A 229,247-nucleotide genomic window follows, 5' to 3' on the forward strand; every position below is an offset into this window, starting at 1 on the left:
CGCCGCCCGGCTGAAAACCCCCATTCACTCATTGTTAGCGGCCGCCGCCGGATCATCCGGCCGCCATGTCCCTCCGTCCCGCCCTCGTCGCGTTGTTGCTGCTGTCTGGCCTGTGGCCAGGGCTGGCCGCTGCGCGCACGGTCTACCGCTGCGTACAGGGCAACACGGTCAGCCTGGCCACCGCACCGGAGCCCGGCTCGCGCTGCACGCCAAAGGAGATCGACGACAGCGCCGTGCAGACCCCCAACCTGTGGGGCAACATGGGCGTGTTCAGTGGCGTGCTGTACGAGCGCGAGCAGGACGGCAAGCTGGTCTACTCCACCCGCAACCTGCCTGGCTCGCGCGTATTCCTGAAGTTCACCGTGGCCACGCCACCGGGCGAACCGGCGCATGAAGGCCTGGGCAAGGTCGGCAAGCCCCAGCTGGCCCAGCACGCAAAACAGTTCAAGGCGGCGGCCAAGGCCACCGGCGTGGACGATGCCTGGTTGCGGGCGATCGCCCATGCGGAAAGCAATTTCGACGCGCTGGCGGTGTCCAGCAAGGGCGCGCAGGGGGTGATGCAGCTGATGCCCGATACCGCAGTGGAATACGGCGTGCGCGACCCGTTCTCGCCGCAGCAGTCCATCGACGGCGGCGCCCGCTACATGCGCGCGCTGCTGCGCCGCTACAACGGCGACCGCCCGCTGGCGGCGGCGGCCTACAACGCCGGCATCGGTGCGGTGGCACGCTACAAGGGCGTGCCACCGTATGCCGAAACCCTGGCCTACGTGGACAAGGTGATGGCCTTGTACACCCGCTATCGCGAGGCGATGGGCATCCGCATCGAAGTGCCGGCGAAGTAGCCAGCGCTCAGCGCGATGTGGTGCTGCCCACCAGGTCGTAACGCTCGATGCGACCGACGCGCGAGACTTCGGCCTGCACGTCGGCACGCTGCTTGAGTTCGCGCCAAGCCGCATCGATGCGTACATCGCCTGGCAAGGAGGGATACACGCGCATGTCCTGCAGGCTGGCCAGCGCGTCGCTGCGCTCCAGCGGCGAGCGCAGCTGCTCGATCAGCACCGCTGCGGCTCCATCCAGATCGCCCTCTTCCAGCAGCATCTCGCGGTAGAACAGGCGCGCGTCCTGGCGCTGGGCGACGATGACCGCACGTGCGGCGGCGGCAGCGCTGGCATCACCGCGCTGGCGGGCAGCGGCGAATTGGATCAAGGCCTGTGCGGCCTGGCCGTAGCCGCTCAGTTCGGTCAAGGTGTCCATCACCGTGCCTGCTTCCTGCGCCTGGCCAAGTGAGTTGAGTACGAAGGCCACGTTCATCTGGTGCTCCAGGCCATCCGGTCCGAGCGCGCCGATGCGGGCGGCAAGCTTTGCCGTCGCCAGCGCTTCGTCGGTGCGCCCCAGTCGACGCAGCGCCCCGATGCGGCTGTTGAGCAACCATCCCAGCCACTCCGCTTTGACGGCGGGCGGTGATTGTCCTTCCGCGGCGGCCTCGGCCAGGTCATTGGTCAACGCCAGGACTTCCTCGTTGCGATCCAGCATCAGCAGTGTGCTGCTGAAATCCACCAAGCGTGCATCCAGCTCACGATCCAGCAGGCCCGATACACGCAGGGCGTCCAGATGGGCCTGTGCGGCCTTGACCGGATCGAAGCGAGCATCGGTGCGGTCCACGTACCGGTCGAAGCGCTTGTCGCTGCGCAGGCGGATGATTTCGGCCGGACTGTCGATGCGGGCCAGCGTGGTCGGGATGGCGTCGCCGCGACCGTTGTCGGCCTGCAGCGTGGCCAGAGCCAGCCACAACCCGGTGGGTTCGATGCCGCCACTCTTCCAGCCGTTGTCGAACAGCGCCTGCAGCAGTGCCATGCGTTGCATAGGCTGTTCGCGCAGGTGGTACTGCAGGTAGCTGATGACGCGATGATCGATCGGCAGCGGGCCGTTGGCACGCGCCAGGGCCTGTGTCAGATGCTCGACCGCCGCTGCCGGTTGGTCATCGTTGAGGTCCAGCGACACCAGCGTGGTCAGGATGCTTGCATCGCCCGGCAACGCCAGCAGCGCCTGCTGCAGATAGCGCCGTGCCAGCGCGGGCTGCTTCTGCATGGCCGCCGTCCAGCCGGCAAACTGCGCGGCGCGGCCGCGGCGCTCGGCATCGAAGTCGGCCAGCAGCGGGCTGTCCATCAGCCGTTCCATGGCGATCAGCGCGGCCAGGGTATTGCCGCTGCGGGACTGCTCGATGGCCGTATCCCATTGCTGCGCGTACGCGGCATGCGCAGCGTCCATCGCCACATCCGACGGAGGCTGCGAAGGGGAGGTGGGTGTGCGCGGCACGTTCGCCGACGCGGTGGCGCTGGCCAGGGCGGTAAACAGCAGCACGAAGAGTGGGGTGCAGCGGGGCATTGTGGGCCTCCGTCCATGGAGCGGACATTGAACCTGCTGTGGCAGCGCAGGACAAGCGCTGTGAAATTGCTCTGACCATCGGCCCTGACCATCGGCCATGGCGCTGCACGGGCGCAGCGACTATCGTTCGTGCCTCTTCATGCAAGCACAGGCAAACGGAACGATGGCGCGGTGGCAAGGGATGGCGGTGGGTGCGGTGGTAGTGGCAACAGCGGTGGCCCTGGCGGCAACCTGGTGGGAGTTCCCCGCCTCCGGCCCGCAGGCGCCGGCTGGCCCTGTACCGACGCCGCTGGCGTGGACCGCACAGATCGAGCTGCTGGCCGGCGATGGCCATCCGGGTGATCGCGATGGCGCATCGGCCCAGGCACGCTTCGCCGATCCCTACGCACTGCTGGGTAGTGCCGATGGCAGCGTTTATTTCACCGATGCCGGTGACAACAACCGCATCCGCCGCCGCCTGCCCGACGGTCGTATCGAAACGGTCGCGGGGCAGGGCGAGGGGCGTGTTGACGGGCCTGCCCTGCAGGCAAGTTTCAACACCCCTTCGGGTATTGCCGCCGATGCACAGGGCAATCTGTATGTGGCGGACACCGGCAATCATGCGATCCGGCGCATCAGCACCGACGGACAGGTGACGACGCTGGCCGGCGGCCAGCAGGGCTTCGCCGATGGTCCCGCCGCGAAGGCGCGTTTCGATGGACCGATGGGCATCGCCGTGGATGCGCAGGGACAGGTGTACGTGGCCGATACCTGGAACGACCGCATCCGCGTGATCGGTGCCGATGGCAACGTGCGTACGCTGGCCGGCGGCGACCGCCCGGGCTTCGCCGATGCGCCCGGTACCGACGCCCGCTTCGATACGCCGGTGGCGCTGGCCTTCGATGCGCACGGCGCACTGCTGGTGGCCGACCTGTTCAACAACGCAATCCGCCGCGTCGGCGCCGATGGCATGGTCAGTACCGCAGTCGGCAAGGGTGAGGTCATCAACGGCCCGCTGTCACTGGCCACCACGCACGACGGTGTGCTGTATGTGGGTGACCTGGACGGGCGCATCGTGCAGGTGACCCCGCAGGGTCATCAACTGGCGCTGCTGGGCAACGACCGCCTGCCGCGACTGGCGCGCCCCAGCGGCCTGGCCGTGGAAGCCGACGGTGCCCTGCTGGTGGCCGACTCCGCCGGTTATCGCCTGCATCGCCTGCGTCCGCTGCCGGTGGGTGAACTGCCGGCACCGGCGTTGGTGGGGCCGGCCTCCGATGCGGCGCTGCCGGACAGCGGCGGGCGCTGGCCACTGGCACCACAGGATGGCTGGCATGAAGTGGTCGGCACGCTCGGCGAAGTGCGCGGCACCTTCCAGGGTGAGAGCCGCCACCACCTGCACGGCGGCTTCGACGTGCGCGGCGATGTCGGCCAGACCGTGCTGGCGATTGCCGAGGGCAAGATCAGCAGCCCGATTGCCGCCTGGAACCTGGGCGGGCAGGCTGAAGGCCTGGCCGTGGACCGGTTGAAGTACATCCACATGCGCGTCGGTCGTACGCCACGCGGCGAACCGTTCGACGCGCGCTGGCAGCCGCTGTACGCCGAAGACGGCACGCTGGAGCGCATCCGCGTGCGCCGTGGCACGCGCATCCACGTGGGCGACCGCCTGGGCAGCATCAACAGCCAGGCGCACGTGCACCTGGCCGTGGGCAATGGCGGTTTCGAGACCAATGCGGTGGCGCTGGGGTTCAAGGACTACGCCGACCACTTCGCACCGCGCATCACCGACGTGGCGCTGCTGGACGACAACGACCAGCCGCTGGCTGCCGGCAGCGATGGCGTGGTGATGCTGGCCCGGCAGGGACGCGGCGTGCAGATCGTGGTGGAAGCCTGGGACCAGGTGGACAACAACCTGCCGCGTCGTCGGCTTGGGCCGTACCAGGTGGGCTACCAGATCCTGGATGCCGCCGGGCAGCCGCTGCAGGGCTACGAGCAGCCGCGCTGGAACATCGTCTTCAACCGCATGCCGCCGCAGAAGCAGGCGGTGAAAGTGGCTTACGCACCCGACAGTGGCATCACCGTGCATGGCAGCGCGGTTACCCGCTTCCGCTATCTGGTGACCAACACCGTGCGCGACGGGCTGATGGAAACCGGTCGCTGGCAGCCGGCGGCATTGCCGCCGGGCGAGTACATCGTGCGTGCCAGTGCGCGCGACTACAGCGGCAACGAAGGCGTAGGCCCGCGCGAGATCAGGGTACGGCTGCTGCCATAGCCGCAGCGGGGGCGCCGCAGCGTTCGCGCTCGGCGTCCATGTCTTCCAGCGGCCGCACCTCGATGCTGCCGAAGCGGGCCCACGGGAAGCCCTGCGCGATACGCATGGCCTCATCGCGGTCGTGGGCGACGATCAGGTTGAAGCCGGCCAGCAGTTCGCGGGTTTCGGCGAAGGGACCATCAAGCACCCGGCTGTGCCCATCGCGCACGCGCAGGGTCTGCGCCGATTCGATCGGCTGCAGTTTCTGCGCGGCCAGCAGCGTGCCTTCGGCCTGCAGTTTGTCGGCATGGGCGAGGCAGTCGCGCATCAACGTATTGAAGTCGTCGATGGGCAGGGTGCGCAGCAGTGACGGGTCGATGTAGATCAGAAGCAGGTACTGCTGCATGGCGGAGTCCTGGCGGGGGCGGGGGTCCATGATCGCGCAGGTTTGCGCGGGGGCATGCTGCACTGCGAAAGGCAGAGCGGGAGCGCGCCTTCGGCGGGGATCGGCGAACGGCGGGGCCCCTCCGTGGTGGCGGTTGGTCGTGAAGAGCTGCATCTCTGTGGGTTGGCCGGGCGGGTGGGCTGCGCAGGGGACGCCGTGAATACATCCCTGTAGGCTCGGGCGCGCCATCCATGGCGCTTACGCCCCTGCGCAACCCACCCGCCCGGCCACGGACAGGTTCCTGCGGCGTCCACCACGGAAAATCACAAACAAGGGCAAGAAGCGGGTCGCTTCGCTCGCAAGGCCAAGGCAGCCAGCCAACCGCTGCTGCTGTTGCTGTTGCTTCTGCCTTTTCTCTTGATCTTCCCGTGGTGGATCGGAGACCGGAACCTGTCCATGGCCGGGTGGGTAGGCGGGGCGGGGGTGTCCGCGGCATGGATGCCGCGGCCAAGCCCCCAGGGATGGGTTCACGGCGTCCCCCGACCCGCCTACCCTCCCGGCCAATCCCATGGCTCATGCTTGTGCTTGTGCTTCCACCACGGAGGGGCCCCGCCGTTCGCCGATCCCCGCCGAAGGCGCGCTCTCCGCAGGAAAAATAATTCGCACGAGTGTGTCGATTCCCGCGACCGTGGTTCGTTGTAAGAGAGAAGGGCACGCACCCGCAGCCCAGCGGAGACCGCAATGAAAGTGATGGTGATCGTCAAAGCCAACGCCGATTCCGAGGCCGGGCGCATGCCCAGCGAACAGGAACTGGCCGCCATGGGCGCCTACAACGAACAACTGGTGGCCGCCGGCATCATGCTCGCCGGGGAAGGCCTGCATGCCACCCAGCGCGGGCGCCGCATTCATTTCGGCAGCGGCGCGCCGCAGGTCGAGACCGGCCCGTTCGGCCCGGCCGGCGAGCAGATCGCCGGGTTCTGGCTGTGGGAGGTGCGCTCGCTGGACGAGGCCACCGAATGGGCCAGTCGTGCGCCCTTCAGTGCGGGCGGTGCGCTGGAACTGCGCCCGTTGATCTCGGCCGAAGACTTCGGCGAAGCCTTCACCCCTGAATTACAGCAGCAGGAACAGCGTCTGCGTGAGCAGCTGGAAGGTTGATTCGATCCATTTCTCCGCCGGGCATGGCCCGGCGCCACCGCCCTGAAACGTATAACGGAGCAATGCCATGAAACTGATTCCCTTCCTCGGCTTCAACGGCCAGGCCCACGACGCGATGGCGTTCTATGCAAAAGCACTCGGCGGCCAGGTCACGTCGGAAATGAAGTACCGCGACATGCCGCCGTCCGACGGCTCGCCGGGCTGCAATGAGATGCCGGCAGATACGCTCGACCATGTGGCCCACAGCCAGTTGGAGATCGGCAGCGCGATCGTGATGGCGGCCGATGGCCCCGGTGGTGGCGAGGGTGGTTCCACCACCATCAACGTCGACGTGGACAGCATCGAAGAAGCCGAACGCGTGTTCGCGGCGTTGGCCGAGGGCGGCCAGGTGCAGATGCCGATCGCCGAAACCTTCTGGGCCCACCGCTGGGGCATGTTGATCGACCGCTATGGCAAGCCGTGGATGGTCAACTGCATGAAGCAGCCCTGATTTCCTTCTCTCCATCCATCGCAGGGAACCGCACCGATGAGTACACAGCAACCGCAGATGATCTTCGTCAACCTGCCCGTGCAGGATCTGGAAAAAGCCAAGACGTTCTTCGCCGCGCTGGGCTACAACTTCAACCCGGCCTTCACCGATGAGAACGCCGCCTGCATGGTGGTCAGCGAGAGCATCTTCGTGATGCTGCTGGTCAAGCCGTTCTTCCAGCAGTTCACCGCCAAGGGCATCGCCGATGCGTACACGCATACCGAAGTGATCACCTGCCTGTCGGCCGACAGCCGCACGGCGGTGGACACCATGGTGGACAAGGCGCTGGCCGCCGGTGCCAGCGAACCGCAGCCGGCGCGCGACTATGGCTTCATGTACCAGCGCGGTTTCCAGGACCTGGATGGGCATCTCTGGGAAATCGCACACATGGACGGCGAGCCGGGCTGACCGGTCGCCGCAGGGAGACTCCCCATGGCTTACGTGGATGCTTACGTACTGCCGTGCCCGCAGGACAAGGTGGCGGCCTATCGCCGCCTTGCCCGCCAGGCCGGCGCGGTGTGGAAGGACCATGGCGCGCTGCAGTACATGGAATGCGTGGCCGATGACGTGCAACCCGGGAAATCGACGTCGTTCCCGCAGGCGGTGAAGCTCAAGCCGGGCGAAACGGTGATCGTGGCCTTCGTGGTGTTCCGCACGCGCGCGGCGCGTGATCGCATCAACAAGAAGGTGATGGCCGACCCGCGGCTGGCGCATATCGGCCCCAAGGACATGCCATTCGATACCAAGCGCATGTTCTGGGGTGGCTTCAAGCCGATCGTGGACGCGTGAATGCCGGTGCTTGTGCAGGCCGGGCCCGCGTGCTGTGATCGCTGCATGCACGAGCCCGCCCTGAGCCAGCGCCTGGACACCCTCTGGCGGATGGAATCGCCAGTGTTGATCGCGCGCCTGGCGCGGCTGCTCGGCGGTGATGTCGGCCGCGCCGAAGAGCTGGCCCAGGACACCTGGCTGGCCGCGCTGGAGCGTTGGCCGGTGCAGGGCATCCCGGACAATCCCGGAGCCTGGCTGATGACCACCGCGCGCAACCGTGCCATCGATGTGCTGCGCCAGCACCAGCGGGTGGCGCAGCAGCATGCGCAATGGGGAGAGGAACTGCATCCGGCCGCCTTGCCCGCGCCCGACGACAGCCAGGCCCTGGAAGATGACATCGGCGATGACCTGCTGCGGCTGATGTTCGTGGCCTGCCATCCCGTGCTGCCTGCCGACGCGCGGGTCGCGCTGACCCTGCGCCTGTTGGGCGGGCTGACCACGATCGAGATCGCACGCGCGTTCCTGCAGCCGGAGCCGACCATCGCCCAGCGCATCGTGCGCGCCAAGCGTACGTTGGCGCAGAAGCAGGTTCCCTACGAAGTGCCGCGTGCCGATGCATTGCCGGAACGACTGGCGTCGGTGCTGGAGGCGATCTACCTGGTATTCAACGAAGGCTATGCGGCTAGTGCGGGCGACGACTGGATGCGACCGGCACTGTGTGCCGAGGCGCTGCGGCTGGCGCGCATTCTGGCCCATCGGATGCCGGCGCCACCGGCGCTTGGCCTGTTGGCGCTGATGGAACTGCAGGCCTCGCGCGCGTCGGCACGGGTGGATGCGCAGGGCGCGCCGATCCTGCTGGACCAGCAGAACCGGGCGCACTGGGACTGGCTGCAGATCGAACGTGGCCAGCAGGCATTGGCGCGCGCGGTGTCGGCAGGCGGCGGCGATGATCCGTATGTGCTGCAGGCGCGGATCGCCTTCTGCCATGCCAGTGCGCGTCGCGCCGAAGACACCGACTGGGCGCGGATCGCCGCACTGTATGCGCAGTTGCTGCAGGTGATGCCGTCGCCGGTGGTGGCATTGAACCGGGTGGTGGCGGTGTCGCGCAGCGAAGGTGCGTTCGCGGCATGGGCGCTGTTGCAGCCCTTGCTGGACGAGCCACGCCTGCAGGGCTATGCACCGCTGCTGGTGGTGCGCGGCGAACTGCTGCAGCAGCTGGGGCGGGAGCAGGACGCCCGTGACGCATTCGCCTCGGCAGCGGCCCTGAGCCAGAACCAGGCCGAGCGGACCCTGCTGCGGCAACGGGCCGGCCTGCCGCCGGAAAATTGAAGCCGACAAGGTCAGCACTTGTCGGTTTGCCCCGGAGCGGCTATGTTTCGCGCCCAGCGGGCGTGTTCACGCCTGTCTTTCGTGTGTCGTGACCGAGGAGCGGTTGGATGTTTTCAAGGACGAAGAGCGCACCGCGCGCTTTTGCGCGCCTGCTTGCCTATGCCCTGTGCCTGGCCGTATGGCCGTTGGCCAGCCAGGCCGCAGACAAATCGCAGCAGGCTTACTGGGCCGGCTTTGCCTATACCGCTGACGCCGCCGCCGTACAGGCGACCACCCCGCATGCGCATGCCGTGCTGGAAAAGCGTGGCCTGATTCCGCTCAACCAGACCCTGGCACAGGCGCTGAAGCGCCGCGCGCCGGCCAACCTGGAACTGATCGACCAGCCGGTGGCGATGCTCGACGGCACTACCAGTGCCGTGGTGTTGGCCGCTGCGCTGGACCGCGAACTGGTGTCGGTCGAACCGATCGGCGACCAGTACAAGGTGCTGGTGGAAGTGGCCCTGCAGGCGCTGTTCTTCGATTTCCGCGAGCGCCAGGTGATCGCCTCCTATCCGCTTACCCTGCAGCGTATCGACGTGCAGGAGTACCGCCCGGACAGCGACGATATCGACGCGATCGTCGCCGATCTGCTGTACGGCGGTGCCGATACCAGCCTGTCGCAGGTGCTGGCCACGACCCTGGCCCAGGCCAAGCTGCCGGAAGCAGCCACGCGTCGTCTGCAGGTAGGCGCGGTGACCTTGTCCGACGCCACGCTGGCCAAGCTGCCCGACCCGAAGTGGGCCGGTCCGCTGCGTGCCACGCTTGCCCATGAACTGTCCAAGACGCTGTCGTCCAATACCGGTGTCGGCCTGCTGCCGCCGGCCTCGGGCCAGGCGATCGGCGGTGCCATGGCCGCGCGCTTTGCCGACGGCAAGGTCTACCAGCTGAAGATTCCCGAGGCGGACTACGTCATCAGCCTGCAGGTGGATGCGCTGAAGAACGGCGTCATCAGTGAAACACCGGCAATGAAGACGATGCTGTTCGGCGCCTTCTTCACCGCCAAGGTCACCGAGCCGTTCTCCGGCAAGGTGTACTTCGAACAACCGCTGCGCAAGGGCGCCACCAAGGTGGTGCCGGTCACGCAGTGGCAGGTCGACCAGTGGTCGGCCAGCTACGAAACCCTGCTGGCCGGCTTCGATGCCTTCGCCGGCGCTGCCGCCAAGCGTGCCGATTCGCGCGCCTGGCTGGACGAGCAGAAGCCGGGCGGACGCCCGCTGCAGCAACAGACCCAAGCCCTCCAGGAGTTGATCAAATCATGTCGTTGATGCGTACCATCCTGCTCATCCTCATCGCCCTAGCGGTGGCCTCGCCGGTCGCCGCGCAGACCGCCAGCTCGCGCGGTACCGGTTCGGCCAGCTACAGCCTGCGCCTGAGTGCCGATACCCGCGCCCAGGCCCTGAACAAGGCAAAGGCCAATGCACTGGAGGCGTACATCGCCGAATCCGGTGCGGCCAAGCTGCGCCTGTTCGAATCGCGCCGCGCCGAATTCCTCGGTGAAATCGACCGTTACGTGCTCAGCGCCGTGCAGCTGTCGGACACCGAAGACAAGAAGGCCAAGACCTACAGCGTCACCGTCCGCGCCGAAATCAACACGACCCTGCTGCAGACCAAGCTGGATGCCGGTTCGGCCGTGGCCGGTGCCACCGCTGCGCAGCGCTCGCTGCTGACCTTCCTGTTCATGGCGCGCTCGCAGGACACCGTGCAGTCGTTCCAGGACAAGGAATACCGTCGCGTCGACGCCAGCAGCAGCTACAGCGAGAACACCCGTGAAGGCGACAGCTTCCGCGGCAACTCGGTCAGCACCAACGGCAGCATCAACCAGAACGGCTCGGTGTCGGTCACCAGCGGCGGTAGCACCACCGCGCGCAGCGACAACATCAGCTGGAAGGTGGCCAACGCCGCCGAAGTCAACACCGCCATGACCGGTGCCTTCAGCGCCGCCGGCTACGAAGTGGTTGAAGCCGAATACGTGGAAGGCGAGTCGCGCGGCCTGCTCAGCATCGAGCGCATCCGCAAGGACTTCAGCACCGGCAACGATCTGTCCGCGGCTACCCTGCGCGATACCGCCAACGGCATCCGCGCAGCGAACATCCCGTACATCGCCGTCGGCACCCTCGATGTCGGCATGCGCGACCGTGATCCGGCCAGCGGCAACACCCGCGTGTTCGTCACCGTCACCGGCAAGGTGCTGGACGTGACCGGTCGCTTCCCGCGCACCGTGTCGTCGGTGGGCCCGGTGCAGTTCTCCGGTACCGGCCCGAACGAAACCGTCGCCCGTACCAATGCGCTGCAGCTGGCTGCCGAAAAGGCGGCCCAGCAGATGATCAACGAGCTGAACGTCAAGGCGGTCCGCTGACGTTACCGCTGCGCTCGCCGGGCATGGCCCGGCGCTACCGGCTCTGGTGGGTGCCGAGCTTGCTCGGCATCGCCGCCGAACTTCCGTCTTTCCACGTGCCGCATCGCGGCCGTCTCTCCCAAAGGAATCTTCCATGATCCGTAATACCGCTCTCGTCGTTGCCATCGCGGCCGCTACCCTGTCGATGCCGGCCCATGCCCAGTTCGGCAAGCTGAAGGACATTGCCGGCGCCGCCACCGGCACCTCCAGCAGCAGCGCCAGCGCAGCCGCTCCGGACGAAGCCGCGCAGGAAGCGCTGGTCCGTCGTTTCGTCAGCTCGCAGTCGCACTCGCTGCAGGCGCAGACCTCCTTCGCCCGCGCCTTCGGCCTGGCCGAGCAGGTGCAGCTGCTGGAAGCCGAGCGCCAGGCACTGTCGTCCGGTTCGGTGAACGTCGATGCGATGAAGAAGTCGGTGTCGGTCAGCGAAGCCGCACAGGCTGCCATCGACGAGCGCCAGGCCGCACAGCCGGAACTGAACGCTGAATCCAAGCAGCACTACGCCGAAGGCCTGGTCTCGCTGCTGGCCTCGGCTGCCGAAGCACAGAAGCTGAGCGGCGAAGCCAGCGGTTTTGCGGCCGGCATGAAGAACCTGGGCGCCACCCAGATGGCCACCGTTGGCCGCAAGCTGGCCGCCGGTGCCTGGGTTGCCAAGGAATCGCCGGGCTTCATCAAGGGCCTGTACGGCTCGACCAAGTCGGCCGTGACCTTCGCCAAGAAGAGCAAGGTGAAGGTGCCGTCCAACGCCGATTCGATGCTGGATTCGCTCTGATACGAGGCAGCTCCGCATGCGTACGACGACTCGATTGATCGGCCTGGGCCTGGCCGCGGCCCTGCTGGCAGCCTGCGGCAAGCAGGATGCACCGGCAGAAGCCGCACCCGCCAAGGACAAGGCCGCCAGTGCACTGGCCAGCAATGCGCCGGTGCAGGAAGCGCCCCTGCGTGGCACGCCGGATTTCGGCGGCACCACCCAGGTCGCGCGCGAAGCCGACGGTATCGGCAGCACCCCGGAACTGGCGGTGCTGGCGGCATTGCAGTCGGCCGTGGCCCAGGTCAACGGCGTACGCGTGGCCAGCCAGATGCAGAGCCTGCGCGCAGGCCTGCATGTGGACGTGGACGGTGAACACGTCGGCGATATCCGCGCCGACGCGTTCTCCCAGCAGATGATTGCCGGCTCGCAGGGCGCGGTGCTGGGCTATGAAATCCTCTCGCAGGATGAAGTGAGCCAGCTTGACGAAGAAACCATCGCCCGCGTGCGCGCCAGCGACGAAGGCTGGAGCTTCAAGGGTTCGGCCTCGGCCAGCGCCTCCGGCGAAGCATCCGCCAAGGGCGGCTCGGCGTCTGCCAGCGTCAAGGAAAGCTACGAAGAACAGGTGAAGGTCGACGCCAAGCGCGGTGCCAGCTCCTTCGATTCGGACGTTACCCGGCGCAGCATGCGCAGCTACTGGAAGGTGCGTGTCCGCGCGCAGATTGCCCAGTACCGTGCACCGGATGAAGAAGGCAAGCCGAAGATCGTGGTGGCCCTGCCGCGCACCAAGTCGGGCAGCTATGCCGTTGGCGATGGCCGGGTGAATGCCGACGAGGTCGCCCAAGCGATCCGCGCGCGGCTGTCCGACACGCTTACCCAGACCCAGCGCTTCATCGTGCTGGACCGTGAGTTCGGCGACGAACTGCAGGCCGAGATCGACCACATCAACAGTGGCAACGTGCGCCTGCAGGACACCGCACGCGTTGGCCAGCAGCTGGCGACCGACCTGATCCTGATTCCGACCATCGAACGTTTCGAGTACCCGCGCAGCGTGCGCAACCTGCGCATGTCCGATCGCCAGGTGACCTCGTACTCCGGTGGCGGCCGCATCACCCTGCGCCTGGTCAATGCCACCACCGGCCAGGTGGTGATGTCCGACAGCTTCGACCACCAGCTGGCCTCGACTGGCCCGAGCACCCTGCCGCGCGTGGTCAACGGCCGCAGCATGGCGGCCTCGATGATGGATTCGCTGTCCGGCCAGATTGGCAGCACGATCGTCACCACGCTGTTCCCGGTGTCGGTGGTATCCGTCGATGGCGACCAGGTCGTGCTGAGCCAGGGCGGTGACACCGTGCAGGTCGGCCAGCGCTGGCAGGCCGTGCGCCTGGGCGAAGAGCTGAAGGACCCGCAGACGGGCCGCTCGCTCGGCCGCAGCGAGCATCCGTGCTGCACCATCCGCATCGACCGCGTGGCCGCGCAGACCTCCTACGGCACCCTGGAAGAGGGCGTGGACGCGATGCGCGGTGGTTTCCGCCCGGGCCAGATCGAACTGCGCCAGAAGCTGGGCAGCAAGCCCAAGGCAGCTGCATCGGCCACCGCATCGGCTGCCCCGGCCGCCGCCGCGCGCCCGGCCAGCAAGCCGAAGCCCAAGCCCGCCGCCGCCCCGGCTGAAGACCCGAACTGGTAACACGCCCAGGCAACACACAGATGGGGTCAGAGCCCTTTCCCGCCGGGAAAGGGATCTGACCCCTACTTGTTTTCGTTCTCGATGGTGTCGACCAAAGTCGACACCTACCCGAGCAGACCGCCGTTCCGACAGATTGCGGAGATCTGTCCAAGGCGGGGAGGGTCCGGTTGCGGGGGTGTCCGCGGCATGGATGCCGCGGCCAAGCCCCCAGGGATGGATTCACGGCGTCCCCCGCAACCGGACCCACCCCGCCTATCCACGGATAGCCCGCTGTTGCTGTTGCTGTTGTTGTTGCTTCGGCTGTTGCCGTTGTTTCGGCGGGTCCCGGGCGCCGCCCGGGCGAACCCCTTACACTCCAGAACGATTTCCCTGCTGGAGAGAGCAATGAAGCGAGTAGTACTGGGCGTGCTGGCCCTGTCGGTGTCGAGCGCACTGATGGCGGCCACCCCGAAATTCGATGGCGCGCGGATCTCCGCAGACGTCAAGGAACTGGCCTCCGACGCCTACGAAGGCCGCTCACCGGCCACCGCCGGCGAAGAAAAGACCATCGCCTTCCTCAGCAAGCAGTTCGCCGATGCCGGCCTGCAGCCTGGCGGTGACCTGAAGGACGGCAAACGCCTGTGGACCCAGGCCGTGCCGCTGCGCAAGGGCGACATCGTCGGCAGCCCGCAGCTGTCGCTGCAGCAGGGCAGCAAGACCATCACGCTGGAGCAGGGCAAGCAGATTGCTGTGCGTGCAGCCATGAACGGCGCCACCAACGTGGATATCAGCAAGGCACCGCTGGTATTCCTTGGCTATGGCGTAAAGGCGCCGGAGCGCAACTGGGACGACTTCAAGGGCGTTGACCTGAAGGGCAAGATCGCCGTGGTGCTGATCAACGACCCGGACTTCGAAACCGGCAAGGGCGACTTCGATGGCAAGGGCATGACCTGGTATGGCCGTTGGCCGTACAAGTACGAGGAAGGCGCACGCCAGGGCGCACTCGGTGTGCTGATCGTGCATGAGACCGCACCGGCCTCGTATGGCTGGGCCACGGTGGCCGGCTCCAACACCAACACCATGTTCGACGTGGTGCGCGACAACCCGGCCGACAGCCACCCGCTGCTGGAAGGCTGGATCCAGCGCGACCTGGCAGTGGAGCTGTTCCGCGCGGCCGGGCAGGATTTCGAAGCATTGAAGAAGAAGGCGCAGCAGCGCGACTTCGCCCCGGTGCCGCTGACCGGCGCCAGCCTGGATGCGAAGTACGCGGTGAAGACCGAAGTGATCACCTCGCACAATGTGGCCGCGCGCCTGGAAGGCAGCACGCATGCGGATGAGACCATCATCTACAGTGCGCATTGGGACCACATCGGCGTAGGCGAACCTGACGCACGCGGCGACCGCATCTTCAACGGCGCGCTGGACAACGCCAGCGGTACCGCCTCGCTGATCGAACTGGCACGCGGCTTCGCCAAGGCACCGCGTCCGCAGCGTTCGGTGGTGTTCCTGGCGGTGACAGCCGAGGAGAAGGGCCTGCTGGGTTCGGAATACTACGCAACGCATCCGCTGTACCCGCTGGAAAAGACCGTGGCGATGATCAACATGGATGGCATGGCGCCGTTCGGCCCGTCGCGCGATTTCGGCATCTACGGCGCCGCGCGCTTCGAACTGCTGGACCAGTTGAAGGACGTGGCCAAGGGCTGGGACATCCGCTACACGCCGGACCCGAAGCCGGAAGCCGGCCTGTTCTTCCGTTCCGACCACTTCCCGTTCGCCAAGCGTGGTGTGCCGGCACTGTCCTGGTCGGCAGGGCAGGACTGGGTGGATGGTGGCGTCGCGGCGGGCAAGAAGGCGTCCGAGGACTACACCGCCAAGCGTTACCACCAGCAGGGCGACGAGTGGCAGCCGGACTGGGTGTTCGCCGGCGCCGCGCGCGACCTGGAAGTGCTGTACACCCTGGGCAACCAGCTGGCCAATTCGCGTGCCTGGCCGAACTGGAGCAGGGACGAGGCCTTCCGCGCCGTGCGTGACGCCAGCGCCGACCAGCGCAAGTAAGGGAGGGCGGGGCGCCGCCTCGCCACACCTGGTAGCGCCGGGCCATGCCCGGCGTTTCCGTAAGGGCTTCCATCGCCGCTTTCCGGCCCTTCGTCGCACACCGCTTGTTTGCCCGAAGGGCCGCTCTATGCTCGGCTCACCCCTTCCACCAAGGCGCCGCCGTGATCGCCAGCTTCTCCCTCATCATCCGTCATCTGCTGGCCTGGGCCGCGGCGCTGTTCGTTGCCGGCATGGTCTGGAGTGGCATCTTCAGCGGCATGAACGACGGCCCGGGCTGGGTGTTCGGGCTGCTGGTGATGTTCCTGATGATCTCCGCGCTGGGCAGCGCGATCACCCACGTGCGCCGGGTCTGGCTGGTGGCCGGTCGCCTCGACGGCGCGACCTTGTCGGGCCGCCAGCGCCGGCAGATCGAACTGCCGATGGATGCCGGCCAGGCCTTCGCAGTGGTCGAGGCGGCCGTCGCCGAACTGCCACGGGTGGAAGAGGTGGAGAGTTCTGCCGGCAGCCTGCAGGTGCGTGCCTATGTGCGGCGCGTCGACCTGTGGAACGGCCGGCAGCCATCGCGCTGGAACCTGCCGGCGCGGCTGGCGATCAAGCGCAACAGCGTGCTGGCCACGGTAACGCCGGGGCAGGGCACCAGCACCGTCACCCTGCTGTTCGAGCCGGACGCCGGCTGGTGGGCCGATCTGCTGGCACTGGATGAAGGCAGCAACTATGAGAACGCCGAAGCGGTGACCCGGGCGATCAGCCGCCGCGTGGCCGACCAGCGCCGCGACGAGCAGGCCGCTGCCGAACAGACCCAGGTGGAAAAGGAACTGTCGGTCGCGCGCTTGAACCTGCTGCATGCGCAGGTCGAGCCGCACTTCCTGTACAACTCGCTGGCCAATGCACAGGTGCTGACCCGCACCGACCCGGCGCGCGCCGAGCAGATGCTGGGCCACCTGATCCAGTACCTGCGCAGTTCGCTGCCGCAGGTGGATGAATCGATGTCCACGCTGGGGGTGGAGCTGGAACGTACCCGCGCCTACCTGGAAATCCTGCGCATCCGCATGGGCGCGCGGCTGGCGGTGGAAGTGCAGGTGCCGACCGAACTGCACGAGGTGAAGCTGCCGGCGATGGCGCTGCAGACCCTGGTCGAGAACGCGATCAAGCACGGCCTGGAGCCCAAGCCCGGCGGCGGCACGATCTGGATCCTCGCGCGTGGTTTCGATGACCATGTCACCGTGACGGTCGCCGACGATGGGCTGGGTTTCGGACAGGGTACCAGCGGCACCGGCATCGGCCTGAAGAACCTGCGCGAGCGCCTGCGCCTGACCTGCGGCGAGCAGGCCGGAGTGGCGATCGTGGCCAATTTCCCCAGTGGTGTAGCCGCTACCATGACCCTGCCGCAGTCGGCCAAGGAACCCAGCCATGCCGCTTGAAGCGCTGATCGCCGAAGACGAGGAGCTGCTGCGGCACTCGCTGGTCGAGCAGCTCGGGCGGCTGTGGCCGGAGCTGAAGCTGGTGGCCGAATGCGAAGACGGCGCCAGTGCGCTGGAACAGCTGGCCGAGAAGCAGCCGGACATCGCCTTCCTCGACATCCGCATGCCCGGCATCAGCGGCATCGAAGTGGCGCGGTCATTGGCCGAGCTGAGCCCGCGCACGCAGGTGGTGTTCGTTACCGCCTACGACCAGTACGCCATCGATGCCTTCGAGCAGGGTGCAATGGATTACCTGCTCAAGCCAGTCAGCGACGAACGGCTGCTGGCCACGCGCGATCGCATTCTTTCGCGGCTGCCATCCACGCGCCAGGACGATGCGGTGCTGGAGCGCCTGCTGCAGCGCCTCGGCGCAGGCCCGGTCGCCAATGATCGGCCACCGCTGGCCTGGATCACCGCCAGCAACGGTCGCGACACGCAGCTGATCATGCTCGACGATGTGATCTATTTCCGCGCGGACAACAAGTACACCACGGTGGTCACCGCTGCCGGCGAAAGCCTGCTGCGTACACCGCTGCGCGAACTGCTGGAAGTACTTGATCCGCAGCACTTCCGCCAGGTGCACCGCTCCACCATCGTCAACATGAAGGCCGTCGCAGCGGTCAGCCGCGACGACACCGGCCGCGGTGTGCTGCGCCTGCGCCAGCGTGCGGAAACGCTGGTGGTCAGCCAGCCGTTCATGAGCCTGTTCCGCGGCATGTAGCCGCGGCCTTCGCCATCCACCAAGGAACGAACATGCGCCGTATCCTGCTTGTAGCTGCCGCCGTGCTGGCCACCGCCGGCTGCGAAAAATCCAGCAACACGTCGATCACCCGCACCAATGCCAATGGCGTGGACACGCTGTACAGCAAGAGCACGGTGGTCGATGGCGTGGCGCGTTTTGAATGCATCGCCAGCAGCAGTGGGCAATGCCATTACCTGGTGCTGGCCCCGGGCTGCAGCACCGACGCCGCCTGTGCGACGCCACCGCTGCGCCATTTCGCGGTGGCCGTAGGCAAGACCGAGCAGGTCAGTGACCTGCCGAAGGACTTCCGCCAGTGCGTCAGCGACGTGCAGAAAGAACAATGCCACCGTGACTGAGCACGGTGGCATTGTGGCTCCCCCCGGATTGCGTTCGGCTCAGTAAGCCGGCTGCAGCGTCATGTCGTGATGGTGTTCGGTTTCACCGACATGATTCAGGCGACCCACCAGCTCGGAGTGCTGCTTCATGCGCCCGATCTCGGTCATGATGCGGATGTCCTCGTGGCGCAGTTCGCGCTTGGCGGTGACCGCCTGCTTGTAGTCCAGCACTTCCGGATAGTGTTCAGCCAGGTCCAGCGCTTCGGCCACGTGCTCGACGCTGTCAGCCTTGGAGGTGATGCGGGCGCGGCTGTTGAAGGCCTTCATCCAGCGCTCGAAGCCGGCGGTGCGGTCGAACATGTTGGCCATGAACCAGATCACGAACAGGATCGAGATCCACGAGCCGAACACCACGACCACGCGGGTGAAGGTGATGTGGTAATCGTCGCGCCACAGGTAATTGGTGATCAGGCCGAGGATCAGCAGCGAAGCCGCCTGCCATCCGACGATCGAAGTGATCAGCCATTGGCACTTGGCCTGGGCCAGCACCGCCACTTCATCGCGGATCTGCTGTTCGCTGAGGTTGCGCCAGTGCGCGACCTGTTTTTCGAACGGGCTGCTGTAGAGCTCGTTGTCGCGAAGCAGTAATCCCAAACCCTTGAACAAAGCAATCATGGCTGGCTCCTTGGTGGAACGTGCGGCGATCTGCAGTGGACGGTGTGGCGGGTTCAGTTCTAGCACTTCCAGCGAGCGGTGCAATGGCCTCAAGGCCACGCGGCACAAGGGTTCTGTCTGAACAGGTGAAAATTGGTGCGACGCAACATTGCTCGCGCTGCCTGCGACAAGATGTCGCAGGGTGAAACGTGCTGCGCGCGCACATGAAACCGACGCTGAGCGGCCGGGCTCGCCGTGCCTGTCGCGATCGCCCAGAATCGGGGGGAACCGCGCAGGACGCGGTCCGCCCCTCCGCCGATCTGGACCCGTGATGCCGCCGTTGCTGCACCGTCTTACCCGCCCCGTCACTGCGCCGATCCGACGCTGGGTACTGGATGCGTTTCCGCGTGGCCAGAGCGGCATCGACTACGACCACCCGCTGGGCGATCCCGGCTGGTTCGGTGCGGACAGCGTGACCTGGCGGATGCACGCCGAACTGCCCTCGATGCTCGCCGGCGGCCTGTGCGCACTGATGCTGCAGACCCTGCATCCGCGCGCGCTGGCCGGTGTCTACGACCATTCCAATTTCCGCCAGGACCTCGTCGGCCGCCTGCGCCGCACCACCGCCTTCGTGGCCGGCACCAGCTACGCACCGGCAGGCGAGGTGGAAGCGCTGGTGGCCAAGGTGCGGCGCATCCACGCGCACATCCGCGGCCATACCGCGCAGGGCGAGCCCTATGCCGCTGATGATCCGCATCTGCTGACGTGGGTGCACGTGACCGAGGCCTATGGCTTCCTGCAGGGCTATCGCCGCTACGGGCGTGAAGTGCCTGCCGCGATCGCCGACCGCTACTACGACGAGTACCGCTGCGTGGCCGAAGCGCTGGGCGCGGTGGATGTGCCGCGCAGTGTGGCGGAAGTGGATGCGTACTTCTGTGCGCGGCAGCCGGAGCTGCTGGTGGACGAACGCTCGCGCGAAGTGCTGCAGGTGCTGTCCGGCGTGCGCCTGCCGGTGCCGGTGCCCGGCCTGTCACGCGAAATTTTCCTCGGTGCCGGAGCCGCGCTGCTGCCGGACTGGGCCGAGGGCATGCTCGAGCGCAGCACGCGCCAACGTGCGCAGGCAGCGGCGTCGGCCAAGCTGATGCAGGGCATGGCGCCGCTGTTCCGCCGCGCGCTGCCCGATGGCCTGGCGACACGTGCGTGCGCACGTGTGGGTGTGCCGGTGGAGGTGTTGCGCGAGTGGCCAGCCTTGCCCCGGTAGATGCCGACCTTGGTCGACGCGCCGCCGCGCGGCGCCGCATCCACGCCATGCGTGGATAGGCACACGGTAGATCCACGCCATGCGTGGATGCCTGAAAAGCGCCAACCAAGGTTGGCATCTACCGATCGAAACGAAACGGGCGCCTTTCGGCGCCCGTTTGCGTTACATCACCAGACCTTGACCCGCTTGTCCGGGGCCAGGTACAGCTTCTGGCCTTCCTTCACGTCGAACGCCGGGTACCAGGCGTCGATGTTGCGCACCGTCAGCGCACGGAACTGGCCCGGTGCATGCACATCGGTCAGCAGCGAATTGCGCAGCGCCTGTTCGCGGCTCTTGCTGCGCCACGCCTGGGCGAAGCCGAGGAAGAAGCGCTGGTCGGGGGTGAAGCCTTCCAGGGTCTGGCCCGGCTTGCCCTGCAACGACAACTGGTAAGCGTCGTAAGCGGTGCCCAGGCCGGCGACGTCGGCGATGTTCTCGCCCAGGGTCAACTTGCCGTTGACGTGCACGCCGGCGAATGGCTCGTAGCTGCTGAACTGCGCGGCCAGCGCATCACCGGCCGCGTTGAACTGCTTGAGGTCTTCTGCCGTCCACCAGTTGTGCAGCTTGCCGGTGTCGTCAAACAACGCGCCCGCATTGTCGAAGCCGTGGCTGATCTCGTGGCCGATCACCGCGCCGATCGCACCATAGTTCACCGCGTCGTCGGCGGCGCCGTCGAAGAACGGCGGCTGCAGGATCGCCGCCGGGAACACCAGGCGGTTTTCCAGCGGCACGTTCATCGCATTGATGGTCTGCGGCAGCATCGCCCATTCGCCGTGGTCGACCGGCTTGCCCAGTTTGGCGATGTTGCGCTGGTACTCGAACAGCTCGGCGCGCTGTGCATTGCCCAGCGGATCATCACGGCGGATGTCCAGGCCGGTGTAGTCGCGCCACTTGTCCGGATACCCCATGCCCACGGTCAGGCCGGCCACCTTGGCCTTGGCGCTGGCCTTGGTCTGCGGTGACATCCACGCAAGTGCATCGATGCGCTTGGCGAAGGCGGCGATGATGTTCTTCGCCATCTCGTCGGCACGTTCCTTGGTCTTCGCATCGAAGTGCTTTTCGACGTAGCGCTTGCCGATGGCCTCGCCGACCGCATGGTTGGCGTCATCGACAGCACGCTTCCAGCGGTCGCTCTGCTGCGGCGTACCGCTCAGCGCGGTGCCGTGGAAGGCGAAGCGCGCATCGGCGAACTTCTTCGGCAGGTAGGCGGCGGCGCGGTCCAGCGCGTGGAAGGTCATGTAGTCCTTCCAGGCATCCAGCGGCTCGGTGGCCACCAGCTTGGACAGGCCGGCCACGGCCTTGGGCTGCCACACGATGAAGTCCTGCTGCTGGCCAAGCTTGGCTGCGTCCAGGAACGCGGCCCAGTCCATGCCCGGCGCCTTGGCGTTGAAGTCGGCCTGGGTCCAGGGGTTGGCGCCCTTGGTCACATCATTGGTTTCTTCCTGGGTGGCATGCGCCTGGGCGATCTTCGTTTCCAGAGCGAGGATGCGCTGCGCCTTGCCGGCCGGGTCGGCCACGCCGGCCAGCTGCAGCACCTGCGCGATGTAGGCCTGGTACTGCTTGCGCAGTTCGGCCATGCGACCACCCCCCAGGTAGAAATCGCGGTCCGGCATGCCCAGGCCGCCCTGCACCAGGTACGGCGCGGTGCGGTCGGGCTGCAGCAGGTCCACCGACACCCACAGGCCGAACAGGCGATCGGTGTAGAAGTTGGTGGCATTGAGCAGGTCGACATCGGCGCGCACGTCGCCGCCGAGGGCGCGGGCCAGGCCGGCCTTGTCGGCGATCGCATCGATGTTCTTCAGCTGCGGCTGCACCGGTGCCAGGCCGCGCTGCTCGATGCCGGCCTCGTCCATGTAGGCGGCGTAGTAGTCGCCGATCAACTTGTCTTCGCCGCTGGCCTGGGCGTTGCCGGCAGCGCCTTCCAGGATCGCGCGGGTGTCGGCCTGGGTCTTTTCAGCGATCACGTTGAAGCTGCCGAAGCGCGAGCGGTCCGCCGGGATCTCGGTGTTCTTCACCCAGCTGCCGTTGGCGAAGCCGAAGAAGTCGTCACCTGCGGCGACGCTGCGGTCCATGCCACTGGCATCGAAACCAAAGCTGCCCAGCATCGGCTTGGCGGCAGCGGGAGTCGCCTCGGCCGGTGCGGCGGTGCCGGCGGCCGGATCGGCCGGGCGGTCGCAGGCGGCCAGGGACAGGCTGGCAACGATGGCCAGTGCCAGGGTGGGGCGGCGCAGCTTGGACATGGACTTCTCTTGCGGCGGAAAACTCCAAGTCTAATCCGCTGCGGGCCGGCTGCACGCGCCCTGGGGGGCCAGCACTGTGCGGGATCTGGCTGAACACGCAGCGCCGACCTTCACGCGGTCACCGGCGTGGTGCATGCTGCGGGCTGGATGTCTGCGGCACCCGGGGGAGGGCGCATGCAGGACGGGTCGAGGCGTCAAGAATGGCGTCCGCCGGCCGTTGAGGTCGGGGATGTGGAGGAATCGTTCGCGCATGAAGCCAGCCGACTGCACAGGGAAGACCGATCGATGCCGGCGCTGAGACACGCGCTGGCCCGGCCGTTGCGTGCCATTACCTGGGGCGGCGTGGTGCTGGGCGTGCTGCTGGCGCTTGGCCTGGCCGCCATGCTGGCCAACGATTACCAGCGCCGGCTGGAAGCCGCGCAGCGGCAGAGCCGGGCGCTGGCGATAGGCAGCGAGCGCCTGCTGGCATTGGAGCTGCGCAACCTGGAGCGGGCGATGGGCGGCATCGCCGCCGATGCGGCCGAGCTGTTCCGCACGGTGCCTGCGCAGGCACCCACACTGCTGGACGCCGCCATTGCCGGCGTGCTGGGTCGGCATGCCGAGCTGCACAGCATCGTCGTGCTCGATACCTACGGCCGCGCCCTGACGGCCGGCAAGGGCGACCTGCAGCTGCCGCTGTGGACCGATCCGCAGCGACGCGGGCAGGGAAGCGCGCTGTACATCGGGCCGCCGCAGCGCGCCAACGACGGGGACTGGGTGGTGCCGCTGGCGCTGCCGATGGCCGGCGATCGCTGGCTGCTGGCGCGGCTGCGCTGCGGCGAGCTTCAGCGGATCGTGGGCGGCCTGGATGTGGGGCCCAGTGGCCTGGCCTCGATCAGCGACGCCGATGGCTACATGCTGGCGCGCGTCCCAGATCCGCAGGGCACGGTCGGCCGCCGTTACACGCTGCCGGCACGCACGCTGCTGGGTCGGCAGGCCGTGGTTGAACTGGGCAGCATTCCCGGCGCGGTGGACCAGATACCGCGCATCTCCACCATCAGTACCCTCGAACGCAGCCCACTGGCGGTGCAGGTCGGCCTGGCCGACGAGGACGTGCTGAAGCCATGGTGGCCGTACCTGCAGGCAGCAATCGCCATCGTGCTGGCTTACGTCGGGTTGCTGGTGGTGCTGCTGTATGCAGTGCGCCGCAGCACTTACCGGCAGCAGTCGATGGCCGAAGAGCTGCGGACCGGCCACGCCGAGCTGCGCCTGGCCCATCAGGTGGGCCGCGTATGTACCTGGTATGTCGACGAAGACGCTGCGCTGCTGCGCTGGTCACCGCTGGCGCGTGAGATCTTCGGTGTGCAGACCGATGCGTTGCCGGTAGCCGATTTCTTCGCCCGCGTGCACCACGATGACAACGCGCGCATGCAGCAGGCCTTCGACCAGGCTTTCGCCGGCAACGCGGTACTCGACGAAGAATTTCGTCTGGTGCTGCCCGGCGGTGCAGTGCGCTGGGTTGCCGCGCGCGGCCAGCGGGTGGCGGTGGCCGACCGGCAGCGGCGCATGATCGGTGCACTGACCGACCTCAGCGAGCGCTACCAGGCCCGCGAACAGATGCGCCAGGTCGAGCGCCGCTTCCGCCTGCTCTTTGATCGCAACCCCGCGCCGTTCTGGGTATTCGATCCGGACACATTGCGCTTCATCGAGGTCAATGAGGCGGCCGTGCAGCAGTACGGCTACAGCCGCGACGAATTCCTGGCGATGAGCATCCTCGACATCCGCCCGCGTGAGGGCTGGGACGAAGTCAAGGGCGCAATCGCGCAGGTGCGCAGTGGTGAACTGCAGGACGCTGCGGTGCGCCTGCACCAGCGCAAGGATGGCACGGTGTTCGAAGTGCGCGTGCACCTGTCGCAGCTGGATTTCGATGGCCAGCCCGCATGCCTGGTGCTGGCCGAGGATGTCAGCGAGCGCCTGGCCTACGAGCGCGACCTTGCCTATCACGCACGCCACAACCCTGCCACGGGCCTGCTCAACGTGCGCGCGCTGAGCGAACAGCTGGACGAGCAGTCCGGCGCCTACACCATCGCCTATGTACAGCTGCGCGGCCTGCAGCTGGTGGCCGATACGCTGGGCCGCGAGATCGGCGACGCGGTTCTGCAGTCGATGGCCTCGCGCCTGGGCGGGCTGGGCGCGCGCTTCGGCCTGCTGGCGTTCCAGCCGGCGGAAGACTTCGTGCTGGCCATCGCCCCGGAACACAACACCCAGCGCGTGCTGGACGATCTGCTGCAGATCGTGTCGGCACCGATGCGCGGCCAGGATTCGCTGCACCAGTTCGAACCCCGCATTGGCGTGGCGGTACGTGACGCCGATGCAGGCCACAGCGCGGAACAGGCGATCGGCATGGCCGCGCAGGCGGCGCACGCGGCCCGCGCCGAAGGCAACGTCGTGGCCTGGTTCGATGCGGCGGTGACCACCCGCCTGGCCGACCGCCTGCGCCTGGCCGGCCGTATCCACGCGGCCATCGACAACGAGTTCCAGCTGTACTTCCAGCCGATCCGGCACGCCAGCGATGGCAGCCCGGCGTCACTGGAGGCGCTGCTGCGCTGGCCGCAGGCTGACGGCAGTTTCATCCCGCCCAGCGAGTTCATCCAGTTGTGCGAAGACACCGGCCTGATCCTGGCGTTGGGACGCTGGGTGATCCGCGCGGCAGCACAGGCGCAGCGGCGTCTGGTCGAAGCGGGGTGGGGCGAGCTGTCGATCGCGGTCAACGTGTCCGCTGTGCAGTTCTTCAACAGCGATCTGGTGGCCGAGTTCGCCCGCGCGCAGCAGGATTTCGGCCTGGCCCGCGGTGCACTGCACGTGGAGCTGACCGAGAGCAGCCTGATGCGCAAGCCGGCGCAGGCGATGCAGACCATGCAGCGCCTGCACGAGCAGGGCATCAGCGTGTCGCTGGACGATTTCGGTACCGGCTACTCGAGCATGTCCTACCTGCAGCACCTGCCGCTGGACATCCTCAAGATCGATCGCAGCTTCGTCGCCGACGTGGAGACCAATCCGCGCAACGCGTCGATCTGCCGCGCGCTGCTGTCGCTGGGCCACAGCATGGGGCTGACGATCATCGCCGAGGGCGTGGAGACGCCGGGACAGCTGGACTGGCTGGCTGCGCATGGCTGCGACCAGGTGCAGGGTTACCTGCTGGGGCGGCCGGCACCGCTGGAGAAGATCATCGCGCAGCTGGATGAGGTTGTTGCCTAGGCCGTGCTTCGCGCTCGCCGGGCATGGCCCGGCGCTACCGTGTCATGGGCGCGTCTCTGGTAGCGCCGGGCCATGCCCGGCGGACGTGCCCTTACACCCCGGTTTCCACCAGGTAATCGATGAAGCTGCGCACCTTCGGCGCGAGGTGGCTGCGGCTGGTGTAGACGGCGAAGATGCCTATCGGCGCGGCTTCCCATTCCGGCAGGATGCGCACCAGGCGGCCATCGGCCAGCGCTTCGTGCAACAGGAAGTCCGGCTGCAGGATCACGCCCATCCCGGCAATCGCCGCTTCGCGCAGGACATCGCCATTGTTGGCGCGCAGCAGGGTGGTCACTGCCACCTTCACTTCGCCGCCCGGTCCCTGCAGCGGCCAGTGGTCGCCGGCTGCCCAGTAGCTGTAGCCGAGGCAGGTATGCGTCTGCAGGTCCTCGGGTGCCTGCGGCGTTCCGTGCGCGGCCAGGTAGGCCGGTGCAGCACACAGGCTGATCCGCGATTGGCCCAGGCGCCGTGCGATCAGGGTCGGGCTGGGCTCGCGGGTGATGCGGATGGCCACGTCGTAGCCTTCTTCGACCATGTCCACCAGGCGGTCGGACAGCGCCAGGTCCAGTTCGACCTGCGGGAAGCGCTCGCGGTAACCGGCCAGCAAGGGCCCGAGGCGGGCGATGCCCCAGCTGACCGGTGCATTGATGCGCAGCATGCCGGACGGTTCCAGCGCCTGTGCGCCGATGCTGGCCTCCAGCGCATCGAACTCGGCCAGCAGGCGCACGCACTGGGCGTAGTAGGCGGCACCGGCGCTGGTCGGGCTGACCCGGCGAGTGGTGCGGTGGAGCAGGCGGGTGGACAGGCGTTTTTCCAGCGCGGCGACCTGGCGGGTGACCCCGGCCGTGGACATGTCCAGCGCCTGTGCGGCGGCGCTGAAGCCGTTGCGTTCGACCACCGCGACGAACACGCGCATGGCATCCAGAGTGTCCATTGTTGCGCCTTTTGAAATAAATACGGTCGATTCATCGTATTTATCGGTAAGGGGGGGCGCAATAACCTGTGCCTCGTCCCCCCGAGGTGCCCCATGAACGCTACCGCCACTCCCCTGTCTCCGCTTGCCGCCTATGCCGCAACCCTGCTGCGGCTGGCCCTGGGCGTGTTGTTTCTGGTCCATGCACTGACCAAGCTGCTGGTGTTCACCCCGGCAGGTACCGCTGCCTTCTTCGAGTCGCTGGGCCTGCCCGGCGTGCTGGGCTACCTCACCATCGCCGTTGAGCTGACGATCTCCGCCGCGCTGCTGCTCGGCATCTACGCGCGCTGGATCGGCCTGCTCGGTGTGCCGCTGCTGCTGGGCACCATCGTGACGGTGCATGGCGCCAACGGTTTCAGCTTCGCCAACGCGGGCGGTGGTTGGGAATACCCGGCGTTCTGGGCGCTGGCCCTGGTCGTGCTGTTCCTGCTTGGCGATGGCCGCTGGACCCTGCGTTCGCGCTGATCGTCATCCGGCCCGCTGCCCGTTCCTGTCATTGGAGAAGATCATGTCCCGCCTGCCTTCGCTGTACATCTCCCACGGCTCGCCGATGACCGCCCTGCATCCGGGCCAGGTCGGCGTGCGCCTGGCCGAGCTGGCCCGCGACCTTCCGCCCCCCCGTGCGATCGTCATTGCCTCGGCGCATTGGCTGGCCCGGCAGCCGCTGGTCGGCAACCATCCGCAGCCCCCGACCATCCACGATTTCGGTGGCTTTCCACGCGAATTGTTCGAGCTGCAGTACCCGGCGCCCGGTGACCCGGCGTTGGCCGAAGACGTGGCGGGCCGCATCGCCGCCGCAGGCCTGCCGGTGGCACTCGATCCGCAACGTGGCCTCGACCACGGCGCGTGGGTGCCGCTGCGCCTGCTGCACCCGCAGGCCGACATTCCGGTAGTGCCGGTGTCGATCCAGCCGATGCTGGGCCCGCAGCATCAGTTCGCGCTGGGCCGCGCACTGGCGCCGCTGCGCGAACAGGGCGTGCTGCTGATCGGCTCGGGCAGCATCACCCACAACCTGCACGACTGGGGCAACTACCAGGACGGCAAGGAAGCGCCCTACGTGCGTCCGTTCATCGAGTGGGTGGAGCAGCGGCTGGCCGCCAACGACCGCGATGCCCTGTTCGACTACCGCCGGCAGGCACCGTTTGCGGAGCGTGCGCACCCCACCGACGAGCATCTGCTGCCGTTGTACTTCGCGATGGGCGCGGCGGGCGAGGGCGGCTTTGGTGCCAAGCGCATCGATGCCGGTATCGATGCCGGCTTCCTGGCGATGGACCTGTACCGCTTCGATGGCGCAGATCGCGCTCAGGATGCGGCGTGAACCCGCTGCTGCACGAAGTGCTGGAATGCCCTGCCCACGCACAAGGGCAGGGTCGGGTATTGCTGCCGCCTGGAGCGGGCAGCGCTCCGGCGTGGCTAGAGCGGCGCTTGCTGTCGCAGTCCTGACGCGCATTCAGATGGCTGGCCGCAGTGGCGGCCTGCTGTGTTAAGTTTTTTCCCGTCCCCCGGCGCACTCCGGTTATCCCGGCCCCACGCGCCGCTCCTGTGGAAGAAGCATGCACACCATCGAAGTCGTCCTGGCGATGCTGGTGGCCGTTGTCGCCAGCGGTTACCTGGTTCGCGTCCTGCCATTCTCGTTGCCGCTGCCGCTGGTGCAGATCGGCCTCGGTGCGGTGATCGCCGGGGTATTCAACCGCGGCCACGCGCTGGAACCGGAAGTGTTCTTCCTGCTGTTCCTGCCGCCGCTGTTGTTCCTCGATGGCTGGCGCATTCCCAAACAGGGCCTGTTCCGCGACAAGGGCGCGATCCTCGAGCTGGCGTTCGGGCTGGTGGTGTTCACCGTGATCGGCGCGGGCCTGCTGATCCACTGGATGATTCCGGTGATGCCGCTGGCGGTGTGCTTCGCGTTGGCCGCGATCGTGTCGCCGACCGACCCGGTGGCGGTTGGTGCAATCGCTTCGAAGGCGCCGATCCCCAAGCGCCTGATGCACATCCTGGAAGGCGAGTCGCTGCTCAACGATGCCTCCGGCCTGGTCTGCTTCCGCTTCGCGGTGGCAGCGGTGATGACCGGCACCTTCTCGTTGGCGACCGCCTCGCTGACCTTCCTGTGGGTGGCGGTGGCCGGCCTGGCCGTCGGCGTGGCGGTCACCCTCGGCGTGTCCACGTTCCAGCGCTGGCTGTGGCGCCGCTTCGGCGAAGAGCCCGGTGCGGCGATGCTGGTCAACTTGCTGATCCCGTTCGCGGCGTACCTGCTGGCAGAAGAGATCAACGCCTCGGGCATCCTCGCTGCGGTCGCAGCGGGCATCTCCATGAGCTACGTGGAAATGACCGGCCGCGTGTCCGGCAGCATGCGCGTGCAGCGTGCCGGTGTGTGGAACATGCTGCAGTTCAGCTTCAACGGCATCATGTTCGTGCTGCTGGGCGAGCAGTTGCCGGGCATCGTCGAACGCGCCACCACCACCATGAACGAGAGCGGCCACCAGAGCGCATGGTGGCTGCTGGTGTATGTGCTGGTGATCAACGCGACACTGATCGCGCTGCGCCTGCTGTGGGTCTGGTTGTCGCTGCGTTGGAATCTGCTGCGCGCACGGCGCCGCGGCCTGGAGCATGGCGAGGCACCGAACTGGCGCATCGTGGTGGCCACCTCGGTGGCGGGCGTGCGGGGTGCGATCACCCTGGCCGGTGTGCTGACCCTGCCGCTGTTCCTGCCTGATGGCAGCCCGTTCCCGGCACGTGACCTGGTGATCTTCCTGGCTGCCGCGGTGATCCTGTGCTCGCTGGTCGGCGCCAGCGTGGCGCTGCCGCAGCTGTTGAAGGGCCTGCAGCTGCCGGCCGATTCGGGTGAGCGCAAGGAAGAGGATCTGGCCCGCAAGCTGTCCTCGAAGGCGGCGTTGGCGGGCGTGGAGCGCATGCGCCAGCAGCTGGTGCTGAACCAGAACACCGAGAACGTGCAGCTGTACAACGACGCCGCATCGCGGGTGAGCCTGCTGTATCAGCGGCATCTGGACCGCGACAACCCCGACGTGGACCCGGAAAAGGTGAACCGGATGGAGATGGGCTACCGCCAGCTGCGCAGCGCCGGCCTCAACGCCGAGCGCGAGGAACTGTTCCGGCTGACCCGCCGCGGGGTGGTGTCTGACGAGATCGCACGGCGGCTGATCCGCAACCTCGACCTGCTGGAATCGCGCAAGCGCGAGTGATGGGTCTGTTGTGTAGAGCCGAGCCCACGCTCGGCTGAGCTTTCCGTCCAGGTGCCATGACACCTGAGCAGAAAGCAGCCGAGCGTGGGCTCGGCTCTACAAGGCAGCCGTCAGGCTTCCGGCTTCTGTTCCAGGAAGTAAGCCTCGACCTTGCCCTTGACCTTGATGGTCATCGGGTTGCCGCGACGGTCGCGGGCCTTGCCAGCCTGCACGCGGATCCAGCCTTCGCTGACCGAGTATTCCTCGACGTTGTCGCGCTCGACATCGTTGAAGCGCACGCCGACGCCGCGCTCCAGGGCCTGCGCATCGTGGAAGGGGCTGGCCGGGTTGATCGCCAGGTGGTCGGGAGGGGTATCGCTCATCGCTTCATTCACAGTGACGGCCACCACGGCCGGCTTCAGCGGTACAGGATAAACCGTAGAATGCCCACCTGCTCCCGAGGATGATCCGCCATGCCTGACAACAGCGACTATTTCGACTTCGAGGAAGACGCCCACGATTTCGACGAGGACGACTTCGAGGCGCGGGTCTGGAATCTGCTCGTGCTGATCAATCCGGGCGACGAAGAGCTGGCCCTGCAGCAGTTCAACCGCTGGCGCGAGCATCTGTCCGAGGACGGCCAGCCGCTGGAAGCCGACAGCGATTGGCTGCCGGCGCTGTTCACCGCCATCGCCTGGCAGTCCGGCTTCGAGGTCGAGCGAGATGATTTCGATTCGCTGCAGTCGGCGGTGAACGAGCTGTCAGCGCGCTTCAACCTGCAGCTGGACTGGGGTGGCGACCTGGACGATGAGGACTTCGCCGCGGATCTGGACGGCGTGCAGCTGATGAGCACCGCCTTCGACCGCCTGCGCGAGCACAACTACACGCTGTGGAGCGTGGATGCCGGCAACGAGGGCTTCAGTGGCTGGATGGCGCTGACCCGCGATGACGACGCCCTGCTGGCGCTGTGCTCGCTGCTGAACGTGGAAGTGCGGCTGGGCAGCGATCCGTTCTGAGAGTCACCGGTAGCGCCGGGCCATGCCCGGCGGCTTCTCGCCGCGCCGGATGAATCGTGTCCAATGTGTCGCGGCAGGTTCCGCGCGCATTGCGATGCGTTCATGCCAATCGCGCCCTCGTGTTCCTTGGGCGCGCCTACGGCCGGTACTGCGCCCTGGCGTTGGCGATCACCGCTTTCACCTGTGCGCGATCGACGTGCCGGGAAATGGCCACCGCGCCCAGCGCGAGCGCCTGCGCACGCAGCTCGGCGGTGACATCGTAATGTGCCCCGCTGGCCTTGTTCTGGAAGGCGCGTGGGGAAATGCCGAGCTGCGCCGCCATCGCGTGCAGCTCGGCCAAGGTATCGGCCATCAGGTGCGCCCAGCGCTGACCGCGCCAGGGATGCACCGCGTCATCGACGTAGACCGACACCGCCGCCGCCGGATCAGGCCTGCGGCTTGCCGTCGGCGTCGGCGGCCGTAACGGCCTCGGCGTCGGCAGCGCCTTCGGCGCCGGCAGTGTCCGCAGCCGCTTCATCGGCAGCTTCGCCTTCGGCGGCTGCGTCTTCAGCCTGCTCGCTGGCGAACTCGGCCACCAGCTTGTCCAGGTACTCCTCGGCGGTCTGGCCTGCTTCTTCAGCCAGGGTGTCGAGCAGCTTCTGCATCAGCTCGGAATATTCCAGGGTGACCTTGCGGCCTTCGGCTTCCTGCACGTTGGACAGGTGCTTGAGCATGGCCAGCATCGGCACCGGGTTGTCGGCGTTGCCCATGGTCTGGCCACCGATGGCCAGCAGCCACTCGCGGCCCTGCAGGCCGATGGCGGCCACGGCCTGGCCGTCCTCGTTGACCAGCACGGCATGGTTCTGCACCTGCTGCTGGGCGTTCAGACGGAGGAACGGGCGCTTGGCCTGGTGCTTCTTGCGCTTGTCGCGCTTGGCCTTGGAGGACTGGGACATGGGGTGGGATCACCTGGAATCGGAAAGACCGCCATTGTACTGGGTGCCGCGCTGCGCGCTCGCCGGGCATGGCCCGGCGCTACCTTTGGGCGTTGGGATCCGGTAGCGCCGGGCCATGCCCGGCGGAAACCGGTCAGCGGTCAGAGCCCTTTCCTGCAGAAAGGGATCCGACCCCTGCTGGCCCCTGCGCGGCCTGCACGTCCGGGTCCACGGTGGTCGCCGACAGGCCCACCTGCGGCCCGGCACCGGCCAGTGCGGCCTCTTCGGCGGCCTTGGTCATCACCACGATGCTGATGCGGCGGTTGATCGGGTTCTGCGGGTCGGTCCTGTCGAACAGCACCGACGAAGACAGGCCGACCACGCGGGTGATCTTGCCGTCGTCCATGCCGCCATCGTTCAGCGCGCGGCGCGCGGCATTGGCGCGGTCGGCGCTCAGTTCCCAGTTGCCGTAGCCGCGTGCGGCCGAATAAGCGGTGATGTCGGTGTGGCCGGTCAGGCTGATCCGGTTCGGCACGTGGTTCAGGTACTCGGCCAGCTCGTGCAGGATCTGCTGCGTGTACGGCTTCAGGGTGGCGCTGCCGAGGTCGAACATCGGCCGGTTCTGCTTGTCCACGATCTGGATGCGCAGGCCTTCCGGGGTCAGGTCCAGCAGCAGCTGATCCTTGAATGGTTCCAGCGCCTGGCTGCGGCTGATCGCCTCCTGCAGTTCCTTCATCAGCGCTTCCAGCTGCTGCTTGTCGCGCTGCTGTTCGTCCACTGGTTGCGGAATCGACTTCTGCTGGTTCTGGAAGGGATCGTTGCTGTTGCCACGCGAGACATCGGTGGCGCCGCCCAGCTTGATCATCGAGGTGCTGGCGCCGCCCGGCCCGGCCATGCCCGGCGCCGGCGTCGCGCTGGAGCCGACCAGCGGGCTGGGATTGCGGAAGTATTCGGAAATGGCCGCGCGCTCGGGCTTGCTGGTGCTGGCCATCAGCCACAGCACCAGGAAGAAGGCCATCATCGCGGTCACGAAGTCGGCATAGGCCACCTTCCACGAACCACCATGGTGGGCGGCGTGGCCGGCCTTCTTGACCCGGCGGACGATGACGGTGGGCTTGGTCTCGGCCATGGCTTACTTGACCGTCTTCAGGTGCTGCTCGAAGTCGGAGAACGCCGGGCGCACGTTCGACGGCAGCGTCTTGCGGGCGAACTCCAGCGCGATCTTCGGGTTGTAGCCGCGCAGGCAGGCCAGCAGGGCAGTCTTCACCGACTCGTAGATGCGGCTGTCCTGCTCGGCACGGGCTTCCATCGCCGAGGCCATCGGGCCGACGAAGCCGTAGCCCAGCAGGATGCCGAGGAAGGTGCCGACCAGCGCGCCGGCCACATGGCCACCCACTTCGACGATGTCGCCGCCGATCGAGCCCATGGTGATGACGATGCCCAGCACCGCCGCCACGATGCCGAAACCGGGCAGGCCGTCGGCGACCTTGGTCAGTACCTGCGACGGCGCCATGGCTTCGGCGTGGTGCTTCTCCAGCTCCAGTTCCAGCAGCGGCTCCAGCTCGTGCGGCTCGATGTTGCTGCCGATCATCAGGCGCAGGCAGTCGGTGATGAAGTCGATCAGGTGGTGGTCGGCCTGCACCTTCGGGTAGTTGCCGAACAGCGCGCTTTCGGCCGGGCGCTCGACATGGTCTTCCAGCGCCATGAAGCCTTCGCGGCGGGCCTTGTTGAGCAGTTCGTACACCAGGCTGAGGACATCGATGTAGTCCTGCTGCTTGTAGCGCGGGCCCTTGAACACGCCGACCATGGCCTGCAGCGTCTGCTTGACGGTCTTGGCCGGGGTGCCGACCAGGAACGCACCCAGCGCGGCACCGCCGATGATGACCAGCTCATAAGGCTGCCACAGCGCCCCAAGGCGGCCGTGTGCGCCGAGGTAGCCGCCCAGCACGCTGATGATGACGACCAGGAATCCAACGATGATGAGCATGGCGCGACGCAAGGAGGGGGGATATCTCCTTGTCGGCCTGACACCGGTGTTTCTGAAGAGGGAATTCTGTGAAGTCGGTCAGCGGGCCCTTTCGGCGGGTCTCAGCCCGCCACGCCGGCTTCCGCGCCGCCACGCTGCAGCGGATCGGGCCAGGGCTCGCCGTTGCCGGTGAAGGAAAGTGAGACCGAGTTCAGGCAGTGGCGCTCGTAGGTGGGCGGCGGACCGTCCGGGAACACGTGGCCCAGGTGGCTGCCGCAGCGGGCGCAGGTGATCTCGGTGCGGACCATGCCGTGGCTGCTGTCGCGGATCTCGCGCACATGCGCCGGGTCGAACGGAGCGAAGAAACTGGGCCAGCCGGTGCCCGAATCGAACTTGGTGCTGGAGCGGAACAGCGGCAGCGCGCACAGCCTGCAGCAATAGACGCCCTCGCGCTTGTTGTCGAGGAACACCCCGCAGAAGGGCGCCTCGGTGCCGTGCTGTAGCAGCACGCGGCGCTCCTCGGCACTGAGTCCGGCGACCAGGGCTTCGGTCTGCGTGGCGGTGGGGGGCGTCAGATCGAAAGCGCTCATGCCGGCTCTCCGTGGGGTTGTGGCCTGGGATGCCGCAGACGTGGGGGTGTCGGCACGCGCTTGCAAGTGTGATGGCCGTTCATGGGCGGCACACAGGTGCAGGTGCAGGGTGGATGGGGTCCACTCTGGAGCACGCCATGAAACCCCGCCTGGTTCTGCTGTTGACGGCCCTGCTGCCTCTGCTTGCCCAGGCGCAGGTGCCCACCGGCAATCCGACCGCCACCCGCAGCAGCTCGACGCTGGCACCGCCGCCTGTCACCCCGCCACCGCAAGCGTCGCGCCCGCAACCGCAGGTGCTGCCCTCGCCGCAGCCGGCCCAGCCGATCCGCTCGACCGGCCCCGCCCAGGTGACCCCCACGCCCGCACCGACACTGCCGGACAAGGTCTACGACCGCAACGGCCGCATCGTTCCCGGCGTCAAACCGGTCGGCCCCAACCGCGTGTTCGACTCGCGCACCGGCCGCTACTACGACAGCGTACCCACCGGCGACGGCCAGCAGATCAAGCGCTGACCCCAGCGCCCGCAACCAATCGCGTACTCCAAAGAGAGCGCAGCGACCCGCTGTCGCTCTTTTTTTCTTTCCGTGGCTGGCGCCCGCATGAACCTGTCCAAGGCCAGGCGGGTGAGCTGTGCAGGGGCGTAAGCGCCATGGATGGCGCGCCCGAGCCTACAGGGACGTATTCACGGCGTCCCCTGCACAGCCCACCCGCCCGGCCCACGCGCAGCGCCGCACCAGGCCCCAGCCACGAGGGGCTCAGCCGTTGGCAGGAAACCCGCCACCCACATGAACGCCGGAAAACAGCCCCCGCCCTGCACACCCCGCATCACCCGTTTTTCGCCTGCGATTAACCGCGCCAGGACCACGGTGGACCTGCGCCGGCATCCCTGCCGTCGCGCTTCCCTCGTCCCCTTGGAATACGATCATGGCCAACCAGCAGAACCGTCATCCCGGCAAGGAACAGCAGGGCAAAACACCGCAGGACCAGCAGCGCCAGCAGCAACAGCAACAGCAGCCGAGCGAGCAGCAGAAGAAGAATCCGCAACAGGGTTCCATGAAGAACCCGCAGCAGCGTTGATGCAGCCAGGGGCCAGAGCCCGTGCTACGGGGTCTGGTCCCGCTGCCGCCGGTCGACTCAATCGGGAATCGGCAGCGTCCAGGTTTCCTTGACCTCTTCCATCACGATGTAGCTCTTCGATTCACGCACATGCGGCAGGGTCAGCAGGGTGCTGCCAAGCAGCTTGCGATACGAGGCCATCTCGCTGATCCGCGCCTTCAACAGGTAATCGAAATCTCCTGACACCAGATGGCATTCCAGTACGTTGGGCAGCTTCAGTGCCGCACGCCGGAACTCCTCGAAGATGTCACCGGATTTGTAGGCCAGGCTGATCTCCACGAACACCAGCAGGCTCGCCTTCAGCGCGGACGGGTCCAGGTGCGCGTGATAGCCGGTGATCACCGCTTCGCGCTCCAGCCGGCGCACGCGCTCGGTGCACGGGGTGGTCGACAGACCGACCCGTTCGCCCAGCTCGGTGAAGGAAATGCGGCCTTCGCCCTGCAGGATGCGCAGGATCTTGCGGTCGATCTTGTCCAGTTCGCGGGGGCGGGTGGTCATGGCCGTCAACCTCGGGGAATGAATCAGAGGAAAATATCCTGCCTGCATTCCTAAAATCAGGCAAATCACCTAGGAACGGAAGAATATACTTCCCCGATTGTGGCCCCTGCGCACCCAAATGCAGGGAATGATCGGGTTGGAGAATTCCCATGCGAGTCCTAGTTCTCGGCAGCGGCGTGATCGGCACCACCAGTGCCTGGTACCTGCGACAGGCCGGGTTTGAAGTCACGGTCGTCGACCGCCAGCCCGGTCCCGCGCTGGAAACCAGCTTCGCCAATGCCGGCCAGCTGTCCTTCGGCTACACCTCGCCGTGGGCCGCCCCGGGCGTGCCGAAGAAGGCCATCGGCTGGCTGTTCGAAAAGCACGCACCGCTGGCGATCAAGCCGGGCATGGACCTGGCCCAGTACCGCTGGCTGTGGCAGATGCTGCGTAACTGCACCCACGAGCGCTACGCGATCAACAAGGCGCGCATGGTGCGCATGTCCGAGTACAGCCGCGACTGCCTGAACGAGCTGCGCGCGCAGATCGGCATCGATTTCGAAGGGCGCGACCTGGGCACCACCCAGCTGTTCCGCACCCAGCAGCAGCTGGATGCATCAGCACAGGACATCGAGATCCTGGCCCAGTACGGCGTGCCGTACGAAGTGCTGGATCGCGCCGGCATCATCGAGGCCGAGCCCGCGCTGGCCCACGTCGATGGCCTGGTCGGCGCGCTGCGCCTGCCGCGCGACCAGACCGGCGATTGCCAGCTGTTCACCCGCCGCCTGGCGCAGATGGCGGCCGAAGCGGGTGTCGAGTTCCGCTACGACCAGGACATCACCGGCGTGGAATTCGACGGTGACCGCATCACCGGCGTACGCATCGGCGGCAAGCTGGAAACCGCGGACCGCTTCGTGGTCGCACTGGGCAGCTATTCTCCGGCGCTGGTTGCGCCGCTGGGCATGCGTCTGCCGGTGTATCCGCTGAAGGGCTACTCGCTGACCCTGCCGATCACCGACCCGGCGATGGCGCCCTCCTCGACCATCCTCGATGAGAGCTACAAGGTGGCGGTGACCCGCTTCGACAACCGCATCCGCGTCGGCGGCATGGCCGAAGTGGCCGGCTTCGACCTGTCGCTGTCGCCGCGCCGCCGCGAGACGCTGGAGCTGGTGGTGCGCGATCTGTACCCGAAGGGCGGTGACCTGGCAAAGGCCGAGTTCTGGACCGGCCTGCGCCCGGCCACGCCCGACGGCACGCCGGTGATCGGCGCCACGCCGTTCCGCAACCTGTTCCTCAACACCGGCCACGGCACGCTGGGCTGGACCATGGCCTGCGGCTCGGGCCGCTACCTGGCCGACCTGATGAGCGCGCGCCAGCCGCAGATCAGCACCGAAGGCCTGGATATCTTCCGCTACGGCCAGTACCGCCACGCCCCGCAACATGAGAACCGCACATGCGTCCTGCCCGCGCGCTGATCGATCTGGGCGCACTGCGCAGCAACTACCGCCTGGCCCGTGAGCTGGGTGGTGGCAAGGCGTTGGCGATCATCAAGGCCGATGCCTATGGTCATGGCGCGGTGCGCTGCGCGCAGGCACTGGAAGGCGAGGCCGACGGCTTCGGCGTGGCCACGATCGAAGAGGCACTGGAACTGCGCCAGGCCGGTATCCGTGCACCGATCCTGCTGCTGGAAGGCATCTTCGAGCCCAGCGAGATGGCGCTGGTGGCCGAGCATGACCTGTGGTTCTCAGTCGGTTCGCCGTGGCAGCTGGAGGCGCTGGCCGCGTTCGACAGCCCGCGCCCGCTGACGGTGTGGCTGAAGCTGGACAGTGGCATGCACCGGCTGGGCCTGGACGTGGCCGGTTTCCGCGCCGCGCACGCACGTTTGTCTGCACTGCCGCAGGTGGCGCGCATCGTACTGATGACCCACTTGGCACGTGCCGACGAGCTGGACAGCGAGCGTACCCATGAGCAGGCCGCGACCTTCGTCGAGGCCATCGAAGACCTTCAAGGCGAGACCAGTGTCTGCAATTCGCCGGCGCTGCTGGGCTGGCCGGATGTACGCAGTGACTGGGTGCGCCCGGGCCTGATGCTGTACGGCGCCAACCCGCTGCCGGACGACAGCGAGCTCACCGCGCGCCTGCGCCCGGTGATGACGATGCAGTCCAAGGTCATCGCCGAACGTTGGATCGAGGCCGGTGAGCCGGTCGGCTACGGTGCGCGTTTCGTCGCCAAGGCACGCACACGCGTGGGCGTAGTCGCACTGGGCTATGCCGATGGCTATCCGCAGTTCGCCCCCAATGGCACCCCGGTGCTGATCGATGGCCAACCCGGTGGGCTGATCGGCCGCGTGTCGATGGACATGCTGACCGTGGACCTGACCGCGCATGCGCAGGCCGGCGTCGGCAGCGTGGTGGAACTGTGGGGCACAGCGCCGACGCTGTCCGAGCTGGCCCCGCGCTGCGGTGTCAGTGCCTACCAGCTGCCGTGTGGCGTCAAGCGCGTGGCACGTGTCTACCAGGATTGACCGGCGCTGGTAGCGGCCGACCTTGGTCGGCGCTTTGAATGCGTGTCGACCAAGGTCGACACCTACCGGATCGATCAGGCGTTGCGCACGGTTCTGGTAGCGGCCGACCTTGGTCCGCGCAGTGAATGCGTGTCGACCAAGGTCGACACCTACCGGATCGATCAGGCGCTGCGCACGGTTCTGGTAGCGGCCGACCTTGGTCGGCGCTTTGAATGTGTGTCGACCAAGGTCGACACCTACCGGATCGATCAGGCGCTGCGCACGGCTCTGGTAGCGGCCGACCTTGGTCGGCGCTGTGAATGCGTGTCGACCGAGGTCGACACCTACCGGATCGATCAGGCGCTGCGCACGGCTCTGGTAGCGGCCGACCTTGGTCGGCGCTTTGAATGCGTGTCGACCAAGGTCGACACCTACCGGATCGATCAGGCGTTGCGCACGGCTCTGGTAGCGGCCGACCTTGGTCGGCGCCGTGGATGTGTGTCGACCAAGGTCGACACCTACCGGATCGATCAGGCGCTGCGCGCGGTTCTGGTAGTGGCCGACCTTGGTCGGCGCCGTGGATGTGTGTCGACCAAGGTCGACACCTACCGGTGGGTCGCGCTGCGCGGGATTACCGCGCAGCGGTAACGCGCGAGGTCAGCTGGCGCTTCACCCAATCATCGATCAGGCGCTTCTCATAACGCAGCGGATCGGTGTCGCTCTTCAGGCCGATGTTGTGCAGGTAGCCGCTGTCGCTCAGGCGGGCGTCGCCTTCATCGATGATGCGCCCGCTGGCGTCCTTCAGCGTGTACTGCAGGGTGATCCGCGGCGGGTAGATGTCGCGCATGATCCGGATATCGCTGCCACGCGGGCCGTGCCACGGCTCGTAGTCGCCCGCGCGCTTGATATCGACCAGGGTCACGTCCAGCGTCTGCCCGGCCTGCAGGGGCTTGGCGGCGCTGGTCTGTACGTAGCGTGCCAGCTGCTGCACCCAGTCACCGCGTTCAGCCTCGAAGCGGTTGCTGCTCTGGCGGAGCTCGGTGAATTTCGCCGGATCGTCCCACTTCACGCTGACCGGGCCATCGGCCTGCAGCGCGCGCGGTGCGTCGGGCGCGGTTACCGTGCGCGGCGCGGCGCCCACGCTGCCCACGGCAAGCATGCCGGCCAGCAGCAGGGCGGTTGAAAGCGAACCTTTCATGGCAGTCTCCTGCGTCCCCGAAGCGGGGAGGGTGATGATCTCGGATCGAGTGTGATCCCGCTGGAGGGCCGCAGCAATGGTCAGTGGCGTCAAATGCGTCAACAGTTGCCGCCAATTCATGGTCGTCAACCGTGACTGACGGCGCTTGACGCTGTGAATACGCCCTCTGGAAGATGCTGTACCTCCATCCGGTCTTTTCTCCCCACGCCCTTGTCCACACTGCCGCCCCTCGTGGAGCGCTCACCCTTGATGGTGCCGACGCCCGAAACTGACCTGCACCATGGCGTGCTTGAGCGCATCCACGCAGGTTTCTGTGTGATCCAGGTGCTGTTCGACGGTGATGAGGCGATCGATTACCGCTTCCTCGAGGTCAACGATGCCTTCGAGCGCCATACCGGCCTGAAGGATGCTTGCGGCAAGCGCATGAGCGCGCTGGAGCCACAGCACGAAGGCGACTGGTTCCGGATCTACGGCGAAGTGGCGCGGACCGGGCGACCGGCGCAATTCGAGATGGACGCCCGTGCTCTCGGGCGCTCGTTCGCGGTGGATGCGGTGCGTGTCGGCCGGCCGGGCGATGACCTGGTGGGCGTGCTGTTCTTCGATGTGACCGCGCGCAAGCAGATGGAAGTGGAGCTGGGCGAGAGCGAGGCCCGTTTCAGTGCACTGGCCGATGGTTTGCCGATGCCGGTGTGGGTGCTGGACGAGCGCGGCCACGCCCGCTTCGTCAACAGTGCCTTCAGCGAGTTCTTCGGCGGCGACGAGAACCGTGTGCCGGAAGATGTCTGGCGCGGCCTGGTGCATCCCGACGATGCGTCGGTGTTCGAGTACGAACTGCAGGAAGCGCTGAAAGCGCAGCGTTCGATGCATGCGCTGGTACGCGCCCGCCGCGCCGATGGACAGTGGCGCTGGCTGGAAATGAACGCCCGTCCGCGCTTCTCGCGGATGGGTCGCTTCATCGGCCTGGCCGGCAGCAGCCCGGACGTCACCGAGCGTCGCGAGATCGAACTGGCGCGCGAGGAGCTGCTGCAGTCCGAGCGCGCCGCACGCAGTGCCGCGGAGAACATGGCGCGGTTGAAGGATGAATTCCTGGCCACGCTGTCGCATGAGCTGCGCACGCCGCTGACCACGATCCTGGGCTGGAGCGAACTGCTGCTGCAGCGCGTGGATTCCACCAGCCCGCTGTACAAGGGCCTGGGCGTGATCGCCAACAGTGCCACCGCGCAGAAGCGCCTGATCTCGGACATGCTCGACCTCAGCAGCATGCTGCTGGGCAAGGTGCAGCTGGAAGTGGAAGTGCTGGATCTGCGCGACCAGTTGAACGAAGCGATGGGCGCGCAGGAACTGGTGGCCGAGGGCAAGGCGCTGGACGTCACCCTGCAGCTGCCGGCGCAGCCCTGCCAGGTGCTGGGCGATGCCACCCGGCTGCAGCAGGTGTTCTGGAACCTGCTGTCCAACGCGATCAAGTTCACCCCGGCTGAAGGCCGCATCGACGTGCAGCTGCAGGCCGACGGCAACTACTGGACGATCACCGTGCGTGATACCGGCGACGGCATCGCGCCGGAATTCCTGAACCATCTGTTCAGCCGCTTCCGCCAGGCTGACGGCACCACCACCCGCCGTCATGGCGGCCTGGGACTGGGCTTGGCGATCGTGCAGCAGCTGGTCGAGCTGCATGGCGGTACGGTCAGTGCGGCCAGCGATGGCCACGGTCACGGTTCCACCTTCACCGTGCGCTTGCCGCAGCACCTGCCCGATGCCGAACGGCGTCCGCTGCGTGAGGTGGTCAGTGGTCCGATCATGGAACCGATGGTGGTCGAGCCATACCCGCTGCGCGGCCTGCATGTGCTGGCGGTGGAAGACCAGCCTGAAGTGCTGGAATACCTGCGCCGCATGCTGGAAGAGCAGGGCGCCAGCGTATCGGCGGCCAGCTCTGCGGGCGAGGCACTGGCGCTGCTGGCCGACAATGGCCACCTGCAGTACCACGTGCTGCTGACCGACATCGGCATGCCGGGCATGGATGGCTATGGCCTGGTGAGCACGCTGCGCGAGGACCTGGGCGTGGATGCCACGGCATTGCCGGCGGTGGCGGTGACGGCGCTGGCGCGTGCCGATGACCGTCGCCGTGCGTTGGCCTCGGGCTTCCAGGAACATGTGGCCAAGCCGTACTCGGTGGCGCAGTTGGTGGGTGTGGTGCGGCGCGTGCAGGCCACGCGCGGGGACAGCCTGCTGCACTGAGCGTTCACGACGAATCGGCGATCCTGCACGCCTGCACGCAGGAGGTTGTCGATGTCCCGTATTGCTCCCCGAATCCATACCGATCCGGCGCAGATCGCGCGCCTGGAAGCCCTGCTGCTCCAGTTGCGCGGGGAAACCCAGGTGCAGCTGACCCTGCACGATGGCCGCCGCCTGCTGGGCACCGTGGCCGTGCAGCCAACGTTGCAGCAGTACCGAAACGACGCCGGTGATGAAGGCAGCAACGGCCAGCTGCGGCTGGACGATCTCGATACGCCGGTGCAGCAGCACCACGTGTGGTTGGATGAAATCGCCAGCATCCGCGAGCTGCCGCCCACAGCGCCGTGATCCGATGTAGAGCCGAGCCCATGCTCGGTTGCCGTCCGCACGGCTGCGCCGCCGCCCGAGCATGGGCTCGGGCGCTACAGGCCTATCAGTGCTCGAACAGCGTTGCCGTCGCTTCGAACCTGCGCGCATAGGCGCGCTCCTCGGCTACCCGGGTCACTTCCTCGTCGGCCAGATCCGGTGCTCCATACACGGCGTAGGCCACACTGCCATCGGCGCCGTGGCCGACCTGGTGCAGGCGATAGCGGGAGTGACCACCGCCGGTATCCTCCGGGTAATGCACGGGGGGATGGCTGCCTTCCAGGTCCATTTCACTGTTGTCGACGACACCTCCGACGAACAAGGCTCGCATGCAGGATCTCCATGGGTTGCGGGGGAGCTTCTACCCTGAGCGCTGGCATGTTGCTGCGGCATCAAGGCAACGTTGAAGTTTCGCAAAGCGGGGTTCGGGGCCCGGCCGGACAAGCCGGTACAATGGACGGCCCTCACGCTTCCAGTACCCGCGCCGATGGCATCCAGCGACGACGCCCCCCTGCAGACCCTGTTCCTGCCGTTCTCCAGCGGCGCCCTGCGCTGGCCGGAGGGGCCGGTGGCCTTCCTGCGCGCCCGTGATGGCTGGCCCCTGCGCGAGCAGGCCGGCGGCCGCCAGGTCGACTGCGAGCAGAGCTTCGCTCCATTCGCGCAGCCGCTGCAGCAGGCCGCTGGCTGGACCGTCAGCGGCCAGCTGGATGATGTTGCCGGCCGCGGCCGTTACCCGCTGGTGCTGGTGCTGCCGCCGCGCCAGCGCGAGGAAGCCCGCGCGTTGTTCGCCCGCGCCCTGGCGCTGGTCGCCGACGGTGGCCGCATCGTGGCCTGCCAGCACAACAACGAAGGCGCCCGCTCCGGCGAAGGCGACCTCAAGCAGTTGGCCGGCCTGGGCGGCAGCCTGACCAAGAACCACTGCCGCGTGTTCTGGACCGCACCGCTGCAGGGCCAGCATGACGCGGACGTGGCCAAGCGCTGGGGCAGCCTGGACGCGGTGCGGCCGATCGTCGGCGGCCGCTTCCTCAGCCGTCCGGGCGTGTTCGCCTGGGACCGCATCGATCCGGCATCGGCGCTGCTGGCCGAACATCTGCCGGCCGACCTGGCCGGGCGTGCGGCCGACCTCGGTGCCGGTTACGGCTACCTGTCGCGCGAGCTGCTGGAGCGCTGCCCGAAGATCACCGCGCTGGACCTGTACGAGGCCGAGAAGCGCGCGCTGGACCTGGCCGAACTCAATCTGGCGCCGCCACCGCGCCCGGTGCCGCTGCGCTTCCTGTGGCGCGATGTCACCGCTGGCATCGAGCCGGACTACGACGTCATCATCAGCAACCCGCCGTTCCACACGCCCTCGCGTGCGGATCGCCCGGACATTGGCCAGCGCTTCATCGCCGTGGCCGCGCAGGCACTGCGCCCGGGTGGGCGCCTGTATGTGGTAGCCAACCGCCACCTGCCCTACGAGTACACGCTCAACGAGAGCTTCGGCGCGGTCCGCGTGGTTGCCGAGCGCGATGGCTTCAAGCTGGTCGAGGCAGTGAAGGGCAAGGGGAAGCTCCGGTGAAGCTGGTCAAGCACATCGCCAACCTTGGCTACGGCAGCCGCAAGCAGGTGCAGTGGATGTTCCGCGAAGGCCGCGTCACCGACGCCGACGGCGAGGTGCTGTATGCCGACGACCAGGTGCCGCATGAAGCGGTGCGCGTCGACGGTGAGCCGCTGGACCCGCCGGTGGGCCTGTCGCTGGCGATGTACAAGCCGGCCGGCTACACCTGCTCGACCAAGGACAAGGGCCGCCTGATCTACGACCTGCTGCCGCCGCGCTTCCGCGACCGCGACCCGGTGCTGTCCACCGTCGGCCGCCTGGATCGCGAGACCAGTGGCCTGTTGCTGCTGACCGACGACGGCAACCTGCTGCACCGGATCATTTCGCCGAAGTCGAAGCTGCCCAAGGTCTACGAAGTGGAGCTGGCCGAAGACCTGCGCGGTGACGAGGTGGCGCTGTTTGCCAGCGGCACGCTGATGCTGGAAGCGGAGAAGACGCCCCTGCTGCCGGCTGAACTGCAGGTGCTTGGGCCGCGCAAGGCGCGCCTGGTGCTGCACGAAGGCCGCTACCATCAGGTACGCCGCATGTTCGCTGCCGCAGGCAACCACGTGCAGGCCCTGCATCGCAGCCGTGTCGGTGGCCTGGACCTGCAGGGACTGGCCGAAGGGCAATGGCGGCTGCTGACCTCCACCGACCTGGATACGCTGTTCGCTCCATGACCTCCATCGCTGCGCTGCCGTTCCTGCCCGACGCCGTCATCTTCGACATGGACGGCCTGATGATCGACAGCGAGCGTGTGTCGCTTGCATGTTGGAGCGAGGCGGCGGAGGAGTTCGGCCTGCCCTTGGATGCCAGCTTCTTCGTGCGCATGGTCGGCCTTGGCGACCACGACAGCCAGGCGCTGCTGCGCCAGCAGGGCATCGAAGACAGCATGATCGAGGCGATGGCCGCGCGCTGCCATGATCTGTACGAGGAACGCACGCAGACAGGGTTGCCGCTGCGCCCGGGCATCCTGGAACTGCTTGAGTTGTTGACGTCGCACGCGGTGCCGCGTGCGGTGGCGACCTCGACCCGGCAACCGCGGGCCAACCGCAAGCTGGCCGCGACCGGGCTGCTGCCGTACTTCGATGCGGTGGTTGCCGGTGGCGACGTGGCGCGGGCCAAGCCGGCACCGGACATCTACCTGCTGGCCGCGCAGCGGCTGGGCAAGGCACCGGAACGCTGCCTGGCGCTGGAGGATTCCCCAGCCGGCACGCGTGCCGCACTGGCTGCGGGCATGACCGTGATCCAGGTGCCGGACCTGGTGCATCCCGATGAAGAACTGCGTGCGTTGGGCCACCGCATCGTCGGCTCGCTGGTGGACGCGCACGCACTGCTGCTGCCGCTGTTGCCGAGGTAGCTGCCAACCTTGGTTGGCACTGAGCCGAGCATGGGCTCGGCTCTACATCCATGGCAACCGCTCTGGTGGGTGCCAACCTTGGTTGGCACGCCTTTCGATCACACCCTGCCGAACACCAGCGCCGCGTTGGTGCCACCGAAACCGAAGCTGTTGGACATCACCGTGTCCAGCTTCTGCTCGCGGCTTTCGCGCAGGATCGGGAAGCCTTCCACCCTCGGGTCCAGCTCACCGATGTTGGCCGAACCGGCCACGAAGCCATCCCGCATCATCAGCAGGCAGTAAATCGCTTCATGCACGCTGGCAGCGCCCAGCGAATGGCCCGACAGCGCCTTGGTCGAGGACAGCGGCGGAATCGCATCGCCGAACACCTCGCGGATCGCACCCAGCTCGGTCACATCGCCCAGCGGGGTCGAGGTGCCGTGGGTGTTGAGGTAGTCCAGCGGACGGTCAACGTTCTGCAGCGCCATCTTCATGCAGCGCACGGCGCCCTCACCGGACGGCGCGACCATGTCGGCACCATCGGAGGTCACGCCATAGCCGATCAGCTCGGCATGGATGTGTGCGCCACGTGCCACCGCGTGGTCGTAATCCTCCAGCACCAGCATGCCGCCGCCACCGGCGATGACGAAGCCATCGCGGTCCTTGTCATACGGGCGCGAGGCGCTGGCGGGGGTGTCGTTGAAGCTGGTGGACAGTGCGCCCATCGCATCGAACATCACGCTCATCGACCAGTGCAGATCTTCACCGCCACCGGCGAACATGATGTCCTGCGCGCCGTGGCGGATGAGGTCGGCAGCCGCACCGATGCAGTGCGCCGAGGTCGCGCAGGCGGCCGACAGCGAGTAGCTGACGCCCTTGATCTGGAACGCGGTGGCCAGGCACGCCGACACCGTCGAGCACATCGTGCGTGGCACCATGTACGGGCCGACCTTGCGCACGCCGCGGCTGCGCAGCAGATCCACCGCACCCACCTGCCATTCGCTGGAGCCACCGCCGGAACCGGCGATCAGGCCGGTGCGCAGGCCACTGACCTGTTCCGGGGTCAGGCCCGCATCGGTGATGGCATCGGCCATCGCCAGGTAGGCGAAGGCGGCGGCATCGCTCATGAAGCGCTTCTGCTTGCGGTCGATCAGCGCGTCCAGGTCGAGGTCGACGCGACCGCCGACCTGGCTGCGCAGGCCGGCTTCGGCGTGGTCGGCCAGCGCGGTGATGCCGGCGCGGCTTTCGCGCAGCGCGGCCGAAACGGTATCCAGATCATTGCCGAGGCAGGACGTGATGCCCATGCCGGTGATGACGACGCGACGCATCAGAAGCTCCCGGTTTCAGTGAACAGGCCCACGCGCAGGTCGCGGGCGTTGTAGATCTCGCGGTCGTCCACGTACATGCGCGCGTCGGACTGGGCCATCACCAGCTTGCGGTTGATGACGCGGCTGATGTCGATCTCGTAGCGCACCAGCTTCGCGTCTGGCAGCACCTGGCCGGTAAACTTCACTTCACCGCAGCCCAGGGCGCGGCCCTTGCCGGGGGCACCCAGCCAGGTGAGGAAGAAGCCGGTCAGCTGCCACATCGCATCCAGGCCCAGGCAGCCGGGCATCACCGGGTCGCCGATGAAGTGGCAGCCGAAGAACCACAGGTCCGGACGGATATCCAGTTCGGCGCGTACCATGCCCTTGCCATGCGGTCCGCCGTCCTCGCGGATTTCGGTGATGCGGTCGAACATCAGCATCGGGTCGTTGGGCAACCGGCCGGCGGCAGCGCCGAACAGTTCACCGCGTGCGCTGGCCAGCAGCTGGTCGCGGTTGAACGCGTGGAGACGAGTCATGGAAAGCGCAATCCTGGAAGCGAAAACAAGGCAACGAGTTCCCGAGGATGCACGACGGATCAGGCGGATATCAAACCGCGTCTCCGTACGCGTGCGTAGTGTTTTCAGCTGAAACCACGCATCCCGTTGATGCACAACGACCATACTTCGGCGTCTGGACGGGTACGGTGCAGGTATCATGTGGGCCAACCATGAACGCACTGCGCAAGATCATCCACGTTGACATGGACGCCTTCTACGCGTCGGTGGAGCAGCGCGACGATCCGTCACTGCGCGGCAAGCCGGTGGTTGTGGCATGGCGCGGCGCGCGTTCAGTGGTGTGCGCCGCCTCGTACGAGGCGCGCGTGTTCGGCGTGCGTTCGGCGATGCCGGCCCTGCGCGCCGAGCGCCTGTGCCCGGACGCGATCTTCGTGCCGCCGGACTTCGCACGTTACAAGGCGGTGTCGCGCCACGTGCGCGAGATCTTCCTGCGCCATACCGACCTGGTCGAGCCGTTGTCTCTGGATGAGGCCTATCTGGATGTCACGGTGCCGAAGAGTGACATCGTGCTGGCCACCGACATCGCCCGCACCATCCGCGCGCAGATCCGCGAGGAAACCCACCTGACTGCTTCCGCCGGGATCGCGCCGAACAAGTTCCTGGCCAAGATCGCCTCGGACTGGCGCAAGCCTGACGGCCAGTTCGTGATTCCGCCGCAGCGGGTGGACGCATTCCTGCTGCCACTGCCGGTGAACCGCGTGCCCGGTGTCGGCAAGGTGATGGAAGGCAAGCTGGCAGCGCGCGGCATCGTCACCTGCGGCGACCTGCGGCAGTGGACGCTGCCGGACCTGGAAGAAGCCTTCGGCAGCTTCGGTCGCAGCCTGTACAACCGCGCACGCGGTGTCGACGAGCGGCCGGTGGAACCGGATCAGCAGGTGCAGTCGATCTCTTCCGAAGACACCTTCGCCGAGGACCTGCTGCTGGAAGACCTGGCTGAAGCGATCGTGCAGCTGGCCGGGAAGACCTGGCATGCCACGCGCAAGACCGAACGCATCGGCCACACCGTGGTATTGAAGCTGAAGACCGCGCAGTTCCGCCTCCTTACCCGCAGCTTCACCCCGGAACGCCCGCCGGAATCGATGGCCGAACTGCGCGACATCGCGCTGTCACTGCGCGCCCGCGTCGACCTGCCCGCCGACACCCGTTACCGCTTGGTCGGCGTCGGCCTCGGCGGTTTCCGCGAAAAGGAGCCGGTGGTGCAGGGCGAATTGTTCGAGCACTGATCATTGCCGTGCCGACCAACGGTCGGCACCCACCATCAGCAGCAGGTTCCAACAGATCGCGGCCAACTCTCGAAGGCGGGGTGGGTCCGGTTGCGGGGGTGTCCGCGGCATGGATGCCGCGGCCAAGCCCCCATGGATGGGTTTACGGCGTCCCCCGCAACCGGACCCACCCCGCCAACCCACGGAATGCCCGCTTTTGCCGTTGCCGTTGCCGTCGATTCGGCAGGTGCAGGGCGCAGCCCTGCAAAAGAAAACCCCTACCTTACGGCCACTGCATCTCGCCCTTGGCCACCTTCGCACTCAACTCCAGCGACTCCACACCTGCCAGCTTCGGATAGCGCGCCTGCATCGCCTTCACCAACGCAGCGCTGTCCTTGGCCTTGGCTGATTCAACATCGAAGGCGCGGATGTACTCCGCCGTGAAGCGCAGCGCACTGGCATCCAGTGCCGCACCCTCCGCGTAATGACCGGGCACCACCACCTTCGGCTTCAACGCCTGCAGCTGCTGCAGCGTGCGCAGCCAATCGGCATGCGACTGCGGCGTCTGCGTATCGGCCATCCACACATGCTCGCCGGCCACCACCGGAATGCCACCGACGATCGCGCGCAGCGACGGCACCCACAGCACGCTGCGGTCCGGCGTCGGTCCATCCAGGCCGATCAACGGCAGGCGCTGGCCTTCCAGCTGCAGCGCATCACCTTCCAGTACCGCAGGCACCACGATGCGTGCCGGAACGTCGGCGCCCATCTTCGGCCCCCAGTACGCCAGCTTTCCGGCCTGGGATTCACGGATATGCGCCACGGTCTGCGCGGTGGCGACGATGCGCGCCTGCGGAAACGCGTCCTGCACGGTGGCCAGGCCGAAGTAATAGTCCGGATCGCCATGGCTGATGTAGATGGTGGTCAGCTGCTTGCCGCTGGCGCGGATCTGCTCGACCAGCCGGCGCGCATCGCCGGCAGCGAACTGCGCGTTGACCAGGATCGCGTCGTTGCGCCCTTCGATCAGCACCGAGGACACCGAGAACATCGCCTGCGGGCCGGGATGGAAGGTCTGCAGGCGCAGTTGCGATTTCGCGGCGCTGGCAGGCGCAGGCGCGGCCGGTGCGGCCAGCAGCGGGGTGCTGGCGAAGCTGGCAGCCAGCGCGAGGGGGAACAGCAGGGCAGCGGTACGCATGGGGAATTCCTCGTGTAGAGCCGAGCCATGCTCGGCTGCATGTTTGCGTAGAGCCGAGCGTGGGCTATGCCGGGCGTCCTCGCCCGGCCCCCTGCGGGCCGTCGCAAGCGACGTTGGCAACGGCTCCTGCCGTTGCCTTCGGCTCTACAGAACAAGCGTGTCGATCAATATGCGGCCGTGATGATCTGCTTCGGGTACTTGCGCGCTTCCAGTTCGGCGACGAACGCGGCGCCGTAGTCGGCGTAGCTGATACGGCTGTGGCCGCTGGCATCGGCGAGGAAGGCCTTGGGCTGCACGCGATACTGCCCACGCTCTTCACCCGGGCCGATTTCGGCCGCCGGCGAGAAGAAGGTCCAGTCCAGGTCATCCACTGCCTGCAGGCGGTTGAAGGCTTCACGGTGGGCCAGCGCGTAGGGCTTGTAGGCCTCCGGGAAGGTGGGGGTGTCGACCAGCTGCACGCCGGGGGCGACTTCCAGGCTGCCGGCGCCGCCGACCACCACCAGGCGCGGCACGTTGGCCTTGCGGGCGGCGTCGGCCAGCTGTGCGGCAACCTCGCCGACGCGGCCGATGTCGTCGCCCGGGCGCGGGCCGTAGGCGCTGGCCAGCACATCGTGGCCGGCAATGGCGGCGACCAGGGCATCCTGGTCGTCCAGCGAGGCGATGACCGGATGGGCGCCAGCCAGCTCGGCCGGCAGGTCCTGCGCGCTGCGCACGATGACGGTCAGTTGGTGGCCGTTGGCCAGCGCGTGGCGGGCGATCTGGCGACCGATATTGCCGGTGGCACCGACGAGGGCGATCTTCATGGCAGGACTCCGTGGGGTAGGGCGGGGGAATGGGGCCACTGTAGGCCGCTGCAGTCGCTCGAAAAACAGCGTATAACGCGCTTGTTTGTTGCATGGATCGAGCATATGGACCGATTGACCGCCATGACCGTGTTCGTCGAAGTTGCCGAGCGTGGCAGCCTGACCGCCGCCGCCGAGGTGCTGGACATGTCGCGGGCGATGGTCAGCCGCTACCTCGCCGAGGTGGAGGGCTGGCTGGGCGCGCGGCTGCTGCACCGGACCACGCGGCGGGTCAGCCTGACCGGGGCCGGTGAAGCCGCGTTGGCGCGTTTCCGGCAGATGCTGGCGATTGGTGAGGAACTGCAGGGCGAGTTGGCCAGCGACGATCCAGAGCCACACGGAACGCTGCGCATCACTGCCAGCGTGTCGTTCGGGCAGAGCCATCTGGCGCGCGCAGTGGCCGCCTTCGTGCAGCGCCATGCGGCCGCCCGCATCGAACTGCTGCTGGTCGACCGCACGGTCAACCTGGTGGAGGAGCGCGTCGACCTGGCGGTGCGCATCGCACGGCAGATCGATCCCAGCCTGATCGCACGTCGCTTGGCGATATGCCGTTCGGTGCTGTGCGCGACGCCGGCCTATCTGCAGGCACGTGGCACGCCGACTGCACCCGAGCATCTCGCCGCGCACAACTGCCTGACCCATCACTACGTCGGCAAAAGCCTATGGCAGCTGCATCGCGAAGGGCGCTCGCTGTCGGTTGCGGTGGGCGGCAACATCAGTGCCAATGAAGCCTCGCTGCTGCTGGAGGCCGTGCGCGCCAATGCCGGCATCGCCATGTTGCCGACCTACCAGGTCGCACCGTTGCTGCGCAGTGGCGAACTGATCGAACTGCTGCCCGAGTACAGCCTGGACGAGCTCGGCATCCATGCGGTGTACGCGTCGCGTCGACAGCAGCCCGCTATCATGCGGCGATTCCTGGACTTCCTCGCCGAATGCTTCGCGAGCCCGGCCTTCCAGGATCTGGACTGGCGCCCTTCGGGCAAGGAGAACACATGAACCATGGACAGGCGTTGATCGACCACAACGGTGCTGCCTGGGACCGCCAGGCCACCCGCGCACGCCGGGTCGGCTGAAGGCGCGGGCGTACAATGGACGGCCCCACGTTGCACGAGTGAGCCGTCCCTTGTCGTATCCCTATCCGCTGGTCGTGTTCGACCTCGATGGCACGCTGGTCGACAGCGCCGCCGATATCGCCGAAGCACTGAACCGCACGTTGCAAGACATCGGCCTGGCACACGTACCCGAAGCCACCGTGCTGGGCTGGATCGGCGACGGCGTGCGCCGGCTGGTCGAACAGGCGGTGCAGGCTGCGGGGCGCGAGATCGATCTGGCAGCGGTGATGCCGACCTTCATGGTCCACTACCGCGAATGCCTGCTGCGCAGCCCGAAGCTGTTCGATGGCGTGGTCGAAGCGCTGGCGCAACTGCGCGCGTTGAACGTACCGCTGGCGATCTGCACCAACAAGCCGGCCGCGCTGGTGCCGCCGTTGCTGCAGCACCTGGGCATCGCCGAGGCCTTCGCGCTGGTGCTGGGCGGTGATTCGCTGCCGCAGCGCAAGCCTAGCGGTGAGCCGTTGCGGCATATCGCCGCGCACTTCGAACTGCCCGTCGATGCGTGCCTGATGGTGGGCGATTCGCTTACCGATTACCGCGCTGCCGAAGACGCCGGCATGCCGATCGCGCTGGTGCGTTACGGCTATCCGCGCGGACTGGACCTGGACAACGCGCACGCTGTCGCAGTGATCGACGACCTGCGCGAACTGCCGGGGCTGGCTGCAGGCATTCCGGTGTAGAGCCGAGCCTGCGCTCGGCTGTTTCGATGCCTGGGCCGAGCATGGGCTCGGCTCCACAAGTAGATCGACGCCATGCGTCGACGGCATCAGAGGGCGCCGGGCAATGCCCGGCGCCTCTTTTCACTTCGGCTGGTAGCGCACGCTCAGCTGGTACTCGCGGCCGGGCTGGTTGAACCACGCCACGGTCTCGTACTCGCGGTCGAACACATTGGTCACCCGCGCCAGCACCGACCATGCCGGGGTCAGCGCGTATTCGGCGCGCAGATCCAGCGTGCCGTAGCCGCCGACCTTCACCGCATTGGCGGCATCGTCGTAGCGCTTGCCCGCGCCCTGCACGGTCAGGCCAGTGCGGAAGCCGCCGAAGCGGCGGTCGATGTCCAGACGCGCGGTCTGCTGCGCACGGCGTGCCAGCCAGTTGTCGAACTGGGCGCTGCCGCTGGTGCGGTTGCGCGGATCGGTGAAGCTCAGCTGCGCGTTGATGTCGAAGCCGGCTACGGTAGCGCCGCCGGTCAGTTCCGCACCGCGGATCCGTGCCTTTTCGACCTGCTGCATGCGGAAGGTGGCCGCGTCATAGGTGATCAGGTCATCGATGCGGGTCTCGTACACGTCCAGGCCCCAGCGCCAGCCCTGGCCCTGCTGCGAGATGCCGAGGTTGGCACTCTTGGACTTCTCCGGGTCCAGCGTCGGCACGCCGCTCCACGGGTCGTACAGGTCGCTGAAGGTCGGCGCCTTGAACGCGGTGCCGTAGCTGGCGTTGACGCGCAGGCCATGGCCCAGCTCCATCGCCCAGCCGAGGCTGCCGGTGGCGTGGTTGCCGAACTGCTGGTTGTCGTCGTTACGCGCGCTGGCCTGCAGCTGGTGACGGCCGAAGCGCGCCTGGTACTGCAGGAACACGCCGGTATTGCGGCGGCTGTCGACCAGGTAGCCGGCGCTGCTGCCGTCCAGGTTGTCTTCGCTCCAGTCCACGCCGGCGCTGAGCAGCTGGCCTTCGGCCACACCGATGTCGGCCTGCAGCGAGGCGCTGTCGCGGTGCGTCTGTGCGCTGCCGCGTGCACCGAAATCGCCGAAGTTGTCGGACTCGTTGTCGCTGCGGCCGACATTGGCGGTCAGCGTCAGCTGCTCGGACGGGGTGTAGCGCACCTTGCCGGCCAGTACCTGCTGGCGGGTCTCGGAGTAGTTGTAGTAGCCGTCGTAGTGGTTCTTGCCGTCGGCGCGCAAGGCGCTGCCTTCCACGGTCCACTGGTCGCTCAGGTTGTAGCCACCGCGCAGGCTCTTGGACAGGTTGCGGTAGCCGTCGCGGTCGGGTTCATCGGCGAAGCAGCCGGCAAACAGCGTGGCCGAGCCGCGGCAGGCATCGATGCCGTCCGAATGCTGGTAGGCGATGTCGGCGCCGAACCAGCCGCGTTCGGTGCCACCGCCGATGCCGCCACTGGCTTCACGCAGGCCATTGCTGCCGCCCCCCAGCTGGAAATGCGGAGCGAAGTCGCCTTGGTTGCGGCGGGTGAAGATCTGGATCACGCCACCGATGGCGTCGGCACCGTACAGGCTGGACTGCGGGCCGCGCACGATTTCCACGCGCTCGATCTGCGCCAGCGGCAGATCCTGGTACATCGCCAGGCCGAGGTCGGCGCTGTTGATGCGCACGCCATCAACCAGCACCACGGTGTGCGAGGAGTTGGTGCCACGCAGGAACAGCGAGCTCTGCTTGCCCAGGCCGCCGGCATTGGTCAGGTTGATGCCGGCGCGGCCCTGCAGCAGTTCCTGCAGCGAGGTGGCCTGGCTGGATTCGATCTGCGCACGGTCGATCACCTGCGCAGGCGCAATGCTGTCCTGCAGGGCGATCGGCGTACGGGTGGCGGTGACCAGCACCTGGTCGAGGTCGGCGGCGCCATCTTCGGCCAGGGCCAGCGCAGGAAGAGCGGCCAACACGGCCAGGGACAGCATTCGGGACTGCAGTTTCATCGGGAGGACTCCAGGTGCCGCGCACGCCCGCGCAGCGAAGGGGAGGAGTCACAACAGGCAGGCACGCGCCGATGCCGTGGCCACCGCCACAGACATCCAGCGCCATGCCCACCGCATCGCGACCTGAGGCTTCCGGGCCGGTCTCCGGGCTCGCCGCCGGGTGGCCCGAGGCCACCGTCCAGGCGCCTTCCCATGCCTGCGGCACAGTGGCGGGTTGCCTGGAACTGACGTGCTTACCGTTGCGGGGGCAGCGCCGGCATGGCGTGTTGTCACGCGTCACCGGCTTCCCGTTTCAACCTGCCGGCAGGGCCGCAGGTCACCTGGAAGTGCGCGCAGTCTACGGCATCGCAGCCGGCCCGTAGCGCCGAACCCGCGCGGCTGATCAGGCGCGGATGCGCCTGCACGGTGCAGCAGACCTGCGCCAGCGCCTAGAATGCAGCTCGAATTATCGTGGTGCCGTTGCCGATGTCCGTCTGTTCTCCGCTGTTTCCGCGCCGCCCTGACTGGGCACGCGCATGATCCTCGACCTGGTCCGCCATGCCGGCAACGGTCGTGATGAGTTCCTCGATGGCCGCAGCGATCCGCCGCAGCTGGCCCGCCTTCCGCAGGAGCTGGTCGATGCCTATGCCGGGCAGTCGTGGGAACGGGTGATCAGTTCGCCGCGCCTGCGCTCGCTGCATACGGCGATGGCACTGGCCACGCCGCGCGCGCTGGACGTGGAGGCGGACGAGGAGTGGGAAGAACTGGATTTTGGCGATTGGGATGGCCAATCGCTGTTCGACCTGCCGGAAGACGCGTTGGCCGCCTTCCACGCGGATCCGCATGCGTTTCCGCCGCCGCATGGCGAGAGCTGGGGCCACTTCGAACGGCGCATCGCACGCGCGCTGGATCGACTGCTGGATGACGACGACCCGGCGCCGACGGTCGTGGTCAGCCACGGCGGTCCACTGCGCATGGTGCTGTCGCAGGTGTGTGGCCTGCCGATGTCGCTGTGCTGGGCGCTGCGCATCGACCACGGAACACGCCTGCGCGTGTGGGTCGAGCGCGGTGAAACGGGTCTGGTGGGCGAGCTGCTGGAGCTGCAGCAGCCCTGACGAAGTCGGTAGCGCCGGGCCATGCCCGGCGGATTCCACATCGCCCGCGCTACGCGCTCGCCGGGCATGGCCCAGCGCTACCGATCAATCCTCGTCCGCGCTCTCGGCAACGCTGTCTTCGGCATCATCATCGCTGTCGAAGCGCTGCTCGTGCACCGGGCCCGATGCCGGACCTGCCGCCTTCAGCGGATGCACGGCGATACGTGCTTCGTAGTCCTGCACCAGCGCGGTGCGCTGCGGTTCGCTCAGTTCCTGCCAATGGCAGTCCAGCAGCGCACCTTCCAGCGAATACAGCAGGTTGAGGCTGGGCTTGAAGCCAGCGCGCTTGACCTTGACGAAGGCGCCCACGGCACCGATCGCGATCAGGTCCTCGCGGCTGCGCAGCCCCACCTGGCGCAGCCACGCCGCACTCTTCGGGCCGATGTTGCGCAGCTTGACCGCGCTCACGCCAACGCCCCGACGAACACGCGGGCGATGGCTTCCAGACCGGCCTGGTCCTCAGCATCGAAGCGGCCGACGACCGGGCTGTCGATGTCGAACACGCCGATCAGCTCCTCACCCCGGACCAATGGCACCACCAGCTCCGAGCGCGATGCGGCGTCGCAGGCGATGTGGCCGGGGAAGGCTTCCACGTCTTCGATGCGCTGGGTCACGCGCTGGCTGGCTGCCGCACCGCACACGCCCTTGTCCAGCGGAATGCGCACGCAGGCCGGCAGGCCCTGGAACGGACCGACCACCAGTTCCTTGCCGTCGTACAGGTAGAAGCCCACCCAGTTCAGGTCGGGCAGGGCGTGGTAGACCAGCGCAGCGAGGTTGGCCGCATTGGCGATGCGGTCGGACTCGCCGTAGACTAGGCCACGGGCCTGTTCCAGCAGCTGGGCGTATTGTTCCGGCTTGCTGCCGGTGAGCGAGGCGTTGGCGAACATGCCCGCAGTCTAGCAAGCGTGCCGGGCCAGCGATAATGCGGGCTCTGTTGCCCTGCTGGAGCCTGTGATGTCCCTGCCTGCCACATTGCCGACGGCCCTGTTCGTCACCGGCACCGATACCGAGATCGGCAAGACCGCCGCCAGTACCGCGCTGCTGCACGCGCTGCGCCGGCGCGGCCTGCGCGCGGTGGGCATGAAGCCAGTGGCCAGCGGCAGCCACGATCCGGGGCAGGGGCTGCGCAACGAAGACGCGCTGGCACTGCAGGCCGCCAGCCTGCCGGTGCCGGACTATGCCGATCTGAACCCCTACGCATTGCGCCAGCCGCTGGCGCCGGAGCTGGCGGCGGCAGAAGATGGCGTGCGCATCGAACTGGCCCCGATCATGGCGGCCTTCGAACGCCTGCGCGCGCAGGCCGACGTGGTGGTGGTCGAAGGCGTGGGCGGCTGGCTGGCGCCGCTGTCGGCGCAGCTGGACCAGCTTGACCTGGTGCGTGCGCTGCGGCTGCCGGTGGTGCTGGTGGTCGGCCTGCGCCTGGGCTGCGTCAACCACGCGCGGTTGACCGCGCAATCGCTGCAGGCCAGCGGCGTGGACTGCGTGGGCTGGATCGGCAACCACATCGATCCGTCGATGCAGCGCCAGGATGAGAATTTCGCGATCCTGCAGCAGCGCCTGCCGATACCCTGCTGGGGACGGCTGCCGCATCTGCCGGGCGCCGATGGCGAAGCGTTGAGCACACACCTGCACGACGCGTGAGGGTAGCGCCGGGCCATGCCCGGCGAGCGCTCAGCGAGGCAGGCAGAGAAGCCGCCGGGCATGGCCCGGCGCTACCGATCCATCAGTGCGCCACCAGCTCCCGCGCGATCGCACCCAATCGTTCCACTGCATCGATGAAGCGCGCGTCCAGGGTCTGGCAGCACGACAGCCGCAGGCAATGCCGGTACCGCGCGCCACGCGAGTACACCTGGCCCGGCATGAACACGATGTCCTCTGCCAGTGCGCGCTCGAACAGTTCACGGGTGTCCACGCCCGGCAACTCCAACCACAGCAGGAACCCTCCCTGCGGCTCGGTCGCGCAGGTGCCGGCGGGGAAATGCTCGGCCACCAGCTGCCGCAGGCGACCGACCTGTTCGCGGTAAAGGCGGCGCATGCGATGCAGGTGGTGCTCGTAACTGCCTGCTTCCAGGTAGGCGGCCACCGCATCACCGAGCAGCTGCGGTTCTCCGCCGGTGGACTGGAACTTGAGCAGCGCGATGCGCTCGGCGAAGCGTCCGCCATCGAGCCAGCCGATCCGGTAGTCCGGTGCCAGCGTCTTCGAAAAGCCACCGACCACCATCACCCAGCCATCGCGGTCGAACGCCTTCAGCAAGGGGGCCGGCGGCTCGCAGAACTGCAGTTCGGCATACACCGCATCTTCGATCAGCGGCAGCTGGCGTGCGTTGACCAGCTCGGCCAAGCGTTGCTTGTCGGCGATCGGCATCGTACAGCCCAGAGGGTTGTGTACGGTCGGCATCACCACCAGCGCCGCCAGCGGTGTGTGCTCCAGCAGTGCGTCCAGCGCATCCACGTCCAGGCCGCGCTGCGGATGGGTGGGTAGTTCGATCGGTTGCAGGCCGAGCGTGGTCAGCAGGGGGTACAGGTTGAAGTACGAGGGCGCCTCGATGCCGACGGCATCACCGGCCTGGGTGACCGCGCGCAGGGCCAGCTGCAGTGCCTCCATCGCGCCATGGGTCAGCAGCAGGCGCTCGGCATGGGTATGCAGGCCCAGCCGGGGCCCACGCCGCACGATCTGCGCCAGCAGGCGCTGCGAACCGTTGGGACGGGCGTAGGTTTCCACGGTCTGCTGACCATGGCGCAGAACCTGCGCGGTGTGCCGGGCCAGCTGCGCGCCCGGGTAGAACTGTCGTCCGCGCGGGCCGGCAAAGGCCAGGTCGACCACGCCGGGGCGGCGCTGTGCTTCCAGCACGCGAGCCATCAGCACCTGTTGCAACGGCGCAGTGGGTGCTGACGGTGCATCGCGCAGCGATCGCTGCGGCGCCGACAGTCGCGGCGCGACTTCGAATCCGGCCTTCGGCCGTGGAATGACCAGTCCGGCGTCTTCCAGCTGGCGATAGGCCGCAATCACGGTGTTCAGGCTGAGCTGGCGCTGCGAAGCCATCTGCCGCAGCGACGGCAACCGGCTGCCGACCGGCAGGCGCCCGCCGTGGATGGCTTCAGCCAGCTCGTCCGACAGCCGCTGGTAGCGGGGTGGGATCATCGTGGTGGTGTCTTCTGTATCCATCGACTCGACCCGCATCTGGTTCTGTACCCATGATGCCGACGAGCCTAGCATGTCGTTGTCGGCCGGGCCTGATCGGGGCCCGGTCGATACTTTCCAAGCGCACGGCCCTGTGGCCGTGCGTCTTTTTCTGTTGTGTGTAGAGCCGAGCCCATGCTCGGCTGCTCTTCCGCCAACAGCAGCCGAGCATGGGCCCGGCTCTACAGAAGAGGGGGTCACCGCATCGGTACCAGCGCCGGATCGCGCCGGTACAACGCGGGGAACTGCTTGCCCAGCGCGGCCAGCTTGGGCGCGTCGTAATAGCGGATGTACGCGGCCTGCGGGTAGTTGCTCATGTAGTTCTGGTGGTAGCTCTCGGCGGGGTAGAAGCGCTGTCCACTGCCCACCTGGGTAACGATCGGCGCGCGGTAGCTGCCGGCCTGGCCGAGCTGGCCGATGTAGGCGCGGCTTGCTGCCAGCTGGCGCGTGTCATCGACGAAGATCGCCGAGCGGTACTGGCTGCCGTGATCGGGTCCCTGGCGGTTGAGCTGGGTCGGGTCGTGCACCACCGAGAAGAACACCTGCATCAGCTGCCCATAGCTGACCTGGCGCGGGTCGTAGTCCACCTTCACCGCTTCGGCGTGGCCCGTGCGGCCACCGCTGACGCGCTCATAGCGGGCATCGGTGGCACTGCCTCCGATGTAACCGGACACCGCGTTGCTCACGCCTTTGACGTGCTGGAACACGCCCTGCACGCCCCAGAAACACCCGCCGGCGAAGACCACGCTGGCATGGCTGGCGTCATCGCCGAACGCCGCATCGCCGCTGGGCGCAGGCAACGCCTGCACCTGCGCCGTGGGCTCGGCTGCTGCGGCCACCGCGCCGTGGTCCACCAGCAGCACACCCGCGATCAGCGCGGTGGCAACCAGGCCGGCGACGCCGGCGGCAATGCCCTGTTCGAAGGAGAGTTTCATCATGTGCTCCCGGTTCAACCGAAGGTGAAGGCGTAGGCCTGCACGCCTGCGTCAAGGAATTCGATCTCGAAACGATGCGGACCGATCGTGCCGCGCTGGCGGATCAGCTGGTACAGACGGTGTTCGTTGACGGTGCCGGTGCCATCGGCGGCCACGTCCGCACCGGCATCAGCCGCTGGCAGTGGCTTGCCATCGAGCAGCACGCGGAAGCGCACCGGCGCTCCGTCCTCGCCCGGTGCCAGCACCAGATGCAGGTCGCGGGCATGGAACTGGAAGGCGATGCGGCCGCCGGCCTGCCGCAGCTGTGCCGCTTCATCGTTGACCCGCCACTGCCCGGACAGGCCCCATTGGTTCAGCGCCAGGGTGGACGGCAGCGTGTAGCCGAATGCTGTGTCGGCGTGCTGCCCGCCCGGCGAGGCGAACTGCTCGGCACGTGCGTGGCCCAGGTAGGTTTCCGGCGAGCGCAGGTTGCCCATGTCGGCCTGCGTGGCTACGCCCTGCAGGTCGGCCGCAGCGGGGTCTGCAGGCGGTGGCAGGTCGGTCTGCCCGGCTTCCACCAGCAGACGGCGGATCACCTGTTCGGAGTGCGCGTAGTTGCCTTCGCCGAACTGATGGCCGCGGATGTTGCCCTGCGCGTCGATGAAGTAGTGCGCCGGCCAGTAGCGGTTGTTGAACGCGCGCCAGATCGAATACTGGTTGTCGAGCGCGACCGGGTACTCAACCTTCAGCTGCTGCACGGCCTTCATCACGTTGCGCGGGTCGCGCTCGAACGCGAACTCCGGCGTATGCACGCCAACCACCACCAGGCCATGGTCGCGGTAGCGCTGCGCCCACTCGTGCACGAATGGCATCGCGCGCAGGCAGTTGATGCAGGAGTAGGTCCAGAAATCGATCAGCACCACCTTGCCGCGCAGCTGCTCCGCACTCAGCGGTGGGCTGTTGAGCCAGCCGGTGGCGCCGCTCAGCGAAGGCAGTGTGCCTTCCACTGGCAGCGGCGCGCCTGCCTGCCCGGCCGCCATCATCATCATCGGCGGTGCTGCTGGTTGTGCGTCGGGCACGGCATCCAGCAGGCCCTGTTCGATGCGTGCGGTACTGACCGCGGACAGGCGGGTCAGCAGGCCGGTGTCCCAGCCCAGGCCGATCGCCACCACCGCCAGCAGCGCGGCCACGCCCAGTACCCGGCGCACCACATTGCCCAGGCCAAGGCGGGCCTGCAGGGCACGGAACACGCGGCCACCCACCCACACGGCCAGTGCCAGCGCGGTGACTGCGCCCAGCGCGTAGGCCAGCAGCAGCGAACTGGTGCCGACGCTGGCACCGTTCAGGGCGGCGCCGGTCAGCACCAAGCCGAGAATCGGACCGGCGCAGGGCGCCCACAGCAGGCCGGTGGCGATGCCGATCAACAGAGAGGTCCAGGCGCCGCCACGGCCGGCCGCATCTGCAGCGTCGGCACGCGCGCTCAGGCGCGCACCGATGCGCTGGAACGGCGCCAGCAGATGGTCGGCCAGAGTCGGCCACAGCAGCGCGATGGCGAACACGGCCATCAGCACCAGTGCCACCCAGCGGCCGATCTGGTTGGCCTGCGCCACCCACTGGCTGCCGACCGCCGCCAGGCTGGCGACCACGGTGAAGGTCAGCGCCATGCCCACCAGCAGTGGCAGGGTGCTGCGCAGGAAGGGACGATCGGCGCGTGCGAACACGAACGGCAGCACCGGCAGGATGCACGGGCTGAGCAGGGTCAGCACGCCCCCCAGATAGGCAAGCAGCAACAGCAGCATCATCAGGCTCCAGAAACAGGGGAAGAACCAACCGGCACGCGCCAGCCGTCAGTGGCGTCCTGCTGCGCAGAACCGGCCATGAACACCATCGCGGCGCCGTTCATGCAGTAGCGCAGTCCGGTCGGGCGCGGGCCATCGTTGAACACGTGGCCGAGATGGCCGCCACAACGACGGCAATGTGCCTCCACGCGCAACATGCCGAAGGTGGTGTCACGGTCTTCGCCGATGGCGTTGTGCAGCGGCGCCCAGAAGCTGGGCCAGCCGGTGTGGCTCTCGAACTTGGTGGACGACGAGAACAGCGGCAGCGCGCAGCCGGCGCAGGCGAACGTGCCCTGTCGGTGTTCCTTGTTCAGCGGGCTGCTCCAGGGGCGCTCGGTGGCCTGCTGGCGCAGCACGGCGTACTGCGCCGGGCTCAGCAGCCGACGCCACTCGGCATCGCTGCGGGCTACTTCGAACTGTCGCGAAGGCCGTGCCTCGGCAGCGGCGGGGGCTGCGCGGCTGCACGCGCCCAGGCCCAGCAGGCCGGCGGCGGTGACAGCACCGCCCAGGCCCAGCAGATGGCGGCGGGTGAGGGACATGGCGGACTCCTGGAAGGGGCGACGGGGCCATGCTGCGCCCCCGCCGGTCAACGAATCCTCACGCAGGATTCAATTTTTCGTGAGGTATCCACGCCGGTCCCGCGCCACAATGCGGGCAGCCTCCCCACTGGCCTGACCCTGCCGATGTCCGCCAAACGTGTCCTGATCGTTGAAGACGATGCCCATATCGCCGACCTGCTGCGCATGCACCTGGGTGATGAGGGCTATGAAGTCGCACACGCCGCCAGCGGTGACGCTGGCCTGCACCTGATCGAACAGGAAGGCCCGTGGGATGCACTGGTACTGGACGTGATGCTGCCGGGCGTGGATGGCCTGCAGGTCTGCCAGCGTGCACGCGCGATGGCGCGCTATGTGCCGATCATCATCATCAGCGCGCGTGGCAGTGAAACCCAGCGCATCGTCGGCCTGGAACTGGGCGCGGATGACTACCTGGCCAAGCCCTTCTCGATGCCGGAACTGGTAGCACGCGTGCGTGCACTGCTGCGCCGTGCCGAAGCCATGGCACAGAACGCGCGCATCGATGCTGGGGCGATCGAACTTGGTGGGCTGCGCCTGGACCCGGTCGCGCGCACCGCCGCCGTCGATGGCAATGCACTGGAACTGACACCGCGTGAGTTCGAACTGCTGCTGTTCTTCGCCCGCCACCCGGACCAGGTCTTTGCGCGGATGGAACTGCTCAACCAGGTCTGGGGCTACCAGCACGATGGTTACGAGCACACGGTCAACACCCACATCAACCGCCTGCGCAGCAAGATCGAGACCGACCCGGGCAACCCGCGGCGTCTGCTGACGGTATGGGGGCGCGGCTACAAGCTGGTCGACCCGGCCGGGGCGGCAGCATGATCAAGCCGAACCTGTGGCAGAAACTGGCACTGGTGATGTCGGCGCTGATGCTGACGTGCTGCATGGCGCTGCTGGCCTGGCAGATGCGCACCAATACCCGCCATGAGCAGGAAGTGGTGCAGCGGCTGTCGCTGGGCTTGGCCGAGCACATCGCCCAGCGCAGTGAGCTGATGGACACCAGCGGCATGCGCGATGCGGCGGTGCGCGCCTTGTTCGGCCAGCTGATGGCGGTCAACCCCAGTGTCGAGGTGTACCTGCTGGACGACCAGGGCCGCATCCTCGGCCACGATGCGCCCAGCGGCCACCTGATGCGCAACCAGGTGGACGTGGCACCGCTGCGGCGCCTGCTGTCCGGCGCGCCGCTGCCGATCCTCGGTGACGATCCGCGCAGCACCGATGGCCGCAAGGTGTTCAGTGTCGCGCCGCTGGTGGTGCAGGGGCGCCAGGCCGGCTACGTGTATGTGGTGCTGGTGGGCGAACACCGGCAGATGCTGGCCGATGACCTGGCCGCCGGCAGCCAATGGCACACGACGCTGTGGTCGGTGCTGCTGATAGGCGGGCTGGGCCTGCTTGCCGGCCTGGTGGCCTTCTACTGGGTGACCCGGCCGCTGCGCCAGGTCACCCGGCGCATACAGGCCTTCGACATCGACGCACCGACGCCGCTGCCGGCACCGGTACCGCTGCGTGCGGGTGAGCGCGATGAACTGAAGATCCTCGAACATGCCCATGCACAGATGGCCCAACGGCTGGGCGAACAGTGGCAGCAGCTGCGACAACAGGACCTGCAGCGCCGCGAACTGGTGGCCAACATCTCGCATGACCTGCGCACACCGTTGTCCTCGCTGCACGGTTACCTGGAAACGCTGGCGTTGAAAGAAGCCACGCTGTCGCCGCAGGAGCGTCGTCGCTATCTTGGTATCGCGCTGGCGCAGAGCGCCAAGGTCGGTCGTCTTGCCCGGGCACTGTTCGAACTGGCGCGGCTGGAGCACGGTGAAGTGCGGCTGGAGTGGGAGGTGTTCGCGCTGCCGGAGCTGCTGCAGGACGTGCTGCAGAAATTCGAATTGGCCGCGCAGGCACGCGGGCAGCGCCTGCATGCTGAGTTCCCGCCGGGTCTGCCGCTGGTACGCGCCGATCTCGGTCTTGTGGAGCGCGTGCTGACCAACCTGCTCGACAACGCGCTGCGGCATGCGCCGGACGGTGGCCGCGTGCAGGTGCAGCTGTCGGCGCTGCCCGACAGTGTGCAGGTCGCCGTGCAGGACGATGGCCCTGGCGTGCCGCCGACGCTGCGTGGGCAACTGTTCCAGGCACCGGCCGCACTAGGCGCGCAGCGTGGCGAAAACGGCGGGCTCGGCCTGCTGATCGTGCAGCGCATCGTGCAGTTGCATGGTCGTCGTATCGAGCTGCGCGAAAGCGAACAGGGCGCGCTGTTCGTGTTCGCCTTGCCACGCGCGGATGCGGAGACGAACTAGACGTCTTCTGCCGGTGGCGCGACACCGCTTTCCATCGGCAGCAGCAGCCGGATGCAGGCGCCACCGAGCGCCGAATCGGCCACTTCCACGTGGCCGCGATGCTTGTCCGCCACCACCTGCACCAGCGCGAGCCCCAGCCCGAAACCCGGACTGGCCAGATCCAGCCGCACGTAGGGCTGCAGCACCTGGCTGCGCAGTTCGACGGCGATGCCGGGGCCGTCGTCCTCCACCTGCAGGCACAGCCATCCGTCGTTGAGCGTGCTGACAATGCGGATCTGCCGGCGCGCATAGCGCAGCGCGTTGCCCAGCAGGTTGCGCAGTGCCAGTTCCAGCATGTGCCGGTTGACGTTGACCAGCCCTGCCGGTGACAGGTCCAGCTGCACCGGTATCGTCAGTGGGGCGAACTGGTCGACCACCCCGCGCACCAGCGCGGCCAGCTGCAGGCGCTGGCGGGTGAGCTGATGGCAGCGGCCGAGTGCGGCGTACTCGACACCCGCATCGGTCAGGTGCTGCAGCCGGTCGATGTCGATGCGAAGCCCCGACAGCGCATCACGCTGGCCGTCGTCCAGTCCTGTGTCTTCCAGGTCCGCAAGGCCGAAACGCATCCGTGCCAGCGGTGTGCGTACTTCGTGTGCCACGGCCTGGGCCAGCACGCGCTGGCTTTCCAGCAGCAACTGCAGCTGTTCGGCCATGTGGTTGAACGCCTTGGCCAGCGGTCGCACCAGCGCGGTACCGGCACGCGGCGCACGGCTGTCGAGCTGGCCATCGCGCATCCGTCGCGCGGTCTGCGCCAGCTGCGAGACATCGCGCCACAGGCGGTAGACCATCACGTACATCGGCAAGGCCACCGCCACCATCAGGATCAGCAGGATGATGGCCACGCCGGAGGCCTCGCTGTCCTGCCAGCCTTCCTCGGGCAGGGCCTGGTCCAATGGTCCCAGGATCAGCGCACTGCTGCTGTTGCCGATGCGCTGCAGGCTGCGCATGCTGTCCAGCTCGATCTGCACGTGACCGTTGTACAGTCCCTGGCGCTGTTTCGCCGGCAGTATCGCGGCCGCGTCGGCCAATGGCATCAGCTGCAGCGGATAGGCGAAATCGCTGTCCAGCTGGCGCGCCAGGGCGGACCACTGCGTGGCGGGGGTTTCGGCGAATCGATGCTGCAGCATCGCGTGCGGGCCGCGCATTTCCGCCTGCAGGCTGGCCTCGGTGCGGTCTTCCAGCAGCGCATCCCAGGCCCACAACCCGAGCACGATCAGCAGCAGGTGGGCGACCAGGAAGCCGATGCCGTAGCGCAGGAAGTGGAAGGCGTGGCCACGCATGGCCGAAGATGGGTGCTTCATCCCCATGCCGATCGGCTGAACAGGTAGCCACGGCCGCGCACGGTCTTGATCCGCTCGGGCTGTTCCGGGTTGTCGCCCAGCTTGCGCCGCAGGCGCGAGATGCGCGCATCGATGGAGCGGTCCAGGCCATCGAAGGCGATGCCGCGCAGGCCGCGCAACAGGGCATCGCGGTCGAGGATCTGGCCCGCGTTGCCGGCCAGCAGGAACAGCAGGTCGAATTCGGCGGTGGTCAGCTCCAGCAGGCGGCCCTGCAGGTGCACGTTGCGGGTGGACGGATCGATGCTCAGTTCACCGAAGCGCAGCGCTCCATCGCGTGGCTCGACCCGTCGGTGGCGACGCAGGTGTGCGCGCAACCGGGCCAGCAGCACCCGCGGTTCGATCGGCTTGCCGATGTAGTCGTCGGCGCCCAGTTCCAGTCCCAGCACCTGGTCGATGTTGTCGGTGCGGGCGCTCAGCACGCAGATGATCCCGTCATAGTGGGGCCGGATCTGCCGACACACTTCGAAACCATCCTGGCCCGGAAGCCCGATATCGAGCAGGACCAGCGCCGGTTTTTCGCTGAGGATCCGGGCGATCGCGCGCTGGCCACAGCGCTCATGGGCGACCTGGTAACCGTGGCGCTGCAGGTAGTCGCTGACCATCGTGCCCAGCCGAGCGTCGTCTTCAACCAGTACGATATCCAGCATTTACAAGGCCTCCGGGGCGCTTCCGTACCGCCGTGGCACGAGCGCGGCGATGCTATCCCAGCTGTCGGGCCGCCCGGGTCCCGGGGGCGGGCGCCATTCAGCCGGGGTTGCTGGCGCACAGGCCGGGCCTCAGGCCGGGCAATGACTTGGCTGCAGCGTAGCAATCGCGTTGTTACAAAACGTTACGCAAGGCGCGCCTGCGGTGACGGTCGCTGACAGCGCTACGACTGACGTGGCGCTCGGTGGGGCCGAGCATGGCAGCTCTCCCCATCCGCGTGCCGCCCTCATGCCGTCCGCCTCCTGCCCCGTGCTTTCCCTTGATTGCCATTGCCATGGAGGCCAGCGATGAGCGGCGTGGTCGGGGCCTGGCTGCCGCCTGCCGACGACGAGCAGCTGCTGCAGCAGCTGGCGCCGATGCTGCGGGCGCTGCAGCAGCGCGGCCGCGGTCGCATCGGCTACTGGACCGATGCCGACGCAGGACTGGCCCTCGGTCATTGCCGCGCCCCGACCGACATGCCGTTGCAGCCGCTCAGTTCCAGCTGTGGGCGCTACGTGCTGTGCCTGGATGGCCGCATCTACAACAGGGCGGCGCTGCAGTCGCAGCTGCGCGATCTGCCGCGCAGCTGCACCGATGCGCGCCTGCTGCTGCAGGCTATCGTCGAGTGGGGCGTGCAGCGTGCGCTGTCGCGCATCGAAGGGGCGTTTGCATTCAGCGTATGGGACCGCCACGCGCGTGAACTCTGGCTGGCGCGCGACCCGGTCGGCGAACGGCCGTTGTACTACGGGTGGTACCAGGGCCAGTTCCTGTTCGCTTCGGAGTTGAAGGCGATGCAGGCCTTCGCCGGATTCGCTCCCAGCATCGACCAGGATGCATTGAGCCTGCTGCTGCGCCATGACTATGTACCCGCTCCGCATACCATCTATCGCGGCATCCACAAGCTGGTGGCCGGGGCGATGCTGCGCGTGGACCTCAACGACCATGCCGCCGGCGGATCAACGCAGGCGACGCAGGGAGGCCATCGCTACTGGTGCGCGCGCGATGCGATGCAATCAGCGCTGCAGCATCCTTTGCAGCCGGCGCCCAGCCTGGAGCAGGCCACCGACCAGTTGGAGGTGGTGCTGCAGCAGGCGATCGCCGCGCGCATGCATTCACCCGTAGCCTGCGGCGCGTTCCTGTCCGGTGGTACCGATTCGTCGCTGGTGGTGGCGATGATGCAGGCGCAATCGGCGTTGCCGGTCGAAGCATGGACAGTGGGGTTCGATGACCCCGGTCACGACGAGAGCGACTGGGCCTCGCAGGTCGCCCGTCACCTGGGCGTGCACCACCACCTGCACCGGATGGACAGCCGGCAGGGCCTGGATCTGCTGCAGCGCTTGCCGCAGGTCTGGTGCGAACCGTTCGCCGATGCCTCGCAGCTGCCCACTCTGCTGGCCAGCGAGCTGCTCGGCGCGCGCAAGCCAGTGGCGCTGACCGGCGACGGTGGCGACGAACTGTTCTTCGGCCATCCCAGCTATGGCCGCGCGTTGCGCAATGCGCGCCTGTGCGGTGGCCTGCCGGACTGGGTACGTGACCTTGCGCGGCGTGGCAGCAGCCACTTGAACGTCGAGCGCGGGCGGCTTGGCGGTTGGCGCGCATTGGTGGCCGAGGTGGCCGCCAACGATGTGGAAGGGCATTACCTGCAGCGCGTCACCCGCTGGCGGCAGCCGACCCAGGTGGTACTGGGCGCACGCGAGCCAGCGACGATCTTCCAGCAGCAGGACACCGCACTGCCGGCAGAGGCGCGCATCCAGCTGCTGGATTTCCGTATGGATCTGGCCGAAGGCATCCTTGCCAAGGTCGACCGCGCCGGCATGGCGGCCGGCGTGGAAACACGCTCGCCGCTGTTGGACATGGAGGTGGTGCGCCTGGCCTGGCGCTTGCCTCAGCACCTGAAGTACCACGACGGTGAGCACAAGCGGATCCTCAAGCATCTGCTGTCGCGCTACCTGCCCGCGCCGCTGGTCTATCGTCCCAAGCGCGGTTTCGGCCCGCCGATGGCGCGCTGGCTGGCTGGCCCACTGCGTGACTGGGCGGAAGCGCTGCTCGATCCGCAACTGCTGCGCAACCAGGGCTGCTTCGATGCGGTGCGCGTGCGCGCGATCTGGGAGGCGTTCCTGCGCGGCGAGCGCAAATGGCATACGCACCTGTGGAACGTGTTGATGTTCCAGGCGTGGTACCAGCACTGGCACGGCAACCGCGGGCGCTGAGTATTCCTTGCGCGACGAACTCATTCTGCGCGGCGCAGGGCGGAGGCCCTTGCGTGCGAATGTCCTCCGGCGCCGGCCTGTGGCCGTCACCTCCCCCTTTACTTCGCACGCAAGGGCCTCCGCCCTGCGTGGGGAGATCTTCGGTGGCCTCAGGGAAGCAGCGATCTGCGCGCCTGGTGCCGCAAGCCGAGCCTCGTCGGGGCGGCTAGGGGTTTGGGCAAACCTGCGCGGCGAGCGGAAATGGCATATGCACCTGTGGAACGTGTTGATGTTCCAGGCGGGGTACCAGCACTGGCATGGCAATCGCGGGCGCTGGCCGGAAGCGATCCTCAAGGGCACGGCGAATCTTGCTGGCGCAGGGCGGAGGCCCTTGCGTGCGAATGTCCTCCGGTGCCGGCCGTTGGCCGTCACCTCCCCCTTTACTTCGCACGCAAGAGCCTCCGCCCTGCGTTCGACATCTATCGGCGTCTCATTGAAAGGCTGCTGCCAGCGCGGTGTTGGGTGCCGCAAGCCGAGCCTCGTCGGGGCAGGCAGGGGTCTGGGCAAAGTAAAGGAGGAGGTGGCGGCCAACGGCCGGCGCCGGGGGACATTTGCCCAGACCCCTACCTGCCCCGACGGGGCCCTTCAGCTCGCAGAGATACCCGGACGAAGACGCGCTCCAGAATCCAGACGCCAGGCAAAAAAAGACCCGGCAGAGGGAGGGATCTGCCGGGTCCGGATTGCATGGGGGGAGGGACCCATGCAATGAGCGTGGGCGTCGCGCCAGTGGCTGTTGCCAGTCGCATCCGCCGTGCATTTGCGTTGATGCAATGCAGCATACGCCGATCATGCGGCAATGCAACAAAAAATACGAAGGCGCCGTTTCCGGCGCCTGGATTCCTTTCGGATCAATGGGTTGATCAGGCAGCAGGGCCGCGGTAGCGGCAGCCCGAGGTGCAGGTTTCGTGCACCGTGATCTCGCTCAATGCCGGCAGGACGGGCTTGAGCTCGTTCCAGATCCACACCGCCAGATTCTCGCTGGTCGGGTTCTCCAGGCCGGGGATGTCATTGAGGTAGTGGTGGTCCAGGCGGTCGTAGATCGGCTGGAAAGCCGCCTTCACATCGCCGAAATCCATGATCCACCCGGTCTGCGCACCCGGCTCGCCCTCCACCTTCAGTTCCACCCGGAAGGAGTGGCCGTGCAGGCGCGCGCATTTGTGCCCCGGCGGCACGTTGGGGAGGCGGTGCGCCGCCTCGAGCATGAAGACTTTGAAGATTTCCATGTCGTGATTGTACGCCGCAGGCGCTCGATCAGCCCGGTCCCGCGTTGTCCTTTCGTGAAGAAATACTTTCCATCCGGATGAAGAGATGATAGTTTCTCTTATATCCGTATGAAGAGATGTTATTGGCCGCGCCCCGGCCAGGCATGGATTACTGCGGAACTTACCTCGTCCTTCCACTACCTCCCCCACATCGTCATGCCCCAGCACACCCTGCTCGTGGCGGCCCTGGCCGTCGCTCTGGCCGCGCCTTTGTCTGCCGCCGCCGAAACCACCGCCGACGCCAGCGGCGAAGCCAGCACGCTGGCTGCCGTGCGTGTCACCGGCTCCAACATCAAACGCGCCGATACCGAAGCCTCCAACCCTGTGCAGGTGATCGGCCGCCAGCAGCTGGAACAGACCGGCAAGGCCACCGTGGCCGATGTGCTGCGCTCGATCTCGGCCAACACCGGCAACGCCAGCAACGAGACCACCAACAACGGTTGGGCGTCGGGCTCGGCCGGCATCGGCCTGCGTGGTCTCTCGCAGAAGAACACGCTGGTGCTGCTCAACGGCCGGCGCCTGGCCAACTACGGCTTCCCGGCCGGCGGCCTGTCGGACACCTTCGTCGATCTCAACGCGCTGCCACTGGTGGCCGTCGAACGCATCGAAGTGCTCAAGGACGGTGCATCCGCGGTGTACGGCAGCGATGCGGTGGCCGGCGTGGTCAACATCATCACCCGGCAGAACTTCGAAGGCGCCGAGATCGGCGGCAGCTTCGGTGGCGCCGACCAGGGCGGCCTGCACGAGCAGAACCTGAAGTTCGTCGGCGGTCTGGGCGACATCGACAAGGACGGCTACAACATCCTCTTCAGCCTGCAGGCCTACAACCGCGAGCGACTGGACCAGGACGAGCGCAACCTGACCAAGAGCGGCATCTACAGCGACCAGCCCGGCGGCCGCTGGAACGGCTGGTCGGCCAAGGGCGCACGCTATCTGGTCAATGGCACCTCCGTGCCGATGCTCGATGCCAACGGCAACTGCCCCACCGGCACCACGCGCGTGGCCAGCGCGCCGATCGACGGTCTGGCCGGTGACACCTGCGGCTTCAACCAGGCGCCGTTCACCACCCTGATTCCCTCGACCAAGCGCTACCAGGCCTACGCCAACGGCACCTTCCGCCTTGGCGACAACGTCGAAGCGTTCGGCGAAGTGCTGTACAGCCAGATCAAGAGCGCTGCGTGGTTCGGCAGCAGCCCCTTCTTCACCCTGGAAAGCGGTCGCTTCGCATTGAACGCGCAAACCGGCCTGGCTGAGCCGGTGTCGTCCAACCTGCCGGCCAGCAACCCGTACAACCCGTACGGCCGCGCGATCCCGATCGAATACACCTTCTTCGACCTCGGCGGCACCATCAAGACCAACCGCTCCACCGCCTACCGCGGCGTGTTCGGGCTGCGTGGCAACACCGAGAAGTGGGACTGGGAAGTGGCTGCATTCGGTGCGCGCAGCAGCGAGCGCGAAACCGTCTCCGGCGGCTTCGCCAACCGCTGGGCGCTGGCCAATGCGTTGGCGACCGGCAGCTACAACCTGCTGAACCCGGCGGCGACGCCGCAGTCGGTACGCGATTCGATCAACATCGCCACCCTGCGTCCGGCCGAGTCGGTGCTGCAGGGCATCGACGCGAAGATCTCCGGCAGCCTCGGCCACACCTGGGCCGGTGACATCGGTTTCGCTGCCGGTGCCGAATGGCGCCGCGAGAAGCTTGATTCGAACAACCCGTGGCAGATCGATGCCGGCCTGCAGGTGCGCCCGGCGATTGCCGAGGTGCACGGCGAGCGCAAGGTCAGCGCCGCCTATGCCGAGGTCAACGTGCCGCTGGCTTCGACCCTGGAATTGTCCGCCGCCGCGCGCGCCGATCATTACGATGATTTTGGCGACGCGTTCTCGCCCAAGCTCGGCCTGCGCTGGCAGCCGCTGGATTTCCTGCTGGTGCGTGCGTCCGCGTCGAAGGGCTTCCGTGCGCCGTCGCTGTCGGAGAACTCCAACAGCACCAGCATCGCCTACGGCAGCGTGGTCGATCCGCGTGATCCGGACGTGCCGGGCTCGCGGCAGAACCCGACCTTCTTCACCGTCGGCAACAGCGACCTGAAGCCGGAGCGCACCAAGAGCGTGAACTTCGGCGTGGTGCTGTCGCCGTGGGCGAACACCAACCTTAGTATCGACTACTACCGCATCCAGCTGGACAACCTGGTCGGTACCAACAACACCCAGACCCTGGTCAACGACAACGTGGCTGGTGCCGTGCAGCGCGATGAGCGTGGCAAGCTGCAGGCGGTCTACAACCGCTACCAGAACCTGAGCGAGCTGAAGACTTCGGGCATCGACGTCGAGCTGCGCCAGCGCATCCCGACCACCGCCTTCGGTGACTTCACCGTGACCTCGGCCTACACCCACGTGCGCGACTACCGGCGCCCGACCGTGGTCGGTGGCCCGTTGGTGGACTATGCCGGCAGCAACCTCGGCGCCACCCTGCCGAAGAACAAGGCCACCACCACCCTGGACTGGAAATACAGCGACTACACCGCTGCGGTGACCTGGTACTACACCAGTGGCTACGACCAGAAGGCCAGCACCGCCGCTGCCGCGGTGCAGAGCCGCGTCGACGCCTACAACCAGTTCGATCTGTACCTGGGCTACACCGGCATCGAGAACCTGACCGTGTATGCCAAGGTGCAGAACCTGGGTGACAAGACGCCGCCGTACGACGCCTCGTTCCCGGGCATCCGCGCGCCGTACGACTTCAGCCAGTACGACCTGCGTGGCCGCTACTTCACGCTGGGCTTCGATTACCGCTTCTGATCCACCCGCCGCGGCCGGCCACCCCGTGTGGCCGGTCGTGTTGCCATGTTCCAGGGGAGTCACCGTGTCCTTCCACCGCCGTGCTGTTTTTCCGCTGTTGCTCGCCGTCGCCGCCGCCGTATCGCTGGCGCCTGCGGTGCATGCGCAGAGCGCCTATTTCTTCCCGCAGACCACCGATGCAGCGGCTTTCGATACCGCCATTCCCACGCCGGAGCAGTTCCTCGGCTATCCGATCGGCAGCCGTTACACCCGCCACGACCAGCTGGTGGCTTACTTCCAGGAGCTGGCCAAGCACTCGGACAGGATCAGCGTGCGCGAGATCGGTCGCAGTTACGAGGGCCGCCCGCTGCTGATTGCCACGGTCACCGCTGCAGGCAACCACGCGCGGCTGGAACAGATCCGCCAGCAGCACGCGACCCTGGTCGATCCGGCACAGCCGCGCAGCGCCGCCGGTGACAGCCCGGTGGTGGTGTGGCTGGGCTACAGCGTGCACGGCAACGAGACCTCCAGCGGCGAAGCGGCGATGCTGACCGCGTACTACCTGGTGGCCAACCGCAGCGCGGAAACGCAGCAGTGGCTGCAGCAGGCGGTGGTGCTGTTCGACCCAGCGCAGAATCCCGATGGCCGCGACCGCGCCGCCAACTGGCACAACGCCTGGACGTCAGATCCGGCCTCGGCCGACCCGGCCGACAAGGAGCACGTCGAACCGTTCCCGCAGGGCCGCACCAACCACTACTTCACCGATCTCAACCGCGATTGGCTGGCGCTGACCCAGCAGGATTCGCGACCGAAGGTAGCGCAGTTCCACCAGTGGTACCCGAACGTGCAGATCGACTTCCACGAGATGGGCAAGGACAGCACGTACTACTTCGAGCCATCGCCGAAGAGCATGCACAGTCCGTTGATCCCGGCAGCGTCGTACGAGTTCAACAAGACCCTGGCCAAGTACCACGCCCAGGCACTCGATGCGCTGGGTTCGCTGTACTACACCGGCGAGAACTTCGACAATTTCTCGCCCGTGTACGGCTCGACCTATCCGGACTTCCACGGCGCGGTCGGTGTCACCGTCGAACAGGCCAGCTCGCGTGGTCGCGTGCAGGAATCGGTGAATGGCCTGCTGACGTTCCCGTTCACCATCCGCAACCAGGTTGCCACCGGCCTGGGCACGGTGCGCGGTGCGGTGACCGAGCGCAGCGCCCTGTTCGACCTGCAGAAGCAGTTCTTCCAGAGCGCGCTGAAGCAGGCCGCGCAGCAGCCGGTGAAGAGCTTCGTGTTCGGCGACGCGCTTGATCCGGCATTGACCCGACGCCTGCTGGAACTGCTGTTGCTGCACAGGATTGAAGTGCATGCGCTGGATCGCGCCGTCACCGTGGATGGCCAGCGTTTCGAACCAGGCAGTGCCTACGTGGTACCGGTGCAGCAGGCGCAGTTCCGCCTGGTCCATTCGATCTTCGCCGAGACCCCGCCGATCAAGGGCGACGTGTTCTACGGCAGCACCAGCTATGCGATCGCCCCGGCCTACGGCGTGGCCTCTGCCGGTAGCCGCAGCCGCATCGACGGCGGCGCCCGCGTGCTCGAGGTTCCCGCGGTACAGGGCGGAGTGATCGGTGGTGAAGCGGGCTTCGCTTATGTAATCGACTGGCGCGACTACAACGCGGGCCGGGCACTGGCCGGCCTGCAGGCCAAGGGCTTGTCCACGCGTGCCACCTTCCAGCCGTTCACCGCCAGCACCGCACAGGGTGACGTGGCCTTTGCCGGTGGCAGCATCGTGGTACCGGTCGCCGCGCAGCCGTTGCAGGGCGCGGCGCTGCAGGAAGCGGTCGCCGCCGCTGCGCGGGCAGCCGGCGTGCAGGTGCATGCGCTGTCCAGTGGCCGCAGCCGCGATGGCATCGACCTTGGCAGTGATGGCGTCAAGGCACTGCGCAAGCCAGCCGTGGCGCTGGTGATGGGCGAGGGCGTGGCAGCCACCGAAATCGGTTCGGCCTGGTTCCTGCTCGACCAGCAGCTGCGCTTGCCGGCCAGCAAGCTGGACCCGCAGCAGCTGGGCAAGGCATCGCTGGACCGCTACACCACCATCGTGCTCTCCGGCGGAACCTACACGGGCATCGATGCAACCGCGGTAGCGGCATTGAAGCGCTGGATCCAGGCCGGTGGATCACTGGTGACCTATGGCAGCGCTTCGAAGTGGGCGATCGAACAGAAGCTCGCCGACGGCGAGAAGCTGGGCAAGGACGAGGAAGCCGCAGACACCGCGCGCCGCGCATTCGGTGACCAGCGCGATATCGCCGCCATCGAGCGTGTCAGCGGCAACATCCTCAGCGCCGATGTCGATCCCAGCCACCCGTTGGGATTCGGCGTGCCGCGCCGGCAACTGGCGATCAACAAGGAGAACACGGTCATCCTGCAGCCGAGCGCGAACGGATTTTCCACGGTGGTGCGGATCGACGACACGCCGCGGGTGAACGGGTATCTGTCCGAGCGCAACCGCAGTCGCGTGGCCGGCAGTGCGTGGCTGCTGGTGTCGGCGCAGGGGCAGGGCAACGTGATCCTGTTTGCGGATGATCCGGCGCATCGCAAGTACTGGCATGGCACAGACCGGTTGCTGATCAATGCGATCTTCTTTGGGAATCTGGTGAATCCGGCGAAAGCGCGGGGTTGAGGCGTTCGGCGCCGAGTTGCTATTGAGCTTGGGAGGCAGGGGGCCTCAGTCAGGACACGCCGTAAACCCATCCATGGGGGCTCGATGGCGCCATCCATGGCGCCAACGGTCCTGCCTGAGGCCCCCTGCCTCCCATGACAGTTTCCTGCGGGCGCGGACGCATCAAACCCAGAGCGGGAGCAAAAGCAAAAAGCAAAAGCTGGAATTCCGGCTTTTGTCTTTGAATTTGAATTTGAATTTGAATTTGAATTTGAATTTGAATTTGATCCTTCTTCTCCCGGCTACCCGGCGGGACAAGAAGGCGCTGGTAATGATTGAAGTGGATGGGCGTAGGGGCCGTGCAAAACCGTGAGGCGCATGGATGCGCCGATCGAGCCCCCATGGATGGGTTCACGGCGTGTTTTGCGCGGCCCCTACGCCCATCCGCCCTCGACGCAGCACACCGCCAGCTCTCAAACCACCCGACAGCCAGCAATAAAAAAGGGACGACGCGTCAGCGTCGTCCCCCGATAAGCAGCCCCCGCGCAGCGGGAGACGCCATCCCTGTCAGCTGGAATCAGCTGGCGCGACCGCCGCCGCCACCCTGGCCACGGCCACGACCGCCACCCGTATTGGCACCGCCACCGCGACGCTGGCCCTGACCGGCACCTGCGCCCGCGCGCTGCTGGCCGTTGCCAGCGCCCTCGCGGCGGCCACCGCCGGCCTTCTTCGGGCCTGCATGTGCATGACGCGGCGCATCGCCGTGCGGACGGCGCGCGTGGGTCTTGCGCGGCACGCGCTCGCCGGTATCGGCCTCGGCCTTGCCCGGAGCACTGTTGCCCCAGCGGATCGGCACCTGCAGCTCGAAGCCCGGCACATCGCGGATGTCCATGTCACGGCCGAGCAGGCGCACGATCGCGCGCAGCAGCTTCACTTCATCCTGCGCCACCAGCGAAATCGCTTCGCCGGTCGCACCGTTGCGGCCGGTACGGCCAATGCGGTGCACGTAGTCTTCGGCCACCATCGGCAGATCGAAGTTGATCACCTTCGGCAGCTCGTTGATGTCGATACCGCGCGCAGCGATGTCGGTGGCCACCAGCACGGTGACACGGCCGGCCTTGAAGTCGCCCAGCGCACGCAGGCGCTGGCCCTGGCTCTTGTTGCCGTGGATCGCCGCAGTCTTGATGCCGGACTTTTCCAGGAACGCGGCCAGCTTGTCGCTGCCGTGCTTGGTGCGGGCAAACACCAGGGTCTGCTCGCGGCTGTCCTGCGCCAGCAGGTGCAGCAGCAGGTCGCGCTTGCGGCTGCCATCGACCGGATGCACCTTGTGGGTGATGGTCTCGGCCACGGTGTTCTTCGGCGTCACCTGGATCTGTTCCGGGTTGCGCATGAACTCCAGCGCCAACTGGCGGATGTTGTCCTCGAAGGTGGCCGAGAACAGCAGGGTCTGGCGGTTCTGCTTGGGCAGCTTGGCCAGGATGCGCTTGATCGAGGGCAGGAAGCCCATGTCCAGCATGCGGTCGGCTTCGTCCAGCACCAGCAGTTCAATGCCGGACAGGTCGATGCTGCGACGCTCCAGGTGATCGATCAGGCGGCCCGGGCAGGCCACCAGCAGGTCCACGCCGCGACGCAGGATGTCGAGCTGGTTGCCCATACCAACGCCGCCATAGATGCAGGCGCTGGGGATGCGGAGGTACTTGCTGTAACCGCGCAGGCTGTCATGCACCTGGGTGGCCAGTTCGCGGGTCGGTGCCAGGATCAGCGCGCGCGGCTTGCGCGGGCCGGTGCGCACTTCCTGCGAAGCGGTGCCCAGGTGCTGCAGCAGCGGCAGGCCGAACGCGGCGGTCTTGCCGGTGCCGGTCTGTGCGCCGGCCAGCAGGTCGCGGCCGGCCAGCACCAGCGGGATCGCCTGCTGCTGGATCGGGGTCGGGGTTTCGTAGCCCTGCTCGGCGAGCGCACGCAGCAGGAAGGGCGCAAGGCCCAGGGATTCAAAAGACATCGAGATTGCTCCAAGTACAGTTAACGCCTGTCCGAACGGACAGACGGGGGCAGATCAAACTGATCGGCTGACTCGGAGCGTTCCCGTGAACCGCGCTGCGAGAATTGGGTGCAGCCAACGCGAAGCGCAGGCTGGAATGCGTGACGAACGGCGTCGGAGTGGGGGCGGGCGATGGGGCGGACCCCTGTCGCCGGCGATCCCGGAGGGAAACGGACGGCCGCTGCAGACCCGCATAGTCTAGCGGAAGGATGAGACCTCACGCAAAACAGGCTGTTCAGGTTGGGGTTTTCCGGCAGGGCTGCGCCCTGCACCCGCCGAGGCCAAGGCAACAGCAACGGCAACGGCAACGGCAAAAGCAACGGCAAAAGCCGGCATTCCGTGGGATGGCAGGGTGGGTCCGGTTGCGGGGGACGCTGCAAGTACGTCCCTGTAAGCTCGGTCGCGCCATCCATGGCGCTCACGCCCCCGCAACCGGACCCACCCTGCCTTCGACAGATCTCCGCAATCTGCCGGGATGGCATGGCCTGCGCTTGGTGTGTGTGTCGACCTTGGTCAACACGGTGATCCACGCTATGCGTAGATCTACGTTCAATTGTCGAAATATTCGATTTCGATGGAGATCCATCCACGCATGGCGTGGATCTACCAACCGTGGTCGGGAAACTGTCGAGGGTGGGGCGGTGTGGGCCTGCAGGACCGTTGGCGCCATGGATGGCGCCATCGAGCCCCCATGGATGGGTTCACGGCGTGTCCTGCAGGCCCACACCGCCCCGCCCAACCCACAGAAAGCCCAGAGCCGGCTGTTGCCGTTGCTCCGGCCGTTGCTTTGGCTTTGGCTCCGGCATCTGCAGGTGCAGGGCGCAGCCCTGCCTGACACCCCCCACTACGGTAGGGTGAGGCGATGCCGCGCTGCAGCTTGGCTGCGTCGTATATTTGATTACACTTGAAACTTGTTTGCCCACGACTCCGGATACCCACCCATGAAGCTTGGTTCCTTGAAGGAAGGCGGCCGCGACGGCACCCTGATCGTCGTCTCGCGTGACCTGCGCCACGGCGTGCGCGCCACCGGCATCGCCGCCACCCTGCAGTTGGCCCTGGAGGACTGGAGTCATCTGGCCCCGCGTCTGAATGCGCTGTATGAGTCGCTCAATGCCGGTGACGCCGATGGCGTGTTCGACCTGGACCCGCAGGCCCTGGCCGCGCCGATGCCGCGCGCCTATGAATTCGTCGATGGCAGCGCCTATCTGCCGCACGTCGAGCGCGTCCGTCGCGCCCGGGGCGCCGAGGTGCCGGAGAGCTTCTACAGCGATCCGCTGATGTACCAGGCCACCAGTGCCGGCTTCTATGGCCCGCGCGACGCGGTCAAGGTGGTCAGCGAGGACTACGGCATCGATCTGGAAGCAGAGATCGTGGTGATCACCGACGACGTGCCGATGGCGGCCACCCCGGAGCAGGCCGCCGGCCACATCCAGCTGATCGGCCTGGTCAACGACGTCTCGCTGCGCAACCTGATCCCGGGCGAGCTGGCCAAGGGCTTCGGTTTCCTGCAGTCCAAGCCGCGCTCGGCGTTGTCGCCGGTGTTCGTCACCCCCGATGAGCTGGGCGCTGCCTGGCAGGACAGCAAGGTGCACCTGCCGTTGCTGACCCACATCAACGGGGCATGGTTCGGCGCGCCGGAAGCCGGTGTCGACATGCAGTTCAACTTCGCCCAGCTGGTCGCACACGCGGCGAAGACGCGCCCGCTCAGTGCCGGCACCATCGTCGGCTCGGGCACCATCGCCAACGAAGACACCAGCAAGGGCGCTTCGTGCTTCGCCGAACAGCGCGTGGTGGAAACCCTGCGCGACGGCAAGCCGAGCACGCCGTTCATGTCCTTCGGCGACGTGGTGCGCATCGAAATGCTCGACGCCGCCGGCAACAGCATCTTCGGTGCGATCGAGCAGCGCATCGAACAGGCGGCCAAGCCCTGAGCATGGAGGCGGCGATGGAGATTCCGGTCGACGACGGCATCGTGCTGTACACCTACTGGCGATCCAGCGCCGCCTACCGCGTGCGCATCGGCCTGGCATTGAAAGGCCTGGCCTTCGAAGCACGGCCGGTGCACCTGGTGCGTGAGGGCGGTGAGCAGCACCATGACGCCTACCGCGGGCTCAACCCGCAGCAGCTGGTGCCCACGCTGCTGCACGACGGTCACGTGCTGACCCAGTCGCTGGCAATCCTGGAGTATCTGGAAGAGCGCTTCCCGCAGGTGCCGCTGCTGCCGGCCGATGCCGCTGGCCGCGCACGGGTGCGGGCGCTGGCGCAACTGGTGGCCTGCGACATCCACCCGATCAACAACCTGCGGGTGATGCAGTACCTCGAGCGCGACCTGCAGTTGCCTGCCGATGCACGCACGCAATGGACGCTGCACTGGATGGCAGAGGGTTTCGCGGCGATGGAGGCGATGCTGGCCTCCAGCGCTGACACCGGTACCTTCTGCCACGGTGACCGCCCGGGTCTGGCAGACATCTGCCTGCTGCCGCAGCTGTACAACGCGCACCGTTTCGGCCTGGACCTGGCACCGTACCCGATCCTCCGCCGGATCGAGGCTGCCTGCCAGCAGCTGGATGCATTCACCAGCGCACGCCCGGAAAACCAGATCGACGCCGCCTGACGTGCCACTGCGCTCGCCGGGCATGGCCCAGCGCTACCGGTCTTCGTCGCGTGGTAGCGCCGGGCCATGCCCGGCGGGCGCGGAATCGACTGCCAGCAGCTGCCGCAGGTCCTCACGGAACAACCGGTAGGCGTCCTCGCCCCGCGTTTCATCCTTCTGCCGCAGCACCCAGGCCGGATGCACGGTGGCGTAACCTCGGGTGCCATCGTCCAGCACGTGCCAGCGGCCACGGTCGCGCATCAGGTTGAAGCCGCTGCCGAACAACGCTGTCGCAGCGGTGGCGCCCAGGCAGACGATCACCTGCGGTTTCACCCGTGCGATCTCGCCCTGCAGCCACGGCCGGCAGGCATGCACATGGCGGCTTTCAGGACGCTTGTGCAGGCGCACCTTGCCGCGCCGCTCGTGGTGGAAATGCTTCACCGCGTTGGTCAGGTACAGCGCGCTGCGCTCGATGCCCAGCTCCTGCAGCGCGCGGTCCAGCAGCTTGCCCGCCGGTCCCGCAAAGGGGCGACCACTCAGGTCCTCGACATCACCGGGCTGTTCACCCACCAGCATGATGCGTGCATCGCCACGACCTTCGCCGAACACGGTCTGGGTGGACGCTTCCCACAATGGACACTGTCGGCACACGGCCGCTTGTTGGCGCAGCGCCTGCAGGCTGCCATCGTCGGCAGTGGCATTGGCTGCACCGTTCTGCCGCGTTGGAATACGTCGTTGCGGCGCCTGCGCCGGCCGATCGTGCATCTCCTGCACGCGGTTGGCCGCATCGCGCACAAGGCCAGGCAACAGCTGCGCTTCGGGCAGGTGCTTCCAGTAACGGGTCGGCATTTCCTGCTGCATCATCCGCGTGTTGAGCCGGGCCGGATTGAAGATGCTGGCGTAGTAGGTCTGCCACAGGGTCTCGCGTGCATCTTCGGCGGGGGCATCCTGGCGGGTGCCGCCATCGCCAAACCATAGCGAGCTTCCATCCCATTGCACGCTGCGCGCCGGTGTCAGGATCGCCCAGCGCATGCCGGCGAAACGACGGGCGAAGAACGGTGCAACGCGGTCGACGATGTTGTGATCGGGTTCGAACCAGGCAATGAACGCATCGGTCTCGCCGGGCACCTCACGGAAGCGCACGAAAGCTTTCATCTTGTGCGTATCGCGGCGTACCGCCTGCGCCAGCGCCATCAAACGCAGCACATCAGCATCGGCTGGATTGGACAGCACCGTGCGTTCGCCGTGGGCGATGCGCCACAGCAGGCGGTACAGCAGCGGCAGTCGCTGCGGATCGCGATGGCACAGGCAGGTCGCGGCAAGTTCCACGAAGTCGCGTGGCACGTTCGGTGCGGTGGCACCATCGGGCAAGGGCGCCTGCTGCACCGCCGGCGCATCCAGCAATGACGCCTCGCTACCGGCGATCCAGTCCAGCTGTTCAGGACGCACGCCGCGCAGCAACGCTTCCCGCGCTGCGTTGCGCCAGGCGTCCAGTGACCACGGCGGGTTGACCCGCAGCGACCAGCGCTGCAGCTCAGGCAGCGGGCGCGGCATCGAACAGCGAGCCTTGGCGGGGCGGTGGGGCCAGCTTCGCGCGCAGCGCTGCCGGATCGTCCAGCGCGCTGCGCGGATGGTGGTCGGCCAGTTGCACGAACGGCAGCAGTTTGCTCATCGGCGCCTTCAGCCGGGCCACGTCCGCCACCCGCAGGCGACCGTGGCGACGTGCCATCAGCACGCGCTTGACGTTGCGCACGCCCAGCCCGGGCACCCGCAGCAGCAGCTCCTTCGGTGCAAGGTTCAGGTCCACCGGGAAGCGCTCGGGATGGCGGATCGCCCAGGCCATCTTCGGGTCGATGTCCAGATCCAGCATGCCGCCCTGGGTGGTGTCGGTGATCTCCTCCACGCCGTAGCCGTAGAAGCGCAGCAGCCAGTCGGCCTGGTACAGCCGGTGCTCGCGCTGCAGCGGCGGCGGTTGCAGCGGCAGCTGGCGGCTCGCATCGGGAATCGGGCTGAAGGCGGAGTAGTACACGCGGCGCATGCGGTAGTTGCCGTAGAGGCTGTCGGCGCTGGTCAGGATCTGCTGGTCGCTGGCACCGTCGGCACCTACGATCATCTGTGTGCTCTGCCCGGCCGGTGCGAAGCGGGGCGGGCGGGGACGTGCGCTGCGGCTGGATACCGGTGTGATTACCGCCGGCGCCTTGCGGGCCTCTTTGGCCTCCTCGATGCGCCAGCGCAGCTCCCCCATCGCGCCGCGGATCGATGTGCTGGTCTTTTCCGGGGCGAGGGTGGCCAGGCCCGCCTCGGTGGGCAGTTCAACGTTGATCGACAGGCGGTCGGCGTAACGACCCGCAGCGGCCAGAAGCTCCGGCGATGCCTCGGGGATGGTCTTCAGGTGGATGTAGCCGGCATACCGATGCTCCTCGCGCAGCCGTCGTGCCACCTCCACCATGCGTTCCATCGTGTAGTCCGCATTGCGGATGATGCCGCTGGAAAGAAACAGGCCCTCGATGTAATTGCGCTTGTAGAAGTCCAGGGTGAGCGTGACCACCTCGTCCACGCTGAAACGCGCGCGCGGCACGTTGCTGGACACCCGGTTCACGCAGTAGGCGCAGTCGTACACACAGAAGTTGGTCAGCAGGATCTTCAGTAGTGATACGCAGCGGCCATCGGGCGTGTAGCTGTGGCAGATGCCCATGCCTTCGGTACTGCCGATGCCGCCGGAGGCGCGCGAATCGCGCTTGCCCGCGCCACTTGAGGCACAGGAGGCGTCGTATTTGGCGGCATCGGCGAGAATCGCCAGCTTGCGGATGGTTTCCATTGCGGAAACCTACGCAGGGGCCGTCTCAATCGGTGAGACGGTCTCTTAACCCTTCAGGATTCCGCCGGGCGTGGTCCGGCGCTACCGGACGCGTGGTGGTAGCGCCGGGCCATGCCCGGCGCGCATATCGTCAGAACCCGTGCGTGATCGACGGGGCTGCCGCCGAGAAGTCCGCATACGGATCATGCTCGCCGCTGCCGCCTTCGGACAGGCGGAACTTCAGCGCCAGGCCATCGCGGGAGTCGGCCGCACGCAGTGCCTCTTCCTGATCGATGGTGCCGTTCTTGGCCAGGCGGAACAGGCACTGGTCGAAGCTTTCCATGCCTTCTTCCAGCGAGGCCTCCATTGCTGCCTTGATCTCGTGCACCTGGCCGCGGCGCAGCAGGTCGCGGATCATCGGCGTGTTGATCAGCACTTCGGTGGCCGGCAGGCGGCGCCCCTCCTTGTTCTTCACCAGGCGCTGGCTGACCACCGCACGCAGGTTCAGTGCCAGGTTCATCAGCACGTTCTTGTGCGCGCTTTCCGGGAAGAAGTTGAGGATGCGCTCGATGGTCTGGTCGGCGTTGTTGGAGTGCAGGGTGGCCAGGCACAGGTGGCCGGTTTCGGCGAAGGCGATTGCCGCCTCCATCGTTTCGGCATCCAGGATCTCGCCGATCAGGATCACGTCCGGTGCTTCACGCATCGCATTCTTCAGCGCGTCGTGGAAGGTGTGGGTATCGAGCCCGACCTCGCGCTGGTTGACGATCGACATCTTGTGCTTGTGCAGGTACTCGATCGGGTCCTCGATGGTGAGGATGTGGCCGGTGGTGGTGCTGTTGCGGTGATCGATCATCGACGCCAACGAGGTGGATTTGCCCGAGCCGGTGGACCCCACCACCAGCACCAGCCCGCGCGGGGTCATGATGACGTCCTTCAGCACCTGCGGCAGGTTGAGCTCTTCGATGCTCGGAATCCGGCTGCGGATGGCGCGGATGACCATGCCCACTTCACCGCGCTGCTTGAACACGTTGACGCGGAAACGCCCGGCATCGGCCAGGGCGATGGCCATGTTGAGCTCCAGCTCGCGCTCGAACTGGGGCACCTGGCCTTCATCCATCAGCGAGTAGGCGATCTTCTTCACCATGCCCGGCGGCAGGCCGGTATTGCCGAGCGGATACAGCTTGCCCTCGATCTTGATGTAGACCGGTGCGCCGGTGGTCAAGAACATGTCCGAAGCGTTCTTTTCGGTCATCAGCTTCAGGAAGTAGCCGATATCCATCGCGAATTTTCCCCAACGAAACTGCCGGTGCCCGTTGCAAGCACGGTACCGGCTTGACGACAATGGCCGCGAACCGACAACCGGTACGGCCTCCCCAATGAAACGACTTAGCTTCGCACGAATGCGCCACAGCCTGTATGTGATGGCGTTTGCATTCGCACTCTCTGCCCCCGCCTGGGCGCAGGACGGCGCGTTGGAACTGGCGCAGGCCCGGCAGGCGGTGGATAAAGCCACCCAGGCCGATGCCGACCAGTACGCCCCGGACCTGATCGGGCTGGCCCGCCAGGGACTGGAGCAGGCCCAGCGTGCCGCAGGTGACCGCCGCGAGCGCAAGAACGCGCCGGCCATGGCCCTGCGTGCTGCCGTTGACGCCGATCTGGCCCGTGCCCGCAGCGAGGAAGCCACGGCGACCGCACAGCTGCAGCTGCGCCGCAATGAGGTCAACCAGCTGCAACGCCAGTTGTCGACCGGGGAGGACCGCCGATGAAGACGATCTCCGCCCTGACCCTGGCCACGCTGCTGGCCCTGCCGGCGCTGGCCCTGGCCGCTGATAACCCGATGGTCGGCCAGCTGAGCCAGCGCCTGATGGCGATCCAGGCCAATCCGGACACCGCCGAGCTGGGTGCCTTCGAGCGCATGCAGGCGCAGCAGGCCATCGCCACCCTGGAGAAGGCCAAGCGCCGCGACCAGGAACTGGCCACCTACCTGGCCGAGCGCCGGGTCGAGATCGCCGAGACCGCCGTACGGGCTGCACTGGCCGCGCGCGAGGTGGACCGCCTGGAACGCACCCGCAGCGACCTGCTGATCGAGGCCAGCCGCCGCGATGCCGCCCGCGCCCGCCAGGAAGCCGAGCAGCTGCGCATGCAGGCGCAGATGCAGGCAGAAGAGGCCGAACGCCTGCGCCAGGCGGCCGAGGCCGAGACCCTGGCCCGCCAGGATGCCGAGAACGCCCTGACCAGCGTGGCTGGCAAGCAGCAGCAGCGCCTCAGCTCCGCCCAGCAGAACGCGGCCAAGCTGGCCCGCGAGGAAGCCGAGCTGGTCTCGGGGCAGAAGCTGCCGGGCTCGAAGTTCGATGGCCGCGGCGAGGTCTTCACCTTCGCCGGTGACGCATTCGCTGCCGGGGCCTCCGGCCTGTCCGGTGGCGCCCGCAACCAGGCCAAGGCGCTGGCCGAGTACGTGAACATCGGCAAGAAGGGCAGGATCCGCATCGAGGCCTACGACAGTGCCAATGGCGTAGGCCAGAAGCGGGCCGAGGCACTGCGCGATGCGCTGGTCTCGGCCGGCGTTGCCAGCAGCCGGATCCAGGTCGCGGGCAAGAAGGCGGCGTCCACCCGGGCCCGCTCGGCCGAGGTCGTCATCGCCCCGTAATTGCTTGATATTGTTTGTTTTTCGTTGTGTTGAGTATTCAGCCTGAACCCCGCCTCGGCGGGGTTCGGTCTTTTTGCCGCAGGGGCTTGAACCCCGTCCAGAGCAAGCGTAGGGTCAATTGTCCGGGACGCAATAACGCGGACCGGACGATGGGAGGGCCGGGCCGATGCAAGCAGGGCGCGAACCGCAGCAGATCGACGTGCGCAGGCCAGTGCCGCACGTCGTTGTGGGCACCCAGGTGGGCATCGACCGGCACTCCTCCATGAACAACGCCCCGTGCCTTGCGGCCGGGGCGTTCGTGTATCTGTCGAAGGAGGTCCATCATGTTTGAAGATCAGCCCCAGAGCGAGATCGACGCCCGTCGCGCGCGCGATCCGGAGTTCCGGGCACTCCATGACCAGCACCGCAAGTTGAACAAGAAGTGCATGGATGCGGAGTTGGGTGTACTCCCGATCGATGATGTCACCCTGGGTCGAATGAAGCGCGAGAAGCTGCTGGCCAAGCAACGCCTTCTGCGAATGTACGAAACACCGCTCGCAGCGTCGTCCCCCACGCATTGACGCACCCTGTCGTGCCCGGAATGGCATGACCCGGCCATCGATGGCCCCGCCAGGCACACCTGACCTGGCAACGCGGCGCCGCTGAACGCAGGCGTCGCGCCAAGGCACCACACGCGGTGGTGCCTTGGCCCTGCAGGCACGTCCCCCGATGCGGGCGGTACCGGTCTCCTCGTCGATCCGGGGCCGTCCGCATCCCTTTTTCCGCGGACCGCCGCCCAGCGATCGAACTGGCCTGACTTTCGTCGCCATCCGTCGGATAATCACCGGTCCGGCCCTGCGTGGCGCGAACCGAAGTCCCCCGAATGCCCATCCATTCTTCCGTCCTCGAACTCATCGGCCAGACCCCGATCGTCAAGGCCCAGCACCTGGATGCCGGCGTCTGCGAGCTCTACCTGAAGCTCGAAAGCGCCAACCCCGGCGGATCGATCAAGGATCGCATCGGCCTGTCGATGATCGAGGCGGCAGAGAAGCGCGGCGACCTGAAGCCTGGCGCCACCCTGGTCGAAGGCACCGCCGGCAATACCGGCCTGGGCCTGGCACTGGTGGCCCAGCAGAAGGGCTACAAGCTGATCCTGGTGGTTCCGGACAAGATGAGCCGGGAGAAGATCTTCAACCTGAAGGCGATGGGCGCCGAAGTGCGCCTGACCCGCTCGGACGTGGCCAAGGGGCACCCGGAGTACTACCAGGACCTGGCCAAGACCATCGCCGAGCAGACCCCGGGCGCGTATTTCATCAACCAGTTCGGCAACCCGGACAACCCGGCCGCGCATGAATTCGGCACCGGCCCGGAGATCCTCGAGCAGATGGGCGGCGATCTGGATGCCATCGTGTTCGGCTGCGGCAGCTCCGGCACCATGACCGGCCTGTCGCGTGCCTTCGCCACGCTGTCGCCGAAGACCGAGCTGGTGCTGGCCGATCCGGTCGGCTCGATCCTGGCCGAGTACATCAATGACGGCGTGCTCAACGACAAGTCGGGCAGCTGGCTGGTGGAAGGCATCGGCGAGGACTTCCTGCCCTCGATCTCCGATTTCAGCCGGGTGAAGCAGGCCTATGCCATCACCGACGCCGAGAGCTTCCACACCGCGCGCGAGCTGCTGGCCAAGGAGGGCATCCTTGGCGGTTCCTCCACCGGCACCCTGCTGGCGGCGGCGCTGAAGTACTGCAAGGCGCAGACCACGCCGAAGAAGGTGCTGGTGCTGGTCTGCGATACCGGCAACAAGTACCTGTCGAAGATGTACAACGACTACTGGATGCTGGACAACGGCTTCCTTGAGCGCCCGCAGCACGGCGACCTGCGCGACCTGATCCTGCGCCCGTATGGCCAGCGCGACACTGTCGTGATCGGTCCGAACGACCTGCTGACCACCGCCTACCAGCGCATGAAGCTGTATGACGTGTCGCAGCTGCCGGTGATGGATGGTGAGCAGCTGGTCGGCATCGTCGATGAAAGCGACGTGCTGCTGCATGTGTACGGCGATGAAGCACGCTTCCGCGACCCGGTGGCCACCGCCATGGTCAGCAAGCTGGATCGCCTGGATGTGAAGTCGCCCATCGAGGCCCTGCTGCCGGTGTTCGACCGTGGCCAGGTGGCCATCGTGATGGATGGCAATGCCTTCCTGGGCCTGATCACCCGCATCGACCTGCTGAACTATCTGCGTCGGCGCGTTCAGTAAGGCGTTTATCGCCGCAGATCACCGCTGAATCCCGGTTTATCCGCGTCAAAGGCTGTTAAGGCCGCGCTGATAGACTCCCGCTCCTTCGACGGCGCCGGTCATCGGCGCCATTCAGGAAACGACATGTCCCACGCTTCTTCCCCGGACCGCGCGCTCGCGCTGGCCACCCTGGCCATCCATGGCGGCCAGTCGCCCGACCCGAGCACCGGCGCGGTGATGCCGCCGATCTACGCCACCTCGACCTATGCGCAGTCCAGCCCGGGCGAGCATCAGGGCTTTGAGTACTCGCGTACCCACAACCCGACCCGCTTCGCCTACGAGCGCTGCGTGGCCTCGCTGGAAGGCGGCACCCGCGGCTTCGCCTTTGCTTCGGGCATGGCCGCCAGCTCGACGGTGATCGAACTGCTGGATGCCGGCAGCCACGTGGTGGCGATGGACGACATCTACGGCGGCAGCTTCCGCCTGTTCGAGCGTGTGCGCCGCCGCACCGCCGCACTGGACTTCAGCTTTGTCGACCTGACTGATCTGGCAGCGTTCGAAGCGTCCATCACGCCGAAGACGAAGATGGTCTGGATCGAAACCCCGACCAACCCGATGCTGAAGATCGTGGACATCGCCGCGGTCGCCGCCATCGCCAAGCGCCATGGCCTGATCGTGGTGGTCGACAACACCTTCGCCTCGCCGATGCTGCAGCGTCCGCTGGAGCTGGGCGCGGACCTGGTGCTGCACTCGGCCACCAAGTACCTCAATGGTCACTCGGACATGGTCGGTGGCATGGTCGTGGTCGGCGACAACGCCGAACTGGCCGAGCAGATGGCCTTCCTGCAGAACTCGGTGGGTGGCGTGCAGGGCCCGTTCGACAGCTTCCTCGCACTGCGTGGCCTGAAGACCCTGCCGCTGCGCATGAAAGCGCACTGCGCCAACGCGATGGCGCTGGCACAGTGGCTGGAAAAGCACCCGGCGGTGGACAAGGTGATCTACCCGGGCCTGCCCTCGCACCCGCAGCATGAGCTGGCGGGCAAGCAGATGTCCGGCTACGGCGGCATCGTCTCAATCGTGCTGAAGGGCGGCTTCGAAGCCGCCAAGCGCTTCTGCGAGAAGACCGAACTGTTCACCCTGGCCGAGTCGCTGGGCGGCGTGGAAAGCCTGGTGAACCACCCGGCGGTGATGACCCATGCCTCGATCCCGGTGGCACGCCGCGAGCAGCTGGGCATCAGCGATGCGCTGGTGCGGCTGAGCGTGGGTGTGGAGGATCTGGGGGATCTGCAGGTGGATCTGGAAGAGGCACTGGGTGCCGAGGTCCGCTGAGATGGGCATTCTTTCCGTCTTCGGCAAGAACCGCTCGCTGGCCTTCGAACTGACACAGCGCGAAGTGCTGGGCCGGTATCGCGGCGCGAGTTTCGGCCTGTTGTGGTCGCTGATCAGTCCGTTCCTGATGCTGCTGGTATACACCATGGCCTTTGGCTTCATCATGAAAGGGCGCTGGCCAGGCTCGTCGGGCTCGACCACCGACTTCGCGCTGATCCTGTTCGCCGGCCTGACCGTGCACGGCTTTTTCGCCGAGTGCTTCACCCGCGCCCCGCAGCTGATCGTGAGCAACACCAGCTACGTCAAGCGCGTGGTGTTCCCGCTGGACATCCTGGTGTGGAGCATGACGCTGTCGGCGTTGTTCCACCTGGTCATGAACATGGTGGTGCTGCTGCTGCTGTACCTGTGCGTGAAGGGCAGCATCCATCCCACCGCCGTGCTGCTGCCGATCGTACTGATCCCGCTGGTGATCCTCACCGCCGGCATCGGCTGGATGGCATCGGCGCTGGGCGTGTACCTGCGCGACATCGGCCAGATCGCCGGCGTCATCGCCGCGGCGATGCTGTTCCTGTCCTCGGCGATCATTCCGGTCGAATCGGTGCCGGCCAGCTATCGCATCGTGTTCGAGCTCAATCCGCTGACCTTCATCATCAACCAGGTGCGTGAAGTGGTGATCTGGGGCCGCCTGCCGGACTGGACCGGGCTGGCCATCTACACGTTGATCGCCTGCGTGGTGGCCGTGATCGGCCACCGCGTTTTCACCAAGCTGCGCGTGGGGTTTGCCGATGTCCTCTGAAGCCGTCGTCGCAGATACCGTCATCGAGGTCAACGGCGTCGGCAAGTCGTACCACATGTACGAACGGCCCTCGCACCGCCTGTGGCAGGCGCTGGCCGGCAAGCGCAAGTCGTACTACAAGGATTTCTGGGCGCTGCGCGGCGTGAGTTTCTCGATCCGCCGCGGCCAGACCGTGGGCATCGTCGGCCGCAACGGCTCGGGCAAGTCCACCCTGCTGCAGATGATCGCCGGCACCTTGAACCCCACCGAAGGCAGCATCTCGGTGAAGGGGCGGGTGGCCGCGTTGCTGGAACTGGGCAGCGGCTTCAATCCGGAATTCACCGGTCGCGAGAACGTCTACCTCAACGCGACCATCCTGGGCCTGTCACGCGCGCAGATCGAACAGCGCATGGAGAGTATCCTGGCCTTCGCCGACATCGGTGAATTCATCGACCAGCCGGTACGTAGCTATTCCAGCGGCATGTCGGTACGCCTGGCCTTCGCGGTGATCGCCCATGTCGACGCCGACATCCTGATCATCGACGAAGCGCTGGCGGTGGGCGATGCGTTCTTCTCGCAGAAGTGCATGCGCTTCCTGCGTGAGTTCCAGAAGAACGGCACGCTGCTGTTTGTCAGTCACGATGCCGCCGCCGTGACCAACCTGTGCGAGAACGCGGTCTGGCTGCAGAACGGCCAGATGCGCCTGGTCGGCACCTCCCAGGAGGTGATCGAGGCGTACATGACCGAGCAGCACGCCGTGGGGCGCCGCGATGCCGGCGATGCCAACGTGGTGGTCGGCGAGAAGCGTGTGCGGCGGCCGGTCGGCGATGCCCCGGACGTGCGTGCGCAGGCGCGTCAGGAGGCAGGCTGGAGCAACCGCATCCAGACCTTCGAATTCGACCCGGACAACGTCGGCCAGGAATTCGGCGCGCAGGGCGCGCGCATCGTCCAGGTGCAGCTGCTGGATGAGCACGGTCAATCGGTCGGCCTGCTGGCCGGCGGCGAGCTGGTGCGGCTGGACATCACCGTGGAGCTGACGCAGTCGCTGCAGAACCTGATCCTCGGCTTCTACGTCAAGGACCGCCTGGGCCAGCGCCTGTTCGGCGACAACACCTTCCTGGCCTGGCAGCATGCCCCGGTCTCGGGCGAGCCCGGCGAGCGGGTCTCGGCCAGCTTCCTGTTCCGCATGCCGGTGATGCCGTCAGGTTCCTACATGGTCGATGCAGCGGTGGCCTCCGGCGACCAGCACGACCACACCCAGCAGCATTGGATCCACGACGCGCTGGAGTTCCGCGCGACCGACGAGACGATGCGATACGGGCTGGTCGGCCTGCCCATGCTGGCCATCGAGCTTTCCAAGGAGAAGAAATGATCGAGTTCACTGGCGAGCGCTTCGTTCCCAGCGAGCAGGGCGTGATCCGCCAGGAGCACCTGCATCGCTACGCCTGGTGCCTTCCCATCGTGGCCGGCAAGGACGTGCTGGATCTGGCCAGCGGCGAAGGCTATGGCAGCGCGATGCTGGCCGGTCAGGCGCGCTCGGTGCGCGGCATCGACATTTCCGCCGATGCCGTCGCGCATGCCGCCGCGAAGTACGCCGACCGCGCCAACCTGCAGTACCTGCAGGGCTCGGCCGCACTGGTGCCGCTGCCCGAGGACTGCGTGGACGTGGTGGTCTCCTTCGAGACCGTCGAGCATTTGCTGGAACAGGAGCAGATGCTGGCCGAAATCCGCCGCGTGCTGCGTCCCGGTGGCGTGCTGGTGATGTCCTCGCCGAACAAGGAGGTCTACTCCGACAAGGCTGGCTACCACAACGAGTACCACGTCAAAGAGTTGTACCTGGACCAGTTCGTCGCGCTGCTCAACACGCAGTTCCCGGCGGTGCGGATCGTCGGTCACCGGATGTCGGTGGGGTCGACCATCACCCCGCTGGAAGGCACGGTCGCGGGCGACTACACGGCCATCACCGACGGTGGCCAGGCCATTGAACACCGCGTTGCCGTGTTGCCGGATCCGGTCTATTACATCGCCGTGGCCGCTGCCGATCCGTCCCTGCTGCCGGCAACACCGGCTTCGCTGCTTCTGGCCGAGCAGGAAGATCTGTACAACCATCACCACGAAGTGGCGCGCTGGGCCCAGGCGCAGGACAGCGAGATCAATGCGCTGCGCAGTCACGTCGCCTCGCTGAACGGGGAGCTCGAGCAGGCAGCCGGTCAGCGCGAAGCGCTGCGCGGTGAGATCGCGCAGCATCTGGAAAACGCAGCTGAACTGCGCGAACTGCTCGCCGACGCCATTGTCGGTGACCACGCGCGCAGCCAGTTGCAGGCGCAGGTGGATCGCCTGCGGGCCGACAACGATGCCAGCCAGGCGATGACCGCGGCCCTGCTGCGCTCCAGTTCCTGGCGCATCACCAAACCGCTGCGTTTCCTTTCGCGCGTGGTGCGCGGCGACTGGACTGGCGTAGCCAACTCGCTGCGCGCCACTGGCCTGGCCCGCATGCCGCTGCTGGCGCCACTGGTGCGCCCGGTCCGGCGCTTCCTGGTCAAGCGCAGTTTTGCTCCGGTCAAGCAGCTGGAAGGGCTGGGCCTGGAGTACGTAAAGGCCAACATCGACGTCTGCCTGGCAACTACAAAACTGCCGAAGGTGGACGCGCCGCTGGTGTCGGTGATCGTGCCGACTTACGGCAACCTGCCGATCAGCCTGGCCTGCGTGCGCTCGCTGTCGCGCGCCGCGACCCGGGCCTCGTTCGAGGTGATCGTTGCCGAGGATGCCTCCGGTGACGCCGACATCGGTCGGCTGCGCGAGGTCCAGGGCCTGCGTTACCACGAGAACGAAAAGAACCTTGGCTTCCTGCTTTCCTGCAACAACGCCGCAACCCTGGCGCGCGGCCGCTATGTCTGTTTCCTCAACAACGATACCGAAGTCACCGATGGCTGGCTCGATGCGTTGCTGGAGGTGTTCAAGAACTACCCCGATGCGGGCATGGCCGGCTCCAAGCTGGTCTACCCCGATGGCCGGCTGCAGGAAGCCGGTGGCATCGTCTGGGATGACGCCACGGCGTGGAACGTGGGCCGGCTGCAGAATCCGGCGGCGTCCGAGTTCAACTACGTGCATGAGGCGGACTACATTTCCGGCGCGGCCATCCTGTTGCCGAAGTCCCTGCTGGATGCCCTGGGGTGCTTCGATCCGCACTACCTGCCGGCCTACTGCGAAGATACCGACCTGGCCTTCCGCGTGCGCGCGGCGGGCTACAAGGTCTATTACCAGCCTGAGTCGATGGTGGTGCATTACGAGGGTGTTTCCCACGGCACCGACGTGTCCACCGGCATCAAGGCCTACCAGGTGGCCAACCAGAAGAAACTGCGTGAGCGCTGGCAGGACACCCTTGTGCAGGAGCACTTCGCCAACGCCGAACTGCCCTTCCTGGCGCGCGACCGTTCACAGCTGCGCAAGACGGTCCTGGTGATCGACCACTACGTGCCGCAGCCGGATCGCGACGCCGGCTCGCGCACCATGGACCAGTTCATCGGCCTGTTCCAGAAGCACGGAATGAGCGTGAAATTCTGGTCCGACAACCTCTGGCACGATCCGGTCTATACCCCACGCCTGCAGCAGATGGGCGTGGAAGCGATCTACGGCCCGGAACACGTGGAGAACTTCAGCAGCTGGATCGCGGCCCATGGCGGTTGCATCGACTACGTGCTGCTCAGCCGTCCGCATGTCTCGGCCAAGTACGTCGATGCACTGCGCCGGCACACGCGCGCTACGCTGCTGTATTACGGCCATGACGTGCACTACCAGCGGATGACCGAGCAGCTCAAGCTCGCCCACGATCCCGTCCTGTCCACCCAGCGCGACACCATGCAGGTGCTGGAGGAATCGCTGTGGAGCAAAGTGGATACGATCTACTATCCTTCCGAGCTTGAAACCGCGCACGTTGCGCGCTGGATGGAAGGTCGTGACGGCGTACGCGCGAAGAACTTCACCATTCCGGTGTATGCCTTCGACCGCTTCCCGACGGTCGATGCCGAGGGTCTGCATCGGCGCAGCGGTCTGTTGTTCGTTGCCGGCTTCGCCCACGACCCGAACGTGGATGCCGCGTTGTGGTTTGTCGAACAGGTGCTGCCGCTGATCCGTGCCCACAAGCCGGATATCAAGGTCAGCCTGGTGGGCTCCAATCCCAAGCCGGAAGTGCAGGCTTTGGCCAGTGACACCATCCACGTGCCGGGCTACGTCACCGATGAAGAACTGGAGATGTACTACGCGCACGCCCGGGCAGTTGTTGCGCCGCTGCGATTTGGTGCGGGGATGAAGGGCAAGGTGGTCGAGGCGATGCGCTTCGGCGTGCCGCTGGTGACCTCGCCGGCAGGCGCGCAGGGCCTGGCGGCTGCGTCGGAATTCATTGCCGTGGCCGAGGATGCGCAGAGCTTCGCCGACCGCGTGCTGCGCCTGCTTGATGATGACGCGCATTGGCTGGAGGTATCCGCGCGCGCGCAGGATTTCGCCCGCGAGACGTTCTCGGAGAAGGCGCTGTGGAACATCGTCAGTCACGACGTCGACCCGACCCCCTATGCCGACGTCGACGCGCGCCGCGAACGCGTGCGCGCCAATACACCGAATGCGAATTAAGGAGCAGGCCATGAAAGTACTTGTGATGGGAGCAACCGGTTTCGTTGGCAGCTACCTGATGGAGCGCGCCATCGCCGATGGCCACGAGGTGTTGGGTACCAGCTACAACCCGACCATCGAGCCGAAGGACTGGGCCTCGTTCCAGGATCGCGTGGTGCGATGTGACATCCGCTACCGCGAGCAGACCTCGCAGGTGATCGACGCATTCCGTCCGGACGTGGTCTACCTGCTGTCGGCGCAGAGCTATCCGGCGCTGTCCTGGTCGGCGCCGGCGGAAACGCTGGACACCAACGTCGTCGGCACGGCCAACGTGTTCGAATCCATCCGTGCCGCCGGCATCGATCCGGTGGTGGTGGTGGCCTGTTCCAGCGCGCAGTATGGCGAGGTGGCCGCCGAGGACATTCCGGTCAAGGAATCGCACCCGTTGCGGCCGCTCCATCCGTACGGCATCAGCAAGGTGGCGACCGAGATGCTGGCGCTGCAGTATTGGTCCAACTGGAAGATCCGCGCAGTGTGCGCGCGCATCTTCAATACGACCGGTGCGCGCAAGGCCGGTGACGTGTGCGCCGATCTGACCCAGCGCATCGCCCGCATCGAGGCTGGCCAGATCGAGCCGGTGTTGAGAGTGGGCAACCAGGACACCTGGCGTGCGATCACCGATGTGCGCGACCTGGCCTCCGCGCTGGAGCTGCTGGCCGCCAAGGGCGAGCCGGGTGGCATCTACAACATCAGTGGCGCGCGCACCTACCAGATCCGCGAGATCGTCGAGCAGGTGGTGGCCGCCGCACGTGTGCCCGTCGACGTGCAGGTCGATCAGGCACTGCTGCGGCCCAGCGACGAGAAGGTCATCTTTGGCGACTCCTCGCGCCTGGTGGAGCGCACCGGTTGGCAGCAGCAGGTGCCGCTGGAGCAGACCCTGAAGGACATGCTGGCCTACTGGCGCAGGACGCTGGGCGTGGCCGACGAGGCCCGCGCATGATCGTCCGCTCGCGCGCACCGCTGCGGCTTGGCCTGGCCGGTGGCGGTACCGACGTGTCGCCGTTCTGCGACCAGCACGGTGGCTTCGTCATGAACGTCACCATCGACAAGTACGCCTACGCGACCATCGATGACGCGCCTGCCGGGACGGTCTCCTTCCACGCGCAGGACGCCGAAGCCAGCGAAACCCTTGCCGTTGCCGACGTGCAGGCCAATGCCGGACCGCTGCAGCTGATGAAGGGCGTGTACCTGCACCTGACCGACCGTTACCTCGGCGGAGTGCGGCCGAGCATCCGCGTGCGCACCCATTCCGACGCACCGCCAGGGTCTGGCCTGGGCTCGTCCTCGACGATGGTGGTGGCCCTGGTCGCTGCGTTCGCCGAGTACTTCTCGCTGCCCCTTGGCGAATATGAAGTCGCGCAGCTGGCGTATCGGATCGAGCGCAGCGACCTGGGTCTGTCCGGTGGCAAACAGGATCAGTACGCGGCGGCTTTCGGCGGCTTCAACTTCATGGAGTTCTATGCCGAAGATCACGTCATCGTGAATCCGCTGCGCATCAAGGACTGGATCTGTGCCGAGCTTGAGTCCAGCCTGGTGCTGTACTTCACCGGTGTGTCACGCGCCTCGGCCAAGATCATCGACGAGCAGTCGCGCAACATCAAGGAAGGCCGCTCCGACTCGCTCGACGCAATGCACCGCCTGAAGGCCGAAGCGACGCAGATGAAGGAAGCGCTGCTGCGCGGCGATCTGGTTCGTTTCGCTGAAGTCATGCAGTCCGGCTGGCAGGCAAAGAAGCAGAGTGCATCGAGCATCAGCAATCCGATGATCGACGAGATCGAGCAGCTCGCCTTCGCCAACGGTGCGCGCGCAGCCAAGGTTTCCGGCGCCGGTGGCGGCGGTTTCATGATGTTCGTCTGTGATCCCGCCGATCGCCTGCGGCTGGTGCGCGCGCTGGCACAGGCCGGCGGCACCGTCTATGACACCCACTTTACGCACCACGGAGCTACCTCATGGAAACTGGGATGAATGCCTTCATTGAAGAAGAGTTCGGCAAGGCGCAGGAGAATTTCCGCCGCATGGCTGCCGACGCCGCGCTGCAGCAGCAGATCCGCGACGCCGTGGCGCTGTGCGTAGAAGCGCTGCGCGCCGGCAGGAAGATCATGTTCGCCGGAAACGGCGGCAGTGCCGCTGACGCCCAGCACTGGGCGGGCGAGCTGGTCAGCCGCTTCTACTACGATCGTCCGGGTCTACCGGCGATCGCATTGACCACCGACACCTCGATCCTTACCGCCATCGGCAACGACTACGGTTACGACTACACCTTCGCCCGCCAGATCGAGGCGCTGGGCCAGGCAGGCGACGTGTTCGTGGCGATCTCGACCTCGGGTCGTTCAAAGAACATCATGCGTGCGCTTGAAGCATCCGAAGCCAAGGGCGTGCGGGTGATCGGCTTCACCGGCGAGCACGGTGGCGACATGAAGGATCGCTGCGAGATCTGTTTCTGCATTCCCTCCAACGAAACGCCGCGCATCCAGGAAGGCCATGAGTTCATCGGCCACCTGCTGTGCGCGCTGATCGAAAGCGAAATGTTCCCGCGCGCGGAAGCGGGCTGATCCATCGCGATGGCCCGGAGCATGATGACTCTTCTGCAGGACACTCGACCATGACCATTGCCGACGAAGCCATCGTGCTCGTGGGAGGCTTCGGCACCCGCCTGCGCTCGGAAGTGCCCGATCTGCCCAAGCCGCTGGCGCCGGTGGCTGGACGTCCGTTCCTGGCCTACGTGCTCGACAATCTCGCTGAAGGCGGCATCCGCCGCGTGATCCTGGCCACCGGGTACCTGGCCGAGCGTGTCGAACAGGCCATCGGGAGCCGCTGGCAGGGCATGGACGTGGTGTACTCGCGCGAGCCCGAGCCGCTGGGCACCGGCGGCGCACTGGCATTGGCCGCCCGCCAGTTGCACGGCCAAGCCGTCCACATGAGCAACGGCGATACCTACCTGCGTTACTCGCCGCAGCAGTTGCAGCAGCATGCGGAGCGGGAGCAGGTGTCCCTTGCAGTCGCCCTGGCCAAGGTCGAGGACGTCGGCCGCTACGGTGCTGTCGAACTCGCGCACGGCCGCGTCGCGGCATTCAACGAAAAGGGTGGCCACGGTCCCGGCTTCATCAATGCCGGCAGCTACTTCCTCGGTCCAGGAGCGCTGTCTTCATTGCCGGACAAGCCGGTGTTCTCGTTCGAGACCGATGTGCTGCTGCCGCGGGCAGCCAGCGAGGGCCTGGCTGCCTGCGTGGATACGGCGGACTTCATCGATATCGGGGTGCCTGAGGACTACCGGCGCGCGCAGCATATCTTTGCCGGCGGCAAACCATGACGATGCCGCAACCAGGGTGCGTGGTCGGTCCAGCGTGGCCGGCCGCAGGCGCACCGCTGGGCCGGGTACTGTTTCTCGATCGCGATGGCGTGATCAACATCAACCATGGTTATGTCCATACCCCGGATGGCACTGAATGGGTGCCAGGGATCTTCGAGCTGTGCCGCGCGGCGCAGGCGCGAGGGTATGCACTGGTGGTGGTGACCAACCAGGCGGGAATCGCACGCGGCTACTACAGCGAGCAGCAGTTCGCCGAGTACACCGCGTGGATGCACGCGCGTTTCGCCGCCGAAGGCGTGCAGATCGCGGCAACCTGGTACTGCCCCCATCACCCGCAGGCCGGACAGGGCGCGTACCGGGTGGAGTGCGGCTGTCGCAAGCCGGCACCGGGCATGTTGCATGCCATGGACCAGGCGCATGCGGTGGACTGGCCGCGCTCGGTGCTGGTGGGCGACAAGCGCTCGGATGTGCAGGCCGGCCAGGCCGCCGGCGTCGGACGGTGCTTCCTGCTCGGCAACGACACCGGCGAGGGTGAGTTGGAAGAGGGCAGTTTCCAGGCGTGCATGTCGCTTTCCCAGGTGCAGGCATTGTTGCCGAACTGAACAGGCAGAAAGCACTTAGGCCAAGCCAGGTGCTTTACCGACCCTGCGACGTGGGTAAGAATGCCCCGTCGCCGCAGTGGCGTTCATCAGAGATAAAGAATGAGGTTGACTCCAAGGATGCTCGCGTCCGTTCTGCTGGGCCTTGCCCTGGCGGGCTGCTGCGACGAAGAGGGCCGCCGTCGCGCGGGCGCCCAGGGAACCAGCACGATGCCCGCCGAGATGGGAGCAAGCGTGACCGACGCATCCGTGCCTGGCCTGACCCTGACCCACGCCAGCGTGGAGGGCATCACGTTGCAGGCACACGTGAACAAGCTCAAGTGCCGGGCCGGACGCGGTGCCGCCGCTGAAGTCCAGGTGCAGTGGAGCTCGGCGCTGCCGGGGCTGACCTTCGTGCAGATCACCGCCGGCAGCCGTACCCAGGTGGCCAAGCTGTGGGTGGAAGGTGGTGCCAATGGCACCGAGACCACCGGGCCGTGGTTCGAGGATGGTGGCGAACTGACGCTGCTCGACGGGACCGATCGGGTGATTGGCGTGGTTCGTGCCAGCGCAACCGAATGCACGTCCGACAGCCCGGCCGCACCGTGATGCGGCCTTCGCCCCTGAGTGGAGCACTCTCTTGAAACTTCCTGTGTTTGGTTTTGGTGCCAGCCGCTTCGTGCTGGCCTCGCTGGTGGCCGGTTCACACCTTTGGTCGAACATGCCGCAGGGTTACGCGGCCTACGCGGTGTGGGCATTCTTCGTGCTCAGCGGCTTCCTGATGACGCTGGTGCTGACCACCAAGTACGGCTTTGATGGCCGCGGCATCAAGGCATATGCCTTCAACCGCTTCATGCGCATCTTCCCGCTGTACTGGCTGGCCGCGATCATGGGTCTGCTGACCCTCTGGTACTACAACGGCATCGGCATCGATCTGCGTCCGATCAATGGCGAGTTCCATATGCCCAAGGGCCTGCAGGACTGGGCCTATGTGATCACGCTGTTCCCGGGCATCCAGCGCGGTGGCATGCCGGTGCCGGTGGCCAACGCGTTGGCCATCGAAGTGGGCTTCTACCTGCTGCTGCCGCTGATGGCGACCTCACGCGGAGCGGCGTGGCTGGGCGTGATCATCGGTGCGCTGCTGAACCTGAAGATGGGTATCGTCACCGAGACCTTCGGCGATCGCTACGCCACTTTCCTGCCGTGCCTGCTGCCTTTTGCGGTCGGCTCGCTGGTCTGCCAGTACCGTGCCCAGCTGGAGCGGTGGCGCATGCCGTGGACCAGCTCGATCGTCTGGATGCTGCACGGTGTGGTCTGGGTGTTCCTGCAGAGCTGGCCTTGGACGTGGGGCCTGTATGTGTCGCTGGTGCTGTCGGCGTGGATGGTGGTGTCGCTGCACGCGCAGCCCTCGGGCAAGGTGGACAAGATGCTCGGTGACCTGAGCTATCCGATCTACCTGATCCACACCACGGTTGCGGCCTGGTTCGTCTGCGCCTGCGGCTTCACCCGCCCGTTCGCGACCTTCTTCCTGCCTGCCTTCGCGGCAACCGTCGCGCTGTCCTGGCTGATCGTGATCCTGATCGACCGGCCGCTGTCGCGCCTCAAGCGCAAGCCGCCGGCCCACGTGGCCCCTGCGGCCTGATCCTGACATGCCGGTGCCGCCGTCGTTGGCGGGGCACCGGCATCGAAGGGCCAAGCGCTAGCGAGCCGGGGCGGTGCAGGCGGGCAGGTCGATCTGCGATTGGGCCAGAAGACCCTGCCCATCGGCGCGAACAAGTGTCAGCAGCGAATGGTTGGGAACCGCGTGTTCCAGGGTCAGCGTTGCCTGGCCGGGTGCGGTGGCCGCCAACAGGGTGCGGCTTGCACCGATCGATTCGACCCACAGATGCGCGCCGAACGGTGCCAGGTCCCGGGTATCCATTTCGATCCGCATCACCTGCGGGTCCGCGCCCAGCGCACAGGTGCCCGCAACGGGGAGCGCAGCCAGCACGGCCGGCGTCGCCGCTTCGCGGATGCGCGGGTCGAACTGCTGCTCCTGCGGCTGGCCCGGGCCGAACCCGGGAATGTTGGCCAGCGAAGGATACAGCCGGTAGCGCATCTGGAATGCGGGTGAGAACACGTTCAACTGCTTGTCCCGCAGCAGTCCGATCAGCTTGGCCCGTCGCTCGGCGGGATAGGCGCATACGGTCATGATGTCCGGACACGGGCCCGGCTCATGCAGGGGATCGGCGGCCAGCTTCTGCATCGACAGCGCGGCATTCTGCCAATAGGAAGACAGATAGTAGGGCAGGCCCCAGTTGGCCCGGGTTACCGTCCACTGCACCGAGATCAGCAGGGCCATGACCACCACGACACTGGTGCGCTCGATCCACAGGCGCACGGTGGACGCTGTCAGGTCGACCTGGCACAGGCGTTGCTGGAACAGTACCGCCAACGCCACCAGGCTCATCTGGTAGGACATCACATAGCGCGGCTGGTGCAGATAGTTCCAGTCATAGGCTGGCACGCGGCTGATGATGATGCCGGCGGTAAGCGCATAGGCCACCAGCATGAGGAACGTTGCCAGTGCCAGCGTGCGCGTGTAGCGCCCCGCGCGCCACGCCAGCAGGACGCTGACCCAGAAGTACAGGTGCAGGACTGCGACGACGGCGGCGCACAGCGCGATCATCGAGGCAGTGGATGCCGGGAACCAGCGGGCGAGATGCTCGACGTGGATGAGGCTGTCGGAGAAGGGAATGAGCAGGCCACGCAGGGCTTCGCCGTTCAGCAGGGTATCGGCCAGGGAACCCTTGGGCTCGATCAGCGCCGAGGTCGCACCTGCACGATGGGCTACCCAGGCCAGGAACAGCCGCGCCGCCACCAGACCCAGTACTGCTGCACCCGCAGTCCGCACCTTCTGCCGGGTGCTGGTGCCCAGCAGTGGAATCCAGGCCAGCACGGCGGCGATCACCACCACCACTGCGATCTCGTCGATGCACGCGCCCAGCAGGGCCGTGGCCAGCAGGATCCACCCTGGTCGCTGCCGTTCCAGCTGGGTCATCGTCAAGGAGAAGTACAGCGTGCCCAGAAGCAGCGGGATGTACCCCAGCGTGGCCAGCGGCCAAGTGAAATTGTTGGAGCTGTTCAGCGAAAGCCCGAGTGCGAACACCAGGCCGATGCACAGCCACGACAGCCCGTTGCGCAGGCCATCGGCGGCCGGCTGCCGGCGCATCTCGTGTGCGATCGCACAGCACCAGAGGATGCCGATGGCAGTGCCGATCAGTCCTTCGATGCCGAAGTCCATGCCGAAGTAGCGGGTGTGGAACAACAGCACCAGCTTCTGCAATGGCTGTGCATGGTCGCCGGCACCGCGCTGCACGAACAGATCCAGGAAGGTCAGCGAGCCATCGAAATAGCGCGTCAGGAAGCTTTCCAGGAAGTACCAGGCATCGGACTGGACCAGCGGCGTAGCCGCCGCGTCGCTGTACAGCAGGGCATTGCCACAGGCCGCGGCCATCAGCATCAGCCCCAGCATGCGTACCACGAAGGCGACCGATGCCTGCACCGGCGGCGCACGCCACGTCGGGATCGCGCCGCTGGCGGAGGGATCCAGCAAGGTCATGCGATCTGCTCCAGAGCCTTGTCGGCCGCCTCCAGGATCAGGTCCATCTGCGGTTCCACACCAATCCACAGCGGCATGCGGACCAGCCGCTCGCTCAGATCATCGGTTACCTGCATCGACGAACCGGTGCGACCGTGGCTGAGGCCGGCCGGCGAGGAATGCAGCGGGATGTAGTGGAACACCGCCTGCACGCCCTGTTCGCGCAGCAGCTGGATGAAGCGCGTGCGCGCGTCCAGCGAGGGCAGCAGCATGTAATACATGTGCGCGTTGTGGGTGGTGTGCTGGGGAATCGTCGGTCGGATCAGGCGGCCGGCAGCTTCGTGTGGCGCGGCCCAGGCATGGTAGCGGTCCCAGATGGCCAAGCGACGCGTGGTGATGTCTTCGGCCGCTTCCATCTGTGCGGCCAGGAAAGCCGCGGTGATCTCGCCGGGCAGGAACGAGGAGCCGACGTCTACCCAGGTGTACTTGTCCACCTGCCCACGGAAGAAGCGGCTGCGGTTGGTGCCCTTCTCCCGGATGATCTCGGCGCGCTCGGCATGGGTATGGTCGCGGCACAGCAGCGCGCCGCCTTCGCCGGAAATGATGTTCTTGGTTTCGTGGAAGCTCAACGCGCCCAGATCGCCGATGGTGCCCAGCGGTCGCCCCTTGTAGGTGGACATGATGCCTTGGGCGGCGTCTTCCACCACGGCCAGGCCATGGCGTTCGGCGATTGCCAGGATCGCGTCCATCTCGCACGACACGCCAGCGTAGTGCACCACGCAGATGGCCTTGGTGCGCGGGGTGATCGCGTTCTCGATCAGCGCCTCATCGATGTTCAGCGTGTCGGCACGGATATCGACGAACACCGGCACCGCGCCCCGCAGCACGAAGGCGTTGGAGGTGGAGACGAAGGTATAGGACGGCATGATCACTTCATCGCCATCCTCCAGATCCAGCAGCAGTGCGGCCATTTCCAGCGCGGCTGTGCACGAATGGGTCAACAGCGATGCGCTGGCGCCGGTGCGCTGGTTCAGCCACGCGTGGCACTGCTTGGTGAACGGGCCATCGCCGCTGAGATGCCCATTGGCGTGCGCATGGGTGATGTTGACCAGCTCCTGGCCAGTCATGAAGGGCTTGTTGAACGGAATCACTGCTGCTCCTGATCGTGGCTGGCGTCGGCCTAGCGCACGCATTCCATGATGTAGTGTGTATAGGGTACGAAAAGCATATCGCTTCTCACCTGGCCCTTGACCGAGCCGAATTCGGCTTCGGCCAGGGACTGGTAAGCGGCCGGAGTACGGATGCTCTGGCCACGGTCGCGCGCGATCAGGCCATGGGCGATGGCCGATTGGCCATCCACATAGGCACCATCGAGTGAGATGAAACGGCCGCCGGGTTTGAGGGCGGCATGCGCGGTCCGCATCAGCGCACGCGCATGGGAATCGTCGAGGTGATGAAGGATGCCGATGGCCAGCACCAGATCTGCCTTCTGCTGCTGCTCCTGGCCTACCTGGTAGTCGGCCACGTCCATGCACTCGAAGCGCGCGCGATCGCCAAAGCGTTTGCGTGCGGCCTCGATGTAGGGCGCGGACAGATCGAAGCCAACGTAGCGCAGGCCCGGCGGAAGCTGGCTGAAGAGCTCGCCGGTGCCGCAGCCGATGTCGAGGATGTGGTCGCCCTGGCGGGGGCAGATATGGTCCCGGATCAGGCGCGTCCGTGAGCGTCGCGCCCCCAGCAGATTCTGCAACAGGTCGTAAACCGCTGGGTGTGAGAGCACTGCGTGCAACCCATCGGTTTTCTGCGACATGGTTCAGGCTCCAGAGCGAGACAGGACGATGACGCCCAGGATGATCAAGGCGGTGCCGGCGATCTTATGCGAGTCGAAGGACTCGCGGAAGAGCCACACGGCCAGGGTTGCCACCAGGGGGAAACTCAGTGCGGTGAACGGATACGCCTTGCTCAGCGGCATCCGGCCGATCGCTGCCATCCAGCACAGCGAGGCCCCGAACGCGGCAGCGAAAGCGCTGATCACCCAGGGATTGAGCAGCAGGGTGAGGATCGCGCGGGGATTCAACCCATCGATGGTCGAGCCCGGGTTGAGGCCGACCTGCCACTTCAGCATGAGTTGACCGTACACGGTCAGCAGGATGGTCAGGGCAATGAAGACGTAGCTCATCGGGTCAGGTCGCTGGTAGGGTGATCTTGCGGGTGAGGACATCGATCAGGTCGGTGCCGTCCCAGACCGGGTGGAAATCCAGGGCGCGGCCGAAGGGCACCACGCGATCGATCGCACGGTTGCCGAGCCCACAGAGGAACCCGCGCAGTTCCTGCGCGTTGAAGCCATGCTGGACCAGCGTCTGGTCGCGGTCATCGAGCTGCGCTGCCAGTGCATCCAGCACCGCTAGATCGATTTCGACAACCAGGCCATGGCCTGACTGGATCTCGCGGATCTCGCCATCGGCATGCGCAGCCTCCAGACGCAGTGGGTACAGGCCGATGGCATCGGCCGAGTGCACGCCGTGGCCCATTGCGGCCAGCAGGTTGGCGTCGGTTACCCGTGTCATCAGGGCAGCGGGTTCGTCTTCCAGGGTTGCGGCCTGCATGCGTACTGCTGGCCAGAAGCGCGACTTGGCTGCGGCGATGCCATTGCTGTCGCCGACCCAGTACAGGGTGCGTGGCGAGGAACAGGCCTGCTGACCAAACCAGAGCACATCGTTGCAGAAGCGCCGGGCCAGTTCCTGCACGTCGTCGTCGCTGCCCTCGGCGACTGTGGTTGCACGCATCACCGCTACGCCGAAACGGTCGGGGAAAGCGAGTTCGACAGCCAGCGGGGCGATGGGCAGCGAGCGGATCTTGGCTACCGTGGCGTCACCGCCCCAGATGATGCGCGCATGGCAGTGGCGGGAAATCGCCGTGGTGATCGCATCGTCATGTGGATAGGTCAGCAGGACCGCGCGCTCCAGCACCTGGGGGTGCAGGCCTTCGCGCTGCATGTCATGCAGGATCGACACCAGCGCATCGCGCTGGGTGCTCTGCTTCTGCGAAAGGCGCGCCACGTTGGTGTTGCCCGACAGCACCGACATCAGCCAGGCGTAGGCGAACAGCACGTCGACATTGGCCGGCGCCAGGTGGAAGACCAGGCCGCGTGCGAGGTCCAGTTCGGACGCGCGCGTGCCGATGCGCTGCGACAGCTGGTTGACTGCCGCACCCCGGAACCAGTGGCCAAGCGTGGCCAGCTCCGGATGCTGACGCAGCTGCGGCAGGCTGAACACCCGGCGCGAAAAATCAGCCACGAATTCGCGTAGCGGAGTGCTGAAAGGCAGCAGCGGAGGCAATGCCGAAAGGCGCGCCAGCTCAGCCTCCAGCGGGGCATCGGGATGGATCGAGAAGAGCAGTCTGGTCATGCGTTGGGTACCGTGCGGGTATCGCTGCAACCGCGGATTTCCACGTTCTTGATGCGGCCAAGCACGGCGAAGTGCTTGCCGGGGCGACCACAGGGGCAGTCGTCCTCGCCATGGATCACGCCAAGGTCTTCGGTCAGCAGGCTGTGGCCGGGATAGCTTTCCGGCAGCAGGCTGAGCACCTGGATCGCGCCGGTCGTGCCATGCGCCACCGGGTTCAGATCCTGCAGGTCACGCACGATCACATCGGCATAGGCAGGTGCATGCAGGTGGCCGTGTTCGCATTCGAAGAAGATCGAGCCGACCTGTTCGACCATCCCGTAGTAGTTGTGCACGCGCTCGATACCGAAGGTCTCCGACAGCGCGGCCTTGTAGGCTGCATTGTCGACCTTCTGTTCGTCCATCTTCTTCCAGCCGCCGCCGTGCACCAGCATGCTGCCGGCAGGGAAGCGGATCTGCCGGCCATCACGACGCGCGGCCTGCACGAACGATTGCCAGACGATGAAGGTGAAGCCGAACAGCAGCACCGGCTCGTCAGGATGTGCCTGCAGCCAGTTTTCCAGTGCGGCCCAGTCCGGCTGCAGGTCTTCGTCGAGCAGGTAGAGATGGTCGCGGCCGAAATTGGAGAAGCCCAGGATGCCGGCGGCGCGGGCGTTGAAGCGGCTGCGGTCGCGCAGGAAGCTTGAATCGTCGACCACCAGCATGCGCAGGCGCTTGGAACCGGCAAAATGGGAGAAGATGCGGGTCAGTGCCCGCGCTTGCGCGCGCGCGGTATCAGCATCAAGAAATATGCGCGACACGGCAGCGCCGGTGGTGCCACTGGAAACCAGTGTGCGCGAAACCTGGTCGTCTGCGATGCTCTTCAGATCCAGCAGCTTGAACATGCGTACCGGTAGCCACGGGACCTGTTCCAGGCTGGGCGCCTGGTCGGCCGACCACAGGCCGTCGAGGATGCGCGCGTAGGGCGAACAGTGCGCACGATGGTGGGCGGTCAGGCGGTTCAGCCCCTCCAGCAACCAGGCGCGCTTCTGCGCACGGTCCATGCCGAAGACCTCGACATCCAGTGCGGCCGCTGCGTTGGCGGCCGATGGGGCAGGCAGCATCACCTTGCAACTCCTTGTCCGGCCATCTGCCGGAGACTCTGGTAATCCACCTTGCCGCTGGCCATCAGGGGCAGCGACTGCAGGTGAAGGGTTCGGACGTGGCCGCCGAACAGCTTGTAGCGTTCCTGCACGAGCTGGCGCACCTGCGCCTGGTCGGCCACCTGGGTGCCGTGGCTGAAAGCCACCAGGTCATCGTCAGCGCCCGAGCACGCGATCTGCTGCCCCAGTGCCGAAGACAGCATGGCCTCGACTTCGTCGAGGTTGACCCGGTTGCCGGAGATCTTCAGGAAGCGCTTGGCGCGACCGGTGATGTAATGGAAGCCGTCCTCGTCGACGCGGGCCAGGTCGCCGGTGCGCAGCACGCCCTGCAGTTCGTCACCTTTGGCCAGGTCACTGCGCGTGGTGGCGTAGCCCATCATCACGTTGGGACCGGAATAGACCAGCTCGCCCGTGGCAGCATCCACCTGCATGTGACCACCGGGCACCGGCACGCCGATGCTGCCGACCTTGTCGATGATGCGCGAAGCGGGGACGTAGCTGATCCGCGGCGATGCTTCGGTCTGCCCGTACATGACGAAGAACTGCAGGCCATGTTCCAGGCTGGATTCGGCGAAGTAAGCCACCAGTTCGTCGCGCAGTCGGCCGCCGGCCTGGGTCAGCATGCGCAGGCTGGGCAGCTGCATGCGCGCCAGTCCCATCCGGCGCAGGATCTCGAAGGTGGCCGGAACACCGGACAGCGAAGTGATGGCATGGCGGCGCGCACTGTCCCAGAAGCCGCGCGTCATCAGGCTGTCCTCGCTCAGCACCACCGAACCGCCCACGGCCAGATGGCTGTTGAGGATGGACATGCCGAACGAGTACGCCAGCGGCAGGGTCGTGATCGCACGGTCTTCGGCCTGCAGGCCGAGGTACTGGACGATGGCGCCGGCATTGGCGTCCAGGCCCTGCGCCGAAAGGCGCACCAGCTTGGATGAACCGGTGCTGCCGGACGTACTCAGCAGCAGCGCCAGCTCAGGGTGCGGCGCGGACACGGCCGGTGCCGTCCGTCGCACATGCAGTGCCAGCGCCTGGCCCTGCATCACGGTCTGGTAGCCGTCGGCAGCCGGGCCCGGGCTTGCGACCCATTCGGGCTGGTAGTGCGCAACCAGCTCGGCCAGCAGCTGCGGGTCGGTATCCGGCTGCAGCAGCAACGGTACCTGCCGGCCGCTGCGCAGCGCGCCCAGGTACAACGCCACGGCCTCGGTATGACTGGGCATGCACAGCAGGCCCATGCCGCGGCCGTCTGGCAGTCGCGCTGCCTGCTGGTCCGCCAGTCGGGCCAGGGTGGCGTAGTCCAGCGACTGATCGCCCTCGATCAGGGCAACGCGGGTGGCGTGTTGTTCAAGGTTCCAGAACGGCATTCAGACCACCATCTGTCCGTCGATGCCGATCACCTGTCCGGTGACGTAGGTAGAAGCATCGCCGAGCAGGAAGGCCACCAGCGCGGCGACTTCTTCCGGTGTGCCGGCACGGCCCATGGCGATCGAAGCCACACGCTTGGCGTGCGCAGCCTCGGGCATGCTGCGGGTCATGTCGGTATCGATGAAGCCCGGCGACACCGCGTTGACGCGGATGCCGCGGGCGGCCAGTTCCTTGGATGCCGAACGGGTGGCACCGACCAGGGCAGCCTTGCTGGCCGCGTACAGGCTGAGGCCAGCCGCGCCATTGACGCCCATGATCGAGACCAGGTTGACGATGCTGCCCTTGCCGGCACGTGCCATCAGCCGAGAGGCGTACTGCATTGCCATCAGCGGCGCCTTGACGTTGACTGCCAGCACCTGGTCGATATCCTCGGCACGGATCATGCCGAGCAGCCCTTCGTGCAGGACACCGGCGTTGTTGACCAGTCCGTCCAGCCGCCCGAAGCGGGCGAACACCTGCTTGAACAGCCCGGCGATGGCGTCGGCATCGGTCAGGTCCAGGGCGGCGCACACCGCCGCCGGCGCGCCCAATGCCTGGATCTGAGTGTCCAGTTCGGCCAGTGCCTGTTCGTCGCGGGCCACCAGCACCAGCTGCGCATGCTGCGCGGCCAGGTGCAGGGCAATGGCCCGGCCGATGCCGCGCGATGCGCCAGTGACCAGGATGACAGGCAGCACGTCAGCCACGGTCAAACGGCCGCGCCGTGCTTGCGCAGGATCTCGCGCGCCTTGCCGACCGAGCTCATGTCGATCACTTCATCCATGTCGATCATCACGCCGAAGGCTTCTTCCAGTGCGCCCACCACGGACATGTGCGCGATCGAATCCCACTGCGGGATGGTGTTGTAGCGCAGGTCATCATTCACGCTGTCGGCCGGAATGCCCAGCACGCGGGCGAAAACGGCAACGACCTGATCTTCGGTGACGGCATCATTCATAGAAATTTCCTGAACCCAGACAGGGTGGTGTTGAAATGGAAGCCGAGGCGGGCATACAGGTTCAGGATGCCCGTGTTGGCGGCAGAAACGAGTGTCGTGCACTGCGGAATGCTGCGCGCGGCGAGCGATTCCAGTGCGGTGATCCACAGCGGCAGGGCCAGCATCGCATAGGGGCCGGTAGCGCCGGTCAGCAGCAGCTCGCAGTTGCTGTGGTCGGCGGCCACGCGTTCGGCGTGGAAGCCGATGGTGCGCCCGCGTGATTCCGCCACCTGCGCCAGCCCGGCATTGACCAGGTCTTCGATCCAGTTGGCCGTGCGCAGGGCGGCTCGCTGCGGGTCGATGGCCGGGTCTTCGAGGAAGCGGCCGTGGGCGAAATCGGTGGCGGCGATATGGCGAAGCGCGGCGATGTCATCGACGGTGGCAGCGCGAAGCGTCGGCAGCATGCCGCGCGGAACCGGAGGTAGGTTGGCGAAACCGCTGCGCGAGACGGTCAGGGATGTTTCAACGAAGGCGTAGCCGTGCTGCAGCAGGGCGGCCTTTGCCGCCGTATGGGTGGCGTCGATGCGCCCGAACAGATAATGCACCGATTGCGTGGCGCACCACTGTTCCAGCTCCGCCAGCAGCGCGGTGGCCTGCCCGGGGTGGTCGACCTGCAGGTGCGTCACCTCGGCGGTGACAAACCCCAGAGCACGCTCGTCCCAAGGGGTCAGGCGTGCGGCAAGACGGCCATGGCTGTTGTTGATGAGCAGGCTCATCGGGCCTCCCGCTCGTCGTTCACCGCATCGGCGACGATGTAATAGGGGCGCTTCTGTACGTTGCGGAATACCTGGCCGACATACAGGCCAACCACGCCCAGGCAGAACATCACCAGGCCGCCGATCAGCCACACCGAGCCGATGATGGAGGTATAGCCGGCGACTTCGATGTCGCCGTCCCACCAGCGCAACAGGCTCATGGCCACCAGCACGAAGGCCACCAGCGAACACACGATGCCGGTGCCCGCGACCATGCGCAGCGGCTTCTCCGAATAGCCCAGTGCGATGTTCATGGACAGCTTGAGCAGCTTGCGCAGGGTGTAGGAGGTTTCCCCGACCGTGCGTGCCTGATGCTGGACCGGCAGCTTGCCGGTGCGGAAGCCGGCCCACTTCACCATCAACGGGAACGAGCGGTCACGTTCGGGCATCTGGCATACGGCTTGGATGACCTTGCGGTGATAGATGCCGAAGTTGGCGGTGCTCGGATCCTGCGCGACGCCGGTCAACCAGCCCAGAACGCTGAAGAAGGTCCACGAGGACAGGCGCTTGAGGGGGGTGTCCTGGCGCTCCAGGCGCTGGGCGAACACCACATCCAGCTGTTCGTCGTTGGCCTTGCGGTACAGCGCCGGGATTTCGCTGGGCACATCCTGCAGATCGCAGTCCATGACCACGGTCCAGCGCCCGCGGGCATGTTCGATGCCAGCGGAAATGGCCGAGTGCTGGCCGAAGTTGCGCGACAGGCGCAGGCCGCGCAGCCAGGGGCGGGTGAGAGCCAGCTCGGCGATCCGGGCCCAGGCGCCGTCGGGACTGGCGTCGTCCACCAGAATCATCTCGAAGCTGACACCCAGGGTGGCTATCGCAGACTGCACCTGGTCCACCAGGTCTTCCAGACAGCCCTGGCAACCATAGACAGGCGCCACTACTGATATTTCCGGGCTGGTTTCCCCGCGGTGCAGGGAGGAAGACATCGCGTCTGTCATGGCGTAATGGAGTCCTTGGGCGCCCTGCTTTGGCACGTGGATGGCACCGTTTCGCCATGCGACGGGAGTGCAGGAGCAGGCGCGTGCCCCCGGCGTTCCGCCCGCGTGACGATCAGTGTCGGCAGTCGTCGATTATAGCTTCACCGACCGGGCCCCGCCGCCCAGTGTTTCCCGCGCTGCGGGCGCGCTGCCGAGTGCAGTGTTCAGCTTGCGCACCGAGCGCTGGCGGTGCAGGCCGCTGCGGCGGTGGCAGCGGCAGCGGCAGCAGGCGACCGAGGTTGGGAACAGGCTGCGCGACTGCGAGCTTCCGCATCAAACGTCAGTCTCAGGACGTTTGAGATGGGCCGGGGCGAAATCGCTCGGCCGCGGATACGCAGACCCCCGGTGGAGCTTGCGCTGCAACCGGGGGTCGGGTTTCGCACTGCGGGGGGCGTGGCTCAGCCCAGCGCGGTTTCCAGCTCCGGCAGGATCGTGAACAGATCCCCGACCAGGCCGATATCGGCAATCTCGAAGATCGGCGAATCGGCATCCTTGTTGATGGCGACAATCGTGCCAGCATCCTTGATGCCGGTCAGATGCTGGATCGCACCGCTGATACCCACGGCCACGTACAGCTCCGGCGAAATGATCTTGCCGGTCTGGCCGACCTGCAGGTCGCTGGGCACGTAGCCGGCATCGACCGCAGCGCGCGATGCACCGACGGCGGCGCCGAGCTTGTCGGCCAGCTGGAAGATGACCTTGAAGTTCTCTTCCGAGCCCACGCCGCGGCCACCGGACACCACGCGCTTGGCGCTCTGCAGGTCCGGACGGTCGCTGGCACCGGCGGCCAGGCCGACAAAGCGGGTGTGGCCCGGCAGGGCCGCATCGACACTGGCGGCTTCAACCGCGGCGCTGCCGCCCTGCGCGGCTTCCGGCCACGACGCGGCACGCACGGTGGCGACCACGATCTGATCGGCCGGCACGTCGACGGTGATGATTGCGTTGCCGGCGTAGATCGGACGCTTGAAGGTGTGGCTGCCTTCGACGGCCATCAGGTCGGAAACCTGGTTGACGCCGAGCAGGGCGGCCACGCACGGCATCAGGTCCTTGCCGAAGGTGGTCGACGGGCCGAACACGTGGGTGTAGCCCTTGGCCAGCTGTGCGATCTGCGGGGCCAGCACCTGGGCCAGCGCCTGGGCGTTGGCGGCGTTGGCCACGGTCAGGACCTTGGCGACGCCGGCGATCTTCGCCGCTTCAGCCGCTACGGCGGTCGGGTCGGCAGCCAGCACCAGCACATCGATGCTGGCGCCGGAAATGGCGGCCGCAGCGCTGACGGTCTTGGCGGTGGCGGCGTTGAGCTTGCCGTCGTGGTGCTCGGCGATGACGAGAATCTTGCTCATTACAGCAACCCCTTCTGCTTGAGTGCGGCCACCAGTTCGGCGGCGTCCTTGACCATCACGCCCTTGCTGCGCTTGGTCGGCGCAGCGTGCTGGGTGGTCTTGAAGGTGTCGGCAGCTTCAACGCCGAGGTCGGCCAGCTGCAGGGTTTCCAGCGGCTTGGCCTTGGCCTTCATGATGTCGGGCAGCTTGATGAAGCGCGGTTCGTTCAGGCGCAGGTCGGTGGTGACCACGGCCGGCAGATCCACTTCCAGCGTTTCCAGGCCGGCGTCGACTTCGCGGGTCACCGTGGCCTTGCCGTCGGCAATGTCCAGCTTGCTGGCGAAGGTCGCCTGCGGACGGCCCCAGATCGTGGCCAGCATCTGGCCGGTCTGGTTGGCATCGTCGTCGATGGCCTGCTTGCCCAGGATCACCAGGTCCGGCTGTTCCTTCTCGACCAGCTTGAGCAGGGTGCGGGCGGCGGTCAGCGGCTGGATGGCCTGGTCGGTAACGACGTGAATGGCGCGGTTTGCACCCATGGCCAGGCCGTTGCGCAGGTGCGCCTGGGCATCGGCCGGGGCAATGGTGGCAACCACGACTTCGCTGGCGATGCCCTTGTCGCGCAGGCGCAACGCTTCTTCCAGGGCGATCTCATCGAAGGGATTGGGGGACAGCTTGACGCCGTCGGTGACCACGCCGGAGCCGTCCGGCTTGACCTGAATGCGGACGTTGTAGTCCACCACGCGCTTGTACGCGACGAGGATTTTCATCTGGTACGAGATCCTTGTAGTGCCGGTTGCTGGCCGGCTCACAGTTGCTGGAGAACGTCCGGTCCTGCAACAGCAACCGGTTCGGGGGTGGGATCTGGATTCTAACTGGCCCGAGGCAACCATGCGAATGCGTATGGTTTTGTTGCGGCGCGGCAAAACAGGCCCTTTCCGGCGGCCTGTTCACGTCGTGCAAGCAGTCGTGAAGGCCACCCCGATGTATCCTGTTGCGCTGTATTGGGCGCCATGCGCGCTCGTGGACGCCTCATCAAACCAGGAGAACAGGTAGTGCCCACATGGCTTGTCACCGGCGGCGCCGGATTCATTGGCGGTAACTTCGTTCTCGAGGCGGTCGCCCGCGGCATCAAGGTCGTCAACCTCGATGTGCTGACCTACGCCGGCAATCTGAAGACCCTGTCCAGCCTCGACGGCAACCCGGACCACGTGTTCGTGCAGGGTGATATCGGCGACAGCGCGCTGGTTGCCCGCCTGCTGGCCGAGCACCAGCCCGATGCCGTGCTGAACTTCGCTGCCGAAAGCCACGTCGACCGTTCGATCGATGGCCCTGGCGCCTTCATCCAGACCAACGTCGTCGGCACCCTCGGCCTGCTCGAGGCGGTGCGCGATTACTGGAAGGCGCTGCCGGCCGAGCAGGGCGCGGCGTTCCGCTTCCTGCATGTCTCCACCGACGAGGTGTACGGCACCCTGGGCGAGACCGGCAAGTTCAGCGAAACCACCCCGTATGCACCGAACTCCCCGTACTCGGCGTCCAAGGCCGCCTCGGACCACCTGGTGCGTGCGTTCCACCACACCTACGGGCTGCCGGTGTTGACCACCAACTGCTCGAACAACTACGGCCCGTACCACTTCCCCGAGAAGCTGATCCCGCTGGTGATCGCCAAGGCGCTGGCCGGTGAGCCGCTGCCGGTGTACGGCGATGGCAAGCAGGTGCGCGACTGGCTGTTCGTGACCGATCACTGCGAGGCGATCCGTACCGTGCTGGCCAAGGGCCAGGTGGGCGAGACCTACAACGTCGGCGGCAACTCGGAAAAGCAGAACATCGAAGTGGTGCAGGCGATCTGCGCGTTGCTGGACCAGCGCCGTCCGCGTGCCGATGGCCAGCCGCGCTGTAGCCAGATCACCTACGTTGCCGATCGCCCGGGCCATGACCGCCGTTATGCGATCGACGCATCCAAGTTGAAGAACGACCTGGGCTGGGAACCGGCCTATACCTTTGAACAGGGCATCGGCTTCACCGTCGACTGGTACCTGGACAACCAGGAATGGGTGAATGGCGTGCTCGACGGCAGCTATCGCCTGCAGCGCATCGGCACTGCGGCCTGAACCAAGGACACGACATGACCCAACGCAAGGGCATCATCCTCGCCGGCGGTTCCGGCACCCGGCTGTATCCGATCACCAAGGGCGTCAGCAAGCAGCTGCTGCCGGTGTACGACAAGCCGATGATCTACTACCCGCTCAGCGTGCTGATGCTGGCGGGCATCCGTGAAGTGCTGATCATCAATACCCCGCACGAGCAGGCGCTGTTCCAGCAGCTGCTGGGTGACGGTTCGCAGTGGGGCATGGACATCCAGTACGCCGTGCAGCCCAGCCCCGATGGCCTGGCGCAGGCGTATCTGATCGGCCGCGACTTCGTTGGCGGCAAGCCGAGCTGCCTGGTGCTGGGCGACAACATCTTCCACGGCCATGGCCTGCGCGATGTGCTCAAGCGCGCCGACGAGCGCGTGGACGGTTCGACCGTGTTCGGCTATTGGGTGAATGATCCGGAGCGTTACGGCGTTGCCGAGTTCGACAAGAGCGGAAAGGTGATCGACCTGGTCGAGAAGCCGGAGAACCCGCGTTCGAACTACGCGGTGACTGGCCTGTACTTCTATGACGGCAAGGCCAGCGACTACGCCGCCGAGCTCAAGCCGTCGCCGCGTGGTGAGCTGGAGATCACCGATCTCAACAAGCGCTACCTGGACGAAGGCAACCTGCACCTGCAGGCCCTCGGCCGCGGCTATGCATGGCTGGATACCGGCACCCACCAGTCGCTGCTGGAGGCATCCAACTTCATCGAGACCATCCAGACCCGTCAGGGCCTGCAGGTCTGCTGTCCCGAGGAAATCGCCTTCGGCCAGGGCTGGATCAATGCCGAGCAGCTGGAAGCGCTGGCGGCGCCGCTGATCAAGAATGGCTACGGTCAGTACCTGCACACGCTCGCCCAGCGCGGGGTCGTTCCGTGAAAGTGATCGAGACATCACTGCCGGGGTGCCGGGTGATCGAACCGGCGGTATTCGGCGATGAGCGTGGTTTCTTCTACGAAACCTGGAACGCCGAGCGCTACGCTGCCTTGGGTCTGCCTGGTCGTTTCGTGCAAAGCAACGTGTCCACCTCGGCCAAGGGCGTGCTGCGTGGCCTTCATTACCAGTGGCCGCGCCCGCAGGGCAAGCTGGTGACCGTGCTGGAAGGCGAGGTGTATGACGTCGCCGTCGACATCCGCCGAGGTTCGCCGACATTCGGCCGCTGGGAAGCGGTCGTGCTGAGCGCTGCGAACAAGAAGCAGTTCTGGATTCCGGAAGGCTTCGCGCACGGGTTCGCGGTGTTGTCCGAGCGTGCCTTGTTCAGCTATCTGTGCACGGATGTATACGTCAAGGAGGCGGATGCGGGCATCCGCTGGAACGACGCCGACATCGCCGTGGACTGGCCGATCAGCGCCCCAACGCTGTCGGCCAAGGACGAGAACGCACCGTTCCTGAAGGACATCGCCCAGGATCGACTGCCGGTCTACGCCCCATGAAGTATCTGGTCTTCGGTGGCAATGGCCAGGTAGGGCAGGAGCTGCTGCGCGCGCTTGCGCCGTATGGCCAGGTAATCGCCACCACCCGCAGCGGCGAGCTGCCCGATGGCAGCGCCTGCGACGTGGCTGACTTCAGCAGGCCCGACAGCTTGCCTGCACTACTTGATCGCCTGCAGCCGACGGTGGTGGTCAATGCGGCCGCTTACACGGCGGTCGATCGCGCCGAGCAGGATGCGGAGGCTGCATTTGCAGCCAATGCGCAGGCACCAGGCGTGATCGCGCGCTGGTGTGCGGCGCATGGCGTGCCGTTCGTTCACTACTCAACCGACTACGTGTTCGACGGCCAGGGCACGGCACCGTACCGCGAGGACGAGCCGACTGCGCCGCTTGGGGTCTACGGCACCAGCAAGCGTGATGGCGAAGACGCCGTACGCGCTGCGGGCGGCCGTCATCTGATCTTCCGCACGGCATGGGTGTATGCCTCGCACGGTGCGAACTTCCTGCGCACGATGCTGCGGGTCGGCGCCGAGCGTGACCAGCTGCGGGTGGTGTCCGATCAGATTGGGACGCCCACGCCGGCGGGCTTGATCGCCGATGTCACCGCACTGGCACTGCAGCATCCGAAAGCCCTGTCAGGCACCTGGCACCTGACGGCATCGGGCCAGACCAGCTGGCACGGGTTTGCCGAGGCGATCTTTGCCGAAGCGCTGGCCAGCGGCCTGTTGACCAAGGTGCCGGCCGTCGAGGCGATTGCCAGTTCAGAGTATCCCACCCCGGCCAAGCGTCCGGCGTGGTCGGTGCTGGACAACCGCAGGTTGCAGCAGGATTTCGGCATCGTGCTGCCCGCGTGGAAGGACGGATTGAAGCGGGTGATGGCGGAGATTGCCTGACCCGGTAAACGGCGTGCCGACCAACGGTCGGCACCCACCCCGAGCCACGGTCGGCACCCACCAGCGGGCGCCGGGTCAACTGCGCCCGTACGTATCCTCGAAGCGCACGATATCGTCCTCGCCGAGGTAACTGCCCGACTGCACTTCAATCAGTTCCAGCGGCAGCTTGCCCGGGTTGCGCAGGCGGTGGGTCACGCCCAGCGGAATGTAGGTGCTCTGGTTCTCGCTCAGCAGGATTACTTCATCGCCGCGGGTGACTTCAGCGGTACCGCTGACCACGATCCAGTGCTCGGCACGGTGATGGTGCATCTGCAGGCTCAGCGTACCGCCCGGCTTGACCGTGATCCGCTTGACCTGGAAACGCTCGCCGTTGTCGATCGAATCGTAGGCCCCCCACGGGCGGTAGACCTTGCGGTGCCAGGTCGCTTCGCTGCGGCCGTCGGCCTTCAGCTTCGCCACCACCGTCTTGACCTCCTGCATGCGGTCGGCCTTGCCGACCAGTACCGCATCGTCGGTCTCGACCACGATGACATCATCGAGCCCGACCATCGCCACCAGGCGCTCGCCATAGGCATAGGTGTTGCGGCAGTCGATGGCGATCACATCGCCCTGGTGCGCGTTGCCATCGCCATCCTGCTGCGAGACATCGCGCAGTGCCGTCCAGGAGCCCACATCGTTCCAGCCGGCATCCAGGGGCACCACCACCGCATCGGCGGTTTTTTCCATCACCGCGTAGTCGATCGAATCGGACGGCACGGCAGTGAACGCGTCCTTGTCCAGACGGGTGAAATCGGCATCGCGGCGTGCGCTCTGCCATGCATTGCGGCAGGCTGACAACATGGCCGGCTGCAGGCGTTCCAGCTCCTGCAGGTATCGCGAGGCCTTGAACAGGAACATGCCGCTGTTCCAGTAATACTGACCGCTGGCCACATAGCCGGTGGCGGTGTCCAGATCGGGCTTTTCGACGAAGCGTTCGACCGCGCGCACGCCTTGGCCATCGGCAGCCTTGATGTAGCCGTAGCCGGTTTCCGGGCCGGTCGGCACGATGCCGAAGGTGACCAGCTTGCCGGCTTCAGCGGCGCCGGCAGCCGCCTGTACCGCAGCGCGGAACGCAGCCTCATCGGTGATCACGTGATCGGAGGGCAGCACCAGCAACAGCGCATCGGCGCCGTCGCGGGTGGCTTCCAGCGCAGCCACGGCAATCGCCGGGGCGGTGTTGCGGCCGACCGGCTCAAGGATGATCGCCGCCGGCTCGGCGCCGACCTGCTGCAGTTGTTCGGCAGCAACGAAGCGGTGCTCTTCGTTGGCAATGACCAGCGGGCCACGGCTGGCAATGGGAGCCACGCGCTGCCAGGTCGCCTGCAGCATCGTCAGCTTGCCTGCCAGTGGCAGGAACTGCTTGGGATACGCCTCCCGCGAGAGCGGCCACAGACGGGTACCGGAACCACCGGAGAGGATGACGGGCTGGACGGTGTTCATCAGTGCGTCTCCGCTCAGGCTTTCAACAGCGCGGCGATTTCATCGGTGCGCGCCTGCATCAGCGCGGCGTCACCACGCGATTCCACGTTCAGGCGCAACAGCGGTTCGGTGTTGGAGCTGCGCAGGTTGAAGCGCCAGTCGCCGAAGTCGGCACTGATGCCATCGGTATGGTCCAGTGCAGGCGTCTGTGCGGCGAAGTGCTCCATCACCCGCGCGACGGCTGCCTTTGCATCGGCGACCTTGAAGTTGATCTCGCCGCTGCACGGATAGGCGGCCATGCGGTCTTCGACCCAGTCGGCCAGCGAACGGCCGCTTTCGGAAATGAGCTGGGCAATCAGCAGCCACGGGATCATGCCCGAGTCGGCGTAGGCGAATTCGCGGAAGTAGTGATGGGCGCTCATTTCACCGCCGTACACCGCGTCCTCTGCGCGCATCTTTTCCTTGATGAAGGCATGGCCGCTCTTGCACAGCACCGGCACACCGCCGGCCTGCTCGACCATTTCCACGGTGTTCCAGACCAGGCGCGGGTCATGCACGATCTTGCCGCCCGGGTTGCGGTCCAGCGCGGCCTTGGCCAGCAGGCCGACCAGGTAATAGCCTTCGATGAAGCGCCCGGTATGGTCGAAGAAGAAGCAGCGGTCGAAGTCGCCATCCCAGGCGATGCCGAAATCAGCGCCATGCTCGCGCACGGCTTCGGCAGTGGCTGCGCGGTTCTCCGGCAGCAGCGGGTTGGGAATGCCGTTGGGGAAGCTGCCATCGGGTTCATGGCAGATGCGGATGAACTGCAACGGCAGGTGCGGCGCCAGCAGGTCGACGATGGCGCCAGCGCCGCCATTGCCGGCGTTCACCACCAGCTTCAGCGGCTTCAGCTTGCTGGCATCGACGTAGCCCAGCAGGTGCTGGATGTAGTCACTCTTGTCGTGCCGCGAGCTCTGGCTGGCGCGCGGTGCCTGCGCATCGGCGGTATCGGCGGCAACCGCATCGGAGATCGCGAACAGGCCGGTATCCGAACTGATCGGCCGGGCGTTCTCCTTGACCAGCTTCATGCCGTTGTAATCCATCGGGTTGTGGCTGGCGGTCACCATCACACCGCCTGCCGCGCGCAGATGATCGGTCTGGAAATAGACTTCCTCGGTACCACACAGGCCGATGTCGATCACTTCGCGACCGGCGCCACGCAGGCCGGCTGCCAGGGCGTCCTGCAGCGCTGGACTGGTCAGGCGCACGTCGTGTCCCACCACTACCGGGCCGGGCGACAACTGATCGGCCAAGGCCACGCCGATCCGGCGGGCGAGGTCTTCGTTCAGTTCTTCCGGCACGCGGCCGCGGATGTCATAGGCCTTGAAGGCGGGCAGGGGCATCGAGCGAATCCTTGGTGAGATCAGTGGGCTAGTGTAAAGGCAGCGATGTGTGGGAACCGTTTCCGCGGGCGGGGACAGCGCCGGTGCAGTCACCGGAACGACAGGTACTTGTGGCCGAAGTAGCTGGAGAACACCGGTACCGCCACCCCCACCGCATGCGCGATCTCCAGCCGGAACAGGGACACACCCAGCCAGGGCAGCACATGGAACGCCAGCAGGGTCGAGACCAGCCAGGTCTGTGCCACCGCCGCCAGATTGACCAGGACGAAATAGAACGCCGAATGATGCAGCGAGCGACGGCTGTCCCTGAACACGAACAGCCGCGACAGCACGAACGCGGTCACCATGCCGGTCACGTAGGCCAGCACGATCGCGGTGCTGAAGCCGAACCAGTGGCTGTAGCCGATGCGCGACAGGACGTTGACCAGCGCGGCCAGCCCGCCCACCAGCAGGAACAGCAGGAACTGCCGCGAGGCCAGCGCCTGGATCATTCCACCACTTCCCGCGCCAGCGCCCGGCCGAAGCCGATGCTTTCGGAGATGCCGCGGTCTTCAGGGTAGTAGTGCGAGGTGTCGGCCACCCACAGTCCCTCCACCGGCAGCTTTCTCGGCGGCAGGCGCGCCAGGAAGCCCGGTTCGCAGATCGGCTGGGCGTGGCGATAGCGGCTGGCGTGGATGTCGATGAAGTCGTCGGCTGCCAGCGCCGGGTTGATCTGCATCAGGTAGCGGCGCACCTTGTCGATGAACACGGCATCCGGCTCGGCGTACTTGGGATGCTCGCCGGGCATGTAGAACGGCACGTACACGATGTGCGCCTCCATCGGGCGCAGATTGCTGTATTCCACGATGCCGGGAATATCCATGTCCGGGTCGTTGGTATTGACCCAGAAATTGGCGGAGACCGGCCTGCGCAGCTTGGCGATCACGCAGACCACCGCGATGTTGTTCAGCGCGCGGAACTTCGCCAGGATCGGCTCGGGCAGGTCCGGCGCAAGCCGCGGAATGAACGGCAGCGGCACGGTCGACACCACTTTGTCGAACGGCAGCCGCTCACCACCGGCCTGCACGCCCTGCACCTTGCCGTCTTCGATCACGATCCGCTGCACGGGCGTGGACAGATGCACCTGCCCGCCATGACGCAGGATGTCTGCGTGCAGGCCGTCGAGCAGGGTTGATGATCCGCCCTCCAGATAGCCCAGCTTCTCGCGCATCAGGCTGTAACGGGAGCGGCCGATGCGGCGGATGCGGCTCCAGATCCATGCCGCCGACAGGTTGCCGGCGTAGTCGTAGAACTTGTAGTCGAACAGCTTGCGCCACAGCACCTCGTACGCCTCGGCGCCCACCCAGCGCCGGATCCAGCCGCTGGCCTCGACGTCGTCCAGCGGCGTCCAGTCGTTGCGGCGGGTGCACAGGAAGGCATGCAGGCCATAGCGGAATTTGGCCACCAGCCCCAGCCCCTTGAAGCGCAGCAGTGCCACCGGGTTGCCCCATGCCTGCAGGCGCTTGCCGAACCAGTAACCCATCCGGGTTTCGGTCCAGCGCATCTTCGAGGCCAGGCCCAGTTCGTCCAGCACGGTCAGGAAGTCGCTGTCCGAAGTGCAGTGGAAGTGGTAGTAGCGCTCGATCTGCAGGCCGCCGAAATCGAAACTGGCGGTCATTCCGCCGACCCGGTCATCGGCCTCGAGGACCACTGGGTGATGGCCGTCGCGGGCCAGCTGGTAAGCCACGGCCAAACCCATCGGGCCGGCGCCAAGAACGGCGATGCGTTCGCTCATGATCAGAACTCCAGGGCGATGTCGCCGTACTCGGGATCGTTGAAGGTGGCGTCGATCGCCTCGGCAAACGGGGTCGGCCGTACGGCGAAGATGCCGGGCCAGTCGATCACTTCGAATTCGTCGTGGGCGACCAGTGCCTGCAGCTGTGCGGCGGTGAACGGCGGGTCGCGGTCGAACAGGGCCCAGGTCCGCAGCAGCAGGCGGAACAGGCCATAGGGAATGTGCAGCAGCCGTGCGCGTGCACCGGTGCTGCGCTTGATCTGGGCGATGATGTCGACGTAGTCGACCTTCTCCAGTCCGGTGATGTTGTAGCGCTGGCCGCTGATGCGCGAGCGCAGGCAGCTGGCGATGATGCTGGCGAAATCACCGGCGTACAGCGGCTGTCGCATGTAGCGGCCGTCGCCGGGAATGGGGAACACCGGCACCTTGCGCATGAAGCGCGACAGCCAGCCCAGATGCTTGCGGTCGAACCAGCCGAACATGAGCGTGGGGCGCAGGATCACCGCAGCGATGCCGCTGTCGGCGACCATCTGTTCCTGCTCGCGCTTGGTGCGGGTGTAGTGGTCGTCGGCCACCGAGCACACCACCGAAGAACTGATGTGTACGGTGTAGGGCACGGCATGCCGCCCGATGGCCTGCAGGATGTTGGCGGTGGCGGTGAGGTTGTTGCGCACGAACGGCAGCGGATCGTTGCCACCGATCTGCGCCTGCAGCATCACCACTGCATCGGCACCGGCAAAGTGCTGCTCCCATGGCCCAGGATCGGCCAGGTCGGCCAGCACGGTGGTCAGCTCCGGATGCATGCGCTGCAGGATCGCCAGGTTGGCTTCGTGCTTGTCGATCACCACCAGGTTCCGATACCCCTGGCGCTTGAGGATGGCAACCAGGTTCTGTCCTACCAGGCCGGCGCCACCGGGGAGGATGATCTTCCGGGCCAGGGCGGCGGCGGGCATGTCGGCACTCACAGCGTGGCCCGGTTGAAGACGGCCTGCGGCAGCAGGCGGATCACCGCCATGATCAGACGCCAGAAGCCGGGCACATACAGCACCGGGGTGCCGCGGCCGATGCCGGCGACGACGCGCCGTGCCACCTGATCGGGGCTGGCCCACAGCGGGCCCTTGGGCAGGTGCGAGGTCATCGGCGTGTCGACGAAACCGGGTCGGATATCGACCACCGCTACGCCGCGCTTGTGCAGACGCTGGCGCAGGCCGCTGAGGAAGGCGCTGGTGGCGGCCTTGGCCGCGCCATAGGCGTAGTTGCTCTGCCGTCCGCGATCGCCGGCCACCGAGGTGATCACGGCGATCGTGCCGTGGCCTGCGTCCGCCAAGCGGTTGGCTATCGGACCCAGCAGTGCCATGGTGGAGGTGGCGTTGGTGGAAAACTCGGACAGGAACGCCTCCACCGATGCCTCGCACGCGGCCTGGTCGGGCAACGTGCCGTGGGCCACCAGCACCAGATCGGGTGCGCCCAACCGCTGCCACGCCCGGTCGATCATGGTGGCGTGTGCGGCCAGGTCGTTGATGTCCAGTACGTGCTCGTCGACGTTGGCGGCGCCGCGTACTTTCAGGTCGGCGGCGATCACCGCCAGCCGATCGGCATTGCGTGCCACCAGCTGCAGCGACGCGCCACGGGCGGCGTAGCGGCGGGCAATGGCCTCGGCGATGGCGGACGTGGCGCCGATGATCAGGATCTTCTGCATGCTTACTCCGTAACCCGGCGCCAGAAGCCGGACGAAAAACGTGGATCGAGGTACGTCGACATCTGCTGCCAGCGGGGAAACGCGCGCTGGAAGGATGCCGCGCTCATCCGTGCATCCTTGGCCGGATACAGCGCGCCACCTGCTTCATCGACGATCCGGTCCAGGCGGTCCAGCAGGGTGAACACCGACGCGCCGGTATTGGGAAAATCCAGCGCCAGCGTGGTGCCTGGCCGGGCAAAGGACAGCAGGCCGGGCGAGGGCAGTGTGCCGAACTGTTTGAGCACCGCCAGGAAGGAGCCCTGCCCGCTGCGTGCGATTTCCCGCAGCAGCGCGGTCACGCCGTCGGCAGCATCGGCCGGCGGCAGCACGCACTGGTACTGCAGGAAACCGGATGGGCCATACATCCGGTTCCAGTGGCCGATGCTGTCCAAAGGATGGAAGAACGGCATCAGGTGCGCCACCGAGCGTTTGCGGCGCGCCAACTGGCGCCAGTAGTACATCGCGTTGAACGGACGCAGGGTCAGCCGGTTCACCAGCGAGATCGGCGGAGTAAACGGCATGCCCAGTCGTCGGTGCGGCGCCGATGGCCGTTCGCCCACGCGTTGCGCGGCATGGTTTGCGCGGGTGAAGTGGCCGCGCCCCAGCTGGCGCCCGCTGGCCAGGCAGTCGATCCACGCCACGCTGTACTCGTAGTCGGCGGCGGAGGCCTCGGACAGGGCGAAGAACTCGTCCAGGCCAGCGAAGCGGATGTTCTCCACTTCCAGGCTGGTGCCGGGCACGCGACGCAGCTGCAGCTCCACCCAGGTCAGCAGGCCGGTCAGGCCCAGCCCGCCCACGGTAGCTGCGAACCAGCTGTCCGCATCGTCCTCGGCCCGGCACACGCGGCGGCTGCCGTCGCTGCGCAGCAGCTCGAAGGACAGCACATGCCGGCCGAAGCTGCCGTGGTGGTGATGGTTCTTGCCGTGAACGTCATTGGCCAGCGCGCCACCGACGGTCACCTGCGAGGTGCCCGGGGTGACCGGCAGGAACCAGCCCTGCGGCAGCACCAGTGCCACGATCTCTTCCAGGGTCACTCCGGCTTCGCAGAGCAGGCGGCCCGTGGCAGCGTCGAAGGCGATGAAACGGTCCAGCCCGCGGGTCTGCAGCAGCGTGCCGCCGGGGTTCTGGCAACTGTCGCCATAGCTGCGGCCATTGCCGTGGGGCAGAGCGCTGCCGCTGAAGCGGGGCAGGTCGCCCAGGCGGTCATGCACGGCAACATGGCGGTGCTGCGCCCGTGGGTAACGACCCCAGCAGTCGTCTTCGGCGCGCATCAGATCGCCGCCAGCGCAGACAGTGCGCACAGCACGGCCACCACCTGGCTGGGGCGATCGGTAGCGGCGAACACGATGGGATCATCGTGCATGTCGCCCCGGTGCGCGACGACCCACGCACGGCTCACCCAGTACAGCAGCACCGGGCAGATCAGCCAGAGCAGCTTGGGGTGGCGGTAGAGCTCGATGCTCTCAGGGCTGTTGATGTACAGCGCCATCACCATCACCGCGATGTAGCCGGACGCCGCGCCGAGCGACTGCAGCAGCGGCAGGTCTTCCACGCCATAGCCACGACCGCTGGCACTGGTCTTGCCACGGGCCAGCACGGCGTGGAGTTCGGTGTAGCGCTTGAGCAGGGCCAACGACAGGAAAATGAACATGCTGAAGGCCAGCAGCCAGAACGACAGCTCGGCGCCGATGGCGATGGTGCCGCCGATGATGCGCACGGTGTACAGGCCTGCCAGCAGCACCACATCGAGCATCACGACGCGCTTGAGCCGCAGCGAGTAGGCCAGGGTGAGCGCGTAGTAGAGCATCAGCACGCCAGCGAAGGCAGGGCTGCACAGCCACGCCAGCAGCAGCCCGGTGGCGGTCAGCAGCGGTGCCGCCAGCAGGCCGTGCAGCAGCGGCAGCCGCCCCGCGGCGAACGGACGCAGACGCTTGCGCGGATGCTGCCGGTCAGCCTGCAGATCGAACAGATCGTTGAGCAGGTAGACCCCGGAGGCGCACAGGCTGAACGCGGCGAACGCGAGCACGGCCTGGCTTACCGCGTCCGGTTCGAGGAAGCGGTGCGCGGTGAGCAGCGGCACCAGTACCAGCAGATTCTTCAGCCATTGGTGCGGGCGCAACGCCTTCACCCAGGCCCTGGTCCGCGCCGGTGCCGGCCAGTGCGCGTGCACGGTGGTCTCCCGCGCGGCGGCACGGGCCAGCCGGGCATCGTTGTTGACGACCCAGGCACCGGCGGCGCGCTGCCACACAGCCAGGTCCACCGTGCCGTTGCCGGCATAGTCGAAACCACGCTCACCGAACGATGCCACCAGGGCTTCCGCCTTGTGTGGGCCGGACAGGTTGCGGCGGCCATCGCTGGCGATGACCTGCTCGAACAGGCCGAGATGCTCGGCAATGGGTGCCACAAGCAGGGCGTCGGAGGCTGTGCACAGCACCCGCGGGCGCTGCGGTGTGGTGCGCAGCAGGGCCAGCACGTCCAGGTTGTAGGGCAGCAGCTCGGGCCGCAGGGTGACCCGGGCCGCGATCTTCCGTTTCAACGCGGCCTTGCCCTTCAGCAGCCAGAACGGCAGCAGGAACAGGTAAAGGGGATTGCGCGCCAGCAGCTGCAGCAGCGACTCGTACAGGATGTCCGAATCGAGCAGCGTGCCATCCAGGTCCACGCACAGGGCGTGGCCCTCGTTGCCGGTGGGGGCGTTGGGAAGGGCGCAGGACATCAGCAGGGCAGGGCGACGGACATTCGTGAATTGTAGCTGGCCCATCCCGCCGGACTGCGTTTGATTGCGAACTTGCGCCGGGTCGCACGCGTTTGCTGCGCTGCAGCCGAGCCCAGGCAGGCCCTGCCGATAGAATGGGGGCCTTCTTACCAGCAGGGCGCAACGATGGAGAACACCAAGGCCGCCGGACGGCGCGGCAAACGCTACGCCAGCGCGGCGCAGGCCCTGCAAGGCATCGTTGCCGATGGCCAGACCCTGGCCGTCGGCGGATTCGGCCTGTGCGGCATTCCCGAGGCGCTGATCGCTGCGTTGCGCGACAGCGGGGCCAAGGGCCTGACCGTAATCTCCAACAATGCCGGCGTGGATGGCTTCGGCCTGGGGCAGCTGCTGGAAACGCGCCAGATCAGCAAGATGATTTCGTCCTACGTGGGCGAGAACAAGGAATTCGAACGGCAGTTCCTGGCCGGCGAGCTGGAGCTGGAATTCAACCCGCAGGGCACCCTGGCCGAGCGCCTGCGTGCCGGCGGTGCGGGTATTCCGGCGTTCTTCACCGCCACCGGCTACGGCACGGTGGTCGCCGAAGGCAAGGAAACCCGTGAGTTCGACGGCAAGCACTACGTGATGGAAACCGCGCTGCGCGCCGACGTGGCGCTGGTCAAGGCCTGGAAGGCCGATGAGGCCGGCAACCTGGTGTTCCGCAAGACCGCGCGCAACTTCAATCCGGCCTGCGCGATGGCTGGCAAGGTCTGCATCGTGGAAGTGGAAGAGGTGGTGCCGGTCGGCAGCATCGACCCGGACCAGGTGCACCTGCCGGGCATCTACGTGCACCGCATCGTGCACAACCCCACTCCCGAAAAACGTATCGAACAGCGCACCATCCGTGCGGAGGGCAACTGACATGGCATGGACCCGCGACGAGATGGCGGCGCGCGCTGCCCGTGAACTGACCGATGGCGCCTATGTGAACCTGGGCATCGGCCTGCCGACGCTGGTGGCCAATCACATTCCCGAAGGCGTGGACGTGTGGCTGCAATCGGAAAACGGACTGCTGGGCATCGGCCCGTTCCCGACCGAGGATGAAGTCGATGCCGACCTGATCAATGCCGGCAAGCAGACCGTCACCGCACGTGCGGGGGCCAGCTATTTCGGCAGCCACGACAGCTTCGCGATGATCCGCGGTGGCCACGTCAACCTGGCCATCCTTGGCGCGATGCAGGTGACCGACAAGGGTGACCTGGCCAACTGGATGGTGCCCGGCAAGATGGTCAAGGGCATGGGCGGGGCGATGGACCTGGTGGCTGGCGTGCAGCGCGTGGTGGTGCTGATGGAGCACACCGCCAAGAACGGCGAGCACAAGATCCTGGCCGAATGCACGCTGCCGTTGACCGGCGTGGGCGTGGTCGATCGCATCATCACCGACCTGGCGGTATTCGATGTGACCGATGACGGCCTGGTGCTGGTCGAGACTGCGGCGGGCGTGGGTGAGGATGAGTTGAAGGAAAAGACCGGCGTTGCGTTCAAGCGCAGCTGAGCACCCACGGGGCGGCGCATCGCTGCCCCATCTCCCTGGGCCCCCATGCTGTTCCCACCCGATCTGCCTGATGCTGAAGTCCGCCATCTGCCGGGTTGGTTGCCTGCGGCCGACGCCGATGCACTGCAGCGTGCATTGGCGCAGGCAGTTCCATGGGAAACCCACCGCATCCGCATGTTCGGCAACTGGGTTGACTCACCCCGGCTCAGTTGCTGGATCGGCGATCCGCAAGCGCGTTACCGCTATTCCGGTGCCGAGTTCGTGCCCCATCCCTGGCCGCCGCTGCTGTCGGCATTGCGCGACCAGCTGCAGGTCGAGGGCGTCGGTCGATTCAACAGCGTTCTGCTCAACCGCTATCGCGGCGGCACGGACTACATGGGCTGGCACAGCGATGACGAGCCGGAGCTGGGGCCGGCGCCGCTGATTGCGTCGTTGAGCCTCGGGGCAGCACGACGGTTCCTGCTGCGCCGCCGCGATGACACCACGCGCAAGGCCGAATTCCTGCTCGGGCATGGCGACCTGCTGCTGATGGGCGGCGCTACCCAGCGCCACTACCAGCACGCGCTGCCGAAGATGGCGCGGGTGCAGGGTGAGCGCATCAACTTGACGTTCCGGTGGATCACGCCGCGCTGAGGGCTGCCGCCGTGCATGGCACGGCGCTACCGGAACCGCGCGGGGCAGCGCCGGACCATGCCCGGCGAGTGCAGCGGTGGTCAATCAGCGCTTCAGTGCCTGCTTGTCGTTCTGCCCGCTGCTCAGCGTCCAGCCCACCACGTCCTGCGCCACCTGCTGCAGGCCACGCTCGAAGGCGGCGGCTACGGCCGACACATCGGTGCTGCCTACCGGCTGCAACTGGCGGAAGGTACGGTCGGCGACCACCCGTTGGTTGGTCACGTCGATCAGCTTGGCGTTGATCTCGATGACGACCGTTGGCGTTGCCTGGCCCTGGTAGTCCGATTCGAAGCGACGGATGTCGGTGGACAGCTTGTAGTCGGCGCGGATACCGGCGGCGACGCGGGCCACGCCGTGGATGCGGCCGGAATCCTCGAAACCACGCAGCAGGGTGTCTTCGATCATGTCGGTGGCCGGCTGCGCCCAGCTGGCACCCTTGTAGATCTCCAGCTCCGACGGCGTCGGCCGCACGTTGATGCGCGGGCTGTCGACCATGCGCGCAGCGCTGGGCTTGGCCAGCACCAGTTGCCAGTCGGCCTGCGGCCAGCTGGGGTCGACCTTGACCTGCACGGCGGGGGAATACAGGGTGACGGGATTCTTGTCGCCGCTGCCGAGGATCGAGCAGCCACCCAGCAGGGTGGCCAGCGACGCGGCCAGCAACAGGCGCGGAAGGGTGGTCGGGCTCATTTGGGTTCGAACTCCTTCGGGGCGTCGCGGCCGAGCAGGTAGCGCGCGGGGTTGTTCTCAAGACGGTCGCTGACCCGGCGCAGGTCGCGGATCAGGCCACGCAGTTCACCCAGTGTCGGGCCGAGCTGGCCCAGCCCGTCATTGGCGAAGCTGTTGATGGCCGCGCGGTTCTCGCCGAGGATCGAATCGGCATTGCCGGCGGCCGAATCCAGCTTGGCCAGGGTGGCGTCGAGCTTGTCGATGATGCCCGGCAGCTGCTGCACCAGGTTCTTGTCCAGGCGCTCGATGGTGCCGTTGGTGGTCTTCAGGGTGGCGTCCAGGCTGCGCGCGGCATCGCGCGCGCTGAGCAGCAGCGACTGCGTGCCCTGGTCGCGGTCGGCCAGGCCGCCACTGATCGTTTCCAGATTGGCCAACGTGGCGTTGATCGAGGCGACGTTGCGGTCGCTGAGGATCTGGTCCATGCGCTCGACGATGCGGTTGGCCACGTCGGTGATGTTCTGCAGTGCTGACGGCGTGGTCGGGATGATCGGTGCCGGGTCCTTGTTGACCGTGGTCAGTGCCGGCGACTGCGGCGTGCCGCCGCTGAGCTGGATGATCGACGGGCCGGTCAGGCTGGTGATCGCCAGCTTGGCGCGGGTATCGGTCTTGACCGGGGTGGTCGAGTTCAGGCGGATGCGCGCGACCACCTGGCGCGGATCGTCCGGTACCAGGTTCAGTTCGGTGATCGAGCCCACCGCGATGCCGTTGTACTGCACCGGGCTGCCGACCGACAGGCCGGTCACCGCTTCGCGGAACACCACCCGGTATTCCTGCCAGGTACGGTCGGAGGAGTACTTGGCGGCCCACAGGCCGAAGGCCAGCAGGGCCAGGCCGGTGATCAGGGTGAACGCGCCGATCAGCACGTAGTTGGCTTTTGTTTCCATGGCTCAGGCACTCTCGATCTGTTCGCCACGCGCGGCGCGCGCGCGGGGTCCGTGGAAGTATTCCTGGATCCACGGATGATCCAGTCTCTCGATTTCCGGTAGCGGCGCATTGGCCACCACCTTGCGGTCGGCGATGACCGCCACCCGGTCGCAGATGGCATACAGCGTGTCCAGGTCGTGGGTGATCAGGAACACGGTCAGCCCCAGCGCTTCCTGCAGGGTCTTGATCAGGCGGTCGAACGCTGCCGCACCGATCGGGTCCAGGCCGGCGGTGGGTTCATCCAGGAACAGCAGCGGCGGATCCAGCGCAAGCGCACGTGCCAGGCCGGCGCGCTTGCGCATGCCGCCGGACAGCTGCGAGGGCAGCTTGTTGATCGCATCGGCAGGCAGGCCAGCCAGCTTCACCTTCAGCAAGGCCAGCTCGTAGTGCCAGCGCTCGGGCAGTTCGCGATGATGTTCCTTCAGCGGCACCTGCACGTTTTCGCCCACGGTCAGCGACGAGAACAGGGCGCCGTCCTGGAACAGCACGCCGGTATTGCGTTCGATGTGCAGGCGGCTCTCGGCGTCGTCGGCACGCGCGTCGCGACCGAGCACTTCGATCTGCCCTTCATCCGGCACGCGCAGTCCGAGGATCGAGCGCATCAGCACCGATTTGCCGGTGCCCGAACCACCCACCACGCCAAGGATCTCGCCACGGCGCACGTCCAGGTCCAGCCCTTCGTGCACGGTCTGGCTGCCAAAGCGGTTGACCAGCCCGCGCACGCGGATGGCCAGGTCGTGGCCTTCGTCGTCCTGCATGGGCACTTCTTCGGGGATCGGATGCGTGCTCATGTCACCAGTCCATATGCATGAACCACAACGCCGCGAAGGCGTCGATGATGATCACCAGCGAGATCGTCTGCACCACGCTGGAGGTGGTGCGCTCGCCGACCGACTGCGCGGTGCCTTCCACCTTCAGGCCTTCCAGGCAGCCGATCAGGCCGATCACCAGCGCAAATACCGGTGCCTTGGACAGGCCCACCAGCATGTGCCGCACTTCCATCGTGTCGTGCATGCGCGCGATGTACATCTGTGGCGGGATGTCGAGGTCGAACGCGCCGACGGTGATACCACCGGCCAGGCCGGCGATCATCGCGATGAAGGTCAGCAGCGGAAGCGTCACCAGCAGCGCGACCAGGCGCGGCAGCACCAGCAGGTCGATGGGGTCGAGCCCCAGGGTGCGCATCGCATCGATCTCCTCGCGTGCCTTCATCGCACCGATCTGCGCGGTGAACGCACTGGCGGTGCGGCCAGCCAGCACGATCGCGGTCAGCAGCACGGCGAATTCGCGCAGGAAGGCGATGTTGACCAGCTCGACGACGAAGATCTCCGCGCCGAAATCGCGCAGGATCGTCGAGCCGAGGAAGGCGATCACCGCGCCGACCAGGTAGGACAGCAGTGCCACCAGCGGCACCGCGTCCAGCCCGACCTGCTCCATCTGGTGCACGGTCGCGGTCAGGCGGAAACGGCGGGGTTCCTTGATCAGGCGTGCGGCCTTGACCAGGTTCTCACCGAGGAAGCTGCACAGCGCCTTGATGTTGTGGCCCGTGGCATGGACGCTGACGCCCAGCCGCTCCAGCGCCGCCAGCACGCCGAAGTCACGCTTCGGCTTCGGACGGTCGTCGGCCACTTCTTCGATGGTGCATACCAGCGCCTGGTGGTCCGGGCGGAACTGCAGCGCGTGTTCGCCAAGATCGGCACGATGGGCGACCCGCAGCACCTGCAGCACGCCGGCCGAGTCGAGCTGCTCGATGCCGGTAGCGTCGATGCCGGTCAGCGTGTCTGGAACGCCACGCAGCACTTCGGCCGCGGCCAGCGCGGTCTTCAGGGTCCAGTGGCCGGACAGCCGGATCAATCCCGGATCCTGAGCGTCCTGTTCGAGCTGGGGGGCGTGGGTCGGGGTCATGGGGGCCATTCGGGTCGCAGCATAACCGTTCTGAATTGCACGTCGCGTCGAACCAGGATGAATTTCTCCAGCAGAGCCTGACGTAGGTAATACTACGGCGCATGTCTGCAGACGCTCACACGATCCCCACGCCCCAGGCCACCTACGCGCAGCGCGTGGCCTTCGTTTCCGAGATCGCCGGCCGCCTGCACAGCTACGGCACCACGGCCCAGCGCCTGGAAGCGGCGGTGGTTGCATTGGCCCGGCAGCTCGATCTGGATTGTGAACCGTGGTCGAACCCCACCGGCATCATCCTCAGTTTCAGCGACCCGGCACAAGCCATCGGCTCCAGCGACATCACCCGGGTGATCCGGCTGGCGCCGGGCGAGAACGACCTGCACAAGCTCAGCGTGGCTGACGGGATCGCCGAAGAAGTGGCCAATGGCCGCATGAGCATCGCCCAGGGCCACACCGCGCTGCGCCAGCTGGACAAGGATCCGGGCCGGCGCGGCAAGCTGCGCACCATCCTGTCCTTCACCCTTGGTGCGGCCGGCGTGGCGGGCATGTGGAAGCTGCCGTGGCTGGATATCGCCACCGCTGGCGTCATCGGCCTGTTGATCGGCCTGCTCGGCATGGTCACCGACAAGCGCCCGGCCAGCCGCGAAGCGGCCGAAGCACTGGCGGCGCTGCTGGCCGGCCTGGTCGCCACCGTGGTTGCCACCTTCGTGGGCGCGCTGAACCTCAATACGGTGATCATCGCCTCGCTGGTGGTGCTGCTGCCTGGCATGTCACTGACCAATGCGGTCAATGAACTGGCCAGCCAGCACTGGGTGTCCGGCACCGCGCGCTTTGCCGGCGCGTTGACCACCATCATGAAGCTCAGTGTCGGCGCGATGATCGCGGTGACACTGGCCGATGTGCTGGGGCTGGACCCGATGATTCGCGCGTCGCGGCCACAGGGGCCGTGGGTGGAGTGGGGCTCGCTGCTTACGGCGGCGTTCGCCTTCGCCATGTTGTTCAAGGCCAACCGACGCGACTATCCGTGGGTGATCGCCGCGTCGGTCGCCGGTTACGCGATCTCCAAATTTGGTGGTCACGCCTGGGGTACGCCGGCCGGCATCTTCCTGTCGGCGATGCTGCTGACCGCCGGCGGCAACCTGTTCGGGCGCGTGGTCGGCCGTCCCGGCGCGATCATCCGCCTGCCGGGCATCATCATGATGGTGCCTGGCAGCACCAGCCTGCGGGGCGTGCTGACCCTGGTCCAGCAACAGGACGTGGGTGCCGGCCAGGGCGTGTTCCTGACCGTGTTGAACGTGGTGATGGCGCTGGTCGCCGGCCTGCTGTTCGGCAACCTGCTGATGCCGGCGCGCAAGACGCTGTAGGTGTGGACCGTTGGTCCGCACACCCTTGAATGGTGTGGGTGTGGACCGTTGGTCCACACACCGGACAAAGAAAAAACGCCGGCTTTCGCCGGCGTTTTTCATTCCTGCCCGATCTGGCCTCAGGCCTTCTTGATCAGGAAATCTTCCGGCTTCTTGCTGCCCTTGGCGGTCAGCTCGGCCATCCAGCGCGGCTGCTTGCCACGACCGGTCCAGGTTTCCTTCGGGTTGGCCGGGTTGCGGTACTTCGGTGCAACCTTGCCCAGCTTGCGGCCGGCGGTCTTGGACGGGGCCTTGGTGGCCTTGGCGACCTTGCGCGCGCGCGGTGCGGGTTCACCACCGAACAGTTCCTCGATGGTGTAACCCTCGGTCTTGGCCAGCTTGCTCAGCTGGGCACGCACCTTGGTGATCGGGCGACGCTTGGCGACGATGGTCTGCTGCTTCTTGGCTGTGCGGATCAATGCGCCCAGCTCACGTGCCGACAGGCCGGTCAGGTCGATGCTCATCAACGATTACTCCAGAAACTAATTTAGGGACAGGGACGAGCCGGTCCGTGGCGTCGCGGGACAGAGTAATGAGGAATTAATCCCAGCACAAACAGTTGCGGTCACCGTCTGTCGGCTGGCTGGCCCGGTTGCGACCATTTTGACCGGATTATGTCCGCTGCGATTTTCCGGGGGGCGGCCATCCGGCAAAAAAAGACCGGGGTATACCCCGGTCTTTTCCGATCAATCCTGCAGGCGCTGCAGCAGGGTGGCCTTGTCCAGGCTCTCCGCTTCGGCGGCGCGGCGCGAGCGGTACTCGAAGGTGCCTGCGGCCAGGCCGCGCTCGCTGACCACCACCCGGTGCGGGATGCCGATCAGTTCCATGTCGGCAAACATCGCGCCCGGGCGCAGACCGCGGTCGTCCAGTGCGGCATCCAGACCGGCGTCGCGCAGCGCCTGCAGCAGGCCTGCGGCCGCATCGGCCACGGCAGCGTCGCCCTTCGGATTGATCACACACACCACCACCTGCCACGGCGCCATCGCGTCGGGCCAGATGATGCCGGCGTCATCGTGGTTCTGTTCGATCGCGGCGGCGACCACGCGCGAAATGCCGATGCCGTAGCAGCCCATCGTCATCACCGCAGCCTTGCCGTTCTCGTCCAGCACGGTGGCATCGAGCGCTTTCGCATAGGTGCGGCCCAGCTGGAACACGTGGCCGACTTCGATGCCGCGGGCGATTTTCAGTTCGCCGCCATCCAGCGCACGATCACCGGCGCGTACATTGCGGATGTCCGCCACTTCCGGTTCGGCCAGGTCACGGCCCCAGTTGACGCCAGCCAGGTGGAAACCGGCCTCGTTGGCACCCACGACGAAGTCGGACATCGCCGCCACTTCGCGATCGGCGACCACGCGGATCGGCTTGGCCGGCGCGACCGGACCGAGGAAGCCCGGGACGCTGCCGAGGTAGTCGGCGATCTCTGCTTCGCTGGCAAAACGCTGCTCGTCCAGGCCGGCAACCTTGCCCAGCTTGATCTCATTGACCTCGTGGTCGCCACGCACCAGCACCAGCACGAACTGCTGTGCCTCGCCTTCGCCGGCGATCAGCGCCACCGACTTCACGGTGCGCTGCAGGTCGATGCCAAGCAGGGCAGCGACGTCTTCGCAGGTTTTCTGGGTCGGGGTCTCGACCTTGCGCAGCGCTTCGCTGGCCGCAGCGCGCGCAGCCGGATCGGCGGCAATGGCCGCTTCCATGTTGGCGGCGTAGTCAGAACCGGTGGAGAACACCAGCGCGTCTTCACCGGAATCGGCGATCACGTGGAATTCCTGCGAGGCGTCACCGCCGATCGCGCCGGAATCGGCCTGCACCATGCGGAAGTCCAGGCCCAGGCGGGTGAAGATGCGGCTGTAGGCCACCTTCATGTTTTCGTATTCACGCACGAGGTCTTCGTCGTGCAGGTGGAACGAATAGGCGTCCTTCATCAGGAACTCGCGCGCACGCATCACGCCGAAGCGCGGGCGGATCTCGTCGCGGAACTTGGTCTGGATCTGGTAGAAGTTCACCGGCAGCTGCTTGTAGCTGGACAGTTCGCTGCGCGCGAAATCGCAGGCCGCTTCTTCGGCAGTCGGGCTGTAGCAGAAGGTCTGTTCCTTGCGGTCCTTGATCTTCAGCAGCTGCGGGCCGAACTTCTGCCAGCGACCGGTCTGCTCCCACAGTTCCTTCGGCTGGATGGTCGGAATCTGGAATTCGACGGCACCGGCACGGTCCATTTCCTCGCGGACGATGCGTTCGACCTTGCGCAGCACGCGCAGGCCCAGCGGCGACCAGGTGTACAGGCCGGACGCGAGCTTGCGGATCATGCCCGCGCGCAGCATCAGCCGGTGGCTGGTCAGCTCGGCGTCGCTGGGGGTTTCCTTGGTGGTGTGCAGGTGGAACTGGGAGAGGCGCATCGTCGGCTTCGGATTACGGCAGAGACACCTATTCTGCCAGCCCGGCCGGGGGAGGGGTATCGGCCGGGCGGCGCCCGGCACCCGCCGAGGCCAGGGCCGGAGCAACTGCAACGGCAACAGCCGGCTTCCTGGGGGATGGCGGGGCACTGCGGGTTTGCGGGGACGCCGTGAATCCGTCCATGGAGGCTTGGTCGCCGCATCCATGCGGCTCACACCCCGCAAATCCACAGTACCCCGCCTTCGACAGTTTCCCGATGGCCAGTAGATCCACGCCATGCGTGGATGCTCTTCGTTCAATTGTCGAAATGTTCGATTTCGATGGAGATTCATCCACGCATGGCGTGGATTTACGTGTCGACCAAGGTCGACACCTACCAAGCGCAGGCCATGCCATTCCGACAGATCGCAGAAACCTGTCGAAGGCGGGGTGGGTCCGGTTGCGGGGGTGTAAGCGCCATGGATGGCGCGCCCAAGCCTCCATGGACGGATTCACGGCGTCCCCCGCAACCGGACCCACCCCGCCATCCCACGGAATGCCCGCTGTTGCTCTGGCTGTCGCCGTTGCCGTTGCCGTTGATTCGGCGGGTGCCGGGCGCCGCCCGGCCGATACCCCTCCTTCAACCCGCCGGTGGGCAGTACGCCTTGATCGTCGCCTCGGCCAGGCCTTTCTGGGTGCCGCGCTGTTCGGTGGTGAGCGCGGTGTCGGCCTTGCCGTCGCCATCGGTGTCCTGCATCACCGGGCCACCGCCCTCCAGCAGCGCCAGGTTGGCGCGCGCAGTGGTGCACTCCTTGGGCACCGGGGTGGCACTGGCCGCCGCTGCTTCTTCCGCCACGGGTGTCCTGGCCTGGGCACGGGTCTCGTATTTGGCCCCGGCCGGCGGCGTTTCCGAATACTGGGTCACGCCCTTGGCGTCCTTCCATTTGTAGACGGGCCCGGCCAGCGCCGTGGTACTGGCCAACAGCAGCAGGCATCCCAGGCAGGACAGGGCACGCATGGCAAACTCCGCAGAATGGGCGTAGAACGCCGATTGCAGCATTGGCGCCGACCGCTGGCAAGTCGATTAAACTGGATTCCATGGACCCGATCACACCGCCGCCGCGCTCGCGCACGATTTATCTGCTGCCCAACCTGTTCACCACGGCTGGGCTGTTCTCTGGCTTCTACGCCATCATCGCCGCGGCCAATGGGGATTTCGTCAATGCCAGCATCGCCGTGTTCGTGGCGGCGGTGATGGATGGCCTCGATGGCCGTGTCGCGCGCCTGACCGGCACCAGCAGCGAGTTCGGCGTGCAGTACGACTCGCTGGCCGATCTGGTCAGCTTCGGCATGGCGCCCGCCTTGGTGATGTACCACTGGTCCCTGTCGGAACTGAAGTACGACGGTGAGCTGGCCGGTCGTCTGGGCTGGGCAGTGGCGTTCCTGTACGCCGCCTGCGCGGCGCTGCGCCTGGCGCGCTTCAATACCCAGGTCGCCGTGGTCGACAAGCGCTGGTTCGTCGGCCTGGCCAGCCCGGCCGCTGCCGGCCTGATGATGTCCTTCGTATGGGCCTTCGCCGATGGCACCCTGGGCTGGAACGGCAACGAGCTGCGCTTCGTGGCGCTGGCGGTGACCCTGGTTGCCGCACTGCTGATGGTCAGCCGCATCCGCTTCTGGAGCTTCAAGGGCGGCGCGGCCAAGGAGGGCGCACGTTCGGACCGCGTCCCGTTCCTGGTGCTGGCACTGGTGCCGATCGCCATCGCCATCGCGGTGATCGACCTGCCACGCGTGTTGTTCGTCGTCGGCATCCTGTACGCGCTGTCAGGCCCGGTGATGTGGGGCGTGCAGCGCCTGCGCAAGAAGCCCGAGGCAGCGTGAGCCAGGACCTGCCCGTGTTGTGGTCTCCGGCCCAGCAGGCCTGGCTGCAGGCCATGGGCTATACCGTCTATCACGATGGCAAGTTGGCCGCCGAAATGGACGCGGCGTTGCAGCTGAGCGTGGCCGAGGCCGCGGCATCGGCACCCATGCCGGTCGAGCCGACGCGCACGGCTGCTCCTTCGATGCAGCACGCACCCGGCCAGCGCCAGGCGGCGCCGGAACCTCGGCCCGAGCGCGCGCCGCCACGCGCTGCCGTGCCGGTGGCGGCACCGGATACCCTGCCGGCGGCTTCCCGTCCGCTGCCAACCGGCAACGCGCGCCAGCCGCTGGTGCGCCTGCCTGATCGCCTGCAGATCGCGCTGTTGCGTGCCTCGGGCTGCAATCCCAACGACCCGGCCACACAGACGCTGATGGACAGCTGGCCGCTGGAACAACTGCGTCGCGACCCCGCAGCCAAGCGCGCCCTGTGGCCGCAGCTGCGCGCACTGCGCAAGGGCGGAATCGCATGAGTGCGGTCAGCCAGCCCGGGCCGGTGGCGATGCGCGCGCTGCGTGAGAGCGATCTCAACGCGGTGATGGCCATCGAAGTGCGTGGCTATCCCTATCCGTGGACCCGTGGCATTTTCCTGGATTGCCTGCGTGCCGGTTATCCCGGCCTGGCCATGGAGCGCGATGGGCTGTTGATCGGCTATGGCGTGCTCAGCCTCGCTGCCGATGAAGCGCATGTGCTGAACATCTGCATCGATCCGCTGGTGCAGTCGCGTGGGCTCGGCCGCCAGCTGCTGCGTGCGCTGGTCCGTCTGGCCGGTGATCGAGGCGCGCAGCGGGTGTTCCTGGAAGTGCGTCCGTCCAATACCCCGGCGCTGGCGCTGTATCACAGCGAAGGCTTCAACGAGATCGGCCGGCGCCCTCGCTATTACCCTGCTGCGCAGGGGCGGGAAGATGCACTGGTGATGGCGATCGAACTGGTGGACGGCGAGCTGGAGACAATGCCGCCGCTGTAATCGGCGTCGCGTGGCCGCTGCGCTCGCCGGGCATGGCCCGGCGCTACCGATGCGTTGTTTACGCCAGCCGCAGCGCCAACACGCCAGCCACGATCAACGCCGCCGCTGCCCAGCGAGCACGTGGTACCCGCTCGCGCAGCAGGAACACTGAAATCAGCAGCGCGAACAGGATCGACGATTCGCGCAGCGCCGACACCATGGCCACCGGCACCTGGGTCATCGCCCACAGCGCCATCGCATACGATGCGGTGGTGCCGATGCCGCCGGCCACGCCCAGCGGCCAGTGCTGGCGCGCATACGCCAGCAACTTGCCGCGCTGCCGATGCAGCGCCCACAGCGGCAACGGAATGCCCGACAGCAGGAACAGCCACAACGTGTAGCTCAGCGCATTGCCGGACAGCCGTGCGCCCTGCGCATCGACCAGCGTGTAGGTGGCGATCATCGCGGCGGTCAGCAACGGCAGGCGCAGCTGGCCGCCACGTGCGCCGCGGGCCATGCACAGGATGCCGCCGCTCACCAGCAGGACACCGAGCCAGGCCGACGGCGGCAGGCGTTCGCCGAGAACGGCGCCGGCCAGCGCAACGAGGATGGGCGCGCAGCCGCGCATCATCGGATACGCCAGGCTCATGTCGACCTGCTGGTAGCAGCGTGCGACCAACGCGTAGTACGTGACCTGCAGCAGCACCGATGCGATCAGCCACGGCCAGCTTTCCGCGGCGGGGAAGGGCAGCCATGGCAAGACGAGCGCAGACAGCAGTGCGGCGCTGCCGGTGACCAGCACCGTGCCGAGGAACTTGTCCGGGCCGCGTTTGACGATCGCGTTCCAGCTGGCGTGCAGTGCCGCGGCAGCGAGGACCAGCAGGAAGATGGAAAGTGGCATCGGGTGATGATGCCAAAACGCAGGGGTGGGTGCCGACCTTGGTCGGCACATCGTTCTGCAGGGCAGGTGCCAACCTTGGTTGGCACGTCACCGCGGTGCGGACCAAGGTCCGCACCCACCACGGAGCCGTTACAGCTTCGCGCGCTGCTCGCGCAGGCCAGCCAGCTGGTTGTTCCAGTCGACCAGGCGCACGCGCTCCTGCTCGATCACCGCCGGCGGCACCTTGTCGGAGAACTTGGCCAGCTTGGTCTCGCTCTTCTCCTGCTCGCCTTCCACGCGCTTGATCTCCTTGTCCAGGCGCGCGCGCTCGGCATCGAGATCAACCAGGCCTTCCAGCGGTACCAGCAGCTTCAGCTCACCGACGATCGCGGTAGCTGCCGGCGGCGCACTCTGTGCGTCGGCCAGCCACTGGATGCTGTCCAGCTTCAGCAGGAAAGTCAGCGAGGCACTGAAGCGCTCGATGCGCACGCGGTCCTGGCTCTGCCCGGCATGTTCCAGTCCCGCCAGCAGGCGCAGAGGTACCAGCTTGGACGGGGCGACGTTCAGTTCGCTGCGCACGCGGCGCACGGCACTGATCACCGCCTTCAACCATTCAACGTCGGCCTCGGCCTGGGCATGGTCGCCCTCGAACTCGGCGGCGGTCGGGTACGGGCGCAGCGACAGCGTGGTTTCGGCCAGGCCCAGGCGCGGGGCCAGCTGCTGCCACAGCTGTTCGGTGATGAACGGGGTCAGCGGGTGCAGCAGGCGCAGCAGCGCTTCCAGCACGTACAGCAGGGTGTGGCGGGTGCTGTCGGCGTCGGCGGCATCGGCACCGTTCAACGCCGGCTTGCTCAGTTCCAGGAACCAATCGCAGAACTCGTTCCAGGCGAATTCGTACAGGCACTGCGCCAGCAGGTCGAAGCGATAGGCGGCGAAATGGCCCTGCGCTTCGGCGGTGGTGGCGGCCAGGCGCGCGAGGATCCAGCGCTCGGCATCGGTACGCGGCGTCGGCACGCCGGTGAACGCCGCACCTTCGGTGTTCATCAGGGTGAAGCGGCTGGCGTTCCACAGCTTGTTGCAGAAATTCTTGTAGCCCTCGGCGCGGTTCATGTCGAACTTGATGTCGCGGCCATGGGTGGCCAGCGCGGCGATGGTGAAACGCAGCGCATCGGCACCATGGGCGGCGATGCCGTCCGGGAATTCCTTGCGCGTGGCCTTTTCGATCTTCTCCACCATGCGCGGCTGCATCAGCCCGCCGGTGCGCTTGGCCACCAGATCATCGATGGTGATGCCGTCGATGATGTCCAGCGGATCGAGCACGTTGCCCTTGCTCTTGGACATCTTCTGGCCCTGGCCATCGCGGATCAGGCCGGTGAAGTAGACGTCCTTGAACGGGACCTTCCCGGTCAGGTTGTCGGTGGCCATGATCATGCGCGCCACCCAGAAGAAGATGATGTCGAAGCCGGTGATCAGCACCGACGACGGCAGGTAGCGGTCGAAACCGCGCTCGGCCATCGCCTGCTCGTTCGGCCAGCCCAGGGTGGAGAACGGCCACAGCTGCGAGGAGAACCAGGTTTCCAGCACGTCGCTTTCCTGGCTCAGCACGACGTCGCTGCCGAGATTGTGCTTCGCCCGCACTTCCGCTTCGCTGCGGCCGACGTAGCAGCTGCCGGTGGCGGCATCGAACCACGCCGGAATGCGGTGTCCCCACCACAGCTGGCGGCTGATGCACCAATCCTGGATGTTGGTCATCCAGTGGCGGTAGGTGTTGATCCAGTTCGGCGGCACGAAGGCGATAGAACCGTCTTCGACCAGCTCGAGGCCACGACGCGCCAGTTCGTCCATCTTCACGAACCACTGGTCGGTCAGGTACGGCTCGATCACCTGGCCGGTACGGTCGCCACGCGGCACCTGCAGCTTGTGCGCCTTGGTCTCGACCAGGATGCCCAGGTCTTCCAGTTCACCCAGCACGGCCTTGCGCGCGTCATAACGGTCCAGCCCCTGGAAACGTTCCGGCGCGTTGTCGTTGATCGCGGCCACCGGCGTGAACAGGTTGATCATCGGCAGGCTGTGGCGCACGCCCACCTGGTAATCGTTGAAGTCATGCGCCGGGGTGACCTTGACCACGCCGGTACCGAACGCACGGTCCACGTAGTCGTCGGCGATCACCGGCACGCGGCGGCCGGTCAGCGGCAGCACCACGCTCTTGCCGATCAGGTGCAGGTAACGCTCGTCTTCGGGGTGCACCATCACCGCGGTGTCACCCAGCAGGGTTTCCGGGCGGGTGGTGGCGACCACCAGGTAATCGCGGGTTTCGCGCAGCGTCTCGACGCCGTCGGCATCGCGCTCGACGTGCTCGTAGCTCAGGCCTTCATCCAGCTGGTAGGCGATCGACCACAGGAAACCCTCTTCCTCGGCGCTCTCCACTTCCAGATCCGAAATCGCGGTCTTCAGCACCGGATCCCAGTTGACCAGGCGCTGGCCACGATAGATCAGGCCCTGTTCGTGCCAGCGCACGAAGGCCTCGATCACCGCTTCGGACGGCTGCGGGTCCATGGTGAAGGTGCTGCGCGACCAGTCGGCCGAGGTGCCGAGCCGGCGCATCTGCCGTTCGATGATGTCGCCGGACTGCTGCTTCCACTCCCACACCTTGCCGATGAAGCCCTCGCGGCCGAGCGAATCGCGGGTCTCACCGTTGCCTTCCAGCGCCAGGTTGCGGCTGACCACCATCTCGGTGGCGATGCCGGCGTGGTCGGTACCCACCTGCCACAGCGTGTCGTAGCCGCGCATGCGGTGGTAGCGCACCAGCGCATCCATCAGGGTCTGCTGGAAGGCATGGCCCATGTGCAGGGTGCCGGTCACGTTCGGCGGCGGCAGCAGGATGGTGTACGGCTCGCCCTTGCCGGACGGCTTGAAATGGCCGGCCTTCTCCCAGGCCTCGTAGAGGTCGGTCTCGAAGGACTTCGGGTCGTAGCTGGAGGCGAGTTGGGTCATGCGGGGGAACCAGTCATCAAGGCGGGAAGGGAGATCAGCGCGACCCGAGGGTGCGCCGGATCTTCTGGTCGGTGTGGTACTGGCTGACCGAATAGGCAGCCCAGATCGCGGCGGGCAGCCAGCCGATCAGGGTGATCTGCAGGATCAGGCAGACGATGCCGGCAAACGGCCGGCCGATGGTGAAAAAGGACAGCCAGGGAAGAATCAGGGCGATCAGCAGGCGCATCAAGGGGTCCTCGCAGGGCTTACATGTCGTGCTTGTTCAGGTCGTAACCGGCGGTCTTGTACTGGCGCCAGCGCTCGCGCAGCGGTTCGCGCGCTTCCGGATCGGCCGGCACCACTTCCAGCACGCGCTCGCACTGGCCCAGCCAGGGTTCGTCGCGCAGGTTGATCACCAGCGGCCGCACGGGGGCCTCGCCACCGGGCGGGGCGATCAGTACCAGCGCCTCTTCCTCGTCCACATCCTCACCCACGATCTGGTGCGGAATGTAGGCATCGTCGTCGAAAGACCAGAGAAGTTCGTCCAGTTCTTCGGCCTGGGCCTGGTCGCGGGCCAGCACCAGGGTGAACAACCCGGCGTCGTTGGCCTTGCGCGCCAGCTCGCAGACCAGGCGCAACGGCTCGGTCAGGAAACGGGGTTTGGCGATCAGGTAGAAGTCGGCGCGGGGCATGGCGGCATCCAGGTGAGGCAGGTGCCGATCCATGCCGGGTGATGGCTGGACCGGCGAGGCCCCGGCCGGCGGTTGCCGGCCAGGGTCAGGTACAGCGTCAGGCGCGGGCGACCTGGTCCAGCAACCACTGGCTCAGCAGGCCGACCGGACGGCCGGTGGCCATGCCACGCTTGCCTTCATCGCTGGCCACGCCGGCGATGTCCAGGTGGGCCCAGCGCTGGCCTTCGGCGAAGCGCGACAGGAAGCAGCCGGCGGTGATGGCACCGGCCCAGCGGCCGCCGATGTTGTAGACGTCGGCGAAGCTGGAATCCAGCATCGGCTGGTACTCGTCCCACAGCGGCAGGCGCCAGGCGCGGTCGAAGACCTGCTCGCCGGCGGCCAGCAGCTCGTTGGCCAGGTCATCGTGCTTGCTCATCAGGCCCGCGGTCTGGTGGCCGAGGGCGACCATGCAGGCACCGGTCAGGGTGGCCACGTCGACCAGCGCCTGCGGCTCGAAGCGCTGCGCGTAGGTCAGGGCGTCGCACAGGATCAGGCGGCCCTCGGCGTCGGTGTTGCCGACTTCGATGGTCTTGCCCGACATCGAGGTGATGACGTCGGACGGGCGGTAGGCATTGCCGTCGATGGCGTTTTCCACCGCCGGCACCACCACCACCAGGTTCAACGGCAGCTTGGCCTTGACCGCTGCGACGAAGGTGCCGATGACGTTGGCGCCACCGCACATGTCGTACTTCATCTCTTCGATGCCGCCCTGCGTCTTCAGGTTGACGCCACCGGTATCGAAGGTAATGCCCTTGCCGACCAGCACGTAGGGCTTGGCGTCGCCGCCATTGCTCCACTTCAGCACCACCAGGCGCGGGCGGTTGGCCGAGCCACGGGCCACGGCCAGCAGCGAGCCCATGCCCAGCGCTTCCATCTGGGTTTCGTCGAGGATCTCGGCTTCGGCACCGTCATGCTCGCCGGCGAATTTCACGCCCACTTCAGCCAGGTAGGCCGGGGTGCAGTAGTTCGGCGGCAGGTTGCCCAGCTCGCGGGCGAACTCGACACCGGCAGCGATGGCCTGGCCCTGCGCCAGGGCCTGCGCATCCTCACCGGCGATGGCCAGCTGGGCCAGGCCGGCATCGTCGGCCTTCTTCTTGCCCAGGGTGGCGGTGTAGCGGTAGGCCGCGTGGTCGGCGGCAATCACCGCCTGGCGGATCGCCCAGGCCGCGTCGCGGTCCTTCACCGCCACTTCGGACAGGGTGAACAGTGCGCTGCGGGCAGCGCCGGCCTTCAGCGCGCGCACGGCATCACCGACTGCCTTCAGGTACTGCGGCACCCCGAAGCGGGCGGCATCGCCGAGGCCGACCACCAGCACGCGCGGGGCGGTCACGCCCGGCAGATCGTGCAGCAGGGTAGTGGCGCCGGTCTTGCCGGACAGGTCGCCGCGCTGCGCCAGGGCGGCCAGGCGGCCACCGCTTGCAGCATCCAGTGCCTGCGCGGACGCAGTCAGGGTATGGTCGGCATAGGCACCGACGACGAGGCAGTCAACGGCGGCCGAAGCCGCAGCGAGGTGGTTCAGGGTGAATTCGAGAGCCATTGAGCAGATTCCATTGGCAAGTCCGTACAATCGCGGACCGTTTACGCCCAGACGCTAGACTGGGCGGCACCGCGAACGAACCTGAGAGTTTAAACCACCGCCCCATGTTGAAGCTCGACCGCTATCTATTGGGCGATTTCGTCCAGAGTTTCCTGGCTACCCTGATCGTCCTGCTGGTGGTCAGCGTGGGCGGCGTGCTGGTGGACATCCTCGGCAACATCGCCGACGGGCGACTGCCGGCCAAGCTGCTGTTCTCGCAGCTGGGCCTGCAGTTCATCGTCTACATGCCGCTGATCCTGCCGCTGGCACTGATGCTGGGCCTGCTGCTGGCCATCGCCCGCCTCTATCGCGACTCGGAAATGGCGGTCATCACCGCCATTGGTGTCGGCCCCAAGCGCCTGCTCAAGCCCTTGCTGCTACTGGTGCTGCCGGTGATCGCGGTGGTCGGCGCCTGTTCGTTGTGGCTGGGGCCCTGGGCCCAGCGAACCGCCGAACAGATGATCCAGGACGCCAACCGCAGCGTGCTGATGGCCGGCCTGGAGCCGGGCCGGTTCACCCCGCTGCCCAATGGTGGCGTGGTGTATGTCGCCTCGATCTCCCCCGACGGCAGCCAGCTGGGCCGGGTGTTCCTGCAGCGCCAGAAGGAAGATCGCCTTGAAGTGGTGTCCGCCGCCAGCGGCCGCATGTACTTCGAAGGCGCCCGCCAGCGCTTCCTCGAACTGGATGATGGCCACCAGCTGGAAGGGCCGGTGACCGGTGGGCTGGATTACCGTCTGGCCACCTTTGCCCGCAACGACGTGGCGCTGCCTGACGGCAGCGAAGCGCGCAAGGCTGACGATCCGGAGCTGATGCCGACCATGGCGCTGTTCGGTGACGCGCGGCCGCAGGCGCAGGCGCAGCTGCACCGTCGCCTGGCCCCGCCGCTGATCGCGCTGGCCTTCGCCCTGCTGACCGTGCCGCTGGGCCGCAGTTCGCCGCGCCAGCAGCGCTACGGCCGGATGATGCTGGCCCTGCTGGCCTACATGGTCGGCACCAACATGATGTTCATCGGCAGTGGCTGGATTGCCAACGGCCAGATTCCGCCGGCGCTTGGCCTGTGGTGGCTGACCCTCCCGCTGCTGGCACTGGCGATCTGGATGTACGCGCGTGATGGCCGCATGGCCCGCCCGAAGGGAGCCCGCGCATGATGCTGCGACCGATGCGTTTCGATCTGTACCTGGGCCGGGCGGTGCTGGGTACCGTGCTGCTGACCTGGGCGGTGCTGGTCGGCCTGGACGTGCTGATGGCCTTCTCCGGTGAGTTCAAGGACATCGGCAAGAACGGCTATTCGCTGGGCCATGCTGCAGCCTGGGTGCTGTACACCGTGCCGCGCCGCGCCTACACGATGTTCCCGACTGCGGCGGTGATCGGCGCGCTGATGGGCCTGGGCCAGCTGGCCGCGACCTCGGAGCTGACCGCGCTGCGCGCGCTGGGCCTGTCGCGCAAGCGCTTGAGCGTGTCGGTGGCGATCGCGCTGTCGCTGCTGACCGGGCTGATGGTGATCAGTGCCGAGACCCTGGGCCCCTGGGGCCAGAACCGCGCCGATTCGCTGAAGATGAGTGCCAAGTGGGGCACCGACATGGCGGTGGCGCGTTACTCCGGCCTGTGGGCGCGCGAGGGTGACACGTTCCTCAACGCACAGACCGGCGAAGAACAGCTGGTGGGCGAAAAGGGCACCCGGCTGATCCTGCGTGACGTGCGCCTCTACAGGATCAACGAGGACGGGCGGGTCGGCACGCTGACCCATGCCGCCACCGCCGAGCATGACAAGGACGGTTGGGTACTGACCGGCGTGCGCCGTGACACCTTCGGCGAGCGCTCGGCAACGCGCCAGGAAGTGGCCCGTGAGCCGTGGAATTCCAAGCTGGACGCCGGAGCCCTGGCCACCGGTATCGCCAAGCCGCGTAACCTCAGCGTGTCCGAGCTGAGCACCAGCATCGCCTACCGCGAGCGCAACGGGCTGGATGCACGCGACTACGAGGACGTGTACTGGAGCCGTTGGTTCTATCCGCTGAATGTGCTGGCGCTGTGCCTGGCAGCGGTGCCGTTCGCGTTCGGTTCGCTGCGCAGTGGCGGCATGGGCAAGCGCCTGTTCCTGGGCATCCTGTTCGCGCTGGCGTTCTGGCTGCTGCAGCTGTTCTTCGGCCGCATGGCCGGCGCGCTCAAGTTCGACTACCGCATTGCCTACGCGCTGCCGCCGATCGTGATGCTGGCGGTGTCCGGATTGCTGTTCCGGCGCAAATCGGGCTGATGCCGGTAGCGCCGGGCCATGCCCGGCGAAGGCGTGCGATATCCCGTGTGCGCCGGGCATGGCCCGGCGCTGCCAGTACAGGTCAGCGTTTCGGCATCCGCAGCACCCGCGTGGCGCTCGCGCGGTCGTGCCAGGTCAGCCGTTGACGATCCACCAGCGCCCACCAGAAGCCCAGTCCGCCCAGCAGCAACGATAGTGTGCCCACTGCGAACCGCAGCCACAGCTGGCCGCGTCGCAATGGCGTGCCATCGCGTGATTCCAGCTTCAAGCGCCACGGGCGCATGCCCAAGGTCTGCCCGCCGCGTCGCCAGCTGGCAGTGGCGTACCACCCGGTGATTGCCCAGCACACCGCCCACAGCAGCCATTGCCAGGCACTGAAAGGCGCGATGTTCTCGCGCTGCGCATGGCCACTGAACGTATAGGCCAGGGTGAACACGGTACCGGCCAGCATCCACAAGGCCAGCACCGGCAACGCGTCATAGATCATCGCCAGCAGGCGCCACAGCAGCAGCGCGCGCGGGCGGGGCGTATCAGCGGCAACGTGGGCCGCATCGGTGGCGGGGCTCGACATGTGCCGAGCATACGCAATGCTGGCCGTGCCCGCAGTTGGCCTCGTATCCTGCGTGCATGGCCGTCACTTCCACTCCCGCCGAACGTCGTCAGCTGGTCCAGCAACTGCCCGAGCTGCGCAGCGAGGACGGCCAGCGCATCCAGCGTTTTCTCGACGCGATCTGGGCCGAGCACGGGCTGGCCCGCGCCACCCTGGACAGCTACCGCCGCGACCTCGAAGGCCTGGCGCGCTGGTGCGACGGCCGTGATGGCGGTCTGGCCGGTGTTGAACGCGCCGGCCTGTTCGATTACCTGGCCTGGCGTACCCGCCACAACTGGTCGCCGCGCAGCAATGCGCGCCTGCTGTCGGCGCTGCGCGCGTTCTTCGCCGACGCCGTGCGCCGTGGCGAACGCAGTGAAGATCCCAGCGCACTGCTCGACCCGCCGAAGCTGCCACGGCTGCTGCCCAAGGCGCTGGCCGAGAGCCAGATCGATGCGCTGCTGGCGGCGCCGGATATCGACAGTCCGCTCGGCCTGCGCGACCGCGCCATGCTGGAACTGATGTATGCCGCCGGGCTGCGCGTGAGCGAACTGGTGCTGCTGCCCGCCACGGCGGTGAACCTGCGCCAGGGCGTGCTGCGGGTGACCGGCAAGGGCAGCAAGGAACGCCTGGTGCCGCTGGGCGAGGAGTCCCAGTACTGGCTGGAACGCTACCTGCAGCAGTCGCGACCGCAACTGGTGGGCAAGGGCAAGGTGCAGGCGCTGGCCGACGGGCAGACGCCCTTGTTCGTCGAACCGGCCCTGCATGGCTTGACCCGCCAGGCGTTCTGGCACCTGGTCAAGCGCTACGCGGCGGTGGCCGGCATCGACCCGGCGCGGATCAGCCCGCATGGCCTGCGGCACAGTTTCGCCACCCACCTGCTGAACCGTGGCGCCGATCTGCGCGCGCTGCAGATGCTGCTGGGCCACAGCTCGCTGTCCACCACCCAGATCTACACGCTGGTCGCACGCGAACACCTGCAGAAACTGCACGCCCGCCATCATCCACGCGGCTGAGCCCACGGCTGAACCCTGCCGGGCCTGTGCGCGGCATCGCGGACCGCTCAGGATGGCTGTGTCAGAATCCGAAGTCTTCTTTCTGCTGCGGACTGCTCCATGCTCCGATTCGCCATCGCCGCCGTGTTCGGCGCGCTCAGCCTGAGTGCCTGCGCCCAGCCCGCCCCGCCCGCCGCAAAGGCGCCCGCCGCAGCGGCAGCCAAGGCCGGTCCTGCCGCCGCGGCCAATGGCCAGGCCGAGCAGGCCGTGCGCAAGGCACTGACCGAGCTCAACCCCGGCTTCCAGGTGGATTACATCGGCGCCGCGCCCTTCCCGGGCTTCCGTGAAGTGGTGGTCTCCGGCCAGCTGCTGTACGTCTCCGACGACGGCCGTTACCTGTTCCAGTCGCAGCCCTACGACACCCGCGCCAAGAGCCCGGCCAACAGCGAAGGCCTGCTGGGCTACCGTCGCGACCTGCTGGCCAAGGCCAATCATGGTGACCGCATCGTGTTTGCCGCGCCGAACGCGAAATACACCATCAGCGTGTTCACCGATATCGAATGCGGGTACTGCCGCAAGCTGCACCAGGACATCGCCGAGCTCAACCGCAACGGCATCACCGTTGAATACCTGGCCTTCCCGCGCATGGGGCTGGGCAGCAAGGATTACACCGACATGATCTCGGTCTGGTGCGCGGCTGATCGTCGCCAGGCCCTGACCAATGCCAAGCGCGGTGGCACGGTGGCCGCGAAGAACTGCACCAACCCGGTGGCGATGCAGTACGCACTGGGCCAGCAGCTGGGCGTGAACGGTACGCCGGCCATCTTCGCGCCGGATGGCACCCAGCTCGGCGGCTACCTGCCGCCGGCGCAGCTGCGTGCTGCGTTGGAGAAGCTGTCGGCCAAGCGCTGACCGCCGCTGACCTTTTTCTGTAGAGCCGAGCCCATGCTCGGCTGCGGACACATCAGCCGAGCATGGGCTCGGCTCTACAGGCTGGAAACCGGGGATGCCAGTCGCATCCCCGGTTGTCTGCTTATTTCAAGCCATCACTGACCGCCTTGGTCAGCGTGCCCTGCGCGTCGTCGCCGCTGAACTCCCAGACGAACGCACCGCCCAGTCCCTGGGTCTTTACGTAGCCCATCTTGCGGGTGATGTTGGCCGGGGTGTCGAAGCTCCACAGCGTGCTGCCGTTGTAGATCCAGGTGGCACCGGCGGTATTGTCGGTGTAGCCCTGCCACGCCAGGTTCTTCAGCACCTTCCAGTCTTCGATGCCGGCTTCATACGTGCCGGGTGCCGCACCGGTGGCGCTCTGGTACAGGCCGTTGTTGGCGTTGCTCACGCCGGTCCAGCCACGCCCGTAGTAACCGATGCCCAGGTTGAGCTTGGCGGCGGGAACACCGCGGCTGATGAAGGCCTCGATGGCGTCGTTGCTGTTGTACAGCTTCTGGTCGCCGGTGGACGGATCACTCGGCGAATCGAACAGTGCCGACTGGTGATTGGTCTTCGCATCCCACGCGCCGTGGAAGTCGTAGGTCATCACGTTGATGTAGTCCAGGTACGGGTGGTACGCGGCCGGATCGGTGACGCGGATCTTGTCGATGCCAGCGCCGACCGCCACCGTCAGCAGCAGGCCCGGACGCACCGCATCGAGCTGGCGACGGAACTCGGCCATCAGCGCGGTGAAGTTGGCATTGTCCTCGGGCGTGCCGCAGGCGATACCGCAGGCCACCGGGTATTCCCAGTCGATGTCGATGCCGTCGAACACGCCCAGCGCCGCACCCGGGCCACCGGCACCGTCGGTCACCGGCAGGTTGCCCTTGATGTAGGCGTCGATGCACGAGGCGACGAAGGCCTGGCGGTTGGCCGGTTGCGCTGCGCTGGAGAAGCCACGCGACCAGGTCCAGCCACCCAGCGAGATCAGCACCTTCATGCCGGGGTACTTGGCCTTGAGCTGCTTGAGCTGGTTCCAGTTGCCGCGCAGCGGCTGGTCCCAGGTATCGGCGCTGCCGCTCACGCTTTCGCCGGCACCGAAGGCCTTGGTGTAGTCGGCGAAGGCATCGCCACCGGCACCACTGTTCGGGTCCGACGCCTGGGTGATGCCGACTTCGCAGCGGTTGTTGCGCACGTTGCCGAAGGCGTAGTTGATGTGGGTCAGGCGCGCGGCCGAACCGCTGCTGTCGATGTTCTTGACCCGGTAGTTGCGGCCGTAGATGCCCCACTGGGTGAAGTAGCCGATGACCCGCTTGCCGGTGGTGCCACCGTCGCCGGCCAGGGTGCTGGCGGTCACCGCCGTGCCCTGTGCGGAGGCATTGCCGGCGTTGTCGCGGGCGCGCACACGGTAGCTGTAGCTGGTGGAGGCGGTCAGCCCGCCATCGACATAGCTGGCGCTGGACGGTGAACCGACCAGGCTGCCGTTGCGGTACACGTCGTAGCCGGCCAGGCCGCTGCCACCGGTGTTGTCGGTGGACGGGCTCCAGCTCAGTGCGATGCTGTTGGCGGTGCGGGTACCCACGGCCAGGCCGCCGGGCACGCTGGGCGCGGTGGTATCGCCGCTGGCCGCGTTGACGGTGATGGTGATGGTCGCGGTGCTGGCGGTGGCATTGTTGTTGTCGGTGGCGACGGCGCGCAGGGTGTGGCTGCCGGCGCTGGCGTTGGCCCAGCTGGCGCTGTAGGGCGCGCTGGTGTCGACGCCCAGCGAACTGCCATCGCGGAAGAACTCGACTTTGCTGACGCTGCCGTCCGCATCACTGGCATTGGCGGTCACGTTGACCGTGCTGCCGGCGCTGAAGGTGGCGCCGTTGGCCGGCGAGGTCAGGCTGACCACCGGCGGCTGGTTGGCGCCGCTGCCGTCGCAGGCGCCGAGGTTGGTGTAGTAGGGCGCACCGGCCGGATGGTCCGGCGGCGCGTTCCAGATGTCCTGGTTCGCCCGGTAGAGGACGCCTCCTTTCTGCAGGGTATCGCCACTCCGGTAGATCTTGGCCTGGTCCCATTCGGCCACGCCGGCACAGCTGGCGGCCTGGGCCAGGCCGGGCAGGGCAACGGCCCCGGCGAGGGCCAGCAGCCAGGCCAGACGGCGCGGGCGACAGCGATGAAGGGAAGGGCGGGCACTGCGTACATCGGCACTCTGCACAAGCGGGTCGTACATGGTGTGTCTCCGATCGATGGTTGGCGCACGGGCCACGACGGCGCCGCACGTAACGCAGGGTCCGGACATCGCCCGGGAAGGCGACGGAGGGGGCGGACGGAGGTACCTGGTGGGCCGGGGAGAGAGTCCGGCTCCAGGTGGGGACAACGTTGTCATCAATTGCGTGGTCAATCCGTGAGCGAGCGCATGGTTCGGCGATCTGGGCGAGCGCGGCGCTGGCGCGCGGTCGGCAGCCATCGGCGGAGCCCCCTCGTGGTTGGGGTTGGTCGTTTACAGCGGATTTCTGGGGGTTGGCCGGGTGGGTGGGCTGCGCAGGGGGCGCCGTGAATACGTCCATGTAGGCTCGGGCGCGCCATCCATGGCGCTTACGCCCCTGCGCAGCCCACCCACCCGGCCACGGACAGGTTCCTGCGGCGCCAGCCACGAAAGACGAACAAGAAATCAAAATCAAACGCCGATCGCTTCGCTCTCAGGCGTTTGATTCCAGACATTCCTGTGGTTGCCGGCCAGCGGCCGGTAACCAAGGAGCATCCACGCATGGCGTGGATCTACCAACAGATCGCGGAGATCTGTCGAAGGCAGGGTGGGTCCGGTGGCGGGGGTGTCCGCGGCATGGATGCCGCGGCCAAGCCCCCAGGGACGGGTCTACGGCGTCCCCCGCCACCGGACCCGCCCCGCCATCCCACGGATTGCCCGCTATTGCTTTGGCCGTTGCCGTTGCTTCGGCTATGGCTCTGGCTCTGGCCTCTGCGGGTGCCGGGCGCCGCCCGGCCGAAGCCTCCCCCCGCTTCCGGTACAATGTCGGGCCCGTTTCCCAACTACGGTTCCCCGGACATGATGGTCCTCGAGGGCGCGCCCGCCCTGTCGCCGTTCCGCCGCGAACGTCTTGAATCCCGCCTGCAGTCCATCGCGCCCTCCCTGCGCATCAGCGGTGCCTGGCACGTCTACTTCGTGCAGGCCGAGGGCACTGCCGCCCCCGACGTCGATACCCTGTGCCGCATCCTGGAAGCCCGCCCGCAGTCCGAGGCGGTCGCTGACGGTGCGGTCAGCCGCATCGTGGTGCCGCGCCTGGGCACGCTGTCGCCGTGGTCGAGCAAGGCCAGCGAACTGGTCCGCGGTGCCGGCCAGCCGGTGAGCCGGGTCGAGCGAGGCCTGCGCATCGACGTGCAGGGATGGCCGGCCGATGCAGCCGCCCAGCAGGCGCTGGTCAAGGTGCTGCACGACCCGATGACGCAGTCGGTGCTGGAGACCGTCGATCAGGGCCAGTCCCTGTTCTCGACCCCCGCCCGTGGCGAACTGGAGCGCGTACCGGTGGACCAGCTGGAGGCCGCCAACCAGCGCCTCGGCCTGGCCATGGCGCAGGACGAGATCGACTACCTGCGCGAACGCTTCACCGCGCTGGGCCGGTCGCCGTCGGACGTGGAACTGATGATGTTCGCGCAGGCCAATTCCGAGCACTGCCGGCACAAGATCTTCAATGCCAGCTGGACCATCGACGGCCAGGAGCAGGACCGCTCGCTGTTCCGGATGATCAAGAACACCCACCAGCAGACCCCGCAGCACACGCTCAGCGCGTACAGCGACAACGCGGCGGTGATCGAAGGCCATCCGGCCTCGCGCTATCGTCCGGACCCGGCCAGCGGCGAGTACCGCCGCGAACCGCAGGTGCCCAGCGCGTTCCAGATCAAGGTGGAAACGCACAACCACCCGACCGCGATCGCGCCGTTCCCGGGTGCGTCGACCGGCGCCGGTGGTGAAATCCGCGACGAAGGTGCAACCGGTCGTGGCGGCAAGCCGAAGGCCGGCCTGAGCGGTTTCTCGGTCTCGCACCTGCGTATCCCCGAGCTGCCGCAGCCGTGGGAAGCGCCGCGCGCGCTGAACCCGCGCATGGCGCCGGCGCTGGAAATCATGACCGACGGCCCGCTCGGCGGCGCTGCGTTCAACAATGAATTTGGTCGGCCGGCCCTGCTCGGCTACTTCCGCAGCTTCGAACTGCCGGAAGGCGCCGACCTGGTGCGCGCCTACGACAAGCCGATCATGCTGGCCGGTGGCCTTGGCGCCATCGATCGCGTGCAGGTCGACAAGATCCTGCTGCAGGACGGCGATGCCGTGATCGTGCTCGGCGGCCCGGCGATGCTGATCGGCCTCGGCGGCGGTGCTGCCAGTTCGGTCGCCTCCGGTGAAAGCGCCGAGGACCTGGACTTCGCCAGCGTGCAGCGCGACAACCCGGAAATGGAGCGTCGCTGCCAGGAGGTCATCGACCGCTGCGTGGCGATGGGGACCAACAACCCGATCAAGTTCTTCCATGACGTCGGTGCCGGTGGCCTGTCCAACGCCATTCCCGAACTGCTGCACGATTCCGGCGTGGGCGGCATCATCGACCTGGGCAAGGTGCCCACCGACGATCCGTCACTGTCGCCGATGCAGCTGTGGTGCAACGAGTCGCAGGAGCGCTACGTGCTCGGTGTGGCGCAGGAGCGCTTGGCTGAATTCGCCGCGCTGTGCGCGCGCGAGCGCTGCCCGTTCGCTGCGGTCGGTGTCGCCACCGCAGCCGAACACCTGGTGGTGGCCTATGGCGCCGTGCCGGGCAACATTCCGGCCGATGCGCCGATCGACCTGCCGATGGACGTGCTGTTCGGCAAGCCGCCGAAGATGCACCGCGATACCGCGCACCCGCCGACACCGCGCTGGCCGGCGCTGAAGACCGGTGGCCTGGATCTGCAGGAAGCCGGTCTGCGCGTGCTCGCGCACCCGACCGTGGCCTCCAAGAACTTCCTGGTCACCATCGGCGACCGCAGCGTCGGCGGCCTGACCGCGCGCGAGCAGATGGTTGGCCCGTGGCAGCTGCCGGTGGCCGACGTGGCGATCACCCTGGCCGATTTCGACGGCGTGGCCGGCGAGGCGATGGCCCTGGGCGAACGCACGCCGCTGGCGCTGCTGGACGCGGCTGCCTCGGCCCGCATGGCCGTGGGCGAAGCACTGACCAACCTGTGCGCGGCCCCGGTCGATGCGCTGGATGAAATCAAGCTGTCGGCGAACTGGATGGCCGCTGCCGGCCACCCGGGTGAAGACGCGCTGCTGTACGACGCGGTGAAGGCGGTGGGCATGGAACTGTGCCCGCAGCTGGACATCAGCATCCCGGTGGGCAAGGACTCGCTGTCGATGCAGGCGCAGTGGCACGACCAGGGCGAGGCGCACAAGAGCGTGTCGCCGGTGTCGCTGGTGATCACCGCGTTCGCGCCGGTGGCCGATGCACGCCAGCAGCTGACCCCGCTGCTGGACCGCGATATCGACAGCGAGCTGTGGTTGATCGGCCTCGGTGCCGGCAAGCAGCGCCTGGGCGGTTCGATCCTGGCCCAGGTGCACGCCGACCACGGCGACCTGCCGGCCTTCGCCGGTGCCGCCCCGGACCTGGACGACCCGCAGCGCCTGCGTGGCTTCTTCGAGCTGATCCGCGATGCACGCCAGGCCGGCCTGCTGCGCGCGTACCACGACCGCAGCGACGGTGGTGCCTTCGCCGCGCTGTGCGAAATGGCCTTCACCTCGCGCCTGGGCCTGGACATCACCCTCGACGCCTGGGGCGATGATCCGTTCCGCAGCCTGTTCAATGAAGAGCTGGGCGCGGTGGTGCAGATCGCCCGCGAAGACCGCGCCGCGTTCGCCGATCTGGTCGAGCGCCACGCGCTGACCGAGTGCGCACAGCGCATCGCCAAGCCGACCACCGCGCCGGTGGTGCGGGTGTCGCTGGGTGGTGATTCGCTGGCCGAATGGCGCTGGGAAGCGTTGTTCGACGCCTGGTGGTCGGTCACCCACGCCATGCAGAAGCGCCGCGACAATCCGGCCAACGCCGATGCCGAGCGCGAGATCGCCCGCGCCTTCACCGCGCCGGGCCTGAAGCCGAAGCTGAGCTTCGACCTCAATGAGGATGTCGCCGCGCCGTTCGTGCAGACCGGGGCGCGTCCGCGTGTTGCGATCCTGCGCGAACAGGGCGTCAACGGCCAGATTGAAATGGCCAACGCCTTCGAACGTGCTGGCTTCCGGGCATTTGACGTGCACATGAGCGACCTCATCGAAGGCCGCGTGGCGCTGCAGGACTTCACCGGCCTGGTCGCCTGCGGCGGCTTCAGCTACGGCGACGTGCTCGGTGCCGGCCGTGGCTGGGCGACCTCGATCCTCGAGCGCACTGCGCTGCGCGATGCCTTCGCCGCGTTCTTCGCGCGCGAGGACAGCTTCGCCCTGGGCGTGTGCAACGGCTGCCAGATGATGAGCCAGCTGAAGGACATCATTCCCGGTGCCGAGCACTGGCCGCAGTTCCGCCGCAACGCCAGCGAGCAGTTCGAAGCCCGCACCGCGCTGCTGGAGGTGGTGGAGTCGCCGTCGATCCTGCTGCGTGGCATGGCCGGTTCGCGCCTGCCGGTGGCGGTGGCACATGGCGAAGGCCAGGCGGTGTTCGACAACGCCGTCGACCAGGCCACGGCCCGTGTCGCGTTGCGCTACATCGATGGCAACGGCAACGTCGCCAGCCAGTACCCGCTGAATCCGAACGGCTCGCCCGACGGCATCACCGGCCTGACCAGCACCGACGGCCGGGTGACCATCATGATGCCGCACCCGGAGCGCAGCCCGCGCGCGCTCAACCTGAGCTGGGCCCCGTCCGAGTGGCAGGGCGATTCACCGTGGATGCGCATGTTCCGCAACGCACGGGTGTGGTGCGGTTGATCGCACACGCGTTGCGCAGCTGACGATGCCATCGCGTATGGAAACCCGCCGGGAAACCGGCGGGTTTTTCTTTTTGAATACGGAAATTCCTGTGCTGACCATCAGTTACATACGTTTTCATATGTGAGGATTCCCTCACGTACGCCTAACAAAATACGTACATAAACAAGTGAAACAGTGAACTGCTTCACGGCAATGGCTTTTGCTGCGTCAAACTCTTGACGATTCGCAAAGATGCCGTTAACACTTGACGCCCGTTTCAAATCTGTTCATCCCGCAGTAACCGCACGGCGCATGCGCTCGGTTTTCTGTCCCTGCGCGCCGTTCGGCAATACCCCGCAGTAAATCACGCGAATAACGCCCCCAGGGGACGTTGAACCACGAAGGTTCGGCGGTGGCGTTGCTTTGCCCAAAACCAGTCCAATCAGGAGCCGTACCGATGAATCGGATTTATCGCAAGGTCTGGAACAAAGCATTGGGTCAGTTGGTGGTGGCCTCGGAACTGGCCTCTTCCAGCTCATCAGGCGCGGTCGTCGACCAGCGCCGCAGTGCGACGGATGCCGCGCCGGCACGACTGGCCGCAGCGTTGGCCTTGGCAATGGGATTGGGCATGACCGGCATCGCTTCGGCGCAGTCGGTCGAGATTGGCGGCAGCGCGAACTGCGTGGTGCTCAACAGCAAAGTGGTGGACAAGTGCGCGGTCGATGGCACTGCCAGCGCCAAGGGCAGCAACGCGGTGGCGATCGGTGCCGGTACCAGTGCCACCGGCGCCAACAGCGTGGCGCTGGGCGCAGGTTCCAAGGCCGCGCGCGCCAACACCGTCTCTGTCGGTGATGCCGGCAAGGAACGGCAGGTGACCAACGTCGCCGCCGGTACCGCCGCCACCGATGCAGTGAACAAGGCCCAGCTGGATGCACAGGCACGCGCCACGCAGGCTGCACTTGCGCAGGCGGCGGCCGAGGGCAGCCGTTATTTCAAGGCCGATGGCGCGGGTGACGACAGCGACGCGGCGAAGATCGATGGCGATGGCGCGATTGCCGTGGGCAGTGGCAGCCAGTCGCTGGCCAACGCCACCACTGCGGTCGGCACCCAGGCGATTGCTGCGGGCGTCGGTGCCAGCGCCTTCGGCCAGAACGCGCTCGCCTTCGGTGATGCCAGCGTGGTGGTCGGGCAGAGCGCGGCCGCATTCGGCCTTGGTGACACAGCGGTTGGCGCGAGCGCCGTGGCCGCCAGCGAGAACGGCGCAGCCACTGCATTGGGCGCGCTGTCCGAAGCCAGCGCCGATGGCGCGACGGCAGTGGGTGCAGGCGCGGTGGCGATGGGCCCCGGCAGCACTTCGCTGGGCCGCGGCGCGACTGCTGCCAACGAAGCGTCGATTGCCGTCGGTGCGTTCAGCACGGCGGTGGGCGAGTACAGCGCCGCACTGGGCTCCAATTCGGCCGCCGTGGCTACCGGCAGCGTGGCGCTTGGCGCCGGCTCGCTGGCCGATCGCGTGGATACCGTGTCGGTGGGTGCGGTCGACTACGGCCTGACCCGGCAGATCACCAGTGTTGCCGCAGGTACCGAAGATACCGACGCGGTCAACGTCGGCCAGTTGAAGGACGTGGCGGCAGTAGCCGATACGACCGCAAAGCGTTTCCAGGCCACCGGCAGCAGCAACAGCGATGCCGGTGCATTGGCCGAGGGAGATGACGCACTCGCCGCTGGCGAAGCCGCCAATGCGATCGGCAACGGCACGACCGCCGTCGGTGCAGGTGCAACCGCTGTCGCGCAGAACGCCACGGCGGTCGGCAACAACGCGCTGGCGTCGGGCCAGAACAGTGCGGCCTTCGGCAACAACGCGCAGGCAGTCGGTCCGGGCAGCGTCGCCGTCGGCGGTGCTGCGGTGGATGCCGATGGCAATCCGCTGATCACCAGTGGTGGCGTGCCGGTAGAGACCGGCGCCACCAGCGCCGGAGTCGGTGGTACTGCTGTCGGCGCCAGCGCCGATGCCGGCGGTTTCGCCGCCTCGGCGTACGGCGTGGGTGCCTATGCGGCAGGTGCGCAGTCGTCGGCGTTCGGCGCGGTCTCCAATGCCATCGGCGATTACTCCACGGCCGTCGGTACGCAGAGCAACGCTACCGGCACCAGCAGCGTGGCCATTGGTGGCCCGGCCGATCTGATCCCGGGCCTGGGCTTCTTCGTGCAGACCCAGGCCAGTGGTGAAGCGGCCACGGCGGTCGGTGCCGGTGCGATCGCCAGCGGCGACCATGCCGTGGCCAATGGCAGCCTGACCGAAGCCTCCGGTACCGAATCGGTCGCCGTGGGCTACTTCGCCTATGCACCGGGTGAGAACGCCAGCGCGCTGGGTGCGCAGACCTGGGCCAGTGGTGCACAGAGCACGGCTGTCGGTTACTACGCCACCGCGCGCGGTGAGAACAGCGTTGCCCTCGGTGCGAATTCCGAAGCAGTACGCGCCAACAGCGTAGCGGTCGGCAGTGCCGGCAATGAGCGCCAGATCACCAGCGTGGCCGCGGGTACCCAGGACACCGACGCCGTCAATCTCGGCCAGTTGAAGAACCTCGCCGGTGTGGCCAATGCCACGGCCAAACACTTCCAGGCGACCGGCAGCCGCAACAGTGACGCCGGTGCGCTCGCAGAGGGGGACGATGCCCTGGCAGCCGGCGAAGCGGCCAGCGCGCTGGGCAACGGCACCACCGCCCTTGGTGCAGGTGCCGTTGCCGTTGCGCAGGGTGCCAGTGCCGTCGGCAGCAACGCTTTGGCCTCGGGTCAGGGCAGCGCTGCGTTCGGCACTGCAGCCACTGCCAGTGGCAGCAACGCCACCGCACTGGGGACGCAGAGCAGCGCAACCGGCGCTGGCAGTGTCGCCATCGGTGGACCCGCCGACATCGTCCCGGGCATGGGACTGTTCGTGCAGACCCGGGCCAGCGGCGTTTCCTCGACCGCCGTCGGCGGCGGCGCCGTCGCCAGCGGAGATCGCTCGCTCGCCAACGGCAGCTTTACCGAAGCAGCAGGCGCAGAGTCCGTTGCACTGGGCTACTTCGCCTACGCGGCCAGTGACAGCGCCACCGCGCTGGGCGCGCAGACCTGGGCCGTTGGCAAGGACAGCACCGCAATTGGCTATTACGCCACCGCTGGCGCCGAAAACAGCGTGGCGCTTGGCGCCTACTCCGGCTCCAACCGCGCCAATACCGTTGCGGTCGGCACCAATGGCAACGAGCGCCAGATCGTCAGCGTCGCTGCCGGTACCCAGGCCACCGATGCGGTGAACAAGGCCCAGCTCGATGCCGTGGCCAACACCGCCGACAGCACCGCACGCTTCTTCCAGGCGCAGCCGGAAAGCGGCAGCGATGCCGGTGCCCATGCAGAAGGTGAGGGGGCGGTCGCGGCGGGTTCGGCCAGCAACGCCATCGGTGCCGGCGCGGTGGCACAAGGTGCAGGCGCTGCGGCCATCGGCGCCGACAGCGTGGCACTGGGCCGCAATACCCTCGCCGACGGTGACGGTGCAGTAGCCGTGGGCGGCCTGGGCCAGGCGTACGACGAATACAACCAGCCCTTGCTGGATGACCAGGGCAACCCGGTGCAGGTCGGCACCACCGCGTCGGCCGGTTCAACCGCCGTCGGCAACGCCGCGCAGGCGACCGGTGCCAGCAGCAGCGCTTTCGGCAATGCAGCACAGGCCACCGGCGACAACAGCTTCGCGGCAGGCGGCAAGTCGCGCGCTACCGGCAGCTATGCCGTCGCCATCGGTGACAGCGCCTTTGCCAAGTCCGACGACAGCACCGCCGTGGGTGGTTACAGCACCGCCAGCGAAGAAGGTGCCACTGCCTTTGGTGCCGGTGCCTGGGCTACCGGCCGCAATGCCTCGGCGTTCGGTCCGGCGGCATGGGCCAGTGCCAACGGCGCGACCTCCATCGGCTACAACAGCTGGGCCAACGGCACCAGTTCCACCGCCGTCGGCCGCGGCGCCTTCAGCTACGGCGACAACAGCGTTGCGCTGGGCTTCCAGGCGCTGGGCAACAGCATCAACAGCATCGCCATCGGCACCAACACGGTGGCTGGCGGTGAAAGCGCGATCGCCCTCGGCGCGGGCAGCACGGCCAGTGGCAACAACGCGGTTGCGCTGGGCGCCGGTTCGGTGGCCAGCCGTGACCGCAGCGTGTCGGTGGGCAGCGCCGGCAACGAGCGGCAGATCACTAGTGTGGCGGCCGGTACCCAGGCTACCGATGCGGTGAACAAGTCGCAGCTCGATGCGGTTGCAGCCAGTGCGGCGACCACCAGCAAGTACTTCCAGGCCAGTGGCAGCGCCGACAGCGATGCCGGCGCCTACGTGGAAGGTGACAACGCGCTGGCCGCCGGTGAATCGGCCAACGCCATCGGCAATGGTGCAACCGCGCTGGGCAGTGGCGCCAATGCGCTGGCCAGCAATGCACAGGCCATCGGCTTCAATGCCCTGGCCACTGCAGCCAATGCCAGCGCCATCGGTGCCAATGCACAGGCGACCGGCGAATACGCCACCGCACACGGTGCCGAGAGCGAAGCCAGCGGCGAGCAGAGTGCCGCCTTCGGTGCGGCCTCGGTGGCCAGCGGCGCCGGCAGCACCGCCACCGGCGTGTTGTCCGAGGCCAGCGGCGAAGAAGCCGTGGCGGTGGGCTACTTCAGCAATGCCAGCGGTGAGGCCGCCACGGCGGTCGGCAGTGAAAGCGTGGCCAGCGGCACCGCGTCGGCGGCGTTCGGCATCGGCGCCGAAGCGACCGGCGGCTACAGCACGGCCATCGGTGGTTATGCCAACGCATCGGCATTCAACGCCACTGCCTTCGGCAACTTCGCCAACGCCTCCGGCTCCAACAGCGTGGCGCTCGGCGGCGATTCGGAAGCATCCGGTGCCTACAGCACCGCCACCGGCCAGGGCAGCCTGGCTACCGGCACCAATGCCGTGGCCGTCGGTGGTTCGTTGTTCGGCCTGCTGGCGACCGAAGCATCCGGCGACTACTCCACCGCGGTCGGTGGCGGCGCCTATGCGCCGGGCACCAACAGCACCGCGCTGGGCAATGCGGCGGAATCGCGCGGTGCCAACAGCGTGGCGCTGGGTGCCGATTCGATTGCCGACCGCGACAACACCGTGTCGGTCGGTGGTGGCGGCAACACGCGCCAGATCACCAACGTGGCAGCGGGTACCCAGGGTACCGATGCAGTGAACAAGGATCAGCTGGACGCAGTGGCCGCCGAAGGGGCCAAGACCAGCAAGTACTTCCAGGCCAGTGGCAGTGCCGACAGCGATGCCGGTGCCTACGTGGAAGGCGACAGCGCGCTGGCTGCCGGTGAAGCGGCCAATGCGATCGGCACCGGCGCCACCGCACTTGGCAGTGGTGCAACGGCGGTAGCAGCGAACGCCACGGCGGTGGGCTTCAACAGCCTGGCCAGCGGCGGCAATGCGGCTGCAGTGGGCAACAACGCGCAGGCGACCGGTGAAGACAGCGCTGCCCTGGGCAGCGGCGCGGTGGCCAGCGAAACCAGCACCACCGCGACCGGTGCAGGCGCGCAGGCGACGGCGGTGTACAGCACCGCCAACGGTGCCGAAGCGGTCGCCAGCGGTGCGCAGTCGCTGGCCAGTGGCTTCCGTTCGGCAGCCTCTGCAGACGGCACCACGGCGGTGGGCGGCTACAGCGAAGCCAGCGGTCGCCTCGGCTCGGCGCTGGGCTATGGCACCGTGGCCAGCGGTGCCAACAGCACCGCTGCCGGTGTGTTCGCTGCGGCGTCGGGCGCCAGCTCGGTGGCCATGGGCGATTCCAGCGAAGCCAGCGGCGATGAGAGCGTGGCCATCGGTGGCAGCACCTTCTTCGGCCTGGTGCCGTCGCGTGCCAGTGGCTACGGCGCAGCGGCGTTCGGCGCCGGTGCCTGGGCCACCGACGACTACGCCACTGCCATCGGCTGGAACTCGTGGGCCGATGGTGCCGAGTCGACTGCGCTCGGTGCCAGCGCTACCGCCAACGGCGCCAACAGCGTGGCCCTGGGCGCAGGCTCCAAGGCCGACCGTGACAACACGGTGGCCGTCGGCAGTGCCGGCAGCGAACGCCAGGTGACGCACGTCGCCGCGGGCACCGAAGGCACCGATGCGGTCAACAAGAACCAGCTCGATGCCGTCGCTGCCACGGCGGACAAGACCAGCAAGTACTTCCAGGCCAGCGGCAGCGCCGACAGCGATGCCGGTGCCTACGTGGAAGGCGACAACGCACTGGCTGCCGGTGAAGCGGCCAATGCGATCGGCAACGGCGCCACCGCGCTCGGCAGTGGCGCCACGGCCGTGGCCGCGAACGCGACCGCCGTCGGCTTCAACACGCTGGCGACGGGCAGCAATGCGGCCGCGGTGGGCAGCAACGCACAGGCCACCGGCGAAGACAGCGCCGCACTCGGCAACAGCGCGGTGGCCAGTGGCATCAGCGCTACTGCCACCGGCACCGCAGCACAGGCCAGCGGCGTCTACAGCACGGCCAACGGTGCGGAGGCTGTCGCCAGCGGTGCGCAATCGCTGGCCAGTGGTTTCCGCAGTGCAGCCTCGGCCGATGGCACCACCGCCATCGGTGGCTACAGCGAAGCCAGCGGACGCCTCGGCACCGCGCTGGGTTACGGCTCGGCCGCGACCGGTGCCAACACCACGGCTGTCGGCTTCGGTGCAGCAGCAGCAGGCAGCGGTGCGGTCGCCGTCGGTCAATCCAGCGAAGCCAGTGGCGCAGAGAGTGTTGCCATCGGTGGCAGCACCTTCTTTGGCCTGATCCCGTCGCGTGCCAGCGGTACCGGTGCAGCGGCCTTCGGTGCCGGTGCCTGGGCCACCGACGACTACGCCACCGCAATTGGCTGGAATGCGTGGGCCGATGCGGCTGACAGCACCGCTCTGGGTGCCAGCGCGACGGCCAGCGCTGCCAACAGCGTCGCGCTCGGTGCGGGTTCGAAGGCGGACCGTGCCAACACGGTGGCCGTCGGCAGCGCAGGCAACGAACGCCAAGTCGCCCACGTTGCCGCCGGCACCGAGACCACCGATGCGGTGAACAAGGGCCAGCTGGATGCCGTGGCCAGTGTCGCCGACAAGACCAGCAAGCACTTCCAGGCCAGCGGCAGTGCCGACAGCGATGCCGGGGCGTACGTCGAAGGTGACAACGCGCTGGCCGCGGGTGAAGCGGCCAATGCGATCGGCAACGGCGCCAGCGCGCTCGGCAGCGGTGCCACCGCGGTCGCGGCCAACGCCACTGCGGTGGGCTTCAATGCGCTGGCCAGCGGCGCCAACGGCGCGGCGCTGGGCAACGCGGCACAGGCCACCGGCGTGGACAGCGTGGCGCTGGGCAGTGGTGCCGCCGCCAGCGAGCTCGGCGCCAGTGCCACAGGCGCCGGTGCACAGGCCAAGGGTGCCTACAGCACCGCCAGCGGCGCGCAGTCCACCGCCAGCGGCACGCAGTCGCAGGCCAGTGGCTTCCGTGCCACCGCAACGGCGGACGGCGCTTCGGCGATCGGTGCCTACGCCGAGGCCAGTGGCCGTCTCGGTACCGCGGTGGGCTATGGCGCCAAGGCCGTGGGCGGTAACGGAACGGCCCTCGGTGTCAGCGCCCAGGCTAACGGGGCCAATAGCGTCGCCTTGGGTGGCGGCTCGGTCGCCGACCGTGCCTACACCGTGTCGGTGGGCAACGTCGGCTTGAACCGGCAGATCACCAACGTCGCCAACGGCACCGAGTGGGACGATGCCGTCAATCGCGGGCAGCTGGATGTGGTCGCCTATACAGCCAACACCACCAACCGCTACTTCCGTGGTAACGGCAGTGGAACCGCGAGCGCAGTGGGCACTGATTCGGTGGCGATGGGTTCGACTGCCACTGCCGTCGGCGCACGCAGCATCGCGTTGGGCAGCAACGCCACGGTGCCCGCCAGCGGTGCGATTGCCATGGGTGCCAACGCCGGTGCGACCGGCGTCAACTCGGTGGCTCTGGGTACGGGCGCGACCGCCCTGGAGGCCAACGTGGTGTCGGTCGGTGGCGGCAACGGCACAAACGGCCCGGCCCGGCGCCGTATCGTCAACGTCGCCGATGGCCGCATCGCCGCCGGCAGCAGCGATGCCGTGACCGGTTCACAGCTCAACGTCACCAACCAGCGCGTGGGTGCGGTGGAAACCCGGGTCGGTGATTTCGACTCGCGCATCGCCACCGTTGAAACCAGCGCGGCCAGTTCGGTCGGCTACGACGACGCCAGTCGTGACCGCCTGACGCTTGGCGGGATCCAGGGCACCACCATCGACAACGTCGGCGCCGGCAGCATCGCTTCCGGCAGCCGCCAGGCGATCAACGGTGGGCAGCTGTTCCAGTCGCTCAGCGATGCCGCCAGCTTCCTCGGCGGCGGTGCCAGTGTCGGCATGCAGGGAGTGTTCGTTGCGCCGAACTATGTGATCCAGGGCTCCACCTACAGCAACGTCGGCGACGCGCTGGGCGCACTGGACCGCAAGGTCAGCGAGATCGATCGTCGCACCGCCAGCGGCACGCGTTCCGGCGCGGCCAGCCTGCGTTCGATGGCCGCTCCGCTGGACGCAGATGCGGCCGGCGCGGCCATGGCTTCGGCTACCGATGCGAGCCTGGCTGACAGCGGATCGGCAACGGCCCGTGTGCAGGGCACACCGACCGCAGCCAGCGCAGGCAATGCACAGCCGGCACTGGTCGCAGGCGGTGGGGTCAACGCCGTCGCAATGGGTGATGGGGCTGTCGCCAGTGGTGCATCGTCCACTGCTGTCGGCCAGGGCGCGAGTGCAACGGCGGCCAATGCGGTGGCACTGGGCCAGGGCTCGGTTGCCGATCGCGCCAACACCGTCTCGGTCGGCAGCGAGGGCAACGAACGCCAGGTCACCAACGTGGCCGCCGGTACCACTGCAACCGATGCGGTCAACAAGGGCCAGCTGGATCGTGGCATCACCACCGCCAACAGCTACACCGACAGCCGCGTGCAGGCGGTCAGCGACAGCTTCGATGTGTTCAAGGGCGAAGTGGATGGACGCCTGCGCCACATGGATCGCCGCATCGACCGCCAGGGCGCGATGAGCTCGGCGATGCTCAACATGGCCACCAGCGCCGCAGGCATCCGTACCCAGAACCGGGTCGGCGTCGGCATCGGTTTCCAGGGCGGCGAGTCGGCCATGTCGCTGGGCTACCAGCGTGCAATCAGTGATCGCGCCACGGTCACCATCGGTGGTGCCTTCAGCAGTGATGACAGCTCGGTCGGCGTTGGTGCCGGCTTCGGCTGGTAAGTGCGCAACAACGTGCCGGTGGGCAACTCCATCGGCACGTCGAGCAGTGAGCGCCAAAGGGGCGTGGCACGGCAACCCTGGTGGGCCAGCCAGGGCAGTCGCAGGGAGTGATGGCCGTAGTGAGCTCCGTCCGTGCAACGGGCGGAGAAGGAAAGCTCAACCATGACCTTGAAGAGGATTTCGAACGTGACCAAGAAGCAGACCCTTCGCATCAATGTGCTGGCCGCCGCCGTGCTGTCGTTGACTGTCGGCGTCGGTGCGGCGCATGCGGCCAAGCCGGGCGTGGCCAAGGAACCGGCACGCGTGGCCAGCACTGCCCAGCAGAGCGTGGACGGCATCATCGTGAAGTACCGCAACGGCACTGCTGCCGCCAGCGATCGTTCGACCAAGCTGTCGGTCGTGCAGTCGGCGTTGTCGCGCGCCATCGTCAGCAGCGGCACCACCAGCCGTGCTGCGGCACTGTCTCCGCTGGTGGAGCGCAAGCTCGGTGCCGGTGGCGACCTGATCCGCCTGAAGTCCAAGCTGGGCTCGGCCGACATGCAGAAGGTGCTGGCTGAACTGAATGCCGATCCGTCGGTGCAGTACGCGGTGGCCAACGTGCGCCTGCAGCGTTCGGACCTGCGTGCCACCAACGCGCAGCCGGCACTGGTGCCCAACGACCCCAACTACGCGCAGTACCAGTGGAACTTCTTCAATGCCACCGGTGGTGTGAACGCCCCGGCCGCGTGGGATCTCTCGCAGGGCGAGGGCATCGTGGTCGCCGTGCTCGATACCGGCATCCTGCCGGGCGTGCCGGACTTCGGCAGCAACCTGCTGGAAGGCTACGATTTCATCAGTGACAAGGAATCCTCGCGCCGCCCGAACGACGGCCGCGCGCCCGGCGCCACCGACTACGGTGACTGGGTGGAAACGGCCAACGAGTGCTACACCGGCTCCGAACCGGAAGGCAGTTCCTGGCACGGCACGCACGTTGCCGGCACCATTGCCGAAGTGACCAACAATGGCAGCGCGCTGGCGGGCCTGGCCTACAAGGCCAAGGTGCTGCCGGTGCGCGTGCTGGGCAAGTGCGGTGGCACCCTGGCCGACATCAGTGACGCCATCACCTGGGCCTCCGGTGGTACCGTGCCGGGCATTCCGGCCAACACCAACCCGGCCGAGATCATCAACATGAGCCTGGGCGGTGGCGGTGCTTGTGATGCCGCGTACCAGGATGCGATCAACGGTGCGGTCTCGCGGGGCACTCTGGTGGTGGTCGCCGCCGGCAATGAAACCGACAACGCCTCCAAGTACCGTCCGGCCAGCTGCAACAACGTGGTGGCGGTGGGTGCGACCCGTGTCACCGGTGGCATCACCTATTACTCCAACTACGGTACCGCGGTCGACCTGTCGGCCCCCGGCGGTGGCGGCAGCGTCGACGGCAACCCGAACGGCTACATCTGGCAGGTCGGCTCCAGTTCGGAAACCACCCCGGACGCCGGTGAGTGGGTGCTGATGGGCAAGGGCGGCACGTCGATGTCCTCGCCGCACGTTGCCGCCGTGGCTGCCATGGTGCAGAGCGCGTTGATCGCCAAGGGCAAGGAGCCGCTGGCCCCGGCCGCATTGGAAACACTGCTGAAGCAGAGCGCCCGCAAGTTCCCGGTGACCATCCCGGCGGCCACCCCGATCGGCACCGGCATCCTCGATGCCAAGGCCGCGCTGGATGCCGCGCTGAAGGAGCCGTGCACCGAGAACTGCGAGCCGGAAGGCATTCCGCTGACCAACAAGGTGACCGTGGGTGGGCTGACCGGTGCGGCCGCCAGTGAAACCGTCTACACCTTCGAAGCGGCGGCCGGCAAGACGCTGAGCGTGCTGACCTACGGCGGCAGCGGCAACGTGTCGGTGTATCTGGCGCAGGGCCGCGTGCCCACCGCGACCGACAACGATGCCAAGTCGACCCGTCCGGGCAATACCGAAACCGTGCGCGTAGCCAAGCCGGTGGCCGGTACCTACTACATCAAGGTGGTGGGTGAGGCCGCTTACAGCGGGGTGAGCATTCTGGCGACCCAGTAATAACCGACTGTCGTAAATGAATAAGCGCGGCCCGTCACCTGTGTGACGGGCTTCGTCTTTTTACGAAAGAAGAATCGGAGAGGGTGGAAACCACGGCTTAACTGCTAAAGTCGGGACGATCGACAGGAGAGTCACGTGAACGCGCTCGCTGCCACCGCCATCGACGACACTGAAGGCCGCATCCTCGATGCGCTGCTGGCACGTGGTCGGCTCAAGGAAGGAGATCTGGCGCGCGCGCGGCCGCTGCATGCCGAGGCCGGTGGCAGCCTGCTCGGCCTGCTGGTACGGCTTGGGCTGGTGTCCGAACGTGACCAGGCGCAGGCCAGCGCCGATGTGCTGGGCCTGCCGCTGCTGGAAGGACGGCAGCTGCCTGAATCGCCGCCGCAGGCGCTGGCCGAGGGCCTGCCGCTGTCGCTGCGCTTCCTCAAGCAGTTCCACGTATGCCCGCTGGCGCTGGATGAACACGGCGTGCAGCTGTGGCTGGCCGACGCCCACGATCCTTACCCGCAGCAGGCCGTGCAGTTGGCACTGGGTGTGCCGGTCACACCGCTGCTGGGCATGCGCGCGGAGATCGATGACCTGGTCGAGCGCTGGTTCGGCCAAGGCCGCAGTGCGATGGGCGCGATCGTGGAAACCGCCGATGGCGAAGGCGGCGCAGTGGACGATATCGAGCACCTGCGCGATCTCGCCTCGGAAGCGCCGGTGATCCGCCTGGTCAACCTGGTGATCCAGCGCGCAGTCGAACTGCGCGCCTCGGACATCCACGTCGAACCTTTCGAGAACCGGCTGAAAGTGCGTTACCGCGTCGATGGCGTGCTGGTCGAAGGCGAGAGCCCGCCGGCCAACCTGACCGCCGCGGTGATCAGCCGCATCAAGATCATGGCCCGGCTCAACATCGCCGAGCGCCGCCTGCCGCAGGACGGCCGCATCATGCTGCGCGTGCAGGGCAAGGAGCTGGACCTGCGTGTCAGCACGGTACCCACCGCGCACGGCGAAAGCGTGGTGATGCGCCTGCTTGATCGCGAGACGGTGGTGTTCGATTTCCACCGGCTGGGCTTCACCGATGCCTTCCTGCCGCAGTTCCGCAAGGTGCTTGAACAGCCGCACGGTATCCTGCTGGTGACCGGCCCCACCGGTTCGGGCAAGACCACCACGCTGTACACCGCGCTGAGCCAGCTCAACACCGCCGACGTCAAGATCATCACCGTTGAAGATCCGGTCGAGTACCAGATCGAAGGCATCAACCAGATCCAGGCCAAGCCCCAGATCGGGCTGGATTTCGCCAATGCGCTGCGCAGCATCGTGCGCCAGGATCCGGACATCATCATGATCGGCGAAATGCGCGACCTGGAAACCGCGCGCATCGCGATCCAGTCGGCGTTGACCGGTCACCTGGTGCTGTCCACGCTGCATACCAACAATGCGGCAGGCGGCATCACCCGCCTGCTCGACATGGGCGTGGAAGACTATCTGCTCACCTCCACCATCAACGGCATCCTGGCCCAGCGCCTGGTGCGCCGTCTGGAGCCGACCCACGCCGAGCGCTACGAAGCCTCGCCGGAAGAGATCGAGCGCTTCGACCTGCGTCGCCTGCAGCCGCAGGGAACGATCCACCTGTATCGGCCGAAGCCGTCGGCACTCGCGCCGACCGGCTACCTGGGGCGCACCACCATCATGGAATTCCTGGTGATGAACGACGCGCTGCGGCGTGCGGTGATGCGTCGCGATGGCATGGGCGAGATCGAACGCATCGCCCGTGAAGCCGGCATGCGCACCATGTACGAGGACGGCCTGAGCAAGGCCCTGAGCGGGCAGACGACCCTCGAGGAAGTCCTGCGCGTGACCGAGGAAGGCTGATGCGCGCAGGACGCAGGGGCTGACATGCCGAACTATCGCTACAAGGCGCTCAATACGCACGGCGAGATCTTCGACGGACAGATGGAAGCGGCCAGCGAGGCCGAGCTGGTCGCGCGCCTGCAGGACCAGGGCCATCTGCCGATGGAAACGCGGCTGGCCGACGGTGGTGCGGTTGGTGGCAGCAGCCTGCGCGGCCTGTTCCGCCAGCGTCCGCTGCAGGGCGCGGCATTGCTGCAGTTCACCCAGCAGCTGGCGACGCTGCTCGGTGCCGGGCAGCCACTGGACCGCGCGCTGTCGATCCTGCTCAGCCTGCCCGAAGACGAGCGCTCGCGCCGTGCGATCACCGACATCCGCGACGTGGTGCGCGGTGGCGCGCCGCTGTCGACTGCGCTGGAACGCCAGCACGGCCTGTTTTCGCGCCTGTACGTGAACATGGTGCGCGCCGGTGAAGCCGGTGGCAGCCTGCACGATACCCTGCAGCGCCTGGCCGATTACCTCGAGCGCAGCCGTGCGCTGCAGGGCAAGGTGATCAACGCGCTGGTGTACCCGGCGATCCTGCTGGTGGTGGTGGGCGGCGCACTGCTGTTCCTGCTGGGCTATGTGGTGCCGCAGTTCGCGCAGATGTACGAAAGCCTGGACGTGGCGTTGCCGTGGTTCACCAACCTGGTGCTGCAGCTGGGCCTTTTCGTGCGTGACTGGTGGGTGCTGCTGCTGGTGGTGCCGGGCGTGCTGCTGTTGTTGTTCGAACGCAAGGCGCGGCAGCCCGCGTTCCGTCTGGCGCTGGATGGCTGGCTGCTGCAGCGCCGCGGCATCGGCCGCCTGCTGGGCGAACTGGAAACCGCGCGGCTGGCGCGCACCCTGGGGACATTGCTGCGCAATGGCGTGCCGCTGCTGGCGGCGCTGGGCATCGCCCGCAACGTACTCGGCAACCGCGCGCTGGCGGCCGATCTGGAAACCGCCGCCGACGAGGTCAAGAACGGCACCGGCCTGTCGCTGGCGCTGTCGCGTGGCAAGCGCTTTCCCCGGCTGGCGCTGCAGATGATCCAGGTCGGCGAGGAGTCCGGCGCGCTCGATACCATGCTGCTGAAAGCGGCTGATACTTTCGAACAGGACAGTGCCCGCCGCATCGACCGCCTGCTGGCGGCGATGGTGCCGGCGATCACCCTGGTGCTGGCCTCGGTGGTCGGTGCGGTGATCGTGGCCGTGCTGGTGCCGTTGTACGACCTCACCAACGCCATCGGCTGACGATGGCCTCCTTCGCAACCCCGACATCCCGTACCTGAAAGGACCGACCATGATTGCTTCCCGTCGACCGATCCGCCTTTCCTTCACTGCCGCACGCCACCAGTCGGGCATGAGCCTGCTGGAGATCATCATCGTCATCGTGCTGATCGGCGCGGTGCTGACCCTGGTCGCCAGCCGCGTGCTCGGCGGCGCCGATCGTGGCAAGGCCAACATCGCCAAGGCGCAGGTACAGACCGTGGCCTCCAAGGTCGACAACTACCAGATCGACACCGGCAAGCTGCCCGCCTCGCTCAACGACCTGGTGACCGCACCGGCCGGCGTTGGTGGCTGGCTGGGCCCGTATGCCAAGCCCGCCGACCTCAACGACCCGTGGGGCCACGCGCTGGAGTACCGCGCACCGGGCGAAGGCCAGGCGTATGAACTGATCAGCCTGGGCAAGGACGGCAAGGCCGGCGGCAGCAGCGTCGACGCTGACATCCGCTACCAGCCGTAAGCACGCATGCTGCTTTTCCTGCCGCGCCGGGTGTCCCGCCCGCGCCTGCACGGCAGGCGCGCAGCGGGCCTGTCGCTGCTGGAAATGCTGCTGGTGATCGCGTTGATCGCGGCCATCGGCCTGATCACCGCCGCTGGCATGTCGCGCGGCTTTGCCGGCATGCAGCTGCGCAGTGCCGGCAAGGACATCGCCAACCAGCTGCGCATGGTGCGCGCGCAGGCGATTGCCCGCGGTGAGCCGCAGCGCTTCGTGATCGAACCGGCACAGCATCGTTGGCAGGGCGCCAGCCAGCGCCACGGCGAAGTACCGGCCAAGCTGAAGGTGCAGTTCGAGGGTGCCGCGCAGCTGGCCACCGCGCCCGGCCAGGGCGTGATCGAATTCCATCCCGACGGCGGCTCCAGCGGCGGCCGCATCCGCCTGCAGCTGGAGAGCGCCGAGTGGCGCATCGATGTGGGCTGGTTGACCGGTGAAGTCCGTTCCGGACCGTGGCGGGCGCAATGAGGTCGCGCGCCCGTGGCTTCACCCTGCTTGAAGTGATCGTTGCCTTCGCACTGCTTGGGTTGGCACTCACGCTGTTGCTGGGCAGCCTGTCCGGTGGCGCGCGCCAGGTGCGTGATGCCGAGCTGCGCACGCGCGCGGTGCTGCACGCGCAATCATTGTTGGCCGCCGCTGGCGTGGAAGCGCCACTGCAGGTCGGCAGCCAACAGGGCGAGTGGGAACAGGGACGCTATCACTGGCAGCTGCAGGTGCAGCCCTGGACCGAGCCGCGCAGTGGTGCGCTGCCCGCTGCGCAGTCGCCGGGTACTCCTTGGCTGGCGGAACTGCAGCTGCAGGTGCGCTGGGGCGACAGCGAGCGCGAGCAGTTGCGCTGGCGCAGCCTGCGCCTGTTGCCGCCGGCCCTGGAGAATGCGCGATGAGGCGCCGCGCGCGGGGCTTCACCCTGATCGAAGTCATGCTGGCCACGGTGCTGCTGGCCGGCGGCCTGGCGTTGGCGTTCGCCAGCGTGCGCTCGGCAATGGCGATCAGCCAGCGCGGTGAGCAGATTGCCGCGCAGAGCGAACGCATGCGCGCAGTGCAGGCCCTGTTGCGGCGCCAGCTCGCCAGCGCCCTGCGCAGCCCGCTGGAAGTGCCCGATCCCACCCGCGAACCGGTGTTTTTCCAGGGCGACGATCAGGGCATGACGTTCGTCGCGGACCTGCCGGGCTATCTCGGTCGCGGCGGCCCTTACCTGCATGCGCTGCAGGTGGATGGTGCTGCGGGCCATCGCCGGTTGCTGCTGGAGCTGGTGCTGCTGCAGGAAGGCGAGCGCATCGAAGAGAACCCGCCACGCCCGCCCGAAGTACTGGCGGAGGACTTGAAGGATGTACGGCTGCGCTATCGCGGTGTCGACGCCAGCAACGGACAGATGACCGACTGGTTGCCCCGTTGGGATGACACCCGGCGCCTGCCGTTGCTGGTGGAAGTGCAGATCGTGCCAAGCAGGGGCACGCCGTGGCCGCCGCTGGTGGTGGCACTGCGCGCCGGCGGCAGCGGAGGCGCGCGATGAAGCGTCCGCATGGTGCCGCGCTGGTCCTGGTGCTATGGCTGATCGCGCTGATGACCGCGCTGGTCGGCGCCTTTGCGCTCAGCGCACGGGTCGAACACCTGCAGCAGCGGGTGCTCGGTGATGATGCACGCGGCCAGGAGCGCGCGCGCGCGGGGCTGGAATACGCGCTGCTGCGGCTGCAGCCAGACCCGCAGCGTCCGCCGTGGCAGGCCGACGGCCGCGCCTATCGCTGGCAGTTCGACGACGCCCGCATCCAGATCCGGGTGCTGGACGAGAACGGCAAGATCAACCTCAACCTGGCAGATGCAGCGCTGCTGTCCGCATTCATGCAGGCACTGGGCGAGCCGGCTGAAACCGCCAGGCAGTTGGCCGGCGCGATCATCGACTGGCGCGACGAAGACAGCCTGCTGCAGCCGGGTGGCGGTGCCGAGGCACCGGAGTACGCTGCCGCAGGCCTGCCCTATGGCCCGCGCAACAAGCGCTTTGAAACCCTGGGCGAACTGCAGCGGGTGCTGGGAATGCGCGGGTCGCTGTACGCCGCGATGCTGCCGCACCTGACGCTCTACAGCCGGCAGGCGCGCCCGGATCCACGCTTCGCCAGTGGCCCGGTGTTGACGGCAATGGGCCTGGATGCGGAACAACTGCTGGCGCAACGCGCCCAGCAGGAGCGTGACGGAGATAACGCTGCAGGTGCATCGGCGCTTGCCAGCGGCAGTGGCACCTATAGTATCGAGTCCCGCGCCACTGACGGCAGCGGACGCCTGTCGGTGCTGCAGGCGGTGGTGCGCAACGGATCGGGCGGGGTGCCCGGCCGGACCTACACAGTGCTTCGCTGGGAGCAGGGAATGGCAGCAAGATGACGGCTTGGCAGGACAGTCTGCGGCAGGTGCAGGGCCAGATCGGCCCCGGTGCCGGCCGTTTCCTGCGCTGGTGGCGGCAGTCGTTGCTGGCCTGGGTGCCGATGCGCTGGCAATGGGCGCTGGGCTGGTCGCAGACCCGCCTGCTGCTGCAGTGCGAAGACGGGCAGCTGCAGGTCTGGCGCGAAACCGGTGACGGCCTCGAGCCCGTGGCCCGTCTTCCGTGGCCGCTGCAACCCGCGGACCTGGACCGCGTGCTTGAGCCGCGCCTGCGCAGCCTGCCAAGGGTGTGGCTGCTGCCTGCCGGGCAGGTCCTGCGGCGCACGCTGCGTCTGCCCGCCGCGGCCGGAGATCGCCTGCGTGCGGTGGTCGGCTACGAGATCGACCGGCAGACACCGTTCGAAGCCAGCCAGGTCAGCTATGACATCCGTGAGCTGGGCAGTGCCGGTGAAGGCCTGCTGCAGGTGGAGCTGGTGGCCTGGCCGCTGCGTCAGCTCGATGACTGGCGCGCGCAGATCGGCGACTGGGCAGATGCGTTGGCCGGTGTCGATGCGATCGATGCACAGGGCCGCGCGCTGCAGGTCAACCTGCTGCCGCCCGCGCAGCGTCAGCAGCGGCCGGACCCGATGCGGCGCTGGAACCTGCTGCTCGCCGCAGCGGCGCTGGTGATGCTGGTGCTGGCGGCGATGCAGCTGCTGGACAATCGCCGCGCCGCCGTCGATGCACTGCGCGAAGAGGTCGAGCGCAGTGCCCGCAGCGCGCGTGGCGTCGCCAGCGAACGCAGCCAGCTGCAGGCGTTGCTGGACGGCGCGGCGTTCCTGGAAACACAACGCAACCAGCGCGCCAGTACCGTTGAAGTGTGGAACGAGCTGACCCGACGCCTGCCCGATGGCACCTACCTGGAAAAACTGGCGATCGAGAACAACAGCCTGCAGCTGATCGGCCTCAGCAGCGAAGCATCGCAACTGGTTCCGCTGCTGCAGGACGCGCCGCAATGGCGCAAGGTCAACCTCACCGGCGTGCTGCAGGCCGACGGTGCCGCCAGTGGCCGCGACCGCTTCACCCTGACCGCCGAGCTGCAGCCCTTGCCTTCGGCCGCACCTGCGCGCGCAACCGCCCCGACTGCAACCACGGAGGCGGCCCATGCCGATGCCAAGCGCACGCCGTGACCGCTGGCTGGCACTGGCACTGCTGTTGGCAGTGCTGGGCCTTGCCTACCTGCTGCTGGTGCATCCGTGGTTCACCCAGCCGCTGCGTGCGATCGACGCCGATGCTGCTGCCCTGCGCGAACGCCAGCAGCGCGTACAGGCACAGCTGCAGCAGCAGCCGCAGATCGAACAGCGGTTGCGCGCGACCCGCGACGCCCTGCAGCAGCGCCCGGGGTTCCTGCAGGAAGCCACCGCCGAGGCCGCTGCGGCCGCGCTCGGCGCACGCCTGCAGGATGCGGTGGCGATGGCCAGCCCGGGCAACCGCAGCTGCACCATCAGCAACCGCACGCCATTGAGCGACAACCGTCGCGATGCTGCGTTCGTCCGCGTGGCCATGCAGGTGCGCCTGCGCTGTGGCGTGGCCGAACTGGCCACCGTGCTGCACAGCCTTGAGACCGGCAGCCCGCGCCTGTTCGTGGACAACCTCAACCTGATCGCACAGCGCTTCCAGCAATCGCCGAACGAATCCGGCCTCGGTCTGGACTTGTCCTTCGAGCTGGCCGGCTACCTGTTGCCAGGTGCGGCTGCCGATCCCGCCACAGCGCCCGTGGCCACGCCGCCTGCAGCGGCGCCGGTGGTGTCGCCGCCGGCACCTGTGCCGGCACCGGCTGAGCAGCCTGCGGCCGATGCGCAGGAGGTGGCCGATGAAGCTTGAGCAGATCAACCTGCGCACCGGCCTGTTGCTGGCGCTGGCCGGATGGGCGGCGGCGACCTGGCTGGCCACCGGCTTCGGTCTTGGCAGCCAGCTGCCCACGGCCAGCACAGAGAGTGATGCCCAGGCTGCGCTGCCGGCACTGCCTGTGCTGGCGCCCGAACGCATGGCCGGCGCAGACAGCTACAGCGTGATCAGCGAACGGCCCCTGTTCGCCGAAGACCGCAAGCCACGTCCGTATCTGCTGGGGGGCAGCGAGGCCGCCGCCAGTCCCGCGCTGCGCCTGACCGGCGTGCTGCTCACCCGCGATTTCAGCATGGCCACCTTCACCACCGAGCAGGGCCGGTCGCTGCGCCTGCGCCTCAATGGCGATGCCGTCGATGGCTGGCAACTGGTCGCCTTGGAACCACGCCAGGCCACGGTGATCGGCTCCAGTGGCAGCCAGGTGCTGGAGCTGGCCGTGTTCAATGGCCAGGGCGGTGAGGCGCCGACGGTCCTGCGCGGGGCCAATGGCGCACCGCCTGTGCCCGGCGCGGTGGTTCCGCCGCCGCTGCCACAGCCGGCGCCCAGCCAGACCCAGCCCAACCCACGTGCCACCGATGGCAACGTGGCTCCCGCGTCGCCTGCACCGGCCGCGGCCGCCGCGCCACCTGCCAACACCAACGGTCCCAGCGAAGCGCAGATGCAGGCCATCCGCGAACGCATCCAGGCCCGCCGCCGTCAGCTGCAGCAACAGCAGCAACAACCGTCGCCGCCCCCGGGCGATGGCACCAACCGATAGAGTGAATGCATGAATCTGCGTTTTCTTCCCTGGTCCCTTGCCCTGACGCTGCTGGTCGGCTGCAGCACCGTGTCGGCCCCGCATGTGCAACGCAACGGCAACCTGCAGCCATCGGCCAGCGCCGGTCAGGCTGCCGTCGATGCGCAGACCGACGGGGCCGATCAGGTCCAAGGCGCGCCGCAGGCGGTGATCCGTCGTGGCACCGGCACCATGATCAACCGCGAGGCCGCGCGCAAGCCGTCGCCTGCGCTGCACGCGGCCAGTTCCGGTGAAGCCACCTTCAACTTCGAGGGCGAGTCGGTACACGCGGTGGTCAAGGCCATCCTCGGTGACATGCTCGGCCAGAACTACGTGATTGCCCCGGGGGTGCAGGGCACGGTGACGCTGGCCACGCCCAAGCCGGTGTCGCCGGCACAGGCGCTGAACCTGCTGGAGATGGTGCTGGGTTGGAACAACGCCCGCATGGTCTACAGCGGTGGCCGCTACAACATCGTCGCCGCCGACCAGGCACTGGCCGGGACCGTGGCGCCGAGCACTGCGCCCGCATCCAGTGCACGCGGCTTTGAAGTGCGCGTGGTGCCGCTGCAGTTCATCTCCGCCACCGAGATGAAGAAGGTGCTGGAGCCCTATGCGCGGCCCAATGCCATCGTCAACGTCGACAGCGGCCGCAACGTGATCACCCTGGGCGGCACCCGTGCCGAACTCGAGAACTATCTGCATACCGTCGAGATCTTCGACGTCGACTGGCTCTCGGGGATGTCGGTGGGTGTGTTCCCGATCCAGTCCGGCAAGGCCGAGCAGGTCGCGGCCGATCTGGAGAAGGTGTTCGGCGAAGAGAGCAAGACGCCCAGCGCCGGCATGTTCCGTTTCCTGCCGCTGGAAAACGCCAACGCCGTGCTGGTGATCACCCCGCAGGTGCGCTACCTGGACCAGATCCAGCAGTGGCTGGACCGCATCGATACCGCCGGTGGCAGCGCGCGCCTGTTCTCGCATGAGCTGCGTTACATCAAGGCCCGCGATCTGGCAGAACGCCTCAGCGAAGCCTTTGCGAGCAGCGGCAACCGTAGCGGCGCCGGCTCGGCATCGCTGGCACCAGGCGCCATTCCGTCGCAGCTGGGCAGCGATGGCGACCGCGGCATGGATGCCAACAACGGCAGCAGCTTCAACAACCAGGTCGGCGGCGGCAGCAGCAGTGGCGGCGGCAGCTCCGGTTCCCTGAACCTGCCGCAGCGCCAGTCGGGCAACGTCAGCATCAGCCTGGAAGTGGAAGGCGATCGTGTCGGCGTGTCGGCGGTGGAGGAAACCAACACGCTGCTGGTGCGTTCGACGCCGCAGGCCTGGCGCTCGATCCGCGAAGTGATCGAGAAGCTGGACGTGATGCCGCTGCAGGTGCATATCGAAGCGCAGGTGGCCGAAGTCGGCCTGACCGGCGACCTGAAGTACGGCGTGAACTGGTACTTCGACAACGCGGTGGCAGGGCGCGCGCTGACTGGTGCGCTGTCCGGGTTGTCACTGCCGGCGATGGCCGGCGGTTCCTGGAACACCTTCGCTGGTGCCGTGACCGGCACCGATGGCGCCAACTGGGCATTCACGGGGCATAACGGCGCCGCCGTGGTCAGCGCACTGGACAAGGTCACCGACGTGCGCCTGCTGCAGACGCCCTCGGTGTTCGTGCGCAACAACGCCGAGGCCACGCTGAACGTCGGCGACAAGGTGCCGATCAACACCACCACGGTCAACACCGGCATCGGCACCAGCAGCTACAGCTCGGTGCAGTACATCGACACCGGCGTGATCCTGAAAGTGCGCCCGCGCGTTACCCGCGACGGAACGGTGTTCCTGGATATCGTGCAGGAGATCAGCAGCGCCTCGGACGTGCCGGAGAACTGCAATCCGCAGGAGCGTAACTGCAACCCGCGCATCTCCACCAAGAAGCTGTCGACGGAAGCTGCGGTGCAGAGCGGGGACACCATCATGCTGGCCGGCCTGATCACCGATTCGGCCACTGACGGCAGCAGCGGCATTCCCGGCCTGAGCCGGATTCCGGTGCTGGGCGCGCTGTTCGGCCAGAAGAGCCGCACCAGCCGTCGTTCGGAAGTGATCGTGCTGCTGACCCCGACCATCGTCCGCAACGGCCAGGAAGCCCGCACTCTGACCGACGAATACAGCCAGCGCTTCCGCGCGATGGAGCCACTGAACCAGCCGCGCTCGAAGAAGTAAGGGGGTTCGGCCGGGCTGCGCCCGGCACCTGCCGAAGCATTCAAGCAACGGCAACAGCAACAGCAACAGCGGGCATTTCGTGGGATGGCGGGGCGGTGTGGGCAGGCAGGACACGCCGTAAACCCATCCATGGGGGCTCGATGGCGCCATCCATGGCGCCAACGGTCCTGCCAGCCCACACCGCCCCGCCTCTGACAGATTCCGATGGCTGTGGGTAGGTGTCGACCTTGGTCGACACATCTGTCAGATATCGAAATGAATCTGGGATCAGATCCATTTTCCTGCGGAAAACGGATCTGAACCCAAGAGCCATTCCAACAGTTCGCGGAAAACTGTCGAAGGCGGGGTGGGTCCGGTTGCGGGGGTGTCCGCGGCATGGATGCCGCGGCCAAGCCCCCAGGGATGGGTTTACGGCGTCCCCCGCCACCGGACCCACCCCGCCATCCCGCAGGAAACCCGCTTCGGCTGTTGCCGTTGCTGCGGCCTCTGCGGGTGCCGGGTGCAACCCGGCCGACACCCACCCGATGCTACGCTGTGGCCACCGACAACCACGGAGGCGGGATGGGGGCGATCGTGTTGTTGCCGCTCGGCGTGGACGACGCGGTGCTTGACCGTTGCCTGGCCGCGCTCGATGCCGGTACCGCAGCGGGCACATCGATCTGGCTGGGCGATGACGCGCAGGCCGGGCCACGTGCACAGGCGGTGGTCGAACACTGGCTGGCGCATACGCCGCTGCAGGCCGAATACACCCGACGCGCCAGGCCACTCGGCGAGGTCGCCCACCTGGACGAAATGCTGCGTGCCTGCGATGGCCTGGACGTTGCGGTGCTGGCCCCGGACAGCGTGCCTGCACCGGGATGGCTGCAGCAGTTGCAGGCCACGTTCGCTCGTGACGCCGCCATCGCCACCGCCACGCCGTGGTGCAACGTGGGCGAAACCGCTGCCTGGCCGCGGTTGGGCGAGCTCAACCCCGAACCGGGCGACCCGGCGCTGCTGGCCCACGTCTGCGCCGCACTGCCGACGCTGCATCCTGAACTCCCTTCGGCGGTCACCCACGCCGTGCTGGTGCGCGCCAACGCACGGCGCCGCGCCGGTGGCCTGGATGCAGAAAGCTACCTGGGCTGGAACGCGGCGCTGGTCGATCTGAGCCTGCGCATGGCCGGTCTCGGCTGGCGCAACGTGTTGTGCGAAAACGCCTTCGTCAGCCGTGGCAGTGAAGCGCCCAGCCGCGATGGCGATCTGGAGGCACTGGCCGCGCGCTGGCCGGGCTGGGTGCCGCGGCTGGCTGACTTCCTGATGCACGACCCGCTGCATGCGTTGCGTCAGGATCTGCAGCACAACCTGCAGCAGGCGATAATGCCGCGCGGGCAGGGCGACCTGTTCGTCTCGCCATCACCGCTGGAGCCGCCTGTTTGAATGCCGCCATTGCCGCCATCGTCGTCACCTACCAGAGTGGCAGCACCATCGATGCCTGCCTGTCGCGACTGCGCCAGGCGCAGGACGTGGCCGAGATCCGGGTCATCGACAATGGTTCGCTGGATGACACCCTGGAAGTCATACAGCGCCATGCCAGCCACGATCCGCGCGTGCGTTTCATCGCCAACCCGGACAATCCCGGTTTCGCCGCGGCCAACAACCAGGGCGTTGCCGATTCACGCAGCCCGTGGCTGGCCTTCATCAATCCCGACCTGATGGTCGAGGTCGATACCCTCGCCGCACTGCGTGACCGTGCCAATGCGGTGGGTGACAGTCTGCTGGGCGTGGAGCAGGTGGACGAACACGGGCTGGCCGACGACGCGGTACGGCGTCGCGATCCTGACTTCCTTGCCATGCTGCGCTCGCCCGGTCGGGGCGCGCGGTTGGCCATTGCCCGCGACCCGGCGCAGCCGCTGCAGCAGGTGCCGGCGCTGTCCGGTGCCCTGCTGCTGATGCAGCGCGCCTTGTTCGATCGCATCGGTGGCTGGGATGCCGGCTACCGGTTGCATGCCGAAGACCTGGACCTGTGCCGACGTGTGCGCGAGGCCGGTGGCGTGGTCGCCATCGCCAACGACCTGAAGGTCACCCACGTGCGCGGGGTGTCCAGCCGTTCGCGCCCGTTCTTCGTGGAATGGCACAAGCATCGCGGGCTGTGGCGTTACTTCAGTAAATTCGAAGCGTCGCAGCGGTCGTTGCCGGTGCGGGTGGCAGTGTGGGGCGCGATCTGGGCCCATGCCGTGGTGCAGGTGCCGCGGTTGCTGCGCAGGTCGCTGTAACGCGCAGCCACAGGATCATCCACGCATGGCGTGGCTCCACTGGCGGCGCCCCCGGTTCACCCGAACGGGCGCATAATTCCAGCCATGCCTATCATCCAGTCCCTGCTCGACACCGACCTGTACAAGTTCACCATGATGCAGGCGGTGCTGCACCAGCACCCCGGCGCGCAGGTTCAATACCGTTTCAAATGCCGCACCCCCGGTATCGAACTGGCCCGCTACATCGACCAGATCGATGAAGAGATCGATCACCTGTGCAGCCTGCGCTTCAGCAATGAAGAGCTGGACTACATGCGTGGCCTGCGCTTCGTGAAGCCGGATTTCGCCGACTTCCTCGGTCTGTTCCACCTGGACCGCAAGTACATCCAGCTGCGCGCATCGAAGACCGTGCCCGGCGAGATCGAACTGGACATCACCGGGCCGTGGCTGCACACCATCCTGTTTGAAGTGCCGTTGCTGGCGATCATCAACGAAGTCTGGTTCCGCAACACCACCACGGCCGATTTCTCCGAGGGCGAACGCCGCCTGCAGGCCAAGGCCGCGCTGCTGCGCGATACCCCCGGCTTCGAACAGTGCCGCATCGCCGACTACGGCAGCCGCCGACGCTACTCGCGTGATTGGCATGCACGCCTGCTGCCGTTGCTGCGCGATGCGCTGGGCCCGCAGCTGGTCGGCACCAGCAACGTGCACTTCGCGCGTCTGTACGGCATGACCCCGCACGGCACCATGGCCCACGAATACCTGCAGGCGTTCCAGGCACTGGGCCCGCGCCTGCGCGATTCGCAGGTGGCGGCGCTGGAATCGTGGGCACGCGAGTACCGCGGCGACCTCGGCATCGCGCTGTCCGACGTGGTCGGGCTGGATGCGTTCCTGCGCGACTTCGACATGTATTTCTGCAAGCTGTTCGACGGCGTGCGCCATGATTCCGGCGACCCGTTCGACTGGGGCGACCGCATGCTGGCCCACTTCCAGCAGCGCCGCGTCGATCCGCGCAGCAAGGTGCTGGTGTTCAGCGATGGACTCGACATCACCAAGGTGATGCGCCTGTACGACTACTTCCGCGGCCGCTGCCAGGTGGCGTTCGGCGTGGGTACCCATCTGACCAACGATCTGGGGCCGACCCCGCTCAACATCGTCATCAAGATGGTCCGCTGCAATGGCCAGCCGGTGGCCAAGCTCAGCGACTCGCCGGGCAAGAGCATGTGCGATGACCCGGGCTACCTGTCCTACCTGCGGCAGGTATTCGAGCTGCCGTCCGAGGGCAGCTGAAGGTCACACTGTGACGTTCAGCGTCACCTTGTGACCGGTGCCTTACTGCGCCTCTTTGTGATGTGGATCACATTTACGTGGCCGAACTTCACGGGATCGCTTACGATCTGCCTACAGGATGTTTGCAGGTCTTGAGGGAGTTCTGCGGTGAAGGTTCTTTCTGTTTTCGGTACCCGTCCTGAAGCAATCAAGATGGGGCCGCTGGTAAAGGCGCTGGGTGAGGCGCCGGATATCGAATCCATCGTCTGCACCACCGGTCAGCATCGGGCGATGCTGGATCAGGTGATGTCGCTGTTCGAGATCACCGCGGATCATGATCTTGATGTGATGGTTCCCAACCAGACCCTCAACGGCCTGTGCGCCAAGCTGTTCGAGCGGCTGGATGCGCTGTATGCGCAGGTGCGGCCTGATCGCGTGCTGGTCCATGGTGATACCACCACGGCGATGACCGCGGCAGTGGCTGCGTTCCATCACCGTATTCCGGTGGGACACGTCGAAGCGGGCCTGCGTACCGGCGACATCACCCGGCCGTGGCCGGAGGAGATGAATCGCCGGGTCATCGATGTGGTCTCTGATTTCCTGTTCGCGCCCACGCCGAGCTCGCGTGCCAACCTTGCACGCGAACACCTGGGGGGCAGGATTGTGGTGACCGGCAACACCGTCATCGACGCCCTGCAGCAGACCGTGCAGCAGCTTGATCGCGATCCGGCACTGCGCGCCCGCGCCGATGCGCCTTTCCAGATGCTGGATCCAGAGCGCCGCCTGCTGCTGGTCACCGGCCATCGCCGCGAGAGCTTCGGCCACGGGTTCGAGAACATCTGCCGGGCGTTGGCCGAGCTGGCGCAACGGCCGGATCTGCAGGTCCTGTACCCGGTCCACCTCAACCCGAACGTTCAAGGGCCGGTCAACGCGCACCTGGGCAATCTCGGCAACGTGCACCTGGTACCGCCGCAGGATTACCTCAGCTTCGTGCGCCTGATGCAACGCGCCGACGTGATCCTCACCGACTCCGGCGGTGTGCAGGAAGAAGCGCCCGCGCTGGGCAAGCCGGTGCTGGTGATGCGCGATGTCACCGAGCGTCCGGAGGCGGTCGATGCCGGAGTAGTGAAGCTGGTCGGCACCGCGCCGGAGCGGATCGTCGATGCCGTCAACGCCGCGCTGCAACAGCCACCCCATCCAGCCCATTTCGATCCTGACGCCAGTCCTTATGGTGATGGTCGAGCCAGTGCGCGCATCGTCGCCGCCCTGCGTGGGCACCCACTGCCCGAATTCGCTACCGGCCACCGCAGTGCCGGCCCTGTTCCCACCCCTCTACAAGAAGTGACGCCATGACCCAGACCGGCCGACGTAGCTTCCTCGTTGTTTCCTCCGTGCTGGCCCTGGCGAGCTCCGCCGCCGCTGGCGCTGCCGACAGCGCAGCTGGCCAGTTCACCGAGTGGACCGGGGACAGCACGGTAAGCCGGCAGATGACGCTGCGCCAGCTGGGTTTCCGCCAGCCGCTGGTGCTCAGCGGGCAGGAGAGCCAGCGCGAGGTCTACCTGCCGGTGCCTGTGGGCGTGGCGACGCGTGATGCGCAGCTGCAGCTGGATGGCCGCTATGTGCGTGGCCACACCGGTCGTACGTCCGGGCTGTGGTCGGTCGATGGCGACCCGATCGCCGCGCGCTCGATCACCGACGCGCAGGGCGATGCCAGCCAGCTGCTGGCCATTGATGGCGAGCCTCGCGAGAACGGGTTCGTCCGTGTCGGTGTGGGCTGGTGGTCGATCGTCTCCGATTACCGCTGCGCCGATCAGAGCGCGCCGGCCAACGTGCTGCGGCTGTCGCCGGATTCGCGCTTCAGCTATCGCTTTGATGGACGTGCGGTGGACACCGTGGCCAAAGCCTGGGGCGCACTGCCTCCGCGCGTGCGACTGCTGGTGGAGGGCAAGGCGCTGCAGGCATCAACCTACGACGCGGCCTGGCGCATCGGTGCAGCACTGCAGACCGGTGGCAAGCAGGTTGACGTGGTCGCGCTGCCCAAGGTCGGCGACAGCGTGGACCTGACGGGCATCAGCATTCCCGCCAGCCTGCAGGGCGTGCCTGCCTATGCAGCGCTGGCGGCCGGTGAGCGCGCACACGCGATCAAGGATCTGGCCGAAGTCGGCGCGCTGTTGTCGCTGCGTGACAGCGGCCCACTCGCCGCCGATGTGATGATCGGCAGCGATGCGCTGCGCAACGGCGTACGGGCGGCACTGGATGCGCTGGCCGTGCAGGTTGGTGCCAGCGGCGCGGATGCCGCCAGCGCCTTCAGCACGTGGCGCGGCGCCGACATGGCGGCCCTGGAAAAGCCGGTGGCCAATGCCTCGGTGAGCGTGACCACCGTTGCCGGCCGGCCGACCCTGGTGGTCGACCCGGCAGCCGGCGGCAAGGTGGCAGGGCTGCTGTCCGAACAGTGGCGCAACTATGCGCTGGGGCGTTCGCTGCAGGTCGCGCAGGCGGCCGCACCGGCGATGGAAGGGGATCGAGTGCTGCTGAGCCGGCTGGGCAACATCGCCGGTACCCAGGACATCGTCACCCGTGGCGACCGCAGCGCGACCTTCGAACTGGGCGCGCTGTCAGCCGATGGCCGGTTGCCGGAAGAAGTGGTGCTGGATGTATCGGCTGCACCCAATGCGGCCGGGCAGGGCGCAGTTGCAACGATCTATTTCAACGATTACCTGCTGGGGGCCAAGGTGCTGTCCACCGATGGCAAGCCGCAGCGGCTGGTCGCCAAAGTGCCCACCTACGCGCTGTCGGCCCGCAATGAAGTGCGGGTCAGCTTCCTGCGCCAGCCGGCGCGGCCTTACTGCCACGATCCAGCCACTGCTTTCCCGGTGTCGATCCTGCCCAGCAGCCACCTGAAACTGGCCAAGCGCACGCTCGGCGCAGACTTCATCGGTGCGGCCAGCCAGTTGGCGCATGCCAATGAAGTGTTCGTGCCGGCGACCTGGCTGCAGGATGCGCCGACCTCGTTGGCCAAGGTCATCGCTATTGCCAGTGCCGTGGGCGCATCGCCGGAAGCAGCCAGCCTCAAGGTAGTGGATGCGGGCGCGACGATCAGTCCGACCCGGCCCTACCTGGCCTTCGCGCTGGCACCGTCCGGCGTCTCGCTGGCGGGCCTCAAGGATGGCCAGCTGGTGATTGCCGGCAAGCCGCAGCCGCTGCTGGACCTGAGCGGGCTGGAACACGCCGCTGCCGTGCAGGTGGCCTCTGCCGGCGGCCAGACCGGTGTGCTGTACAGCGATCTGGGCACCCGCGGTCCGACCCTTGGCACCCCGTTCCGCCTGCTGCGTGGCGACCTCGCCGTGATCGACGGCAGTAACGTCGTCCGCGATTTCGACAGCCAGGATCCCTACGGTTCGCGCATCGCCCAGGAAGGCAATCCGCAGTCGAAATGGGAACAGCACATGGTATGGCTGCTGTTGCTGGTGGGCATCGTGGTGTTTGCCCTGGCGGCCGCCCGCATCACCCAGATCCGTCGCCGCCGCAAGTCCGCCAGCACCGGGCACTGATCGACCGTGGACGGTCTGTTCTGGAACATCCAGCTGGCCAACTACTACGCTGCCCTGGAAACAGTGGCAGCGGCGGTGGCGGTGCTGATCCTGATTTCCAGCCTCGATGACCTGTTCATCGACGTCTGGTACTGGGTGCGCGAAAGCTGGCGCACGCTGACGGTGAAGAAGCGCCGCGAGTACAAGCCGCTGACCCAGCAGGACCTGCTGCAGCGGCCGGAACAACCGCTGGCGATCATGGTGCCGGCGTGGATGGAATACGACGTCATCGCGCAGATGGTCGAGAACATGATCGACGTACTCGACTACCGCGAGTACGTGGTGTTCGTCGGCACCTACCCGAACGACCAGCAGACCATCGATGAAGTCGAGCGCATGCGCCGCCGCTACAAGCGCCTGCGCCGCGTGGAGGTGCCGCATGACGGCCCGACCAGCAAGGCCGATTGCCTGAACTGGCTGATCCTGTCGATCTTCGACTACGAGAAGCGCCATGACATCGAGTTCGCCGGCGTCATCCTGCACGACAGCGAAGACGTGCTGCACCCGATGGAACTGCGCTTCTTCAACTACCTGCTGCCACGCAAGGACATGATCCAGCTGCCGGTGACCTCGCTGGACCGCGAGTGGTACGAACTGGTGGCCGGCGTGTACATGGACGAGTTCGCCGAGTGGCACGCCAAGGACCTGGTGGTGCGCGAGAGCGTGTCCGGCATGGTGCCTTCAGCTGGCGTGGGCACCTGTTTCTCGCGACGTGCGCTGCTGGCGCTGAGCGAGGCCACCGACAACCAGCCGTTCAACACCGACAGCCTGACCGAGGACTACGACGTCGGTGCGCGCCTGGCGGCGATGGGCATGCACTCGATCTTCGCCCGCTTCCCGGTGCAGTTCCTGGTACGGCGGCCGTCGTGGTTCGGCTGGGGGCCGGTGCGCGAGCGCACCCAGCAGATGGCGCTGTGCGTACGCGAATACTTCCCTGACAACTTCCGTGCGTCCTACCGGCAGAAGGCGCGCTGGGTGCTGGGTATCGGCCTGCAGAGCTGGGAAACGCTCGGCTGGCGAGGCTCGCTGGCGACCAAGTACCTGCTCGCGCGCGATCGCAAGGGCATCATCACCTCGTTCGTCAGCATCATCGCCTACGCCATCTTCCTGCAGCTGCTGCTGTTCTGGGTGCTGAAGATGACCGGTGTGTGGCACCTGCAGTATCCCAGCGTGTTCCAGCCGGGCACCTGGCAGATGAACATCGCGCTGCTGACCACCGCCGCACTGGCCACGCGCGTGGTGCAGCGCTTCTACTTCGTCAACCGGCTGTATGGCTGGGAACATGCGTTGATGTCGATCCCACGCATGGTGGTCGGCAACATGGTCAACTTCATGGCCACCGCACGCGCGTGGCGGATGTTCCTGGCCTACCTGTTCTTCGGCAAGCGCATGGTCTGGGACAAGACCATGCATGACTTCCCCGATGCCGCGGCACTGGTGCAGACGCGCAAGCGCCTGGGCGAACTGCTGACGACCTGGCAGGCGGTCGAACCCGAGCGCCTGGAACAGGCGCTGCAGCAACAGCAGGGAGGACGCCAGCAACCGCTTGGCCGCATCCTGCTGTCACAGGGCTGGCTGGACGACGAGACCCTGGCCGAGGCGATTGCGTTCCAGGGCGACCTGCCGCGCGCGGTGATCGACGTCGACTACCTGGGCAGGGGCGGGTTCCCGGTCAGCGTCGATGCCTGCGTGCAGTGGCGCATGCTGCCGTTGCCGTCCCTGCAGGAAGGCACCCTGCGGCTGGCGGTGGCCAATCCGCTGTCGGAGGCCGCGCTGGACCTGTTGAAGCAGGAAACCGGCAACACCCAGGTCGAGCAGAGCATTGCACGCGAAAGCGAGATCAACGCCGGCCTGCGCATGATCAGCGGCGCCGAGCTGTGGCGCATCGATACCGTGCCGTTGCTGGGCGACCTGCTGGTGGAAATGCGCCTGATCGACCACGCGCATTTCGAGATCGCACTGGATGAGTACAAGCCACAGCGTGATGGCCGCATCGGCGACTACCTGGTCAAGAAAGGCATTGCCACCGAAGACGCCATCGCCCAGGCAATGGAAGAACAACGCCGCCGCGCGGCGATGCTGCAGTCGCCGCCCCCCGGAGTCGTATCGGCATGAAGACCTCGCTGCTGTCCACCGTCATCGCTGTTGCCCTGGCGGCCGCTGCGCCGGCATACGCGCAGGCCGACGCGCCGTTGCCGCTGTCCGGTCCCGCCTACCGCATTGCCGAGCAGGCATTCGCCGCCTACGAGCGTGGCGACTACGCCACGGCCCTGCGGCAGGCCGGCGAAGCGTCGCGGCTGCGCCCGGACGTAGTGCGCCTGCGGCTGTTGCAGATCTATTCGCTGCAGAAACTCGGACGCAGTGATGAAGCGCGGCAGCAGGCGCGGCGTGCGCTGGATGCGGGGCTGAAGGACCCGGCGCTGGTCGGGTTGGCGACCTCCGCACCGGCAGGCGCGAGCGGTGGCGGCAGCCGCGGTGCCGCGCCCGTCGCCCGGCAGACGCCGGCCGAGCGCGCCTACCAGCAGGCTTTCGCCATCGCGACCGAAGCCTACACCGCCTACAACAACGACCAGATGGCGGTGGCCGCCAGCAAGGCCGAACACGCCTTCCGCCAGCAGCCGCAGCAGGGTGCGTGGGCGATGCTGTGGGTCGCCTCGCTGGAAGCACAGCAGCAACTGGAACAGGCCGACGCCGCTGCCGCCACCGCGCTGCAGCTTGGCGCGCCGAACGTGGCCGATCTGCGCGCCAAACGCGTGGCGCTGGGCCGCCAGCGCGCAGTGAAACCGGCGCAGGACGGCTACCAGGCGCTGATCGCCCAGGATTTCGCCGCCGCCGTCGGCTTCGCCCGTGAAGCGGTGGCGCGCGCACCCGACGTGGCATCGCACCGGTTGCTGCTGATGACCACGCAGCTGCTCGACGGGCAGCTGGCCGAGGCCGAAGTCACCGCCGACCAGGCGCTGGACAACGATGCCGACGATACCGTCGCGCTGGTGATGCGGGCCTATCTGCGCCAGCGCCAGGGCAACACCGCACAGGCCAACGCCGATTTCGACGCGGCCCTGCAGCAGGACTGGCTCGATGATCAGCAGCGCCGCAACGTGCGGCTGCTGGCAGTGGACGCCGCAGTGGCTGCCGGCGATCGCAGCCGTGCGACCGCGCTCCTGGCGCCGCTGCAGGCCGATGCCCTGGACGACATGGACGCATCCTCACGGCAGGGCATCCGCGAGGCGGTGGCCCAGCGCGAAAAGGCGATCCGTGGCGCACGTGCCGGCCAGACCCTGACCCTGCAATCCTATCCGGCACCGTTCCAGCAGTGCCGTGATACGCCGTATGGCACCCAGTGCGAACTGATGCCTGCGGACCTGCAGGGCGAAGGTGGCCCTGCCCAACGTGCCTACGCGGCCTATGGACGGCAGGACTATCAGCAGGCGATCAGTGATGCCCGCCAGGCCGTGCAGGAAACACCGGACAGCGTGCCGCTGCAGGGGCTGCTGACCACCGCGCTGGCCGCCGGCAACCGCAGCCAGCAGGACGAGGCGCGGCAACGCCTGGACACCGCGCTGGCCGCGCACCCGGAAGACGCCGGGCTGTTGATGCAGCGCGGCTACCTCAACCAGCGCGTCGGCGAGCCCGCGCAGGCGCTGGCCGACTTCCGCGCCGCCGAAGCCACCGGCAAGGCGCCGAGGACGGTGGTGATGGACCAGGCCTTTGCCAGCGCCGCCACCGGCGACCACCGGCAGGCGGTGACCCTGCTGCGCGGTGCGATCGACAGCGCCGATGCCGGCCAGTTGCCGCTGGACAAGGCGCAGCGCTTCAACACGCGCAGTGCCATCGCCAACTATTCACGCGAATGGGGCGTGACCGCCTCGGCCGGTTATCGCGGTTCGCGCCAGGCTGCAACCAACCTGGGCGGTGCATCGATCAGCACGCCCGGTGCCTCGGTGTTCGGCACCCTCGAAGCCTTCTGGCGGCCGCAGGCGACCAACAACCAGCACGGCACGCTGGAAGCCTATGCACGCATCGCCAACACGCTGTACGACGAAGGCGGCACGTTCGAATCGCTGCTGTTCACCGATCCCTGCACCGGACTGGACACACCGGACAACCGCGAACGTGCCGAACGCCTCAGCCGTTCGCGCTCCATCGCCGGCTGGCCGTCCACCATCGGTTCGTTCGGCGTGCGCTATGCCTTCGGCCAGACCGGCTTCAGCGTGGGCCTTGAGCGTCGCCAGTTCCTTGGCAGCGCGACCCGCCGTGGCGGCATCTACGCCGACTCCGCAGCCATGCGCTGCCGGATCCAGATCGAATCCGAACGGCCGCTGCAGGCCAACCTGCTCGCCCGCTACCGTTTGAACGACAGTGCCGGTGGCTGGATGACCTATGCCACCTACGGTTTCTACAACGGCACCGGTGTGCGCACCGATGTCACCCAGTGGTGGACGATCAGCGGCTACGCCCAGGCCGGCCTGAGCTGGGACGACAACCGCGCGCACTTCACCGTCGATGCGCTCGATACCAGCGGCAACCCGTCGCAGCGGGTGAGTGAGTCCGACGGGCGCCTGCGTCGCCAGCAGGCCTTCGCCGCGGCGGAACTGAGAGCCGGCCGCAACTATCGTTTCGGTGCCGACCAGACCCGCTGGCTGCTGACCCCTTACCTGGTGGTTGGCGCGGACTGGCAGGACCAGCGCTCGCGTGTGCGCGGCATCGACTATCCGGGCATCGGGCCGCAGTCGTTCGCCTTGTCCGACACCCAGCGCAGCTGGTCGCTCGGCGCCGGTCCCGGTGTCGGCCTGCGTTACTGGTTCCGCGAGGACCATTACAACGCGGCGCGTTCCTATCTGGACCTGTCGGTGTCCTACCGCTTCGCCATCGGCGGCGGTGATACCCAGCGGGCCAAGGGCCTGTTCGCAACCGCCACCCTGTACTACTGACTCCGCATGAAGGATCTGCAGATGAAGACTGTTCCGTTCTCCACTCCGTCGCGCCGCCCGCGCATGCTGCTGCTGGCCGCACTGTGTGCGCTGGTCGTGGGTGGTCCCGTGCAGGCGCAGGCACCTGCGACCAGCATCGCCGCCGCCGCGCAGGATTCGTCCATCGTGCTGACCGGCAAGGATGGCTGGCTGTTCCCGGCCTGGGGCAGCCTGACTGAAGTGGACACCGCCGCAGTGACCCGCAACACCGCCCTGATCGCCGAAGCCGAGCGCGCGCTGGCCGCTGCCGGGGTCAAGCTGCAGGTGCTGGTGCTGCCGGACAAAGCGCTTTTCTATGAAGACAGGCTGCCCGATGGCAAGCGCCTCGGCGATGCCGTACGTGGACGCTATGCGCTGGAAGTGGATGGCCTGAACAAGGCGAAGGTGCCGGCCATCGACGCACTGCAGGTGCTGCGCCAGGTCAAGCAGGGTGGCCAGGACGTGTTCTACCGCAGCGACCAGCACTGGACCCAGCCCGCCGCCGATGCGGTGGCGGTGGCGGTGGCCGCGAAGGTGAAGGAGCAGGTGCCGACCCTGGCCGGCCAGGCTGGCAGCGGCATGGCTCTGGGCAGCGAGATCAAGGAACGCCGTTTCGGCGACCTGGCCGAGCTGTTCCTTACCGATGAACAGCGCAAGGCGATCGGCCGCGACACCTTCACCGTGCGCCGCCAGGCCGAGCAGCAGTCGCTTCTGGATGATGCACCGGCACCGGTACACGTCACCGGCCACAGCATGGTGCAGCCTTACTTCGGCTTCCCGCAGAAGCTGTCCAACGCATTGGATCGACCGGTGTCGGTGAACTGGAAGCCGGGCAACGTCGGCCATTGGGTCATGCTGCTGGAGTACCTGGAGTCCAACGAGTTCAAGCAGAACAAGCCGCAGGTGCTGGTCTGGCAGATGTTCGAGCCCTCCTACCCGCAGGGACCCGATGCCCGTGGCCAGTGGGACAACGCCTCGATCATGACCCCGGAACAATGGAAGGCGCGCCTGCACAAGGCGCTGGGGCAGTGATCCGATGAATGCCCGTCCGGGCGCGCCCGCGCCCCTGCCACCTGCTGCCCCGCCACGCGCCCATCGGCTGACCGCCGTGGTGGTATCGGCACTGCTGTTGATCGGTGTCTGTGCCGGTGCCTGGATGCTGGCCAACGCCAAGCTGCCGGCCGAGAAACTGCTGCCCTCGCGCTGGGCAGATGGCGAAGCCGGGCAGGCAATCAACCAGGCCCTGCGGCTGCCGATCCAGGCCCAGGGTGACCTGTTGGGGGCCGCCGTGCGCTATCGCCTGCTCGGCGATCTTGGCGAGCAGGTGGCGCTGGGGTGTCCGGACTGGCTGTTCTACCGCGACGGCCTGCGTCCGCAGCCGGGTGCCGGCGCCAAGGTATTCCATGATCGCGTGCGTCTGATGCAGCACTGGTCGCAGCAGTTGCAGGCCACCGGTGCGAAGCTGCTGGTGGTGGTGGTGCCGGACAAGTCGCGCATCGAACAGGCGCACACCTGTGGCCTGCGCTATTCCGAACCGATGCGTGCGCGCTATGGTCGATGGCAGCAGGCCTTGGCCGCTGCCAACGTACCCAGCGTGGACCTGCTGCCGGTGCTGTCCGGTCAGGACGCGCCGGTGTTCTTCCGCACCGACGTGCATATGAACCGCATCGGCGCGCAGCGCGCAGCCGATGCGGTGAGCGCAGTGGCATTGCCGCTGCTGGGCGGGCAGGGCAGCCAGGCCTTCGAGGTTGGCCCACTGGGCACTCCGAAGCCGCGCATGGGCGACCTGATCGTGCTGGCTGGCCTGGAACACGCACCGCCGTCATGGCGGCCGCCGTTGGACCTGGAGCCGGAGCAGGTCATCGCGCCGCTGCGCAGTGGTGGCCTGCTGGATGAAACCCCGCCGGTGGAGGTGCTGCTGCTGGGCAGCTCCAACGGCCGACGCAGCCTGTTTGCCGAACGCCTGGGCCATGGGCTGGGGCGCGAAGTATGGAACCAGAGCATGGACGGCGGCCAGTTTTCCGGCGCACTGCTGGCGGCACTGCCGCAGCAGTCGACGTGGCCGCCCACCGTGAAACTGGTGATCTGGGAATTTTCCGAAATGGCCCTGTCCCTGCCGCTGACTGAAGGCGAGCAGAAGGCATTGGCCGGTATCGACTGAGCGCCGACCGACCATGCTGTTCAACTCTTTCCTGTTCCTGCTGATATTCCTGCCGATCGCGCTGGGCGTGCACTACCTGCTGGGTGCGCTGCAGCCACGGCTGGCCGCGCTCTGGTTGTGCGTGGCCTCGATCGTGTTCTACGGCTGGTGGAATCCGCAGTTCGTGATCCTGCTGGCCGGCTCGATCGTCTTCAACTACCTGGTCAGCCTGGTGATCCTGGCGCTGGCCAAGCGCCCCCGGTTGCAGTTGCTGGCCACCGCACTGGGCGTGGCGGCGGACATCCTGCTGCTGGTGCATTACAAGTACTTCGCGGCGATGGTGAACTTCGTCCACGACATCGGCTTCAACGTCGGCCCGATGGACACGCTGATCCTGCCGCTGGGCATTTCCTTCTTCACCTTCACCCAGATCGGCTACCTGCTGGACTGCCGCGCAGGCGTGGTCAACGACCGCAGCCCGCTCAGCTATGTCCTGTTCGTGACCTTCTTCCCGCACCTGATTGCCGGCCCGATCCTGCACCACAAGGAGATGATGCCGCAGTTCAGCAAGCGCGAGACCTATCGCTTCCAGGCCGAGAACCTGTCCATCGGCGGCATGCTGTTCGTCATCGGCCTGGCCAAGAAGGTCCTGATCGCCGACAGCATCGCGCCGTATGCCGATGCCGGCTTCGCTTCAACCGGTGACGTGCAGTTCTGGGGTGCGTGGGCCACCGCGCTCAGCTACGCATTGCAGCTGTACTTCGATTTCTCCGGCTATTCGGACATGGCGCTGGGCCTGGCCCGCATGTTCGGCATCCGTTTCCCGCTGAACTTCAATTCGCCCTACAAGGCCACCAGCATCATCGACTTCTGGGCGCGCTGGCACATGACGCTCACCCGGTACATCACCGCCTACCTGTACTACCCCGTCGCGATGGCCGTGACCCGCTGGCGCACCCGCCACGGGCGTGCCACCGGCCCCACCGCAGTGGCATCGGCTGGCGGCTTCTTTTCGATGATCGTGCTGCCGACCGTGTGGGCGATGGGCCTGGCCGGCATCTGGCATGGCGCCGGCATGCAGTTCCTGATCTTCGGCCTGCTGCATGCCACCTACCTTGTCATCAACCACGCGTGGCGGGTTTTTGTCGGCGGTCGCAAGCCGGCCGCGATGCGCAGGCTCAATCCGTTCCAGCACGCCGGCTACCTGCTGCTGACCTTCGGCGCGGTGCTGGTGGCGCAGGCCTTCTTCCGTGCCGATGGCGTGCACGATGCGTGGCAGCTGGTGCAGGGCATGTTCGGCGTACGCGGATGGGAAAGCATGGAGAACCTTGGCCATGTCACCGGCATGGGCCTGGCCGATGGCGCACGCCTGCTGCTGGGCCATCACCTGCAGCTGCTGTACATCCTGGTGGCACTGGCCATTGTCTGGCTGGCACCGAACGCGCACCAGATCATGGGTGTGTATTCTCCCTCGCTGGCAAAACCCAGCCCGGCACCCCGCGCGTGGATGCGCTGGCAGCCCAATGTGGCCTGGCTGCTGGTGATGCTGGTGCTGCTGTCGTTGTGCCTGCTGAACCTGCACAAAGAAACCCGTTTCCTTTACTTCCAGTTCTGACAAGGTGGATTCCAACATGGACAAGCAGACAATCCAGAACCAGCTCATCGACATCGTCGAGGCGGTGATTGGTACCCGCGTGCAGCCGGACGAGTACATGGAATCGTTCTTCGATTCGATGTCCAAGGTGCAGCTGATGGTCGAGGTCAAGGATCGCCTCGGCGTCACTCTGCCGGTGGATGAAATCGACGCCCTGGTTGATTCGGTGCAGGTGCTGGCCGACTACGTGGCCGAGCACCGCCCCAGCTGATCGCCTGCGGGCACCGGAGGTAGCGCGATGTACTTCGATTTCGACCAATGCCGTTTCGCCGACCTGGATGTCGCCACCCAGGCACCCGCCCTGCATGCGGCCGATGGCGTACTGGACTGGGCCGCGCTGCATCGCGCCACCCAGCAGTGGATCGATCGTGCGCGTGCTGCTGGGCTGGTGCACGGCGATGCGTTGGTGATCTCCGGGCACAAGGAATCGGCCTTCGTGGTGGCCATGCTCGGCTGCCTGTGCATGGGCGTGACCTACGTGCCGGTGGACAACATCAATCCACCGGCGCGCCTGCAGCGCATCACCACGCTGGTGCACGCGCGTGCGATCTACGATGCAGCCGTCGATGCGTTCCTGCCGGGTGCCGACGCGCCACGAGCGCTGGCCGTGCCGGACCTGGCCTACATCATGTTCACCTCCGGCAGCACCGGCGACCCCAAGGGCGTGCAGATCGGTCGCGACAGTGTTGCCCTGTTCACCGGCTGGATCCGTGACTGCCTGACGCTTGGCCCGGCGCCGGCGTTCATGAACCAGATGCTCTTCAGCTTCGACTTCTCGTTGTTCGATCTGTGCGGAGCGCTGGGCCTGGGCGGCTGCTGCGTGCTGTGCCCGCGCGAGGTGATCGCCAGCAGCGAAAGGTTCGTCGACCATCTGCGGGATTCGCACGTGGCAGTGTGGGCATCCACGCCTTCGTTCGTGCGCCAGCAGATGCTCAATCCGCGTTTCGACGCCGCGCACCTGCCCGAGCTGAAGGTGTTCGTGTTCGGTGCCGAATCGCTCACGCCGCGCGTGGCTGAAGAACTGTGGGCGCGTTTCCCGCAGGTGCGCATCATCAATTCCTATGGGCCGACCGAAGCGACCTGTTCCACCACATGGGTGGAAATCGATCCGGCGCTGCGTGCGGCGGCCCCCAACCCGTTCCCGATCGGTATCGGCAAGCCCTATGCCGAGGTATTCCTCGATGACGGCGAGATCTGCATGGCGGGCGACCATGTCATGCGTGGTTACCTCGAGCGTCCAGACCTGGATGCCGGCGTGCTGTTCGAACACAACGGCAAACGTGCGTACCGCAGCGGTGATCTGGGTGATGTCGACGCGCAGGGCCGGTTCTACTTCCGTGGCCGCCGCGACGACCAGATCAAGCTCAACGGCTACCGCATTGAACTGGCCGAGGTCGATGTCGGCCTGGCCCGCCTGCCTGGCGTGGTCGCTGGAGCTGCCGTGGTACTGCGGCGGCCCGATGGCAGCCTGGTGCGGATGATCGGCTTTGTTGAAACCACGCAGCCACAGACCGGCCCGCTGCAGCGCCCGCCAGCGGATCTGGCCGATTGGAAGGGCCAGCTCGAACGTTACATGCCGCCCTATATGATTCCTTCCGAGCTGTTCGCCGTGGATGCCCTGCCGCAGACGATCAGCAACAAGGTGGATCGCAAGCAACTGGAGCAGCGCTACCAGATCCTGGCGCGCACGCTCCGCACGACGGAGAAACCCGCATGAATGCTGTCCTGAAATCGTTGGTCGCCACCGCGCTGCTGCTGTCGCCGTATGCAGGATTCGCCCAAGGCGCACCCGAAGGGCGCCTGGCCCAGTTGTACGCCGCGCGCCCACCGGCCGGTTCTGCCTTCGTGCGTGTGCTCAACCCGGGCAGCACGGTGCTCAAGGCCGGTATCGCCAACGGTGCCGACCAGAACGTCGGGCCGGCAACACGCGCCACCCGTTACGCGATCGTTGAAGGCGGCAAGCCGTTCAGTGTGCGCGTGGCCGGCAAGAGCCGCACGCAGCCGGCGGTGGCCGCCGGCAGCTTCACCACCCTGGTGCTGGATGCGGGCGCAGCGGCCAAACCGCTCAGCGTGCTGGAAGACGGCGGTGGCAGCAGTGACGCGCTCAAGGCCGAAATCCGCTTCTACAATCTTGCTGGCAACTGCGCACAAGGCAAGCTGGCAATGGCCGACAAGGGCGCAGTGGTGTTCCCGGCCGTCGCCGCTGGCCGCAGCGCCGCGCGTGGCATCAATCCGGTCAAGGCGCGGCTGGTGGCTGGTTGCGGCGGCAAGGACAGTGCTGCACTCGAACTTCCCGCGCTGCAGCCCGGCGATCACTACAGCCTGTTCCTGACCGGCACTGCCAACGCACCGGTGCTGCAGGGTCAGCTCAGTGGCACCGACGCGGTGGGCCGCTGATCCGATGGCAGACCGGCCGGTATTCCGCGAGGACCACGCACTGTTCCGCGAGCAGGTCCGTCGCTTCATCGACGCGCAGATCGCGCCCGGGTACGCCCAGTGGGAGCGCGATGGCATCACGCCGCGCGCGCTGTGGCGTGCGGCGGGCGAGGCCGGCCTGCTCAACTGCCAGTTGCCTGAGCCGTACGGCATGGGCGGCGACTATGGCCACGCTGCCTGCGTGATCGAAGAACTGGCACGTGCCAACCATCTCGGCATCGGCTTCTCGATCCACTCGGACATGGTCGCACCCTACCTGATGCAGTACGCCACGCCAGCCGTGCGCGATGCCTGGTTGCCGAAGATGGCGCGGGGCGAAGCGATCGGCGCGATCGCGATGACCGAGCCCAGTGCCGGCAGTGACCTGAAGACAGTCCGCACCCGCGCCGATGTGGTGGACGGCGGCTATCGATTGAACGGGCAGAAAACCTGGATCACCAACGGCAGCAATGCCGATGTCGCCGTGGTGGTGGCTACCGTCGCCCCGGAACTCGGTGCGGGCGGCCTGACGTTGTTCTGCGTGGACCTGGCCGCTGCGGGTGTCAGCCGCGGTGCGCCGATGGCCAAGATCGGCCAGCATGCACAGGACACCACCGAGCTGTTCTTCGAAGACGTGTTCCTGCCCGCCGATCACCTGCTGGGTGAAGAACGGAAAGGCTTCGGTTACCTGGAAGAACACCTGGCGGCCGAACGGCTGGCCATCGCATTGCGTGCGGCGGCCTCGGCCGAAGGCATGCTGGCTGCGACGGTGGCTTACGTGCGTCAGCGCAAGGCGTTCGGTCGGCTGCTGATCGACCACCAGAACACGCGCTTCGTGCTGGCCTCGGCCACGGCGCAACTGGCGATGCTGCGCAGCTTCCTCGACCAGTGCCTGGGCGAGCAGATCAGCGGGCAACTGGATCCCACCCGCGCGGCGATGGCCAAGCTCAACGCCACTGAAATCCAAGGGCAGGTGCTGGATGACCTGCTGCAGCTGCACGGTGGCTACGGTTACAGCAGCGAATACGGAATAGGGCGCGCATGGACCGACGCGCGCGCACTGCGCATTTTCGGTGGCACCAGCGAGATCCTGCGCGACATCATCGGCCGCACGCTGTAACGCCCGAAGGGGTCAGATCCCCCAGCGTTTGCGCAATGCGGCTGCCTCCGGCGTGTCCTGCGACAGCCAAGGGTCCAGCGCATAGACCAGCACGTGCTCAGCGCCGCTGTCACGTGCCCAGGCCAGCTGCCGTTCGATGCGTGCGGCATCAGCGGTTTCGCCCTTGAACTGGGTGCCGTCGTTGTTCCCGCCGGGCAGCTCGCGGAACAGCTCGACGATGGCATCGAAGGCCACGCCGCGCGTACGCAGGTGCTGCAGCAGCGGCTGCAGCTGCTGTACGTTGCCGGCGCCGGCAACACCCACGCCGTCCTGCACCATGGGCCTGACCGATGCCTGCGCGAGGACGGCATCCCACAAGGTCACCAGGTCGCCATGGGTCTGCAGGCGGCTGAAATAGCAGGAGATCGCGCAGTCGCCACCGCGGTCGACCGCCGCCTGGGAAATACCGTGCAGCCACTGCGCCAGCCATTGCTGACGCGCTGGATCGGCCCAGTGGTACTGCTCCAGTTCGTAGGGGATGTACCAGCCATTGAAGGCCTGCAGGCGCGACCAGGGGGCCTGTGCCAGCCAGGTACGGGCCTGCGTCAGGCTGTCGGCGAAGAAGGCCTGCAGTGCGGCATCGTCGCCACCGATGGCCTGCCACCAGCGTTGCTGGAAGGGCAGGCCGACACGAACCGCGATACCGGCCTCCGAGGCTGCGGTGAACAGCATGCGCACGCTGGTGTCGGGCAGCTGCCAATCACCCTCGGCGCCACCGATGATGCCGGTCCACTGCAGTACCAGCTGCCTGCAGCCCAGTCTGCGTGCCAGCTGCAGCGAGCGTTGCCAGTCGGCCATGCGCCACTGCAGGTGGCTGCGCCACGGCTGCAGGAAGGTGCCGTCCACCTGCTCCGGCAGCGAACAGCCGGGCAGGGTGGTCAACGTTGCCGCAATGGGTGCCAACAAGGCTGCGCGCAGCAGGCGCCGACGCAGCGGTGAAGACGGATCGGGAGGCAGAGGGGGCGCGGACATGCGGCCATCATCCCAGAGCACCGTTCGCACGGGGTGAACCGGAGCACGCACGATGAACATGCGCCCGCCGGCTCACTCCAACGCGTAGCGCAGCACGAACAGCGCCGCCACCAGCCACACCGCTGGATGCACCTCGCGCCAGCGACCGGTGCCGGCCTTCAGCGCAGCATAGGCAATGAAGCCGAAGGCCAGGCCGTTGGCGATGGAATAGGTGAACGGCATCGCCAGCGCGCACAGCGCCGCCGGCACCGATTCGGTCAGGTCGCTCCAGTCCACTTCCACCAGTTCGCGCAGCATCAAGCCGGCTACGAACAGCAGCGCCGGCGCGGTGGCATAGCCCGGCACCATTGCCGCCAGCGGCGAGAACAGCAGTGCGGCCAGGAACAACGCGGCCACCACCAGTGCGGTCAAACCGGTACGGCCACCCACCTGCACGCCAGAGGCGCTCTCGGCGAAGGCGGTGGTGCTGCTGGTGCCCAGCAGCGAGCCGGCGACAATCGCCGTGCTGTCGGCCAGCAGCGCGCGACCGAACCGCTTCTGTGCGCCCGGCAGCTTCAACAGGCCGGCACGCCCGACCACGCCATACAGCGTGCCGGTGGCATCGAATACTTCCACCAGCACGAACACCAGCACCACCTGCAGCAGCACCGCGATCGGCGCACCGCCGTTGTGGTGCAGCAGGCCGGGCAGGTCCAGCTGCAGGAAGGTGGGTGCCAGGCTCGGCGGCAACGACACCAGCCCGTGGTACTGCAGATCGCCCAGTGCCCAGCCAGCCGCGGTCACCGCCAGGATGCCGATCAGGATCGCGCCGCGCACACGCCGCGCTTCCAGGATCGCGATCAGCAGGAAGCCGCCCAGTGCCAGCAGCGGCGGCGCGGTATTGAGCGGGCCCAGCGCGACCAGCGTGTCCTCGTTGCCGATGATCACGCCGGATTTCTGCAGCGCGATGATCGCCAGGAACAGGCCGATGCCGGCCATGATCGCCGACCGCAATGACGCCGGAATGCCCGAGACCAGCCACGCGCGCACGCCGGTCAGGGACAGCACCAGGAACACCAGGCCGGAAATGAACACCGCCGCCAGCGCCTGCTGCCAGGGCAGGCCGGCAGCACCGACCACGGTGAAAGCGAAGAACGCATTCAAGCCCATGCCCGGCGCCATGCCCACCGGGAAGTTGGCCGCCAGTGCCATCACCACCGAGCCCAGCGCCGCGGCCAGGCAGGTGGCCACGAACACCGCACCCGCGTCCATGCCGGTAGTGCCGAGAATCTCGGGATTGACGAAGACGATGTAGGACATCGTCAGGAACGTGGTGACACCGGCCAGCAGTTCGGTGCGCACGGTGGTGCCGTGCTGCTGCAGCTGGAACAGGCGTTCGAACAGGGACATGGGGGATCTCACGACAACAAGGTGTCACGACCAACGGTCGTGACCTACCCGAATGCCAAATGTGGGTACCGACCGTTGGTCGGTACGCCTCCGAAATGAGAAAGGCCGCGCGAGCGCGGCCTTTCCGGTTGCCTTACTTCAGCGCCTTGAAGCGCAGGCGCTTCGGCGCAGCGTCGTCGCCCATGCGGCGGCGCTTGTCTTCTTCGTACTCGCGGTAGTTGCCCTGGAAGAACTCCACGTGCGAGTCGCCTTCGAACGCCAGGATGTGGGTCGCGATGCGATCCAGGAACCAGCGGTCATGCGAAATGACGAAGGTGTTGCCCGGGAACTCCAGCAGCGCGTCTTCCAGTGCACGCAGGGTTTCGATGTCCAGATCGTTGGACGGTTCATCGAGCAGCAGCACGTTGCCACCCTGCAGCAGGGTCTTGGCCATGTGCAGGCGGCCACGCTCACCACCGGACAGCGAACCGACCATCTTCTGCTGGTCCTGGCCCTTGAAGTTGAAGCGGCCGATGTAGGCGCGCGACTGGATCTCGATGCCGTTGATGTTGAGGATGTCCAGGCCGCCCGCGATTTCCTGGAACACGCTGTGGTTGCCTTCCAGCGCGTCGCGGCTCTGGTCCACGTAGGACAGCTGCACGGTCGGGCCGACCACGATCTCGCCGGTATCCGGTTTTTCCTGGCCGGTGATCATCTTGAACAGGGTCGACTTACCGGCACCGTTGGGGCCGATGATGCCGACGATGGCGCCCGAGGGCACCAGGAAGTTCAGGTTGTCGAACAGCAGGCGGTCGCCGAACTTCTTGGAGACGTTCTTGAACTCCATCACCGCCTGGCCCAGGCGCTCGCCCGGCGGGATGAAGATTTCATTGGTCTCGTTGCGCTTCTGGTAATCGACCGACTGCAGCTCTTCCAGGCGGGCCAGACGGGCCTTGCCCTTGGTGCGGCCGCCCTTGGCGTTCTGGCGCGACCACTCCAGTTCCTTCTGGATCGCCTTCTGGCGAGCCTTTTCCTGGTTGTCTTCCTGCTTCAGGCGCTCATCCTTCTGGGTCAGCCAGTCGGTGTAGTTGCCCTTCCACGGAATGCCGCGGCCGCGGTCCAGTTCCAGGATCCACTCGGCGGCGTTGTCCAGGAAGTAGCGATCATGGGTGACCGCCACGACGGTGCCGGTGTAGCGCGCCAGGAACTGTTCCAGCCATTCCACCGACTCGGCGTCGAGGTGGTTGGTCGGTTCATCGAGCAGCAGCATGTCCGGCTTCTGCAGCAGCAGGCGGCACAGCGCCACGCGGCGCTTTTCACCACCGGACAGCTTGCCGACGATGGCATCCCACGGCGGCAGGCGCAGCGCGTCGGCGGCCACGTCCAGCTGGTTTTCCAGGGTGTGCGCGTCGCCGGCAGCGAGGATCGCTTCCAGGCGTTCCTGTTCCTTGGCCAGCGCGTCGAAATCGGCGCCTTCTTCGGCATAGGCGGCATAGACCGCGTCCAGCGCAGCCTGCGCCTGCAGCACTTCGCCAACGCCTTCTTCAACCGCTTCACGCACGGTCTTGGTCGGGTCCAGCTCCGGTTCCTGCGCCAGGTAGCCGACCTTGATGCCGGCCTGCGGACGGGCTTCGCCCTCGAAATCGGTGTCCACGCCGGCCATGATCTTCAGCACGGTGGACTTGCCGGCGCCGTTCAGGCCCAGCAGGCCGATCTTCGCGCCCGGGAAGAAGGACAGCGAGATGTCCTTGATGATCTGCCGCTTGGGCGGGACCACCTTGGACACGCGGTTCATGGTGTAGATGTATTGCGAGGACATGAGGTCTCCGTAGGCGCGACCCTGCGCCCGGTCCGTCACGGGGAACTTCCCGTTGCGGCAGCGGGCACAGACTGAATGGAATACCCCCAATTATAGCCGGAACCGGTTCCGGCCCGCGCTGGCCGGAGCACCCGGGGCTGGCCGCGACCTGAATACCCCGTCACAGTCCCGCCGCGGGAAGCGTTTCCAGCCGGAAACCGTTCAGATCGCATGCGCAAGATGGGATCACCACCCACCCAGCAGAGGTCTCCCATGCAACTCCATCGACTCATGGCCGGCGCCGTGGCCTCCGTACTGGCGCTGGGTGCCATCGCCCCGGCCTTCGCCGACAACGACCACCGTGGCCGCGACCATGACCGCCGTGAGTGGCGCGAGGATCGCCGGGAATGGCGTCACGACCGCCGCGACTGGGAACGCGACCGCCGCGAGGCACGCCGCGATTACCGTCACGACCGCCGCTACGACCATGGCTACTACCGTCCGGCGCCGCCGCCGCCGCGCGTGGTCTACAGCCCGGGCTACCGTCCCGGCTATGGCTACGGCTGGCAGCGCGGCCACCGCTACCGCGATTACTACCGCGGCCCGATCTACGTGGTGAACGACTACCCGCGCTACCAGCTGCGCCGCCCGCCGTACGGCCACCACTGGATCCGCGATGACCGCGGCAACATGCTGCTGGTCGCCGTGGCCACCGGCATCATCGCCGACTACATCATCAACAACCGTTGATGCAGCGCCGGGGTCGGATCCCTTTCCATCGGAAAGGGCTCTGACCCCACAACGCCATGCGAAACCATACGGGGCCGGATTCGTTCGTCGAATCCGGCCCCGGTCGTTTCGGCCCCAGCAGGCCGAGGCGGGGCTACAATCTAGGGCTGAGTCGTACCCCTTTCCCCGCCTGCTGGAGTACCCGATGTTCCCGCGTGACGTCCGCATCGAAACCTACGATCCCGAACTGGCCAAGGCCATCGCCGCTGAGACCCAGCGCCAGGAAGACCACGTCGAGCTGATCGCCAGCGAGAACTACACCAGCCCGGCGGTGATGGAAGCCCAGGGCAGCCAGCTGACCAACAAGTACGCCGAAGGCTACCCGGGCAAGCGCTACTACGGTGGCTGCGAATACGTGGACATCGCCGAGCAGCTGGCGATCGACCGCCTCAAGCAGCTGTTCGACGCGGACTATGCCAACGTGCAGCCGCACAGCGGTTCGCAGGCCAACCAGGCGGTGTACTTCGCGCTGCTGCAGCCGGGCGACACCATCCTCGGCATGAGCCTGGCCCACGGCGGCCACCTCACCCACGGCGCCAAGGTCAACGCCTCGGGCAAGCTGTTCAACGCCGTGCAGTACGGCGTCAACGACCAGGGCCTGATCGATTACGACGAAGTCGAGCGCCTGGCCCTGGAGCACAAGCCGAAGATGGTCGTGGCCGGCTTCTCGGCCTACTCGCAGGTGATCGACTGGGCGCGCTTCCGCGCCATCGCCGACAAGGTCGGTGCCTACCTGTTCGTCGACATGGCGCACGTCGCCGGCCTGGTTGCCGCTGGCGTGTACCCGAGCCCGCTGGAACATGCCCACGTGGTCACCTCGACCACCCACAAGACCCTGCGCGGCCCGCGCGGCGGCATCATCGTCGCCAAGGGCGCCGACGAGGACCTGGTCAAGAAGCTGCAGTCGATCGTGTTCCCGGGCATCCAGGGCGGTCCGCTGATGCACGTCATCGCCGGCAAGGCCGTGGCCTTCAAGGAAGCGCTGGAGCCGGGCTTCAAGGCCTATCAGCAGCAGGTGGTGAAGAACGCGCAGGCGATGGCCAACACGCTGATCGCGCGCGGCTACAAGATCGTTTCCGGCGGCACCCAGAACCATCTGATGCTGGTCGACATGATCGGCAAGGACGTGTCCGGCAAGGACGCAGAAGCCGCGCTGGGCAAGGCCCACATCACCGTCAACAAGAACTCGGTGCCGAACGACCCGCGTTCGCCGTTCGTGACCTCTGGCCTGCGCCTGGGCACCCCGGCGGTGACCACCCGTGGTTATGTGGAACAGGACTGCGTGGATCTGGCCAACTGGATCGCCGACGTGCTCGATGCGCCGGCCGATGAAGCCGTCATCGGCCGCGTGCGCGATGCGGTCAGCGCGCAGTGCCGCAAGTACCCGGTTTACGGTTGATCGGGCACTGGGGTCGGATCCCTTCCCTGCGGGAAGGGCTCTGACCCCGGGCATCGGAGTACCGCGCATGGATGAGCGCCGCCTCAAGTATCTCTATGCAGCCTTGGCTGTACTCTTCGGCCTGCCCAGCCTGGTGGGTGGCGGGGCCGCAGCGACGATGCTGCTGTTGATGGGGCTGGGCCAGTTTGGTCACGGCACCCTGGCATCGGTGACGCTGATGCCGCTGTGGGGCCTGTCCGGAATTGCCGGCTGCCTGGCCTGGCTGTGGCTCAGCGCGGGTTACCTGATGCAGGGACGTGCCGGCCTGCGTGTACGGCCGGTCTGGTGGCGCATGCTGCTGGCCGGTGGTCTCGCTGCCATGCCGCCGTTTGGGCTGGCGCTGTGGTGGGGCATCGCGGTCCATGCCGAAGGCTTCAATCTGCTGCTGTTGGGGCCGTCGATGCTGGTGCCGGCGGGCATGCTGGTGTGGCTGAAAAGGCAGGCGTGAGATCGCGCGCCGGAAGAGAGAAAGAACGCATGGATGAGCGTCTGCACAAACGCCTGTACATCGCCCAATGCCTGCTACTGGGGTTGCCTGCACTGGTGGCCGGTGGTGGCGTCGCCGGGTTCGGCATCTACACCTTTCTGGTCCGTCATGGACTGATGCGCGGCGACGAAGGTGCCGTGCTCTTCCTGTGGGCGAGTGCCGGCATTGCCGGGTTGCTGGCATGGCTGTGGCTCAGCATCCGCTACCTGCGGCGGGGGCGCGATGGCCTGCGGCACACCGCCCGTATTCCCTGGATTGGCTTGGCGCTGGGCGCCATGGCGGCGCTGGCCGTGATCGGCGTGGTGCTTTTCAGCTTGTTCGCCGGCAGCCCCTGGCAGGTACTGGGATATCTGGTGCTGGGCGTGCCGTTGCTGCTGCCGTCGGCGCATCTGGTGTGGCTGCGCCGGGCGCTTCGGAGCGCCCGGTCACAAGGCTGATCGGACGCTCATCAAGCAACCGTCAAGGTACCTCCACGACATCGAGTACTTCGTGCGAGGCCGCGTACTGGTGCGCGATCTGGTCTGGAACGTCCTTGGCGAACACAACCGGGATACGGCCAAGCGGCAATCCTTCAATGTGGATGCTCCAGCGTTGCGCATCATCGACCGGGGCCGTGAATGAACGTCCGTCCGGCAACGTCACCTTGATCGGGCGCAATGTACCGGACAGGTCTTCGCCGCTCAGCGTGGCAGTTTGCCCGACGCGCGCGGGCGAGGTCATCCGGGGCGCTCCCGCCAGCAGCGGAACGGTCACACGGTCGGTGGGATGGTCGCCCAGGCTGGGGACATTCAGCCTGCCCACCTGCGGGTAACCCTTGCCTTCGATGAATTCGCCCTGCAGATACATGTCGTCCGGTACCGGACCGACGTAGTGCCAGTGCCCATCTTCCTGCACGTGGGCCAGTGTCTTCCAGGTCTGCTCGACACTGAGATAACGGACCACCGTATCAGGCCCGGACAGCGTGACAGTACCTTCGGCGTCCAGCGTCCGGGTGTAGCTGGGCTGGAACGTGGTGTATTGACGGAACCGGTTGACCACCGGGTCACCGAAATAGGCGACATCCACGTTGTAGACAACCTGTTCGCCGGTGCCGGGCAGCGCGACCTGCAAGGGAACCGACCCATGCGTTGCGCTGGTCACCCGCGCCGACCAGCCATGATGGGTTGCGCTCACAGGTGCCTCGACTGTGGCGCCTCCGCCCAGCGCGACCTGGACGTTGCCACGCCCGGGCGATGCGACACCGCGCACGTCAACCGTGCGCTGGATGGGAAATCCCTCCGGCGGTGAAGTGACCTGCAGGGGCCGGAGGATGTCGCCCTCGGCGGCCACAGTGGCGCGGGCGGGGGTGGAATCGGGGAAAGTACCCATCAGGTCGTACACCCTGGCGAGAACCTCATGCTGCCCCTCGCCGAGGCCGGTGAACTCAACGCTCCAGTCTCCGGTGTGACCATTTGCCATGATCGCCCGACGCTGCCCGGCCACTTCCACGTTGATGCGGGCACCGCGCAGTGCCGTGCCGTGGATGCGGGCCGACCCGCGCCCTCCGACCGCAGCGGTGATGCGCGGCGCAGGCAGGACGATCTGCGGTTGCATGACGAAGGGGGCACTGGGCTGATAGGAACCGTCTTCGGAGGGGGAGACGAAGAAGACGGCACTTCCATCCACGACGATGTCGTTCAGCGCGACCATTGAGGGATGCCGGAAATAGCCTGGGGCGAGCCGCCCCAGGCTGAGTTTCATGCGCGCCCCGACAGCGCTGTAGGCAAACAGGTTGACCGCCTCCTGGCTGGAGATGTTGCCCTCCACCTCGCCCTGCAGGGCGCCATCAAAGACGGAGACGCTCGTCGGCGTTACCCGGCTGACAACGACTGCCGCATTTTCCATCGAAGCCCTGGACGCGGCCTGAGAGGGGGGCAAGGCCGCGGCGGCTGAGGCCGGCATTGATGCCGACAGGAGCAGCAGAAACGGCAATACGAGCGATGGCGTGGTCATGTGGCCTCCAGGATGGGAATGACAGCAACTTCTCGTATCTGCAGGCGCAGCACACTAGCCAAGAACGACAGCGCGTTGATTCCTTGACGCAGTGGGCACTATGGGGGCCATGGGACATCGGCGAGCACTGACGCGCACGACGGGACATTCGCTGGCGGGCCGCTTCATCCCGGCATAAAGGCCGCATTTGCTGGTCTGCGCGGCCCGCGTGGCAGCATCATCGTTGCCAAGAACGCCGACGATGACCCGGTCACGCGGCCGCGGCAGTTTCGGTGATCGCTCTCCAGCGGGTGCCGGGCGAGTTGATCGGCGTACGTGTTGATGGGGCCGCTGTGTCGATCCCCGGTATCCAGCCGCTCTGGCTGGAGGGCCGCAGGACCGGTCCGGGAGCGCATGGGTTCTGGCCAGGTGAGGATTTCGCGGTTCCGTGGATTGATTTTCCGACTTGGCGCCTTATTTGCTGCCTCGGCCTTTCTCAGGTACCGTTGCGACGCCGCCACGACCGTGGCAGCAGGTATTCTCCTGAGCCAGGCGTTCAATGCATTGCCCCTTCTGCCAACATGCCGATACACGGGTCATCGACTCGCGCGTCTCCGAAGACGGCGCGACGATTCGTCGTCGGCGTGAGTGCGAGGCGTGCAACGAACGCTTCAGTACCCTGGAAACCGTCGAACTGAAGCTGCCGGCCATCGTCAAGAGCGATGGCACCCGCGAAGCCTTCGATGCCCGCAAGGTCCGCGCCGGCTTCGACCGCGCGCTGCAGAAGCGTGCGGTGCCCGAAGAGAAGATCGAAGCAGCAGTACGCGCGGTGGTGCATCAGCTGCGCATCAGCGGCGAACGCGAAGTGCCGTCGATCAAGGTCGGCGAGTTCGTGATGAATGAACTGCGCAAGCTTGACCATGTCGGCTACGTGCGTTTCGCTTCGGTGTACCGCAGCTTCGAAGATGTGGCCGATTTCCGCGAGGAGATCGAGAAGCTCGAACGTGATCTGCCGTCGAGCACCGAGCAGTTGCAGCTGCTGGGCGATGTGATCGCCCTGACCAAGAAGAAGAAGGGCTGACGCCCGTCGCTCTGGTAGATGCCAACCTTGGTTGGCGCCGGTAGCTGCAGCCGAGCGTGGGCTCGGCTCTACCCACAGGGGTACCATGGCGGCATGAGCACATCGTTCACCGTCCTTGACCACCTGCACATGGCAACCGCATTGCGGCTTGCCGAGCGCGGTGCGTATACCACCCGCCCCAACCCGATGGTCGGCTGCGTCATCGCCCATGGCGAGCGCGTAGTCGGGCAGGGCTGGCACCAGCGTGCCGGCGGCCCGCACGCCGAAGTGTTCGCATTGCGCGAGGCCGGCAGTGAAGCACGTGGTGCCACCGCCTACGTCACCCTGGAACCGTGCGCGCATTACGGCCGCACGCCACCGTGCGCACTGGCGCTGATCGATGCCGGCGTGTCGCGCGTTGTTGCCGCGATGCGCGACCCGTTCCCGAAAGTGGATGGCGGTGGCTTCGATCTGCTGCGCGAAGCTGGCATCGAGGTCGCCGAGGGCCTGATGGCCGAGCAGGCGCGAGAACTCAACAAGGGCTTCCTGTCGCGCGTGGAGCGCAATCGTCCGTGGCTGCGGGTGAAGCTCGCAGCCAGCCTGGATGGCCGTACCGCGATGGCCGACGGCAGCTCGAAGTGGATCACCGGGCCCGCCGCGCGCGAGGATGTGCAGCACTGGCGCGCTCGCGCCGGCGCGATCCTGACCGGTGCCGACACCGTGATCGCCGACGACCCGATGCTGACCGTGCGCTTGGCTGACACCGAGGTGATGCCACCGTTGCGCGTGGTACTGGATTCGCGTCTGCGTTCGCTGGAATGCAGCCGCGTGCGCGAGGGTGGAGCGCCGACGCTGTACCTGCACGATGCGATGGTCAGCCCGCCCGATGCGGCCGACGCGGCATTCGCCAGCGTCGCTGTCCGCCACGGCCGCCTTGATCTGGGCGCGGTACTGGCGCTGCTGGCCGAGCGCGGCATCAACGAAGTGCATACCGAAGCCGGCGCGACGCTGGCCGGTGCACTGCTGCGCGGCGGCTGGGTGGACGAACTGCTGCTGTACCAGGCACCGACTCTGCTCGGTGACAGCGGCCGCCCGCTGCTGGCTGGTCTTGGCATCGACACGATGGACCAGCAGCGCCGCCTGCGCGTGGTCGATCAGCGCCAGGTGGGTGAGGATCAGCGTCTGCTGCTGCGGTCCTGAGAAAGGGGACGGAGGGGATCCAGTCGTCTATGCCATGAACGACTGGATCCCCTCCGTCCCCTTTTCAGTTCAGCGATCCTCGTCGGGCAGGTGCTCGTTCCACTCGAAGAACGGCAGGAACGCGTCAGCCAGTCCGCTCATCAGTGGCGTTGGGTTCTGTACATGCCAGGCGCCACCATCATGGTCGCGCTTGAACGACACCGTGATGGTTCGTTCCCGGTCGGGTGCCACGGTGATCATCTGCGTATACGCCGTCGCCAGTTCACTCGCCATCTGCGGTGGATGCGGCCCGTTGAACGGCACGCGATGCTGCCGATACACGGGCAGCAGTGCCGACAGGTCGGGCAGGCCGCAGCGATAGTCGACGTCGGCGCTGTCGGTCTGCGGATGGCGCACGCTGTGGGTGGCGCAATGCACCGAGGCCTGCCGCTTGCGCAGCGCCGCCGCAGCCTTCGGCCAATCAGCCAGTTCGGGCGCCTCGTCCAGATGGCTTGCGCCCGCCAATGCCGCGGTGAGGGCAGTCCCGTTTTCGCTATCGAGATAACGGGCCAGCGTTGCCTGTGCCGCTGCATCGCCGTGCACGATCACCTGTGCATACAGGTCGAATACCTGCACGGGCGTCAGCGCAGGTGCCGACGCCAGTGCAGCACCAGGGGCCAGCAGCAGCGCAGCCAGCCCCAGCTGTTTCAGCAGAACCATCTCACGCGCACTCGTCGGTCCACATCATCTCGGCCATCGGCCGCAGCGACTTGCACTCCTGCGTCATCTCCTCGGCCGACATCACCTGCGTCTTGGCCTTCAGCTCTTCGGTCATCGCATCAACACCGCTGATCTGGTCCGGTGCGATCTTCGCCACGCAGCTGCGGTGCTGCTGCAGCAGCAGGTCGCAGGTCGGCACGCCGGTCACCTTCGGTGCCTTGGCCGCTTCAACGTCCTGGAGCCATTCTTCGAACGGCGCCAGGGCGCCCAGCACCGGGCCCACCAGATCGTCGAAGTTGCTGCTGTACCAGTAGCCCTTGTCCTTGGCGGTATACAGGGTGAGGGTGCCGGTCACGGCTTTGCGCGGGCCGCTCTGCAGGGCCTTGGTATAGGCATCGGTGAAGCGCGCACGGGTAGCTTGCTCATCACCCGTCAGGCTGGCGAGGAACAACGGCTGCACGCTGCCGAGGTCGGCCAGTTGGCAGCTGAAATCGACCTTGGCGATCTTCTGGTCATCCACATACTCGTTGTCTTCCACGGTGCTGCGCGTGGCACGGCACTGCGAAGCCTTCAGCGCCTTGGCGTACATCGCTTCGGCCGCTGCGGGATCGCCCTTCACGCCGGCCACGGCCAGCACCGTCTGCCACGGTTCGGCCAGGGCCAGGGCCATCATGCCCGGCACCGGCGTTACCGAGTCCTGGCCATCGAAGGCCGGCTTCAGCGCGTCGTTGAGCGTGCGCGCGGCAGCGGCATCGTCTTCCAGCAACGCGCGTGCATAGAGGTCGAAGGTCTGTTCCGGCGTCAGCTGCGCCGGTGCGGCCGAAGCGAACAACGGGGCGCACAGCAGTGCAGTGGCCAGCAGGCCGCGGATCGGGGTCTTCATGACGGTGTTCCTGTTCCAGAGGGCGGCAAGCCTAGCGCACTTGCCATGGCATCCGGTGGTGCGCGGCAGCCAAGCGTATTGCGCGCGGCGGCCAACAAAAAACGGGCCCCTTGCGGGACCCGTTCGATCGCACGACGAGGATCGGGCAATCAGAAGCTGGCGCGCACGCCGGCTGAGTACTGGGTGACGTCGCGGTAGCCGGAGATCTCGCCGACCAGACCCCAGGTACGGGTGAAGTTGATCTGGCCGCCGACGGTGCCGACCCAGGTGCCCTTGAACTCGTTGCCGCCGTCCATGTAACCGGCCTTGATCCAGGCTTCGGTCATGCGCGAAGGCTTGCCGCGCAGGCCCATGGTGGCGCGCACCAGGTTGGTGTGGTCTTTCACGGTGAAGCGGCCGTAGTCCACGTCCTTCACGGTGATCTCTGCCTGCTGGCGGACCCATGCGATATCGGCGGTGTAGTCGACGCGATCACTGAAAGGCATGTGGTAGCCGATGCCCAGCTCCGGCTGGTTCAACTTCAGCTTCATCGAGCCGTAGTCGTAGTCGTACGACTTGCTGGCGTAGTTCCAGCCGCCGAACACGTGCACCTGCTCGGCCAGCGCGATCGAACCGCGCACGTAGCCACCATCGACCTTCGGATCGTTGAACACATCATCGTCGGTCTTGACCTGGGTCCAGCCGCCTTCGACGTAGGTGTAGCTCAGGGCGTCGGCCGAGGCCGAGAACGGGGCGGCGGCCAGCAGGGCGGCCACGATCAGGATCTTGCGCATGGGAATTCCTGTGAATTTCAGTCCATTGGCGGTCCACCTGTGCGGCAGTCCGTGGCGACCTCATGTCGTCCGACCGCCGATTTTAATGAAAGTTTTACGAATTGCGAGCGACGGCCGTCACAGCTGGGGTGCGGCGGGGTCGGATCCGTTTCCCCCCCGGGAAACGGCTCTGACCCCATGGCCCCCTGTAGCGACCCCGGGCATCCGACCCCGTTCAGCCCGGGCTGTTACACTGGGCGGGCCGGTTCGCCGGTACACAAACGTCTTCAGGGCGGGGTGCAATTCCCCACCGGCGGTAGGTGCGCAAGCACGAGCCCGCGAGCGCCCCGGCCTTACCGCCGGGGGTCAGCAGATCCGGTCCAATGCCGGAGCCGACGGTCATAGTCCGGATGAAAGAAGACGGTGCCACAGGGCCTTTGCGGCCCTGCGCCCGCCTGTTTGCCTTGCGGCGTTTTTCGCTCACTTTTCGCGGAGAACGTTACTTGTTTACTGGAATCATCGAAGGCGTCGGCCGTCTGGCCGCTCGCGAATCCATCGGCGGCGATGTCCGCTTCACCTTCAACGTCGGCAACCTGCCGTTCGACAACGTGCAGATGGGCGAGAGCATCGCCATCAACGGCGTCTGCCTCACCGTCATCGCGTTCGACGCCAACAGCTTCCAGGCCGATGCGTCCACCGAGACCCTGGGCCTGACCACGCTGGGCCAGCTGGCCGAAGGTGCAGTCATCAACCTCGAACGTGCCATGCGTCCGACCGACCGCCTTGGCGGCCATCTGGTCAGCGGCCACGTTGATGGCCTCGGCCAGGTGCTGTCCATCCACGAAGATGCCCGTGCCCAGCGTTGGCGTTTCGCCGCGCCGGCCGCGCTGCGCCGCTACATCGCCAAGAAGGGCTCGATCTGCGTGGACGGCGTCAGCCTCACCGTCAACGAAGTGGACGACGAAGGTTTTGAAGTCGCGCTGATCCCGCACACCGTGGCCAATACCGCGTTCTCCGCCACCGGCGTGGGCAGCGCGGTCAATCTTGAAATCGATCTGGTCGCTCGTTATGTCGAGCGGTTGATCAGCGTGCCGACCAACGGTCAGCACCCGCACGGAGATGCAGCATGAACTTCGCCCCGATTCCCGACATCCTGGAAGACATCCGCCTCGGCCGCATGGTCGTCATCGTCGATGACGAAGACCGCGAGAACGAAGGCGACCTGATCATGGCGGCCGAGCTGGTCAAGGCCAGCGACATCAACTTCATGGTGACCCACGGCCGCGGCCTGGTGTGCCTGCCGCTGACCCGCACCCGCGCCGCCGACCTCGGCCTGGCGCCGATGGTGCAGGCCAATACCGCGCAGTTCCAGACCAACTTCACCGTCAGCATCGAGGCCGCCGAAGGTGTCACCACCGGCATCTCGGCGCATGACCGCGCCCACACCATCCGCACCGCGGTGAAGCCCAACGCCAAGCCGGCCGACCTGCACCAGCCGGGCCACATCTTCCCGCTGATCGCCCAGCCCGGTGGCGTGCTGACCCGCGCCGGCCACACCGAAGCCGGCGTGGACCTGGCGATGCTGGCCGGGCTGGAACCGGCCGGCGTGCTGGTGGAGATCCTCAACCCCGACGGCAGCATGGCGCGCCGCCCGGAGCTGGAAGTGTTCGCCCGCGAGCACGGCCTGAAGATGGGCTCGATTGCCGATCTGATCGCCTATCGCCTGGCCACCGAAAAAACCGTCGAGCGCGTCGATGAGCGCGAGATCGAGACCGAATTCGGTCCGTTCAAGCTGGTCACCTACCGCGACCGCATCGCCCACGACCTGCATTTCGCCCTGGTCCGTGGCACCCCGGATGCCGACACCCCGACCCTGGTGCGCGTGCAGGTGGAAAACCCGCTGGCCGACCTGCTGCACTGGCGGCGCGACGACTTCGGCGTGGCCGCCACTGATGCGCTGCGTGCCATCGATGCCGAAGGCAGTGGCGTGATGGTCGTGCTGCAGGCCCCGCGCGACGGCGAAGGCCTGCTGGCCCGCCTGCGCCAGCAGCCGGCGCCGGTGGTGCCGGGCAAGGACAAGGACGTGAGCCAGTGGCGCCGCAACGGTGCCGGTGCGCAGATCCTGTCCGACCTGGGCCTGGGCAAGCTGCGCGTGCTGGGCACTCCGCGCCGCCAGATCGGCCTGGCCGGGTACGGCCTGGAAGTGGTGGAGACGGTGACCCCGTAAACCCCTTGGCGTGCCGACCAACGGTCGGCACCCACCATCTGCCCTCTGGTGCGTGCCGACCCCGTGCCACCGGTGGGTGCCGACCCCGTGCCACCGGTGGGTGCCGACCGTTGGTCGGCACGCCTCCAGGCCCCCGCCAGCCACGGCCGGGGCCCATCCACGGTAGAATTACCCCTTAATCGAATCCCAAGCCGCATATGAGCCACTACGAAGGCGATCTTCGCACTCCCGAATCGGCGCGCTTCGCCATCCTGGCCAGCCGCTGGAATGCCCGCATCACCGACGTGCTGGTTGCTGGCGCCCGCCAGAGCCTGGCCGGCAACGGCATTGCCGAAGCCAACATCGACGTGATCCGCGTGCCGGGTGCCTGGGAACTGCCGCTGGTCGCCGCGCGCCTGGCTGCCGCCCACGAACACGCCGCCATCCTCACCCTGGGCTGCGTGATCCGCGGTGACACCCGCCACTACGAACACGTGGCCGACCGTTGTGCCGAAGGCCTGATGCGCGTGCAGCTGGACTTCGGCGTGCCGGTGCTGAACGGCGTGCTGGCAGTGGAACGCGTGGAAGATGCCGAGGCCCGCGCAGGCGGCAGCCATGGCAACAAGGGCGAGGAAGTCGCACTCGCCGCATTGGAAATGGTCAACCTTCTGGAGCAGCTGCCATGAACAAGAACACCCAGGGCAAGCCCTCCGGTAAACCCGTCCGCCGCGATGGCATCGATCCGGTGCTGCGCTCGCGCGCGCGCCGTCGTGCCGTGCAGGCCATCTACGCCTGGCAGATCTCCGGTGGCAACGGCCAGTCGCTGATCGCCCAGTTCGCCCACGAGCAGGCCCGCGAAATCGCCGACCTGGCGTACTTCGAAGCGCTGGTGCATGGCGTGCTCGACAACCGTCGCGACATCGACGAAGCCTTCGGCCCGTACCTGGACCGCAGCATCGACGAAGTGGACGCGATCGAACGCGCGGTGCTGCGCCTGGCCGGTTACGAACTGCGTTACCGCCTGGACGTGCCGTACCGCGTGGTCATCAACGAAGCCATCGAATCGGCCAAGCGCTTCGGTTCCGAACACGGCCACACCTACGTCAACGGCGTGCTGGATCGTGCCGCCGTGGAATGGCGCAAGGTCGAATCGGGTCACTGACCCGGTTTCTGTAGAGCCGAGCCATGCTCGGCTCACCGTGCAGCGCACGGTTGCGTCCGGCAGTGCGGCGCGTGATCGAACTGCAGCCGAGCATGGCTCGGCTCTACAAGAAAGCAGAACGCCCCATGTCCCTGGCCGAATTCACCCTCATCGACCGCATCCGCGCCCGCACCGTCGAGCGCGACGACATCGTGCTCGGCATCGGCGATGACGCTGCACTGCTGCAGCCGCGCCCGAACGAGCAACTGGTGGTCACCGCCGACACGCTCAACAGCGGCGTGCATTTCCCGGCAGAAACCCCGGCGTTCGACATCGGCTGGAAGACGCTGGCTGTCAACCTGTCCGACCTCGCCGCGATGGGCGCGCGCCCGGCGTGGTGCACGCTGGCGCTGTCATTGCCCGAGGCCAGCGAGGATTGGATCGAGGCCTTCGCCGATGGCTTCTTCGCACTGGCCGACCAGCACGACATCGCGCTGATTGGTGGTGACACCACGCGTGGCCCGTTGTCGCTGTCGGTCACCGCAATGGGCCAGGTCTCACGTGGCCAGGCGCTGCGTCGTGATCGCGCACAGATTGGCGATGACATCTGGGTCAGCGGCACCCTCGGTGATGCTGCCGGAGCGCTGAGGCTGTGGCAGCAGGGTGCATTGAACGTGACCGCCGCCACGCTGCTGGCCGACTACGAAACCCTGCGTCTGCGCCTGCTGCGTCCCACTCCGCGCGTCACCCTCGGCCTGCGCCTGCGTGCATTCGCGCATGCGGCCGTGGATGTCTCCGATGGATTGCTGGCCGACCTTGGCCACATCGCTGCACGCAGTGGTGTGCGCGCCGAAGTCGATGCCGATGCGTTGCCCATGTCAGCGGCGCTGCGCGAACTGCTGGGCCGCGATGCTGCCCGTGAGTGCGCGCTGCACGGCGGCGACGATTACGAACTGTGCTTCACCGCCGCCGCCGACCAGCGCGACGCGCTGCACTTCGTTGCCGAATCGCTGGATCTGCCGATCACCCGCATCGGCCGCATCATGGAAGGGCAGGGCGTGCATACCGAAGGCCACGACGGCCCGAGCGGGTACGAGCACTTCGCCGGCTGAGCACACCACGTCATGCCCGCTGCCGCGCGGCGACCTGACGCTCGATGCTCGCCGCGATCAACGCGACAGCCTCAATGACCGTCGCCTTTGACGCCGCATCTGTCGCACCGGTGCTGCGCAGGGCCTGCTCGGCCTGTTGGCAGCTGCGCGCCGCCTGGGTCTCTCCCAGAAATGCCAGCGCGCCGGCAAAGCTGTGCAGCAGATCGATCAGGGCCGGTGCATCGGCACTTTCCAGCGCCTGGCTCAACAACGTGTAATCACGATGCGCGGTCTGCAGGAACGCCTCGCGCATCTGCCGCTGAACCGCTTCGCTCACCACTGGGGGTAACGGTGGCCGTGCCGAGTGATCGAGGTCGAATCCATGCAGCGCGGCCTCCAGCGACGGCAGGTCGAGCGGCTTCAGCAGCAGGATGGACATGCCTGCTTCGCGTACGCGTCGCGCATCCTCGGGCATCGCGTTGGCTGTGAGCGCCACGATGGGGATGGAGGGATCGTCTGCACGCAGCTTTCGGGCCAGCCCGTATCCGTCCAGGCGTGGCATGTTCAGATCGGTCAGCACGATATCGAACCGACCCTCGCACCAGCGCTGCCAGGCCTCATCGCCGTCGGCTGCGAGGGTGACCTGCCAGCCGAGTGCGTGCAGCTGCCCCAGCGTCACGTCACGGCTGATCACGCTGTCATCCACCAGCAACGCGTGGCCGCGCGAGGGATGCGCGCGCTCGACAGGCGCCGGCCGTGGCGGCGTGTCTGCCACGGCGGTGGTCCGGCGTGCCGGAATGTCCACGTGGAAAACGCTGCCGGTGCCCGGGGTGCTGCGCACGCCGAGGGTGCCGCCCAGCAGTGCGGTGAAGCGCTGACACAAGGCCAGGCCCAGGCCACTGCCACCATGCTGCCGTGCCGAGCCTGCACCGACCTGCACGAACGGCTTGAACAGATCTGCCTGCGCCTCGGCATCGATGCCCGGGCCGGTATCGCGGACCTCCACATGCAGCCATTCGCTGCCATCAGGCCGCACCGAGGCATCAATGCTGACCGTCACCGTTCCCGATGCCGTGAACTTCACCGCATTGCCAACCAGGTTGTTGATCACCTGCGCCAAGCGGCCTGCGTCGGCCACGTAGGCGGGCCCCAGCGCATCGCCCGTGTGCAGCTCCAGGCGCAGGTCCTTCGCGCTGGCCTGTGGCTCGAACAGCGTCGCAGTCTGCTGCAGCAACGCACGCGGATCGAAAGGTGCCGGCTCCAGTGTCATCAGCCCGGCTTCGATGCGGGAAAGGTCCAGGGTGTCGTTCACCAGCCCCTGCAGCACATCGGCCGCGCTGCGCGCACGCGTGACATGCGCGTGCGACGCCGCTGGCATGGTCTGGTGCGCAAGCAGTTCAAGGTGGCCCAGCACGCCGCTCAAGGGGGTGCGTATTTCATGGCTGATCATCGCCACGAAGGCGGTCTTGGCCTGGTCCGCAGCCTCAGCGTCGTGCTGGGCTTGTTCGGCATGCCGCCGTGCATCCAGCAGACGCTGTTGGATTTCCTTCTGTGCAGTCACATCGGTCACCGCGCAGACCCAGATCGCCCGCCGCTGGTAGCGCGAGGCGGCCACGATGGACTGCAGGTAGCGCGGGGAGCCTTGCTCATCCGAGGAGGGCGCCTCGAACAGCTGCCCGTGCACCTGGCCGTCAACGCGTTGCACCAAGCGGCCGACCAGCACTTCCATCAGGTTGCCGGCGGTGTCGCCGATCAACTGCTCCAGTGCCTGGTTATGCAGGATCACCTGCCCGCTCTGCTGGTCGAGCAGGCACAGGCCCACCGGCGAGGTTTCGATCAGCGTGCGGCTCAGCGCTTCGCTTTCATGCACCCGTGCCGCTTCCTCCAGCGCCGGCCGCAGCACGCGCCGGTCCACCAGCAGCAACAGCGTCCACAGCGCGGCGAGCAACGCTGCCAGGGCCAGCCCACCGCCGAGCAGATAGATCCGCTGCGCCGCCCAGATGTCGCTCCAGCGGTAGAGCCGCAGCAGCGTCCAGTCGATGCCATGCAATGGCGTGGACAGCACGAAGGCACGGCCGTCAGGCAGTGCCAGCATCGTAGGCCGGGGCGATGGCACGGCGCGCAGCGCGGGCCCGGAAATCGCAGCGTCCACCGCGCTGCGCAGAACATCGTTTCGCTGGCGGTCCAGCACCACCCACGTGCCCGGGCTGGCCTCCTCCAACCGCTCGCGCAGGCCTTGCAGAGGTTCAAACGTCAGCCGGTTGATGAAGGGGGTACCGTTGCTGCGCAGACGCATCTGGGTGACCAGTGCATCCTCGCCGGTGAAAGGATTGCGGCCGAAGTAGGCGCGCAGCCGGCCGCTATCCAGTTGAAGCTCGGAGTCCGCACCCGCCGACTGCCAGCCCGCATCGGCGGTCTGGGCCAGTGCGGCCAACGCCTGTTCACGGGTCTGCACCTTCATGAGCTGCAGCAGCTGCGCTTCATCATGCAGTCCAGCAATCGCAAACAGGCGTCCTTCCGGTTCGAAGGCGAAGGAGATCAAGGAGGTGGGCGAATCCTGCGCCGCCACGGTTGCGGCCATGTACGCCGAATAGGTCTGCACCATGCCCAGGTAAGCCGCCTCTGCCTGGGGCGGAAGACGGCCGTCGCGCGGGGACAACGCCAGCCAGGGGACGGACAGGGCGCCCGGCGCCATGACGCCTGCGGTGCCCTCCTGGGCCGCGAAGTGCTCACGGATCGGCATGCCGCCGGCCATCAGTGCGGGCTGCTGGGTAGCCCACAACGTGGCATTGGTGTTCAAGCTGGCCACGTAAGCCCGCCTGCGCTCGCCGATGTAGCGATCCACCGTCTGTTGGCCGCGTCGTAGTGCTTCGCGCTCGTTGAGGTGCACCGTTTCCAGGCGCAGCCACAGCGCCGCGCAGCCGGCAGCCAGCAGCAGTACGGTCAGGATGGCGCCGCCGCCGAACAGCAGTTGGCGCTGCAACCGTTGCAGGGTGGCAAGCACGGAGCCCGAGGGTGACGCCATGGTGCGAACCTGCGAAGTGCGGGTGTGAATTACAGCCTGCCGCGCAGGCCTCTCTCAATGCAAGTCGTTGACAGTGCGCAAGCCCGGGAGAAGAAAGTCGCCGGGGCAGTCATCCTGCTGCATTTCCTGTAGAGCCGAGCCCATGCTCGGCTCCGCAACGGCGCGGGCCTACGCCGCCCGCAACTGCACATCCACATACTCGGCCAGCCCTCGGCAGGCCAACAGCAACCCCTCGCGCACGTCATCGCCCACCTGCTGCCCCTCGTCGCCATCCACGCGCACACGCTCGATGGCATGCAGCAGTTCCAGCAGCAGTGTCAGCCCGGCATTGGCGCGGTCAATGCGTGCCATCGCGATGCCATGGCCCTGATTGCGGCCTTTCCAGGGCCAGGGTCGGCCGTCGGCGGCTTCAACCTGACGAATACGCTGCAGACTACCAAGCAGGGTCATGCCCTCGTCGGCGTGGGCGCCCATCGTGCTGCCCAAGGTGGTTTCCAATGCCTTTGCCAGGTCGTCCGGCAGGCGTTCGACCGCGTCGCCCAGGGTGGCGAACAGATAGGGATAGAGTGAAGAAGTCATGGCGGCGTCCTTGAGTACGAAGCAAGGGGCCGCCCTCGCGCTGGGCAAGGGCGGCAGACGGTGCGTGGTTGCAATACCGGTGGCAAAAACGCGAAACGCCGGCGGGCACGAAGCCCCCACGCACCGCCCGCCATAGATGCACGGACGGATTGCCTGCCGACGCCGCCCAACAAGGAAAAAGCGACGCCGACAGGCAAGCGTAAACAACGTCTTTGCCAAACGGGATTGCAAGCCCGTGCCACCCGTTGTCGGTGGCACGCCATGATGTGCACGCACGTGCTGCCATACCAATCAGAAAAGTTTCAATTTCGAAAACGTTGTGGTCGGCATGTGTCGAAGCAACGAATATGCGGAGCGGTATGATCGCGTCATCCTGCGCTATGCCTGGAAGCGGTAGCACCGGTTTGCACGCAAGGGCGCGATGCGCGGCAAGGTCCGCAGCCACCGGGGGGCGCACCCATGGGCAGATCCCTGCGCGTGCGGAATTCTGCACCCGTTGCGTTGAGTCACACCGGCGGCAGCACCTTGCCGGGGTTGAGAATTCCATCCGGGTCCAGCGCGTGCTTGATCGCGCGCATCGTCGCCAGCGTGGCCGGGGTGAACGCCTGCGCCATGAAATCGCGCTTGGCCAAGCCAATGCCATGCTCGCCCGACAGCGTGCCGCCCAGCGACAGCGTCAGTTCGAAGATCTTCGGCAGCGCGGCATTCGCGCGTGCGTTCTCGTCGGCGTCGTCCGGGTGGTAAAGGATGTTGACGTGCAGGTTGCCGTTGCCGGCATGGCCGAAGGTGACGATGGTCAGCGCGTAATCGCGCGCCAATGCCTGCACGCTAGATACGAGTTCCGGAATGCGCGACACCGGCACCACCACGTCTTCGTTGATCTTGCCCGGGGCGACGCTGCGCAGTGCGGGCGACAGCGCCTTGCGTGCGGCCCACAATTGATCGCGCGCGCGGCCTTCCATCGCTACGTCCAGCTCGATCATGCCGTCGCCCTCGGCGGCGGTCGCCAGTGCCTGCAGCAGGTAGGGCAGGGTGTCGTGGTCGCCGTCGGCCTCGACCAGCAGCATCGCGCCGGCCTCCGGCACGTCGGCACCGTTGAGGCGCAGCAGCTGCAGGCTGCGTGCGTCCATGAATTCCAATCGCGTGGGAACGACCGGCTGCGACATCAGTCGCGATACCGCAGCGGCGGCCGCGTCTGCATCGCGGTACAGCACGCGCAGGCCCGCCTGGCTGACCGGCAACGGGGTCAGTTTCAGCGTCGCTTCCACGATCAGCGCCAGCGTGCCTTCACTGCCTACCAGCAGATGGGTGAGGTCGTAGCCGGTGGCGTCCTTGGTGTAGGCGCCGCCGCAGCGGATCACCTCACCGGTACCGGTCACCGCCACCAAGCCCAGCACGTTGTCGCGGCTGGTGCCGTACTTCACCGCGCGCGGGCCGCCGGCATTGCAGGCGAGGTTGCCGCCGATGCTGCAGATCTCCGCGCTGGAAGGATCGGGCGCCCAGAACAGGCCGTGCGGCGCCAGCGCCTGCTGCAGCGCTCCATTGAGTACGCCCGGCTGCACCACCGCGCAGCGGTCACCGGCGCGGATCTCGAGGATGCGGTCCATGCGGGTGAACGACAGCACGATGCTGCCGGGCAGTGGCACCGCGGCGCCGGTGGTGCCGGTGCCTGTGCCACGGGCGACCAGTGCCACGCCATGCGTGCGGCAGGCGCGCACCAGCGCCTGCACCTGTTCGATATCTGCCGGCAGTGCCACAGCCATCGGGCGTTGGTGGCGCCAGGAGTTGTCCTGCGCGTTCGCCTCCAGTGCGCCGTCATCCATGCGCCAGCCATCGGCACCCAGCAGGGCGGACAGTTCGGCAATCAACGCGGCGGGCAGGACAGTACTCATGACGGGTCTCGTGGGGCGGCAGGGGCGGGTTGAATCAGTTTCCAGGCAACAACGGCGCCGGCCAGCGGCAGCCAGACCCAGCGCAGTTCAGAGAGCAGGGTGGCGATACCGCGCGCGCTGAAGAACTGCGGCGCGAAGGGTGAAACGCGGATCGGCCGCCACGGGGCGAAGAAGCGTTGTTCGCTCCACGGCCAGGCCAGGGCAACGCCAAGGCCGCCGGAGGTCATTGCGTCGAGCAGGGGATGGCTGGCGGCGCAGATGAAGACGAACACAGCGGCTTGTACGGTGGACGCCAACGTTGCGGCCTGTGTGGTGGGTGCCCACCTTGGTTGGCACGAAAGCGCCGACCAAGGTCGGCGACTACCGGAGCTGTGCGGCGCCGACCAAGGTCGGCCTCTACCAAAGCTGTGCAACAACGCCGCCACCATGGCCAGCACGCCGGCAAACAACAACGAATGGCTGGCGCCGCGATGGCCGAACGCATCGGCATAGGGAATGTGCAGGGCGAAGGCCAGTACATCCGCGTCGGGCAGCATTGACGCGATCACACCGGCGGCCAGCAGGCGCGGTGGAATGCGGCCGCGATCAGCCGCGCACCACAGCGCCAGCGGCACGGCAGCGTGGGTGATGATCGATGGCATCAGTCACGCCCCATGGTAGTGTCGGCCAGGCTGCGCTCTGGTAGGTGCCAACCTTGGTTGGCACAGAAGCGCCGACCAAGGTCGGCCTCTACCAAAGCGGACGGTACCCATCAGCAATCATCCAACCGGAACGCGTCGCGCAGCCACTTCAGCTGCGGCGGATCACCACTGGCTTCCACCACATCGAAACGGCAGGGCGCATCGGCCAGGGCAGGGTGGTCCTGCAGGTACAGCAGCGCGGCATGGGCCAAGCGCCTGCACTTGCGAACATCCACCGAGGCGGCGCCGCCACCGAAGTCCTGTCGTGCGCGGTAGCGCACTTCCACGAAGACCACGGTGCCGGCGTCATCCATCACCAGATCCAGTTCACCGCCGCGATAACGCACGTTGCGTGCGCGCGGCTGCAAGCCGGCCTGCTGCAGATGCTGCTCGGCGGCGGTTTCCACCGCCGAGCCACGTTGCAGGTGCTCAGCGACCACCGGCGATCGGCATCGGCCGGCCACCGCTGAAGGTCGACCATGCCGGCTGGCGCAGGATGTTGCCGTTGCTGTCCAGGTACAGCGTGCCGGTGGCGCCGTCCAGGCCGCCTTCGGTGGCCAGCTTGTCCAGGTAGGCACTGATCTTCCACGCATCGGCGCCGAAGGCGAACAGGCGGCTGGCCGCGCCGCGCGCGCTGGGCAGGGTCTGCGCAACCTGGGCAGCGGACGGCACGCCGGACACGCTGCGCACGTTCCAGGCTTCGTTCGGGTAGATGATGCCGTCCAGCGCCACGTCTTCTTCGACCTTGCCGCTGCCGGTGGTCAGCTGCGAGGTACCCACGCGGGTGGCACCACCGGCACCGGCCAGCGCCAGCTGCGGCGCCAGCAGGCGGGCCTGCGGTGCACGTACGGCCAGCAACACCGCATCGACCGCGCCGGCATTCCGAATCTGCGCGCTGACATCCCCCACCGTTTCGCTGACCGCGATGGTGGCGGCGACGCTGCCGCCGCGCTGGGCAAAGCGCTGTGCGAACGCTGCAGCGGCGCGGCGGCCGGTGTCGTCGCTGCTGTTGATCACCAGCGCCTTGCTGCGCTCGCGGCCACGCATGTATTCGGCGGCGACGATGCCGTCGTCTTCCGGCGCCAGCGAGAAACCGGCACTGCCGGCCGGCGGCGCATCCTTGCCGCGGTTCAGGCCCAGCACCGGTACCGGCAGCTGCTGGCGGCCATACACGGCATCCACCTCGTCGCGGCCGAGCGGGCCGACGACGAAGTCGGCACCGGATGCCACGGCCTTGTCATAGGCGGCCAACGCACCGGCCGGGGTACCGGCGGTGTCGAAGAAGTTGACCTCTGGACGACGGCGGGTTTCGCCGTAGTAGGCGCTGAGCAGGCCATCGCGCACCGGCTGCGCGGCGGTGGCCAAGCGGCCGCTGAGCGGCAGCAGCACGGCCAGCTTGGCCGGCGGGCGGTAGCCATCGCTCATGGCCGGCGGGCGCTTGCTGGTGTCGAACTGGGCGGCGCCATCGCGATCGAACGGGCGCGGCAGCGGCAGGCCGCGGGCGATCAGCGCGCGGCCTGCGAAGTTGTACAGCGGGTCATTGGCCGGCAATGCGGCGGCGCGGCCGCGCAGGGTGGCATCGTCGAGGGTGCCGAGCAGCCCGGAGATGGCCGCCTGGTTCTCGCTGCGCGCAGCGCCGGCCAGACCGGCATGCGCACGGGCGCGTTCGGTGGCGGCGCCGAACGCGTCGCCGGTGGCCTGCAGGGCATTGGCGCGGGCCAGGTACCAGCGCGTGCGCAGGCTGGGGTGCACGTTGTCGCCATGATCCTTCAGCAGGGCCAGCGCCTGCGCCGGCTGCTTGTCTGCCAGCGCCAGCTCGGCACTGGCCAGCTGGTAGCGCTCCAGGCTGGCACCGTTCACCTGGCGGGCGGTCACCTGGCCCAGCAGGCTGCGCGCGCGGGCGCTGTCGCCGGCCAGATGCCAGGCCCAGGCCGCATCGGCCAGGGCGTTGCTGCGGGCACCGCCGCGCAGGGTGGCGGCCAGCGCTTCCAGTTGCAGGGCGGCGTCGCGCGGCTTGCCTTGTTCGATCAGCGCCAGCGCCTGGCTCTGGGCCGGCGATTCGGGCGCGCTGACGAGGCTGGTGGTGGCACAACCGGCCAGCAGCATCAACGACAGCGACAGGGCAGAGATGCGTGCGGCGGGCTTGTTCATGATCGGGTCCATGCGATGAGGGCAGCGGCCTTGGCCAGGTACACGCTAGGATTCTACCCTTGCCCCGTGAGTACCGCTGAAATGAGTGTCCCAACCCTGTATGTCGTCGCCACGCCGATCGGCAACCTGGCCGATCTGAGCCCGCGCGCGCAGGAAGTGCTGCGCTCGGTGGCGGCCATCTGCGCCGAGGACACCCGCCGCAGCGGCCAGCTGCTGTCCCATTTCGGCATCCAGCAGCCGCTGGTGGCTTTGCACGAGCACAACGAAGAGGCCCTGGCCCAGCGCCTGGTGGCACGCCTGCAGGCCGGCGAGTCGCTGGCGCTGGTCAGCGATGCCGGCACCCCGCTGGTCAGCGATCCGGGCTTCCGCCTGGTGCGCGCGGCGCGCGCGGCCGGCATCAAGGTCAGCCCGATTCCCGGCGCCTGCGCCGCCATTGCCGCGCTGAGCGTGGCCGGCCTGCCCAGCGACCGCTTCACCTTCGAGGGCTTCCTGCCGGCCAAGGCCAGCGGCCGCCGCGATCGTCTGCAGGCGCTGGCCGGCGAAGTGCGCACGATGGTGTTCTACGAGTCCTCGCACCGCATTGCCGAATCCCTGGCCGACATGGCGGCGATCTTTGGCGGCGAACGCCCGGCCGTGCTGGCGCGCGAGCTGACCAAGCTGTTCGAGACCGTGCTGGATGGGGACCTGGCCGGATTGCTGGCGCAGGTGGAAGCGGACGACAACCAGCGCAAGGGCGAGTTCGTGGTGATGGTGCAGGGCGCTGGTGATGATGCCGAGGCGCAGCTGGCGCATGGCCGCCAGGTCTACGCCAAGCTGAGCGAGCACCTGCCGCCGTCGACCGCGGCCAAGCTGGCGGCCGAAATGACCGGTGCGCCGCGCAAGGCGTTGTACGGCAGTTGAGCGGCGTTGGGTGAATCGCAGCCACGCATGGCGTGGCTCTACTGCGGTGCGGGTGGATCCTCGCCATTGCGTGTGCACGGTAGATCCACGCCATAGGTGGATGAAGAGAGCCCGAGGCATAGTAGATCCACGCCATGCGTGGATGGATGAACCGCGCGCCGTAATCAACCCGGCAGGGCAGGTCCACGTGCGGTAGAATGCGCGCGGCGGAGTCGGCCAGACAGTCGCGTCATCCCTTCGGGGGTGCCGAGGAAAGTCCGGGCTCCATAGGGCAAGGTGCCAGGTAACGCCTGGGCGGCGCAAGCCGACGGAAAGTGCAACAGAAAGATACCGCCTACGTCTTCTTCGGAAGGCCGGTAAGGGTGAAATGGTGCGGTAAGAGCGCACCGCGAGTCTGGCAACAGACCGGTACGGCAAACCCCACCTGGAGCAAGACCAAATAGGGATCCATTGGCGCGGCCCGCGTTGGATCCGGGTAGGTTGCTTGAGCGTTGCGGCGACGTAACGCCTAGAGGAATGACTGTCCACGACAGAACCCGGCTTATCGGCCGGCTCCGCCCCTTCATTCCATCCACAGCCATCCACGCATGGCGTGGAACTACCGGCTTGGGATTTCGGGGGCAGAGCCCTTTCCTGCGGAAAGGGATCCGACCCCGTTGCGGTCAGCGGTACTGACCTGCGGAAATGAACTGCGAGAAGCGCTCGCACCACACCACCACGGTGGTGAACTCGTCCACATCCACATCGGCCGGCACATCCACCAGGAAGCGGTTGAAGGTCTTGACCTCGCCGATGCGCTGGGCCTTGTCCTTGATCTTCAGGAAGTCGGCCTTGTTGTCGACGAAGTCGCGGACCAGGTAGACCTTGTAGTCCGGGCCCGGGCCCATCTTGCCGTCGAAGGCGACCTGGCGGGCGCTGACGCTGACCTTGCCTTCGGCCCAATGCACCGCGTCACTGCCTTTGAGATCGCGACGGAAGGTGGTGCGGTAAGTAGCGTCGGCCATCGCGGTCTGCACCTGCTCGACCGGCGGATCGTCGGGGGCGATCAGGATGGGCAGGAAATACACGCCCAGGCCGAAGCCAAGGCCGAGGGTGAGTACGTGGGTGGCGACAAGAACGAGGATGCGGCGCATCGATGACTCCCTGTGGATCGAAAGCGCGCGGGGGACCGCGCCAGGTCATCGTGTTGCGGTGGTCGGGACATTTATAGAGACAGACGCGACAGAAAAAGGACACAGACGCGCTGGTCCAGCTCAGGCAAAGTCAAAAAGCGACGCTGCCATCACTGACGAACATGCCTTGCGGTCCAAAGCGGCGCTCGTGGATTTCACCGTGGCCGTTCGCGTCAATCAGCAGCACCGTGCTGGCGCGGGTGCCGTAGTCGTCGCCGCGGATGAAGGCGGGGCTGAGCCAGCGTTCGCGCTCCAGGCCGATGCCGGTATCGGGCAGGTCGCTGTCGGCCGGGCGGTGTTCGTCGGCCAGGGCGTTCCACAGTGGGGTCAGATCCCTTTCCCCTTGGGAAAGGGATCTGACCCCGTCCTGTTCCAGCCAAGCGGAAAGCGCGTCCATCAACCGTCGGGTCTTCGGCCAGGGCGCGTCGATGGCGCCATTGGACATGCCATGTACGCCGGGGCCAAGCGTCTGCCGCTCGGCCGGGTGGTTGCCCAGGTATTCCAGGCTGTTGTCATCGGCCAGCAGCAGGTTGAACGGGGCGTAGGCCGCGGAGATTCCGGCCAGACGTTCCATATGCGTACCCGCCGGATCGCGGCCGCGCAGGTAGTCGGCCACCAGTGCGCCACGTGACGGCCCGGTCTGGGCAGCCTGCGGATCGCGGACGTTGGTCACCACCGCCATCCGGCCGCCGGCACCGACGCCGGCCCAGCCGCCGCCGGAGCGCAGGTCGCGCCCGCCGATGACGGACGTCTCATCCTGCCAGGGGGCCAGGGCCGCGGTGGGGCGGGCGTGGAACTCATCACGGTTGCCGGCCATGACCAGCCGCCAGCGCGGGTGGTGCAACCAGCCAAGAGCAAGCAGGCACATGGGGCCATTGTGCCCGGTTTGCGCAGAGCGGCGCTGCTTTCGGGCCTTTGTGGATGAATGCGCAGGCCATGTTTCACGCGCTCTCCACACCCCTGAACTTCCGTTCAATCTCAAAAATTGAGACGGATCAGCAACTTGTGGATAAACCTTGAACAACTCTCTAAACATCGGCGCAAGCCATTGATGCGGCTGGCGATTTCCCTGCTGAAAAGTTGTTGACAACCCTTGGGCCGCTGCTAAGGTGGGCATCAGAGGGAAATCCGGGTGTTTTGTGGATTTTCGTGGTTCAATGTTTCACCGGGCGAAGGATAAGGTGCAGGCGTCGTGTTCCAGGGCGAGACGGCCATCACAGTTGACGACAAAGGACGCATGGCGGTTCCCACCGCTCACCGCGACCTGGTTGCGCGCGTCAGCAACAACCGTCTCGTATTGACCTACAACCCCTTCGAATCGGGCTGCCTGTGGCTGTATGCCGAGTCGGAATGGGAGCGGGTACGCGACGACGTCATGTCCAAACCCAACACACAGCGCGTCGTACGTCTGCTGCAGCAGAAGCTGGTCGGTTCAGCCGCCCACCTGGAGCTGGACGGCAACGGTCGCATCAGCATTCCCGCCAGCCACCGCGGTGCGGTGGGCATTGAGAAGAAGGCGGTATTGCTCGGTATGGGCGACAAATTCGAATTGTGGAGCGAGCAGGCGCATCGGGCCCTGATCCAGCAGACGTTGTCTGATGAGGATCTGGGTGATGGGTTGCTCGACCTGAAGTTGTGAGCCGGGGTGCCCGGATGCGCCCAGAAGCGCAGACCGGTCACCTTCCGGTGTCGCAGTCGCCGGCGGTGCATCTGCCGGTCCTGTACACCCAGGTCCTGGAAGGCCTGAGGGTGATCGAAAACGGACGTTATCTGGATGGCACGTTCGGTCGTGGCGGTCATGCACGTGGCGTGCTCACCCAGCTCGGTCCCGAGGGACGCCTGCTGGTCATGGACAAGGATCCGGAAGCCATTGCCGTTGCCGAGCGTGATTTCGCGCCGGACCCGCGCGTGTCGATCTTCCGCGGCAGCTTCGCCCAGCTGCTGCAGTGGAACGAGACCGCCGAAGGCCTGGACGGCGTGCTGTTCGACCTTGGCGTGTCCTCGCCGCAGCTGGATGTCGCCGAGCGTGGCTTCAGTTTCGGCAAGGACGGCCCGCTGGACATGCGCATGGATCCGGACAGTGGCGAAAGCGCTGCGCAGTGGATCAACCGCGTGGAAGAGCGCGAGCTGATGGACGTGCTGTGGACCTATGGCGAAGAGCGCCAGGGCCGACGCATCGCCAAGGCCATCGTGGCCCGCCGGGACAAGCAGCCGTTCTCGCGTACTGCAGAACTGGCCGAGTTGATTAGCTCGGTGATGCCGCGCAGCAAGTCGGGATCCGATAAAAGCCGGATCCACCCGGCTACGCGCAGCTTCCAGGCCATCCGCATCCACATCAACCGCGAACTGGCCGATCTGGAAGCCGGGCTCGATGCGGCGGTGGAGCGCCTGAAGCCCGGTGGCCGCTTGGCGGTGATCAGCTTCCACTCGCTGGAAGACCGCATCGTCAAGCAGTACATGAACCGCCTGGCCAAGGCACCGCCGGCCAACCGCCGGCTGCCCGAAGCGCAGGTGTTCGTGCCGACGCTGGACCTGATCGGTGGCGCCATCAAGGCCACCGACGAAGAACTGGCGATGAACCCGCGCGCCCGCAGCGCCGTGCTGCGCGTTGCCCAGAAGCGGGAGGCCGATGCATGAGCCGGCTGCTGCTGATCATCCTGTTGGCCTGCACCGTGGCCTCGGCGATCGGCGTCGTGTTCGTGCGTCACCGTCACCGGCAGACGTTCATCGAGTTGTCGCGCGCCGAGCGTGCGCGTGATGACCTGAACATCGAATTCGGCCGCCTGCAGCTGGAGCAGGCGACCCTGGCCGAAGCCAACCGGGTCGACAGCATCGCCCGCGAAAAGCTCGGCATGAAATTCCCCGAGGCCGCCGACGTGGTGGTGGTGCGCCCATGAGCAAGACCGGCCGCAACCGTCCCCGCAACGCCTTCAACCTGCGCCAGCGCCTGCGCTGGGTAGCCCTGGCACTCGGCCTGTGCTCGGTGTCGCTGGTCGGTCGTGCCGCCTACGTGCAGATCATCAACAGCGACTTCTACCAGCGCCAGGGTGAAGCGCGCTACCTGCGCGAACTGCCCATCAAGACCTCGCGCGGCATGATCACCGACCGCAACGGCGAGCCGCTGGCGGTGTCCACGCCGGTCGCCTCGATCTGGGTCAACCCGCAGGACCTGCTGCGTTCGCCCGAGCGCATCCCCGAGCTGGCGCAGGCCGTGGGCATGTCGGTGGACGAACTGAGCAGCCGCCTGTCGCAGAAGTCGGACAAGGAATTCATGTACCTGCGTCGCCGGATCAATCCGGACGAGGCAGAGCGCGTGGTCGCCCTGAAGATTCCGGGCGTGGCGGCACAGCGCGAGTTCCGCCGCTTCTACCCGCAGGGTGAAGCGATGGCGCACGTGCTGGGCTTCACCAACATCGATGACCGCGGCCAGGAAGGCCTGGAGCTGGCGTTCGACGAATGGCTGCGCGGCAAGCCCGGCGGCAAGCGGGTGATCCGCAACCGCAAGGGCGAGACCGTCGAAAGCGATCTGCTGCGTGCCGCCGAGCCGGGCAAGGACCTGACTCTCAGCATCGACCGCCGCATCCAGTACCTGGCCTTCAAGGAACTGCGCAACGCGCTGGTGGCCAACAAGGCGGCCGGCGGCTCGATGGTGATCATGGACGTGACCACCGGCGAGATCCTGGCCATGGTCAACCTGCCGACCTACAACCCGAATTCGCTCAACGGGGCGGTGCCGGACACGCGCCGCAACCGTGCGGTGACCGATCTGGTCGAGCCGGGTTCGACGATGAAGCCGCTGACCATCGCCACCGCGCTGCAGGCGGGTGCGGTGACCAAGGACACCGTCATCGACACCAACCCGGGCTACATGACCCTGGGGCGTTTCACCATCCGCGATGTGCCGCGCAACAACGGCGTGTTGAACGTCACCGGCGTGATCACCCGCAGCTCGAACGTGGGCGCGGCCAAGGTCGCCGCGAAGATGCCCGACCAGGTGTTCTACGACGGTGTGCGCCGCTTCGGCTACGGCTCGGTACCGCACAGCGGCTTCCCGGGCGAGTCGGGTGGCGTGGTGCTGCGTCCGGCCCGTTGGTCGGGCACCACCAAGACGACCATGTCCTACGGCTATGGCCTGAATGTCACGCCGCTGCAGATTGCTACGGCCTATTCGGCG

General features: G+C 66.9%; 199 protein-coding genes, 1 other RNA gene and 2 riboswitches (1 of these 202 cut by a window edge). Of the genes, 118 read left to right on the forward strand and 82 right to left on the reverse strand.

The genetic code is table 11. The annotated features are described in order from the left end of the window. Positions 1-65: 65 nt before the first annotated feature. Positions 66-842, forward strand: coding sequence for a lytic transglycosylase domain-containing protein (locus MRBLST15_RS13140; RefSeq protein WP_108268428.1), 777 nt, complete (start codon positions 66-68; stop codon positions 840-842). A gap of 7 nt (positions 843-849) precedes the next feature. Here MRBLST15_RS13140 and MRBLST15_RS13145 read toward each other — a convergent pair whose 3' ends face one another. Continuing rightward, positions 850-2,385, reverse strand: a complete 1,536-nt coding sequence (locus MRBLST15_RS13145; RefSeq protein WP_367786181.1) for a hypothetical protein — start codon at positions 2,383-2,385, stop codon at positions 850-852. A gap of 163 nt (positions 2,386-2,548) precedes the next feature. On the opposite strand from MRBLST15_RS13145, the gene MRBLST15_RS13150 reads away from it, so the two are divergent. Further along, positions 2,549-4,633, forward strand: a complete 2,085-nt coding sequence (locus MRBLST15_RS13150; protein WP_367786489.1) for an SMP-30/gluconolactonase/LRE family protein — start codon at positions 2,549-2,551, stop codon at positions 4,631-4,633. Here MRBLST15_RS13150 and MRBLST15_RS13155 read toward each other — a convergent pair. Beyond that, positions 4,611-5,018 carry a YciI family protein gene (locus MRBLST15_RS13155; RefSeq protein WP_089238385.1) on the reverse strand — a complete coding sequence of 136 codons (408 nt, stop codon included), beginning with the start codon at positions 5,016-5,018 and terminating at the stop codon, positions 4,611-4,613. The genes MRBLST15_RS13150 and MRBLST15_RS13155 overlap by 23 nt on opposite strands. A gap of 720 nt (positions 5,019-5,738) precedes the next feature. On the opposite strand from MRBLST15_RS13155, the gene MRBLST15_RS13160 reads away from it, so the two are divergent. From MRBLST15_RS13160 to MRBLST15_RS13220, 13 genes are all read left to right on the forward strand, one after another. Next, complete coding sequence (locus MRBLST15_RS13160) at positions 5,739-6,152, forward strand: YciI family protein (protein ID WP_367786183.1); 414 nt, start codon at positions 5,739-5,741, stop codon at positions 6,150-6,152. Positions 6,153-6,219: 67 nt separating this feature from the next. Beyond that, positions 6,220-6,642, forward strand: coding sequence for a VOC family protein (locus MRBLST15_RS13165; RefSeq protein WP_108266290.1), 423 nt, complete (start codon positions 6,220-6,222; stop codon positions 6,640-6,642). A 36-nt stretch (positions 6,643-6,678) separates the two neighbouring features. Further along, entirely contained in the window at positions 6,679-7,089 is a 411-nt protein-coding gene (locus tag MRBLST15_RS13170; RefSeq protein WP_367786185.1) for a VOC family protein, read from the forward strand. 24 nt (positions 7,090-7,113) lie between these two features. Further along, on the forward strand, positions 7,114-7,470 hold the full coding sequence (locus MRBLST15_RS13175) for a DUF1428 domain-containing protein (RefSeq protein WP_099821553.1): 357 nt from the start codon (positions 7,114-7,116) through the stop codon (positions 7,468-7,470). A 45-nt stretch (positions 7,471-7,515) separates the two neighbouring features. Beyond that, positions 7,516-8,778, forward strand: a complete 1,263-nt coding sequence (locus MRBLST15_RS13180; RefSeq protein ID WP_367786187.1) for an RNA polymerase sigma factor — start codon at positions 7,516-7,518, stop codon at positions 8,776-8,778. 107 nt (positions 8,779-8,885) lie between these two features. Beyond that, entirely contained in the window at positions 8,886-10,082 is a 1,197-nt protein-coding gene (locus MRBLST15_RS13185) for a hypothetical protein (protein ID WP_025878385.1), read from the forward strand. Then, the gene (locus MRBLST15_RS13190) at positions 10,073-11,173 is read left to right on the forward strand and encodes a hypothetical protein (RefSeq protein ID WP_205405395.1); all 1,101 of its coding nucleotides are present in this window, start codon (positions 10,073-10,075) and stop codon (positions 11,171-11,173) included. The genes MRBLST15_RS13185 and MRBLST15_RS13190 overlap by 10 nt, the downstream gene beginning before the upstream one ends. Before the next feature lie 133 nt (positions 11,174-11,306). Next, positions 11,307-11,981: a hypothetical protein gene (locus tag MRBLST15_RS13195; RefSeq protein ID WP_180167750.1), complete on the forward strand. Its 675-nt coding sequence runs from the start codon at positions 11,307-11,309 to the stop codon at positions 11,979-11,981. A gap of 16 nt (positions 11,982-11,997) precedes the next feature. Beyond that, positions 11,998-13,644 carry a CsgG/HfaB family protein gene (locus MRBLST15_RS13200; RefSeq protein ID WP_312706053.1) on the forward strand — a complete coding sequence of 549 codons (1,647 nt, stop codon included), beginning with the start codon at positions 11,998-12,000 and terminating at the stop codon, positions 13,642-13,644. 384 nt (positions 13,645-14,028) lie between these two features. Then, on the forward strand, positions 14,029-15,678 hold the full coding sequence (locus MRBLST15_RS13205; protein ID WP_265952609.1) for a M28 family metallopeptidase: 1,650 nt from the start codon (positions 14,029-14,031) through the stop codon (positions 15,676-15,678). A gap of 161 nt (positions 15,679-15,839) precedes the next feature. After that, the gene (locus tag MRBLST15_RS13210) at positions 15,840-17,099 is read left to right on the forward strand and encodes a sensor histidine kinase (RefSeq protein ID WP_265952608.1); all 1,260 of its coding nucleotides are present in this window, start codon (positions 15,840-15,842) and stop codon (positions 17,097-17,099) included. After that, entirely contained in the window at positions 17,089-17,859 is a 771-nt protein-coding gene (locus tag MRBLST15_RS13215; RefSeq protein ID WP_236512509.1) for a LytR/AlgR family response regulator transcription factor, read from the forward strand. The genes MRBLST15_RS13210 and MRBLST15_RS13215 overlap by 11 nt, the downstream gene beginning before the upstream one ends. A gap of 32 nt (positions 17,860-17,891) precedes the next feature. Then, positions 17,892-18,236: a hypothetical protein gene (locus MRBLST15_RS13220; RefSeq protein WP_265952606.1), complete on the forward strand. Its 345-nt coding sequence runs from the start codon at positions 17,892-17,894 to the stop codon at positions 18,234-18,236. A gap of 39 nt (positions 18,237-18,275) precedes the next feature. Here the strand turns inward: MRBLST15_RS13220 and MRBLST15_RS13225 are convergent, their stop codons facing one another. After that, positions 18,276-18,890, reverse strand: a complete 615-nt coding sequence (locus tag MRBLST15_RS13225; protein ID WP_208081642.1) for a hypothetical protein — start codon at positions 18,888-18,890, stop codon at positions 18,276-18,278. 310 nt (positions 18,891-19,200) lie between these two features. Here MRBLST15_RS13225 and MRBLST15_RS13230 point away from each other — a divergent pair, with 310 nt between their 5' ends. Further along, positions 19,201-20,130, forward strand: a complete 930-nt coding sequence (locus MRBLST15_RS13230) for an oxygenase MpaB family protein (RefSeq protein ID WP_367786192.1) — start codon at positions 19,201-19,203, stop codon at positions 20,128-20,130. Positions 20,131-20,297: 167 nt separating this feature from the next. On the opposite strand, the gene MRBLST15_RS13235 is transcribed toward MRBLST15_RS13230, so the two are convergent. Further along, entirely contained in the window at positions 20,298-22,409 is a 2,112-nt protein-coding gene (locus tag MRBLST15_RS13235) for a M13 family metallopeptidase (RefSeq protein WP_367786194.1), read from the reverse strand. Between the two features lie 174 nt (positions 22,410-22,583). Here MRBLST15_RS13235 and MRBLST15_RS13240 point away from each other — a divergent pair, with 174 nt between their 5' ends. Then, positions 22,584-25,646: a bifunctional diguanylate cyclase/phosphodiesterase gene (locus tag MRBLST15_RS13240; protein ID WP_367786196.1), complete on the forward strand. Its 3,063-nt coding sequence runs from the start codon at positions 22,584-22,586 to the stop codon at positions 25,644-25,646. 91 nt (positions 25,647-25,737) lie between these two features. Here the strand turns inward: MRBLST15_RS13240 and MRBLST15_RS13245 are convergent, their stop codons facing one another. After that, positions 25,738-26,619: a LysR family transcriptional regulator gene (locus MRBLST15_RS13245; protein WP_089238419.1), complete on the reverse strand. Its 882-nt coding sequence runs from the start codon at positions 26,617-26,619 to the stop codon at positions 25,738-25,740. A gap of 93 nt (positions 26,620-26,712) precedes the next feature. Between MRBLST15_RS13245 and MRBLST15_RS13250 the strand changes: the two genes are divergently transcribed. From MRBLST15_RS13250 to MRBLST15_RS13260, 3 genes are all read left to right on the forward strand, one after another. Then, entirely contained in the window at positions 26,713-27,123 is a 411-nt protein-coding gene (locus MRBLST15_RS13250) for a DoxX family protein (protein ID WP_367786198.1), read from the forward strand. A gap of 43 nt (positions 27,124-27,166) precedes the next feature. Next, a complete protein-coding gene (locus tag MRBLST15_RS13255) occupies positions 27,167-27,976 on the forward strand; it encodes a dioxygenase (protein WP_367786200.1) in 810 nt (269 codons plus the stop codon). Between the two features lie 235 nt (positions 27,977-28,211). Next, the gene (locus MRBLST15_RS13260; RefSeq protein ID WP_099821572.1) at positions 28,212-29,855 is read left to right on the forward strand and encodes a Na+/H+ antiporter; all 1,644 of its coding nucleotides are present in this window, start codon (positions 28,212-28,214) and stop codon (positions 29,853-29,855) included. A 110-nt stretch (positions 29,856-29,965) separates the two neighbouring features. Here MRBLST15_RS13260 and MRBLST15_RS13265 read toward each other — a convergent pair whose 3' ends face one another. Further along, complete coding sequence (locus MRBLST15_RS13265) at positions 29,966-30,217, reverse strand: DUF3297 family protein (protein ID WP_049466119.1); 252 nt, start codon at positions 30,215-30,217, stop codon at positions 29,966-29,968. A 90-nt stretch (positions 30,218-30,307) separates the two neighbouring features. Here MRBLST15_RS13265 and MRBLST15_RS13270 point away from each other — a divergent pair, with 90 nt between their 5' ends. Beyond that, on the forward strand, positions 30,308-30,850 hold the full coding sequence (locus tag MRBLST15_RS13270; RefSeq protein WP_089238429.1) for a DUF6630 family protein: 543 nt from the start codon (positions 30,308-30,310) through the stop codon (positions 30,848-30,850). 136 nt (positions 30,851-30,986) lie between these two features. Here the strand turns inward: MRBLST15_RS13270 and MRBLST15_RS13275 are convergent, their stop codons facing one another. The 5 genes from MRBLST15_RS13275 to msrB (MRBLST15_RS13295) all read right to left on the reverse strand — a co-directional run bounded on the left by MRBLST15_RS13275 (position 30,987) and on the right by msrB (MRBLST15_RS13295) (position 34,320). After that, positions 30,987-31,262 (reverse strand): DUF4031 domain-containing protein, encoded by a 276-nt coding sequence (locus tag MRBLST15_RS13275; RefSeq protein WP_367786203.1) that lies wholly within the window; start codon positions 31,260-31,262, stop codon positions 30,987-30,989. A gap of 13 nt (positions 31,263-31,275) precedes the next feature. After that, positions 31,276-31,785, reverse strand: a complete 510-nt coding sequence (locus MRBLST15_RS13280; RefSeq protein ID WP_265952598.1) for a hypothetical protein — start codon at positions 31,783-31,785, stop codon at positions 31,276-31,278. Positions 31,786-31,918: 133 nt separating this feature from the next. After that, entirely contained in the window at positions 31,919-32,893 is a 975-nt protein-coding gene (motB, locus tag MRBLST15_RS13285; protein ID WP_265952597.1) for a flagellar motor protein MotB, read from the reverse strand. Between the two features lie 3 nt (positions 32,894-32,896). Continuing rightward, entirely contained in the window at positions 32,897-33,751 is an 855-nt protein-coding gene (gene motA / locus MRBLST15_RS13290; RefSeq protein ID WP_012509934.1) for a flagellar motor stator protein MotA, read from the reverse strand. 101 nt (positions 33,752-33,852) lie between these two features. Continuing rightward, positions 33,853-34,320 carry a peptide-methionine (R)-S-oxide reductase MsrB gene (msrB, locus tag MRBLST15_RS13295; RefSeq protein WP_089238439.1) on the reverse strand — a complete coding sequence of 156 codons (468 nt, stop codon included), beginning with the start codon at positions 34,318-34,320 and terminating at the stop codon, positions 33,853-33,855. 137 nt (positions 34,321-34,457) lie between these two features. Between msrB (MRBLST15_RS13295) and MRBLST15_RS13300 the strand changes: the two genes are divergently transcribed. Both MRBLST15_RS13300 and MRBLST15_RS13305 read left to right on the forward strand, forming a co-directional pair. Next, positions 34,458-34,832, forward strand: coding sequence for a classical arabinogalactan protein 4 (locus MRBLST15_RS13300; RefSeq protein WP_312704405.1), 375 nt, complete (start codon positions 34,458-34,460; stop codon positions 34,830-34,832). Positions 34,833-35,244: 412 nt separating this feature from the next. Beyond that, positions 35,245-35,397, forward strand: a complete 153-nt coding sequence (locus MRBLST15_RS13305; protein WP_265954742.1) for a lana protein — start codon at positions 35,245-35,247, stop codon at positions 35,395-35,397. 57 nt (positions 35,398-35,454) lie between these two features. Here the strand turns inward: MRBLST15_RS13305 and MRBLST15_RS13310 are convergent, their stop codons facing one another. Further along, entirely contained in the window at positions 35,455-35,934 is a 480-nt protein-coding gene (locus MRBLST15_RS13310; protein WP_265954740.1) for an Lrp/AsnC ligand binding domain-containing protein, read from the reverse strand. Between the two features lie 149 nt (positions 35,935-36,083). Between MRBLST15_RS13310 and MRBLST15_RS13315 the strand changes: the two genes are divergently transcribed. From MRBLST15_RS13315 to MRBLST15_RS13325, 3 genes are read left to right on the forward strand one after another with little or no spacing between them, the layout of a single operon-like run. Beyond that, entirely contained in the window at positions 36,084-37,388 is a 1,305-nt protein-coding gene (locus tag MRBLST15_RS13315) for a D-amino acid dehydrogenase (RefSeq protein WP_367786207.1), read from the forward strand. After that, entirely contained in the window at positions 37,367-38,437 is a 1,071-nt protein-coding gene (alr, locus tag MRBLST15_RS13320) for an alanine racemase (RefSeq protein WP_367786209.1), read from the forward strand. The genes MRBLST15_RS13315 and alr overlap by 22 nt, the downstream gene beginning before the upstream one ends. Positions 38,438-38,479: 42 nt before the next feature. Then, complete coding sequence (locus MRBLST15_RS13325) at positions 38,480-39,064, forward strand: hypothetical protein (protein ID WP_367786211.1); 585 nt, start codon at positions 38,480-38,482, stop codon at positions 39,062-39,064. Here the strand turns inward: MRBLST15_RS13325 and MRBLST15_RS13330 are convergent. Then, on the reverse strand, positions 39,048-39,614 hold the full coding sequence (locus tag MRBLST15_RS13330) for a DUF3016 domain-containing protein (protein ID WP_367786213.1): 567 nt from the start codon (positions 39,612-39,614) through the stop codon (positions 39,048-39,050). The genes MRBLST15_RS13325 and MRBLST15_RS13330 overlap by 17 nt on opposite strands. A 249-nt stretch (positions 39,615-39,863) precedes the next feature. On the opposite strand from MRBLST15_RS13330, the gene MRBLST15_RS13335 reads away from it, so the two are divergent. Beyond that, positions 39,864-41,849 carry a hybrid sensor histidine kinase/response regulator gene (locus tag MRBLST15_RS13335; RefSeq protein ID WP_265954729.1) on the forward strand — a complete coding sequence of 662 codons (1,986 nt, stop codon included), beginning with the start codon at positions 39,864-39,866 and terminating at the stop codon, positions 41,847-41,849. Between the two features lie 51 nt (positions 41,850-41,900). Then, positions 41,901-42,194: a DUF3247 family protein gene (locus tag MRBLST15_RS13340; protein WP_265954727.1), complete on the forward strand. Its 294-nt coding sequence runs from the start codon at positions 41,901-41,903 to the stop codon at positions 42,192-42,194. Between the two features lie 85 nt (positions 42,195-42,279). Here the strand turns inward: MRBLST15_RS13340 and MRBLST15_RS13345 are convergent, their stop codons facing one another. Further along, positions 42,280-42,543, reverse strand: coding sequence for a hypothetical protein (locus MRBLST15_RS13345; RefSeq protein WP_180167774.1), 264 nt, complete (start codon positions 42,541-42,543; stop codon positions 42,280-42,282). Positions 42,544-42,699: 156 nt separating this feature from the next. On the opposite strand from MRBLST15_RS13345, the gene MRBLST15_RS13350 reads away from it, so the two are divergent. The 3 genes from MRBLST15_RS13350 to MRBLST15_RS13360 are packed head-to-tail and all read left to right on the forward strand — an operon-like array spanning position 42,700 to position 45,148. Next, complete coding sequence (locus MRBLST15_RS13350) at positions 42,700-43,770, forward strand: class I SAM-dependent methyltransferase (RefSeq protein WP_312704400.1); 1,071 nt, start codon at positions 42,700-42,702, stop codon at positions 43,768-43,770. Next, entirely contained in the window at positions 43,767-44,468 is a 702-nt protein-coding gene (locus MRBLST15_RS13355; RefSeq protein WP_032976402.1) for a pseudouridine synthase, read from the forward strand. Before MRBLST15_RS13350 ends, MRBLST15_RS13355 begins: the two co-directional genes overlap by 4 nt. Continuing rightward, positions 44,465-45,148 carry an HAD family hydrolase gene (locus MRBLST15_RS13360; RefSeq protein WP_367786216.1) on the forward strand — a complete coding sequence of 228 codons (684 nt, stop codon included), beginning with the start codon at positions 44,465-44,467 and terminating at the stop codon, positions 45,146-45,148. Before MRBLST15_RS13355 ends, MRBLST15_RS13360 begins: the two co-directional genes overlap by 4 nt. Positions 45,149-45,246: 98 nt before the next feature. On the opposite strand, the gene fabB is transcribed toward MRBLST15_RS13360, so the two are convergent. Both fabB and fabA read right to left on the reverse strand, forming a co-directional pair. Then, entirely contained in the window at positions 45,247-46,455 is a 1,209-nt protein-coding gene (gene fabB / locus MRBLST15_RS13365) for a beta-ketoacyl-ACP synthase I (RefSeq protein WP_025878419.1), read from the reverse strand. Then, entirely contained in the window at positions 46,455-46,970 is a 516-nt protein-coding gene (fabA, locus tag MRBLST15_RS13370; protein ID WP_025878420.1) for a 3-hydroxyacyl-[acyl-carrier-protein] dehydratase FabA, read from the reverse strand. Before fabA ends, fabB begins: the two co-directional genes overlap by 1 nt. Positions 46,971-47,161: 191 nt before the next feature. Here fabA and dinB point away from each other — a divergent pair, with 191 nt between their 5' ends. After that, on the forward strand, positions 47,162-48,232 hold the full coding sequence (gene dinB, locus MRBLST15_RS13375; protein ID WP_367786219.1) for a DNA polymerase IV: 1,071 nt from the start codon (positions 47,162-47,164) through the stop codon (positions 48,230-48,232). Positions 48,233-48,494: 262 nt separating this feature from the next. On the opposite strand, the gene MRBLST15_RS13380 is transcribed toward dinB, so the two are convergent. Together MRBLST15_RS13380 and MRBLST15_RS13385 are read right to left on the reverse strand one after the other, a co-directional pair. After that, complete coding sequence (locus MRBLST15_RS13380) at positions 48,495-49,406, reverse strand: MBL fold metallo-hydrolase (RefSeq protein WP_367786221.1); 912 nt, start codon at positions 49,404-49,406, stop codon at positions 48,495-48,497. A 164-nt stretch (positions 49,407-49,570) separates the two neighbouring features. Beyond that, positions 49,571-50,209 carry an NAD(P)-dependent oxidoreductase gene (locus tag MRBLST15_RS13385; protein WP_099821588.1) on the reverse strand — a complete coding sequence of 213 codons (639 nt, stop codon included), beginning with the start codon at positions 50,207-50,209 and terminating at the stop codon, positions 49,571-49,573. Between the two features lie 105 nt (positions 50,210-50,314). Here MRBLST15_RS13385 and MRBLST15_RS13390 point away from each other — a divergent pair, with 105 nt between their 5' ends. Continuing rightward, positions 50,315-51,244 (forward strand): LysR family transcriptional regulator, encoded by a 930-nt coding sequence (locus tag MRBLST15_RS13390; protein ID WP_367786223.1) that lies wholly within the window; start codon positions 50,315-50,317, stop codon positions 51,242-51,244. A gap of 127 nt (positions 51,245-51,371) precedes the next feature. After that, the gene (gph, locus tag MRBLST15_RS13395) at positions 51,372-52,040 is read left to right on the forward strand and encodes a phosphoglycolate phosphatase (RefSeq protein ID WP_367786491.1); all 669 of its coding nucleotides are present in this window, start codon (positions 51,372-51,374) and stop codon (positions 52,038-52,040) included. A gap of 120 nt (positions 52,041-52,160) precedes the next feature. On the opposite strand, the gene btuB is transcribed toward gph, so the two are convergent. After that, on the reverse strand, positions 52,161-54,002 hold the full coding sequence (btuB, locus tag MRBLST15_RS13400) for a TonB-dependent vitamin B12 receptor (RefSeq protein WP_367786225.1): 1,842 nt from the start codon (positions 54,000-54,002) through the stop codon (positions 52,161-52,163). 118 nt (positions 54,003-54,120) lie between these two features. After that, a riboswitch (cobalamin riboswitch) is annotated at positions 54,121-54,341 on the reverse strand. Positions 54,342-54,517: 176 nt separating this feature from the next. Here btuB and MRBLST15_RS13405 point away from each other — a divergent pair. Next, positions 54,518-55,096 carry a histidine phosphatase family protein gene (locus MRBLST15_RS13405; protein ID WP_265954648.1) on the forward strand — a complete coding sequence of 193 codons (579 nt, stop codon included), beginning with the start codon at positions 54,518-54,520 and terminating at the stop codon, positions 55,094-55,096. An 84-nt stretch (positions 55,097-55,180) separates the two neighbouring features. Here the strand turns inward: MRBLST15_RS13405 and MRBLST15_RS13410 are convergent, their stop codons facing one another. After that, a complete protein-coding gene (locus MRBLST15_RS13410) occupies positions 55,181-55,543 on the reverse strand; it encodes a TfoX/Sxy family protein (protein ID WP_312704392.1) in 363 nt (120 codons plus the stop codon). Further along, positions 55,540-56,022: a GAF domain-containing protein gene (locus MRBLST15_RS13415; protein ID WP_265954652.1), complete on the reverse strand. Its 483-nt coding sequence runs from the start codon at positions 56,020-56,022 to the stop codon at positions 55,540-55,542. The genes MRBLST15_RS13410 and MRBLST15_RS13415 overlap by 4 nt, the downstream gene beginning before the upstream one ends. Positions 56,023-56,089: 67 nt before the next feature. Here MRBLST15_RS13415 and bioD point away from each other — a divergent pair, with 67 nt between their 5' ends. After that, on the forward strand, positions 56,090-56,776 hold the full coding sequence (bioD, locus tag MRBLST15_RS13420; RefSeq protein ID WP_367786228.1) for a dethiobiotin synthase: 687 nt from the start codon (positions 56,090-56,092) through the stop codon (positions 56,774-56,776). An 82-nt stretch (positions 56,777-56,858) separates the two neighbouring features. Here the strand turns inward: bioD and MRBLST15_RS13425 are convergent, their stop codons facing one another. The 4 genes from MRBLST15_RS13425 to msrB (MRBLST15_RS13440) form a co-directional block, all read right to left on the reverse strand. After that, positions 56,859-58,301 carry a PLP-dependent aminotransferase family protein gene (locus MRBLST15_RS13425; RefSeq protein WP_367786230.1) on the reverse strand — a complete coding sequence of 481 codons (1,443 nt, stop codon included), beginning with the start codon at positions 58,299-58,301 and terminating at the stop codon, positions 56,859-56,861. Between the two features lie 212 nt (positions 58,302-58,513). Further along, positions 58,514-59,251: a peptide-methionine (S)-S-oxide reductase MsrA gene (gene msrA, locus MRBLST15_RS13430; RefSeq protein WP_265954658.1), complete on the reverse strand. Its 738-nt coding sequence runs from the start codon at positions 59,249-59,251 to the stop codon at positions 58,514-58,516. Between the two features lie 14 nt (positions 59,252-59,265). After that, positions 59,266-61,029 carry a cytochrome c biogenesis protein DipZ gene (locus tag MRBLST15_RS13435; protein WP_367786233.1) on the reverse strand — a complete coding sequence of 588 codons (1,764 nt, stop codon included), beginning with the start codon at positions 61,027-61,029 and terminating at the stop codon, positions 59,266-59,268. Positions 61,030-61,031: 2 nt separating this feature from the next. Next, positions 61,032-61,607, reverse strand: a complete 576-nt coding sequence (gene msrB, locus MRBLST15_RS13440; protein WP_265954662.1) for a peptide-methionine (R)-S-oxide reductase MsrB — start codon at positions 61,605-61,607, stop codon at positions 61,032-61,034. A gap of 144 nt (positions 61,608-61,751) precedes the next feature. Between msrB (MRBLST15_RS13440) and MRBLST15_RS13445 the strand changes: the two genes are divergently transcribed. Both MRBLST15_RS13445 and MRBLST15_RS13450 read left to right on the forward strand, forming a co-directional pair. Then, a complete protein-coding gene (locus tag MRBLST15_RS13445) occupies positions 61,752-62,471 on the forward strand; it encodes a response regulator transcription factor (protein ID WP_367786235.1) in 720 nt (239 codons plus the stop codon). Beyond that, complete coding sequence (locus tag MRBLST15_RS13450; RefSeq protein WP_312704387.1) at positions 62,468-63,940, forward strand: sensor histidine kinase; 1,473 nt, start codon at positions 62,468-62,470, stop codon at positions 63,938-63,940. The genes MRBLST15_RS13445 and MRBLST15_RS13450 overlap by 4 nt, the downstream gene beginning before the upstream one ends. Here the strand turns inward: MRBLST15_RS13450 and MRBLST15_RS13455 are convergent. Together MRBLST15_RS13455 and MRBLST15_RS13460 are read right to left on the reverse strand one after the other, a co-directional pair. Beyond that, positions 63,937-65,280, reverse strand: coding sequence for an ATP-binding protein (locus tag MRBLST15_RS13455; protein WP_312704386.1), 1,344 nt, complete (start codon positions 65,278-65,280; stop codon positions 63,937-63,939). The two genes, MRBLST15_RS13450 and MRBLST15_RS13455, sit on opposite strands and share 4 nt — an antisense overlap. Beyond that, positions 65,277-65,966, reverse strand: coding sequence for a winged helix-turn-helix domain-containing protein (locus tag MRBLST15_RS13460; protein ID WP_236510296.1), 690 nt, complete (start codon positions 65,964-65,966; stop codon positions 65,277-65,279). Before MRBLST15_RS13460 ends, MRBLST15_RS13455 begins: the two co-directional genes overlap by 4 nt. A gap of 345 nt (positions 65,967-66,311) precedes the next feature. Here MRBLST15_RS13460 and asnB point away from each other — a divergent pair, with 345 nt between their 5' ends. Then, a complete protein-coding gene (gene asnB, locus MRBLST15_RS13465; RefSeq protein ID WP_367786238.1) occupies positions 66,312-68,213 on the forward strand; it encodes an asparagine synthase (glutamine-hydrolyzing) in 1,902 nt (633 codons plus the stop codon). Between the two features lie 899 nt (positions 68,214-69,112). On the opposite strand, the gene queD is transcribed toward asnB, so the two are convergent. After that, positions 69,113-69,475, reverse strand: a complete 363-nt coding sequence (gene queD, locus MRBLST15_RS13470; protein WP_100554652.1) for a 6-carboxytetrahydropterin synthase QueD — start codon at positions 69,473-69,475, stop codon at positions 69,113-69,115. A gap of 195 nt (positions 69,476-69,670) precedes the next feature. Between queD and MRBLST15_RS13475 the strand changes: the two genes are divergently transcribed. Both MRBLST15_RS13475 and MRBLST15_RS13480 read left to right on the forward strand, forming a co-directional pair. Then, the gene (locus MRBLST15_RS13475; RefSeq protein ID WP_367786240.1) at positions 69,671-72,310 is read left to right on the forward strand and encodes a TonB-dependent receptor plug domain-containing protein; all 2,640 of its coding nucleotides are present in this window, start codon (positions 69,671-69,673) and stop codon (positions 72,308-72,310) included. A gap of 64 nt (positions 72,311-72,374) precedes the next feature. Beyond that, a complete protein-coding gene (locus tag MRBLST15_RS13480; protein WP_367786242.1) occupies positions 72,375-74,969 on the forward strand; it encodes a M14 family zinc carboxypeptidase in 2,595 nt (864 codons plus the stop codon). 556 nt (positions 74,970-75,525) lie between these two features. Here MRBLST15_RS13480 and MRBLST15_RS13485 read toward each other — a convergent pair. Then, a complete protein-coding gene (locus tag MRBLST15_RS13485; RefSeq protein ID WP_265954594.1) occupies positions 75,526-76,947 on the reverse strand; it encodes a DEAD/DEAH box helicase in 1,422 nt (473 codons plus the stop codon). 980 nt (positions 76,948-77,927) lie between these two features. On the opposite strand from MRBLST15_RS13485, the gene MRBLST15_RS13490 reads away from it, so the two are divergent. After that, positions 77,928-78,917, forward strand: a complete 990-nt coding sequence (locus tag MRBLST15_RS13490) for a fumarylacetoacetate hydrolase family protein (RefSeq protein WP_312704383.1) — start codon at positions 77,928-77,930, stop codon at positions 78,915-78,917. A 14-nt stretch (positions 78,918-78,931) separates the two neighbouring features. Then, positions 78,932-79,600: a maleylacetoacetate isomerase gene (maiA, locus tag MRBLST15_RS13495; protein ID WP_367786245.1), complete on the forward strand. Its 669-nt coding sequence runs from the start codon at positions 78,932-78,934 to the stop codon at positions 79,598-79,600. Between the two features lie 33 nt (positions 79,601-79,633). Here the strand turns inward: maiA and MRBLST15_RS13500 are convergent, their stop codons facing one another. From MRBLST15_RS13500 to MRBLST15_RS13510, 3 genes are all read right to left on the reverse strand, one after another. Beyond that, the gene (locus MRBLST15_RS13500) at positions 79,634-81,133 is read right to left on the reverse strand and encodes a UdgX family uracil-DNA binding protein (RefSeq protein WP_367786247.1); all 1,500 of its coding nucleotides are present in this window, start codon (positions 81,131-81,133) and stop codon (positions 79,634-79,636) included. Continuing rightward, positions 81,114-82,397 carry a putative DNA modification/repair radical SAM protein gene (locus MRBLST15_RS13505; RefSeq protein ID WP_367786249.1) on the reverse strand — a complete coding sequence of 428 codons (1,284 nt, stop codon included), beginning with the start codon at positions 82,395-82,397 and terminating at the stop codon, positions 81,114-81,116. Before MRBLST15_RS13505 ends, MRBLST15_RS13500 begins: the two co-directional genes overlap by 20 nt. Positions 82,398-82,527: 130 nt before the next feature. Next, positions 82,528-83,655, reverse strand: a complete 1,128-nt coding sequence (locus MRBLST15_RS13510) for a PilT/PilU family type 4a pilus ATPase (protein WP_312704379.1) — start codon at positions 83,653-83,655, stop codon at positions 82,528-82,530. Between the two features lie 121 nt (positions 83,656-83,776). Between MRBLST15_RS13510 and MRBLST15_RS13515 the strand changes: the two genes are divergently transcribed. From MRBLST15_RS13515 to MRBLST15_RS13585, 15 genes are all read left to right on the forward strand, one after another. Then, positions 83,777-84,142, forward strand: coding sequence for a DUF4398 domain-containing protein (locus tag MRBLST15_RS13515; protein ID WP_089238584.1), 366 nt, complete (start codon positions 83,777-83,779; stop codon positions 84,140-84,142). After that, a complete protein-coding gene (locus tag MRBLST15_RS13520; protein ID WP_265952550.1) occupies positions 84,139-85,023 on the forward strand; it encodes a hypothetical protein in 885 nt (294 codons plus the stop codon). The genes MRBLST15_RS13515 and MRBLST15_RS13520 overlap by 4 nt, the downstream gene beginning before the upstream one ends. Positions 85,024-85,346: 323 nt before the next feature. Next, positions 85,347-85,583: a YdcH family protein gene (locus MRBLST15_RS13525; protein WP_093818802.1), complete on the forward strand. Its 237-nt coding sequence runs from the start codon at positions 85,347-85,349 to the stop codon at positions 85,581-85,583. 302 nt (positions 85,584-85,885) lie between these two features. Next, complete coding sequence (locus MRBLST15_RS13530) at positions 85,886-87,256, forward strand: pyridoxal-phosphate dependent enzyme (protein ID WP_265952549.1); 1,371 nt, start codon at positions 85,886-85,888, stop codon at positions 87,254-87,256. A gap of 123 nt (positions 87,257-87,379) precedes the next feature. Next, positions 87,380-88,564, forward strand: coding sequence for a cystathionine gamma-synthase (locus MRBLST15_RS13535; protein WP_265952547.1), 1,185 nt, complete (start codon positions 87,380-87,382; stop codon positions 88,562-88,564). Between the two features lies 1 nt (position 88,565). Then, a complete protein-coding gene (locus MRBLST15_RS13540) occupies positions 88,566-89,360 on the forward strand; it encodes an ABC transporter permease (RefSeq protein WP_265952546.1) in 795 nt (264 codons plus the stop codon). Continuing rightward, on the forward strand, positions 89,350-90,711 hold the full coding sequence (locus tag MRBLST15_RS13545; RefSeq protein ID WP_367786252.1) for an ABC transporter ATP-binding protein: 1,362 nt from the start codon (positions 89,350-89,352) through the stop codon (positions 90,709-90,711). The genes MRBLST15_RS13540 and MRBLST15_RS13545 overlap by 11 nt, the downstream gene beginning before the upstream one ends. Continuing rightward, complete coding sequence (locus MRBLST15_RS13550) at positions 90,708-93,965, forward strand: glycosyltransferase (RefSeq protein WP_367786254.1); 3,258 nt, start codon at positions 90,708-90,710, stop codon at positions 93,963-93,965. Before MRBLST15_RS13545 ends, MRBLST15_RS13550 begins: the two co-directional genes overlap by 4 nt. 10 nt (positions 93,966-93,975) lie before the next feature. Beyond that, positions 93,976-94,944 carry a GDP-mannose 4,6-dehydratase gene (locus tag MRBLST15_RS13555; RefSeq protein ID WP_265952543.1) on the forward strand — a complete coding sequence of 323 codons (969 nt, stop codon included), beginning with the start codon at positions 93,976-93,978 and terminating at the stop codon, positions 94,942-94,944. Next, a complete protein-coding gene (locus tag MRBLST15_RS13560; RefSeq protein ID WP_265952542.1) occupies positions 94,941-95,969 on the forward strand; it encodes a dehydrogenase in 1,029 nt (342 codons plus the stop codon). The genes MRBLST15_RS13555 and MRBLST15_RS13560 overlap by 4 nt, the downstream gene beginning before the upstream one ends. Continuing rightward, positions 95,966-96,556 carry a D-sedoheptulose-7-phosphate isomerase gene (locus MRBLST15_RS13565; protein WP_265952540.1) on the forward strand — a complete coding sequence of 197 codons (591 nt, stop codon included), beginning with the start codon at positions 95,966-95,968 and terminating at the stop codon, positions 96,554-96,556. Before MRBLST15_RS13560 ends, MRBLST15_RS13565 begins: the two co-directional genes overlap by 4 nt. A gap of 50 nt (positions 96,557-96,606) precedes the next feature. Next, a complete protein-coding gene (locus MRBLST15_RS13570) occupies positions 96,607-97,314 on the forward strand; it encodes a nucleotidyltransferase family protein (protein ID WP_265952537.1) in 708 nt (235 codons plus the stop codon). Beyond that, entirely contained in the window at positions 97,311-97,916 is a 606-nt protein-coding gene (locus MRBLST15_RS13575) for a D-glycero-alpha-D-manno-heptose-1,7-bisphosphate 7-phosphatase (RefSeq protein ID WP_265952536.1), read from the forward strand. Before MRBLST15_RS13570 ends, MRBLST15_RS13575 begins: the two co-directional genes overlap by 4 nt. 231 nt (positions 97,917-98,147) lie before the next feature. Beyond that, complete coding sequence (locus MRBLST15_RS13580) at positions 98,148-98,501, forward strand: hypothetical protein (RefSeq protein ID WP_312704376.1); 354 nt, start codon at positions 98,148-98,150, stop codon at positions 98,499-98,501. A 31-nt stretch (positions 98,502-98,532) separates the two neighbouring features. Next, positions 98,533-99,534, forward strand: a complete 1,002-nt coding sequence (locus tag MRBLST15_RS13585) for an acyltransferase family protein (protein WP_265952534.1) — start codon at positions 98,533-98,535, stop codon at positions 99,532-99,534. A 57-nt stretch (positions 99,535-99,591) separates the two neighbouring features. On the opposite strand, the gene MRBLST15_RS13590 is transcribed toward MRBLST15_RS13585, so the two are convergent. The 13 genes from MRBLST15_RS13590 to MRBLST15_RS13650 all read right to left on the reverse strand — a co-directional run bounded on the left by MRBLST15_RS13590 (position 99,592) and on the right by MRBLST15_RS13650 (position 112,231). Next, the gene (locus MRBLST15_RS13590; protein ID WP_265952533.1) at positions 99,592-101,493 is read right to left on the reverse strand and encodes a hypothetical protein; all 1,902 of its coding nucleotides are present in this window, start codon (positions 101,491-101,493) and stop codon (positions 99,592-99,594) included. Then, positions 101,490-102,623, reverse strand: coding sequence for a dTDP-4-amino-4,6-dideoxygalactose transaminase (gene rffA / locus MRBLST15_RS13595; protein ID WP_265952532.1), 1,134 nt, complete (start codon positions 102,621-102,623; stop codon positions 101,490-101,492). Before rffA ends, MRBLST15_RS13590 begins: the two co-directional genes overlap by 4 nt. Before the next feature lie 29 nt (positions 102,624-102,652). Beyond that, the gene (locus tag MRBLST15_RS13600; protein WP_367786258.1) at positions 102,653-103,279 is read right to left on the reverse strand and encodes a class I SAM-dependent methyltransferase; all 627 of its coding nucleotides are present in this window, start codon (positions 103,277-103,279) and stop codon (positions 102,653-102,655) included. Positions 103,280-103,282: 3 nt separating this feature from the next. Beyond that, positions 103,283-103,648 (reverse strand): EamA family transporter, encoded by a 366-nt coding sequence (locus MRBLST15_RS13605; protein WP_265952530.1) that lies wholly within the window; start codon positions 103,646-103,648, stop codon positions 103,283-103,285. A gap of 4 nt (positions 103,649-103,652) precedes the next feature. Continuing rightward, complete coding sequence (locus MRBLST15_RS13610) at positions 103,653-104,876, reverse strand: acyl-CoA reductase (protein ID WP_367786260.1); 1,224 nt, start codon at positions 104,874-104,876, stop codon at positions 103,653-103,655. Then, entirely contained in the window at positions 104,873-105,976 is a 1,104-nt protein-coding gene (locus MRBLST15_RS13615) for an acyl-protein synthetase (RefSeq protein ID WP_265952528.1), read from the reverse strand. Before MRBLST15_RS13615 ends, MRBLST15_RS13610 begins: the two co-directional genes overlap by 4 nt. Then, the gene (locus MRBLST15_RS13620) at positions 105,976-107,376 is read right to left on the reverse strand and encodes an AMP-binding protein (protein WP_367786262.1); all 1,401 of its coding nucleotides are present in this window, start codon (positions 107,374-107,376) and stop codon (positions 105,976-105,978) included. Before MRBLST15_RS13620 ends, MRBLST15_RS13615 begins: the two co-directional genes overlap by 1 nt. Beyond that, the gene (locus MRBLST15_RS13625; RefSeq protein WP_265952526.1) at positions 107,377-108,111 is read right to left on the reverse strand and encodes an SDR family NAD(P)-dependent oxidoreductase; all 735 of its coding nucleotides are present in this window, start codon (positions 108,109-108,111) and stop codon (positions 107,377-107,379) included. A gap of 11 nt (positions 108,112-108,122) precedes the next feature. Further along, the gene (locus MRBLST15_RS13630; RefSeq protein ID WP_176021863.1) at positions 108,123-108,371 is read right to left on the reverse strand and encodes an acyl carrier protein; all 249 of its coding nucleotides are present in this window, start codon (positions 108,369-108,371) and stop codon (positions 108,123-108,125) included. Next, positions 108,368-109,126, reverse strand: coding sequence for a hypothetical protein (locus MRBLST15_RS13635; RefSeq protein ID WP_265952525.1), 759 nt, complete (start codon positions 109,124-109,126; stop codon positions 108,368-108,370). Before MRBLST15_RS13635 ends, MRBLST15_RS13630 begins: the two co-directional genes overlap by 4 nt. Then, complete coding sequence (locus MRBLST15_RS13640; protein ID WP_265952524.1) at positions 109,123-110,094, reverse strand: glycosyltransferase family 2 protein; 972 nt, start codon at positions 110,092-110,094, stop codon at positions 109,123-109,125. Before MRBLST15_RS13640 ends, MRBLST15_RS13635 begins: the two co-directional genes overlap by 4 nt. A gap of 449 nt (positions 110,095-110,543) precedes the next feature. Further along, positions 110,544-111,485: an electron transfer flavoprotein subunit alpha/FixB family protein gene (locus MRBLST15_RS13645; RefSeq protein WP_367786265.1), complete on the reverse strand. Its 942-nt coding sequence runs from the start codon at positions 111,483-111,485 to the stop codon at positions 110,544-110,546. Continuing rightward, positions 111,485-112,231: an electron transfer flavoprotein subunit beta/FixA family protein gene (locus MRBLST15_RS13650; protein WP_367786267.1), complete on the reverse strand. Its 747-nt coding sequence runs from the start codon at positions 112,229-112,231 to the stop codon at positions 111,485-111,487. The genes MRBLST15_RS13645 and MRBLST15_RS13650 overlap by 1 nt, the downstream gene beginning before the upstream one ends. A 285-nt stretch (positions 112,232-112,516) precedes the next feature. Here MRBLST15_RS13650 and rfbB point away from each other — a divergent pair, with 285 nt between their 5' ends. Genes rfbB through rfbD form a run of 4 tightly spaced genes read left to right on the forward strand, consistent with a single transcriptional unit; the run spans position 112,517 to position 115,918 of the window. Further along, positions 112,517-113,572, forward strand: a complete 1,056-nt coding sequence (gene rfbB, locus MRBLST15_RS13655; RefSeq protein WP_367786269.1) for a dTDP-glucose 4,6-dehydratase — start codon at positions 112,517-112,519, stop codon at positions 113,570-113,572. A gap of 14 nt (positions 113,573-113,586) precedes the next feature. Continuing rightward, positions 113,587-114,474 carry a glucose-1-phosphate thymidylyltransferase RfbA gene (gene rfbA / locus MRBLST15_RS13660; RefSeq protein ID WP_265953429.1) on the forward strand — a complete coding sequence of 296 codons (888 nt, stop codon included), beginning with the start codon at positions 113,587-113,589 and terminating at the stop codon, positions 114,472-114,474. Continuing rightward, complete coding sequence (gene rfbC / locus MRBLST15_RS13665) at positions 114,471-115,028, forward strand: dTDP-4-dehydrorhamnose 3,5-epimerase (protein ID WP_265953430.1); 558 nt, start codon at positions 114,471-114,473, stop codon at positions 115,026-115,028. The genes rfbA and rfbC overlap by 4 nt, the downstream gene beginning before the upstream one ends. Further along, positions 115,025-115,918: a dTDP-4-dehydrorhamnose reductase gene (rfbD, locus tag MRBLST15_RS13670; protein WP_312704366.1), complete on the forward strand. Its 894-nt coding sequence runs from the start codon at positions 115,025-115,027 to the stop codon at positions 115,916-115,918. The genes rfbC and rfbD overlap by 4 nt, the downstream gene beginning before the upstream one ends. Before the next feature lie 75 nt (positions 115,919-115,993). On the opposite strand, the gene MRBLST15_RS13675 is transcribed toward rfbD, so the two are convergent. From MRBLST15_RS13675 to MRBLST15_RS13710, 8 genes are all read right to left on the reverse strand, one after another. Further along, complete coding sequence (locus MRBLST15_RS13675) at positions 115,994-117,397, reverse strand: mannose-1-phosphate guanylyltransferase/mannose-6-phosphate isomerase (protein ID WP_312704365.1); 1,404 nt, start codon at positions 117,395-117,397, stop codon at positions 115,994-115,996. A gap of 14 nt (positions 117,398-117,411) precedes the next feature. Continuing rightward, positions 117,412-118,758, reverse strand: coding sequence for a phosphomannomutase (locus MRBLST15_RS13680; RefSeq protein WP_265953433.1), 1,347 nt, complete (start codon positions 118,756-118,758; stop codon positions 117,412-117,414). A gap of 89 nt (positions 118,759-118,847) precedes the next feature. Continuing rightward, on the reverse strand, positions 118,848-119,249 hold the full coding sequence (locus tag MRBLST15_RS13685; RefSeq protein WP_265953434.1) for a GtrA family protein: 402 nt from the start codon (positions 119,247-119,249) through the stop codon (positions 118,848-118,850). Continuing rightward, entirely contained in the window at positions 119,246-120,532 is a 1,287-nt protein-coding gene (locus tag MRBLST15_RS13690) for an NAD(P)/FAD-dependent oxidoreductase (protein WP_367786272.1), read from the reverse strand. The genes MRBLST15_RS13685 and MRBLST15_RS13690 overlap by 4 nt, the downstream gene beginning before the upstream one ends. A 2-nt stretch (positions 120,533-120,534) precedes the next feature. Continuing rightward, positions 120,535-121,485: an NAD-dependent epimerase/dehydratase family protein gene (locus MRBLST15_RS13695; protein ID WP_265953436.1), complete on the reverse strand. Its 951-nt coding sequence runs from the start codon at positions 121,483-121,485 to the stop codon at positions 120,535-120,537. An 8-nt stretch (positions 121,486-121,493) separates the two neighbouring features. After that, positions 121,494-122,231 (reverse strand): SDR family oxidoreductase, encoded by a 738-nt coding sequence (locus tag MRBLST15_RS13700; RefSeq protein ID WP_265953437.1) that lies wholly within the window; start codon positions 122,229-122,231, stop codon positions 121,494-121,496. A gap of 2 nt (positions 122,232-122,233) precedes the next feature. Beyond that, positions 122,234-123,541 carry an FAD-binding oxidoreductase gene (locus MRBLST15_RS13705; RefSeq protein WP_367786274.1) on the reverse strand — a complete coding sequence of 436 codons (1,308 nt, stop codon included), beginning with the start codon at positions 123,539-123,541 and terminating at the stop codon, positions 122,234-122,236. Further along, positions 123,541-124,983, reverse strand: a complete 1,443-nt coding sequence (locus MRBLST15_RS13710; protein ID WP_265953439.1) for a UbiA family prenyltransferase — start codon at positions 124,981-124,983, stop codon at positions 123,541-123,543. Before MRBLST15_RS13710 ends, MRBLST15_RS13705 begins: the two co-directional genes overlap by 1 nt. A 165-nt stretch (positions 124,984-125,148) precedes the next feature. Between MRBLST15_RS13710 and MRBLST15_RS13715 the strand changes: the two genes are divergently transcribed. Genes MRBLST15_RS13715 through MRBLST15_RS13725 form a run of 3 tightly spaced genes read left to right on the forward strand, consistent with a single transcriptional unit; the run spans position 125,149 to position 127,147 of the window. Next, positions 125,149-125,880 (forward strand): CoA transferase subunit A, encoded by a 732-nt coding sequence (locus MRBLST15_RS13715; protein WP_265953440.1) that lies wholly within the window; start codon positions 125,149-125,151, stop codon positions 125,878-125,880. A 1-nt stretch (position 125,881) separates the two neighbouring features. Beyond that, positions 125,882-126,514, forward strand: a complete 633-nt coding sequence (locus MRBLST15_RS13720; RefSeq protein ID WP_265953441.1) for a CoA transferase subunit B — start codon at positions 125,882-125,884, stop codon at positions 126,512-126,514. Positions 126,515-126,559: 45 nt separating this feature from the next. Continuing rightward, entirely contained in the window at positions 126,560-127,147 is a 588-nt protein-coding gene (locus tag MRBLST15_RS13725; RefSeq protein ID WP_367786277.1) for an alpha-ketoglutarate-dependent dioxygenase AlkB family protein, read from the forward strand. 84 nt (positions 127,148-127,231) lie between these two features. Here the strand turns inward: MRBLST15_RS13725 and MRBLST15_RS13730 are convergent, their stop codons facing one another. Genes MRBLST15_RS13730 through MRBLST15_RS13745 form a run of 4 tightly spaced genes read right to left on the reverse strand, consistent with a single transcriptional unit; the run spans position 127,232 to position 130,750 of the window. Beyond that, complete coding sequence (locus tag MRBLST15_RS13730) at positions 127,232-127,873, reverse strand: ABC-type transport auxiliary lipoprotein family protein (RefSeq protein WP_100462834.1); 642 nt, start codon at positions 127,871-127,873, stop codon at positions 127,232-127,234. Then, positions 127,870-128,796, reverse strand: a complete 927-nt coding sequence (locus tag MRBLST15_RS13735) for an MlaD family protein (protein WP_025878489.1) — start codon at positions 128,794-128,796, stop codon at positions 127,870-127,872. The genes MRBLST15_RS13730 and MRBLST15_RS13735 overlap by 4 nt, the downstream gene beginning before the upstream one ends. 3 nt (positions 128,797-128,799) lie before the next feature. Then, entirely contained in the window at positions 128,800-129,627 is an 828-nt protein-coding gene (locus tag MRBLST15_RS13740; protein WP_165376213.1) for an ABC transporter ATP-binding protein, read from the reverse strand. A gap of 1 nt (position 129,628) precedes the next feature. Then, entirely contained in the window at positions 129,629-130,750 is a 1,122-nt protein-coding gene (locus MRBLST15_RS13745; RefSeq protein WP_312704360.1) for an MlaE family ABC transporter permease, read from the reverse strand. A 92-nt stretch (positions 130,751-130,842) separates the two neighbouring features. Between MRBLST15_RS13745 and MRBLST15_RS13750 the strand changes: the two genes are divergently transcribed. Continuing rightward, on the forward strand, positions 130,843-132,102 hold the full coding sequence (locus MRBLST15_RS13750) for a threonine/serine ThrE exporter family protein (protein WP_367786280.1): 1,260 nt from the start codon (positions 130,843-130,845) through the stop codon (positions 132,100-132,102). A 119-nt stretch (positions 132,103-132,221) separates the two neighbouring features. Here the strand turns inward: MRBLST15_RS13750 and MRBLST15_RS13755 are convergent, their stop codons facing one another. The 3 genes from MRBLST15_RS13755 to MRBLST15_RS13765 all read right to left on the reverse strand — a co-directional run bounded on the left by MRBLST15_RS13755 (position 132,222) and on the right by MRBLST15_RS13765 (position 135,526). Next, positions 132,222-132,605 carry an H-NS family nucleoid-associated regulatory protein gene (locus tag MRBLST15_RS13755; RefSeq protein WP_089238647.1) on the reverse strand — a complete coding sequence of 128 codons (384 nt, stop codon included), beginning with the start codon at positions 132,603-132,605 and terminating at the stop codon, positions 132,222-132,224. 222 nt (positions 132,606-132,827) lie between these two features. Beyond that, positions 132,828-134,531, reverse strand: coding sequence for a proline--tRNA ligase (locus MRBLST15_RS13760; protein WP_367786282.1), 1,704 nt, complete (start codon positions 134,529-134,531; stop codon positions 132,828-132,830). A gap of 617 nt (positions 134,532-135,148) precedes the next feature. Continuing rightward, positions 135,149-135,526, reverse strand: coding sequence for a DUF4124 domain-containing protein (locus tag MRBLST15_RS13765; RefSeq protein WP_265955672.1), 378 nt, complete (start codon positions 135,524-135,526; stop codon positions 135,149-135,151). Between the two features lie 80 nt (positions 135,527-135,606). On the opposite strand from MRBLST15_RS13765, the gene pssA reads away from it, so the two are divergent. The 3 genes from pssA to rimI are packed head-to-tail and all read left to right on the forward strand — an operon-like array spanning position 135,607 to position 137,389. Beyond that, positions 135,607-136,386: a CDP-diacylglycerol--serine O-phosphatidyltransferase gene (pssA, locus tag MRBLST15_RS13770; protein WP_312704359.1), complete on the forward strand. Its 780-nt coding sequence runs from the start codon at positions 135,607-135,609 to the stop codon at positions 136,384-136,386. Beyond that, positions 136,383-136,895, forward strand: coding sequence for a hypothetical protein (locus MRBLST15_RS13775; protein WP_367786284.1), 513 nt, complete (start codon positions 136,383-136,385; stop codon positions 136,893-136,895). The genes pssA and MRBLST15_RS13775 overlap by 4 nt, the downstream gene beginning before the upstream one ends. Then, positions 136,892-137,389, forward strand: coding sequence for a ribosomal protein S18-alanine N-acetyltransferase (gene rimI / locus MRBLST15_RS13780; protein ID WP_099820366.1), 498 nt, complete (start codon positions 136,892-136,894; stop codon positions 137,387-137,389). Before MRBLST15_RS13775 ends, rimI begins: the two co-directional genes overlap by 4 nt. A gap of 58 nt (positions 137,390-137,447) precedes the next feature. On the opposite strand, the gene MRBLST15_RS13785 is transcribed toward rimI, so the two are convergent. The 5 genes from MRBLST15_RS13785 to MRBLST15_RS13805 form a co-directional block, all read right to left on the reverse strand. After that, complete coding sequence (locus MRBLST15_RS13785) at positions 137,448-138,269, reverse strand: EamA family transporter (RefSeq protein ID WP_312704358.1); 822 nt, start codon at positions 138,267-138,269, stop codon at positions 137,448-137,450. A gap of 129 nt (positions 138,270-138,398) precedes the next feature. Further along, positions 138,399-141,242: a valine--tRNA ligase gene (locus MRBLST15_RS13790; protein ID WP_367786287.1), complete on the reverse strand. Its 2,844-nt coding sequence runs from the start codon at positions 141,240-141,242 to the stop codon at positions 138,399-138,401. A gap of 34 nt (positions 141,243-141,276) precedes the next feature. Further along, positions 141,277-141,468: a YqaE/Pmp3 family membrane protein gene (locus MRBLST15_RS13795; RefSeq protein WP_025879360.1), complete on the reverse strand. Its 192-nt coding sequence runs from the start codon at positions 141,466-141,468 to the stop codon at positions 141,277-141,279. Positions 141,469-141,487: 19 nt separating this feature from the next. Beyond that, complete coding sequence (locus tag MRBLST15_RS13800; RefSeq protein ID WP_025879359.1) at positions 141,488-141,913, reverse strand: DNA polymerase III subunit chi; 426 nt, start codon at positions 141,911-141,913, stop codon at positions 141,488-141,490. Positions 141,914-142,010: 97 nt separating this feature from the next. Further along, positions 142,011-143,489 carry a leucyl aminopeptidase gene (locus MRBLST15_RS13805; protein ID WP_099820363.1) on the reverse strand — a complete coding sequence of 493 codons (1,479 nt, stop codon included), beginning with the start codon at positions 143,487-143,489 and terminating at the stop codon, positions 142,011-142,013. 104 nt (positions 143,490-143,593) lie between these two features. Here MRBLST15_RS13805 and lptF point away from each other — a divergent pair, with 104 nt between their 5' ends. Then, positions 143,594-144,676, forward strand: a complete 1,083-nt coding sequence (gene lptF / locus MRBLST15_RS13810; protein WP_312704357.1) for an LPS export ABC transporter permease LptF — start codon at positions 143,594-143,596, stop codon at positions 144,674-144,676. Further along, entirely contained in the window at positions 144,673-145,779 is a 1,107-nt protein-coding gene (gene lptG / locus MRBLST15_RS13815) for an LPS export ABC transporter permease LptG (protein WP_099820361.1), read from the forward strand. The genes lptF and lptG overlap by 4 nt, the downstream gene beginning before the upstream one ends. An 82-nt stretch (positions 145,780-145,861) precedes the next feature. On the opposite strand, the gene MRBLST15_RS13820 is transcribed toward lptG, so the two are convergent. Beyond that, on the reverse strand, positions 145,862-146,350 hold the full coding sequence (locus MRBLST15_RS13820) for an RDD family protein (protein WP_265955380.1): 489 nt from the start codon (positions 146,348-146,350) through the stop codon (positions 145,862-145,864). Positions 146,351-146,406: 56 nt separating this feature from the next. On the opposite strand from MRBLST15_RS13820, the gene xerD reads away from it, so the two are divergent. Together xerD and MRBLST15_RS13830 are read left to right on the forward strand one after the other, a co-directional pair. After that, a complete protein-coding gene (xerD, locus tag MRBLST15_RS13825; RefSeq protein ID WP_312704356.1) occupies positions 146,407-147,384 on the forward strand; it encodes a site-specific tyrosine recombinase XerD in 978 nt (325 codons plus the stop codon). A 99-nt stretch (positions 147,385-147,483) separates the two neighbouring features. Next, positions 147,484-148,275: a DsbC family protein gene (locus tag MRBLST15_RS13830; protein ID WP_367786291.1), complete on the forward strand. Its 792-nt coding sequence runs from the start codon at positions 147,484-147,486 to the stop codon at positions 148,273-148,275. A gap of 121 nt (positions 148,276-148,396) precedes the next feature. Here MRBLST15_RS13830 and MRBLST15_RS13835 read toward each other — a convergent pair whose 3' ends face one another. Then, complete coding sequence (locus MRBLST15_RS13835) at positions 148,397-150,508, reverse strand: glycosyl hydrolase family 18 protein (protein ID WP_367786293.1); 2,112 nt, start codon at positions 150,506-150,508, stop codon at positions 148,397-148,399. An 834-nt stretch (positions 150,509-151,342) separates the two neighbouring features. Here MRBLST15_RS13835 and purL point away from each other — a divergent pair. The 28 genes from purL to MRBLST15_RS13975 all read left to right on the forward strand — a co-directional run bounded on the left by purL (position 151,343) and on the right by MRBLST15_RS13975 (position 196,780). Beyond that, complete coding sequence (gene purL, locus MRBLST15_RS13840; protein ID WP_367786295.1) at positions 151,343-155,227, forward strand: phosphoribosylformylglycinamidine synthase; 3,885 nt, start codon at positions 151,343-151,345, stop codon at positions 155,225-155,227. Between the two features lie 439 nt (positions 155,228-155,666). After that, complete coding sequence (locus MRBLST15_RS13845) at positions 155,667-164,504, forward strand: ESPR-type extended signal peptide-containing protein (RefSeq protein WP_367786297.1); 8,838 nt, start codon at positions 155,667-155,669, stop codon at positions 164,502-164,504. 162 nt (positions 164,505-164,666) lie between these two features. After that, entirely contained in the window at positions 164,667-166,553 is a 1,887-nt protein-coding gene (locus MRBLST15_RS13850; protein WP_367786299.1) for a S8 family peptidase, read from the forward strand. A gap of 135 nt (positions 166,554-166,688) precedes the next feature. Next, positions 166,689-168,410, forward strand: coding sequence for a type II secretion system ATPase GspE (gene gspE / locus MRBLST15_RS13855; RefSeq protein ID WP_100462854.1), 1,722 nt, complete (start codon positions 166,689-166,691; stop codon positions 168,408-168,410). Between the two features lie 24 nt (positions 168,411-168,434). Then, the gene (xpsF, locus tag MRBLST15_RS13860; RefSeq protein WP_265951514.1) at positions 168,435-169,655 is read left to right on the forward strand and encodes a type II secretion system protein XpsF; all 1,221 of its coding nucleotides are present in this window, start codon (positions 168,435-168,437) and stop codon (positions 169,653-169,655) included. Positions 169,656-169,704: 49 nt separating this feature from the next. Continuing rightward, on the forward strand, positions 169,705-170,148 hold the full coding sequence (gene gspG, locus MRBLST15_RS13865) for a type II secretion system major pseudopilin GspG (RefSeq protein ID WP_032951922.1): 444 nt from the start codon (positions 169,705-169,707) through the stop codon (positions 170,146-170,148). A gap of 6 nt (positions 170,149-170,154) precedes the next feature. Further along, complete coding sequence (xpsH, locus tag MRBLST15_RS13870) at positions 170,155-170,649, forward strand: type II secretion system protein XpsH (protein WP_025876706.1); 495 nt, start codon at positions 170,155-170,157, stop codon at positions 170,647-170,649. Beyond that, a complete protein-coding gene (gene xpsI / locus MRBLST15_RS13875; RefSeq protein WP_265951515.1) occupies positions 170,646-171,065 on the forward strand; it encodes a type II secretion system protein XpsI in 420 nt (139 codons plus the stop codon). Before xpsH ends, xpsI begins: the two co-directional genes overlap by 4 nt. Further along, a complete protein-coding gene (locus MRBLST15_RS13880; protein WP_265951516.1) occupies positions 171,062-171,694 on the forward strand; it encodes a type II secretion system protein J in 633 nt (210 codons plus the stop codon). The genes xpsI and MRBLST15_RS13880 overlap by 4 nt, the downstream gene beginning before the upstream one ends. Then, complete coding sequence (locus MRBLST15_RS13885) at positions 171,691-172,554, forward strand: general secretion pathway protein GspK (RefSeq protein ID WP_367786302.1); 864 nt, start codon at positions 171,691-171,693, stop codon at positions 172,552-172,554. Before MRBLST15_RS13880 ends, MRBLST15_RS13885 begins: the two co-directional genes overlap by 4 nt. Then, the gene (locus MRBLST15_RS13890; RefSeq protein ID WP_367786304.1) at positions 172,551-173,720 is read left to right on the forward strand and encodes a PilN domain-containing protein; all 1,170 of its coding nucleotides are present in this window, start codon (positions 172,551-172,553) and stop codon (positions 173,718-173,720) included. The genes MRBLST15_RS13885 and MRBLST15_RS13890 overlap by 4 nt, the downstream gene beginning before the upstream one ends. Continuing rightward, a complete protein-coding gene (gene gspM / locus MRBLST15_RS13895) occupies positions 173,695-174,414 on the forward strand; it encodes a type II secretion system protein GspM (protein ID WP_367786306.1) in 720 nt (239 codons plus the stop codon). The genes MRBLST15_RS13890 and gspM overlap by 26 nt, the downstream gene beginning before the upstream one ends. After that, positions 174,404-175,192 (forward strand): hypothetical protein, encoded by a 789-nt coding sequence (locus MRBLST15_RS13900; protein ID WP_367786308.1) that lies wholly within the window; start codon positions 174,404-174,406, stop codon positions 175,190-175,192. Before gspM ends, MRBLST15_RS13900 begins: the two co-directional genes overlap by 11 nt. Before the next feature lie 9 nt (positions 175,193-175,201). Then, positions 175,202-177,412, forward strand: a complete 2,211-nt coding sequence (gspD, locus tag MRBLST15_RS13905; RefSeq protein ID WP_367786310.1) for a type II secretion system secretin GspD — start codon at positions 175,202-175,204, stop codon at positions 177,410-177,412. Between the two features lie 561 nt (positions 177,413-177,973). Next, complete coding sequence (locus MRBLST15_RS13910; protein ID WP_367786312.1) at positions 177,974-178,828, forward strand: glycosyltransferase family 2 protein; 855 nt, start codon at positions 177,974-177,976, stop codon at positions 178,826-178,828. Then, entirely contained in the window at positions 178,825-179,664 is an 840-nt protein-coding gene (locus MRBLST15_RS13915; RefSeq protein WP_265951523.1) for a glycosyltransferase family 2 protein, read from the forward strand. The genes MRBLST15_RS13910 and MRBLST15_RS13915 overlap by 4 nt, the downstream gene beginning before the upstream one ends. 84 nt (positions 179,665-179,748) lie before the next feature. Continuing rightward, positions 179,749-180,933, forward strand: coding sequence for a nicotinate phosphoribosyltransferase (gene pncB / locus MRBLST15_RS13920; RefSeq protein WP_367786314.1), 1,185 nt, complete (start codon positions 179,749-179,751; stop codon positions 180,931-180,933). Between the two features lie 147 nt (positions 180,934-181,080). Continuing rightward, positions 181,081-182,265, forward strand: coding sequence for a non-hydrolyzing UDP-N-acetylglucosamine 2-epimerase (wecB, locus tag MRBLST15_RS13925; protein ID WP_367786316.1), 1,185 nt, complete (start codon positions 181,081-181,083; stop codon positions 182,263-182,265). Next, positions 182,262-184,463 (forward strand): hypothetical protein, encoded by a 2,202-nt coding sequence (locus MRBLST15_RS13930; RefSeq protein ID WP_265951526.1) that lies wholly within the window; start codon positions 182,262-182,264, stop codon positions 184,461-184,463. The genes wecB and MRBLST15_RS13930 overlap by 4 nt, the downstream gene beginning before the upstream one ends. A gap of 6 nt (positions 184,464-184,469) precedes the next feature. Then, positions 184,470-186,617: a glycosyl transferase family protein gene (locus tag MRBLST15_RS13935; protein WP_367786318.1), complete on the forward strand. Its 2,148-nt coding sequence runs from the start codon at positions 184,470-184,472 to the stop codon at positions 186,615-186,617. Further along, positions 186,614-189,433 carry an NfrA family protein gene (locus tag MRBLST15_RS13940; protein WP_265951528.1) on the forward strand — a complete coding sequence of 940 codons (2,820 nt, stop codon included), beginning with the start codon at positions 186,614-186,616 and terminating at the stop codon, positions 189,431-189,433. The genes MRBLST15_RS13935 and MRBLST15_RS13940 overlap by 4 nt, the downstream gene beginning before the upstream one ends. A 21-nt stretch (positions 189,434-189,454) precedes the next feature. Continuing rightward, positions 189,455-190,483, forward strand: a complete 1,029-nt coding sequence (locus MRBLST15_RS13945; protein WP_367786320.1) for an alginate O-acetyltransferase AlgX-related protein — start codon at positions 189,455-189,457, stop codon at positions 190,481-190,483. Between the two features lie 4 nt (positions 190,484-190,487). Then, complete coding sequence (locus tag MRBLST15_RS13950; protein WP_265951530.1) at positions 190,488-191,612, forward strand: alginate O-acetyltransferase AlgX-related protein; 1,125 nt, start codon at positions 190,488-190,490, stop codon at positions 191,610-191,612. Positions 191,613-191,625: 13 nt separating this feature from the next. After that, a complete protein-coding gene (locus tag MRBLST15_RS13955) occupies positions 191,626-193,206 on the forward strand; it encodes an MBOAT family O-acyltransferase (protein WP_312705678.1) in 1,581 nt (526 codons plus the stop codon). A 16-nt stretch (positions 193,207-193,222) separates the two neighbouring features. Continuing rightward, positions 193,223-193,456: an acyl carrier protein gene (locus MRBLST15_RS13960; protein ID WP_032978935.1), complete on the forward strand. Its 234-nt coding sequence runs from the start codon at positions 193,223-193,225 to the stop codon at positions 193,454-193,456. A gap of 27 nt (positions 193,457-193,483) precedes the next feature. Then, positions 193,484-194,962, forward strand: coding sequence for an AMP-binding protein (locus MRBLST15_RS13965; protein WP_367786323.1), 1,479 nt, complete (start codon positions 193,484-193,486; stop codon positions 194,960-194,962). Further along, complete coding sequence (locus MRBLST15_RS13970; RefSeq protein ID WP_265951533.1) at positions 194,959-195,642, forward strand: alginate O-acetyltransferase AlgF; 684 nt, start codon at positions 194,959-194,961, stop codon at positions 195,640-195,642. The genes MRBLST15_RS13965 and MRBLST15_RS13970 overlap by 4 nt, the downstream gene beginning before the upstream one ends. A gap of 4 nt (positions 195,643-195,646) precedes the next feature. Further along, a complete protein-coding gene (locus MRBLST15_RS13975) occupies positions 195,647-196,780 on the forward strand; it encodes an acyl-CoA dehydrogenase family protein (RefSeq protein ID WP_265951534.1) in 1,134 nt (377 codons plus the stop codon). A gap of 12 nt (positions 196,781-196,792) precedes the next feature. Here the strand turns inward: MRBLST15_RS13975 and MRBLST15_RS13980 are convergent, their stop codons facing one another. The 3 genes from MRBLST15_RS13980 to ettA all read right to left on the reverse strand — a co-directional run bounded on the left by MRBLST15_RS13980 (position 196,793) and on the right by ettA (position 200,978). Next, a complete protein-coding gene (locus MRBLST15_RS13980; RefSeq protein ID WP_265951535.1) occupies positions 196,793-197,791 on the reverse strand; it encodes a DUF4434 domain-containing protein in 999 nt (332 codons plus the stop codon). 72 nt (positions 197,792-197,863) lie between these two features. Further along, positions 197,864-199,180 carry an NCS2 family permease gene (locus MRBLST15_RS13985; protein ID WP_367786326.1) on the reverse strand — a complete coding sequence of 439 codons (1,317 nt, stop codon included), beginning with the start codon at positions 199,178-199,180 and terminating at the stop codon, positions 197,864-197,866. Between the two features lie 133 nt (positions 199,181-199,313). Then, complete coding sequence (ettA, locus tag MRBLST15_RS13990) at positions 199,314-200,978, reverse strand: energy-dependent translational throttle protein EttA (RefSeq protein WP_025876664.1); 1,665 nt, start codon at positions 200,976-200,978, stop codon at positions 199,314-199,316. Positions 200,979-201,230: 252 nt separating this feature from the next. On the opposite strand from ettA, the gene MRBLST15_RS13995 reads away from it, so the two are divergent. From MRBLST15_RS13995 to MRBLST15_RS14010, 4 genes are all read left to right on the forward strand, one after another. Continuing rightward, the gene (locus MRBLST15_RS13995; protein ID WP_099820331.1) at positions 201,231-201,707 is read left to right on the forward strand and encodes an RcnB family protein; all 477 of its coding nucleotides are present in this window, start codon (positions 201,231-201,233) and stop codon (positions 201,705-201,707) included. A 184-nt stretch (positions 201,708-201,891) separates the two neighbouring features. Beyond that, the gene (gene glyA / locus MRBLST15_RS14000; protein ID WP_367786329.1) at positions 201,892-203,145 is read left to right on the forward strand and encodes a serine hydroxymethyltransferase; all 1,254 of its coding nucleotides are present in this window, start codon (positions 201,892-201,894) and stop codon (positions 203,143-203,145) included. Positions 203,146-203,212: 67 nt separating this feature from the next. Beyond that, positions 203,213-203,632, forward strand: a complete 420-nt coding sequence (locus MRBLST15_RS14005; protein ID WP_108264811.1) for a hypothetical protein — start codon at positions 203,213-203,215, stop codon at positions 203,630-203,632. A 29-nt stretch (positions 203,633-203,661) separates the two neighbouring features. After that, positions 203,662-204,108, forward strand: coding sequence for a hypothetical protein (locus MRBLST15_RS14010; protein WP_312705674.1), 447 nt, complete (start codon positions 203,662-203,664; stop codon positions 204,106-204,108). Positions 204,109-204,130: 22 nt separating this feature from the next. Here MRBLST15_RS14010 and MRBLST15_RS14015 read toward each other — a convergent pair whose 3' ends face one another. Next, positions 204,131-205,663, reverse strand: coding sequence for a hypothetical protein (locus MRBLST15_RS14015; protein ID WP_367786331.1), 1,533 nt, complete (start codon positions 205,661-205,663; stop codon positions 204,131-204,133). 538 nt (positions 205,664-206,201) lie between these two features. Here MRBLST15_RS14015 and nrdR point away from each other — a divergent pair. Together nrdR and ribD are read left to right on the forward strand one after the other, a co-directional pair. Further along, entirely contained in the window at positions 206,202-206,723 is a 522-nt protein-coding gene (gene nrdR, locus MRBLST15_RS14020; protein WP_025876654.1) for a transcriptional regulator NrdR, read from the forward strand. A 93-nt stretch (positions 206,724-206,816) separates the two neighbouring features. Next, positions 206,817-207,902: a bifunctional diaminohydroxyphosphoribosylaminopyrimidine deaminase/5-amino-6-(5-phosphoribosylamino)uracil reductase RibD gene (gene ribD / locus MRBLST15_RS14025; RefSeq protein ID WP_367786333.1), complete on the forward strand. Its 1,086-nt coding sequence runs from the start codon at positions 206,817-206,819 to the stop codon at positions 207,900-207,902. Between the two features lie 69 nt (positions 207,903-207,971). Here the strand turns inward: ribD and MRBLST15_RS14030 are convergent, their stop codons facing one another. From MRBLST15_RS14030 to MRBLST15_RS14040, 3 genes are all read right to left on the reverse strand, one after another. After that, positions 207,972-208,601: a hypothetical protein gene (locus MRBLST15_RS14030; RefSeq protein WP_367786335.1), complete on the reverse strand. Its 630-nt coding sequence runs from the start codon at positions 208,599-208,601 to the stop codon at positions 207,972-207,974. 1 nt (position 208,602) lies between these two features. Next, the gene (locus tag MRBLST15_RS14035; RefSeq protein WP_367786337.1) at positions 208,603-209,484 is read right to left on the reverse strand and encodes a hypothetical protein; all 882 of its coding nucleotides are present in this window, start codon (positions 209,482-209,484) and stop codon (positions 208,603-208,605) included. 149 nt (positions 209,485-209,633) lie between these two features. Next, on the reverse strand, positions 209,634-210,257 hold the full coding sequence (locus MRBLST15_RS14040; RefSeq protein ID WP_265951543.1) for an outer membrane beta-barrel protein: 624 nt from the start codon (positions 210,255-210,257) through the stop codon (positions 209,634-209,636). Positions 210,258-210,515: 258 nt separating this feature from the next. Further along, positions 210,516-210,662: riboswitch (FMN riboswitch) on the forward strand. A gap of 77 nt (positions 210,663-210,739) precedes the next feature. Between MRBLST15_RS14040 and MRBLST15_RS14045 the strand changes: the two genes are divergently transcribed. From MRBLST15_RS14045 to thiL, 5 genes are all read left to right on the forward strand, one after another. Next, positions 210,740-211,366, forward strand: coding sequence for a riboflavin synthase (locus tag MRBLST15_RS14045; RefSeq protein ID WP_180166738.1), 627 nt, complete (start codon positions 210,740-210,742; stop codon positions 211,364-211,366). After that, complete coding sequence (ribB, locus tag MRBLST15_RS14050) at positions 211,363-212,463, forward strand: 3,4-dihydroxy-2-butanone-4-phosphate synthase (protein WP_100551545.1); 1,101 nt, start codon at positions 211,363-211,365, stop codon at positions 212,461-212,463. Before MRBLST15_RS14045 ends, ribB begins: the two co-directional genes overlap by 4 nt. A gap of 197 nt (positions 212,464-212,660) precedes the next feature. Then, positions 212,661-213,128 carry a 6,7-dimethyl-8-ribityllumazine synthase gene (gene ribH, locus MRBLST15_RS14055; protein WP_025876639.1) on the forward strand — a complete coding sequence of 156 codons (468 nt, stop codon included), beginning with the start codon at positions 212,661-212,663 and terminating at the stop codon, positions 213,126-213,128. Further along, positions 213,125-213,604, forward strand: a complete 480-nt coding sequence (gene nusB / locus MRBLST15_RS14060; protein WP_049469504.1) for a transcription antitermination factor NusB — start codon at positions 213,125-213,127, stop codon at positions 213,602-213,604. The genes ribH and nusB overlap by 4 nt, the downstream gene beginning before the upstream one ends. 125 nt (positions 213,605-213,729) lie before the next feature. After that, entirely contained in the window at positions 213,730-214,695 is a 966-nt protein-coding gene (gene thiL / locus MRBLST15_RS14065) for a thiamine-phosphate kinase (RefSeq protein WP_312705665.1), read from the forward strand. Between the two features lie 10 nt (positions 214,696-214,705). On the opposite strand, the gene MRBLST15_RS14070 is transcribed toward thiL, so the two are convergent. The 6 genes from MRBLST15_RS14070 to MRBLST15_RS14095 form a co-directional block, all read right to left on the reverse strand. Continuing rightward, the gene (locus MRBLST15_RS14070; protein ID WP_367786341.1) at positions 214,706-217,699 is read right to left on the reverse strand and encodes an ATP-binding protein; all 2,994 of its coding nucleotides are present in this window, start codon (positions 217,697-217,699) and stop codon (positions 214,706-214,708) included. Positions 217,700-217,867: 168 nt separating this feature from the next. Continuing rightward, a complete protein-coding gene (locus MRBLST15_RS14075; RefSeq protein WP_265952808.1) occupies positions 217,868-218,278 on the reverse strand; it encodes a hypothetical protein in 411 nt (136 codons plus the stop codon). A gap of 506 nt (positions 218,279-218,784) precedes the next feature. After that, a complete protein-coding gene (locus tag MRBLST15_RS14080) occupies positions 218,785-220,170 on the reverse strand; it encodes an FAD-binding oxidoreductase (RefSeq protein WP_367786343.1) in 1,386 nt (461 codons plus the stop codon). Beyond that, entirely contained in the window at positions 220,167-220,811 is a 645-nt protein-coding gene (locus MRBLST15_RS14085; protein WP_367786345.1) for a metal-dependent hydrolase, read from the reverse strand. Before MRBLST15_RS14085 ends, MRBLST15_RS14080 begins: the two co-directional genes overlap by 4 nt. A 110-nt stretch (positions 220,812-220,921) precedes the next feature. Beyond that, positions 220,922-221,290, reverse strand: coding sequence for a YraN family protein (locus tag MRBLST15_RS14090; RefSeq protein WP_367786347.1), 369 nt, complete (start codon positions 221,288-221,290; stop codon positions 220,922-220,924). After that, a complete protein-coding gene (locus tag MRBLST15_RS14095) occupies positions 221,280-223,001 on the reverse strand; it encodes a penicillin-binding protein activator (protein WP_367786349.1) in 1,722 nt (573 codons plus the stop codon). Before MRBLST15_RS14095 ends, MRBLST15_RS14090 begins: the two co-directional genes overlap by 11 nt. Positions 223,002-223,082: 81 nt before the next feature. Between MRBLST15_RS14095 and rsmI the strand changes: the two genes are divergently transcribed. Both rsmI and rnpB read left to right on the forward strand, forming a co-directional pair. Next, positions 223,083-223,901, forward strand: a complete 819-nt coding sequence (gene rsmI / locus MRBLST15_RS14100) for a 16S rRNA (cytidine(1402)-2'-O)-methyltransferase (RefSeq protein WP_367786351.1) — start codon at positions 223,083-223,085, stop codon at positions 223,899-223,901. A gap of 208 nt (positions 223,902-224,109) precedes the next feature. Further along, positions 224,110-224,461, forward strand: an RNA gene (gene rnpB, locus MRBLST15_RS14105) — RNase P RNA component class A. Between the two features lie 102 nt (positions 224,462-224,563). Here rnpB and MRBLST15_RS14110 read toward each other — a convergent pair. Then, positions 224,564-225,034 (reverse strand): DM13 domain-containing protein, encoded by a 471-nt coding sequence (locus MRBLST15_RS14110; RefSeq protein ID WP_265952801.1) that lies wholly within the window; start codon positions 225,032-225,034, stop codon positions 224,564-224,566. Positions 225,035-225,164: 130 nt separating this feature from the next. After that, the gene (locus tag MRBLST15_RS14115; RefSeq protein ID WP_367786493.1) at positions 225,165-225,941 is read right to left on the reverse strand and encodes an NRDE family protein; all 777 of its coding nucleotides are present in this window, start codon (positions 225,939-225,941) and stop codon (positions 225,165-225,167) included. A 324-nt stretch (positions 225,942-226,265) separates the two neighbouring features. Between MRBLST15_RS14115 and mraZ the strand changes: the two genes are divergently transcribed. The 4 genes in view from mraZ to MRBLST15_RS14135 are tightly spaced (at most 14 nt apart) and all read left to right on the forward strand, a layout consistent with a single transcriptional unit that may run on beyond the window. Continuing rightward, positions 226,266-226,712: a division/cell wall cluster transcriptional repressor MraZ gene (mraZ, locus tag MRBLST15_RS14120; protein WP_025876601.1), complete on the forward strand. Its 447-nt coding sequence runs from the start codon at positions 226,266-226,268 to the stop codon at positions 226,710-226,712. A gap of 14 nt (positions 226,713-226,726) precedes the next feature. Then, the gene (gene rsmH, locus MRBLST15_RS14125) at positions 226,727-227,710 is read left to right on the forward strand and encodes a 16S rRNA (cytosine(1402)-N(4))-methyltransferase RsmH (protein WP_312704794.1); all 984 of its coding nucleotides are present in this window, start codon (positions 226,727-226,729) and stop codon (positions 227,708-227,710) included. Beyond that, entirely contained in the window at positions 227,707-227,970 is a 264-nt protein-coding gene (gene ftsL / locus MRBLST15_RS14130; protein ID WP_025876599.1) for a cell division protein FtsL, read from the forward strand. The genes rsmH and ftsL overlap by 4 nt, the downstream gene beginning before the upstream one ends. Continuing rightward, positions 227,967-229,247, forward strand: the 5' portion of a protein-coding gene (locus MRBLST15_RS14135; RefSeq protein WP_367786354.1) for a peptidoglycan D,D-transpeptidase FtsI family protein. 564 nt of this gene lie beyond the right edge of the window; the window shows 1,281 of its 1,845 coding nt (coding positions 1-1,281); the start codon lies at positions 227,967-227,969; the stop codon falls past the right edge of the window. The genes ftsL and MRBLST15_RS14135 overlap by 4 nt, the downstream gene beginning before the upstream one ends.

This window comes from Stenotrophomonas sp. LST15-1-1.1 (genome assembly GCF_040815575.1).
Classification (GTDB): domain Bacteria; phylum Pseudomonadota; class Gammaproteobacteria; order Xanthomonadales; family Xanthomonadaceae; genus Stenotrophomonas; species Stenotrophomonas lactitubi_B.

Coding starts and splice junctions, on each gene's coding strand:
- MRBLST15_RS13610 (WP_367786260.1), bottom strand. CDS start 104,876: ATGACCAGACTGCTCTTCTCGATCCATCCCGATGCCCCGCTGGAGGCT.
- MRBLST15_RS13145 (WP_367786181.1), bottom strand. CDS start 2,385: ATGCCCCGCTGCACCCCACTCTTCGTGCTGCTGTTTACCGCCCTGGCC.
- MRBLST15_RS13315 (WP_367786207.1), top strand. CDS start 36,084: ATGCGAGTCCTAGTTCTCGGCAGCGGCGTGATCGGCACCACCAGTGCC.
- MRBLST15_RS13250 (WP_367786198.1), top strand. CDS start 26,713: ATGAACGCTACCGCCACTCCCCTGTCTCCGCTTGCCGCCTATGCCGCA.
- MRBLST15_RS13190 (WP_205405395.1), top strand. CDS start 10,073: ATGTCGTTGATGCGTACCATCCTGCTCATCCTCATCGCCCTAGCGGTG.
- MRBLST15_RS13930 (WP_265951526.1), top strand. CDS start 182,262: ATGACCCAGACCGGCCGACGTAGCTTCCTCGTTGTTTCCTCCGTGCTG.
- MRBLST15_RS13805 (WP_099820363.1), bottom strand. CDS start 143,489: ATGGCTCTCGAATTCACCCTGAACCACCTCGCTGCGGCTTCGGCCGCC.
- MRBLST15_RS14115 (WP_367786493.1), bottom strand. CDS start 225,941: ATGTGCCTGCTTGCTCTTGGCTGGTTGCACCACCCGCGCTGGCGGCTG.
- MRBLST15_RS13175 (WP_099821553.1), top strand. CDS start 7,114: ATGGCTTACGTGGATGCTTACGTACTGCCGTGCCCGCAGGACAAGGTG.
- MRBLST15_RS13405 (WP_265954648.1), top strand. CDS start 54,518: ATGATCCTCGACCTGGTCCGCCATGCCGGCAACGGTCGTGATGAGTTC.
- MRBLST15_RS13260 (WP_099821572.1), top strand. CDS start 28,212: ATGCACACCATCGAAGTCGTCCTGGCGATGCTGGTGGCCGTTGTCGCC.
- MRBLST15_RS13230 (WP_367786192.1), top strand. CDS start 19,201: ATGCCGCCGTTGCTGCACCGTCTTACCCGCCCCGTCACTGCGCCGATC.
- MRBLST15_RS13435 (WP_367786233.1), bottom strand. CDS start 61,029: ATGCTGCTGTTGCTGCTTGCCTATCTGGGGGGCGTGCTGACCCTGCTC.
- MRBLST15_RS13560 (WP_265952542.1), top strand. CDS start 94,941: ATGATCGTCCGCTCGCGCGCACCGCTGCGGCTTGGCCTGGCCGGTGGC.
- MRBLST15_RS13700 (WP_265953437.1), bottom strand. CDS start 122,231: ATGCAGAAGATCCTGATCATCGGCGCCACGTCCGCCATCGCCGAGGCC.
- rimI (WP_099820366.1), top strand. CDS start 136,892: ATGAGTGCGGTCAGCCAGCCCGGGCCGGTGGCGATGCGCGCGCTGCGT.
- MRBLST15_RS14005 (WP_108264811.1), top strand. CDS start 203,213: ATGGATGAGCGCCGCCTCAAGTATCTCTATGCAGCCTTGGCTGTACTC.
- MRBLST15_RS13845 (WP_367786297.1), top strand. CDS start 155,667: ATGAATCGGATTTATCGCAAGGTCTGGAACAAAGCATTGGGTCAGTTG.
- MRBLST15_RS13615 (WP_265952528.1), bottom strand. CDS start 105,976: ATGCTGCCTGCCCCATCGGCCGCCAACGCAGCGGCCGCACTGGATGTC.
- MRBLST15_RS13795 (WP_025879360.1), bottom strand. CDS start 141,468: ATGCGCCTGCTGATCGCCCTGATTCTTCCCTGGCTGTCCTTTTTCACC.
- msrB (WP_265954662.1), bottom strand. CDS start 61,607: ATGTCCCTCACCCGCCGCCATCTGCTGGGCCTGGGCGGTGCTGTCACC.
- MRBLST15_RS13695 (WP_265953436.1), bottom strand. CDS start 121,485: ATGCCCGCCGCCGCCCTGGCCCGGAAGATCATCCTCCCCGGTGGCGCC.
- MRBLST15_RS14035 (WP_367786337.1), bottom strand. CDS start 209,484: ATGAAGACCCCGATCCGCGGCCTGCTGGCCACTGCACTGCTGTGCGCC.
- MRBLST15_RS13740 (WP_165376213.1), bottom strand. CDS start 129,627: ATGAGCACGCATCCGATCCCCGAAGAAGTGCCCATGCAGGACGACGAA.
- MRBLST15_RS13985 (WP_367786326.1), bottom strand. CDS start 199,180: ATGTCCCTGTTCGAACGCCTGTTCCAGCTGCAGCAGCACGGCACCACC.
- MRBLST15_RS13380 (WP_367786221.1), bottom strand. CDS start 49,406: ATGCGTACCGCTGCCCTGCTGTTCCCCCTCGCGCTGGCTGCCAGCTTC.
- MRBLST15_RS13195 (WP_180167750.1), top strand. CDS start 11,307: ATGATCCGTAATACCGCTCTCGTCGTTGCCATCGCGGCCGCTACCCTG.
- MRBLST15_RS13450 (WP_312704387.1), top strand. CDS start 62,468: ATGATCAAGCCGAACCTGTGGCAGAAACTGGCACTGGTGATGTCGGCG.
- MRBLST15_RS14075 (WP_265952808.1), bottom strand. CDS start 218,278: ATGACTTCTTCACTCTATCCCTATCTGTTCGCCACCCTGGGCGACGCG.
- MRBLST15_RS13750 (WP_367786280.1), top strand. CDS start 130,843: ATGTCTGCAGACGCTCACACGATCCCCACGCCCCAGGCCACCTACGCG.
- MRBLST15_RS13590 (WP_265952533.1), bottom strand. CDS start 101,493: ATGACCTTGCTGGATCCCTCCGCCAGCGGCGCGATCCCGACGTGGCGT.
- queD (WP_100554652.1), bottom strand. CDS start 69,475: ATGGAAATCTTCAAAGTCTTCATGCTCGAGGCGGCGCACCGCCTCCCC.
- rfbD (WP_312704366.1), top strand. CDS start 115,025: ATGAAGTATCTGGTCTTCGGTGGCAATGGCCAGGTAGGGCAGGAGCTG.
- pncB (WP_367786314.1), top strand. CDS start 179,749: ATGCCTATCATCCAGTCCCTGCTCGACACCGACCTGTACAAGTTCACC.
- MRBLST15_RS14095 (WP_367786349.1), bottom strand. CDS start 223,001: ATGAACAAGCCCGCCGCACGCATCTCTGCCCTGTCGCTGTCGTTGATG.
- MRBLST15_RS13280 (WP_265952598.1), bottom strand. CDS start 31,785: ATGTCCCAGTCCTCCAAGGCCAAGCGCGACAAGCGCAAGAAGCACCAG.
- MRBLST15_RS13555 (WP_265952543.1), top strand. CDS start 93,976: ATGAAAGTACTTGTGATGGGAGCAACCGGTTTCGTTGGCAGCTACCTG.
- MRBLST15_RS13570 (WP_265952537.1), top strand. CDS start 96,607: ATGACCATTGCCGACGAAGCCATCGTGCTCGTGGGAGGCTTCGGCACC.
- MRBLST15_RS13565 (WP_265952540.1), top strand. CDS start 95,966: ATGAATGCCTTCATTGAAGAAGAGTTCGGCAAGGCGCAGGAGAATTTC.
- btuB (WP_367786225.1), bottom strand. CDS start 54,002: ATGAAACTGCAGTCCCGAATGCTGTCCCTGGCCGTGTTGGCCGCTCTT.
- MRBLST15_RS13390 (WP_367786223.1), top strand. CDS start 50,315: ATGGACCGATTGACCGCCATGACCGTGTTCGTCGAAGTTGCCGAGCGT.
- msrA (WP_265954658.1), bottom strand. CDS start 59,251: ATGAAACTCTCCTTCGAACAGGGCATTGCCGCCGGCGTCGCCGGCCTG.
- MRBLST15_RS13690 (WP_367786272.1), bottom strand. CDS start 120,532: ATGAGCGAACGCATCGCCGTTCTTGGCGCCGGCCCGATGGGTTTGGCC.
- MRBLST15_RS13735 (WP_025878489.1), bottom strand. CDS start 128,796: ATGGAAACAAAAGCCAACTACGTGCTGATCGGCGCGTTCACCCTGATC.
- MRBLST15_RS13820 (WP_265955380.1), bottom strand. CDS start 146,350: ATGTCGAGCCCCGCCACCGATGCGGCCCACGTTGCCGCTGATACGCCC.
- MRBLST15_RS13715 (WP_265953440.1), top strand. CDS start 125,149: ATGGAGAACACCAAGGCCGCCGGACGGCGCGGCAAACGCTACGCCAGC.
- MRBLST15_RS13940 (WP_265951528.1), top strand. CDS start 186,614: ATGAAGACCTCGCTGCTGTCCACCGTCATCGCTGTTGCCCTGGCGGCC.
- MRBLST15_RS13475 (WP_367786240.1), top strand. CDS start 69,671: ATGCCCCAGCACACCCTGCTCGTGGCGGCCCTGGCCGTCGCTCTGGCC.
- MRBLST15_RS13215 (WP_236512509.1), top strand. CDS start 17,089: ATGCCGCTTGAAGCGCTGATCGCCGAAGACGAGGAGCTGCTGCGGCAC.
- xpsF (WP_265951514.1), top strand. CDS start 168,435: ATGCCGAACTATCGCTACAAGGCGCTCAATACGCACGGCGAGATCTTC.
- MRBLST15_RS13265 (WP_049466119.1), bottom strand. CDS start 30,217: ATGAGCGATACCCCTCCCGACCACCTGGCGATCAACCCGGCCAGCCCC.
- MRBLST15_RS13185 (WP_025878385.1), top strand. CDS start 8,886: ATGTTTTCAAGGACGAAGAGCGCACCGCGCGCTTTTGCGCGCCTGCTT.
- MRBLST15_RS13885 (WP_367786302.1), top strand. CDS start 171,691: ATGAAGCGTCCGCATGGTGCCGCGCTGGTCCTGGTGCTATGGCTGATC.
- MRBLST15_RS13510 (WP_312704379.1), bottom strand. CDS start 83,655: ATGGATATCGGCTACTTCCTGAAGCTGATGACCGAAAAGAACGCTTCG.
- motB (WP_265952597.1), bottom strand. CDS start 32,893: ATGGCCGAGACCAAGCCCACCGTCATCGTCCGCCGGGTCAAGAAGGCC.
- MRBLST15_RS13725 (WP_367786277.1), top strand. CDS start 126,560: ATGCTGTTCCCACCCGATCTGCCTGATGCTGAAGTCCGCCATCTGCCG.
- ribB (WP_100551545.1), top strand. CDS start 211,363: ATGAACTTCGCCCCGATTCCCGACATCCTGGAAGACATCCGCCTCGGC.
- MRBLST15_RS13680 (WP_265953433.1), bottom strand. CDS start 118,758: ATGCCCCTGCCCGCCTTCAAGGCCTATGACATCCGCGGCCGCGTGCCG.
- rfbA (WP_265953429.1), top strand. CDS start 113,587: ATGACCCAACGCAAGGGCATCATCCTCGCCGGCGGTTCCGGCACCCGG.
- MRBLST15_RS13830 (WP_367786291.1), top strand. CDS start 147,484: ATGCTCCGATTCGCCATCGCCGCCGTGTTCGGCGCGCTCAGCCTGAGT.
- MRBLST15_RS13910 (WP_367786312.1), top strand. CDS start 177,974: ATGGGGGCGATCGTGTTGTTGCCGCTCGGCGTGGACGACGCGGTGCTT.
- MRBLST15_RS13170 (WP_367786185.1), top strand. CDS start 6,679: ATGAGTACACAGCAACCGCAGATGATCTTCGTCAACCTGCCCGTGCAG.
- MRBLST15_RS13330 (WP_367786213.1), bottom strand. CDS start 39,614: ATGAAAGGTTCGCTTTCAACCGCCCTGCTGCTGGCCGGCATGCTTGCC.
- MRBLST15_RS13460 (WP_236510296.1), bottom strand. CDS start 65,966: ATGCTGGATATCGTACTGGTTGAAGACGACGCTCGGCTGGGCACGATG.
- nusB (WP_049469504.1), top strand. CDS start 213,125: ATGAACAAGAACACCCAGGGCAAGCCCTCCGGTAAACCCGTCCGCCGC.
- MRBLST15_RS13605 (WP_265952530.1), bottom strand. CDS start 103,648: ATGAGCTACGTCTTCATTGCCCTGACCATCCTGCTGACCGTGTACGGT.
- MRBLST15_RS13785 (WP_312704358.1), bottom strand. CDS start 138,269: ATGCCACTTTCCATCTTCCTGCTGGTCCTCGCTGCCGCGGCACTGCAC.
- MRBLST15_RS13165 (WP_108266290.1), top strand. CDS start 6,220: ATGAAACTGATTCCCTTCCTCGGCTTCAACGGCCAGGCCCACGACGCG.
- ribH (WP_025876639.1), top strand. CDS start 212,661: ATGAGCCACTACGAAGGCGATCTTCGCACTCCCGAATCGGCGCGCTTC.
- MRBLST15_RS13520 (WP_265952550.1), top strand. CDS start 84,139: ATGAAGACGATCTCCGCCCTGACCCTGGCCACGCTGCTGGCCCTGCCG.
- MRBLST15_RS13675 (WP_312704365.1), bottom strand. CDS start 117,397: ATGAACACCGTCCAGCCCGTCATCCTCTCCGGTGGTTCCGGTACCCGT.
- MRBLST15_RS13705 (WP_367786274.1), bottom strand. CDS start 123,541: ATGCGCGCCGAAGACGACTGCTGGGGTCGTTACCCACGGGCGCAGCAC.
- lptF (WP_312704357.1), top strand. CDS start 143,594: ATGTTGAAGCTCGACCGCTATCTATTGGGCGATTTCGTCCAGAGTTTC.
- MRBLST15_RS13645 (WP_367786265.1), bottom strand. CDS start 111,485: ATGAGCAAGATTCTCGTCATCGCCGAGCACCACGACGGCAAGCTCAAC.
- thiL (WP_312705665.1), top strand. CDS start 213,730: ATGTCCCTGGCCGAATTCACCCTCATCGACCGCATCCGCGCCCGCACC.
- MRBLST15_RS13245 (WP_089238419.1), bottom strand. CDS start 26,619: ATGGACACTCTGGATGCCATGCGCGTGTTCGTCGCGGTGGTCGAACGC.
- MRBLST15_RS13140 (WP_108268428.1), top strand. CDS start 66: ATGTCCCTCCGTCCCGCCCTCGTCGCGTTGTTGCTGCTGTCTGGCCTG.
- MRBLST15_RS13525 (WP_093818802.1), top strand. CDS start 85,347: ATGTTTGAAGATCAGCCCCAGAGCGAGATCGACGCCCGTCGCGCGCGC.
- motA (WP_012509934.1), bottom strand. CDS start 33,751: ATGCTCATCATCGTTGGATTCCTGGTCGTCATCATCAGCGTGCTGGGC.
- MRBLST15_RS13995 (WP_099820331.1), top strand. CDS start 201,231: ATGCAACTCCATCGACTCATGGCCGGCGCCGTGGCCTCCGTACTGGCG.
- nrdR (WP_025876654.1), top strand. CDS start 206,202: ATGCATTGCCCCTTCTGCCAACATGCCGATACACGGGTCATCGACTCG.
- MRBLST15_RS13240 (WP_367786196.1), top strand. CDS start 22,584: ATGCAGGACGGGTCGAGGCGTCAAGAATGGCGTCCGCCGGCCGTTGAG.
- MRBLST15_RS13515 (WP_089238584.1), top strand. CDS start 83,777: ATGCGCCACAGCCTGTATGTGATGGCGTTTGCATTCGCACTCTCTGCC.
- MRBLST15_RS13350 (WP_312704400.1), top strand. CDS start 42,700: ATGGCATCCAGCGACGACGCCCCCCTGCAGACCCTGTTCCTGCCGTTC.
- MRBLST15_RS13850 (WP_367786299.1), top strand. CDS start 164,667: ATGACCTTGAAGAGGATTTCGAACGTGACCAAGAAGCAGACCCTTCGC.
- purL (WP_367786295.1), top strand. CDS start 151,343: ATGATGGTCCTCGAGGGCGCGCCCGCCCTGTCGCCGTTCCGCCGCGAA.
- MRBLST15_RS14030 (WP_367786335.1), bottom strand. CDS start 208,601: ATGGTTCTGCTGAAACAGCTGGGGCTGGCTGCGCTGCTGCTGGCCCCT.
- MRBLST15_RS13550 (WP_367786254.1), top strand. CDS start 90,708: ATGATCGAGTTCACTGGCGAGCGCTTCGTTCCCAGCGAGCAGGGCGTG.
- MRBLST15_RS13360 (WP_367786216.1), top strand. CDS start 44,465: ATGACCTCCATCGCTGCGCTGCCGTTCCTGCCCGACGCCGTCATCTTC.
- MRBLST15_RS13340 (WP_265954727.1), top strand. CDS start 41,901: ATGTCCCGTATTGCTCCCCGAATCCATACCGATCCGGCGCAGATCGCG.
- pssA (WP_312704359.1), top strand. CDS start 135,607: ATGGACCCGATCACACCGCCGCCGCGCTCGCGCACGATTTATCTGCTG.
- msrB (WP_089238439.1), bottom strand. CDS start 34,320: ATGAGCGCTTTCGATCTGACGCCCCCCACCGCCACGCAGACCGAAGCC.
- MRBLST15_RS13760 (WP_367786282.1), bottom strand. CDS start 134,531: ATGCGCCTCTCCCAGTTCCACCTGCACACCACCAAGGAAACCCCCAGC.
- MRBLST15_RS13445 (WP_367786235.1), top strand. CDS start 61,752: ATGTCCGCCAAACGTGTCCTGATCGTTGAAGACGATGCCCATATCGCC.
- MRBLST15_RS13335 (WP_265954729.1), top strand. CDS start 39,864: ATGGTGCCGACGCCCGAAACTGACCTGCACCATGGCGTGCTTGAGCGC.
- MRBLST15_RS13255 (WP_367786200.1), top strand. CDS start 27,167: ATGTCCCGCCTGCCTTCGCTGTACATCTCCCACGGCTCGCCGATGACC.
- MRBLST15_RS13270 (WP_089238429.1), top strand. CDS start 30,308: ATGCCTGACAACAGCGACTATTTCGACTTCGAGGAAGACGCCCACGAT.
- MRBLST15_RS14040 (WP_265951543.1), bottom strand. CDS start 210,257: ATGCGCAAGATCCTGATCGTGGCCGCCCTGCTGGCCGCCGCCCCGTTC.
- MRBLST15_RS13755 (WP_089238647.1), bottom strand. CDS start 132,605: ATGAGCATCGACCTGACCGGCCTGTCGGCACGTGAGCTGGGCGCATTG.
- maiA (WP_367786245.1), top strand. CDS start 78,932: ATGGAGATTCCGGTCGACGACGGCATCGTGCTGTACACCTACTGGCGA.
- MRBLST15_RS13630 (WP_176021863.1), bottom strand. CDS start 108,371: ATGAATGATGCCGTCACCGAAGATCAGGTCGTTGCCGTTTTCGCCCGC.
- ftsL (WP_025876599.1), top strand. CDS start 227,707: ATGAGCCGGCTGCTGCTGATCATCCTGTTGGCCTGCACCGTGGCCTCG.
- MRBLST15_RS13600 (WP_367786258.1), bottom strand. CDS start 103,279: ATGTCGCAGAAAACCGATGGGTTGCACGCAGTGCTCTCACACCCAGCG.
- MRBLST15_RS13530 (WP_265952549.1), top strand. CDS start 85,886: ATGCCCATCCATTCTTCCGTCCTCGAACTCATCGGCCAGACCCCGATC.
- gspM (WP_367786306.1), top strand. CDS start 173,695: ATGCCGATGCCAAGCGCACGCCGTGACCGCTGGCTGGCACTGGCACTG.
- MRBLST15_RS13900 (WP_367786308.1), top strand. CDS start 174,404: ATGAAGCTTGAGCAGATCAACCTGCGCACCGGCCTGTTGCTGGCGCTG.
- MRBLST15_RS13635 (WP_265952525.1), bottom strand. CDS start 109,126: ATGAGCCTGCTCATCAACAACAGCCATGGCCGTCTTGCCGCACGCCTG.
- MRBLST15_RS13970 (WP_265951533.1), top strand. CDS start 194,959: ATGAATGCTGTCCTGAAATCGTTGGTCGCCACCGCGCTGCTGCTGTCG.
- MRBLST15_RS13945 (WP_367786320.1), top strand. CDS start 189,455: ATGAAGACTGTTCCGTTCTCCACTCCGTCGCGCCGCCCGCGCATGCTG.
- MRBLST15_RS13345 (WP_180167774.1), bottom strand. CDS start 42,543: ATGCGAGCCTTGTTCGTCGGAGGTGTCGTCGACAACAGTGAAATGGAC.
- MRBLST15_RS13960 (WP_032978935.1), top strand. CDS start 193,223: ATGGACAAGCAGACAATCCAGAACCAGCTCATCGACATCGTCGAGGCG.
- fabA (WP_025878420.1), bottom strand. CDS start 46,970: ATGACTCGTCTCCACGCGTTCAACCGCGACCAGCTGCTGGCCAGCGCA.
- MRBLST15_RS13490 (WP_312704383.1), top strand. CDS start 77,928: ATGAAGCTTGGTTCCTTGAAGGAAGGCGGCCGCGACGGCACCCTGATC.
- MRBLST15_RS13620 (WP_367786262.1), bottom strand. CDS start 107,376: ATGCCGTTCTGGAACCTTGAACAACACGCCACCCGCGTTGCCCTGATC.
- MRBLST15_RS13745 (WP_312704360.1), bottom strand. CDS start 130,750: ATGGCCCCCATGACCCCGACCCACGCCCCCCAGCTCGAACAGGACGCT.
- dinB (WP_367786219.1), top strand. CDS start 47,162: ATGAACGCACTGCGCAAGATCATCCACGTTGACATGGACGCCTTCTAC.
- MRBLST15_RS13225 (WP_208081642.1), bottom strand. CDS start 18,890: ATGATTGCTTTGTTCAAGGGTTTGGGATTACTGCTTCGCGACAACGAG.
- MRBLST15_RS13685 (WP_265953434.1), bottom strand. CDS start 119,249: ATGATCCAGGCGCTGGCCTCGCGGCAGTTCCTGCTGTTCCTGCTGGTG.
- MRBLST15_RS13975 (WP_265951534.1), top strand. CDS start 195,647: ATGGCAGACCGGCCGGTATTCCGCGAGGACCACGCACTGTTCCGCGAG.
- MRBLST15_RS13300 (WP_312704405.1), top strand. CDS start 34,458: ATGAAACCCCGCCTGGTTCTGCTGTTGACGGCCCTGCTGCCTCTGCTT.
- MRBLST15_RS13180 (WP_367786187.1), top strand. CDS start 7,516: ATGCACGAGCCCGCCCTGAGCCAGCGCCTGGACACCCTCTGGCGGATG.
- fabB (WP_025878419.1), bottom strand. CDS start 46,455: ATGCGTCGCGTCGTCATCACCGGCATGGGCATCACGTCCTGCCTCGGC.
- MRBLST15_RS13965 (WP_367786323.1), top strand. CDS start 193,484: ATGTACTTCGATTTCGACCAATGCCGTTTCGCCGACCTGGATGTCGCC.
- MRBLST15_RS13765 (WP_265955672.1), bottom strand. CDS start 135,526: ATGCGTGCCCTGTCCTGCCTGGGATGCCTGCTGCTGTTGGCCAGTACC.
- MRBLST15_RS13310 (WP_265954740.1), bottom strand. CDS start 35,934: ATGACCACCCGCCCCCGCGAACTGGACAAGATCGACCGCAAGATCCTG.
- MRBLST15_RS13200 (WP_312706053.1), top strand. CDS start 11,998: ATGCGTACGACGACTCGATTGATCGGCCTGGGCCTGGCCGCGGCCCTG.
- ribD (WP_367786333.1), top strand. CDS start 206,817: ATGAGCACATCGTTCACCGTCCTTGACCACCTGCACATGGCAACCGCA.
- MRBLST15_RS13575 (WP_265952536.1), top strand. CDS start 97,311: ATGACGATGCCGCAACCAGGGTGCGTGGTCGGTCCAGCGTGGCCGGCC.
- MRBLST15_RS13545 (WP_367786252.1), top strand. CDS start 89,350: ATGTCCTCTGAAGCCGTCGTCGCAGATACCGTCATCGAGGTCAACGGC.
- ettA (WP_025876664.1), bottom strand. CDS start 200,978: ATGTCCTCGCAATACATCTACACCATGAACCGCGTGTCCAAGGTGGTC.
- MRBLST15_RS13500 (WP_367786247.1), bottom strand. CDS start 81,133: ATGCCGCGCCCGCTGCCTGAGCTGCAGCGCTGGTCGCTGCGGGTCAAC.
- MRBLST15_RS13730 (WP_100462834.1), bottom strand. CDS start 127,873: ATGAGCCCGACCACCCTTCCGCGCCTGTTGCTGGCCGCGTCGCTGGCC.
- asnB (WP_367786238.1), top strand. CDS start 66,312: ATGAGCGGCGTGGTCGGGGCCTGGCTGCCGCCTGCCGACGACGAGCAG.
- bioD (WP_367786228.1), top strand. CDS start 56,090: ATGTCCCTGCCTGCCACATTGCCGACGGCCCTGTTCGTCACCGGCACC.
- MRBLST15_RS13205 (WP_265952609.1), top strand. CDS start 14,029: ATGAAGCGAGTAGTACTGGGCGTGCTGGCCCTGTCGGTGTCGAGCGCA.
- MRBLST15_RS13485 (WP_265954594.1), bottom strand. CDS start 76,947: ATGTCTTTTGAATCCCTGGGCCTTGCGCCCTTCCTGCTGCGTGCGCTC.
- lptG (WP_099820361.1), top strand. CDS start 144,673: ATGATGCTGCGACCGATGCGTTTCGATCTGTACCTGGGCCGGGCGGTG.
- MRBLST15_RS13650 (WP_367786267.1), bottom strand. CDS start 112,231: ATGAAAATCCTCGTCGCGTACAAGCGCGTGGTGGACTACAACGTCCGC.
- MRBLST15_RS13305 (WP_265954742.1), top strand. CDS start 35,245: ATGGCCAACCAGCAGAACCGTCATCCCGGCAAGGAACAGCAGGGCAAA.
- MRBLST15_RS13800 (WP_025879359.1), bottom strand. CDS start 141,913: ATGCCCCGCGCCGACTTCTACCTGATCGCCAAACCCCGTTTCCTGACC.
- MRBLST15_RS13720 (WP_265953441.1), top strand. CDS start 125,882: ATGGCATGGACCCGCGACGAGATGGCGGCGCGCGCTGCCCGTGAACTG.
- MRBLST15_RS13880 (WP_265951516.1), top strand. CDS start 171,062: ATGAGGCGCCGCGCGCGGGGCTTCACCCTGATCGAAGTCATGCTGGCC.
- gspD (WP_367786310.1), top strand. CDS start 175,202: ATGAATCTGCGTTTTCTTCCCTGGTCCCTTGCCCTGACGCTGCTGGTC.
- MRBLST15_RS13950 (WP_265951530.1), top strand. CDS start 190,488: ATGAATGCCCGTCCGGGCGCGCCCGCGCCCCTGCCACCTGCTGCCCCG.
- rsmH (WP_312704794.1), top strand. CDS start 226,727: ATGCGCCCAGAAGCGCAGACCGGTCACCTTCCGGTGTCGCAGTCGCCG.
- MRBLST15_RS13415 (WP_265954652.1), bottom strand. CDS start 56,022: ATGTTCGCCAACGCCTCGCTCACCGGCAGCAAGCCGGAACAATACGCC.
- xerD (WP_312704356.1), top strand. CDS start 146,407: ATGGCCGTCACTTCCACTCCCGCCGAACGTCGTCAGCTGGTCCAGCAA.
- MRBLST15_RS13455 (WP_312704386.1), bottom strand. CDS start 65,280: ATGAAGCACCCATCTTCGGCCATGCGTGGCCACGCCTTCCACTTCCTG.
- MRBLST15_RS13980 (WP_265951535.1), bottom strand. CDS start 197,791: ATGTCCGCGCCCCCTCTGCCTCCCGATCCGTCTTCACCGCTGCGTCGG.
- glyA (WP_367786329.1), top strand. CDS start 201,892: ATGTTCCCGCGTGACGTCCGCATCGAAACCTACGATCCCGAACTGGCC.
- MRBLST15_RS14010 (WP_312705674.1), top strand. CDS start 203,662: ATGGATGAGCGTCTGCACAAACGCCTGTACATCGCCCAATGCCTGCTA.
- MRBLST15_RS14015 (WP_367786331.1), bottom strand. CDS start 205,663: ATGACCACGCCATCGCTCGTATTGCCGTTTCTGCTGCTCCTGTCGGCA.
- MRBLST15_RS13640 (WP_265952524.1), bottom strand. CDS start 110,094: ATGTCTTCCTCCCTGCACCGCGGGGAAACCAGCCCGGAAATATCAGTA.
- MRBLST15_RS13540 (WP_265952546.1), top strand. CDS start 88,566: ATGGGCATTCTTTCCGTCTTCGGCAAGAACCGCTCGCTGGCCTTCGAA.
- MRBLST15_RS13220 (WP_265952606.1), top strand. CDS start 17,892: ATGCGCCGTATCCTGCTTGTAGCTGCCGCCGTGCTGGCCACCGCCGGC.
- xpsI (WP_265951515.1), top strand. CDS start 170,646: ATGAGGTCGCGCGCCCGTGGCTTCACCCTGCTTGAAGTGATCGTTGCC.
- MRBLST15_RS13955 (WP_312705678.1), top strand. CDS start 191,626: ATGCTGTTCAACTCTTTCCTGTTCCTGCTGATATTCCTGCCGATCGCG.
- MRBLST15_RS13890 (WP_367786304.1), top strand. CDS start 172,551: ATGACGGCTTGGCAGGACAGTCTGCGGCAGGTGCAGGGCCAGATCGGC.
- MRBLST15_RS13535 (WP_265952547.1), top strand. CDS start 87,380: ATGTCCCACGCTTCTTCCCCGGACCGCGCGCTCGCGCTGGCCACCCTG.
- MRBLST15_RS13505 (WP_367786249.1), bottom strand. CDS start 82,397: ATGGAAACCATCCGCAAGCTGGCGATTCTCGCCGATGCCGCCAAATAC.
- MRBLST15_RS13385 (WP_099821588.1), bottom strand. CDS start 50,209: ATGAAGATCGCCCTCGTCGGTGCCACCGGCAATATCGGTCGCCAGATC.
- MRBLST15_RS13710 (WP_265953439.1), bottom strand. CDS start 124,983: ATGTCCTGCGCCCTTCCCAACGCCCCCACCGGCAACGAGGGCCACGCC.
- MRBLST15_RS13150 (WP_367786489.1), top strand. CDS start 2,549: ATGGCGCGGTGGCAAGGGATGGCGGTGGGTGCGGTGGTAGTGGCAACA.
- MRBLST15_RS14070 (WP_367786341.1), bottom strand. CDS start 217,699: ATGGCGTCACCCTCGGGCTCCGTGCTTGCCACCCTGCAACGGTTGCAG.
- MRBLST15_RS13425 (WP_367786230.1), bottom strand. CDS start 58,301: ATGGATACAGAAGACACCACCACGATGATCCCACCCCGCTACCAGCGG.
- MRBLST15_RS13160 (WP_367786183.1), top strand. CDS start 5,739: ATGAAAGTGATGGTGATCGTCAAAGCCAACGCCGATTCCGAGGCCGGG.
- MRBLST15_RS14085 (WP_367786345.1), bottom strand. CDS start 220,811: ATGCCATCGATCATCACCCACGCTGCCGTGCCGCTGGCGCTGTGGTGC.
- MRBLST15_RS13835 (WP_367786293.1), bottom strand. CDS start 150,508: ATGTACGACCCGCTTGTGCAGAGTGCCGATGTACGCAGTGCCCGCCCT.
- MRBLST15_RS14110 (WP_265952801.1), bottom strand. CDS start 225,034: ATGCGCCGCATCCTCGTTCTTGTCGCCACCCACGTACTCACCCTCGGC.
- MRBLST15_RS13790 (WP_367786287.1), bottom strand. CDS start 141,242: ATGACCCAACTCGCCTCCAGCTACGACCCGAAGTCCTTCGAGACCGAC.
- MRBLST15_RS13235 (WP_367786194.1), bottom strand. CDS start 22,409: ATGTCCAAGCTGCGCCGCCCCACCCTGGCACTGGCCATCGTTGCCAGC.
- gspG (WP_032951922.1), top strand. CDS start 169,705: ATGATTGCTTCCCGTCGACCGATCCGCCTTTCCTTCACTGCCGCACGC.
- rsmI (WP_367786351.1), top strand. CDS start 223,083: ATGAGTGTCCCAACCCTGTATGTCGTCGCCACGCCGATCGGCAACCTG.
- xpsH (WP_025876706.1), top strand. CDS start 170,155: ATGCTGCTTTTCCTGCCGCGCCGGGTGTCCCGCCCGCGCCTGCACGGC.
- MRBLST15_RS14080 (WP_367786343.1), bottom strand. CDS start 220,170: ATGAGTACTGTCCTGCCCGCCGCGTTGATTGCCGAACTGTCCGCCCTG.
- MRBLST15_RS13155 (WP_089238385.1), bottom strand. CDS start 5,018: ATGCAGCAGTACCTGCTTCTGATCTACATCGACCCGTCACTGCTGCGC.
- alr (WP_367786209.1), top strand. CDS start 37,367: ATGCGTCCTGCCCGCGCGCTGATCGATCTGGGCGCACTGCGCAGCAAC.